General features: G+C 72.1%; 125 protein-coding genes and 3 pseudogenes. 68 read left to right on the top strand and 60 right to left on the bottom strand.

What is annotated here, in order from left to right; translation table 11 throughout:
- The 3 genes from AC067N_RS28975 to AC067N_RS28965 all read left to right on the top strand — a co-directional run.
- Positions 1-10950, top strand: a 10950-nt coding sequence (locus tag AC067N_RS28975) for a type I polyketide synthase (RefSeq protein ID WP_478681824.1), incomplete at its 5' end; no start/stop codon positions are given.
- A 55-nt stretch (positions 10951-11005) separates the two neighbouring features.
- Positions 11006-21373, top strand: a complete 10368-nt coding sequence (locus AC067N_RS28970) for an SDR family NAD(P)-dependent oxidoreductase (protein WP_478681823.1) — start codon at positions 11006-11008, stop codon at positions 21371-21373.
- 97 nt (positions 21374-21470) lie between these two features.
- Positions 21471-22517, top strand: coding sequence for a ketoacyl-ACP synthase III family protein (locus AC067N_RS28965; RefSeq protein ID WP_478681822.1), 1047 nt, complete (start codon positions 21471-21473; stop codon positions 22515-22517).
- Between the two features lie 97 nt (positions 22518-22614).
- Here AC067N_RS28965 and AC067N_RS28960 read toward each other — a convergent pair whose 3' ends face one another.
- The 6 genes from AC067N_RS28960 to AC067N_RS28935 form a co-directional block, all read right to left on the bottom strand.
- Entirely contained in the window at positions 22615-23382 is a 768-nt protein-coding gene (locus tag AC067N_RS28960) for an ABC transporter permease (protein ID WP_478681821.1), read from the bottom strand.
- Positions 23383-23385: 3 nt separating this feature from the next.
- A complete protein-coding gene (locus AC067N_RS28955; protein WP_478681820.1) occupies positions 23386-24357 on the bottom strand; it encodes an ABC transporter ATP-binding protein in 972 nt (323 codons plus the stop codon).
- A gap of 80 nt (positions 24358-24437) precedes the next feature.
- Complete coding sequence (locus AC067N_RS28950; RefSeq protein WP_478681819.1) at positions 24438-25220, bottom strand: NAD-dependent epimerase/dehydratase family protein; 783 nt, start codon at positions 25218-25220, stop codon at positions 24438-24440.
- Entirely contained in the window at positions 25204-26685 is a 1482-nt protein-coding gene (locus AC067N_RS28945) for an NDP-hexose 2,3-dehydratase family protein (RefSeq protein WP_478681818.1), read from the bottom strand. The genes AC067N_RS28950 and AC067N_RS28945 overlap by 17 nt, the downstream gene beginning before the upstream one ends.
- Positions 26686-26759: 74 nt before the next feature.
- Positions 26760-27542, bottom strand: a complete 783-nt coding sequence (locus AC067N_RS28940; RefSeq protein WP_478681817.1) for a 4'-phosphopantetheinyl transferase family protein — start codon at positions 27540-27542, stop codon at positions 26760-26762.
- Positions 27543-27571: 29 nt separating this feature from the next.
- Positions 27572-28423 (bottom strand): metallophosphoesterase family protein, encoded by an 852-nt coding sequence (locus tag AC067N_RS28935; protein WP_478681816.1) that lies wholly within the window; start codon positions 28421-28423, stop codon positions 27572-27574.
- A gap of 293 nt (positions 28424-28716) precedes the next feature.
- Here AC067N_RS28935 and AC067N_RS28930 point away from each other — a divergent pair, with 293 nt between their 5' ends.
- Entirely contained in the window at positions 28717-29484 is a 768-nt protein-coding gene (locus tag AC067N_RS28930) for a thioesterase II family protein (protein ID WP_478681815.1), read from the top strand.
- Between the two features lie 53 nt (positions 29485-29537).
- Here AC067N_RS28930 and AC067N_RS28925 read toward each other — a convergent pair whose 3' ends face one another.
- From AC067N_RS28925 to AC067N_RS28900, 6 genes are all read right to left on the bottom strand, one after another.
- Positions 29538-32420, bottom strand: coding sequence for an ATP-binding protein (locus AC067N_RS28925; protein WP_478681814.1), 2883 nt, complete (start codon positions 32418-32420; stop codon positions 29538-29540).
- 70 nt (positions 32421-32490) lie between these two features.
- Entirely contained in the window at positions 32491-35034 is a 2544-nt protein-coding gene (locus AC067N_RS28920) for an AAA family ATPase (protein WP_478681813.1), read from the bottom strand.
- Positions 35031-37802: a helix-turn-helix transcriptional regulator gene (locus AC067N_RS28915; protein ID WP_478681812.1), complete on the bottom strand. Its 2772-nt coding sequence runs from the start codon at positions 37800-37802 to the stop codon at positions 35031-35033. The genes AC067N_RS28920 and AC067N_RS28915 overlap by 4 nt, the downstream gene beginning before the upstream one ends.
- Before the next feature lie 552 nt (positions 37803-38354).
- A complete protein-coding gene (locus AC067N_RS28910) occupies positions 38355-39170 on the bottom strand; it encodes a sensor histidine kinase (RefSeq protein ID WP_478681811.1) in 816 nt (271 codons plus the stop codon).
- 766 nt (positions 39171-39936) lie between these two features.
- Positions 39937-41415 (bottom strand): sensor histidine kinase, encoded by a 1479-nt coding sequence (locus AC067N_RS28905; protein WP_478681810.1) that lies wholly within the window; start codon positions 41413-41415, stop codon positions 39937-39939.
- A 2-nt stretch (positions 41416-41417) separates the two neighbouring features.
- On the bottom strand, positions 41418-42143 hold the full coding sequence (locus AC067N_RS28900) for a response regulator transcription factor (RefSeq protein WP_478681809.1): 726 nt from the start codon (positions 42141-42143) through the stop codon (positions 41418-41420).
- 291 nt (positions 42144-42434) lie between these two features.
- Here AC067N_RS28900 and AC067N_RS28895 point away from each other — a divergent pair, with 291 nt between their 5' ends.
- From AC067N_RS28895 to AC067N_RS28885, 3 genes are all read left to right on the top strand, one after another.
- Entirely contained in the window at positions 42435-43637 is a 1203-nt protein-coding gene (locus AC067N_RS28895; RefSeq protein WP_478681808.1) for a PucR family transcriptional regulator, read from the top strand.
- Between the two features lie 689 nt (positions 43638-44326).
- Positions 44327-47164 carry a carbohydrate-binding protein gene (locus tag AC067N_RS28890; RefSeq protein WP_478681807.1) on the top strand — a complete coding sequence of 946 codons (2838 nt, stop codon included), beginning with the start codon at positions 44327-44329 and terminating at the stop codon, positions 47162-47164.
- Between the two features lie 29 nt (positions 47165-47193).
- Complete coding sequence (locus AC067N_RS28885; RefSeq protein ID WP_478681835.1) at positions 47194-48906, top strand: lectin; 1713 nt, start codon at positions 47194-47196, stop codon at positions 48904-48906.
- 67 nt (positions 48907-48973) lie between these two features.
- On the opposite strand, the gene AC067N_RS28880 is transcribed toward AC067N_RS28885, so the two are convergent.
- The 3 genes from AC067N_RS28880 to AC067N_RS28870 form a co-directional block, all read right to left on the bottom strand.
- Positions 48974-50263 (bottom strand): ricin-type beta-trefoil lectin domain protein, encoded by a 1290-nt coding sequence (locus AC067N_RS28880; RefSeq protein ID WP_478681806.1) that lies wholly within the window; start codon positions 50261-50263, stop codon positions 48974-48976.
- A gap of 73 nt (positions 50264-50336) precedes the next feature.
- Positions 50337-51839 carry an arabinofuranosidase catalytic domain-containing protein gene (locus AC067N_RS28875; protein ID WP_478681805.1) on the bottom strand — a complete coding sequence of 501 codons (1503 nt, stop codon included), beginning with the start codon at positions 51837-51839 and terminating at the stop codon, positions 50337-50339.
- Between the two features lie 69 nt (positions 51840-51908).
- Positions 51909-55460 (bottom strand): ThuA domain-containing protein, encoded by a 3552-nt coding sequence (locus tag AC067N_RS28870; RefSeq protein WP_478681804.1) that lies wholly within the window; start codon positions 55458-55460, stop codon positions 51909-51911.
- A gap of 707 nt (positions 55461-56167) precedes the next feature.
- Between AC067N_RS28870 and AC067N_RS28865 the strand changes: the two are divergent.
- The 7 genes and pseudogenes from AC067N_RS28865 to AC067N_RS28835 all read left to right on the top strand — a co-directional run.
- Positions 56168-56545, top strand: a pseudogene (locus AC067N_RS28865) (ATP-binding cassette domain-containing protein); the annotation flags it as partial.
- Between the two features lie 42 nt (positions 56546-56587).
- A complete protein-coding gene (locus tag AC067N_RS28860) occupies positions 56588-57628 on the top strand; it encodes a sugar ABC transporter ATP-binding protein (protein ID WP_478681834.1) in 1041 nt (346 codons plus the stop codon).
- A complete protein-coding gene (locus AC067N_RS28855) occupies positions 57625-58596 on the top strand; it encodes an ABC transporter permease (protein WP_478681803.1) in 972 nt (323 codons plus the stop codon). The genes AC067N_RS28860 and AC067N_RS28855 overlap by 4 nt, the downstream gene beginning before the upstream one ends.
- A gap of 1 nt (position 58597) precedes the next feature.
- Complete coding sequence (locus AC067N_RS28850) at positions 58598-59569, top strand: ABC transporter permease (protein ID WP_478681802.1); 972 nt, start codon at positions 58598-58600, stop codon at positions 59567-59569.
- Between the two features lie 22 nt (positions 59570-59591).
- The gene (locus AC067N_RS28845; RefSeq protein ID WP_478681801.1) at positions 59592-60764 is read left to right on the top strand and encodes a substrate-binding domain-containing protein; all 1173 of its coding nucleotides are present in this window, start codon (positions 59592-59594) and stop codon (positions 60762-60764) included.
- Between the two features lie 4 nt (positions 60765-60768).
- On the top strand, positions 60769-61647 hold the full coding sequence (locus tag AC067N_RS28840) for a sugar phosphate isomerase/epimerase family protein (protein WP_478681800.1): 879 nt from the start codon (positions 60769-60771) through the stop codon (positions 61645-61647).
- Positions 61648-61986: 339 nt separating this feature from the next.
- Entirely contained in the window at positions 61987-64290 is a 2304-nt protein-coding gene (locus AC067N_RS28835) for a ricin-type beta-trefoil lectin domain protein (protein ID WP_478681833.1), read from the top strand.
- A 57-nt stretch (positions 64291-64347) separates the two neighbouring features.
- On the opposite strand, the gene AC067N_RS28830 is transcribed toward AC067N_RS28835, so the two are convergent.
- Complete coding sequence (locus AC067N_RS28830) at positions 64348-65118, bottom strand: FadR/GntR family transcriptional regulator (RefSeq protein ID WP_478681799.1); 771 nt, start codon at positions 65116-65118, stop codon at positions 64348-64350.
- 159 nt (positions 65119-65277) lie between these two features.
- On the opposite strand from AC067N_RS28830, the gene AC067N_RS28825 reads away from it, so the two are divergent.
- The 9 genes from AC067N_RS28825 (at position 65278) to AC067N_RS28785 (ending at position 75970) form a co-directional block, all read left to right on the top strand.
- Positions 65278-66549, top strand: a complete 1272-nt coding sequence (locus tag AC067N_RS28825) for an ABC transporter substrate-binding protein (RefSeq protein ID WP_478681798.1) — start codon at positions 65278-65280, stop codon at positions 66547-66549.
- Between the two features lie 184 nt (positions 66550-66733).
- Entirely contained in the window at positions 66734-67534 is an 801-nt protein-coding gene (locus AC067N_RS28820) for a carbohydrate ABC transporter permease (protein WP_478681832.1), read from the top strand.
- Positions 67534-68361, top strand: a complete 828-nt coding sequence (locus AC067N_RS28815) for a carbohydrate ABC transporter permease (protein ID WP_478681797.1) — start codon at positions 67534-67536, stop codon at positions 68359-68361. The genes AC067N_RS28820 and AC067N_RS28815 overlap by 1 nt, the downstream gene beginning before the upstream one ends.
- Before the next feature lie 3 nt (positions 68362-68364).
- A complete protein-coding gene (locus AC067N_RS28810; protein WP_478681796.1) occupies positions 68365-69567 on the top strand; it encodes a mandelate racemase/muconate lactonizing enzyme family protein in 1203 nt (400 codons plus the stop codon).
- Positions 69564-69881, top strand: coding sequence for an SDR family oxidoreductase (locus AC067N_RS28805; protein WP_478681795.1), 318 nt, complete (start codon positions 69564-69566; stop codon positions 69879-69881). Before AC067N_RS28810 ends, AC067N_RS28805 begins: the two co-directional genes overlap by 4 nt.
- A 62-nt stretch (positions 69882-69943) precedes the next feature.
- Complete coding sequence (locus AC067N_RS28800; protein ID WP_478681794.1) at positions 69944-70897, top strand: RNA polymerase sigma factor; 954 nt, start codon at positions 69944-69946, stop codon at positions 70895-70897.
- Between the two features lie 338 nt (positions 70898-71235).
- The gene (locus tag AC067N_RS28795; RefSeq protein ID WP_478681837.1) at positions 71236-71493 is read left to right on the top strand and encodes a hypothetical protein; all 258 of its coding nucleotides are present in this window, start codon (positions 71236-71238) and stop codon (positions 71491-71493) included.
- A gap of 380 nt (positions 71494-71873) precedes the next feature.
- Positions 71874-74327 (top strand): glycoside hydrolase family 95 protein, encoded by a 2454-nt coding sequence (locus AC067N_RS28790; RefSeq protein ID WP_478681793.1) that lies wholly within the window; start codon positions 71874-71876, stop codon positions 74325-74327.
- Positions 74328-74650: 323 nt separating this feature from the next.
- Complete coding sequence (locus tag AC067N_RS28785; protein WP_478681792.1) at positions 74651-75970, top strand: ricin-type beta-trefoil lectin domain protein; 1320 nt, start codon at positions 74651-74653, stop codon at positions 75968-75970.
- Positions 75971-76370: 400 nt separating this feature from the next.
- Here the strand turns inward: AC067N_RS28785 and adh are convergent, their stop codons facing one another.
- The 5 genes from adh to xylB all read right to left on the bottom strand — a co-directional run bounded on the left by adh (position 76371) and on the right by xylB (position 83153).
- Positions 76371-77894, bottom strand: a complete 1524-nt coding sequence (gene adh / locus AC067N_RS28780) for an aldehyde dehydrogenase (protein WP_478681791.1) — start codon at positions 77892-77894, stop codon at positions 76371-76373.
- 278 nt (positions 77895-78172) lie between these two features.
- Positions 78173-79450 carry a GAF domain-containing protein gene (locus tag AC067N_RS28775; RefSeq protein ID WP_478681790.1) on the bottom strand — a complete coding sequence of 426 codons (1278 nt, stop codon included), beginning with the start codon at positions 79448-79450 and terminating at the stop codon, positions 78173-78175.
- 101 nt (positions 79451-79551) lie between these two features.
- A complete protein-coding gene (locus AC067N_RS28770; protein WP_478681789.1) occupies positions 79552-80151 on the bottom strand; it encodes an N-acetylmuramoyl-L-alanine amidase in 600 nt (199 codons plus the stop codon).
- Between the two features lie 256 nt (positions 80152-80407).
- Complete coding sequence (locus tag AC067N_RS28765) at positions 80408-81616, bottom strand: ROK family protein (protein ID WP_478681788.1); 1209 nt, start codon at positions 81614-81616, stop codon at positions 80408-80410.
- Between the two features lie 91 nt (positions 81617-81707).
- A complete protein-coding gene (gene xylB, locus AC067N_RS28760; RefSeq protein WP_478681787.1) occupies positions 81708-83153 on the bottom strand; it encodes a xylulokinase in 1446 nt (481 codons plus the stop codon).
- 145 nt (positions 83154-83298) lie between these two features.
- On the opposite strand from xylB, the gene xylA reads away from it, so the two are divergent.
- Positions 83299-84465, top strand: a complete 1167-nt coding sequence (xylA, locus tag AC067N_RS28755; protein ID WP_478681786.1) for a xylose isomerase — start codon at positions 83299-83301, stop codon at positions 84463-84465.
- Between the two features lie 361 nt (positions 84466-84826).
- Here xylA and AC067N_RS28750 read toward each other — a convergent pair whose 3' ends face one another.
- Complete coding sequence (locus AC067N_RS28750; protein WP_478681785.1) at positions 84827-86116, bottom strand: SWIM zinc finger family protein; 1290 nt, start codon at positions 86114-86116, stop codon at positions 84827-84829.
- Positions 86113-88989: a DEAD/DEAH box helicase gene (locus AC067N_RS28745; protein ID WP_478681831.1), complete on the bottom strand. Its 2877-nt coding sequence runs from the start codon at positions 88987-88989 to the stop codon at positions 86113-86115. Before AC067N_RS28745 ends, AC067N_RS28750 begins: the two co-directional genes overlap by 4 nt.
- 262 nt (positions 88990-89251) lie before the next feature.
- On the opposite strand from AC067N_RS28745, the gene AC067N_RS28740 reads away from it, so the two are divergent.
- A complete protein-coding gene (locus AC067N_RS28740) occupies positions 89252-89440 on the top strand; it encodes a hypothetical protein (protein ID WP_478681784.1) in 189 nt (62 codons plus the stop codon).
- Between the two features lie 64 nt (positions 89441-89504).
- Here AC067N_RS28740 and AC067N_RS28735 read toward each other — a convergent pair whose 3' ends face one another.
- The 3 genes from AC067N_RS28735 to AC067N_RS28725 form a co-directional block, all read right to left on the bottom strand.
- A complete protein-coding gene (locus AC067N_RS28735; RefSeq protein WP_478681783.1) occupies positions 89505-90347 on the bottom strand; it encodes a hypothetical protein in 843 nt (280 codons plus the stop codon).
- A 138-nt stretch (positions 90348-90485) separates the two neighbouring features.
- A complete protein-coding gene (locus AC067N_RS28730; RefSeq protein WP_478681782.1) occupies positions 90486-90782 on the bottom strand; it encodes a hypothetical protein in 297 nt (98 codons plus the stop codon).
- A 229-nt stretch (positions 90783-91011) separates the two neighbouring features.
- On the bottom strand, positions 91012-91611 hold the full coding sequence (locus tag AC067N_RS28725) for a class I SAM-dependent methyltransferase (protein WP_478681781.1): 600 nt from the start codon (positions 91609-91611) through the stop codon (positions 91012-91014).
- 385 nt (positions 91612-91996) lie between these two features.
- Here AC067N_RS28725 and AC067N_RS28720 point away from each other — a divergent pair, with 385 nt between their 5' ends.
- Entirely contained in the window at positions 91997-92602 is a 606-nt protein-coding gene (locus AC067N_RS28720; RefSeq protein WP_478681780.1) for a GTP-binding protein, read from the top strand.
- A 47-nt stretch (positions 92603-92649) separates the two neighbouring features.
- Here AC067N_RS28720 and AC067N_RS28715 read toward each other — a convergent pair whose 3' ends face one another.
- Entirely contained in the window at positions 92650-93078 is a 429-nt protein-coding gene (locus AC067N_RS28715) for a PPOX class F420-dependent oxidoreductase (RefSeq protein WP_478681779.1), read from the bottom strand.
- 96 nt (positions 93079-93174) lie between these two features.
- Between AC067N_RS28715 and AC067N_RS28710 the strand changes: the two genes are divergently transcribed.
- Positions 93175-93588, top strand: coding sequence for a roadblock/LC7 domain-containing protein (locus AC067N_RS28710; protein WP_478681778.1), 414 nt, complete (start codon positions 93175-93177; stop codon positions 93586-93588).
- A 123-nt stretch (positions 93589-93711) separates the two neighbouring features.
- Positions 93712-94665: a DUF6397 family protein gene (locus AC067N_RS28705; RefSeq protein ID WP_478681777.1), complete on the top strand. Its 954-nt coding sequence runs from the start codon at positions 93712-93714 to the stop codon at positions 94663-94665.
- A gap of 52 nt (positions 94666-94717) precedes the next feature.
- Here AC067N_RS28705 and AC067N_RS28700 read toward each other — a convergent pair whose 3' ends face one another.
- Together AC067N_RS28700 and AC067N_RS28695 are read right to left on the bottom strand one after the other, a co-directional pair.
- A complete protein-coding gene (locus AC067N_RS28700; protein ID WP_478681776.1) occupies positions 94718-95593 on the bottom strand; it encodes an acyl-CoA thioesterase in 876 nt (291 codons plus the stop codon).
- 19 nt (positions 95594-95612) lie between these two features.
- Positions 95613-98126, bottom strand: a complete 2514-nt coding sequence (locus AC067N_RS28695; protein WP_478681775.1) for a DEAD/DEAH box helicase — start codon at positions 98124-98126, stop codon at positions 95613-95615.
- A gap of 166 nt (positions 98127-98292) precedes the next feature.
- On the opposite strand from AC067N_RS28695, the gene AC067N_RS28690 reads away from it, so the two are divergent.
- On the top strand, positions 98293-99087 hold the full coding sequence (locus AC067N_RS28690; RefSeq protein ID WP_478681774.1) for a metal-dependent hydrolase: 795 nt from the start codon (positions 98293-98295) through the stop codon (positions 99085-99087).
- Positions 99088-99113: 26 nt separating this feature from the next.
- Here AC067N_RS28690 and AC067N_RS28685 read toward each other — a convergent pair whose 3' ends face one another.
- The 3 genes from AC067N_RS28685 to AC067N_RS28675 form a co-directional block, all read right to left on the bottom strand.
- Positions 99114-99584: a DUF5709 domain-containing protein gene (locus AC067N_RS28685; protein ID WP_478681773.1), complete on the bottom strand. Its 471-nt coding sequence runs from the start codon at positions 99582-99584 to the stop codon at positions 99114-99116.
- A 501-nt stretch (positions 99585-100085) separates the two neighbouring features.
- Positions 100086-101867 (bottom strand): ABC transporter ATP-binding protein, encoded by a 1782-nt coding sequence (locus tag AC067N_RS28680; protein ID WP_478681772.1) that lies wholly within the window; start codon positions 101865-101867, stop codon positions 100086-100088.
- A complete protein-coding gene (locus AC067N_RS28675; RefSeq protein WP_478681771.1) occupies positions 101864-103714 on the bottom strand; it encodes an ABC transporter transmembrane domain-containing protein in 1851 nt (616 codons plus the stop codon). Before AC067N_RS28675 ends, AC067N_RS28680 begins: the two co-directional genes overlap by 4 nt.
- A 294-nt stretch (positions 103715-104008) precedes the next feature.
- Between AC067N_RS28675 and AC067N_RS28670 the strand changes: the two genes are divergently transcribed.
- Entirely contained in the window at positions 104009-104719 is a 711-nt protein-coding gene (locus tag AC067N_RS28670; RefSeq protein ID WP_478681770.1) for a L,D-transpeptidase family protein, read from the top strand.
- Between the two features lie 210 nt (positions 104720-104929).
- Positions 104930-106393: a cation:dicarboxylate symporter family transporter gene (locus AC067N_RS28665; protein ID WP_478681769.1), complete on the top strand. Its 1464-nt coding sequence runs from the start codon at positions 104930-104932 to the stop codon at positions 106391-106393.
- A 156-nt stretch (positions 106394-106549) separates the two neighbouring features.
- Here the strand turns inward: AC067N_RS28665 and AC067N_RS28660 are convergent, their stop codons facing one another.
- Complete coding sequence (locus AC067N_RS28660) at positions 106550-107005, bottom strand: MarR family winged helix-turn-helix transcriptional regulator (protein ID WP_478681768.1); 456 nt, start codon at positions 107003-107005, stop codon at positions 106550-106552.
- A gap of 186 nt (positions 107006-107191) precedes the next feature.
- Between AC067N_RS28660 and AC067N_RS28655 the strand changes: the two genes are divergently transcribed.
- Together AC067N_RS28655 and mltG are read left to right on the top strand one after the other, a co-directional pair.
- Positions 107192-109126, top strand: a complete 1935-nt coding sequence (locus AC067N_RS28655; protein WP_478681767.1) for an ABC transporter ATP-binding protein — start codon at positions 107192-107194, stop codon at positions 109124-109126.
- 43 nt (positions 109127-109169) lie between these two features.
- The gene (gene mltG, locus AC067N_RS28650) at positions 109170-110075 is read left to right on the top strand and encodes an endolytic transglycosylase MltG (protein ID WP_478681766.1); all 906 of its coding nucleotides are present in this window, start codon (positions 109170-109172) and stop codon (positions 110073-110075) included.
- A gap of 86 nt (positions 110076-110161) precedes the next feature.
- Here the strand turns inward: mltG and AC067N_RS28645 are convergent, their stop codons facing one another.
- Positions 110162-111295 (bottom strand): NAD(P)-binding domain-containing protein, encoded by a 1134-nt coding sequence (locus tag AC067N_RS28645; protein WP_478681765.1) that lies wholly within the window; start codon positions 111293-111295, stop codon positions 110162-110164.
- 127 nt (positions 111296-111422) lie between these two features.
- Here AC067N_RS28645 and AC067N_RS28640 point away from each other — a divergent pair, with 127 nt between their 5' ends.
- A complete protein-coding gene (locus AC067N_RS28640) occupies positions 111423-111845 on the top strand; it encodes a secondary thiamine-phosphate synthase enzyme YjbQ (protein WP_478681764.1) in 423 nt (140 codons plus the stop codon).
- Positions 111846-111918: 73 nt separating this feature from the next.
- Here AC067N_RS28640 and AC067N_RS28635 read toward each other — a convergent pair.
- Positions 111919-112830, bottom strand: a pseudogene (locus AC067N_RS28635) (alpha/beta hydrolase); the annotation flags it as partial.
- Between the two features lie 219 nt (positions 112831-113049).
- Here AC067N_RS28635 and AC067N_RS28630 point away from each other — a divergent pair.
- From AC067N_RS28630 to AC067N_RS28595, 8 genes are all read left to right on the top strand, one after another.
- Positions 113050-115434: a SpoIIE family protein phosphatase gene (locus tag AC067N_RS28630; protein WP_478681763.1), complete on the top strand. Its 2385-nt coding sequence runs from the start codon at positions 113050-113052 to the stop codon at positions 115432-115434.
- 235 nt (positions 115435-115669) lie between these two features.
- Positions 115670-116806 carry a YihY/virulence factor BrkB family protein gene (locus AC067N_RS28625; protein WP_478681762.1) on the top strand — a complete coding sequence of 379 codons (1137 nt, stop codon included), beginning with the start codon at positions 115670-115672 and terminating at the stop codon, positions 116804-116806.
- Positions 116807-116888: 82 nt separating this feature from the next.
- On the top strand, positions 116889-117389 hold the full coding sequence (locus AC067N_RS28620) for a phosphatase PAP2 family protein (RefSeq protein WP_478681761.1): 501 nt from the start codon (positions 116889-116891) through the stop codon (positions 117387-117389).
- 47 nt (positions 117390-117436) lie between these two features.
- Positions 117437-118420, top strand: a complete 984-nt coding sequence (locus AC067N_RS28615) for a cyclase family protein (protein WP_478681760.1) — start codon at positions 117437-117439, stop codon at positions 118418-118420.
- Positions 118421-118546: 126 nt separating this feature from the next.
- Positions 118547-121414, top strand: a complete 2868-nt coding sequence (locus AC067N_RS28610; protein ID WP_478681759.1) for a SpoIIE family protein phosphatase — start codon at positions 118547-118549, stop codon at positions 121412-121414.
- 192 nt (positions 121415-121606) lie between these two features.
- The gene (locus AC067N_RS28605) at positions 121607-123157 is read left to right on the top strand and encodes a sugar ABC transporter ATP-binding protein (protein ID WP_478681758.1); all 1551 of its coding nucleotides are present in this window, start codon (positions 121607-121609) and stop codon (positions 123155-123157) included.
- The gene (locus AC067N_RS28600; protein WP_478681757.1) at positions 123154-124251 is read left to right on the top strand and encodes an ABC transporter permease; all 1098 of its coding nucleotides are present in this window, start codon (positions 123154-123156) and stop codon (positions 124249-124251) included. The genes AC067N_RS28605 and AC067N_RS28600 overlap by 4 nt, the downstream gene beginning before the upstream one ends.
- A 52-nt stretch (positions 124252-124303) precedes the next feature.
- Positions 124304-125467, top strand: coding sequence for a substrate-binding domain-containing protein (locus tag AC067N_RS28595; protein WP_478681756.1), 1164 nt, complete (start codon positions 124304-124306; stop codon positions 125465-125467).
- Positions 125468-125599: 132 nt separating this feature from the next.
- Here AC067N_RS28595 and bla read toward each other — a convergent pair whose 3' ends face one another.
- Positions 125600-126541 (bottom strand): class A beta-lactamase, encoded by a 942-nt coding sequence (bla, locus tag AC067N_RS28590; RefSeq protein WP_478681830.1) that lies wholly within the window; start codon positions 126539-126541, stop codon positions 125600-125602.
- Positions 126542-126705: 164 nt separating this feature from the next.
- Between bla and AC067N_RS28585 the strand changes: the two genes are divergently transcribed.
- The 3 genes from AC067N_RS28585 to AC067N_RS28575 all read left to right on the top strand — a co-directional run bounded on the left by AC067N_RS28585 (position 126706) and on the right by AC067N_RS28575 (position 130142).
- Positions 126706-127611, top strand: coding sequence for a LysR family transcriptional regulator (locus AC067N_RS28585; RefSeq protein ID WP_478681755.1), 906 nt, complete (start codon positions 126706-126708; stop codon positions 127609-127611).
- Positions 127608-128558, top strand: coding sequence for a serine hydrolase (locus AC067N_RS28580; protein ID WP_478681754.1), 951 nt, complete (start codon positions 127608-127610; stop codon positions 128556-128558). Before AC067N_RS28585 ends, AC067N_RS28580 begins: the two co-directional genes overlap by 4 nt.
- A 201-nt stretch (positions 128559-128759) precedes the next feature.
- Positions 128760-130142 (top strand): LCP family protein, encoded by a 1383-nt coding sequence (locus AC067N_RS28575; RefSeq protein ID WP_478681753.1) that lies wholly within the window; start codon positions 128760-128762, stop codon positions 130140-130142.
- Positions 130143-130158: 16 nt separating this feature from the next.
- Here AC067N_RS28575 and AC067N_RS28570 read toward each other — a convergent pair whose 3' ends face one another.
- Complete coding sequence (locus tag AC067N_RS28570; protein WP_478681752.1) at positions 130159-130989, bottom strand: DUF4394 domain-containing protein; 831 nt, start codon at positions 130987-130989, stop codon at positions 130159-130161.
- A gap of 344 nt (positions 130990-131333) precedes the next feature.
- On the opposite strand from AC067N_RS28570, the gene AC067N_RS28565 reads away from it, so the two are divergent.
- The 4 genes from AC067N_RS28565 (at position 131334) to AC067N_RS28550 (ending at position 133853) form a co-directional block, all read left to right on the top strand.
- A complete protein-coding gene (locus AC067N_RS28565) occupies positions 131334-132548 on the top strand; it encodes a PucR family transcriptional regulator (protein WP_478681751.1) in 1215 nt (404 codons plus the stop codon).
- A 50-nt stretch (positions 132549-132598) separates the two neighbouring features.
- Entirely contained in the window at positions 132599-133237 is a 639-nt protein-coding gene (locus tag AC067N_RS28560; protein ID WP_478681750.1) for a phosphoribosylanthranilate isomerase, read from the top strand.
- Positions 133238-133308: 71 nt separating this feature from the next.
- Positions 133309-133725 (top strand): hypothetical protein, encoded by a 417-nt coding sequence (locus tag AC067N_RS28555; protein ID WP_478681836.1) that lies wholly within the window; start codon positions 133309-133311, stop codon positions 133723-133725.
- Positions 133623-133853, top strand: coding sequence for an Orn/Lys/Arg family decarboxylase (locus AC067N_RS28550; protein WP_478681829.1), 231 nt, complete (start codon positions 133623-133625; stop codon positions 133851-133853). Before AC067N_RS28555 ends, AC067N_RS28550 begins: the two co-directional genes overlap by 103 nt.
- Here AC067N_RS28550 and AC067N_RS28545 read toward each other — a convergent pair.
- Positions 133851-134078, bottom strand: a pseudogene (locus AC067N_RS28545) (GTP-binding protein); the annotation flags it as partial. The gene AC067N_RS28550 and the pseudogene AC067N_RS28545 sit on opposite strands and share 3 nt — an antisense overlap.
- A 300-nt stretch (positions 134079-134378) precedes the next feature.
- On the opposite strand from AC067N_RS28545, the gene AC067N_RS28540 reads away from it, so the two are divergent.
- Positions 134379-135812 carry a cytochrome P450 gene (locus tag AC067N_RS28540; RefSeq protein ID WP_478681749.1) on the top strand — a complete coding sequence of 478 codons (1434 nt, stop codon included), beginning with the start codon at positions 134379-134381 and terminating at the stop codon, positions 135810-135812.
- A 7-nt stretch (positions 135813-135819) separates the two neighbouring features.
- On the opposite strand, the gene AC067N_RS28535 is transcribed toward AC067N_RS28540, so the two are convergent.
- Complete coding sequence (locus AC067N_RS28535) at positions 135820-136725, bottom strand: amidohydrolase family protein (protein WP_478681748.1); 906 nt, start codon at positions 136723-136725, stop codon at positions 135820-135822.
- Positions 136726-136924: 199 nt separating this feature from the next.
- On the opposite strand from AC067N_RS28535, the gene AC067N_RS28530 reads away from it, so the two are divergent.
- From AC067N_RS28530 to AC067N_RS28515, 4 genes are read left to right on the top strand one after another with little or no spacing between them, the layout of a single operon-like run.
- A complete protein-coding gene (locus tag AC067N_RS28530; RefSeq protein ID WP_478681747.1) occupies positions 136925-138070 on the top strand; it encodes an ABC transporter ATP-binding protein in 1146 nt (381 codons plus the stop codon).
- The gene (locus AC067N_RS28525) at positions 138067-138732 is read left to right on the top strand and encodes an ABC transporter permease (protein WP_478681746.1); all 666 of its coding nucleotides are present in this window, start codon (positions 138067-138069) and stop codon (positions 138730-138732) included. The genes AC067N_RS28530 and AC067N_RS28525 overlap by 4 nt, the downstream gene beginning before the upstream one ends.
- Positions 138729-139418, top strand: a complete 690-nt coding sequence (locus tag AC067N_RS28520; RefSeq protein ID WP_478681745.1) for an ABC transporter permease — start codon at positions 138729-138731, stop codon at positions 139416-139418. Before AC067N_RS28525 ends, AC067N_RS28520 begins: the two co-directional genes overlap by 4 nt.
- A gap of 56 nt (positions 139419-139474) precedes the next feature.
- A complete protein-coding gene (locus AC067N_RS28515; protein WP_478681828.1) occupies positions 139475-140395 on the top strand; it encodes an ABC transporter substrate-binding protein in 921 nt (306 codons plus the stop codon).
- Between the two features lie 44 nt (positions 140396-140439).
- On the opposite strand, the gene AC067N_RS28510 is transcribed toward AC067N_RS28515, so the two are convergent.
- Positions 140440-142191, bottom strand: coding sequence for a protein kinase domain-containing protein (locus AC067N_RS28510; RefSeq protein WP_478681827.1), 1752 nt, complete (start codon positions 142189-142191; stop codon positions 140440-140442).
- A gap of 346 nt (positions 142192-142537) precedes the next feature.
- On the opposite strand from AC067N_RS28510, the gene AC067N_RS28505 reads away from it, so the two are divergent.
- Together AC067N_RS28505 and AC067N_RS28500 are read left to right on the top strand one after the other, a co-directional pair.
- Positions 142538-144301, top strand: coding sequence for a serine/threonine-protein kinase (locus AC067N_RS28505; protein ID WP_478681744.1), 1764 nt, complete (start codon positions 142538-142540; stop codon positions 144299-144301).
- 211 nt (positions 144302-144512) lie between these two features.
- Positions 144513-147887 carry a pyruvate carboxylase gene (locus AC067N_RS28500; protein ID WP_478681743.1) on the top strand — a complete coding sequence of 1125 codons (3375 nt, stop codon included), beginning with the start codon at positions 144513-144515 and terminating at the stop codon, positions 147885-147887.
- A 314-nt stretch (positions 147888-148201) separates the two neighbouring features.
- Here the strand turns inward: AC067N_RS28500 and AC067N_RS28495 are convergent, their stop codons facing one another.
- From AC067N_RS28495 to AC067N_RS28435, 13 genes are all read right to left on the bottom strand, one after another.
- Entirely contained in the window at positions 148202-149812 is a 1611-nt protein-coding gene (locus AC067N_RS28495) for an ABC transporter ATP-binding protein (RefSeq protein WP_478681742.1), read from the bottom strand.
- Positions 149809-150693 (bottom strand): ABC transporter permease, encoded by an 885-nt coding sequence (locus tag AC067N_RS28490; RefSeq protein ID WP_478681741.1) that lies wholly within the window; start codon positions 150691-150693, stop codon positions 149809-149811. Before AC067N_RS28490 ends, AC067N_RS28495 begins: the two co-directional genes overlap by 4 nt.
- Positions 150690-151649: an ABC transporter permease gene (locus tag AC067N_RS28485; protein ID WP_478681740.1), complete on the bottom strand. Its 960-nt coding sequence runs from the start codon at positions 151647-151649 to the stop codon at positions 150690-150692. The genes AC067N_RS28490 and AC067N_RS28485 overlap by 4 nt, the downstream gene beginning before the upstream one ends.
- On the bottom strand, positions 151646-153235 hold the full coding sequence (locus AC067N_RS28480) for an ABC transporter substrate-binding protein (protein WP_478681739.1): 1590 nt from the start codon (positions 153233-153235) through the stop codon (positions 151646-151648). The genes AC067N_RS28485 and AC067N_RS28480 overlap by 4 nt, the downstream gene beginning before the upstream one ends.
- 188 nt (positions 153236-153423) lie before the next feature.
- Positions 153424-154251, bottom strand: a complete 828-nt coding sequence (locus AC067N_RS28475; RefSeq protein ID WP_478681738.1) for a class I SAM-dependent DNA methyltransferase — start codon at positions 154249-154251, stop codon at positions 153424-153426.
- Complete coding sequence (locus AC067N_RS28470; protein ID WP_478681737.1) at positions 154248-155510, bottom strand: MFS transporter; 1263 nt, start codon at positions 155508-155510, stop codon at positions 154248-154250. Before AC067N_RS28470 ends, AC067N_RS28475 begins: the two co-directional genes overlap by 4 nt.
- Positions 155494-156558 carry a dipeptide epimerase gene (locus AC067N_RS28465; RefSeq protein ID WP_478681736.1) on the bottom strand — a complete coding sequence of 355 codons (1065 nt, stop codon included), beginning with the start codon at positions 156556-156558 and terminating at the stop codon, positions 155494-155496. The genes AC067N_RS28470 and AC067N_RS28465 overlap by 17 nt, the downstream gene beginning before the upstream one ends.
- Positions 156555-157721, bottom strand: coding sequence for a PLP-dependent cysteine synthase family protein (locus AC067N_RS28460; protein WP_478681735.1), 1167 nt, complete (start codon positions 157719-157721; stop codon positions 156555-156557). Before AC067N_RS28460 ends, AC067N_RS28465 begins: the two co-directional genes overlap by 4 nt.
- Entirely contained in the window at positions 157718-158566 is an 849-nt protein-coding gene (locus tag AC067N_RS28455) for a Rossmann-like domain-containing protein (protein ID WP_478681734.1), read from the bottom strand. Before AC067N_RS28455 ends, AC067N_RS28460 begins: the two co-directional genes overlap by 4 nt.
- Positions 158563-159819, bottom strand: a complete 1257-nt coding sequence (locus tag AC067N_RS28450; protein WP_478681733.1) for an ATP-grasp domain-containing protein — start codon at positions 159817-159819, stop codon at positions 158563-158565. Before AC067N_RS28450 ends, AC067N_RS28455 begins: the two co-directional genes overlap by 4 nt.
- A gap of 163 nt (positions 159820-159982) precedes the next feature.
- Positions 159983-161239: a vWA domain-containing protein gene (locus AC067N_RS28445; RefSeq protein WP_478681732.1), complete on the bottom strand. Its 1257-nt coding sequence runs from the start codon at positions 161237-161239 to the stop codon at positions 159983-159985.
- Positions 161236-162498 (bottom strand): AAA family ATPase, encoded by a 1263-nt coding sequence (locus AC067N_RS28440; protein ID WP_478681731.1) that lies wholly within the window; start codon positions 162496-162498, stop codon positions 161236-161238. The genes AC067N_RS28445 and AC067N_RS28440 overlap by 4 nt, the downstream gene beginning before the upstream one ends.
- A gap of 111 nt (positions 162499-162609) precedes the next feature.
- Complete coding sequence (locus tag AC067N_RS28435) at positions 162610-164025, bottom strand: hypothetical protein (protein ID WP_478681730.1); 1416 nt, start codon at positions 164023-164025, stop codon at positions 162610-162612.
- Positions 164026-164351: 326 nt separating this feature from the next.
- Here AC067N_RS28435 and AC067N_RS28430 point away from each other — a divergent pair, with 326 nt between their 5' ends.
- A complete protein-coding gene (locus AC067N_RS28430) occupies positions 164352-165839 on the top strand; it encodes an MFS transporter (protein WP_478681826.1) in 1488 nt (495 codons plus the stop codon).
- Between the two features lie 85 nt (positions 165840-165924).
- Here AC067N_RS28430 and AC067N_RS28425 read toward each other — a convergent pair whose 3' ends face one another.
- Positions 165925-167559 carry a cellulase family glycosylhydrolase gene (locus AC067N_RS28425; RefSeq protein ID WP_478681729.1) on the bottom strand — a complete coding sequence of 545 codons (1635 nt, stop codon included), beginning with the start codon at positions 167557-167559 and terminating at the stop codon, positions 165925-165927.
- Positions 167560-167688: 129 nt separating this feature from the next.
- The gene (locus AC067N_RS28420; RefSeq protein ID WP_478681728.1) at positions 167689-168798 is read right to left on the bottom strand and encodes a GDSL-type esterase/lipase family protein; all 1110 of its coding nucleotides are present in this window, start codon (positions 168796-168798) and stop codon (positions 167689-167691) included.
- A gap of 73 nt (positions 168799-168871) precedes the next feature.
- Here AC067N_RS28420 and AC067N_RS28415 point away from each other — a divergent pair, with 73 nt between their 5' ends.
- Positions 168872-169267 carry a hypothetical protein gene (locus tag AC067N_RS28415; RefSeq protein WP_478681727.1) on the top strand — a complete coding sequence of 132 codons (396 nt, stop codon included), beginning with the start codon at positions 168872-168874 and terminating at the stop codon, positions 169265-169267.
- A 58-nt stretch (positions 169268-169325) separates the two neighbouring features.
- Here AC067N_RS28415 and AC067N_RS28410 read toward each other — a convergent pair whose 3' ends face one another.
- On the bottom strand, positions 169326-169904 hold the full coding sequence (locus AC067N_RS28410; protein ID WP_478681726.1) for a TetR/AcrR family transcriptional regulator: 579 nt from the start codon (positions 169902-169904) through the stop codon (positions 169326-169328).
- 209 nt (positions 169905-170113) lie between these two features.
- Here AC067N_RS28410 and AC067N_RS28405 point away from each other — a divergent pair, with 209 nt between their 5' ends.
- From AC067N_RS28405 to AC067N_RS28375, 7 genes are all read left to right on the top strand, one after another.
- Entirely contained in the window at positions 170114-170677 is a 564-nt protein-coding gene (locus AC067N_RS28405; RefSeq protein ID WP_478681725.1) for a 2Fe-2S iron-sulfur cluster-binding protein, read from the top strand.
- Positions 170674-171666 carry an FAD binding domain-containing protein gene (locus tag AC067N_RS28400; RefSeq protein ID WP_478681724.1) on the top strand — a complete coding sequence of 331 codons (993 nt, stop codon included), beginning with the start codon at positions 170674-170676 and terminating at the stop codon, positions 171664-171666. The genes AC067N_RS28405 and AC067N_RS28400 overlap by 4 nt, the downstream gene beginning before the upstream one ends.
- Positions 171663-173786: a xanthine dehydrogenase family protein molybdopterin-binding subunit gene (locus AC067N_RS28395; RefSeq protein WP_478681723.1), complete on the top strand. Its 2124-nt coding sequence runs from the start codon at positions 171663-171665 to the stop codon at positions 173784-173786. Before AC067N_RS28400 ends, AC067N_RS28395 begins: the two co-directional genes overlap by 4 nt.
- Positions 173779-174912 (top strand): XdhC family protein, encoded by a 1134-nt coding sequence (locus AC067N_RS28390; RefSeq protein ID WP_478681722.1) that lies wholly within the window; start codon positions 173779-173781, stop codon positions 174910-174912. Before AC067N_RS28395 ends, AC067N_RS28390 begins: the two co-directional genes overlap by 8 nt.
- Positions 174913-175030: 118 nt before the next feature.
- Positions 175031-175351, top strand: a complete 321-nt coding sequence (locus AC067N_RS28385; RefSeq protein WP_478681721.1) for a hypothetical protein — start codon at positions 175031-175033, stop codon at positions 175349-175351.
- A gap of 125 nt (positions 175352-175476) precedes the next feature.
- On the top strand, positions 175477-176415 hold the full coding sequence (locus AC067N_RS28380; protein ID WP_478681720.1) for a peptidoglycan-binding domain-containing protein: 939 nt from the start codon (positions 175477-175479) through the stop codon (positions 176413-176415).
- A 282-nt stretch (positions 176416-176697) separates the two neighbouring features.
- The gene (locus tag AC067N_RS28375; protein ID WP_478681719.1) at positions 176698-177561 is read left to right on the top strand and encodes a fructosamine kinase family protein; all 864 of its coding nucleotides are present in this window, start codon (positions 176698-176700) and stop codon (positions 177559-177561) included.
- A 155-nt stretch (positions 177562-177716) separates the two neighbouring features.
- Here AC067N_RS28375 and AC067N_RS28370 read toward each other — a convergent pair whose 3' ends face one another.
- From AC067N_RS28370 to AC067N_RS28360, 3 genes are all read right to left on the bottom strand, one after another.
- Positions 177717-179894 (bottom strand): TerD family protein, encoded by a 2178-nt coding sequence (locus AC067N_RS28370; protein WP_478681718.1) that lies wholly within the window; start codon positions 179892-179894, stop codon positions 177717-177719.
- An 85-nt stretch (positions 179895-179979) separates the two neighbouring features.
- The gene (locus AC067N_RS28365) at positions 179980-180312 is read right to left on the bottom strand and encodes a glyoxalase superfamily protein (RefSeq protein WP_478681717.1); all 333 of its coding nucleotides are present in this window, start codon (positions 180310-180312) and stop codon (positions 179980-179982) included.
- A 51-nt stretch (positions 180313-180363) separates the two neighbouring features.
- Positions 180364-180981: a TetR/AcrR family transcriptional regulator gene (locus AC067N_RS28360; RefSeq protein ID WP_478681825.1), complete on the bottom strand. Its 618-nt coding sequence runs from the start codon at positions 180979-180981 to the stop codon at positions 180364-180366.
- 143 nt (positions 180982-181124) lie between these two features.
- Here AC067N_RS28360 and AC067N_RS28355 point away from each other — a divergent pair, with 143 nt between their 5' ends.
- Positions 181125-182606 (top strand): APC family permease, encoded by a 1482-nt coding sequence (locus AC067N_RS28355; protein ID WP_478681716.1) that lies wholly within the window; start codon positions 181125-181127, stop codon positions 182604-182606.
- Positions 182607-182652: 46 nt separating this feature from the next.
- The gene (locus AC067N_RS28350; RefSeq protein WP_478681715.1) at positions 182653-184230 is read left to right on the top strand and encodes an amidohydrolase; all 1578 of its coding nucleotides are present in this window, start codon (positions 182653-182655) and stop codon (positions 184228-184230) included.
- A 287-nt stretch (positions 184231-184517) separates the two neighbouring features.
- Here the strand turns inward: AC067N_RS28350 and paaK are convergent, their stop codons facing one another.
- A complete protein-coding gene (gene paaK / locus AC067N_RS28345) occupies positions 184518-185831 on the bottom strand; it encodes a phenylacetate--CoA ligase PaaK (RefSeq protein ID WP_478681714.1) in 1314 nt (437 codons plus the stop codon).
- Between the two features lie 201 nt (positions 185832-186032).
- Here paaK and AC067N_RS28340 point away from each other — a divergent pair.
- A partial coding sequence (locus tag AC067N_RS28340; RefSeq protein ID WP_478681713.1) for a Phenylacetic acid catabolic protein occupies positions 186033-186523 on the top strand: 491 nt, incomplete at its 3' end.

The raw sequence follows: 186523 nt of genomic DNA, 5'->3' as shown, positions 1-186523 counted from the left end.
CTGGACGCCTTCGCCGCCCGCCGCCGCTCTTCCGGTCTGCCGGCGACCGCTCTCGCCTGGGGTCCCTGGGCCCCCGGCGCGGGCATGACCGCCGATTTGACCGAGGCGGACCTGCGGCGCATGGCCCGCGAGGGCATGCAGCCGCTCGCCCCGGAACAGGGGCTCGGGCTCTTCGATGCCGTGCTGGAGATCGGACCGGCACTCGAACGGGCGGCTGTGCTGCCGATCAACCTCGACCTCGCAGCGCTCCGTAGGCGTGGACAGGTTCCCGACCACCTGCGCGCTCTCGTTCGCACGCCCGCACGCCGGGCTGCGGACGCCGGGGCGACGGCCGGAGGGGCGGCCGACATCGCCCGGCGAGTCCGAGGGCTCCCCGCGGCCGAGCGCGAGAAATTCCTGCTGGACCTCGTCCGTGGACAGGCCGCATCAGTCCTGGGCCACGCGTCCGCCGCGGATCTGGAGGCTGACCAGCCGTTCAAGTCCCTCGGATTCGACTCCCTGACCTCGGTGGAACTGCGCAACCGCGTGAGCACCGCCACCGGCATGAAGCTCCCAGCCACGCTGGTCTTCGACTACCCGACCCCTGCCGCCCTGGCCCGGCACCTCCTGTCTGAACTGTCGGAAGGGGAGGCGGGCGTCGATCTGGCCTCCAGGCTCCCCATGCCGACGAGCGTGAGCGACGATCCGGTCGTGATCGTCGGGATGGCGTGCCGGTTCCCGGGTGGGGTGGGCTCGCCGGAGGATCTGTGGCGGCTCGTCAGTGAGGGTGGCGACGCGATCGGCGGGTTCCCCACGGATCGTGGGTGGGACCTCGACGGGCTCTATGATCCTGAGCCGGGCACGGCGGGCCATACGTATGTGCGAGAGGGTGGTTTCCTCTACGACGCCGCGCTGTTCGACTCCACACTCTTCGGGATCTCGCCGCGTGAGGCGCTGGCGATGGATCCGCAGCAGCGGTTGCTGCTGGAGACGTCGTGGGAGGTTCTGGAGCGGGCGGGGATCGACCCGGCGACGCTGCGGGGCAGCCGTACCGGTGTCTTCGCTGGCGCGATCACACAGGACTACGACTCCTGCCTGCGCGCGGGGGAGCACGACTCCGACGGCTACCTGCTGACCGGGAACACCGGCAGTGTGGCGTCGGGTCGTATCGCGTACACGTTTGGTTTCGAGGGGCCTGCGGTGACGGTGGACACGGCGTGTTCGTCGTCGCTGGTGGCGTTGCATCTGGCGGTGCAGGCGCTGCGGTCGGGTGAGTGTGATCTGGCGTTGGCCGGTGGTGTGACGGTGATGGCCGGGCCGGAGATGTTCGTGGAGTTCTCGCGGCAGCGTGGGCTTGCGGTGGATGGTCGGTGCAAGGCGTTCTCGGATGGCGCGGATGGTACGGCGTGGTCGGAGGGTGTGGGTCTGCTGCTGGTGGAGCGGTTGTCGGACGCGCGTCGTAACGGTCATCGGGTGTTGGCGGTGGTGCGGGGGAGTGCGGTCAACCAGGACGGTGCGTCCAACGGCCTGACGGCGCCGAACGGTCCGTCGCAGCAGCGGGTGATCCGGCAGGCGCTGGCCGGTGCGGGGCTGAAGCCGGCCGACGTGGACGCGGTGGAGGCGCACGGTACGGGGACGCCGCTGGGCGATCCGATCGAGGCGCAGGCGCTGCTGGCCACCTACGGTCAGGATCGTGAACGGCCGCTGTTGTTGGGGTCGTTGAAGTCGAACATCGGTCATACGCAGGCTGCGGCCGGTGTGGGTGGTGTGATCAAGATGGTGCTGGCGATGCGGCACGGTGTGCTGCCTCGCACTCTGCATGTGGACGAGCCGTCCTCGCACGTCGACTGGACGGCGGGGGAGATCACCCTGCTGACCGAGAGTGTCGAGTGGCCCCGGTCGGACGACCGGCCCCGGCGGGCGGGTGTGTCGTCGTTCGGTATCAGTGGTACCAACGCCCACGTCATCCTTGAACAGGCCCCTGACGCGGTGGTGGCCGTGGAGAGCACCGACGTCGCCGAGGGGTCGGTGTTGCCGTGGGTGTTGTCCGCGGCCGGGGGTGGTCTGTCGGCCCAGGCCGAGAACCTGGCGGCCTTCGTGGAAGCACGGCCGGATCTTGCTCTCTCCGCCGCCGCCCGGGCGCTGGCGACCACCCGGACGGTGCTGGAGCACCGCGCGGTGGTCCTGGCCGCCGACCGCGACGAGCTGCTGCGGGGATTGCACGCGCTGGCGGAGGGAGCGGACGCTCCGGGGCTGATCAGAGGCGCGCAGACGCGTGCGCGGAAGACCGCTCTGCTCTTCCCCGGGCAGGGCTCGCAACGCCTGGGTATGGGCCGGGAGCTCTACGAGACGTATCCGGTGTTCGCCGAGGCCTTCGACGCCGTGGACGCGGAACTGCCCTTCGATCTACGGGAGGTGGTGTTCGGTGAGGATGCCGACCGTCTGAACCGGACCGAGTTCACCCAGCCCGCGCTGTTCGCGCTGGAAGTGGCGTTGTTCCGGTTGCTGGAGTCGTGGGGTGTGCGCCCGGACGTGCTGGCCGGTCACTCCATCGGTGAGCTGGCCGCCGCGTATGTGGCGGGGGTGTGGTCGCTGGCGGACGCGTGCCGTCTGGTGGTGGCGCGGGGCCGGTTGATGCAGGCCCTGCCGTCCGGCGGTGCGATGGTCGCGCTCCAGGCCACCGAGGACGAGGTGCTGCCCCTGCTGGGTGACGAGGTGGGCATCGCGGCGGTCAACGGACCCAGGGCCACCGTGATCTCGGGCGTGGCCCAGGCGGTCGAGGAGATCGCGGGCCGCTTCCGTGGCCAGGGCCGCAAGGTGACGGCGTTGCGGGTGAGTCATGCGTTCCACTCGCCGTTGATGGAGCCGATGCTGGCGGACTTCCGCAAGGTGGCGGAGGGTCTGACGTTCGGGCGTCCGAAGCTGCCTGTCGTCTCGACGGTGACCGGTGAGGCGGCCACGGCCGACGAGCTGATGTCGGCGGACTACTGGGTCGGCCAGGTGCGCCGGGCGGTCCGCTACTGCGATGCCGTCCGAGTGCTCGCCGGGCAGGGCGTGGGCCGCTTCGTGGAACTCGGTCCGGACGGCACCCTCACCGCCCTCGCCCAGACCTGCCTCGACGACACCGACGACACCGACGACACCGGCGACACCGGCGACACCCGCGGCACCGACGCCGCGGTGCTCGTACCGCTGCTGCGCAAGGACTGGCCCGAGGCCACGACCGCGCTCTCCGCCCTCGCCGCCCTGTTCACCGCGGGCGGTGATGTGGACTGGCGCGCCGTGCTTCCGGACGGCGGTGGCCGTGTCGTCGAGCTGCCGACGTACGCCTTCCAGCGGAAGCGGTTCTGGCCCCAGGCGTCGCACAGTCCCGGTGACCTGGCCGCCGCCGGGCTCGACGCGACCGAGCACCCGCTGCTCGGTGCCGCCGTGGAACTCGCCGACGGGGGAGCGGTGTTGACCGGGCGCCTCGCGCTGAGCTCCCACCCCTGGCTGCGTGACCACGAGGTCCAGGGCGCGGTGGTCTTCCCGGGTACCGGCTGGGCGGAGCTGGCGCTGCGCGCCGGCGACCAGGTGGGTTGCAGCAAGGTGGAGGAGCTGACGATAGCGGTGCCGCTGCTGGTGCCTGCCCAGGGCATGCTCCGCCTGCGAGTCACCGTCGCGGCGGCCGATGACACGGGGCGCCGCACCGTGGAGGTGCACTCCCGGGCGGAGGACGCCGCGGACGACTCACCATGGGTGCTGCACGCCGACGGTGTGCTGGCCCCTGAGACGGGGGCGGAGGCCTCCGCCGCCGCGATGGCCGAGCTGGCCGTGTGGCCCCCCAAGGGCGCCGAAGCCCGCCCCGTGACCGATGTGTACGAGCGGTTCGCGGCCGCCGGGCTGGCGTACGGGCCGGTGTTCCAGGGGCTGCGCACGGTGTGGCGGCGCGGGGACGAGGTGTTCGCCGAAGTCGGTCTGCCGGAGGAGCACGAGGGGCTCGCGGGACGTTTCGGCGTGCATCCCGCCCTGCTCGACTCGGCCCTGCACGCCGTCCTCTTCGGCCCCCTGGGGGACGCGGGCGCCGGACGGCTGCCCTTCTCCTGGCGCGGGCTGTCGCTGTTCGCGTCCGGGGCGCGCGCCCTGCGGGTGAGGGTGGTTCCGGCGGGATCCGATTCGGTGTCCCTGTACGTGGCCGACCCGTCGGGCGGAGCGGTCGCCGCCGTCGAGTCGCTTGCTCTGCGCGAGGTGCCCACCGAAGGGGTGGGCGGCGCCGGCGCGGCCGTCCCCGCCGGGACGTACACGATCGACTGGATTCCGCTGCCGTCCCCGTCCCCATCCACCTCCCCCTCCGCGTCCGCGGTCCCGGCCCTGGTGGACGGGGCGTCGCCCGCGGAAGGCCGCACGGACCGAACGACCCGCACGGTCCTGCTGACGGATCACGCGGCCCCGGACGACCACCCGAGCGCCGGGCACCCCGACGTTCTCGCAAGGACCTGGTCGGAGCTGACCCGAGCCGTGCACGACGGCGATCCCGTCCCCGAGACCGTGCTGCTGCCCTGGAGCGGTCCGCTGGACGCCTCGCTGGAGGGTTCCTCGGCCGCGGCGCACGCCGTCACCACCGCCGCACTCGCCTTCGTACAGGACTGGCTGGCGGCCGACGAACTGGCTGCGGCCCGGCTGGTCGTCGTCACCGGCGGTGCGGTGGCAGTGGGGCCGGACGAGGAGTCCGATCCCGTGCTCGCCGCCCTGTGGGGTCTGGTGCGCTCGGCCCGGACCGAGAACCCCGGCCGGCTCGCCCTGGCCGACCTGGACGGAACGCCGGAATCCTGGGACACGCTGGTCGCGCTGGCCGCAGAGCCCGGCCTTCTCCCCGCCGAGGCCGAACTGGTGGTCCGCGCAGACCAGGTACTCGTTCCGCGGCTGGCCCCCGCACCCCTGCCCCGCTTCACCGCAGCCGCAACCGCGACCGCAGCCGCAACGGCGACCGCAGCCGCAACCGCCACCGACGCGGAGGCCGGCCCGGGTGGGAGCGGCACCGTTCGCCTCGCGGACGGCACCGTACTCGTCACCGGCGGCACCGGCGGGCTGGGAGCCCTGGTCGCCCGTCATCTCGTCACCGGGCACGGTGTGCGCCACCTGCTGCTGGCGGGCCGGCGCGGGCCCGAGGCGCCGGGTGCGGCGGAACTCACCGCCGAACTGACCGACCTGGGCGCGGACGTCACGGTCACGGCCTGCGACGTGGCCGACCGGCAAGCCCTCGAGAGCCTGCTGGCGTCGATCCCGGCCGACCGCCCGCTGACCGGGGTGATCCACACCGCCGGTGTCGTCGACGACGGCGTCCTGCCGTCACTGACCGAGGAACGCCTGCAGACGGTGCTGCGCCCGAAGGTGGACGCGACCGAACACCTCGACGCGCTCACCCGCGACCTGGACCTGGCCGCGTTCGTTCTGTTCTCCTCGGTCTCCGCCACATTCGGCGGTGCCGGACAGGCCAACTACGCCGCGGCGAACGCCTACCTGGACGCCATCGCCCGATGCCGCAGAAACCTCGGCCTGCCCGCCGTCTCACTCGCCTGGGGCCCCTGGGCGCCCGACGCGGGCATGACCGCGGGCCTGACCGAGGCGGACCTGAAGCGCATGGCGCGCGGCGGCGTGCGCCCGCTCGCCGTCGACCAGGGCCTGGCGGTCCTCGACGCCGTACTCCGGGACACCCGGCTCTCCTTCCTCCTCCCGGTCAACCTCGACCTGCGGGCTCTGCGCGAACTGCCTGAAGTGCCGGCGCTGTTGCGGGGGCTGGTGCGTGGTCCGGCACGACGCTCCGCGCACACCGGCGGTCACGGGGCGAGCGGCGACGAGCTGCGGACCCGGCTGCTGGCTCTGCCCTCCGCCGAACGCGAGCCGGTGCTGCTGGAACTGGTCTCCGGTCTTGTGGCCCAGGTACTGGGTCACAGCTCCGCCGCCGACGTGGAACCGGCCCAGGCGTTCAAGACCCTGGGCTTCGACTCCCTCACCTCGGTGGAACTGCGCAACCGCGTCAACGCGGCGACCGGGTTGCGGCTGCCCGCCACACTGGTCTTCGACCACCCGTCCCCCCTCGCGCTCGCACGGCACCTGCTGACGGAGCTCGCCGGCGACGCCGCCGAGGCATACGGCGCGGCTCTGCCCGCATGGCGGGGCACGGACGACGACCCGGTGGTCATCGTGGGCATGGCGTGCCGGTTCCCCGGCGGCGTCGAGTCGCCCGAGGACCTCTGGCGACTGGTGAGCGAAGGCGGCGACGGGATCGGTGACTTCCCGACCGACCGCGGCTGGGACATCGAGGCGCTGTACGACCCCGAGCCCGGCCGACTCGGCAGGACCTACGTCCGCCGGGGCGGTTTCCTCTACGACGCGGCGTCCTTCGACGCGGAACTGTTCGGGATCTCGCCGCGTGAGGCGCTGGCGATGGACCCGCAGCAGCGGCTGCTGCTGGAAGTGTCCTGGGAGGTCCTGGAACGGGCGGGCATCGACCCGACCGCGCTGCGCGGCAGCCGCACCGGTGTGTTCGCCGGTGTGATGGGACAGGACTACAACTCCTGTCTGCGCGAGGGGGAGCACGACTCCGACGGCTACCTGCTGACCGGAAACACCAGCAGCGTCCACTCCGGCCGTATCGCCTACACCTTCGGCCTGGAGGGCCCGGCGATGACGGTCGACACCGCGTGCTCCTCCTCCCTGGTCACCCTCCACCTCGCCGCGCAGTCGCTTCGGGCGGGCGAGTGCGACCTCGCCCTCACCGGGGGTGTCATGGTGATGTCCACGCCGGACACCTTCGTCGACTTCAGCCGGCAGCGTGGCCTGGCCCTCGACGGCCGCTGCAAGTCCTTCGGGGCGGGCGCGGACGGTACGGCCTGGTCGGAGGGGATCGGCATGCTGGTGCTGGAGCGGCTGTCGGACGCGCGCCGCAACGGTCACCGGGTGCTGGCGGTGGTGGCGGGTTCGGCCGTCAACCAGGACGGTGCCAGCAACGGTCTGACCGCGCCGAACGGTCCGTCGCAGGAGCGCGTCATCCGGCAGGCGCTGGCGAGTGCGGGGCTGAAGCCGGCCGACGTGGACGCGGTGGAGGCGCACGGTACGGGGACGCCGCTGGGCGATCCGATCGAGGCGCAGGCCCTGCTGGCCACCTACGGCCAGGATCGCGAACAACCGCTGCTGCTGGGGTCGTTGAAGTCGAACATCGGCCACACACAGGCCGCGGCCGGTGTGGGTGGTGTGATCAAGATGGTGCTGGCGATGCGGCACGGAGTGCTGCCCCGCACCCTGCACGCGGAGGAGCCGTCGCCCTTCGTGGACTGGTCGCTCGGCGACATCACTCTGCTCACGGAGAACACCGAGTGGCCGGAGCCGCAGGACCGTCCACGGCGCGCGGGCGTGTCGTCGTTCGGCATCAGCGGCACCAACGCCCACGTCATCATCGAGCAGTCCCCCGACACGGTCACCGCGCCGGCCACGGACACTCCCGAACCCGCGGTCGCTGCCGAAGAACTGCCCCTGACCCCTGTCGCGCTGTCCGCCGCCTCCGAGGGTGCCCTGCGCGGGCAGGCCGAACGGCTGTGGGCCTGTGTGGACTCCGACCCCGGAATGCGTCTGGGCGACCTCGGTCTCTCGGCCTCCCTGAGGCCCTGGTTGGAGCATCGGGCCGTGATCCTGGCCGAAGGCCGTGCCGAACTGCTGCGCGGACTGCGCGCACTGGCGGCCGGAGAGCACGACCCCGCCGTCCTGACCGGCGCGCCCGCTCGTTCGGGCCGACGGCTGGCCTTCCTGTTCGCGGGCCAGGGCTCGCAACGACTGGGTATGGGGCGGGAGTTGTACGCAACGTATCCGGTGTTCGCCGAGGCCTTCGACGCGGTGGACGCGGAACTGCCCTTCGATCTGCGGGAGATCGTGTTCGGTGAGGACGCCGACCGTCTGAACCGTACGGAGTTCGCGCAGCCGGCGTTGTTCGCGCTGGAGGTGGCGTTGTTCCGGTTGCTGGAGTCGTGGGGTGTGCGCCCGGACGTCCTCGCCGGGCATTCGATCGGTGAGATCGCTGCCGCGTATGTGGCGGGGGTGTGGTCGCTGGCGGACGCGTGCCGTCTGGTGGTGGCGCGGGGCCGGTTGATGCAGGCGCTGCCGGAGGGCGGTGCGATGGTCGCGCTCCAGGCCACCGAGGACGAGGTGCTGCCCCTGCTGGGCGACGAGGTGGGCATCGCGGCGGTCAACGGACCCCGGGCCACCGTGATCTCGGGTGCGGCCCAGGCGGTCGAGGAGATCGCGGACCGCTTCCGTGGCGAGGGCCGCAAGGTGACGGCGTTGCGGGTGAGTCATGCGTTCCACTCGCCGTTGATGGAGCCGATGCTCGATGAGTTCCGGGCTGTTGCCGAGGCTCTCGTCTACCGTGAGCCGTGCCTGGCCATGGTCTCGACGGTGACCGGTGAGGTGGCGACGTCCGAGGAGTTGATGTCGGCGGACTACTGGGTGGAGCACGTGCGTCGGCCGGTGCGGTTCGCGGGTGCGGTGCGGCGGTTGGACGAGCAGGGTGTGTCCCGGTTCGTGGAGCTGGGGGCCGACGGCACGCTGACCGCGCTGGCGCAGAGCGGTCTGGACGACGGTCCGGCGGGCCGTCTGCTGACTCCCACCCTGCGCAAGGACCGCGCGGAGGCCCGTTCCGTACTCTCGGCGGTCGCGGAACTGCGTCTGCACGGCGGGCAGGTGGACTGGAGTGCCGTCTTCGCCCCCTCCGCGGCTACCCCGGTGGACCTGCCGACCTACGCCTTCGAACGCGAACGCTTCTGGCCCGAGGGTGCCAGGCTGGGCGCCCAGGCCGCGACGGGCTCCGACCGGGCGGACGCAGGGTTCTGGACCGCTGTCGAACGGGGCGACGCCCGCGCGCTGGCCGACTCGCTCGGTGTGGCCGAGGACGCGCTGGACGGGCTGCTGCCGGCACTGTCGTCGTGGTGGCGCGGACAACAGGAGCAGTCCAGGGTCGACGACTGGCTGTACGGCGTGCACTGGAAGCCTCTCGGTGCGGTGACCGGCGATGCTCTGCCGGGCCGCTGGCTGGCCGTGCTGCCCGCCGGAATGCGGGAGGACGCCTGGAGCGGCGCCGTGCTGGAAGGTCTCGCGTCCTACGGGGCCGAGCCGGTGCCGGTCGTGTACGAGCCCGGCGCCGAACGGGCCGCACTGGCCACGCTGCTGGCCACGGCCGCGGGGGGCGAGCCGGTCGCGGGTGTCCTGTCCTTCCTGGCGCTGCCCGAGCACCTGGACGAGCACGCCGGGGACCACGGCGCCGACGCCGGTGACGGTGTCCCGGCCGGCCCCGCCGACACCGCCGTCCTCGTCCAGGCCGCGGGCGACGCCGGGCTCGCCGCCCCGCTGTGGGCACTGACCAGGGGGGCGGTCGCGGTGAACCGGTCCGACCAGGCGCCCGACCCGGCACAGGGCGCGGTATGGGGACTGGGCCGGGTGGCTGCGCTGGAGCACCCCGAGGGCTGGGGCGGTCTGGTCGACCTGCCCCCGGTCGTGGACCGGCGCGCGGCGGGCCGCCTCGTCGGCGTGCTCACGGGCCGCTCGGGAGAGGACCAGGTCGCGATCCGGGCGACCGGTGTCTTCGGCCGGCGGCTCGGCCGGACGGCCCCCGGCGAACTCGGCGCGGGCTGGCGCCCCTCGGGCACCGTGCTGATCACGGGCGGCACGGGCGCCCTGGGCGCTCGGGTGGCCCGCTGGGCCGCCGCGCAGGGAGCCGAGCACCTCGTGCTGATCAGCAGGCGCGGGCTCGACGCACCCGGCGCACCGGACCTGCGCGACGACCTCATCGCCTCCGGCGTACGGGTGACCGTGGCCGCCTGCGACGCGGCGGACCGGGACGCGCTCGCCGCGCTGCTCGCCGAGCACCCCGTGGACGCGGTGGTGCACACGGCGGGTGTCCTCGACGACGGGCTCATGGAGACGCTCACCCAGGAGCGCATCGCGGCCGTCCTGCGCGCCAAGGCCGTCGCCGCGCGCAACCTCGACGTCCTGACCCGGGACCGGGAGCTGTCGGCGTTCGTGCTGTTCTCCTCGTTCGCCGGTTCCGTCGGCTCTCCGGGGCAGGGCAACTACGCCGCAGCCAACGCGTACCTGGACACCCTGGCCGAGCAGCGCAGGGCGGCCGGACTTCCCGCAACGTCCGTGGCGTGGGGGCCGTGGGCGCAGGACGGCATGGCTGCCGACGGCGGTGTCGAGGAGTATCTGCGCCGCCGGGGTCTGACCGGACTGGAGCCCGAGCCGGCCCTCGTGGCGATGGAGCGACTGGTGGGCGCCGGCGATGCGGCCGGCGTCGTGGCACGGGTCGACTGGACGCGCTTCGCCCCCGCGTTCGCCGCCGGACGGGGCACCGCCCTGCTGGGTGACGTCCCGGAGGCGGACGCCGCGCTGCGGGACCTCGCGTCCGGCGCGGACGCGGACGCCCTGCGGCAGCGGCTGGCCGGACTGGGCGCCGGAGAACGCTCCTCGGCGCTGGTCGAGCTGGTGCGGGAGCAGGCGGCCCTGGTCCTGGGACACGCCCGGTCCGACGCGGTGGACCCGGCCCGCGCGTTCCGGGAGACCGGATTCGACTCGCTGACCGCCGTGGAACTGCGCAACCGGCTCGGCGCGGCCACCGGGCTCCGGCTGCCCGCGACCCTGGTGTTCGACTACCCGGCACCTGTGGACATCGCCCGGTACCTGGACGCCGAACTCGCCGGTGCCGACGGCGACGGTACCGGCACCTCCGGGGTCGTCGCCGAGATCGACCGGCTGGCGACGGCCCTCGCGGCCGAGACCGGGACCGGCGGGCAGACCCACCTGGAGATCACGGCGAAGCTGCGGGGCCTGCTGGAGATGTGGACCGGCACCGACACCGCCGACAGGACGGACGAGGCGATCGCGGAACTGGACGAGGCGACGGACGACGAGATGTTCGACCTGATCGACAAGGAATTCGGGATCTGACCACCCGGCTCGGGCGACGGGACGTTCACGCTTTTTCGCGAGGAAGTGGAGCACGATGGCGAGCAATGAAGAGAAGCTGCGGGACTACCTGAAAAGGGTGACGGCGGACCTCCGCCAGACCCGCAAGCGTCTTCATGACGTCGAGACGAGCCGTCAGGAGCCCGTCGCGATCGTCGGCCTCGGCTGCCGCTTCCCGGGGGGAGCGGACACGCCCGAGGAGTTCTGGCGGCTGCTCACGGACGGCCGCGACACCGTCGCCGACTTCCCCGCCGACCGCGGCTGGGATCTCGACGGCGTCCTCGACCCGGCAGGCGGCGTCGGCACCACGTACGCCCGGCAGGGGGCCTTCCTCTACGACGCGCCGCTGTTCGACTCCACCTTCTTCGACATATCACCCCGTGAGGCCACGACTATGGACCCCCAGCAGCGGCTGCTGCTGGAGACCTCCTGGGAGGCACTGGAACGGGCGGGCATCGACCCCGCCACGCTGCGCGGCAGCCGCACCGGCGTGTTCACGGGCACCAACGGTCAGGACTACCTCGCGCTCATGCTCAACCGGCCGGAGGAGTCCGACGGCCACCTGACCACCGGCATCACGGCGTCGGTGTTGTCGGGCCGGGTGTCGTACGTGCTGGGTTTGGAGGGGCCTGCGGTGACGGTGGACACGGCGTGTTCGTCGTCGCTGGTGGCGTTGCATCTGGCGGTGCAGGCGTTGCGGTCGGGTGAGTGTGATCTGGCGTTGGCCGGTGGTGTGACGGTGATGTCGACGCCGGGTGCGTTCGTGGAGTTCTCGCGGCAGCGGGGGCTTGCGGTGGACGGTCGGTGCAAGGCGTTCGCGGAGGGTGCGGACGGTACGGGGTGGGGTGAGGGTGTCGGTGTCGTGGTGGTGGAGCGGTTGTCGGACGCGCGGCGCCGTGGTCATCGGGTGCTGGCGGTGGTGCGGGGGAGTGCGGTCAACCAGGACGGTGCGTCGAACGGTCTGACGGCGCCGAACGGTCCGTCGCAGCAGCGGGTGATCAGGGCGGCGTTGGCGGCCGGTGGTCTCAGCCCGTCGGATGTGGACGCGGTGGAGGCGCACGGCACGGGGACGGCGCTGGGTGACCCGATCGAGGCGCAGGCGCTGCTGGCCACCTACGGCCAGGACCGTGAACGGCCGTTGTGGTTGGGGTCGGTGAAGTCGAACATCGGTCATACGCAGGCCGCGGCGGGTGTCGCGGGTGTGATCAAGATGGTGTTGGCGATGCGGCACGGTGTGCTGCCACGCACCCTGCACGCCGCCGAGCCCACCTCGCGCGTGGACTGGACGGCCGGTGCCGTCGGACTGCTGCAGGAGAACACCGACTGGCCGGGGACCGCCGACCGACCCCGCCGGGCGGGTGTGTCCGCCTTCGGTGTCTCCGGCACCAATGCCCACGTCGTCCTGGAGGAGGCCCCCGACGAGACCGCCGCGGACCCGGACACCCCCCTTCCCGCGCCGCCCGCCCTGCGCCTGCCGTCCTCGGCGGTGCCCTGGGTGGTCACCGGCCGTACGCCCGCCGCCCTGCGTGACCAGGCCCGGCGGCTCGCCGACTTCGTGCGGTCCCGTCCGGCGACCGACCCGGCCCACACCGCCGCCGCACTGCTGACGACCCGGTCCGTGTTCGAGGAACGAGCCGTCGTGCTCGGCACCGACCGCGACGAACTGCTGCGCGGTCTGGACGCCCTGACCGCCGGCCACGCCAGGCCCGGCCTCGTCACCGGTTCCGCCACGGGAAGCGGCCGGACCGCCTTCCTCTTCGCCGGGCAGGGCTCCCAGCGGCTCGGCATGGGACGGGAACTGTACGACACGTACGAGGCGTTCGCGGACGCCTTCGACGAGGTGTGCGCGCAGGCCGACACCACCCTCGAACGCCCCTTGCAGGAGGTCGTGTTCGGCACGGACGCCGACGTCCTGAACCGCACCGAGTACGCGCAGCCCGCTCTGTTCGCCCTGGAAGTCGCCCTGTTCCGGCTCGCCGAGTCCTTCGGGGTGCGCCCCGACGTACTCCTCGGCCACTCCATCGGTGAACTGGCCGCCGCACACGTGGCGGGAGTGTGGTCCCTCGCCGACGCCTGCCGTCTCGTGGTGGCCCGCGGCCGGCTGATGCAGGCCCTCCCCGCAGGTGGCGCGATGCTCTCCCTCCAGCTCTCCGAGGCCGAGGTGCTGCCCCTGCTGGAGGGACGCACCGACCGGGTGGGCATCGCCGCCGTCAACGCGCCCCGCGCCACCGTGATCGCCGGCGTGGCCTCGGACGTGGCGGAGATCGCGGAACAGGCCAGGGCGAACGGCCACCGCGCCACCGCGCTCCGCGTGAGCCACGCCTTCCACTCGCCCCTGATGGACCCGATGCTGCGGGACTTCCGGCGGGTCGCCGAGTCGCTGGACTTCCACCCGCCGCGCCTGACCGTCGTCTCCGACCTCACCGGCCGCCCGGCCGAACCCGACGACCTGACCTCCCCCGACCACTGGGTACGGCACGTCCGGCACGCGGTCCGCTTCGCCGACGGCGTCCGCGCCCTGCCCGGCCTCGGCGTCACCCGCTGCCTGGAACTCGGCCCCGACGGCACCCTGTCCGCCCTCACGGCGCAGAACCTGCCGGACCAGGACGGGACGCTCGCCGTACCGGCGCAGCACAAGGACCAACCGGGACCCCGCGCCTTCGAGACCGCCCTCGCCACCCTGTACAGCCGTGGCGCCGCCGTCGACTGGACCCGCCTCCTCACGGAAGCGGGCACGGACACCACCGCCCCACCCGCGGAACCACTGCCGACATACGCCTTCCAGCGGCGCCGCGCCTGGCTGCCCGCCGCACCCTCCGGCGCCGCCGGCATCCGGGCGGCGGGCCTCGGTGCCGCGCGGCACCCCCTGCTCGGCGCCACCGTCGAACTCGCCGACGCCGGTGGCGTCCTCCTCACCGGCCGGCTCTCCGTGCGCTCCCACACCTGGCTCGCCGACCGTGAGGCCGCGGGCAGCACGCTGCTGCCCGAGTCGGTCCTCGTCGAACTGGCCGTCCGGGCAGGCGACGAGGCCGGCTGCACCACTCTGGAGACACTGACCCTCCGAGATCCGCTGCCCCTGCCCGCACAGGGCGGGGTACGGATGCAGATCCTGGTCGCAGCCGCCGACGACACCGGCCGGCGCACGGTGACGGTCCACTCCCGCCCGGACGGCGACGAGGGCGACCAGCCCTGGCGCTGCCACGCCGAGGGCACCCTGAGCAGCGCCGCCCAGCCCGCCGGGCACACGCCGGCGACCGACGTCTGGCCGCCCGAGCGGGCCGAACCCGTCGACGTGGACGACCTGTACGACCAGCTGCCGCTGCGCGGTCACGTCTGCGGCCCGGCCTTCCGCGCCGTGCGCGCCCTGTGGCGCCGCGGCGACGAGCTCTTCGCCGAACTCGCCGTCCCGGACGAGCAGCCTGCGGGAGACGCCGCCGCGTTCGGCATCCACCCCGTGCTGCTCGACGCCGCGGTGCAGACGGCCCTGTGGGCCGCACCCGAGTCGGAGGAAGGCCGTGTCGCGCTGCCCCTGGGCTGGCACGGCGTGACCGTGCACGCCACCGGGGCGGGCGCCGCCCGGCTGCGGGTCTCGGGCGCGGGCACCGACCGTGTCTCACTCACCCTGACGGACACCCACGCACGGCCGCTGGCCACCGTCGACTCCCTCTCCCTGGCCCACACGGCCGTCTCCGGACTCGTCGCCGATCCGCCGGCCGACGGACTCCACGCGGTGGAGTGGACGCCCGTCGCGGAACAGACCGCCGATCCGGGACCCGCCGACGGCGCGGACGGCGACTGGGCGCTGCTCGCCCCGGACGGCGCGGCCCTCGCCGCCCACCTCGCCGAGCGGGGTGTCACCGTCCGCGTCCACCACGACCTGGCCGCGCTGCGCGCCACCCTGGACGAGGGCGCCACACCGCCCGCGACCGTGCTCCTGCCGGTCGCCTCCGCCGACCACCCCGACGACGGCACCGGACGCGCCGCCGCGGCCGAGGACGCCACCGCGGCGCTCCTGGCCACCCTCCAGGAATGGCTGGCCGACGAGCGTCTCGACGCGTCCCGGCTGGCCGTGCTCACCCATCACGCCGTGGCGGCCGCCCCGGACGACCCCGTGTCCGACCTCGCCCACGCCCCCGTCTGGGGACTGGTGCGCACGGCCCAGTCGGAGCACCCCGGCCGCTTCCTGCTCGTCGACCGTGACACGCCCGACTTCCTGCCCCCGTCCGCCCTGCATGCCGAGGAGCCCCAACTCGCCGTCCGCCGGAAAGCGTTGCTGGCCCCCCGGGTCGTACGCGCGCCACGTCCCGCCGAAGGGGCGCGGCCCGCCTTCGGCCCCGACGGCACGGTGCTGATCACCGGTGGCACCGGCGGACTGGGCGCCCTGACCGCCCGGCATCTGGTGGCCGAGCACGGTGTACGGCGGTTGCTCCTGGTCAGCCGGTCCGGGCCGCAGGCGCCGGGCGCGGCCGGACTGCGCGACGAACTGACCGCGCTCGGCGCGGAGGCGACGATCGCGGCCTGCGACGTCTCCGACCGCGCCGCGCTGGCCGAACTCCTGGCGTCGGTGCCGGCCGAACACCCGCTGACCGCCGTGGTGCACACCGCCGGCGTCCTCGACGACGGCCTGCTCACCTCGCTCACCCCGCGGCGCCTGGCCACCGTCTTCCAGGCCAAGGCCACCGCCGCCGCGCATCTGCACGAGCTGACCGCGCATCGGAAACTGTCCGCCTTCGTGGTGTTCTCGTCGGCGGCGGGCCTGCTCGGCAATCCCGGCCAGGCGACCTACGCGGCCGCCAACACCTACCTCGACGCCCTCGCCCAGCACCGCCGCGCCGCCGGACTGCCGGCCACCTCACTGGCGTGGGGGCCCTGGGAGCGCTTCGGCGGCATGACGGCGACCCTGGACGCCACCCATACGGCCAGAACGGCAGCCCAGGGCGTCATACCCCTGTCCGCCGAGCGGGGACTGTCCCTGTTCGACGCCGGCAGTGCCGCCGACCGGGCGCTGCTGCTGGCGATGCGTCTCGACACGCACGCCCTGCGGTCCCGCGCCGAAGCCGGTGAACTGCCTCCGCTGCTCCGCGGACTGCTGAGGGTCACCGTCCGGCGCGGCGCGGCCGGCGCGGCGGGTGAGGGCGGCGGCTTCGCCCGGCGGCTCGCCTCGCTGCCGAGGGCCCGCCGGCACCACGCGGTCGCCGAACTCGTCACCGGCCAGGTCGCCGTGCTTCTCGGCTACGACAGCGCCGACCAGGTCGGCTCCGGCAAACCGTTCAAGGAGCTGGGGTTCGACTCCCTCGCGGCCGTGAACCTGCGCAACCGTCTCGCCCAGGCGACCGGACTGCGCCTGCCCGCCACCCTCGTCTACGACCACCCCACCCCCGGTGCCCTGAGCCGGTACCTGGCCGCGGAACTGGGCCTTGACGGAGTCCAGGCCGACAGCGACGACACGGCCGGCCTCCCCGACGCCGCCACACCCGGCGACGACCCCGTGGTGATCGTCGGCATGGGCTGCCGCTACCCCGGCGGGGCCGGCTCCCCCGAAGCGCTGTGGCGCCTCGTGGCCGCCGGAGCCGAGGGACTGGGCCCGTTTCCCACCGACCGCGGCTGGGACCTCGACGCCCTGTACGACCCGGACTCCGACCGTCCCGGCACCACCTACGTCCGTGAAGCCGGCTTCCTCTACGACTGCGGCGGGTTCGACGCCGAACTCTTCGGCATCTCGCCCCGCGAGGCGCTCACCATGGACCCCCAGCAGCGGCTGCTCCTGGAGACGTCCTGGGAGGTGTTCGAACGGGCCGGGATCGCCCCCACCTCCCTCAAGGGCAGCCGCACCGGAGTGTTCGCGGGCGTGACCTACCACGACTACGCCTCCGGCATGCAGATGGGCACGGCCGGCAACGTGGCCGCGGGCAGGGTGTCGTACGCCTTCGGTCTCGAGGGCCCCTCGGTGGCCGTGGACACGGCCTGCTCCTCCTCCCTGGTCGCCCTGCACCTCGCGGCGCAGGCCCTGCGTGCCGGGGAGTGCGACCTGGCGCTGGCCGGGGGAGTGGCGGTCATGTCGCAGCCTGATCCGTATGTGGCCTTCAGCCGGGAGCGGACCCTGGCCGCCGACGGCCGGTGCAAGCCGTTCTCGGCCGACGCCGACGGCACCAACTGGGCCGAGGGAGTGGGCCTCCTCCTCCTTGAGCGGCTCTCCGACGCCCGGCGGCGCGGCCACCCCGTCCTCGCGACGATCGCCGGCAGCGGCGTCAACCAGGACGGTGCCTCCAACGGACTGACCGCCCCGAGCGGGCCCGCCCAGCAGCGGCTGATCCGCCAGGTGCTGCGCTCCGCCGGACTCACCGCCGCCGACGTGGACGCGGTCGAGGCCCATGGCACGGGCACCCCCCTCGGCGACCCGATCGAGGCCCAGGCGCTCCTCGCCACGTACGGGCAGGGCCGTGAGCGGCCACTGTGGCTGGGCTCGATGAAGGCCAACATCGGTCACACCCAGGCGGCGTCCGGCGTCGGCGGCGTCATCAAAATGATCATGGCGATGCGGTACGGTGTCCTGCCCCGCACCCCGCACACCGACCCGCCCTCCCCGCACGTCGACTGGTCCGCGGGCGCCGTCCAGCTGCTGCGCGAGGACGTGGCCTGGCCGCCCGGAGACCGCCCGCGCCGGGCGGGCGTGTCCTCCTTCGGCATCAGCGGCACCAACGCCCATGTGATCATCGAAGAGCCGCCCCGGCCCGGGGAAGACGTCACCGGCGGTACCGACACCCCTGTCGATGCCCAGACCGCCGACGACACCCGGACCGGGGCTCCCACGGCGCCCGCCCGCCTCCCGCTGCCGCTGTCCGCGCGCGGCGGCGAGGCGCTGCGCGGCCAGGCGGCGCGTCTGCACGCCTTCCTGACGGACGAGCCGGCGCCGGACCTGCGGGACGTGGCCCTGTCGCTCGCGACCACCCGGTCCGCCCTGGACCACCGCGCGGTACTCACCGTCGCCGACCGGGACACGGCCCTGCGCGCCCTGAAGGCCCTGGCGGACGGAACCGAGCCCGACACCCCCGTCATCCGCGGCACCGCCCCGGCCGGCTCCGCACCGCCCGCCCCGGTCCTCGCCTTCCCGGCAGCCGACGCCCGCTGGACGCGGAGCGCCGCACCGCTGGCCGCCTCCGCCCCCGTGTTCGCCGAGACGCTGGAGGTCTGCGGGCGGGCCCTCTCCGGGCTCGTCGACTGGACCCCCGCCGACGTCCTGGCCGGACGCACCGCCCCCGACTGGCCGCGACGGCCGGAGATCGCCGGACCGCTCGGCTGGGCGGTGGCCGTCGCGCTGACCGCGCTGCTGCGCTCGTACGGCGTCGAGCCCGCGGCGGTGACCGGCCAGGGACCCGGCGAGATCGCCGCGGCCTGCGCCGCGGGGCTGCTCACGACCGAGGCCGGCGCCCGGCTCGCCGTGCACCACAGCCGGACGGCGGACGAGGACGAGAGCGTGCCGCTCGTCGGCTTCGGGCCCCTCGCCACACCGTTCTGCTCGGCCGCGACCGGTGGCTGGCTGGAGCCGGAGGGCAGCGGCGCCGCACAGTGGGCCGCGGGCCTGGCACGAAACCCGGGCCGGCCCGAGCAGGCGCTGCGGACGCTGCTGGACGGCGGCCACCGCACGCTGGTCGTCCTCGGCCCGCCGGACGGGGACGCGGCCGCGTCCTACGGCGCCACCGAGCCCGACACGGGCGTGGACGTGCTGCCGCTCACCGGCCCGGACGGACCCGACCTCGTGACCCTCCTCGCACAGCTGCACGTCCGGGGCGTCGAGGTGCACTGGGACACCCTGCTGGCGCCCACCGGGGCACGCCGGATCCCGCTGCCCACCTACGCCTTCCACCGCCGCCACTACTGGATGGCCACCACCCCGCGCCCCGGGGCCGACACGCCCGCGGCGGGCCCGGGGGACCGGCATCCGCTGCTCGACTCCGTCGTCGAACTGCCCGAGCCGGGCGGGCTGGTGCTGACCGGCACGCTGTCCTGCGCCGCCCGGCGGTGGCCGGTCCCGGACGCCGTCGCGGGCACCGTGGCCGAGCCCGGCTCGGTGCTCCTCGAACTCGCCGTCCAGGCGGGCGAGCGGGTCGGCTGCGACCGCGTCGCCGAACTGATCACGGAGGCCCCGCTGGTCCTGCCCCGGCGGGACGACGTCCGGCTGCGCGTCACGGTCGGCGCGGCGGATCCGTCGGGCGAACGCCCCCTGCGGATCCACTCCCGGCGCGCGGACGCCCTGCCCGGCACGCCCTGGACACGCCACGCCCGGGCGGTACTGTGCCCCGGTGACGGCCCGGCCTCCTTCGACCTGGAACTCTGGCCGCCCGCCGACGCCGAGCCCGCCGACCTCACCGGCCTGCCCGTGACGGCCACCGAGGGCCTGCGGGGCCTGTGGCGGCACGACGACGACCTGTACGCCGAGGTCGCACTCACCGCGGAACAGCACCCGCAGGGCGCCTCCTTCTGCCTGCATCCGGCGCTGCTGGACACCGCCCTGCGCACCCTCGGGGCCACCGGCGGCGACACGCAGGCCGTGCCCGTCTCCTGGCACCGGATGGCGCTGTACGCCGTGGGTGCCACGTCGTTGCGGGTCAGGCTGACCCGTACCGGAACCGACACCGTCGCCGCGGAGGCCGCCGACGAGACGGGGACGCCCGTCGCCTCGATCGGCGAGATACGCCTCGCCGGCGCCGACCCCGCAGTCCTCACCAGGGCCCGCACCGCGCAGCACGGCCCGCTGCTCCGGCTCGCATGGACCGAGACCACGTGCGAGGCCCCCGCCGCCAAGCCGCGCTGGGCCGTCGTCGGCCCCGATCCGCTCGGCGCCCGCGCCGCCCTGATGCAGGCGGGCGTCTACACCGAGGCGTACGACGACCTGGGCGCCCTCGACGAGGCGCTGGACTCCGGAGCGCCCGCGCCCGAGGCGGTCCTGGCCGGCTGCGTGCCCGGCCCCGAGGACACCACCGGCGCCGCCGCGCTGCGGCGGACGACCGCGCTGGCGGGGACGTGGCTCTCCGACGACCGCCTCGCCGACGCACGGCTCGTCATACTGACCCGCGGCTCGCTCGCGGGCGACGGCACCCGGGCGCCGGACCCGGCGGTCGCCGCGCTGTGGGGTCTGATCCGCTCCGCCCAACTGGCCGAGCCGGGACGGCTGGTGCTCGCCGATCTCGACGGCAAGCGCGCCTCCTGGCGCGCCCTGCCCGCGGCACTGGCCCTCCCCGAGCCGCAACTGTCCCTGGCCCGGGGAACGGTGCGCGTACCACGCCTGGCCGCCGTGCCCGCCACCACCGACGGAGGGGGCCTGCCGACCGACCCGGAAGGGACCGTCCTCGTCACCGGCGCCGACCGGCCCGCCGGGGCCGAGATCGCCCGGCACCTGGCAGAGCGGCCGGACGTTCGCCGTCTGCTGCTCGTCGCCCGGGCACCCGGTGAGGAGCAGCACCTGCTCAGGAGCGAACTGGCCGACCGGGGTGCCGAGGTGACCGTCGCCGTCTGTGACACGGCCGACCGGGAGGCACTGGCGGCCCTCCTCTCGTCCGTGCCGGCGGCACACCCGCTGACGGCCGTCGTGCACGCGGCGCAGGCGCCCCGGCCCCGGGAGCCGGGCGACGCGACGGCACCGGGGGGAGATCCGCTGGCGGGAGAGCTGCTCGCGGCCCTCCACCTCGACGAGCTGACGGCGCCCGGCCGGGCCGGCTCCGCCCCGGTCCCCCTGGTGCTCCTCTCGTCCGCCGCCGGCACCCTGGGAGCCGCCGGACACGCCGACGAGGCCGCCCTGGGCGCCTTCCTCGACGCCCTGGCGGAACGCCGCCGCGGTGCGGGGCTGCCGGGCCTGTCGGTGGCGTGGGGCCCCTGGGACGGGCAGGACCGCGCCGCGCCCGACGCGCCCGCCGGAGTCGAACGGCTGACCCGGACCGCGTGCCGCGACCTCTTCGACGCCGCCTGCTCACAGGGCGCCCCCACCGCCGTCCTGCTGCGCCCGGACACCGGGACGCTCCTCGGCCGCGCGGGCGACGCGAGCCTGCCGGCGCCGCTGCGGGGCCTGGCCGGTCCGCCCGCCCGGCGCCGGGCGGGCGGGACGGGATCCGCGGGTGCGCTCAGCATGCTCCGGCGCCGCCTCGCGGGACTGGCCGACGCCGAGCGCGACGCCGTGCTCATCGACCTCGTGCGCACCGACGTGGCGGCGGTGCTCGACTATCCCTCGTCCGAGGCCGTCGACGACACCCGTGCCTTCCGGGACATCGGCCTCAACTCGCTCACCGCCTTCGCCCTGCGCAACAGGCTGCGCGAGACCACGGGGCTGCGGTTGCCCGCCGCCCTGCTGTTCGAGGCGGATACGCCCGTCCTGCTCGTCAAGCGCCTCAAGGAGGAGCTGCTGCGCCCGTGACACGGCCGCCCGCGCTCGACGGCCGCCCTGCATACGACACGACATCGCCCACGACACTCCCGTCACGACACTCAAGACTCAAGGAGAACAGCCACAGATGAAGACGAACGGCGTCTACGTCGACACGGTCGGGGTCTACATCCCGGAGCGCCGGGTGACTGTCGAGGAGGCCGTCGAACAAGGGCTCTACGACGAGTTCTCCATCCAGTACGCGACCGGGCTCACCGCCGCCTACATCGCGGGAGACATGCCCGCCCTCGACATGGCCGTGGGCGCGGCCCGGCACGCGTACGAGCGCTCCGACCACGAGATCGACGACCTCGACTTCCATGTCCACTGCACCGCCGTGCAGCACGGCCCCGAGGGGTTCTACCCGCCCGGGTACGTGCTGCGGGAGCTGGGAGCGAGCGGGGTGGCGAGCACGGACGTGCGCCAGCACTCCAACGGCCTGCTCGCCGGGATCGACGTCGCCGTGGGTCGGCTGACGGGGGCAGCGGGCGCCGAGAGCGTGCTGGTGACGGCTGCGGAGAACTTCACCAGCCCGCTCATCGACCGGTGGCGCGGCTTCGGCACCGGATTCACCGCCAGCGACGGGGGCGCCGCCGTGCTGCTCAGCAGCGAGGGCGGGTTCGCGGCGCTGCGGGCGGTGAACTCCGGCACCATGCCCGAGCTGGAGCAGTGGCATCGCGGTGAGGAGTCGCTGCTGCCGTTCCGCGGGGAGGAACGCAAGGCCTCCGGCACCATGGAACTGCTGATGTACTTCAACCAGCACGTGATGCCGCTCGACAAGTGCATGGAGATGATTCGCGACTTCGAGCTGGACCTGGTGCACCGCTCGCTGGTGGACGCGGGGCTGAACGCGTCGGACCTGCGCTGGGTGGTCGCCGCGAACAGCGACTCCCTCATGGTCGAGCAGACGAAGATGCAGCCCCTGGGTCTGCCCATGTCGCGCTCCACCGCCCACTTCGGCAAGGAGTACGGTCACATGGGCGCCTGCGACATGGCGGTCTCCCTGAACCATCTGCTCGTCAACGGGCTGGTGGCCCCGGGTGACAACATCCTGATGACGACGTCGGCGGCCGGCTGGGTGTCCACCTCCGCGGTGCTCACCATCCTGGAGATCCCGGACTGGGTCCGGTCCTGAGGTTCCTGGGCGCCCGCAGCCGCGCGGGTGGCGCGGAGACCACCGGACCCGGCACCACGTGGTCGTGGTGCCGGGTCCGGTGTCGTCGGCTCCGGGGTCAGGCGTCCCGGCGGCGCAGCACGAGATACCCGCCGAGCAGCGCCGCGGCCACCCACGCCAGCATGATGACGAGCCCGCCCCCCGCCCCGTAGGGCAGGTCAGACTTCGGCACCACCCGCACCATCGCCGCACCCGCCTGGTCGGGCAGGTACTCGGCGACCTTCTTCGCGCCCGGCACCGAGGCCAGGATCTGCGTGATGAGGAAGAAGAACGGCATCAGGATGCCCATGGACACCATCGAACTGCGCAGCATGGTCGCCACGCCCATGGAGAACACGGCCATCAGCGTCATGTAGAGCGCCGCGCCGAACGTCGCCCGCAGTACGTTGTCCGCGCCGAGAGTGGTGCTGTGCGATCCGAGCGCGGCCTGTCCGGCGAAGAAGGTCACGAAGGTGGTGGCCAGGCTGACGACCAGGGCCGCACCGGTCGCGACGGCGACCTTGCTGAGGTAGAAGACGCCGCGCCGGGGAACCGCCGCGAGCGAGCTGCGGATCGAGCCGGTGCTGTACTCGGAGCCGATCACCATGACCCCGAACGCGATCATCGCCAGCTGGCCGAGGAGGCCGCCCGTGAAACTGGTGCCGGCGGGGTCGAAGGCGAGCTTCTCCTGCTCCGAGAGGCTGTCGTAGTCGGCGTTGGACAGGGCGCTCACCAGCGTGCCGAAGGCCACGGTGACGCCGAAGGCGGCGAACAGGGTCCACCCCGTGGAGCGGACCGTGGTGAGTTTGGCCCACTCGGAGCGCAGGGTCGCGGTGGGTGCGGACATGGGTCAGGACTCCGTTTCGGTCGGCTGCGGCGCGTTCGTACCGGCGCTCGACAGAGCGTCGGCGGAGGCGGGGGCGCCCGTGCGGTACTCGGCCGTCTCACCCGTCAGGGCGATGAACGCCTCTTCCAGGGAGGCGTGCTGAGGGCTCAGCTCGTGCAGCGGGACGCGGTGCTCAAGGGCCAGTTCCCCGAGCCGCTCCGCCGGGGCGTCGGTCACCTCGAACGCACCCGAGGCGTTCTCGGTGACGGCGATGCCGGCCGCCGCGAGCACGTCCCGCAGCTTCTCCGGTTCCGGGGTGCGGATCCGCACGTACGAACGGGAGTTGGCGTCGATGAAGTCCTGCATGCCGGTGTCGGCGAGCAGCCTGCCGCGGCCGATGACGACGAGATGGTCGGCCGTCAGCGCCATCTCGCTCATCAGATGGCTGGAGACGAACACCGTGCGGCCCTCCGCCGCCAACCGCTTCATCAGCGTACGGATCCAGTGGATGCCTTCCGGGTCGAGACCGTTGACCGGCTCGTCCAGCATCACGATCTCCGGATCCCCGAGCAGCGCCGCCGCGATGCCGAGCCGTTGACCCATGCCGAGGGAGAAGCCCTTGGGCCGCTTCTTGGCGACCTCGCTCAGACCGACCTCCTGGAGCACCTCGTCGACCCGCGTCAGCGGTATGCGGTTGCTGAGGGCGAGGCATCTGAGGTTGTCGTATGCGGTGCGGCCGCCGTGCATCGCCTTGGCGTCGAGCAGCGCGCCGATGCGGCGCAGTGGTTCACCGAGCCGGGAGTAGGGTTCGCCGTCGATGAGAACGCGGCCCGCCGTGGGACGGTCCAGAGCGAGCATCATCCGCATCGTGGTGGACTTGCCCGCTCCGTTGGGGCCGAGGAATCCGGTGACACAGCCTGGCCGGACGGTGAAGGTGAGGTCGTCGACCACCACCTTCTCACCATACTGTTTGGTCACTCCCGCAAGCTCGATCATGCGTCCACGCTAGGCGGAACAGGCCATTCCGCCTGTGCTCGCGGGGACATGTCCAGGGGTTCCCCCAGTTTTGCGCACGGTCACCGGGAGGGCCGTGCTGTCAGGCCCCCCGACTGGGCGGTGTAGTACGGCAGATAGGCGTCCAGCAACGCCCCCAGATAGTCCGGATCCGGGATCGCGGCGCGGAAGTCGGGCACCAGCCGCCGCAGTCGTCCGACGGACGCCCGGGTGACGGCCGTCGGGCCGGGCCGGTACACGCGCCGGGCCGTGACGCCCAGACGGTCCTCGATCGCGGCCACGATCGCCTCCACGGGTTGCGGGACTCCCGAGGCCACGTTCACCACCTCGCCGTGCACGCCGTCCTCGAGCAGTCTGTCGACGGCGTGCATCAGATCCCGAACGTCCAGCAGGTCGCGATGGGCTCCCTGATGGACCGTCACCTCCCCCTGGGTGATGTGCCGCACGAGCGTGGGCAGCAACTGGTGCGGCCGCTGGTGAGGGCCCACCGCGTGACTCACCCGCAGGATCACGTGCTCGACGCCGGAGGAGCGCACCACGCTCTCCAGCGCCAACTTGTGCCTCCCGTAGGTCGTCGGCGGCCGGAGCGGCCCCGACTCGCTCACCTCTTCGTGCGTGAAGCCGTACATGGAGAACGAGGCGGTGGACAGGAAGAGCAGCCGCCGGCCCTCCAGCCGGCAGGAGTCCAGGACCTCGTAGAGGAGCAGGGCCTCACGGTCGTACTCGGACGGGGCCGTGGTGGCCGTGCTGGAGACCCCGGAGGCGATCACGGTCACGTCGGGGAAGCGGTCCCCGAAGGCCTCCGTCAGATTGCGGGCCAGAAAGCCGTCACCGATGATCCGCACGGCTGCCTCCCGGGCTCGGAGGGACGGACCCGGTTGCGTGGGCTCCCGCACGGTGCGGGCCGGACCGCGACCCCATGACGCTGCGCAGCGCCGCGACCAGTGTCCGTGCCTGCACGTTGACATAGTGGCTGTACTTCAGCAGCTCCCCGAGCTGACGCAAAGTCACCCACCGGTAGCCGTCCGGAACATCCGCGAGGGCGCCGTCGTCCGCCTCGATGACCAGATACCGGTTCTGCGCGTTCAGAAACCGGCCGCCCTCCTCCGACAGCACCGTGTCGAACAGCACCCGCTCCGGGCGCACCCCGGTCACCAGGTCGAGGAAGCGGGGGCGGTCCGACTCGGGCAGATGGGCGTAGTTCTCCGGCGTGCACTGCACGGTGGGGCCGAGTTCGACGACATCCAGATAGCCCGGCTCGAGCCGCGCCTGCATCAGACAGTGCGGCACGCCGTCGATCCAGCGCACCAGCATGGCCGACACCCCGATGCCGTGCGGTTCGAGCAGCGGCTGCGACCAGGACGTCACCTCCCGCCGGTTGGACAGGACGTCCACCGGCACGATGCTGAAGAACAGGCCCCGCCTGTGGGAGATGCGGTCCTCGGCGCGGAACCAGTCCCGCCCCTCCACCTCGCGCAGGGGCAACAGGGCGGCACTCACGTCCCGTTCGCTCTGCTGGGTGGTGATCCAGCTGCGGATCGCCACGTCCGAGTGAAGGCCCTGGGCCGGGGCGCTCCCGTGCCAGTCCGGCAGGCAGGAGAGCACCGTGCGTGCGTCCATGTTGACCAGATTGTCGTAGTGCAGCAACGCGTTGACCTGACGCAGCGTCAACCAACAGAAGTCCTCGCCCGCCTCCACCTCGGGGCCGACCTCGACGATCATGTTGCGGTTGCGTTTGCAGAAGAACCACGAGCCCTGTTCGGACTGGAGCACATCGGCCAGCACCCGGTGGCCCCGGGCCTCCGGGTCCCGGAAGCAGTCGAGATAGGGCACCGGCGAACCACCGTGCACACGGGTGTAGTTGCTCTTGGTCGCCTGCACGGTCGGGGACAGCTGAACGCCGTTGACGTTGCCCGGCTCGGACTTCGCCTGCATCAGGCAGTGGAGCACCCCGTTGGTCTCGCGGACCGCGATACCGAGAATGCCTATCTCGGGCTGCCTGATGATCGGCTGAGTCCACTCCGGCACGGGACCGAAGTCGGTGTGCACGCGCATGCCGCGCACGGCGAAGAACCGCCCGCTGTGATGCACCAGATCACCGGTTCCCGGGGCGAAGCCCCAGCCCGACATGTCGCCGAACGTGGTGCGGCGCACCACCTGGCCGTGCCTGCTGCGGCGTTGGTCGAACCAGTCGAAGAACTCGACGTCGGACATCACCTCACCGCCCGTGGCCGTCGCGGAGACGGCCAGCCGTGCGGCCAGGAGCGCCTCGCTGTCGGACTCGGGGCCGGTCGTGTTGAGCTGGGGCATCGCTGCCTCTCCATCCGATCGTCATGGTTCGACGCGCCCACGGCAGCCGCGCGGCCCGGGGGCTGCCGCGGTGGTCAGAAAGCGCCGGGGGGAACCCTCCCCCCGGGTACTGACGGCCCTGTGCCCGGCGCGCCGGACACGGCCCGGGCCGCGGCCTGGCCGGCCGGCTCGAAGGGCCCCGGTCCACCGCCCGCGCCGCGCACGGCGGTTGCCAGTGCGGTCAGCACCAGCCCCTCCGCCACCAGCCACCGGCCGGTGAGCTCGGCACCACCGACCGGACCGGCGAACCCCGAGGGCAGCGGCACCAGCAGCCGGGCCTCGAACGTGCCCCCCGCCGCACCGGCGAGGTCCGGATCCCGGGTGAAGCGCAGCCGGGCGTCCTCGAACCCCAGAGGCCGGCGGGCGAGCGGGAACCACACCTTGTAGACCGACTCCTTCGCGCTGAACAGCAGCCGGTCCCAGGGCACGTGCGGTGAGGTTCGCCCCAGCCGGGCGAGATCCGCACGCTCCTCGGGCAGCGACACCGCCTCCAGAACGCCGTCCGGCAGCGCGGCCGCCGTCTCGGCGTCGATGCCGAGCGCCGACAGGTCGGTGCCGCGGGCGACCGCCGCGACCCGGTAGCCGTCACAGTGGGACAACGCACCGACCACACCGGAGGGCCAGCGGGGTTCTCCCTGCGGGCCGGGCAGCAGCGGCACGGCGGGCTGCCCCAGCGCGGCCAGCGACAGACGGGCGCACCGCCGGCCGGTGGCGAACTCGCGCCGGCGCTTGTCGACCGCCCGCGCCACCACCGCCTCCTCCTCCGGGAAAAGCGGCGGGGCGGTCAACTCGCCACGCACCTCAGTCACTTCGACCACGCGCGGCAACAGGCGGCGCATCAGCGGCGTCACCGGGCACCTCGCCGGGGCAGGATCTCGCGCAGCAGCGGATCGGGCATGCCGTGGGCCTGCCACTCGCGGGGGTAGCCCAGCGACACCTCGCGGTGCGGTACCCCGTCGTGCCAGGTGGTACGCGGGATGTGCAGATGTCCGTAGACGACGGTGGCCGCCCGGTAGCGCCGGTGCCAGTCGTGGGTGGCGGTGGTGCCGCACCACAGGGCGAACTCCGGGTACCGCAGGATCCGGGTGGGGTCGCGCACCAGCGGGAAGTGGTTCACCAGCACCGTCGGCAGGCCGGGCGGACAGGCGTCCAGTCGCTCCCGCGTGTACGCCAGCCGTGCCCGGCACCAGGCCGCCCGGTCGGGGTAGGGGTCGCTGTGCAGGAGGAACTCGTCGGTGGCCACCACACCGGCCTTCTCCGCCCGGGCCAGCGCATCGGCGGTGCCGGTGGCACCCGGAGGCAGGAACGAGTAGTCGTACAGCAGGAACAGCGGCGCGATCACCACCGGCCCGTCCGGCCCCGGCCACTGCACGTAGGGGTCCTCCGGGGTCAGCACCCCCAGGGACCGGCACAGTTCGACCAGGCTGCGATAGCGGGCCTCACCGCGCAGGGTCACCGGGTCGTCGGGGTGTGTCCACAGCTCGTGGTTGCCCGGCACCCACACCACGGTGGCGAACCGCTCGGCGAGCAGCCGCAGCACCCACTCCACGTCCGCCGTCAGCTCACCGATGTCACCGGCGACGATCAGCCAGTCGGAGGGCTCGGACGGGCGCAGCTCGCGAACCACGGCGCGGTTCTGCTCATAGGCGACATGCAGGTCACTGACCGCGAAGAGCCTGCCGCCCGTGACCCGGCTCACCGCTTCCGGGCTCCGCCCGGGGCGGTCCGTGGAACCGTGCTGCTGGGCATGGGAACTCCTCGCTAGGGGGCCGGAGCCTCGGATACGCGTCCGGTGCTCAGCTTTATGCCACCGTGCTGTACCGCCACACAACGCGCAGCCGCCCCACAGGCCCAAGAACAGGGGAAACGCCCAGACTTCGAGCCGCTACGGCCGTCACGGCCCCCACGGTGACGGATAGTGGCGGCACACCGGTGGAAGTCCGCCGGTGATCCCGCACACCGATACCCGCTGATACAGGACGGACGAACAGCGTGACTGTTGCCCCCGAAGACGGACTGTGGTGCCGACGGTTCGCCCCGGCCCCCGACGCCGCCCACCGCCTGGTCTGCTTCCCCCACGCCGGCGGCTCGGCCAGCTACTACCGCCCCGTGGCCACCGCGCTCAGCCCGAGCGTCGATGTCGTAGCCGTCCAGTACCCCGGACGCCAGGACCGGCGCCACGAGCCGCTGATCGAAGACATCGGTACGCTCGCGGACCAGGTGCACGAGGTGCTGCGCGGCTGGGACGACCGCCCGCTGACCTTCTTCGGACACAGCATGGGCGCGCTCGTCGCCTTCGAGGTCGCCCGGCGCTTCGAGGACGAGGGCAGCGGCCCTGTACGACTGTTCGCCTCGGGCCGGCGTGCTCCCTCCCGCCACCGCGACGAGAACGTCCACCGCCGCGACGACGCCGGGATCATCAGTGAGATCAAGTCGATGAGCGGCACCGACGACCGGCTGCTCGGCGACGAGGAACTGATCCGCATGATCCTGCCGGCGCTGCGCGGCGACTACCGGGCCGTGGAGACCTACCGGTGTGCTCCGGGCGCCACGGTGGACTGCCCGGTCACCGCGCTCGTCGGCGACAGCGACCCCAAGACCTCGATCGACGAGGCCCGGGACTGGGAGAAACACACCACCGCCGACTTCGACCTGTATGTCTTCTCCGGCGGTCACTTCTACCTCGACAGCCGTGCCGCAGAAGTGCTCAAGGTGCTCGACGAGCATTTCACCCCCTCGGCCGCGCCGCGCGCCGTCTGACCGGCGCCGCGGCCCGTTCACGCTTGCCCGGCGACCTCCGGCCGGCCCCGCCGTCAGGCCGCTCCCTGAGGGCGGATCGCCTCCACAGGCCGAGTCGACGCGTCCCCCGGCTCGTACAGACCCGCGTCCTCGAGCGCGCTCGCCAGCCCGGAACGGCCGGAGGTCGACATCTTGCGGTAGCAGTTGGTCAGATGCTTCTCCACGGCCCGCCGGGAGACCCCGAGCGCATCCGCGATGGCCTGGTTCGTCAGCCCCTCCACGGCCATCTGCGCCACCATCCGCTCGGTCGACGTCAGCCGCCCCCGGGTCGGAACGCCCACCGCCTCCGGGCCCAGCATCTCCTGGGCGCGGGCCCCGATCCGCGCGGCTCCGCACTCCACGGCCAGCTCGTACGACGTGCGCAGCGCCGCCTGCGCCTCCGCGGCATGACGTGGTGCCACCGCCTCCGCGAGCCGCAGCAGGACCGACGCCCGCGTGAGCAGATCACCGGACTCCTCCAGCACCCCGGCGGCCTCACGCAGCCACCTCGCCGCCGAGGGCCCGCCCGTCACGGCGGCGTGGAGCGCCAGGGCGCGCCCCAAACTCGCCGGGGCACCCCATGCCCTGGCCTGCTCCAGGTGCCGCTCGGACAACTGCTCGGCCCGCTCGGACTCGCCCATGCGGTGCAGCGCGCGTGCCGCCCAGTACGCGGACGGCGCCAGCACCGGATTGCGCCAGCCGACCCGGTCCAGGGCGTATTCGGCGTCGAGGAAGTGCTCCACGGCCATGCCCGGCTCATGCCGCCGCTCCGCCTGCATGCCCCGCATCATGGTGAGCAGTCCGGCGAGCACACAGTTCTCGTGCACCCCGCGGATCCGCTCCGGCAGCGCCTCGACCAGCTCCGGCTCGCGGGTCCGCAGCGCCACCATGACCGAGGCGATGATCGAGAGCGTGCTCGCCTCCTCGGGGCCGGACACAGCGAGGGCCCGCACCGCCCGTTCCCGCGCGGCCGCCAGCCTGCCCTGGGCGAGCAGGACCAGAGCCTGTTCGCTGAGCACCACCGACTGCTCCAGCCGGCCGCCCCGGCGTTCCGCGTCGGCCAGGGCGGTGTCCAGCCAGGACATCAGTCCCGTGACCGAGTCCGCGGTCACCGCGACCGGCACCATCAGCGGAAGCATGGTGTGCACGTGGGCCGCGCTCGCCGGCTCGTGTTCCCTGACCCGGCCCGCGAGGGCGCTCACCTGAGCGGCGGGCAGCGTGGTGGAGACCGCCGCGGTGTACGTCAGTGCCATCAGCAGCTCCCGCTCCCCCGGGTGCGTCATCGACGCTCGCGTGCCCAGCTCGGCCAGCCGGTGCGCGGCCGACGCGATCACCGACGGGTCGAGGTCGCAGAGGTGATGGAGACGGGCCTCCATGCGCAGCTCCAGCAGACCGTGGTCGTCCGCCCGTACCTGCGTGGCGGTCAGTTCCCGTGCCGCCTGCCGCATCGCGTCCCCGAGCGACAGCAGTGTGGCACCCGTCGCCACCGGGGTGAGGGTCAGCAGCGCCTCCGCGCGGGCTCGGGCGTCGGGCAGCAGAGGGAGCGCCTGGGTGATGTGCCGCACGGCCACCGACGGCGCGAAACTGCGCTCCGCGGTCGCCAGTTCCACCAGCAGCACGGCTCGCTCCTCGCCGTGCGGTGGAAGGTCGAGCAGCGCCCGGCGCAGATAGCGTGCCGCCGTTTCCGGGGCGCCGCGCCGCACCGCGGCATCGGCGGCGTGGCGCAGCGCCACCACCGACTCGTCGTCCAACGGCACGGTGCTGGCGAGGAGATGGCCGGCCACCCGCTCGGGCGTGCTGCCCCGGTAGCGCAGCAGTGCGGCGGCACCCAGGTGCAGACGGTTGCGTTCGCCCGGCGGCATGCCGTCCTCGATCACCTGGTGCACCGCCCGATGCGCCAGTCTGAGCGTGGAGCCCTCACGGACGACCAGCGTCAGCCGGCGCAGCCGCGCGAGACCGGCCTCCAGGTCCACCCGGTCCAGCCCGGCCAACTCGCCCACCACCTGCGGGTCCGTACCGTCGCCGAGAACCTGCAACGCACGCGCCACGGCCAGGACGGAGGCCGGCTGTTCCTGAAGACTCAGCGTCAGCCGCCGACGCAACGCCGGTGGCACCAGCGTGGCCACCTCGGCGGCCCCGGCCGCCACCGGGGCGATGCCGCGGGACTGGCATTCCTGGAGCAGCGACACGAGGTGCAGGGGATTCCCGCGCGTGACGTCGTGACAGACGGCCGTGAACTTCGGGTCGCCCGGTACACCCAGGCGCTGCAGGATCATCGCGTCGACCGACGCCGCGCCGAGCGGGGCCGGGAACAGCGTGTGCTCGGCGGCGGCGATCGGAGGGAGCCCGGGCGGCTCCGCGGCGGGCTCCCCCTCACAGACCGTCGCGGCGACCAGGATTCCCCGGTGGGGCACCTGCCGCACCAACTGGTCCAGCCAGTCCAGGGTGCCTTCGTCCGCCCAGTGCAGATCATCGATGAGGAGGACCGGAGTGCGGTCCTGGCTCATGTTCTCCACCAGGGACAACAGGGCCCGCACCGTCGTCGTGGTGTGCTGCCGGGGCGACTCCGGGTCGCCATGGAGGAAGGCCAGCGCGGGCCGCGCCGGCCCCGAGCCCCATCGACCCACCAGCGCACCGGACTTGACGACGGGTTCCAGTAGCTGCCGGGTGACACCGAGAGCGAAGGAGCGTTCCGCGGGGGCGGCGTAGGCACGCATCACCAGGGGCCGGGGAAGCGCCGCCGACCCCGTTGTCGGGCCGTCGGTCAGGCGCACGGCGAGTTCGGCGATCTCCGACAGGACCGCGGACTTGCCGATGCCGGGCGGCCCGCTGATCACGACCATGGATCCGTTGCCGTGTGCGGCGCGCCGGAGGGCGTCCGCCGCCGCCTTCAGTTCGTTCTGCCGCTCGAGCAGCATGCCAGCGGCCTCCTTGCACGGTGTGATGAAGCTTGAGGGGGGTTGGATGCGAGGCGTGGGGTGCGCGCGATCATGGGCCCATCGGAGTCCCGCCGTCCTGGTTGCCCGATCCGGGTGAGGCGGTCTCCGCCCGTGCCCCGCGACGCGCCCCGGCAGCCTCCCGGGCGACCACGGTCCGCACGTATCGCCGGGACGCGGCTGTGGGGCCCAGCCGGCGCACAGCGTGCTCGCTCAGCCGTGCCGCCTCCGGCGCCGGGGAGCCGAAGGCACGGCGCACATCGGCCCAGGCCACGGCGGAGTCGGTGCCCCACCGCCTGGCCAGCCGTGACTCCTCCGCGAACAGCTCCGCCGCCCGGTCGTTCGCACCACAGCCCAGGTGGGCCAGGGCCGCCAGCGAGCGCCAGGCCACCAGCCCCGGGTTGGCCCACCCACGGGCCGACATACGCCGCCCGCACTCCTCGGCCTCGCCCAGCGCCTGCCGGGGACGCCCTTGGCAGAGGTACAACTGAGCGCGGGCGTACAGCAGATGGATCCAGGCGTCACTCTCCTCGGCCCCGGGCTCCACCTCCTGGCGGGCCAGCCGGTCGGCCTCCGCGTACCGCTCCCGCGCCACCAGGAGGCGGATCTCCAATGACCGCAGAAGGGAGAACCGCGTGGGATCCCACACCTCGGCCGACGCCAGGGAACGGCAGGACGCGAGGTCGTGCAGGGCGGTGTCCGGGTCACCGGCCTGAAGGCTGAGCTGGGCGCGCAGCAGGCGCCCCCACACCACCAGCGCGGGGCTGCGGCGGCGTCCCGCCTCGGCGAGCGCGACGTCGAGGGCGTCGCGCGCGGTGTCATGGGCGTCCGCGACGGACAACGCGCAGCAGACGGCGAACCGGGGGAGCAGTGCGTCGTCGAGCGGCGCCCGCAGGGCCTCCAGACACATCGCCCGCACCGCGGCCGCGTCGTGACCCCGCACCGTCAGCCGCCACACCCGCGCGGCGAGGTCGGCCGAACCGACAGCGGAACCGGGCTCACCGTCGACGGCCGACTGGGCACCGGATGCCGCGCCAGACCCGGCGTGCAGGGCGTTCCCCGGCCGGTTCCGGCCCTCCGTCCCCGGGGTCTCCGCCGGCGACGTGCAGCACGTCCTGAACGACACCGGCAGCATGGCATGGGAGGCGAGCCGGCCGGCCAGGAGATCCTCGGCGGCCGCGCGCACGCGCGGCCGCGCCTGCGTGCCGCACAACAGTTCCGCGAGCCTGCGGTCCGCGGCCTCGGGCGCGGTCATGGTGTACGACTCGGCGGCTTCCAGGAGCACTTCCGCGCGCTCCGCGGGGTCCAGCGGCTCGCGCAACGCCCGCTCCAGCAGCGCGGCCGCCTCGGCGTGCCGGCCGCGCGAGAGCAGGAGGCGGGCGGCACGCCGCAGCACCGGCGGCACCCAGGGCTCGCCCAGTGGCACGGTGTTCAGCAGCAGCGCGGCCAGCGCTTCGTCGTCGGCGTCACAGCGGTGCGCCCAGCGGGCCGCCTCCGCGTGCAGCCGCTTGCGTTCGTCGGCCGCCAGGCCGGTCAGCAGACCTGCCGTGGAGCCCGTCATCCTCAGCCGCGGCGGATCACCGGCGTCGATGAGGCCCTGTACCCGCAGTGTCCTCAGGGTGCCCACCACTTCGGCTTCGTCCAGTCCCACCAGAGCGGCGACCCGTTCCACCGGTAACAGCCCCTGGCCGACCGCCAGACCGCGGAGCAGCGCGAGCGGGCGCTCGGGCAGCTTGGCGGCCGACTCGGTCGCCCGGTCCCGGTGCGCGGCGTCGGTCTCCTGGGAGAGCGCCGCCCACAGGCCGACGGAGGACACCAGGGCGGGATCGCGTCGCAAGGCGTCCATGGAACGCATGATCACCCAGGGACTGCCGCCGGTGAGGCGGCTGACACCGTCCCACCAGACGTCCTCCGACGTCGGGGGGACGGGCAGCTCCGACGCGGTGTACAGGGCGTGGACCGCGGGCGCGCCGAGCGGTCCGAGTTCCAGCAGCAGCCCGCGGCCGTCGGGCGACGCGGCCGCCTGGTCCAGGAGTTCGGCGCAGGCGTCGGGGAACTCGCCGTGGGCACTGGTGACGGTCAGCAGCACCCCGAGCGGCGCCGAGCCCAGTCTCCGCAGCAGACCCGCGACTACCTGCACCGATTCCGGGTCCGCCCACTGGACGTCGTCCAGGGCGATCAGTGTGGGCCGGTGCGCGGCCGCCATCAGGGAGCGGCACCACGCCGGTAAGGAGTCCTGCGCGGACGGCTCCCCGGCGAGGGCCGAACCGCCCGCCGGACAGCGGCTCGGCCGCAGTTGTCCCACGAAGGAGTACGGGGCGGGCGAGGACGGGGCGGTGCCCAGCGCGCTCAGCACGTGCACACCCGCGGCCCTTGCGAAGGCCATGCCGCGTCGCAGCAGGCGGCTGCGTCCGGAGCCCGGGACGCCGTGGATCACGGTCACGGCGGGATGCCCGAGGGCGAGTCGGTTCATCATGCGGAGCAGCACCGCCTGCTCGGTTTCACGGCCGTACAGCGGCGTGAATCCGTCCAGGGTGGCCAGCTTGAGCCGGAAAGGACTGGAGGACGCCGTCAGGCGCTCCGGTGTGGTGTTCATCGCTCCTCGTCACCGGCCCGGGGCTCGGGGGTTCCGGAGGCGGCCCGCAGGACGCCCACGAGATCCTCCCGGCCGCTCACGCCGAGCTTCTGATAGGCGTGGGTCAGGTGCAGTTCCACCGTGCGCCGGGTGATGTAGAGCGTCTCGGCTATCTCCCGGTTGGAGTGGCCGGCCATCGCCAGGGCGGCGACTCTGCGCTCCCGTGCCGTCAAGGCGTCCTTCGGGCGGCCGCTGAGCTGACGGGGCCGCCCGCCCGCCTCCGCGAGCCGGACCCGGATGCCGGTCGCGGCGTTGCCCGCCCCGCACCCGAGCATCAGGTCCAGCGCGGTCCGCAGCCGGGGCCGGGCGGCCAAGGGGTCGCCGGCGTCGAGCAGGGCGGCCCCCAGCGCGTACTCGGCGCGTGCCCGCAGCAATCGCGCGGGGGATTCGGCCAGTCGCGCGCAGGCGTCGTCGAGGAGCCGGTGTCCCGCGCGGCCCGGGGTGGCCAGCCCGCGGGCCAGTAGCGCCAGTCCGGCGCCGCGCGGGGTGTCGGAACGGGTGACACGTGTTGCCGCGTGGGCGGCGACCTGCCGTGCCTCGGCCGGACGGCCCAGCTCCGCCAGCAGGTCGGCGGTCTCCAGCCACCACGGCAGCACCAGCGGGGACTCGGGGCTCTCCGGGCCCAGCGCCCTGCCGCTGGCGCGCAGTGCTATCAGTGCCCCGCGCAGGTCGCCGTGCGCGCGTCGCACGGCCGCCGTCGCCCACCGGTGAAGGGGCTGGACGTAGGACAGCCGTCGCACATCGGATCCGCCGACCTGGGCGAGGACCGTCGCGGCGGTGGCGATGCTGCCGCGCTGGGCGAGGATGTAGGCGAAGACGACGGCGGACATGACCGCCGGGCTGTCGCCGCGTCGGCGTTCGAGTTCCAGGGCCTGTCGGCTGTCCCGTTCGGCCGCGGGCAGGTCGCCCGTCGCGGCCAGCACCAGAGCCCGGACCGTGAGGGCCTGGATCCGGCTCGGGCCGAGTTCCCCGCGCAGCGGGTTGCCGAGAAGGCGGTCGAGCGTGCCGAGGGCCGTGGTGCTGTCGTCGGCGAGGCCCGCGACCACGGCGGAGGCGATGAACGACAGGTCGTCCAGCGAGGTGCCCGAGGCGCCGACGACGAGACCGGGGTGCTCGGACACGGGACGGCCGCTGAGCGCCGACAGCGCGGCGTGGGCCAGCCGCAGCCGACGGTTGCCGGGATTGTTGTCGCCGGGCTCACTCGATGTCCGGGGGCGCTCCTTCACCCAGTGCATGGTCCGCGGGTCCAGTGCTCCGCTGAGCAGGAGGGCGGATTCCAAAGCGGCGCGCGACTCCAGCGGAACGGTGACCTGTGCGGGACCGGGCCGGCGGTCCAGCACGCCGGCGAGCAGTACGGCCGCCTCGTCCCCGCGGCCGAGCAGGACGAGCGTGTCGGCGTACCGCAGGGCCAGTTCGGCGAGTTCGTGTCCGTCGGTGCTGCTCGCCAGGAGCACGCTGAGGTGGTGGACGGCCAGCTCCGGCTCGACGGTGCTGAGGGTGTCGGCCAGCAGGGCCCTGATCCGGCGCAGCGTGCGGGTGTTCTCGTTCTCACCGCCGCCGATGTCCAGCGCGTGGGAGAGGTACCGTACGGCGGCGCTCGGGGAGTCGGCGGCCAGGGCGGCGCTGTAGAGAGTCTCCAGCATCCACGGTGCGGCCCCGTACCGGATCCGCAGGAGGACGCGTGCCACTTGGGTCGGCGGGCGGCCGGCGTCCTCCAGCAGCCGGGCCGCGCGGGCGTACAGCGGAATGAGTTCATCGCTCGACAGGCCGGCCGGTACTTCGTCGGCGGGGCCGCCGGACCCGGCTCGCGCGCCGTCGAGCGGCAGGATCCGGCGTTCGGCGAGATGGTCCAGCGCCCGTCGGACGGCCGGCAGCGGAAGACGGATCAGCTCGCTGACCAACTCCGGTTCGGCACAACCGAGTACGGCCACCGCGGACAGGACTGCGGAGGCGGAGGAGGGCAGCGGTCCGGCGCTCCGCGGCGTCGTGCGGTCCGCCCCCGGCTCCTCGCCCTTCGCCCAGGCCGCGCCGAGGTACCGTGCGATGAACGCGTGGACCGCGGAGGGTATGCCTCCGGACTGCTCCCGGCACGCGCGCGACAGTGCGGCGCAGGGTTCGTGTCCCAGCCTCTGTGCGAGCAGTTCGGTGATCTCGGCGCCGGTGAGGGGCCTCAACTCCCAAGCGGTCCAGGTGTGGTGGGTGAGCAGGGAGGCGAGGGCGGGCGGCTCGGGAACGGGGGACACCGTGATCACCGGCATCAGGGGCAGTCCGACGGATCTGCGCAGGACGTAGTCGAGCGCGCGCAGCGACTGCGGGCGGGGCAGGTGAGCGTCGTCCATGGCCAGCACCACGGGTCCGCGCCGGCAGAGCTCCACCACCGTCTCGTGAAGCTGATGGCACGACAGAGGGCGGTCGCCGAGCGGCGACCGGGCGAGTGCCGTCTCGTTCTGCACGGCACCGGCCCCGTCGCACCAGGTGCCGTCCGGAGGGCCGGCCCGCAGCACGGAAGCCGACGCCCCCGCGAGGCCGCAGAAGGCTGCCAGTAACGCGCTGCGGCCTATTCCGGTCGGTCCGGTCAGCACCACGCCGGGGGGAGGGCCGGAGTCTGGCCGGGGGATGTGGTGGATCAGCGCCGAGAGCAAGGTGGACCTGCCCAGCAGGAGGGGTTCGGCCGGGATGTCACCCTTGCGCGGCGATCGAGGGGCCGGTATGGCCGAGGTGAGGTTCACGGGGGCCACCGAATGTTCTGTGCGGGACGGCGGGGAGGGGAGCGGAGCCGCGCGGTGGGCGTAACCGCATAAGGGGAGGCTGGAGGTCACGGTGGCCCAGGGGTGGCGGGCGCAACGCGCTCACCGCTTTGTAGGCGGCTTTCAGTGTCCTGTTCCCGGTTCACAATTGTGCGCACAACGCTCTGGATTGTAGCCGATACTCCCTGTCGGTATGTATGTCATGGGAAGGATGCAGTGGCCGGAATGCTCAGTCCGGTGCGAGGGCGGTGCCTGAGAAAGACCGGAATTACCTGCTGGGGCGTGCATTGCGTCCGGTTCATCCAATTCGCGTCGATGTGGATCGGGTGTGAAAGGAACAAGACTGGTGAATCGCCTAGCATATTCAAGTCAATCTCGCGGCATATATCCGCAGGACCGGGTGTAAGGAATTTCCCGTGCGCGGGCCGGTCCCGCCCACGGCTCTTTGCCCGTCCGTGCGACGCCTACCCGCGCGCCTGACCCGGTCGGCGCCGCCCGGGAATTCGGTCGGCGGAGTCAGGTGACCCGGCCGGCTCAGGCGGGCAGCCGAATGCGGAACCACGCGCCCCGATGGCCGGGCTCCAGCGACACCGTCCCGCCGTGCGCGTTGACGATGGCGGCCACGACGCTCAGCCCCAGACCGTTCCCGCCGCCCGTGTCCGGTGCGTGCGCCGCCGCCCGCCCGCCGTGGACGAACCGCTCGAAGGCCGAGCGGCGCAATGCGACGGGGATGCCCGGTCCGTCGTCGATCACCTCGATCACCCGGAAACCGTCCTCGGTGCCCAGCCCCAGAGCGGTGCGCGTGCCGTGGGGCGTGTGATGCCGCACGTTCGCCAGCAGGTTGGCGATCGCCTGGTAGAGACGGTCCCGGTCACCGGTGACCGCGTGGGTGCCGGGGAGGATCGTGAGCCGGATGGGGTGGTGGGGGGAACAGGCCTGGGCGTCGGCCACCGCTTCCCGGCACAGCTGCGCGAGGTTGACCGGCTCACTGGCCAGTGGCTGGCCGAGGTCCAGCCTGGCGAGGAGCATCAACTCGTCCAGGAGTGCGGACATCCGGCGTGTCTCGTCCGTCATACGGTCCATGACCAGGTCGAACTTCTCCAGATCGGCCAGTCCGCCGAGCCGGGCCAACTGGACGTAGCCGGAGATGGCGGTGAGCGGGGTGCGTAACTCGTGGCACGCGGTCGCGACGAACGCCATCACACGCTGCTCGGACTTGCGCCGGGCGCTGCGGTCCCGGTGTATCCGGGCGCTGAGCCCGATCGCCCCCAGCAGCGGCAGCAGGAGCAGCGCCAGCTTCAACGCCGCCGAGGAACCGGGGGCGCGCAGGGACGCGGGCGATGCCGTCATCGCCCCTCGGTATGCGACGCCGATGACCACTGCGGACCGGTCGTCCCGGCCGACGGCGGCGACAGGGTGGAGCGCCGTCGTGTACGTCTTGGCCGGCCTGACCGGAGGCGGCTGCCCTCCGCCCGGCGTCGGCCCGGTGGACAGGACGAAGAGGAGGACCGTGAGGGACAAGGCCCCGACCGCCGCACATCCGTGCAGGACCCGAGCAGAGTTCACTGGGCGAGGCGCCGACACCGCGGTCTCCTCGTAGGTCTCCCGGAGATACACCTCACCGCCCGATCAGGGTGTGCTGCGCCAACGTGACGTGAAAAAGGCTTGCTTGGCGGCACGATACCCAAGGGCCCTCTCCGGTCGGCAAGTCTTCGCTACCCAGAGCCTCACTACGTGTTGTTGATGTCGCCAGGAAGGTCGAACCAGGTGGGGACGGGTGGCACGGGACGGGTGCCGGTGGGCCGCCGGAGTGGAGCGCGGACGGCTCCTTGGCCGCGACGGGCGGTTCCACGGGTGCTCCGGCGCGGCCGCGCGGACGACACCCCCGCCTGACGGCGCTGTGGGGGCGGAGAGAAAAGCACTGATCAACGGCTGTCGTACGCGCGGGAAGCGCCTTGGCCTCGGCACACGTGCCGTCGGTCTGCGCGAACACGGCCGGAGTGTGTGGAACGGGTGCGGGCGTGATCAACTCACGCGCGTGAGTGTAGGTGAATCCCCAGTTTTCCCCGAGGTGCTTGACACCGCCCGGGTTCGTGTGCCGAGCCACCCCCGCGGCTCACTGCGGCGCCTTTGCAGACGTGGCGTCGAGGTCCGGGGCGGCGGGCAGGCTGACGCGGAACCACGCTCCCCGCTCGGAGGGTTCGAGACCGATGGAACCGCCGTGAGCGGCGACCACCGCCGCCGCCACGCTCAACCCCAGCCCGCGTCCCGGAGGGCGAGGCGGGTCCGCATCCGTGGGCTCGGATCTCGACGCGCGGAAGAACGGCTCGAAGATCCGGTCCCGGACGGTTTCCGCGACCCCCGGCCCGTCGTCGATGACGTCGATGACATGGCGGTCACCGTGCCACCTCAGCCGGACCTGGGCCGCGGCCTCCTCGGGAGTGTGGGCCAGCACGTTGGAGAGCAGGCTGTCGATCGCCTGCTCCAGCCTTCGCCGGTCGCCCTCCACCCAGTGCGGAAAGGACCCCACCACGCACCGCAGCGTGCGCCGGGCGCCGGGCACCCGGGCCCGGTTCACCGCCTGCACGCAGAGCTGGGCCAGGTCCACCGGACACTGTTCGAGCATGTTGCCGTGCCCCAGCCGGGCCAGCAGCAGCATGTCCTCGACCAGGCTGTTCAGACGCCGGGTCTCCTTCTGGACGTGCCCCATGGCCTCGTCCAGCCGCCGAGGGTCGTCCAGCCCCCGGAGCAGGGCCAGTTGCGCGTAGCCGGTGATGGTGGTGAGGGGGGTGCGCAGCTCATGACTGGCGGCGTCGACGAGTTCGCACAGTCTGCTCTCCTCCTGCCGGCGGCGCAGTGAGGCCTCCTCGATGCGCCGCAACAGGTAGTTGTACGTGTCGGCGGTGCTCCGCAGCTCGCGCAGCGGCTGCGTCGCCACCGGGACGCGCTCCGAGGGCTCCTCGCTGCCTTCCGCGATGCGCCGGGCGTCGGCCGACATCTCGCGCATGCCGGTGAGGGCCCGGCGACTGCTCCACACGGCCCCCAGGGCCAGCGCCAGGATCAGCGGAATGCCGGTGACGGTCTCGATGCCGACCAGTGTCCGCACGGTCGCCTCCTCCGAGGCCGTCGACCGTGCGGTCACCAGATATCCGCCGTCCGGCAGGCGGTCCACGACGGCCCGAGCGGCTCGGCCCGGTACCGGCAGGGGAGGCTCGACCCCGTCCCGGTCGCGCAACAGCGCCGCCGACGTCGGAAGACTTCGGAGAAGGGAGGGGGGCCCGGTCGACAGGCGGACGACACCCCGGGAGTCGGTCACCATGGACGCGGACTCGCCCCGTTCCGGGTACCAGCTCCGCCCGGCACGCAGCGCCTCCATCCGGAAGCGGTGGCTCTGGACGATCTGCTGGTCGGTGCGTTTCCGGAGGTGGTCCGACACGGCCCACACGTAGTAGACGTCGGAACCGAGCACGCCGAGGGCGGCGATGACGAGGAAACCCCAGGCGAGCCTGCGGACGAGGGGCTTGACGGGGGCCGGAAGGAACGGGGCCCCCCGGTCGCCTCGTCCGCTCCCGGTGGGGCACTCGGCGGTGGACATCGTCAGTCCTCCGTGAGATTTCCGGGAGGTGCCGAGCGCACCAGATAGCCTGCCCCGCGCACGGTGTGGATCAGCGTTTGGTCGGTGTCGCCCAGTTTGCGCCGCAGATAGTAGATATAGGTCTCGACGATTCCGGACTCGCCCCGGAAGTCGTAGCTCCACACGTTGTCGAGCATCTGCGCCTTGGAGATCACCTGGTCGGCGTTCTCCAGGAGGTAGCGCAGTAACGCGAATTCCGTCGACGACAGCTGCACGGGCTGGCCGTGCCGCCAGACCTCACGAGTGTCCTGGTCCAGTTCCACCCAACCGGCGCGCAGCCTGCGGTCGTTGGCCGGCGTCAGCTCACGGCCGCGGCGCATGACGGCCCGGATCCGGGCCACCACCTCGTGGAGGTCGAACGGCTTGGTGACGTAGTCGTCGGCGAGTTCGAGTCCACGGACCTTGTCCGCGACGGCGTCCCGGGCGGTCACGAAGAGGACGGGGGCGTTGACACCGGCGCCACGAAGGCCCCGGCAGACCTCGAATCCGTCCATGTCGGGCAGGACGACGTCGAGCAGAACGACGTCGGGGGCACGGCTGGTCGCCAGGGCGAGCGCTTCGCTTCCCCGGGCGGCGGTGACCACCTCGAACCCGAGGAACTGCAACGCCATGGTGAGCATGGAGGCGATGCTGGACTCGTCCTCCACGACGAGCACGGTCGTTTTCGAGGACCTGTCGCTCTGGATCATCGTATGCGTACCATGAAGTCGGTAAACCCATTGCTGTCGAGATCTGCCGGCGGAATCGAGGAACGGGATAAGTGCTGTCGCCGTCATGATGGCACAGGGATGATCCAGTGGATCGTATTCCGATCGCGCTCTGAGCGGACTTTGATGTACCTCTGATGTTCGTACACTTTCCTGCCTGACATGACCACACACGCGGGGGCGACACCTGACCTTCACCCACTCTTCGAGTCGGAGGGGAACGAGGATGCCGACGAAGTGCTCCGTAGAGTCCGGTGGGAAATCTTCTCGGCCTTGACCGAGGTCGTGTCCGGCCAGGGCGAGTGGAGCTGGCAGAGCGCGGCGCGCATCCGCGCGGAGGGCCGGGCGTGGGCGCGCGGCGGCCGGTCCCTCGACGAACTGCTCGCGATGGTGAGCGGTATGACCCGCCGGCTCATCAACCGGTGCACGGTCGGAGCCCATGACCAGGACGCTCTGATGCACGAGGTGATGGTGCTGCGGCTGGGCGACGCCGGCCGGTTGGTGGGCCGCGAGTTGAACTGCGGCTTCTTCGAGGTGGGGATCGGGGGCGAGGACCCGGAGCCTCCCCGCCGGTCGCTCGCGCAACGCACCCGGGAGACTCCCGAGGAGGCCCGCGCGGTGCTGGCCGTACGAGCTCTGTCGTGCACGATCGCCGACATCGAACGGGTCTTCCGCGGTCTCGCCGTGACGGTGGTGCCGACGTCCGACGAAGGAGCACACGTCCTGCTGCGGGCCGCAGACCAGGAGGAGGCCGTCTCCCTCGCCCGCGAAGCCCACAAGGACCTTCCCGGCGACGTCTGGATCGCCGTCCACTGGCAGGGGCCCGGTCTCGGCGCACCGGGCGGGCGGGTGGCCCCCGAGGAGGGCGGGGTGTCGGTCGCCGACGGTATCTGCGCCACGCTTCTGGCCCTTGAGTGCCCGCCCGGGGTGTACGGACTCGACGACGTCCTGGTCGAGTACAGCGCGACGGAGACCCCGGCCGTTTCCGAGCGGCTTCTCGAAATGGTCGAGCCGTTGGACGAGCAGCCCGTTCTCTGGGAGACCCTGACCGCCTTCATCGCCGCCGACGGCGTCCGTCACCGTGCGTGTGAGCGGCTGGGCATCCACCGCAACACGCTGGACCGCCGCCTGCAGCGGATCGGCCTGCTCACCGGCCAGCGCCTCGACGGACTGCGCGGCCTGTGCACACTCCGCGCGGCTCTCGCCGTCGTCGCGGTCACCCGGCTCCAACGCACCGCCGCCCGGACCTGGTCCGAACCGACGGCGACGACGGGCACCTGGACCGCGCAGGACACCCCTGACCTGGGCGACCACCAAGCCGTCCCGGACGGCCCGCCCGCTCTTGGCGCCGGGGCGACCCGCCCGCGCGTCCCGGCCCTTGACCGCCCGTCCCCCCAACCGCCGCTGTACAAGGCGCCGTCGGCCCGGGCCGGCCACGGCTCCACTTCCGTCACCACGGCCTGCGCTCCCCTTTGACCGGGCGGGCTCGGCCGTCGCCGACGCGGCAGACTGCCGCGTCGACGGAATCACTGGTGAAGCGGCATGGGCGTAGGTGCGCGTGTCCTGGTGGCGGCATCGCGGATCGGACGTGCGCCGCGAAGGGCGCCTGGCGGGTATGCGTCCAGGCCAGGCGCCCTTGATCCGCGTCCTGGAAGAAGCCCGGCATCTTCGGCGAGTACGACACCGGCAGGTTCTTCGTCTGTTGGTGGTACAGCGGCAACGGCCCGCGCTGCCATGCGTGCTGAAGCCGCAACGCTGATACCACAGGGTGATGCCCGGCCGGGTTGTCGGGGCGGGCGGCGGCGATCACGCACCCGTCTGCGTCCCGCCCATCCGGGATGGGGACGGCTCCAAGTCCTGACAGCGCTCGGGCCCTTCGTGACCCTTCTCCACCACAGACCGAAAGCCCGGCTGGTCCTGAGGGAAGTGTGGACGCAGTGGGCTGAAGTCTCTAGCCTTGTCGGCGGACCATCACGGTCGTCGATGTGACCCGGCAGCGCGGTAGCCATCGACTTCTCCTGTTTCCGAGCTGTTGCCCCCGCTCGGCGTAGTGGCCTGCTGAAGCGCACCTGGCGGGCCGAAGCGGCGACATCCCGCTACGGCATGGGCGCGGCAGCGCGCGTCCCAGGCTTGGCAACCACCTGTCCAGGAGGGACTGCATTGTCATGTTCATGTTAATCGGGAGGGTCGCAGCCGCGCGTTGGCCGGCCATCGGATCGGCTCTGCTCCTGGTCGCGGCCGCTCTCGTCGCGACCTTGTCCGGTGCGACCCCGGCCTCGGCGCACCCGATCAACGCCGCCGACTTCCAGCAGGTCCAACTGGCCCGCGGGGTCGCGGAGGTCGGTGAGCCGATGTCGCTGGCCGTCCTCGCCGACCGGTCCGTGCTGCATACCGCCCGCAACGGGACCGTGCGCCGCACGGATGCGGGCGGCACCACCACGGTGATCGGCACCATCCCCGTGTACTCGCACGACGAGGACGGCCTGCAGGGCATCGGCATCGACCCGGGTTTCGCCACCAACCGGCACATCTACCTCTACTACGCCCCGCCGCTCTCCACACCAGGAGGCGACGCACCGACCACCGGCGGTAACTGGTCGGCGTGGCAGGGCGTGAACCGGCTTTCCCGGTTCACGCTCAACGCCGACTTCACGCTCAACCAGTCCAGCAAAGTGGACATCCTCGATGTGGCGGCCGACCGAGGCATCTGCTGCCACGCCGGCGGAGACATCGACTTCGACGCGGCGGGCAACCTGTACCTGTCCACGGGCGACGACACCAACCCGTTCGAGTCCGCCGGCTATGCCCCGCTCGACGAGCGGACCAACCGCAACCCCGCGTTCGACGCGCAGCGCACCGCCGCCAACACCAACGACCTGCGCGGCAAGATCTTACGGATCAAGGTGAACGAGAACGGGACGTACTCGATCCCCGCAGGCAACATGTTCCCGCCCGGCACGGCCAGGACCCGGCCGGAGATCTACGCGATGGGCCTGCGCAACCCGTTCCGGATGAGCGTGGACAAGGCCACCGGCATCGTCTACGTCGGCGACTACGGCCCCGACGCCGGCGCCACCTCGGCGCGCGGGCCGCAGGGCCAGGTCGAGTTCAACCGCGTCACCGGCCCCGGCTTCTACGGCTGGCCGTACTGCACCGGCACGAATGCCGGCTCCGAGACGTACGCCGAGTGGGACTTCGCCACCAACGCGGCAGGCGCGAAGTACAACTGCTCCGGCGGGCCGACGAACAACTCCCCCCGCAACACCGGCTTGAGCACGCTGCCCCCCGCCAAGGCCGCCTGGATCCGTTACGGCGGCGACGCCGGCAGCCCGCCGGCGTTCGGCGGCGGCTCGGAGTCGCCGATGGCGGGCCCGGTGTACCGGTACGACCCCGACGTCAACTCGCCCACGAAGTTCCCGCAGTCCTTCGACGGGCAGTTCTTCGCCACGGAGTTCGGCCGCGGCTGGATCAAGCCGATCCACCTCAACGCCGACGGCTCCCCGGGCACCATCGACAGCTTCCCCTGGACCGGCAAGCAGGTGATCGACTCGGCCTTCGGCCCGGACGGCTCCTACTACGTGCTGGACTACGGCACCGGTTATTACCAGGGCGACCAGAACTCCGCCCTGTACCGCTTCGACTACGTCGGCGTCGGCAACCGCGCGCCCACGGCGGTGGCCGGCGCCGACCGGACCTCCGGCACGGCACCGCTGACCGTGACCTTCTCCTCGGCCGGCTCGTCCGATCCCGAGGGCGGGGCGCTGACCTATGCGTGGAGCTTCGGTGACGGCACCACCTCCACCGCCGCCAACCCGACGAAGACGTACGACACGAACGGCGACTACACCGCCAGGCTGACCGTGCGCGACCCGCAGGGTGCCACCGGCACCGCCGACGTGCGGATCACGGTCGGCAACACGGCGCCGACCGTGACCATCGACAGACCCGCCGCGGGGGAGATCTTCGCCTTCGGCGACACCGTGCCGTTCAGTATCACCGTGACGGACCCGGAGGACGGCACCGTCGACTGCGCCAAGGTCAAGATGACGTACATCGTCGGTCACGACGGCCACGGCCACCCGATCACCTCGAAGACCGGTTGCTCCGGCACGCTCACCATCCCGGTCGACGGCGAGCACGACGACGCGGCGAACATCTTCGGGGTCTTCGACGCCGAGTACACCGACAACGACGGGCTCACCACGCACACGCAGCACATCCTGCAGCCGAAGCACCGGCAGGCCGAGCACTACAAGACGTCGTCCGGCGTCACCACCTTGGACAAGTCGACCGCCGAGGGCGGCAAGTCCGTCGGCGACATCGAGAACGGCGACTGGATCGCGTTCGAGCCGTACAGGCTGAACAACGCCACGTCGTTCAGTGCCCGGGTGTCGTCAGCCGGCGCGGGCGGCACGTTGCAGGTCCGGGCCGGCTCGCCGACCGGCACCGTCCTCGGCTCCGCAACCGTCCCGGTCACCGGCTCGTGGACGAACTTCACCACCGTGCGCGGCTCGATCTCCGGTGCACCGGCCGGCACCACCACGCTCTACCTGACCTTCACCGGCGGCTCAGGATTCCTCTTCGACGTCGACGCGTTCACCTTCGACACCGGCGAAGGCCCGTCCGCGGGTCCGATCGTGGGGGTCGCGGGCAAGTGTCTGGATGTCCGTGACGGCGGTTCGGCGGACGGGACGGCGGTGCAGATCTCGTCCTGTACGGGGTCGGCGAGGCAGCAGTGGACGGTGACGCCGGGCTCGACGGTCAAGGCGTTGGGCAAGTGCCTGGACGTCAGCGGCAACAGCACGGCGGACGGGGCGAGGGTCCAGTTGTGGTCCTGCAACGGCGGGGCCAACCAGAACTGGCAGACGTCCCAGGACGGGTCGCTGCGGAATCCGCAGTCGGGCAAGTGCCTGGACGTGTCGGGCGGGGGCTCCGCGGACGGCACCCCTGTCCATCTGTGGACCTGCCACGGCGGCGCCAACCAGAAATGGAGCCTGCCCTGATGCCGGTCACCAAGAAGGGAGCGACGCACATGCGCAGACAACTCCGAACCCTGCTCGGTGGGGCGGCCACGGCACTCGCCACCCTGGTCCTCCTCGGACAGCCCCGCCCCGTCCATGCCGCGGACACGGCCTACGACGTCCTCGTGTTCTCCAGGACGGCGGGTTTCCGGCACGACTCGATCCCGGCGGGGATCCAGGCCATCCGCGACCTCGGCGCGGCGAACAGTTTCACGGTCACGGCCACGGAGGACGGCAACCAGTTCACCACCGGCAATCTGAGCCGCTACGAGGCGGTGGTCTTCCTCAACACCACCGGCGACGTCCTCAACGACGCCCAGCAGTCGGCGTTCCAGTCGTACATCGGCTCGGGCGGCGGCTTCGTCGGCGTCCACTCGGCCGCGGACACGGAGTACAACTGGCCGTTCTACGGCGATCTGGTCGGCGCCTACTTCGCCTCGCACCCCGCTGTCCAGCAGGCCAACGTCAAGGTGGAGGGGCGGGCGCACGCGGCGACCGCCCACCTGCCGCAGACCTGGACCCGCACCGACGAGTGGTACAACTTCCGGACCAACCCCCGCACCACCGCGCACGTGCTCACCACGCTGGACGAGTCGTCGTACTCGGGCGGCTCGATGGGTGCCGATCACCCGCACAGCTGGTGCAAGACCGTCTCGGGCGGCCGGGCCTTCTACACCGGCGGCGGGCACAGTCAGGCGTCGTACGCGGAGCCGGCGTTCCGGGCGCACCTGCTCGGCGGCATCCGGTACGCGGCGGGCCGGACCAAGGCCGACTGCCGGCCCGAGACCGGCTATACGACCCTCTACAACGGCTCGACCACCGGCTGGTCGCAGGCCGGTCCGGGCGGCTTCACCAACGCGGACGCCACCCTCGCCTCGTACGGCGGCATGGGCATGCTCTGGTACAGCGCCAAGCAGTTCACCAACTACTCGCTGAAGCTGGACTGGAAGATGCCCGGCGACGACAACTCCGGTGTGGTCGTGGGCTTCCCACCGACGAACGACCCGCAGTCGGCACTGGACACCGGCTACGAGGTCCAGATCGACGCCACCGACGCGCCCGACCGCACGACCGGCTCGATCTACGCCGTCAAGGCCCCGGACACGGCCGCCCGTGACGCGGCGCTCAACCCACCGGGCGAGTGGAACACCTTCGAAGTGCTGGTGGAGGGCGAGCGGCTCCAGGTGTGGCTCAACGGCGTGAAGATCAATGACTTCACCAACACCAACCCCGCCCGCTCGCTCGCCGGCCACGTCGGCATCCAGAACCACGGCACGGGGGACGACGTGTCGTTCCGCAACGTCCGGATCAAGGAGCTGGGCGGCAACCCGGCCCCCACCCCCGGCGCGGGTCCGATCGTGGGGGTCGCGGGCAAGTGCCTGGATGTCCGTGACGGCGGTTCCGCGGACGGGACGGCGGTGCAGATCTCGTCCTGTACGGGGTCGGCGAGGCAGCAGTGGACGGTGACGCCGGGGTCGACGGTCAAGGCGCTGGGCAAGTGCCTGGATGTCAGCGGTGGCGGTACGGCGGACGGGGCGAGAGTCGTGCTGTGGTCCTGCAACGGTGGTGCCAACCAGAACTGGCAGGCGGCCACGGACGGGTCGCTGCGGAACCCGCAGTCGGGCAAGTGCCTGGACGTGTCGGGCGGGGGCTCCGCGGACGGCACCCTGGTGCACCTGTGGTCCTGCCACGGCGGGGCCAACCAGAAATGGACCCTGCCCTGAGCTGACGCGACACGCCGGAAGGGCCACCCGACACCGCGCGGTGTCGGGTGGCCCTTCCCTCGTGTGTCTACGTACGCGCCCAACGCTGGTTGGCGCCGTCGTGACAGCTCCACAGGACGACCGCGGAGCCGTTGGCGGTGCCCGCGCCGTTGACATCCAGGCACAAGCCGTTCTGAGCATTGCGGATCGTGCCGTTGCCGTTGAGGGCCCACTGCTGGTTGGCGCCACCGTTGCAGTCCTGGATCTGGACCCGCGTGCCGGCGGCGGCGTCGGCAGGAACGTTCAGGCACTTGCCCAGCACCTGCAGCGCCTGACCGTTCTGGGTGAACTGCTGGTTGGCGTTGCCGTGGCAGTCCCAGACGATCATCGGTGTGCCGTTGGCCGCGTTGGCGCCGTTGACGTCCAGGCACCGGCCCGCACCCTCGTTGCGCAGCCGGAACGTGGTCGGGTCCGGCGGGTTGGGCGTCGAGCCGTCGAACTGGGTGAAGAAGTTCCACACCACCGCCCGGGTCCACGACCTCTCCCCGGGCTCGTAGTCGCCGGCCGATCCATCGACGGGACCGGGCGTATGACCCGCGTCGAACGCGGCCCATGCCACGGGATAGCCGGCGCGGCACCCCGAGTAGGTCGTGACGACATGCGTGAGGCTGCCCCGTGCCGGCTCCGGCGGGTTCTGGGCGGTGCAGCCGTTGTTCCGCACGAACCTGTCACGCAGCGAACGCCCCGTGGCGATCGGGAGCACCGGGTCCCGCAAGCCGTGCAGTCCGATGTACGCGACCGGCTGGGTACCGCCGTTGCACCCGCTCAACTGTCCGCCCGCGTAGACGGCGACCGCGCGGAACACGGTCGGCCGGGCGCACGCGAGTGCGAAACTCATGCCGCCGCCGTAGCTGAAGCCTCCGGCGAAGCGCTGGTTCGTGTCGACACACAGGCCCGCGTCGATCTGCCTGACCATGTCGTCCACGAAGGTCAGATCCTCGCCGTTGGAATTGGCCCAGCCATTTCCGAGGCCCTGCGGCGCGACGAAGATCGCGCTGTCGTTCGAGATCGCCCGCAGGCCGTAGTACGACCAGGAGTATCCGCTGGTTCCGCCCGAGTCGACGTCATTGGCGGTGCCGCCGTTCCAGTGGAAACCGAAGACCAGTCGGTACGGTCGGTTGTTGTCGTAGTTGGCGGGCACTCTCAGGATGTAGTTCCGTGTCCTGCCGCTGCTCTGGATCGAGCGTGGACCACTCGACAGCGTGGGGGGCTTGCCGCATCCGGCGCTCGGGGCGACGGAGGGGGCCTCGGCCGCGGCGGCGGACGTCAGTCCGATGCCGCTGATGCCGGCGGCGGCGAGCAAGAGGGTGATGGCCATCGCGATCGGTGTGCGCCATCGGTGACGGTTGTTGCCTTGTCGCATCACGTTTCTCCCTTCATGGATGGGCGACTCAGCGGTAGCCGGCGGCGACGATGTTGGCCTGTACCGCGTTGTCGGTTGCGTCGGACGGGTAGCCGGACACCATCGCGCCCTCGTAGAAGGTGCCGGCGCTGAGGTTCGCGCCGCCGCCGGGCTTGCAGCAGTCACCACCGCTGCCGAGGATGATGGCGCCCTGCTTCTTCATGGGGCTGTAGCCGGGCGGCAGCGCGCCGTCCCACAGCGTGGTCAGGCTTCCGGTCTGGGCGTCGGCACCCCTGAGCGCGAAACGGCTCGTCCCGTTGTTCTTCAACATCGCCGTCACGAACTTGCTGGTGAAGGCCCGCTGGTTCGTGTTCCAGCTCTGACTTCCACCGGAGTAGAGGCCCCATTCGAGGTCGGCCTGGACCCAGGGACCTCTGCCGGCGCACCCGCCGAACCAGCACTGGGTGCTGAAATTGATCGCGTCCATCGCCCCGGCCGCGTCGGCCGCTCGGGTCGTCTCACTGTTGCCGTAGTCGAAGCAGCAGCCGCCGTTGACATGGGTGCCGCTGGTCACCATGTACATGCCTTCGGGGGCGCTGCCGGTCGGCACGCCGGTCAGGTGGCCGTCCCGCCAGTAGCTGTTGCCGGGGTTGATGTAGAGCGAGTAGGCCTTGCTGCCGCCGACCGTCAGCGACTCCGACGTCGCGGTCGCCGGACGGCTCTGGGGGGAGCCGGGAACCACACTCGAACCCTGGTACCACAGGTCGTTCCCGCGGCCGGACTGGTCGTAGACGACGGTGATGACACAGGCGGTCCCCGCGCAGAACGAGTCCTGCGTCGCCGCGTCGGCGGCGCCCCCCGTGCTCCGGACGCCGATGTTCCGGGTGGCGCCGTCGGACGAGCGCCGGACCTGGTAGAGGTTGCCGTTGTAGGTGCCGTAGAGCGCTCGTACGGTGCTGTGGGCGGCGACGCAGGGGGTGCCGCCCGAGGCGTAGATGTCGCACGTGCCCGCGCCGCCCGGCAGCGGCGGGTCCGGCGGGTCCGGCGGCGGGGTCGGTGAGCTCCACTGCTGGTTGGCGCCGCTGTGGCAGGACCAGAGGATGGTCCTGGTGCCGTTGGCGGTGCCGCCGGCGTTGGCGTCGAGGCACAGTCCGGACTGGACGCCGGTGATGGTGCCGTTGGGGTTGACGTTCCACTGTTGGTTGTTCTGGCCGTTGCAGTCCCAGATGACGACCGCGGTGCCGTTGGTGGTGCCGCGTCCGCTGGCGTCGAGGCACTTGTCGCCGTTGACGGTCAGTTGTTTGCCGGCGGTGTAGGTCCAGGTCTGGCCGGCCGCGCCGGTGCAGTCCTGGAGCTGGGTCCGGGTGCCGTTGGTGGTGCCGGCGCCGGGGACGGTCAGACAGCGGCCGGACTGCGCGCCCACGATGGGGGCGCTCTGCCCGGGCTCGATCGGTGCCGCCACCGCGGTGGCGCCGACGGCGACAAGCACCAGGGCGGCGCCCAGCGCGGACAGACGTCCGTACCGGCGGGGCCGAGGTATGCGTAACACCATGGCGGTTCCTCACCTGGTCGTAGGAAGGGATGCCCGGCGCGCGACCGCGCCGGGCATCCACCGGACGGGCTATACGGCGGTGAACCGCCACTGCTGGTTGGTGCCGCTGTGGCAGCTCCACTGCAGGAGTCGTGCGCCGTCGGCCGTCGAGCCGCCGTTGACGTCGACGCACAGTCCACTGGGGACGCTCTTCATCGTGTACACGCCCGCCGTGGCCGACGGGGTGACGAGGAACTTCTGCGGGTTGCCGTTGTCGCAGGTGGCCTGCTGAAGGAACGCGCCCTGGGCGGTCGACCCGCCCGTGACGGCGAGGCACTTGTCGCTGTGCGCCGCCTTCAGGTGGACGGCGCCGCCACCGGCGTCGACGGCCTGCCACTTCTGGTTGCCGGCGCCGGTGCCCGGCCACTGGACGACCTGGGCGCCGTCAGCGGTCGACGCGCCGTTGACGTCCATGAACTTACCGCTGTGCTGCGCCGCGACCGTCCAGGTCCGACCGGCGACGCCGCCGCCGCCGCTGCCCGGTTCGCCGACCCCGTTGCCGCCGAAGGTGAGCGAGTCGAGGTCGAACCAGTTGTTCGAGGTGCCCTTGAACACCAGGTAGAGCGGGTGTGAGCCGGAGAGATCGGCTGTGTTCACCGCCGACGTGGACTGGTAGGTGTTCCAGCCGCCGGTGCCGGGCACAGGTGTCGTGGCCAGGAGCGTGCCGGTCGGGGAGTCGGCGCGCAGTTCGATCGATCCGCCGCCGCTCGGCGACGACAGGCGGTAGCGCACGCTCGTGACGCCCGACAGGCTCATGGGTTTGAACGCGATCCAGTCGCCGTCGGAGATGTTGCCGACCCGCTTGCCGCTCTCCGCGCCGGCCTGCTCGACGATCTGCACACCCGACTGGTCCGTGTAGAACTCGGCCTGCTTGTGCTTGGGCTGGAGGATCACCTGGGCGTAGCCGGTGAGCGGGCTCGCACCGCCGGGGCCGCCGTCGTCGGTGTAGCGGGCGTTGAGGACGTAGTACAGGTTGGCGCCGTCGGGGTGCCCGCCCAGCAGCGACGTGTCGATGGTGCCCGAGCACCCCGGATGGTCCGTGGTCTCGTGCTGGTGGTCGTCGTGGCCGAGGGCGGGGTTGACGAACACCTTGGCGCAGTCGACGGGCGCGCCCCCGGGGTCCGAGACGGACACCTTGTACGGGACGCGGTCGCCGAAGTCCAGCATGCCGCCGTTGGACGGAAGGGTGAGGGTGACGGTCGGTGCGGTGTTGCCCACGGTGATCGGCACGTTGGCGAACGCCGTCTTGCCGGTGTTGTCGGTGACCTTGAGCTGGGCGGTGTAGTTGCCGTTGGCGGTGTAGGTGTGTGACGGGTTGGCCGCCGTGGACGTGGTGCCGTCGCCGAACGTCCAGTGGTGGTTGAGCGTGCTGCCGGGATCCGGGTCCGTGGACCCCGCGCTGCTGAACTGCACGTTCAGTGGCGCGTCCCCGTTGGTGGGTGTTCCGGTGGCCTTGGCGATCGGCGACCGCCCGCCGTGGTTGTAGTCGATGCGGTAGAGACCCGAGTCGTTGTTGCCACCGGAGAAGTTGTTGCCCCATTCGAGCAGGTACAGCGAGCCGTCGGGCCCGAACTCCATGTCCATCGGCTTGAGGAACTTGGCGCCGGGCAGGAAGGGGTTGGTCCGGGTGACCGCGGTCGCGGAGTCGAAGTGGACCTCCTTGACGGCGTGGCGCGACCACTCGTAGAAGAAGTGGACCCCGTCGTAGTAGGGCGGGAACTTCGTCTCGGACGGGTTCGCGGCGTCGTAGCGGTAGACCGGTCCGCCCATCGGCCCCGAGCCGCCGGAGCCGAGCTCGGGGAAGTTCGGTGAGACGCCGTAGCCGTACCACATGTTCGGCGCGACGATCGGCTTCAGGCTGGTCAGGCCGGTGTTGTTCGGCGAGTTGTTGACCGGCGCGTTGCAGTTGAACTTGGCGCCGACGACGCCGGTGCTCGGGTTGTAGGGCGCGTAGGCCTGGTTGTCGCCGTGGCAGAACGGCCAGCCGTAGTTGCCCGGGGCCTTGATGACATTGAGCTCGACGAGCCCTTCGGGGCCGCGGTTGGTGGTGGGCGGGTTCCGGTCCGGGCCGTAGTCGGCGAGGTAGACCCACCCGTTCTCCGGGTCGATCGAGAAGCGGAACGGGTTGCGGAAGCCCATCGCGTAGATCTCCGGCCGGGTCTGCGCCGTGCCCTGCGGGTAGAGGTTGCCGGCCGGGACGGTGTAGCCGCCGTCGGCCGACGGCCGGATGCGCAGGAGCTTGCCCCGCAGGTCGTTGGTGTTGCCGGCGGTGCGGGCGGCGTCGAGGTCGGCCTTGCCCTGCCGCCAGTCCAGCGGGGCGTAGCCCTGCCAGTTGGGGTCGAGGTTCGGTGGGACGTCGTCCCCGGTGCCGATGTAGAGGTTCTTGTCGGGGCCGAACTCGATGTAGCCGCCCGTGTGCCCGGGCTCGGCGAACGTGCGGTCACGGGTCGCGGGGATGTCGATGATCGTCACCTGGCTCGACATGTTCAGGGTGTCGCCGGTGAGCGTGAACCGGGAGACCCGGTTGATGTCGTTCGGGACTCCGGCCGGGGAGTGATACAGGTACACGTAGCCGTTGTCGGCGAAGTCGGGGTCGAGCGCCAGTCCGGTGAGGCCGTCCTCGCCGCCGGTGTAGACGCTGAGCGTGGCGGCTGTCACGGTCCTGTTGGTGGTCGGTTTGAAGATCTTCAGCTGCCCGCCCCGCTGGACGTAGAGCACCCGCCCGTCCGGGGCGACCGCGAGGGCCATCGGGTCCGCGGTGTTGTCGTCGAGGGTGCGCTTCTCGAAGTTGCCCCACACGGTGCCGCCGCAGTCGCCGGGCTCCTTGCCGGCCGCCCACTTGACGCCCCCGAGGACGTGGCTGCGGAAATGGGTCTCGCTGTAGGCCGCGCTGGAGTGCCCCATGCCGGTGGCCCACACGCGGCCGCCCCCGGTGTTGCGGCACCAGGAGATGGGGTGGTCCGGCCCCATGGCGCGAGGGCCGGGGTTGTACGTGCGCTCGTCCGCGGTGACCAGGACATGGACGTCGCCGCGGGGGTTGCGGTCGAAGTTGTACCACTCCTCGCTGCGGTTCCAGCGGTCCGGAAGGCCGGCCGTCGACGGGTGCTTCCTGTCCGCGACGATCGCGGTGCCGGACAGCACGCCGGGGGAGTGCTCCGGCATGTGCGCCCCGCCGTTGACGGTCTGGTCCCACCACGGGTACTCGTTCTCGATGCCCATGTCCGTGGCGTTGTGGATCGCGACGATGCCCTTGCCGCCGGCGAGGTAGCCCTCCACCGCCTGACGTTGGGACGCCGTGGTCCACACCATTCCCGAGGTCTGGAACATGATGAGCACGTCGAAGGTGGCGAGATTCGCCGGGGTGAAAACGCTTGAGTCCTCGCTGTGGACCAACTCGAAGTTGTTGGCCGCCGCCTGCTCCCGGAACATCGCGAGGCCGGCCGGGATCGAATCGTGCCGGTAGCCGGCCGTCTTCGTGAAGACCAGGGCTCGGAAGGCCGGCGCCGCTGACGCCGGTTGGGCGATGACGAGCGACAGGAGCACGCTCGCGATCGCCCCGAAGATTAATGTGATGCGACGCATGCCGTCTCCTATTCGGCGGAGCAACGATGGCATGACCACGGGCACGCGTCGGCCGCACCTCCGATGCGCCGGAGTGCAGAAGCGCGTCGTAGGCACGCGTATGCCGTCAGCTCGTCATCCCGTCCGCCGTGACGGGCAGTCAAGTCCCTACGGAAGAGATAGGGCGTCACACCGGACGCGACCGTCTCCCGTGGTCTGCCGGCCAGCATGCAGCGGCGTATCGCAACAGTCAATATGGATCGGGTGCGGCCGATTCCATAACATGTTTTGCGCAGAAATCTTCGTGGTTCGGTGTGCGACTGTCGTCGGGCCGATTCCATAACACATTCTGCTAATCAATCTCCGTGGTGCGGTGCGCGACTGTGGACGGGCCGATTCGATAACAGATTTCGGTGTGCCGATCGCCGTCGACTTATCGCCGGTCGATGTATTGCCAGGCACTCATCGAGGCATTTACCCTCGGGGCCGCGATGTCGCCATCGCGTCCGGCGAAAGTTCGCGGCTTTTTCGACGACAGCTCGCGGGCGGGATCTGTCCATCCATGCCGGCCGTACCCGAACGAACGCTTCAGCTATCGGTGACGCAATCCTGCTGACGACGCGAATGTAGAGGGTCCCACGATGTCTGGCCTGCTGCCGTCGCCGCTGCTCGCTCTGCGAGGCATCGGCAAATCGTTCCTCGGCGTGCGGGTGCTCGATGACGTCGACCTCCAGGTCCGGCCGGGCGAGGTGCACGCGGTCGTCGGCGAGAACGGCGCCGGCAAGTCCACGCTCATGAGGGTGGTGTCCGGCGTCCACCAGCCCGACGAGGGAACGGTGGAGTTCGCCGGCGCGCCGCGGACGTTCCGCAGCCCGCGTGAGGCCCAACAGGCCGGTATCGGCATCATCCACCAGGAGTTGACGCTACTGCCCGAGCGCACCGTCGCGGAGAACGTCTGGCTGGGCCGCGAGCCCCTGCGCCGCGGGCTCGTCGACCGCGGAGCGATGCTCAACCGCACCGCGGGGCTCCTCGCCTCGATCGGGGAGGGCTCGTTACCGCCCGACACACGCGTGGGACGACTCGGCGTGGCGCAACAACAGGTGGTCGAGATCGTCAAGGCGCTCGCCCTCGACGCGCGGCTGCTCATCATGGACGAGCCCACCGCGGCTCTCGCCGACCACGAGGTCGACCAGCTCTACGGGCTCGTACGGCGGCTTCATGAGCACGGGATGGGCGTGCTGTACGTCTCGCACCGCCTCAAGGAGGTCTTCGACCTGTCCAGCCGGATCACCGTGCTCAAGGACGGCCGGGCGGTGGCCACGTTGGACACCGCGGACACCAGCGCCGATCAGCTGGTGCGCCACATGGTCGGCCGTGAGCTGTCGAGCTACTACCCCGACCCGGCGAGGCCGCAGGAGCTGGGCCCGGTGCGGCTGACCGTCCGCGGCGGAGGCAACCGCAAGCTGCGCGGCATCGACCTGCGGCTGCGCGCCGGCGAGGTGCTCGGCGTCGGCGGCCTGCAGGGCTCCGGCCGGTCGGCGCTGGCCCGCGCACTGTTCGGCGCCGCACCGTTCACCACCGGCCGGGTGACCGTCGACGGAGCTCCGGTCCGGATGCGCTCGCCCCGCGCCGCGATGCGGGCCGGTATCGCCTACGTGTCCGAGGACCGCAAGGGCGAGGGGATCGTCGCCGAGCAGTCGGTGCTCGACAACGCGCTGTTGGCCGTCCGCGCCGTCCGCGCCGTCCGCGCCGTCCGCGCCGTCCGCGCCGCCCGCCCGGCCCGGGGCGGACGCGGTGCTCGGACCGCACGGGTCCGGGAACTGCTCGCGGCCGTCGAGCTTCGCGCCGCGGGGGAGGACCAGGAGATCCGTTTCCTGTCCGGGGGCAACCAGCAGAAGGTCGTGCTGGCCAGGTGGCTCGCGCTCGCCCCGAGGATCCTGCTCTTCGACGAGCCGACCCGGGGCATCGACGTGGGCGCCAAGTCGGCGATCCACGACCTCGTCCGCCGGCTGGCCCGCGACGGCGCCGCCGTGCTGATGGTCTCGTCCGAGCTGCCCGAACTGCTCGGCATGAGCGACCGGATCGTCGTCATGCGCGACGGCCGGATCGCCGGTGAGCTACCCGCCGGCGCGACGGAGGAGGAAGTCATCGCCCTCGCGGTCGGCACCGTGGGGGAGGCGGCCGGATGAGCGCCACGCCGTCCCTGCCGGCCCGGCGGACCCCGCCCGGCGTGTTCGTCGCCCTGGTCCTCACCCTGGCGATCGGCTGGCTCATCGTCACGGTCGACGGCGGCCGGCTGTTCAGCCTGCCGACGACGGTGAGCCTGCTGCACGTCGCCGCCGGTCTGGGCCTCGTCGCGGTCGGCCAGACCCTGGTCATCGTCGGGGGCTCGCTGGACCTGTCCGTGGCGTACACGGTCAGCCTGAGCACCCTGGTCGCCGCCGAGACCATGGCCGGTGACGACGCCGCGCTGCTGCCGGCGATCGGTCTGACGCTCGCCGTCAGCGCCACGATCGGCCTCGTCAACGGCGTGCTCGTCACCATGGCACGGATCAACCCCTTCATCGCGACCGTCGGCGTCGGACTGCTGCTCAAGGGATACCTCGACAACGGATACGACGGCCCGGCCGGCAAGACCGCACCCACCCTGGTGCAGGGCCTGGGGTACCAGCGCATCGGCCCGGTGCCACTGTCGTTCCTGCTGCTGCTCGCCGTAGCCGTCGCGGCCTGGTTCGTGCTGACGCGCACCCGCTTCGGCCACCACCTGATCGCCGTGGGCGGTGACCCGGAGGTCGCCCGGCTCTCCGGCGTGCGCACCAGCCGGGTCCTCGTCACCGCCCATGTGCTGTGCGCCCTCTGCGCCGGCCTCGCCGGGGTCTACCTCGCCAGTCGGCTCGGCTCCGGCGCGCCGAGGGTGGGCACCGAGGGACTGTACGACCTGGAGTCGATCGCCGCGGTGGTGCTCGGCGGCACCGCCCTGGCCGGCGGACGCGGCGGCGTCGTCGGCACGGTCGGCGGCGTGCTGCTGCTCGCGAGCATCGACGCCATCTTCAACCAGCTGGAAGTCGACGTGTTCTTCAAGCAGGTGATCCGTGGCGTGATCATCATCGCGGCGGTCGCCGTCCATGCCCGCCGGGCGATGCGAAGGGCGTCATAGCATGCGGATCGCGCGCCCACAGCGGCTCCTCACGTTCCGCTCCGGCGGTCTCGCACCGATCATCGTGATCCTGGCGGTGCTGCTGGTTCTGCTGACCGCCCGTCAGCCGGACTTCCTCTCGCCGCCGTCGCTGATGTCGTTCCTCGGCCGCTCGGCGCCGGTCGTCCTGCTCGCCGCCGGCCAGTACTTCGTGATCGTCTCCGGCGAGCTGGACCTGTCCGTCGGCTCTCTGGTCACCGCGCAGGTGGTCGTGGCCGCCCGGCTGATCGACGGCGACGCGTCGGCCGGCTGGCCCGTCGTGGTGCTCCTGCTCGCGTTCGGCGTCGCCGTCGGCCTCGTCAACGGGCTGGTCACCACGCGGCTGCGGGTGCCGTCGTTCATCACGACCCTCGGGATGTTCCTGATCCTCGTCGGCGCCGTGTACCTGTGGTCCGACGGTGCCCCGAAGGGCGGCCTCTCCGAGGGGTTCCGCCGGCTCGGCCGGTCGGCGTTCGAGGACGTGCCCGGCCTGGGCCGGATCCCGTACGCCCTGGTCGTCCTGCTGGCGGCGGCCGCTCTGGCGCTGGTGCTGACACGTTCGGACTTCGGCCGCACCCTGGTCGCCGTCGGCGGCAACCCGCGGACCGCCGAGCTGAGCGGCGTGCGCGTGTGGCGCGCCAAGACCATGGCGTTCGTCCTCAGCGGGCTCGCCGCCACGCTCGCGGCGGTCCTCATCGGCGGGTACAGCGGAGTGTCGTTCCAGGCCGGTGCCGGCCTGGAGTTCGGCGCGATCACCGCGGCGGTCCTCGGCGGTGTCGCTCTGGGCGGGGGCCGCGGTTCGGTCGTCGGCGCGATGCTGGGCGCGCTGACCCTCGAGACGCTCTTCACGCTCATGAACTTCTACGGCGTCTCCGGCGCCCTCAGACCGACCGTCCAGGGCGCGATCATTCTGATCGCCGTGGCGGCGGCGTCCTTCCGTTTCCCGTCCCGATAAAGGGGATCCAGTGAGGCATTCCATGACGGCGCTGGCCGTGAGCACCTTACTGGTGCTGGCCGGCTGCGCCACCGACGAACCCACCACCGGCGCATCGCGTTCGCCCTCCGCGGGCAGCGGATCGGGCACCGGCAAGCAGTCGAAGTTCTTCGTGCGGGCCGACTACGAGGAGCAGCTCGCCCTCCTGGACGCCGCGCCCACGGGGCCGGCCGGCAAGCCCTGGGAGCAGGCGCTCGACCCGGCGATGGTGAAGACCGCGAAGTACAAGAAGCCCGGACCGCACAGGATCTGCTTCTCCAACGCGGGGCTGAACAACCCCTGGCGCCAGGTCGGTTTCAAGACCATGCAGGCCGAGGTCGACACCCACCGCGGCCGGATCTCCGAGTTCGTCCACGTCGACGCCGAAGGCAAGGACCAGAAGCAGATCGCCGACATCAACGACCTCCTCGGCAAGGGCTGCCACGCGCTCATCGTCTCGCCGAACACCACCGCGACGCTCACCCCGGCCGTGAAGGCCGCCTGCGAAAAGGGCCTGCCGGTCATCGTCTTCGACCGCGGCGTCGACACGACCTGCCCGGTGACCTTCATCAACCCGATCGGCGGCTACGGATTCGGCCATGTCGCGGCGGAGTTCGTCACCCGGAAGATGAAGCGGGGCGGCAAGGTGCTCGCGCTGCGTATCCTGCCCGGCGTCGACGTGCTGGAGACCCGCTGGTCCGCGGCGAAGGTCGCCTTCGACAAGGCGGGCGTCGACGTCGTCGGCGTCGAGTTCACCGACGGCGACCCGGCCAGGACGAAGAAGATCGTCAACGACTACATCCAGCGGTACGGCACGATCGACGGCGTCTGGATGGACGCCGGGGCGGTCGCGGGCGCGGCGGTCGAGGCGTTCGAGGACGCCGGCAAGCCCGTGCCGCCGATCAACGGCGAGGACCAGCTGGACTTCCTGAAGCTGTGGAAGGACAAGAAGCTCACGGCGATCGCCCCGACCTACCCCACCTACCAGTGGCGCACCCCGATCATCGCCGCGCTGAAGATCCTCGACGGCGAGCAGGTGCCGAACCCGTGGAAGCTGCCACAGCCCACCATCACCCAGGACAACCTGGACGAGTACGTCGACCCCACCATGCCGCCGCTGCACTACGCGATGTGCGGCTGCACCGACCTGCCCGGTTACCCGAAGCGCTGGAAGTAGTCCGGTGTACAGCATCGGTGTCAACCCGTGGGTCTGGGCCTCGCCGGTCGACGACGAGGCCATGGCCGAACTGGTGCCGCGGATCGCCGCGTTCGGTTTCGACGCGGTCGAGCTGCCGATCGAGCGACCCGGCGACTGGGACCCGGCCCGCACCCGGGACCTGCTGGCGGCGTACGGCCTGCGCGCGGCCGGCGTCTGTGCGGTCACCTCGCCCGGACGTGACCTCGTGAACGCCCCACCGGAGGTCGTCGCCTCCACCGTGGCGTACCTGAGAACGTGTGTTGACCATGCGGTGGCCGTCGGCGCTCCCTGCGTCGGCGGCCCGGTCTACGCCGCGGTGGGGCGGACCTGGCGGATGTCATCGCCTGAGCGCGCGGCCTGCTACGCGGACGTCCGGCGCGCTCTGCGGCCCGTGGCCGACCACGCGGGGGAGCGTGGCGTGAGCATCGGCGTGGAGGCCCTCAACCGCTATGAGACGAGCGTCGTCAACACGGTCGAGCAGGCGGTGGAGCTGATCGACGGCCTGCCCGCGAACGTCGGTCTCATGATCGACACCTATCACATGAACATCGAGGAGGCCGACCCCTGCGAGGCGCTCGTCACGGCCGGTCCGCACATCAAGCACGTCCAGGTCAGCGGAACCGACCGCGGCACCCCGGGCGCCGATCACTTCGACTGGCCACGCTTCCTCGCCGGCCTGGCCACGACCGGCTACGGCGGCGCGCTGTGCATCGAGTCGTTCACCGCGCAGAACGAGGCCATCGCCACCGCGGCCTCGATCTGGCGGCCGCTCGCCCCGTCGCAGGACTCCCTCGCCCGTAACGGGCTGTCCTACCTCCGCACTGTCCTCCGCGGGCTGGAAAACGCCTCTTTGACCGGGTGAAAGGGGTCGCTTTGGTTTCCGACCGACGTCATACGTCATATGCATCGGCCCACGGGGGACCGCCGTCCTGCCGTCCGACCGGTCCGACCGGTCCGCGCACCGGCCGCCGTACAGCTCGCCGGCAGTACGGCGGCCGGCACCGAGCGAAGCGCGACGCCCACGCCCGACCATCGTGTCCCCTCCGCGAGCCCTCATCCCCGCACGCCGAGCAGCCCGGTCGCGCCGTCGTCCCCTTGCGCCCGGGAACCGCCACAAGGAGAAAACGTGTTCACCACTCTGACGATACGAAGGCGGCTTCTGGCCGGAGCCGCCACAGCCGGTTTGACCGCGACCGCCGTGATGGCGTTCCCCTCGCCCGCATCCGCAGCTCCCCGCACTGTGTACGTCTCGCCGTCCGGCACCGGCACTGACTGTTCCAGCGCGCGGCCGTGCTCACTGACAGCCGCGCAGGCGGCGGTGCGCTCGCTCAACGACGCCATGTCGGACGACATCGTGGTGCAGTTGGCCGACGGTGTGTACCGACTTTCCCAGCCCTTCCGGCTGACGGCGGAGGACTCCGGCTCGGGCGGTCACACGGTCGTGTGGCAGGCCGCCCCGGCGGCGCGTCCGGTGATCACCGGTGCCCGGGCGGTCACCGGCTGGTCGGTGGCCGACGCGGCCAAGAACATCTGGAAGGCCGACGTGCCCGCCGGTCTCGATGCCCGGCAGCTCTATGTCGACGGCGCCGTCGCCACCCGGGCACGCACCCAGGTGAACAGAACCGATTTCACGGCCTCCAGCGCAGGATTGAGGTTCTCGGGCGGTGCGCTGAGCTATCTGAACAACCTGGCCGACCAGAGCCGGATCGAGGTGGAGGGCGTCAACTCCTTCACCGACCGGTACTCGCCGGTGCAGAGCATCAGCGCGAACTTCATCACGATGCAGCAGCCGGCGTGGAACAACAACAACTTCGGCTACGACACCCTCATGCGGCCACACCGGGCCGGTCCGTTCTACCTGTCCAACGCGTACGAGTTCCTGGACTCGCCCGGCGAGTGGTACCTCAACCCCAGGGCCGGAGCCTTGTACTACATCCCCCGGGCCGGGCAGAACATGAGCACCGTCGGCGTGGAACTGCCGACGTTGCAGTCGCTGGTGAACGTCGGGGGCACGTACAGCGAGCCTGTGCACCACATCACGTTCAGCGGGATCACCTTCACCGGTACGAGCTGGCTGGGCCCCAGCAGCAACCAGGGTTACGTGGACCAGCAGACCGGCGCCTACCTCGCCGGCAACTGGAGCTGGCCGGGCTTCGACTCCTGCCACAACGGCTGCACGCAGTTCGAGGCCGCCCGGCCGCACTGGTCGCAGATGCCGGCCGCCGTGCAGGTCTCCGCCGCCGACACCATCACCTTCAGCGACTCCCGGTTCGTCAACCTGGGCCAGACGGCCATCGGCATCGGCAACGACGCGGGCGCCCACGCCAGCGGCGTCGGTCTGGGCGCCGCCAACATCACGGTGACCCGGTCGGAGATCGCCCGGAGTTCAGCCGGCGGCATCCTCGTGGGCGGTGTGCGCGCCGACGCCCACCACCCCGGCGACCAGCGCATGGTCAACAGGGACATCACGATCAGCAACAACCGCATCCACGACCTCGGGGCGGACTACCGGGGTGTCGTCTCCGTCCTGACCACGTACGTCACCAACAGCACCGTCGCCCGGAACGAGGTCTACAACATGCCGTACTCCGGCATGTCGATCGGGTTCGGCTGGGGTGCCAACGACGCGGGCGGCAGCAACCACTATGCCAACCGCGGCCTGTACAACTACCAGCCGCGCTACACGACGCCGACCACCGCGTCCAACAACCGGCTCATCGGCAACTACATCCACGACGTCATGCAGCAGATGAACGACGGTGGCTGTATCTACACGCTCGGATGGAACCCGAGCGCGCTGATCAACCGGAACTACTGCCTGCGGACCAACGGACACTTCGGGGTGTACTTCGACGAGGGCTCGAAGTACTACAAGGCCACCAACAATGTCTTCTCGAACACCGGTACGTGGGCGACGGCCAACTACTGGGGTGGCGAGAACATGGGGAACTGGACCGTCACCGACAACTGGTCGACCAACGGCAGCACGAACGTGACCAACGGGGACCGCGGCAACGTGGTCTCCGGCAATGTCACGGTCACCAACGGCAACTGGCCTTCCGGTGCCCAGGACGTGATGGCGTCCGCCGGACCGCAGGACACCACCCCACCGCCGACGACGGCTCAGCAGATCGTGGGTGCGCAGTCCGGCCGCTGTCTGACCGTCCCCGGCGCCGGCACCACCAACGGCACCCGGACCCAGCTCCAGGACTGCACCGGCGCGGCCGGCCAGACCTGGACCTACACCGCCGGCAAACAACTGACCGTCAACGGCGACAAGTGCCTCGACGCCAGCGGACGCGGCACCACCAACGGCACCGCGGTCGTCATCTGGGACTGCAACGGCCAGGACAACCAGCAGTGGAACGTCAACCCCAACGGCACCATCACCGGCGTCCAGTCCGGACTGTGCCTCGACGCCAACGCAGCAGGTACCGCCAACGGCACCAGGATCACGCTCTGGTCCTGCCACGGCGGCACCAACCAGCAGTGGGCGCAGCGATAGCGGAACGCGTCGGCCTCGCTTGCGGCAGGAACCGTCGGTCGCGAGCGGGGCCCACCTCTAACGCAGTAGCCGGGTCGGCTCGCCCGGTCCGCTGCGGCGCACCACCCACGCCTCGGTGATGTGGGTGAACATCGCCTCGCCCGCACCCTTGGGGTCGTGCGCGGCGATCCGCTCGTAGATGCGCCGATGGCCGTGGTTGGACGCGACGCAGAAGGCGCGGCCGGTTCGGCCCACGTAACGGGCGGAGTCGATGACCTGACGCTCCAGCGAACGGACCACGGCACGGCCGATGCGGTTCCCCGACGCCTGCATGACGGTGTCGTGGAACGCCCGGTCCTCTTCCTGGTATGAAGCGGGGTCGTCGACGAGCTCGTCCATCCGCTCCACCAGACTGCGTAGCCGGTCGATCACCTCGGCGTTCACCAGACGGGCGGCGACGTTGGCCATATCGGCCTCCAGCACGCGCCGGGTCTCGACGAGGTGATCGAGGATCGCCAGGCTCTCGTCCTCGGCGATCGCCGCGCCGAGGACCAGCTCGTCAAGCATGTTCCACATCGCCGGCGGGGTGACCATCGTGCCGGCGCCCTGGCGGACCTGCACCAGCCCCTTCTCCTGAAGAATCTTCACCGCCTCACGGACCACGGTGCGGCTGACCGAGAAGGTCTCGCAGAGGACGGGCTCGGGGGGTAGCGGCGTACCGGACGGATGGACGCCACGGACGATCCGCTCCACCAGCTCAGCCGTGACGGCGGCGGCAAGGTTCGCAGGGCGCCGACTCCAGGCGGGGGCCTCGGAGGCCTCTGTGGATGACTGCGGTACTGCCGTCATGACACCCCCCGGGACCCGTGCCGTACCACGGACGCTCGCCCACTATACGGCATCCCTGTTGACGTCATACGTCATACGAGTTACATACGTCATACGAGTTGCGTTCCTCCTCAACCTCAATTGCCGGACAGCCGGCCACCTCAGGAGAGTGGAGCAGCAATGAAGCAGCGAACACCGTGGTCGGCGTTCCTGGTTGCCGGGCTCGTTGTCCTAGCCGGCTGCGGAAGCGCCTCCGACCCGGATTCGGCGTCCGGTGGCTCGAAGGGCAAGCTCGTCGTCTGGGACTGGAAGTCCGGCGACGCCACAGCGTCCTCATACGTCAGGAAGGCCAAGGCCGACTTCGCCAAGCGGCATCCAGGCGTGACGGTCGAGTTCGTCGCGCAGCCGTTCGAGCAGTACTACACCCTGCTCGGGGCCGCCGTCCAAGCCGGCAAGGGGCCGGACGTCATGCTCTTCAACGGCGGCGGGCAGATCCGTGACCGCGCGGACTCCCTTCTGCCGTTGGACGAGTACGTCCGTGACGACAAGAAGCGGCTGGCCGGGTGGGAGGCCTTCACCGTGGACGGCAAGACCTACGCCTCCCCGGTGACCTTGCAAGGCCACCCGATCTACTACAACAAGTCGCTGTACCGGAAGGCAGGGCTGGACCCGGAGCAGCCGGCCACCAGTTGGGACGAGTTCGTCGCCGACTGCCGGACCATCACCAAGGCCACCGGTGCCAGATGCTTCGCGCAGGGCAACAAGGAAGGAATCGGTATCCAGTTCTTCCTGTCCGGGCTCGGCTCGGGCGTCCTGTCGCCCACGGAGTACGACGACTGGATCGCGGGTGAACGAGACTGGTCCTCACCGGCGGTCAAACGGGTCTTCTCGCTCTGGAAAGAGGCCGACGACAAAGGTCTGAACAGCGACGGGGCGAACTCGACGGCGATGTTCAACGACGCGTTCGCGGTGTTCCAGTCCACCAGGGCCGCCCACGTCATCGGTTTGATGTCGGACACCGGGCACTGGAAGGACTTCGCCGAGTTCCTCGACGCCGGCAATGTCGGCGTCATGAAGTCGCCGGTCGTCACGGCCGGCGCCGCGCCGAGCCTTCCCTACGACGGCGGCATCGGCTACGCCGTCGCGAAGTGGACCAAGGACCCCAAGGTCGCCGCCGACCTGGTGCGATCCCTGACCTCGACCGACGCACTGAAGTCGTTCTACGCCGACGCGGGCGCCATCGCGGCCGACCGCACCGTGGACGTCTCGAGCGGTGGTCCAGCCGTCGCCACCATCGTGTCCGAGATCGACCGTGGCAAGCCCGCCCTGCACGTGGCCCTGCCGTCCAGGACCGTGGACCTGATGGGGCGGTTGTCTCAGCAACTGCTGAGCGGATCGGTCACGGTCGACGCGGCGGTCAAGCAGTTGGCGGCGTCCGACCAGGCGGGCTGAGGCCATGTCACCCGTTGGTTCGTCGGGACGCGCCGCTGAAGCAGGGCGGACCGACGGGGCGCGAGCAGGTGAGGCGGTACGTGGCCGCGGCCCTGCGTCGGAATCCCCGCGAGTCCGCAGCGGTCGGCGCGCCGAACGCCTCGCCCCCTACGTCCTGGTCGCTCCCGCTGTCCTGATCATCGTGGTGCTCCGGCTCTGGCCACTGGGACTGGGCGTCAGCTTCTCCTTCACCGGTGACGGCGAACGCAACGGCGCCACGGTGGGGCTCGACAACTACGCGGAGCTCATCCACGACCCGCTGTTCCGCACCGCGCTGCGGAACGTCGGATGGCTGGTGCTGCTGCTGCCGGTCGCGGTCGCGATCCCGGGACTGCTCGCCACCTTCATCCACCTGCGGGTGCCAGGACATGCGTTCTTCCGGAGCGTCTACTTCTTCCCGGCTGTGCTCTCACCGGTGATCGTCGGCGCGATCTTCAACCTGCTCCTGGCCTTCGACGGTCCGCTGAACACCGTGCTCGGCGGCTCAGGAGTCGGCCCGGTCGACTGGCTCGGCGATCCCGACGTAGCCATCTTCACCGTCGTCGGAGTGCACATCTGGGCGACGGCGGGGATGGCGCTGGTGGTGTTCCTGGCCGGGTTCGCGACCCTGGACTCCGCACTTCTGGACGCCGCCCGGGTCGACGGCGCCTCGCTCGCCCGGATGATCTGGCACGTCATCATCCCGGGTCTGGCCCGCACCATCCAGTTCGTCGTCGTCACCACCATGATCGGGATGCTGACCTCGATGTTCGGGCTGCTCTACGTCATGACCAGTGGTGGCCCGGAGGGGTCGACCTACCTGCCGGAGTACTACATCTGGGTCCAGCAGGGACAGATGAGCCGCCCGGCGCTCGCGTCGGCCGCGTCCACAGTCCTCTTCCTCGTCATGCTGGTCGTGGGTTTCCTGCAGGTCGGCCTGCTGCGCCGGGCGGGGAGGGAGGACTGATGTCCCGCCTGGGACCGAGCAGATGGCTGGTCGCCGTGCCGATGGGACTCCTCGCCCTGGCGACGGTCTACCCGCTGCTGTTCACGGTCAACGTCGCGACGAAGACCCGCCGGGAGTACATCCTCGACCGGTTCTCCCCGGCGAGCGCTCTCCGGTGGGACAACCTCAGCACCGCGTGGAACAGCGTCGGCATGGGGCGGTACTTCCTCAACTCCCTGATCGTGGTGGCCTGCGCCGTGGCGCTGTTGCTGCTCATCGGGTCCATGGCCGGGTTCGCGCTGGCCCAGGTGCGGTTCCGTGGCTCGTCCGCGCTGGCCCTGGTCTGCCTCACGGCACTGTTCATCCCGTTCCAGGTGATCATGGTGCCGCTGGCCAGGATCATGGCCGACGGCCGTCTCATCGACACCTATCCGGGGCTGGTCCTCGCCTACGTCGCGCAGTTCCTGCCGTTCACCGTCTTCCTGCTGACGAGCTACTACCGGGCGGTGCCCACCGAGCTCGTCGACGCCGCACGGATCGACGGAAACACCCTGTACGGCGTCTACCGGCGGATCATGCTGCCGATGGGTGCTCCGGCACTGCTGTCGGTGGGCATCCTCGACGCGCTGTTCTGCTGGAACGACGTGCTCATCTCGCTGCTGATGATGCCGTCGGCCGACCATCGCACCCTGATGGTGGGCATCACCTCACTGCGCGGCCAGTACTCCGCCGACATCCCCACCTTCGCAGCCGGTGTCCTGATCGCCGGGCTGCCCGTGTTGGTGACCTACCTGTTCCTGCAGCGCCAGATCGCCGAGGGCGTGACGGCCGGCGCGACGAAGGGCTGACGCATGCGCATCACCGGGTACAGAACCCTGACGACGGCACAGCGATGGGGTCGACCCGTCGGTGACGCCAACGGCGTCTACGCCGACGGCGTCGTGCCCGTGCCGGTCGTCATCGTCGAGACCGATGAGGGGATCACCGGAGTCGGCCTGGGACCGCACGTGGAAGCCGAGGTGATTTTCGCCGCCCTCGACGGCCAGGACCCCCGCGCGGTGACCGCCCTCTACGACCGCATGCTGCGGCACACCTTCAAAGCCGGGCATGCCGGCGTGGTGTTCGGCACGATCGGCGCGTTCGACACGGCGTTGTGGGACATCAAGGCACAGGCGGCGGGGGAGCCGTTGTGGCGGTTGCTCGGCGGCAACGACCGTGTGGTCGACGCCTACGCCTCCGGCCTGGACATCGGCCTCACCGACGACGAACTCGTCGCCACCTACCAGGTCTATGCCGAACGAGGGCTGAGGGCGGCGAAGCTCAAGGGCGGCCTGGACATCGAGCGTGACCGGCAACGGCTGTTGCTCGTACGCGAGGTACTGACCGAGGCCGCGCAGGGGAGGCGGCCAGGGCTCATGCTGGATGCGAACGAGTCCTGGAGCCGCAAGCAGGCGGTACGCCACGTCGGTGAACTGGAACGCGCACTCGACCTGACCTGGATCGAGGAGCCGGTCCGGCGCTGGGACGCCGACGGCCTGGCCGCTGTCAGCCGTGGCGTACGGACGGCGGTCGCCAGTGGGGAGAACCTCACCGGCCTCGAGCAGTTCCGCCCGCTGATCGCGGCGGGAGGCGTCGACATCGTCCAGACGGCCGCGGTCTGGGGAGTCACCCACTTCCTGCGTGTCGCGGCGCTGGCGCACGCCTACGACCTGCCGGTCAGCCCGATCGGCGGCACGCCTGTCGCGCTGCTGCACGCCGCGGCGTCGGTGCCCAACCACCTCGTCAGCGAACTACAGGGCCTGCGACCGCCGGTCGGCGTCGAGATGGACCTGCGCGTCGAGGACGGCGCCTTCGTGCTCGGCGACACGCCGGGCCTGGGCATCCGCATCGACGAAACGGTGATGACCGCGGCCCGTCAGAGAACGGCACACGCACCCGACGGACCGCACATACGGCCGGAGCACGCCGGCCGGCGGCTGCTCGCGGTCACCCCTGGACCACGCCGATCCACCGCGGAAGGGACGTTCGACACCATGGGGGTGGAGGATCGATGAAGACGGTTGTCCACCGCGGGGCCCGCACCCTCGAGATCGAGAGCCGGGTCGCCGAGGCGCCGGCCCTGGCGAGGGCGTGGGGCGGGCGCGGCGTCGACGTCAACGCCATCGCACCGGGCTGCACCGCCACCGACAACGCCGAGGCGTTGTGCGCGGACCCCCGGCGCAACCAGGCGATCCTCGGCCGGATCCCGGCCGGTCGCCGGAGACGCGCCGACGATCTCGCCGGGGCCACGGTGTGCCTCGCCTCCCCGGCATCGGACCATGTCGACAGCGTCGTTCTTCCCGTTGACAGCGGATGGCTGGGGCGATGATGGGCCGATTACCAGCCGGCTGCGCCCGAGTCGATCGTGTGCGTGAACCCGGGGGTGGCGACGTGCGCGGCACCTGGGGCGGCCTCGCCCGAGGCAACGTGTACGGGCTCGTGATGCGAGCCGGCCGAGCCGACGAGACGAGCCTGGTCGTCGCCGCACAGGCCGGCGATCCACGAGCGCTCGACGACCTGGCCGCGACGTACCTGCCGCTGGTGTACACGATCGTGCGCAGGGCACTGGGTGAGCTTGCGGACGTCGACGACGTGGTGCAGGACACGATGCTGCGGGCACTTCCCGAACTGCGCACGTTGCGTGCCCCGGAGTGCTTCCGGCCCTGGCTGGCCACGATCGCGACACGGCAGATCAGCACCCATCTGCACCGGCGGCAGGCGGACGCCGAACGGACAGCCCCCCTCGACGAGATGACCGACCCGCCGGACGCCGACGCCGAGAACCTGGCCCTGATCCACGTCGAGCTGTCCGGTCATCGCCGGAAAACCGTACGCGCCAGTCGATGGCTCGACCCGGACGCCAGGGCGCTGCTGTCGCTGTGGTGTCTGGAGACCACGGGCCGGCTGACGAGGGCGGAGCTCGCGGCGGCGCTCGGAACGAGCGTGGCTCACGCGGGTGTGCGCATCCAGCGGATGCGCAATCAACTGGAGCTGAGCCGGTCACTCGTCGCCGCGCTGGAAGCCGGCCCCCGGTGCCCACTGCTGACCGCCGCGCTGGGGGGCTGGGACGGCGTACCGAGCACGCTGTGGCGTAAGCGCATCACCCGGCACACCCGATCCTGTGCGGACTGCGGCCGGGCGGCCGGCGAACTGGTACCCCTCGAGCGGCTGATCGTCGCCTTGGCGCTGCTGCCCGTCCCGCTGGCGCGGTCGGCCACGGTGCTCGACCAACCTGCGCTCGCCGGGGCGACAGGGAATGCCGTCGTGAGGGGAGCCGAGTCGGCCGAGGTCGGCTCCGGGCCGGTTGCCGGCGTCAAGGCCGGGTTACTCGGCCGGTTCGCCTGAGCGCCGCTGGAGTCGGCACCCGAGTCTTCGCGCACGGCGACGGCGCCGCGCTTTTCGGCGCTACGGCGACTGCGACTGTCTGAGCCGGCCGCCAATAACGAGAACTGCCGCGATTTACACGCGTCCGTCACTCCGATTCACCGTCTGAAATGGTTATGCGGGGTGGCCGTCAATAGTCCCGCTTCGCCGCTTGGTTGCACGATGGCTCAGGCCCAAATATATCGACGGTTCCCTCTTGAATGGACCATGACAATCTGTCAATGTTCTAGTCGTCGACGCATAACGTTCCCCATTTATGACCTGCGAAAGCGTAAGTCGAAAAGCGAAGGGCGGCGGTGATGAGCGAATTCGTGCACTCGGCCGATCCGCCGCGGCGGCCCCGGGCCCGAGCGATCCCGTACCTGCTGTGGACCCTGCCGGCCGGATCGGTCGGGCCGGTCGGGCCGGCACGGTGCCACCGACAACGCGACGTTCTCGGGCCCGGCGTGGACCCCGGGGACTTCCTGTACCAGGGCATGGATCCCAACGCCGGCGGCGACCACATCTCCCCGCCGTGGCGGACGGGGCTACTCACCCAGACCAACTCCCCCTGCTGACCGGAGATCCGCGCGAAGCCGGGGAGCGAGGCTTTCCAGGCGCCACGGCAGCGGCATGACGCTGACATGCTCGCTGCGCGAGCGATCTGGGAGGGGGCCGGCGCGGAGAGGGCAAGCTCCGCGCCGGCTCGGCCGACTGCCGCCAGGCGGCCCGTATCAACGGATCCGCACAGCGCAGACGTGACCACACCGCCAACCGGGAAGGCGCGACCATGCCCGACACCCATCGCCGGCGCCACCTCACCGGGCGGTCGCCTGCATCCTGACCGGTGGCCGCCTCGACTCGTCGGAGAAGACAGCGTGCGGCCGTCGCCCTTCTCACCGGTGGTTTGTCATCACCCAAGTCAGTGACCCGCTCCAGTCCGTGAAGGGAGAACGAGATGTCCGATGTGACACGCAGACGGTTTCTCGCCGCCGGGGCGGCGGCTGGAGCAGGGATCGTGCCCGGTGGGCGGACGGCCTTTGCCGGGGGCGGCTCGGCCGCGCTGCCGGAGGTTCTGGCCGCCGGCGACCTCGCCCTGTGGTACGACAAGCCGGCCGGCGCCGACTGGCTGCGAGCACTGCCGATCGGCAACGGACGCCTCGGCGCGATGGTGTTCGGCAACGTCGACACCGAACGGCTGCAGCTCAACGAGGACACCGTCTGGGCCGGCGGTCCGTACGACTCCGCCAACACCCGCGGCGCGGCCAACATCGCGGAGATCCGGCGGCGGGTCTTCGCGGATCAGTGGGGGCCGGCGCAGGACCTGATCAATCAGACGATGCTGGGCAGCCCGGCCGGACAGCTGGCCTACCAGCCGGTCGGAAACCTTCGGCTCTCCTTCGGCAGCGCCACCGGCGCGTCGCAGTACAAGCGGACGCTCGACCTCACCACCGCCACGGCCATCACGACCTATGTGCTGAACGGCGTGCGGTACCAGCGTGAGGTGTTCGCCAGCGCACCTCACCAGGTGATCGTGGTCCGGCTGACGGCCGACCGGGCCAACTCCATTGCCTTCAACGCCACATTCGACAGCCCACAACGGACCACGGTGTCCAGCCCGGACGGGGCCACGATCGCCCTCGACGGCATCTCCGCCACCATGGAGGGCATCGCCGGGCGGGTCCGGTTCCTCGCCCTGGCCAACGCCGCCGTGACGGGCGGCACGGTCAGCAGCTCGGGCGGCACGCTGCGGGTCTCCGGCGCCACCAGCGTGACGGTGCTGGTGTCGATCGGCTCCAGCTACGTCGACTTCCGGAGGGTCGACGGCGACTACCAGGGAATCGCGCGGCGCCACCTCAACGCTGCCCGCAGCGTCGGCATCGACGAACTACGCAGCCGGCATCTCGCCGACTATCAGGCGCTGTTCAACCGGGTGTCGATCGATCTGGGACGTACGGCGGCGGCCGACCAGCCGACCGACGTACGAATCGCACAGCACGCTCAAGTCAACGATCCGCAGTTTTCTGCTCTGTTGTTTCAGTTCGGTCGGTATCTGCTCATCTCATCCTCGCGGCCTGGCACCCAGCCGGCGAACCTGCAGGGCATCTGGAACGACCAGATGGCTCCGTCCTGGGACTCGAAGTTCACCATCAACGCCAACCTGCCGATGAACTACTGGCCCGCCGACACGACGAACCTGTCCGAATGCTTCCTCCCGGTCTTTGACATGATCAACGACCTGACCGTGACCGGCGCCCGGGTGGCCCAGGTGCAGTACGGCGCCGGCGGCTGGGTGACGCATCACAACACCGACGCGTGGCGGGGCGCCTCGGTCGTCGACGGAGCGCAGTGGGGGATGTGGCAGACCGGTGGCGCGTGGCTGGCCACCCTGATCTGGGACCACTACCTGTTCACCGGTGACATCGACTTCCTCCGCTCGAACTATCCCGCCCTGAAGGGCGCCGCCCAGTTCTTCCTCGACACCCTGGTCGCCCACCCGACGCTCGGATACCTGGTCACCAACCCGTCGAACTCTCCGGAGCTCGCTCACCATGCGAACGCCACCGTCTGCGCGGGGCCCACCATGGACAACCAGATTCTGCGCGACCTTTTCAACAGCGTCGCCCGCGCGGGCGAAATCCTCGGCGTGGACGCCGCCTTCCGCGCTCGGGCAGTGGCGGCCCGGGACCGGCTGGCACCGACGCGGGTCGGCTCCAGGGGCAATGTCCAGGAGTGGCTGGCCGACTGGGTGGAGACCGAGCGGACTCACCGGCACGTCTCCCACCTGTACGGTCTGCATCCGAGCAACCAGATCACCAGGCGCGGGACACCCCAGTTGCACGAGGCCGCGCGGCGGACGCTGGAGCTGCGCGGTGACGACGGGACGGGATGGTCACTCGCCTGGAAGATCAACTTCTGGGCGCGGATGGAGGACGGCGCCCGGGCCCACAAGCTGATCCGGGACCTGGTGCGGACGGACCGGCTCGCACCCAACATGTTCGACCTGCACCCACCATTCCAGATCGACGGCAACTTCGGCGCCACCGCGGGCATCGCGGAGATGCTGTTGCAGAGCCACAACGGCGAACTGCACGTGTTGCCGGCGCTGCCGGCCGCCTGGCCCGCCGGGCGGGTGAGCGGACTGCGCGGCCGGGGCGGATACACCGTCGACGCCGAGTGGAGCGGCGGCCGGATCGAGTTCGTCGTCACACCCGACCGAACCGGTGCCGTCCGGTTGCGCGGTCGGATCTTCACCGGCGACTTCACGCTGAAGGACGATTCGAGCGGCGAGCCGGTCCAGCCGAAGCGGCTCGAGGCCGATCTCATCGAGTTCGCCGGCCAGGCCGGCACCACCTACCGCGCGTCCGCACTCAGGTCGGGATCGCGGGTGGAGACCGGTATCGGCTGGTGACCCAGCACACCGGCAAGGCCGCCGACATCGACGGTGCCTCCACAGCTGCCGGTGCGCGGCTGATCCAGTGGCAGATCACCGCCGTCCCAACCGGCAGTTCGAGTTCCTGCCCTCCGACAGCGGGCACTACGAGATCCGGTGCGGCACAGCTCCCCGTGGGCAGCCACTGGTAGCACCAACCAGCGATTCCAACTCCACCGCGTCTAGCGCCGCGGCAGGCGACGTTTGCGCGACGAGGCGAACGGCGCCTGCCGCGGCACTAGCCAGGCGAGGCGGCCGGACCAATCAGGGAGAGCCATGTCACCGAGCAGTGAGGGAGTCGCATGATGTCGATCCATAGATTGTCTTCCGGGCGAGCCTTGGTAGTTGCATTGCTCGTTCTGGTCATGACCGGCGTGGCAGGAGTCAGCGCCGCGGCCGGCACGTCGCCCACCGCCGGGACCGCACTTGCGGGGACCGCCGGATGCGGACGTGCCCCCACACTGACGAACGGTACGCACACGATTCAAAGCGGCGGTAAGAGTCGCTCCTTCATCCTGAGCATTCCTGAGAACTACGACAACACCCGCCAACATCGATTGGTCTTCGGATTCCACTGGTTGGGTGGCACCGCCGGGCAAGTCGCCGGAGGCGGAAGCGACGGCGATGTCTATGCCCACTACGGGCTCCGGCGACTGGCGAACAACAGCGCGATCTTCGTTGCTCCGCAGGGCGTCAACAACGGCTGGGGCAACTCCGGCGGCGAGGACGTGACCTTCGTCGACGACATGATCAGGCGTATCGACAACGACCTCTGTGTCGACACCACGCAGCGCTTCGCCCTCGGGTTCAGCTACGGCGGAGCCATGAGCTACGCACTCGCATGTGCCCGGCCGAACGTTTTCCGTGCGGTCGCCGCGATTGCCGCGCCCGGGGGGATCAGCGGGTGCAGCGGGGGCACCCAGCCCTTCGCGTACATGGGAATCCACGGCATCAACGACAACATCGGCGCCGGTCGCGGGATGCGGGACAGGTTCGTCAGGAACAACGGCTGTACCCCCCAGAACCCGCCGGAACCCGCGCCGGGCAGCCGCACCCACATCACCACCGCCTACTCGGGCTGCCGAGAGGGGTATCCGGTCGTCTGGGCCGCGTTCGACGGAGGGCACCAGCAAGGCCCCGTGGACGGGTGCGCCGGCTGTGAGAGCGGCGCCAGGAGTTGGGTCAAGGAAGAGATCTGGAGCTTCTTCACGGGTGCTGACCCGAACCCGAATCCCCCGAACCCGACCACATTCCGGTTGCGGAGCCAGTCCGCCGGCCGATGCCTGGACGTCGGCAGTGCCGACTCGTCCAACGGCGCCCAGATGATCATCTGGGACTGCCACACCGGCACCAACCAGCAGTTCACTCGGACCGGACAGACCCTGCGGGTGATGGGCAGATGCCTGGACGTGCCGAGCAACGCCGCCTCCGGCGCCCGAGCACGGATCTGGGACTGCACCAGCGGCGCGAACCAGCAATGGAATGTGAACACCGACGGAACCGTCAGCAACGTCCAGACCGGACTCTGCCTGGACGTCAACGGCGGCAGCACCGCCAACGGCGCTGCGGTGATCGTGTGGAGCTGCCACACCGGCGTCAACCAACGCTGGGCCCGAGCGTAAGCAGAGGAGTGAAGGCGGCCGCAGTGGTCGCGGGCGCCTTCATCTCCAGTTGGCCCAGCCTTCCGGGGCGTCGCGCTGCCCTCGGCCACGTTCGCCCGACCCGCCGTCGCCGCGGCACCTGTCCAGGCCGCTCCCCGAACGCAAGGTGGTGGTCGTCATGAGGTCTCTCTGACGGCCGAGTGTTCCGGAACGAAGGTGGCAACTGCGTGGACGCTGCGGCGTACGGTACGACGTGGGCGAACGTGGGTCTTGGTCCGTGACTGGTCCGGAAGCGCTGGTCAGGAGCGGCACAGCCGTGGGAGGAATTGGGAGTCAGTATGCAAACCGAGCTCAGCCGTGAATCGGCCGGGACAGGCGCCTGACCGGTAATAGACCAGTTCAGGCGCCTTTTTTCGTGCGTCTAGAAGAAGCCCAGCTTCTTCGGCGAGTAGCTCACGAGCAGGTTCTTCGTCTGCTGGTAGTGGTCCAGCATCATCTTGTGGGTCTCGCGGCCGATGCCCGAGCCCTTGTAGCCGCCGAACGCGGCGTGCGCGGGGTACGCGTGGTAGCAGTTCGTCCAGACGCGGCCCGCCTGGATGGAACGGCCCGCCCGGTAGGCGGTGTTGGCGTCACGCGTCCACACGCCGGCCCCCAGGCCGTACAACGTGTCATTGGCGATCTTGATCGCGTCGTCGAAGTCGTCGAACGACGTGACGGACACGACCGGTCCGAAGATCTCCTCCTGGAAGATCCGCATACGGTTGTCGCCCTCGAAGATCGTCGGCTGGACGTAGTAGCCGCCCTGCAACTCGCCACCGTGCTCGATGCGTTCCCCGCCCGTGAGGACCTTGGCCCCTTCCTGCCTGCCGATGTCCAGGTAGGAGAGGATCTTCTCCAACTGGTCGTTGGACGCCTGCGCGCCGATCATGGTGTCGGTGTCCAGCGGATGCCCCGTCTTGATCTGCTCCGTGCGGGCGACGGCCGCCTCGATGAACTCGGCGTAGTGCCCGCGCTGCACCAGCGCCCGGGACGGACACGTGCACACCTCGCCCTGGTTGAGCGCGAACATCGTGAAGCCCTCGAGGGCCTTGTCGCGGAAGTCGTCGTTCGCCGACCACACGTCGTCGAAGAAGATGTTCGGCGACTTGCCACCGAGTTCGAGCGTCACCGGCGTGATGTTCTCCGAGGCGTACTGCATGATCAGGCGCCCGGTCGTCGTCTCACCCGTGAAGGCCACCTTCGCCACTCGCGGACTCGACGCCAGCGGTTTGCCCGCCTCCACCCCGAACCCGTTGACGATGTTCACGACCCCCGGGGGCAGCAGATCCGCGACCAGGCTCATCCAGACATGGATCGACGCCGGAGTCTGCTCGGCCGGCTTGAGCACGACCGCGTTCCCCGCCGCGAGCGCCGGCGCCAGCTTCCACGTCGCCATGAGGATCGGGAAGTTCCACGGGATGATCTGCGCGACCACACCGAGCGGCTCGTGGAAGTGGTACGCCACCGTGTCCTCGTCGAGCTCCGCCAGAGAACCCTCCTGCGCGCGCACCGCTGCCGCGAAGTATCGGAAGTGGTCGATGGCGAGCGGGATGTCGGCGGCCAGTGTCTCGCGCACCGGCTTGCCGTTCTCCCAGCTCTCGGCGACCGCCAGCTTCTCCAGGTTCGCCTCCATCCGGTCGGCGATCTTCCGCAGGATGTCCGAACGCTCGGTCACCGACGTACGGCCCCATCCGGGCGCGGCCGCGTGCGCAGCGTCCAGGGCCTGCTCCACGTCCTCGCTCGTACCGCGCGCGATCTCCGTGAACGGCAGTCCGTTCACCGGGCTCGGGTTCTCGAAGTACTGCCCCCGCGCCGGCGGCACATACTCACCGCCGATGAAGTGGTCGTACCGTGCCTCGTAGGAGACGACCGCGCCATCCGTACCAGGTGCTGCGAAACGGGTCATGGAATACCTGCCTCCCCAGAAGCGCCGCCCGCCGTTGGGCGGCTTTCTCGTGGAGGCTAGGAATCGGACGGTTGCAACGACGTTGCGCTGCGACAGCCGCCCGGGAAACGACCCCGAACGGTGGTGGCGACCGAGCGGGGGTGGCGACCGAGCGGTGGTGGCGGCTCCGAGCCGCGGTGACGACTCCGGCCCCCCGGTGTGGGTCCGCCACCAGGAGGGTCTCCCTGCGCCGGGGCGTTTCGCCGTCGGGAGCCGCACCTCTCAGTGATCCCCTTTCCTCAGATACGTCTCCGCTGCGCCCATCCCGCCGGTGCCCTCAGCTCCGCCTCCAGTTCCCGCAACCGGGCGCGCACCGCAGGCGACGGGCGGACAGCCGCCAGTGCACGCCATACGTCGAGGTCCTCCTCGCCCCAGGGCGCGTGCGCCCAGTCCGCCAGCAGATCGGGGTCACGGCGGGAGATGAGAGCGGTACGCAGCCCCTCGGCGAGCCTGTGGCGCAGCCGGACGACCGCCGGAGCCTGCGAACCGGGCAGCAGCGGCCCCCCGTACGCCGTCGCCGCCGACGTCACCGCACCCGTCTCCAGCCGGCGTTCCACGATCGCCACATCCGATTCCACCGGAACCGTGAGCCGGTAGGGACGTGAACCCAGCAGCCCGGGGCCGAGCAGCCGGCGCAGCCTCGCGAGCTCGGCCCGCAAGGTCACCGGGGTCACCGACTCGTCCTCGTACAGCGCGCACAGCAACTCGTCGCCGGAGAGCCCTTCCGGATGCCGGGCGAGCAGCACCAGGATCTCGCTGTGCCGTCGGCTGAGCCTCACCTTCCGTCCAGCCACCACGAGTCGCGCCTCGTCCCGGCCGAGGGCGGTCAGTTCCAGCGCGTCGGCCGTGCCGCCGGGTGGTGCGAGCAGGGCCAACTGCGACTCGGCGGCCCGAGCCACCGCCTGCACGAAACCGAGACTGTGCGGATGCGCCAGCCTGTCGCCACCGGTGATATCGATCGCGCCCAGCACCCGCCCCGTGCGCGGATCGTGCACCGGCGCCGCCGCGCACGTCCACGGCTGCACCCGCCGTATGAAGTGCTCGGCCGCGAACACCTGCACCGGCCGGTCGACCGCGACGGCCGTCCCCGGCGCGTTCGTACCGACCTCGGACTCCGACCAGCGCGCTCCCGGCACGAAGTTCATCCCGTCGGCCCGGCGTCTGGTTGCCGGATGTCCCTCCACCCACAGCAGCCTGCCCTGCGCGTCACACACGGCCAGCAGATGCTCGCCGTCCGCCGCGAAGGTGCCGAGCAGCTCGCGGACCAGCGGCATCACCCTGGCCAGCGGATGCTCCGCGCGGTAGGACCCGAGGTCGCCGTCCGTCAGCTCCACACGCGCGGTGCCCTCCGGTCCGACGCCGGCTTTCGCCGAACGCCGCCAGGAATCGGCGACCACGGAACGGACCGGCCGCGTCACCGCGCCGCCCTGAGTGAACGCCTCATGCGCACGGCGCAGCACCCGCACTCGCTCGACAGGGTCGGTTCCCTGCTCCAGGGCCACCCATGGATCGGTCAACTCGGCCTCCCCGGAAGTCGTGCATGGCAGAACCCATCGTCAACCCCGTACACGCGTCCGACAAGCCATCGGACGTACCCCGAGGCTCCGCTTCCTCGGCCTCAGACGGCGTTGACCATGCGTATGTACCGGGCCCAGTCCCAGTGCGGCCCCGGATCGGTGTGGTCGGTGCCCGGCACCTCGTGGTGGCCGATGATGTGGTCCCGGTCCTTGGGGATGCCGTATCTCCCGCAGACCTCCGAGGTGAGGGCCGCCGACTGCTCGTACATCGCAGCGGTGAAGTACTCGGGGCGCTCGACCCAGCCCTCGTGCTCGATGCCGATGCTGCGTGCGTTGTAGTCCCAGTTGCCCGCGTGCCAGGCGATGTCCCGCTCACGCACGCACTGGGTGATCCGCCCGTCGGCCGATCGCAGCACGTAGTGGGCCGACACCTGCTTCGCCGGGTTCCAGAAGACGGGCATCGTGTTCTTGTACGTCGTCTGCGTCACGTGAATGATCACCAGATCGACCGGGTGGCTCGTCGGGCGGTCCGCCGCCGTGTAGTTGGCCTCGGTTGCCGGCTCCCACAGCGCGTACGCGTGGTCCACGGGTGGTGAAGGGGCGCCGCTGCGAGGACTCGGGAGTATCGCGTAGGGGAGCGCGGCGAAGGCGGTGCCCTTCAACAGCCGTCGCCTGCTCGGCAACGCTTCGGCTCGCTCCATTGGTCCCGCCTTTCCGCAGTGGGGCTGCGTCCGATCCATGGGCAGGGGCGCCCAAGCGTGAGACGCATCCGGAGAACGAACGGCTGCGCCTCGCGCGATTCACGTTACGGCGGTCGGCCGATACGCCGTCGGAGCGTGGGGAAAACGGTGGAAAAGCAGGCGATTGTGGATATCTACGCCACTCGCGGGTGGGACATCGCCGCGGGAAACCGGGAATGGGGAGCGCTTCTCGCCCGGCTTGTGCCGGGATCTCCGGTTACGCCCGAACCCCGGCCGTCGCCGGGTCGTCGAGCACCGCCCGCACCACCGAATGGGCCGCCCCCAGCAGCGGCCCCTCCGAGCCCAGGCGCGACACGGTCACGGCGCACGCGGGCCCGGCCGTCCGCCGGGCCAGCTCACGTTCCAGTGACGGAACGAGCCAGGGCGCGAGGGCGGCCAGGGCGCCACCCAGGACCACGGTCTCGGGGTCCAGCAGATTGACCGCGCCGGTCAGCGCGATACCCAGCGCGGTACCGGCGTCGCGCAGCGCCCGGCGTACGGCCTGGTCACCGGCGGCGGCCCGCGCGGCGAGCAGTTCCACCCGGTCCTCACCCGGCTCCAGCCCGGCCGCCCGCAGCACGGCCTCCTCGCCGGCGTACTGCTCGAGGCAGCCACGCCCCCCGCACGCGCACTCCGGGCCCTCCGGCCGCACGGGCACATGACCCAGCTCGCCCGCGAAGCCGCGGGTGCCCCGGAGCAGCCGGCCGTCCACGACCACCGCGCCACCGATGCCGATCTCCGCGGAGACATGCAGGAAGTCGCGCGGGGTCGCGGGACCCAGCCAGAGTTCGGCGAGGCCGCCGAAGTTGGCCTCGTTGTCGACGGTCAGCGGCAGACCGTCGGGGAGCAGAGCGCCGAGGTCCGTGTCGTGCCAGTCGAGGTTCGGGGCTCGGACCACGGTACGGGCGTCGCGGGCGACGAGTCCGGGCACGGCGACCGCGAGCCCCGCCGCCCACAGGCCCTCCTTCTCGGCCTCGGCGACGACCTGTCGCACGAGTCCGGCCAGTTCGTCGATGACCGGCTCGGGCGAACGGCCGCGGTTGGTGCCGTGCCGCACGGCACGCGCCCGTACCTCGCCCCGCAGGTTCACCGCGCACACCGCGAGGTGGTCGACACCGATCTCCGCGCCGATTCCGGCGGGACCGCGCCCGCTGAGAGCGAGCGCCGAGCCGGGCCGCCCGACCCGGCCGGGGCGCTCGGGGCCCAGCTCTTCGAGGAGCCCCGCCCGGATCAGCTCGTCCACCAGCGTGGACACCGCCGCCCTGGTGAGGCCGATGTGCGACGCCACAGCCGCACGGGAGAGCGGCCCCTCGGTGTTGACGGTGTGCATGACCCGGGAGAGGTTCCGGCGGCGCATGCCCTGCTGGGTGTCGGGCAGGCGGCGGCCGGGACTGCTCGGGTGCGCCTCGTGCAGCGGTGCGGTCATACCTCCCCCGGTTCCCCTCGGAGTGTCGTGGCGGATGCTCTTCAGATCATGCCGGAAGCCGATTCCCCCACGTCAGGCACCCCTTCCTTCGTCAGCTGCCGCCCGGCTCGCGCTCCAGCAGCGGCGCCGCGTCGGAGAGTACCCCGGAGATCCTGGCCAGTGTCTCCTCGTCCCGCTCCACCGCCTCCAACACCGGCCCGCGGGCGGTGTCCCAGCGGCGGGCGACCGCGGCCGGGTCCTCGCCGGTGAGCAGTCCGGCGGCCTGTGCGGCGGCGCCCAGGGCGACCAGCTCCTTGGCCTCCGGGACCTGCACCGCGCGCCCCGACAGCCGGCGCACGGTCTGCTGCCACGCCGTGCCCCGCGCGCCCCCGCCGATCAGCAGCAGCGGAGCCGAGGGGTCCGCGTCCGCATCGAGCACCAGGTCGAGGGCGCCGAGCAGCGAGTGGACGGCTCCGTCGTAGGCGGCCTGGAGGAGCTGCCCGCCGGTCGTGTCGTGCCGCAGCCCGTGCAGGAGGCCGGAGGCGTGGGGGAGGGCGGGGGTGCGTTCGCCGTCCAGATAGGGCAGGAGGGTGACGCTCGCGCCGGGTTCCACGGCTTCACGGTCCAGGCCCAGCAGCGCGGCGACACGGTCGACGGCCTGGGTGCAGTTCAGGGTGCACGCCAGCGGCAGCCAGTCCCCGTGCGCGTCGGCGAAGCCCGCCACCGTGCCGGTCGGATCGGCGGGACGGTGCTTCGAGACGGCGTACACCGTGCCGGACGTGCCGAGGCTGAGCACCGGTGCGCCGGGCCGCAGACCGAGGCCCAGCGCGGCGGCCGCGTTGTCACCGGTACCAGGGGCGACGAGGGTGCCCCTGGCGAAAGGCAGGTCGTGGGCGTCCCGCACGGTCCCGGCCACCTCGCCGGGCCGCACCACACGGGGCAGCAGCGCCGGGTCCAGACCCACATGGGCGAGGACCTCCTCGTCGTACGCCTCGGTCCCCGAGGCCCACCAGCCCGTGCCGGAGGCGTCACCGCGGTCGGTCGTGCCCTGGCCCGTGAGGCGCTCGGTCAGATAGTCGTGCGGCAGTCGCACGGCGGCGGTCGCGCGGACCGCCTCGGGCTCGTTCTCGGCGAGCCAGGCCCACTTCGTGACGGTGAAGGAGGTGCCCGGGACGCTTCCGGTACGGTCGGCCCAGGCCTTGGGTCCGCCCAGCTCCGCCACCAGCCGGCGCACCTGCGGCGCGGAGCGCACGTCGTTCCACAGCAGCGCGGGGCGTACCGGCTCGCCCCGGGTGTCGAGGGTGACCAGGCCGTGCTGCTGGCCGCCGATCGAGACCGCGGCGGCCTCACGCGCGGGCTCACCGCACTGGCGCAGCGCCTCGCACAGCGCGTCCCACCACTGCCGCGGATCGCTCTCCCGGCCCGCGCCGGACGACACGGTGTGCGGGGCCTGCCCGCTCGACACCACCCGCCCGGTCGACGCGTCGACGACCAGGGCCTTGGTGGACTGTGTGGACGAGTCCACACCGACGACGAGCGGACCCTCGGCTGCTGACATCGGGCTCTCCCTCTCACGCGGCTCGTGACTGCCGCTGACGCGGCTGACGCCTCCGGCGGTCGACGTCTTGTCTTCCCCGGGACGCGTCCGCATACTAATTTGTAAATCGCCATGACGAAATAGTCGGAGCGCAAGGAGCCGCGGCATGAACTACCAGCCCACCCCCGAGGACAGGTTCACCTTCGGCCTGTGGACCGTCGGCTGGCAGGGAAGGGACCCGTTCGGCGACGCCACCCGGCGCGCCCTCGACCCGGTCGAGACGGTGCAGCGTCTGGCGGAACTGGGCGCCTACGGCGTGACCTTCCACGACGACGACCTGATCCCCTTCGGGTCCTCGGACAGCGAGCGCGAGGAGCACATCAAGCGCTTCCGCGCCGCCCTGGACACCACCGGCATGACCGTGCCGATGGCCACCACCAACCTGTTCACGCACCCCGTCTTCAAGGACGGCGCCTTCACCGCCAACGACCGGGACGTACGCCGCTACGCGCTGCGCAAGACGATCCGCAACATCGACCTGGCGGTCGAGCTCGGCGCCAAGATCTACGTCGCCTGGGGCGGCCGTGAGGGTGCCGAGTCCGGTGCCGCCAAGGACGTCCGTGTGGCACTCGACCGCATGAAGGAGGCCTTCGACCTCCTGGGCGAATACGTCACCTCCCAGGGCTACGACCTGAAGTTCGCCATCGAGCCCAAGCCGAACGAGCCGCGCGGCGACATCCTGCTCCCCACGGTCGGCCACGCCCTGGCCTTCATCGAGCGCCTGGAGCGCCCGGAGCTGTACGGCGTGAACCCCGAGGTCGGCCACGAGCAGATGGCCGGGCTGAACTTCCCGCACGGCATCGCGCAGGCCCTGTGGGCGGGCAAGCTCTTCCACATCGACCTCAACGGCCAGTCCGGCATCAAGTACGACCAGGACCTGCGCTTCGGGGCCGGTGACCTGCGCTCGGCCTTCTGGCTGGTCGACCTCCTGGAGAGCGCCGGTTACGCGGGCCCGAAGCACTTCGACTTCAAGCCGCCGCGCACCGAGGACTTCGACGGGGTGTGGGCGTCGGCCGCGGGCTGCATGCGCAACTACCTCATCCTGAAGGAGCGCGCCACCGCCTTCCGCGCCGACCCGCAGGTTCAGGAGGCCCTGCGCGCGGCCCGCCTGGATCAGCTGGCGCAGCCGACCGCCGCCGACGGTCTGCAGGCCCTGCTCGCGGACCGCAAGGCGTTCGAGGACTTCGACGCCGAGGCCGCCGCCGCCCGGGGTATGGCCTTCGAGCAGCTCGACCAGCTCGCGATGGACCACCTGCTGGGCGCCCGCGGCTGATCACACGCGGGTGTCGGAGGCCCCTGCCGCTCGAAGCGGCGGCGGGCCTCCTGCCGCTCCCGGAGCCGGTTCCTCCGCCCAGCCCGGCACCGCTCCGGCTGGATCGGCCTCTCCTCCGGCCGGTCCGCGCAGCGCCCCTCGCCATCGGCGCCCGGTGCCCCACCTCGGCCGCCGACAGCCAGGCCAGGCCGCCGGGGAACTTAGGCCCGGCGGGCTGGGGAAGCCTGTGGGCCGGGCAGCGACGAATCCCGCTCGGCGACCGGGACGGGAGTTCGCTGGGCAGCCGGGCGGGATGCTCAGCAGGGCACGCGCGCGTGGGACCGGCATGAGCCGGAGGTCCACGCACGCGCGCCCGGCGGGTTCACACCTCGGCGTCGACCGAAGCCAGTGCCGTCGCCGGATCATGGGCGGCCGGGCCCGCCGGTGCCCAACGGCCCCGCTCCTTGCGGTACGGCCACCATCGTCCGTCGCGTCCCAGGCGAAGCTGGGCCGAGCCGCCGACCACGGTCCACCGGTTGTGGGCAGGGCGCAGCCGCGGCCGTTCGTCCTCGTCCCAGGCGGCCGTCAGGGCGGCACGCGCGCGTGCGAGCGCCTCCGCCCGCACCGGCCACTCCTCGTCGAGGACGGCCAGCCCGGCCGCGCCGCCGTACCGCCAGGCGCGGACCGCGAGCGCCATCCCCTCCCGGTCACGCCCGGAGCCCTCCGCGAGCCGTGCCGCCACGCTCGGCTCCGGGTCACCGGAGGCAAGGCGCACCGCGTCCTGGTGCGGTGACGGCTCTTCCTCCACGGCCTGCTGATCATGTCCCGCGCTCAGGGCCTCGGCCAGCAGGCGGTGGGCCTCCCGGGCGGTCCGCGCCGCCAGGAACTCGAGCGCGGCCGGGTCGACACCGGGGCCGGGCGGGACCTCGGTGTCCAGGGACGGCGGCATACCGGGCTCAGCGGGCAACCCGGGCGGCGTGGGAAGCGGAGGCAGGATGTCCCCGGCCGCGTACGCCTCGACGGCGTCCAGCCCGTCCTGGGGGCTCTCCGGTGCCCTCTGCCCCGCCGCCGCGGGGGTGACACTGCGGACCTGAAGCTCGTCCAGCAGAGCGCGCTCGGCCCGCCCCCGTATCAGCAACAGGACGAACGGATCCCCGTCGAGCAGTCGCGCCACCTGGTAGCAGAGCGCAGCGGTGTGCCGGCAGTGGTCCCAGGCACCGCAGTCGCACTCCGCCTCCAGATCGCCGAGCCCGGGCAGCAGGTCGACCCCTGCCGTCCCGGCATCCTCGACGAGATGCGGCGGCATCTCACGGTCGAGCAGGGCGGCGATGTGCCCGGACCGCTCGACGGCCGTCCCGAGGAAACGGTCCCAGTGCTCCTCGGACAGCTCCTGGAGCAGGACGTCGGCGCGATGGGCCGTGCCGTCGCTGTCCTGGACCACGGCGGTGACCCGACCGGGGCGCACGGACACGGCGCCCACCGCTCCCGCGCGCGCGAGTCTGCGCCCCGCCTTCAGCTGCGCGGAGTCCAGCGCCGTGTCCTCCAGCGCCTTCAACCAGGCCATGCCCCACCACGTCTGCGCGAATCCCCGCCCGTGCACCGGCGCGAGTGCGGCGAACGTGCGCTCTGCGCACTGTCCGGTGTGTCCGGTGTGTTCGGTGTTTCCGGTCATCGTGCGCCCCCTCGCAGCTCCACCAGGTCGGCCAGTTCCGCGTCGGACAGCTCGGTGAGAGCCGTGTCGCCGGAACCCAGCACCGCCTCCGCCAACGCACGCTTGCGGACCAGCATGTCCGCGATGCGGTCCTCGATCGTTCCCTCCGTGATCAGCCGGTGCACCTGCACCGGCCGCGTCTGGCCGATGCGGTACGCCCGGTCGGTGGCCTGGGCCTCGACGGCCGGGTTCCACCAGCGGTCGTAGTGCACGACGTGCTCCGCCCGCGTCAGGTTCAGACCCGTGCCGGCCGCCTTCAAGGACAGCAGGAAGACGGGTACTCCACCTTCCTGGAAGCTCTCGACCATCGCCTCGCGCTCCGGGATCGGTGTGCCGCCGTGCAGGAACCGCGTGGGCACCCCACGCGCCGCGAGATGGCGCTCCAGGAGCCTCGCCATCCCCACGTACTGGGTGAACACCAGAACGCTCGCTCCCTCGGAGAGGATGGTGTCCAGCAACTCGTCCAGCAGCTCCAGCTTCCCCGATCTGCCGACGATCCGTGGACGCTCCTCCTTCAGGAACTGCGCGGGGTGATTGCAGATCTGCTTGAGCCCGGTGAGCAGCTTCACGATCAGGCCGCGCCGTTCCATGCCGTCGGCCGCGGAGATCTCCGTCATGGTCTCGCGGACCAGCGCCTCGTACAGGCCCACCTGCTCCCTGGTGAGCGACACGGCGCGGTCCGTCTCCGTCTTCGGCGGCAGCTCCGGTGCGATGCCCGGGTCCGACTTGCGGCGCCGCAGCAGGAACGGCCGTACGAGACGGGCCAGCCGCTCCGCGGCGGCGGGATCGCGGCCGCCCTCGACCGCCTGCGCGTACCGGGTACGGAAGGTGCCGAGCCTGCCGAGCAGCCCCGGGGTCGTCCAGTCGAGGATCGCCCACAGCTCGGACAGGTTGTTCTCCACCGGCGTGCCCGTGAGCGCCACGCGTGCGCGTGCGCCGATGGTGCGCAGTTCCTTCGCCGTGGCCGAGTACGGGTTCTTCACGTGCTGTGCCTCGTCCGCCACGACCATGCCCCAGGGCACGTCGCCGAGCCGCGGCGCGTCGAGCCGCATCGTGCCGTATGTGGTGAGGACGAACTCCCCGTCCGCCAGCCCGTCCACGGTGCGCCCGGCTCCGTGGAAGCGGCGCACCGCGACGCCGGGCGCGAACCTCTCGATCTCACGTTGCCAGTTGCCCATCAGCGAGGCCGGGCAGACGACGAGCGTGGGGCCCGCGGAGGAGGCGTCGGACTGCCGGTGCAGATGCAGGGCGATCAGTGTGATCGTCTTGCCCAGGCCCATGTCGTCCGCCAGGCAGCCGCCCAGTCCGAGAGACGTCATCCGGGCCAGCCAGTTGAGTCCCCGCAGCTGGTAGTCGCGCAACGTCGCGGCGAGCCCGGACGGCTGCCCCACCGGCTCCTGCCCCTCCGGGTCCGACAGCCGCTCCCGCAGCGTCGCCAGCCACCCCGTGGGCCGTACGTCGACCATCCGGCCGTCGACCTCGGTGGCGCCCGTCAGGGCGGCGCCGAGCGCGTCGACGGGGGACACCTTGTGGTCCTGCTGCGCACGGGCGCGGCGGATCTCCTCGGGGTCCACGAGGACCCACCGGTCGCGCAGCCGCACCATCGGGCGGTTCGCCTCCGCCAGCACGTCCAGCTCCCCGCGGGTCAGCCGCTGGTCGCCCAGAGTGAACCACCAGTCGAAGGCGAGCAGTGCGTCGGCGGACAGGAACGACGGAGTGTCGGACGATCCCGCGCTGGGCCCGGTCGTGGCGGGCCCGGTCCCCGCGTGGTCCTGCACGGCGCCCGGCGGACCGATGACCGCGCGGGCGGTCAGCGTCCGCGCCAGCTCCTTGGGCCAGTGCACGTCGACGCCGGCGGTGGCCAGCATCCGGGCCCCCTCGCCCAGGAGCTCGGTGACCTCCTCGTCGGCGAGTTCCACCGAGTCCGGCACGGCCGCCGAGAGCATCGGCGTGAGCGGAGCCCAGGCACGTGCCGCGCGGCGCAGCGCGAGCAGGGCGTCCATCCGAGCGCGAGGGCCGAAGGCATCGGCGCCGGTCCACACGGCGGAGGCGTCCGCCACCAGCGCCGGGTCGCTGACGCTGTGGACCTGGAGGACGGCCCGGAACGACAGCTGCGCCCCGTCACCGTCGGCCGTGGCGAGACCCGGGACCTCCATGCGAAGCGACAGGCGGACGCCGGCGTCGTGTCCGGCGGCGACATCGGCGGCCCAGGCACGCTGCTCGGGTACCGACCGCGGTTCCCGCGCCGCGAAGGCCGGGCCACCCGCGGCGAGGGCCGCGGCGGGGGAACGGGGGAGTGCGTCGGCGACCGCGTCGAGGAACGCGCGCAGCAGCCGCTCGGGGTCCGGCAGGCGCAGCGGCGGGGTGTGGTCGAGTGGCAGGGCATGTGCCTCCGGCGGCATCGCGGCGGCCAGCTCACGGATCCGTTCCAGGTCCTCCGCCCGCAGCGGGCCGACCCGCCATGCGTCATGGCCGCCGGCGGTCACACCCGGCAACAGGAGTCCCCGTGCGACGAGGTGGAGGGCCAGGACGGCGGCGGTACCCCAGAAGACGGTCGATCTGTCGGCACCCGCCGTGGCGCGCGCACGCGTCAGCACCGGCAGAGCGGCGCTCACCGGGAGCGACACGACGGGCACCGTCACCAGCTCGACACCGGCCTCGCCGGGCAGGACGACCGCCGACTCCCCGGCGGACCCCGCCGCGACACGAGGCGGCGCCGTGCCGTCGGGCCGCCGGAAGACGAAACGGCCGGTGCGGGCCGGGTCGTGGGCCACGAATGAGGCCTGGCAGCGGGCCAGCTCGGAGACTTCGTACGAGGTCACCGCGAAATGCATGGGCACAGGGATGCTGGACTCCTCAAATTTGACTACTGCAGCTCAGAGTCGCCGAGGTTACATCACTTCAAACGCCCCCAAGGCGCTTTCGAGGGTGACGTGGGTCACGATACGGGTGGCGGTGTCGGTGAAACAGGGCCGTCTCAGGGTTGCGCCGAGGGTGGAGTCAGGGTTGCGTCAGGGTCGTGGTCCGGAACCCCGGGGAGCGGGCGGCCGTTTTCAGGACAGAGAGCGGCAGTGGGCCGCGAAGGAGGCGACGGAGATGTCGAAGAGCACCAAGATCGTCGCAGGGGGTGCGGCAATCGGGATCGTCCTGCTGTTCCTGTTGCCGTTCCCTTTCTGGGCCAATCTCCTGATAGTCCTGGGGATCCCCACGGCCGCGTACCTCACGCTCGACCCCTCACAGCGGCGCAGGCTGCGCAGGGCCGGCCGCAAGGAACTCGGGCGCTGAGGGGTGTCGCCGGCCCGCGTATCGGCCGGCGACACTCGGCAGAGCAGGGGCCAGGGCCCGGGGCTCAGTTGGGGCGTACCGCGATCTTGTCGAGGGACTCCAGAAGGCCGGGCAGCTCCGGGCCCCGACCCACCGGGAGCACTTCGCCCGGCTCGTCGTCGAGAAGGACGAAGGCGATGTCGTCGGTCCTGGCCACCATGGACCAGCCGGGACCGTCGGCGCGGAGGGTCCGCGCGTCGCCCGGCGCGAACGACGAGCGCACACGGCCGAGGGGCGGGGGCGACTCCACATAGGCGCGCGCCTCCGCAAGGACACGGCGGATGCCCGTGCGGACACCGCCCTGGTCGCCGGGCTGAGCGGTGTCTCCGGTCCCCGCCGCGCTCCCACCGTTCTGTCCGGCGAGCGCGGAGTCGTCGATCTGATCGCGCCAGGTGCTCCACTGCAGCGCGATCTCGTCGGCACCGAGGCGCCGCTGGGCGGGCCCCCAGACGGTGGTGTCCGGCGGGCTCAGCGGCGGCCGGTCCGACACCTCCGGGTCCGGGTCGTGCGGAGCGGGCACACCGGGAGCGGCCACGGCCACCGCGAGGGGCCAGCCGGGCAGTGCGGCCACCACGGAGTCCTCGTCGGGCGACAGGTCGTACTCCATTCCGCAGTCCCACGAGGCGATGGCCACGGCCACCAGTGACACGTCGTCCACCACGACCGTCCACCGGGCGCCGTCGCCGTCCTGCCCCAGGACGAGCCCGTAGCCGTCGGCGAGCGGGGCGAGACCGAGTGCCGCGCAGGCCTCGGGGTAGTCGTCCCCCAACACGCTCGGGAAGTTCGCGGGCGTGAGCAGTACCGCCGTCAGCACATACAGTGCGTCGTCGTCCCCGGCGGCGACGGCGTTGTCGTCCGTCCCGGCCATGCCGGCCTCCCATCGCTCTCGCTCGTCCGTCGGCGCACCCTAATGCGCCCGGCGGGCGCTTGTCACGAGAGACGAAACCCACCCAGAGCTGCGGTGTCCGGCCGGACAGGGGCGAATCGACCGGTGATCCCCACTCCGTCAGGCGGCGGGCAGCCCCAGAAGCGAGCGGGCCACCGTCTGCGGCGACTCGTCCCGCTCGCGTGCCAGCGCTATGACCGCACGGCAGGCCAGCTCGCTCACCCCGAACGACAGCGCCTCGGGTGACACCCAGGTGACCGCCTCGTCTATCCGGTCCTGGTCGTCGTCGGCGCACGCCGAGATGTAGGCGGCGGCCGCCTCGAACAGGTTGTGCGTGCGTTTCTCCTCCCGCGTCGTCGCTTCGGTGCGCGTCGAGCTGAGGAATCTCTCGAAGGACTTGCGGAGCCTGTCGAACATAAGGGCTTCCTTCCCCCGTCCCGGTATGCACGGACCGTTCACATGTTCCTACTCAACGTAGAGACGGAGTCGCGTCGGCAGAAGAGGGTCTACCCCGGGCCGGGGCTTGTGCCGAGGGCTCCGCCCCTCGGACAGTGCAGGTCACGGGGTGTCCTACCTTTCAAGGGTGGTTGCTCCGGTCATTCGTAAGATCGGAGGGTCCAGGGGTTCTGGGTATGGCTGATTACAGTCAGTCGGCGCGCACGGCGAGTGCGAGGAATCGGCTGTCCTCGTCGACGTACGACGTCATGTGCCAGCCCGAACCGGCCAGCAGTGGGCCGAGGTTCGCCTCCGCCCGGAGATCGTCCGGGGTGATCTGCCGTCCCTGGCGCGCTGCGAGCGCCGCCCTGCCGATCGGATGGAAGAGCGCCAGTGTGCCGCCCGGTCGGACCACCCGCGCGAGTTCCCGGAGATTCCCGGCGGGGTCCGGAAGGTGAGCGATGAGCCCTGCCGCGAACACCGCGTCCAGGGACTGGGTACGCAACGGCAGCGCCGCCACGTCCGCGAGCAGCAACTGCCCGTCGCTCTGCCGTCCGGCCCGTACGGCGGCATCGAGCATCGCGGGCGTCAGATCGGCGCCCAGGACGACCCCGGAGGGGCCTACGGCCACCCGCAACGGCGTCAGTGCCCGGCCAGTGCCGCAGCCCGCGTCGAGCACACGATCACCCCGCCGCAGGCCGAGCTCGGCGACGGCGGCGGCGTAGGCGGGCCCGTCGTCGGGGAACCGGGTGTCCCAGTCGGCGGCCCGTGCTGTGAAGAAGTCCTGGACGTGCGTGGGGTCGTAGCTCATGTTCCGCATGATCCCCCACCGCGGGGGAGCGGGCACGGCGGGCATGTTCGAGCGCGAGGCGATCATTCCGGCGCCTATCTACGCCACATTCCAGCACTTCCACGCGGAGATCCATCAGAACGGCCCTGGCGTCCCGAAGCCACGGGACACCTGGACCACGCCGCCTTCGGCTGGCCGGCCCCTGAGCTGCCGTATGGATGGACCGCGGTGCGGGACCGTCCCGTACGCACATGTGCATCCAACCGGGCACCGAACGCGCACGAGTCGGTCGTTGCCATGAAAATCCGGTCCAACTGCCCGCCGTCGAGCGGTAGTTGTCATGATGCTGACTCCGCACGACGGCACCGATGCCGATCTTGCCCAGCACTCCCGAGAGAAGTGATCGATGGCCTCCGAGTACTGCGACACGACGGACGACGACACGGGCGCCCTGACACTGAAGGTCCTTGTCGCCGGCGGCTTCGGCGTGGGCAAGACCACCCTGGTGGGTGCGGTCAGTGAGATCACGCCGTTGCGCACCGAGGAACGCCTGAGCGAGGCCGGCCGGCCGGTGGACGACACCGGCGGAGTCGAGCAGAAGGCCACCACGACCGTGGCCATGGACTTCGGCCGCATCACCATCCGGTCCGGACTCTCGCTCTATCTGTTCGGCACCCCGGGGCAGGACAGGTTCTGGTTCCTGTGGGACGAGTTGGCCCAGGGCGCGTTGGGGGCCGTCGTCCTGGCGGACACCAGACGACTCCAGGACTGCTTCCCGGCGGTGGACTTCTTCGAGCACCGGCACATCCCTTTCGTGGTAGCCGTCAACTGCTTCCCCGGGGCCGGTTCCTACGGCACCGACGATGTGTCACGCGCCCTCGATCTCGACCAGGGAACGCCCGTGGTCCTCTGCGACGCGCGGGACCGCGACTCCGGCAAGCACGTACTGATAAGCCTGGTCGAGTACGCCGGGCGGATGCACACCGCCCGGCTGCTCGCCTCGGTGAGCTGACACGCCCCGGTGGGTTCGAATACCGACAGGAGCAACGGGGGTCGGCGTCAGTCGGAAACGCCGGAATACGCGAGGACCTTGTCCAGGCGCACCCGCACGAGAAGCTCGCCCGGCACACCGTTGCGAGCGCCGAACTCCTCGGCCCGCTCCTCGCCCATGTAGCGAGCGCCAATACGCGCGGCCCAGTGGCGCACCTCGTCGAGGTCCTCGGAGAGTTCCGCCCGGCCTTCCAGCACCACGAAGTCGTACGGCGGCAGATCGGAGTCCACACAGAGCGCCACGCGGCCGTCCCTGGCCAGATTCCGTCCCTTGACACTTTCTTTGCCGGTGTTGAAGAGCACCTCGTCGCCGTGCAGCAAGAACCAGATGGGCGTGACGTGAGGACGTCCGTCGGCACGGGAGGTCGCCAGTTTTCCGGTGCGCGTTCCGTGGGAGACGAAGGCCCGCCATTCCTTGTCGGTCATCTTCTTTGCCATGTCCCCATCCTGCTTGCCCCGGCGGCAGCGGTGGGGAAGGCTGAACCGTCGAATCCTCCTCGACAGGGGGAACGACGCAAACGGGGAGTAGGAAAAATGCCGCAGAACGCGGGACTCGGTTGGTTGTTGGACGATTTGACCGAGCGCGTGGAACCCGTACGACACGCACTGGTGCTGTCCAGCGACGGACTGGTCACGGCGGCCAGTACAGGGCTCAGACGTGAGGACGCCGAGCACCTCGCCGCGGTCTCCTCCGGTCTGCACAGCCTCGCCAGGGGCTCGGGACGCCACTTCGGCGCCGGCGACGTACGGCAGACGATGATCGAGTTCGACGACGCCATACTCTTCGTCACAGCGGCGGGCGCGGGCAGTTGCCTGTGCGTGCTCAGCGCCGCGGAAGCGGACGTCGGTCAGATCGGCTATGAGATGACCCTGATGGTGAACCGTGTCGGCGAACACCTCGGCGTGGACGCCCGGAAGCCCGAACAATCCGCCACCAGAGACACCTGACCTGCGATTTCAGTACCCGGTTCCAAGTTATCCACAGGCCCGCCACGACTTTCCGTGAACGGGCTACGGTTTTCCCGAGGCGACGCGAACCAGCGCCGCAGCACCGCACGGGGGAGAACCACCATGACCCGAAACACCATCACACGACCTGCCGCACCCACCGCGGCGACCGTCGCCCCGGTATCTCCGGGGGCAGCCGGCCGGCCTCTGGCCCAGAGCCGCGCCGCCCGCGAACTGGGCCTGAAGCGGCACGAACTCGACCTCGCCGTACACCTCGGATGCGTACGAACCGTCGTCGACGGGGGAGGTGGAGGACGCCGAGTCACCCGCGGCGAGATCGACCGGCTCCGTGCCGAGAAGGGCTTCCCGCAGACACTGCGCGCGAGGATCGAAGCCGTGGGCTCCACGGAAGCCGCCGCGATCCTGGACGTGGCGCCGACACGCTTCGTGCGCCTCGCACGACTGGGGTTCGTCACACCCGTCGCGTTCCGTCTGAACCGCTACCGCGCCGTCGTCTGGCTCTACCTGGCGGAAGAACTGCGGCGGTTCGCGACCGAGGAGGACAACGCCCAGTGGCTGACGGGCCGCCTCCCGCAAGAGCTGAGGGCCCGACTGGACGCGGGGCTCGATCTGCGGCCCAGGAACTGGCGAGGGCGTCATCTCGGATCTCTCCTGCGGCTGGCGGACGACCCCTGGGCCCGCGCCGCCGCGCCGGCCTCCCTCCTCGGCCCCGTTCAGGTCGCGGAGACCGTCCGGGACCCCTACGAGCGCGCCCACCTCAACCGGCACCGGCCCGCACGGGCCGATCAGGACCTGTCCGACTCACCCGCCGCCCGGCTCACCACCACGATCATGACGGCGGACGACCCCGACGAGATCGAGTGGCTGCGGGCGGACCTCCGGCAGGCCCTCGTCGAGGCCCGCGCGCACCGCCTGGCGCCGAGGCCCCGCCGGAAGGAACCGGCCCCGCACCCGGCGAGGAACGTCAGGCGTGCCCCGAAACGCCCCGGGACACCGGGCCCGGTGTCAGAGAGGCGACACGGCCTGCGCGGCTGGCTGAAACGGAGACACCCCTGACCGGTCGGACGGGCGCGGTGAGGCCGGCGCCCGACGCCGATGGGCGGAGGCTTCAGGAACCGAGCTTGCGGAACAGCCCCTCCTGGACGACCGACACGAGCAGACGCCCCTCCAGGTCGTAGATACGACCACGGGCCAGACCACGGCCGCCCACCGCGATGGGCGACTCCTGGTCGTACAGGAACCACTCGTCCGCCCGGAACGGCCGATGGAACCACATGGCGTGGTCCAGCGAGGCCATGTCGAAGCCGCGCGGCCCCCACAGCGGCTCGACGGGGATGCGGACGGCGTCCAGGAGGGTCATGTCGCTGGCGTACGTCAGCGCGCAGGTGTGGACGAGCGGATCGTCACCCAGGGGACCCACCGCCCGCATCCACACGGCGCTGCGCGGCTCCGCGTTCTCGACCTCCTCGGGGGTCCAGCGCAACCGGTCGACATACCGGATGTCGAAGGGCTGACGCCGCGCCATGCGCTCCAACTGCTCCGGCAGCGCGCCCAGATGATCCGTGATCTCCTGCGCCAGCGTCGGCAGCGACTCGGGGTCCGGCACCTCGCGGGCCGGCGGCAGCTGATGCTCGAAGCTCCCCTCTTCAGGCTTGTGGAAGGAGGCGGTCAGATTGAAGATCGTGCGGCCCTGCTGCACGGCGGTGACCCGACGCGTGGTGAACGACCGCCCGTCGCGGACCCGCTCGACCTGGTACACGATCGGCACCCCCGGTCGCCCCGGGCGCAGGAAGTACGCGTGCAGGGAATGCACGGGCCGGTCTCCCTCGGTGGTACGGCCGGCGGCGACCAGCGCCTGGCCGGCCACCTGGCCGCCGAAGACCCGCTGCAGGGACTCCTGCGGGCTGCGGCCTCGGAAGATGTTCACCTCGATCTGCTCCAGGTCGAGGAGGTCGACGAGCCGCTCGGCGGGGTTGGTCGTCATCTGCAGGCCTCTCCCATGCTCACAGCTGGCCGACGTCGGTGACCCTGACGACGGCACGTCCCTCGGCGTCGGAGGCCGCGAGGTCGATCTCCGCGCTGATGCCCCAGTCATGGTCGCCGTTCGGGTCGGCGAAGGTCTGGCGGACGCGCCACAGCCCGTTCTGCGGCTCCTCCTCGATCATCAGCAGGCGAGGACCGCGGGCGTCGGGGCCGGTGCCGAGCTCGTCGTACTCGTCCCAGTACCTGTCCATCGCCTCACCCCAGCGCTCGGCGTCCCAGCCGGACTCGGCGTCCAGCTCGCCCAGCTCGCCGACCTGGTCGAGGGCGGCCAGCTCGACGCGACGGAACATCGCGTTGCGGACGAGGACACGGAAGGCACGCGCGTTGGAGGTGACCGGCTTGACCTGGTCGGCCTTCTCCTGGGCCTCCTCGGCGGTCATCTCCTCGGGGTTGGCGAGCTGCTCCCACTCGTCGAGGAGGCTGGAGTCGACCTGGCGGACCATCTCGCCGAGCCAGGCGATCAGATCCTCCAAGTCGTCCGACTTCAGGTCGTCGGGGACGGTGTGGTCGAGGGTCTTGTAGGCGCCGGCCAGATAGCGAAGCACGATGCCCTCGGTGCGGGCCAGCTCGTAGTAGGACACCAACTCCGTGAAGGACATCGCCCGTTCGTACATGTCCCGGATCACCGACTTCGGGGACAGCGGATGGTCGCCGACCCACGGGTGGCTCTTGCGGTACGTGTTGTACGCGTGAAAGAGCAGCTCCTCCAGCGGCTTGGGGTAGGTGACGTCCTGGAGCCGCTCCATGCGCTCCTCGTACTCGACACCGTCCGCCTTCATCGCCGCCACGGCCTCACCGCGCGCCTTGTTCTGCTGGGCGACGAGGATCTGCCGCGGGTCGTCGAGCGTCGACTCCACGACGGAGACCATGTCCAGGGCGTACGACGGCGACTCCGGGTCGAGCAGTTCGAACGCGGCCAGCGCGAAGGTGGACAGCGGCTGGTTGAGCGCGAAGTCCTGTTGGAGGTCGACCGTCAGACGGACGATGCGGCCCTCGGCGTCCGGCTCGTCGAGCTTCTCCACGATCCCGCCGTCGAGGAGCGAGCGGTAGATGGCGATGGCCCGCCGGATGTGCCGCAGCTGCTGCTTGCGCGGCTCGTGGTTGTCCTCCAGCAGTCGCCGCATCGCCACGAAGGCGTTGCCGGGACGGGCGATCACCGACAGCAGCATCGTGTGCGTCACCCGGAAACGGGACGTGAGCGGCTCCGGCTCGGAGGCGATGAGCTTCTCGAAGGTGTTCTCCGTCCAGCCGACGAACCCCTCGGGAGCCTTCTTGCGGACCACCTTGCGGCGCTTCTTCGGATCATCGCCCGCCTTGGCGAGCGCCTTCTCGTTCTCGATGACGTGCTCGGGCGCCTGCGCCACCACGTAACCAGCCGTGTCGAAGCCCGCCCGCCCGGCGCGCCCCGCGATCTGGTGGAACTCACGGGCGCGCAGCGTCCGTACCCGGCTGCCGTCGTACTTCGTCAGCGCGGTGAACAGCACCGTCCGGATGGGGACGTTGACGCCTACGCCGAGCGTGTCCGTGCCGCAGATGACCTTCAGCAGGCCGGCCTGGGCCAGCTTCTCCACCAGACGCCGGTACTTGGGCAGCATTCCGGCGTGGTGCACACCGATACCGTGCCGGACGTAGCGGGACAGGTTGCGGCCGAACTTGGTGGTGAACCGGAAGTTGCCGATCAGCTCGGCGATCTGGTCCTTCTCCTCCCGCGTGCACATGTTGATGCTCATCAGCGCCTGCGCCCGCTCCACGGCCTGCGCCTGGGTGAAGTGCACGATGTAGACGGGCGCCTGCTTGGTGGCGAGCAGCTCCGTGAGTGTCTCCGTCAGCGGCGTCAGGACGTAGTCGTACGACAGTGGCACGGGGCGCGTGGCCGAGCGGACCACGGAGGTGGGCCGGCCGGTGCGCCGGGTGAGGTCCTTCTCGAACATCGAGACGTCGCCGAGGGTCGCCGACATCAGGATGAACTGGGCCTGCGGCAGCTCCAGGATGGGGATCTGCCAGGCCCAGCCGCGGTCGGCCTCCGCGTAGAAGTGGAACTCGTCCATCACGACTTGACCGACATCGGCGTCCTTGCCGTCCCGCAGCGCGATGGACGCGAGCACCTCGGCGGTGCAGCAGATGACGGGGGCGTCGGCGTTCACGGACGCGTCGCCGGTGAGCATGCCCACGTTCTCGGTGCCGAAGATCTTGCACAGTTCGAAGAACTTCTCCGAGACCAGCGCCTTGATCGGAGCGGTGTAGAAGGTGACCTCGTCGCGGGCAAGGGCGGCGAAGTGCGCGCCCGCCGCGATCATGCTCTTGCCGGAGCCGGTGGGCGTCGACACGATCACGTTCGCGCCGGAGACCACCTCGATGAGCGCCTCCTCCTGGTGGGGGTAGAGGGTGAGACCGCGTTCCACGGCCCACGACTCGAAGGCTTCGTACAGGGCGTCGGGGTCGGCGGTCCGCGGCAACTGATCGATGAGGGTCACGCCCCCATCTTGCCTGCCCGCGCCCCCAAGGCGGGAATCGGATACCAGGCCGAAGATCGCGAACGCTACGCTGTGGCGCCGACGCAGCGTCGACGCACGTGGACAAGTGGAGAGCGGCCCGGGGCAACCGGACAGCGGCACAGAAGGAATGGGGCGGGGCACGGCCATGATGGGACCAGCACACTCACTGTCCGGGGCCGCGGCGTGGCTCGGAGTAGGGGCGGCGGCGGCCGGGACCGGGCACACCATGCCCTGGCCGGTTCTGCTGGCCGGTGCGCTGATCTGCGCGGGCGCCGCGCTCGCTCCGGACCTGGACCACAAGGCGGCCACGATCTCCCGTTCCTTCGGGCCGCTTTCCCGCTGGGTGTGCGAGATCGTCGACAAGCTCTCGTACGCCGTCTACAAGGCGACGAAGAAGCAGGGAGACCCGCGCCGCTCCGGCGGCCACCGCACGCTCACCCATACCTGGCTGTGGGCCGTGATGCTCGGCGCGGGGGCCTCCGCCGTGGCGATCACGGGGGGCCGCTGGGCGGTGCTGGCGATCCTGTTCGTGCACATGGTGCTTGCGATCGAAGGGCTGTTGTGGCGGGCGGCCCGGGGGTCGAGCAGCGACGTGCTGGTGTGGCTGCTGGCGGCGACCAGCGCCTGGATCATCGCCGGTGTCCTGGACAAACCGGGCAACGGGGCGGACTGGCTGTTCACCGAGCCGGGGCAGGAGTACCTGTGGCTCGGCCTGCCGATCCTGCTGGGTGCACTGGTGCACGACATCGGCGACGCGCTGACCGTCTCGGGCTGCCCGGTCCTGTGGCCGATACCGGTGGGCCGCAAGCGCTGGTACCCGGTCGGTCCGCCCAAGGCGATGAGGTTCCGGGCCGGCAGCTGGGTCGAGCTGCGGGTGCTCATGCCGGTGTTCATGGTGCTCGGGGGCGTCGGGGCGGCCGCGGCCCTGAACGTCATCTGACACCGCGGGTGGCTGGGCGGCCGGGATCAGCCCGTCACCGAGTCCTCGTCCACGATGTGCATCGCCGCCTCCTCGGCGGAGGCCGCCGCGCCGTCGATGCCCACGTCGGTGGCGATCAGCCCGCTCTCCTCGTCCTCGTGCGCGCCCTCGTCGGGGGCGACGAGGCGGCCGGAGCGAGGACCTCCCACCTCGTTGTCCAGCAGCTCACCATCGGTGTCCTGGGTGTCGCCGATGCCGTCCCCGTCGAGGGAAGCGACGTCCGGCAACTCCTCGGCCAGGCGTTGGTCCAGGGTCTCGCCGCGCAGGCGCTCCGCGGCGGTCACACCGGTGTGCTCCACCGCCCATGGCCGCTCCGGTGGCGACCAGCCTCGGTCGAGCGGGTCGTCTACACCGTCGGCGACCAGGGTGTCCTCGGCGTCCAGCAGCCCGGCATCGTCCTGGATCTCCGATCCGTCTGGCTGGTAGACGTCGTCTCCCCATCCGCCGGCTCTGTCCACGGGTACCTCCAGTGGTGGGACGGGCCCGGTGCCACCGTGCGGCGACGGTGGGCGCGCGAACCGCCGGGCAGCGGTCCGACCCCTGCGAACCGGGCGGCTCACGGGCGTCCCCCGAATCAGTGCCCACCACCAGGGTTCCACTCGCCGTCGGCACCACGCAACGTCAGGGCGCCGGACCCGGAAGCGCACGGGCTCTCGACCCCTGCCGCGACGCCCGCGCCGTGGCAGGCGGCGGCCGCGCCCCGGCACCGGTGCCGACGCCGCCACTCGCACCCGCACCTGCGTCGCCCACGTCGTCGGCCCAGGCCGTCTCGATCGGTTCACCGGCACCCCCGACGGCCGCCTCCCCACCTGAACCCTGACCTGTGCCGCCCGCCTCCCCACCCCCATGGCCGCCCCCGGCGGCGCGGATCGGGGACGCCACGGCAAGGGCGGCCGTGGCCGACGACCGGGCGGCGGGCCGACGGGCCCCGAGGTTCCCGAGGCGGTACGGGAGCCGGCTCAGCCGTGCCACGACCGCCACAGCGCGGCGTACGCGCCGTCCGCCGCGACGAGCTGGTCATGGCTGCCCAGCTCGCTGATGCGGCCGTTCTCGACGACGGCGATGACGTCGGCGTCGTGGGCGGTGTGCAGACGGTGGGCGATGGCGACGACGGTGCGGCCGTCGAGGACACGGGCGAGGGAGCGTTCCAGATGACGGGCCGCGCGCGGGTCGAGAAGCGAGGTCGCCTCGTCCAGGACCAGGGTGTGGGGGTCGGCGAGGACCAGCCGGGCCAGCGCGATCTGCTGGGCCTGCGCCGGGGTGAGCGTGAGGCCACCCGAGCCGACCTCGGTGTCCAGGCCGTCCTCGAGCGCCCGTGCCCAGGAGTCGGCGTCGACCGCGCCGAGCGCCGCCCACAGCTCGGCGTCCTCGGCGTGGGTGCGGGCGAGCCGCAGATTGTCGCGCAGGGAGCCCACGAACACGTGGTGCTCCTGGTTGACGAGGGCCACATGGGAGCGGATGTCCTCGGCGGGCATCCGGGACAGTTCGGCACCGCCGAGGGTGATCCGGCCGTCGCGGGGAGCGTAGATGCCGGCGAGGAGCCGGCCCAGGGTCGACTTGCCCGCGCCGGACGGACCGACCAGGGCCAGCCGGGTGCCGGGTGCGACCTCCAGGGACACCCTGCGCAGCACGTCGACGCCCTCGCGGTACCCGAAGCGCACCTGCTCGGCGTGCACATGGCGCCCGTCGGGGGCCACGTCCGGGTCGCCCGCGCCCGGTTCGATGTCCCGCACGCCGACCAGCCGGGCCAGCGACACCTCGGCGACCTGCAGTTCGTCGTACCAGCGCAGGATGAGGTTCACCGGTTCGACGAGCATCTGGGCGATGAGGGCGCCCGTGGTCAGCTGTCCCAGCCCGATCCAGCCCTCCAGGACGAACACCCCACCGATGATCAGCACCGCTCCCAGGACCATGGTGTGGGTGAAGTTGATGACCGGGAAGAGCACCGAGCGCAGCCAGAGGGTGTAGCGCTCCCAGGCCGTCCATTCGCGGATGCGCCGGTTGGACAGCTCGATACGGCGCGCGCCGAGGCGGTGGGCCTCGACGGTGCGTCCGGCGTCGACGGTCTCCGCGAGGACGGCGGCGACGGCCGCGTACCCGGCGGACTCCGAGCGGTACGCGGAGGGCGCCCGTTTGAAGTACCAGCGGCAGCCCGCCACCAGCAGGGGCAGGGCCAGCAGGACGGCGAGCGCCAGCGGGGGCGCCGTCACGGCCAGTCCGCCGAGCAGCAGCGCCACCCACACGACGCCGATCGCGAGCTGCGGTACGGCCTCGCGCATCGCGTTGGCGAGGCGGTCGATGTCGGTGGTGATCCGGGACAGCAGGTCGCCCGTTCCGGCCCGCTCCAGGACACCCGGCGGCAGACCGACCGACCGTACGAGGAAGTCCTCGCGCAGATCGGCCAGCATCCGCTCGCCCAGCACGGCCCCGCGCAACCGCACCTCCCGCACGAACACCGCCTGGACGGCGAGGGCGACGACGAACACTCCGGCGGTGAGCTCGAGATGGAGTTCGCGGGCCCCGTCGGAGACCCGCTCGACGAGCCCGCCCAGCAGGTAGGGGCCCGCCATCGAGGCCACCACGGCGACGGTGTTGACGGCGATGAGCAGGGCGAAGGCCCGGCGGTGGCGGCGGAACAGTTCGGCCACGTAGGCGCGTACGGTCGCTGGGGCGCCGACGGGCAGGGTGTTCGCCGTCGTCGGGGCGGCCGGGTCGTACGCCGGTGGCGCCACGCCGATCATGCGGTCTCCTCGATCTCTTCCAGCGCGTCCAGCACATCGCTGAGCGCGGTCCTGCGGTCCTTCGGCGGCGCGTTCGGCCCGGCGCGGTCCTTCCACACCCCGTCCGCGGCGGCTTCCTCATCCGTCTCACGGGTGACGACGGCCCGGTACCGGGCCTCCTTGTGCACGAGTTCGCGGTGCACGCCCACCGCCGCGACCTCGCCCTCGTGCACCAGCACGACGCGTTCGGCGAGGTCGAGCAGGAGCGGCGAGGAGGTGAGGACGACCGTCGTGCGGCCCGCACGGAGGGCCCGGATGCCGTCCGCGATCCTCGCCTCGGTGTGGGAGTCGACGGCGGAGGTCGGTTCGTCGAGGACCAGGACCTCCGGGTCCGTGATCAGTGAGCGGGCCAGTGCCAGGCGTTGGCGCTGGCCCCCGGACAGGGACCGGCCACGCTCGGTGATGCGCGCGTCCAGCGGGTCCTCGGCGTCCAGGGACCCCTGCGCCAGCGCCTCCAGCACGTCACCGCACTGGGCGGCGGCCAGCGCCTCCTCGGCGGTGACCTCGCCGGAGGCGGGCACGTCGAGCAGGTCGCGGAGGGTACCGGAGAGCAGCACCGGGTCCTTGTCCTGGACGAGGACGGCCGTGCGGGCGGCGTCGAGCGGCAGCTCGTCGAGGGGGACACCGGCCAGGAGCACCGACGTGCCCTCCTCGGGCGCGTGGCCGCCCAGCCGCTCCGCGAGCCGACCGGCCGCGTCCGGGTCGCCGCACACCACCGCGGTGAGACGTCCGGCGGGAGCGAGCAGGCCGGTCTCCGGGTCGTACAGGTCTCCGGAGGGCAGCACGGCCTCGCGTGATCCCTCCGTGGCGGTGGCCCGTTCCAGGGACAGCACCCGGGCGGCCCGTTTGGCGGACGGACGGGAGAAGGAGTACGCCATCGCGATCTCTTCGAAGTGCCTGAGCGGGTACCCGAGGAGCATCACCGCGCTGTACACGGTGACTAGTTCGCCGACGGTGATCCGGCCGTCGCGGGCGAGACCCACGCCGTACCAGACGACCGCGATCATCAGCAGTCCCGGCAGCAGTACCTGGATGCCGGAGATCAGGGCCCACATCCGGGCGCTGCGGACGGCGGCGTGGCGGACCTCCTGGGAGGCGCGGCGGTAGCGGTCGAGGAAGAGGTCCTCGCCGCCGATGCCCCGCAGTACACGAAGGCCGGCGACGGTGTCCGAGGCCAGCTCGGTGGCGCGTCCGGCCTTCTCGCGCTGCTCGTCGGCGCGCCGGGTCGCGTGCGGCAGCAGCGGGAGCACGGCGAGGGCGAGGACGGGTACCCCGATGGCGACGACGATGCCGAGCGCGGGCTGGTAGACCACCAGGGCGACGCAGACCAGGACGACCGTGAGCGCCGCGGCGAGGAAGCGGGAGACGGCCTCGACGAACCAGCCGATCTTCTCGACGTCGCCGGTGGACACCGCGACGACCTCGCCGGCCGCCACCCGGCGGGTCAGGGCGGAGCCGAGCTGGGCCGTCCTTCGGGCCAGGAGCTGTTGGACGCGTGCGGCGGCGGTGATCCAGTTGGTGACCGCGGATCGGTGCAGGAAGGTGTCGCCGAGCGCGATGGTGACACCGCACAGCGCCAGCAGCGCGCCGGAGAGGGCGAGCCGGGTGCCGGAGCGGGCGACCACGGCCTCGATGGCGACGCCGACGCAGAACGGCAGTCCGGCCACGGACGTGAAGTGCAGCAGTCCCCACGCCAGCGCCTTGAACTGCCCGCCGAGTTGGTTGCGGCCCAGCCACCACAGGAATCGGGGACCCGAGCGTGCGTCCGGCACACCGGGGTCTTGGTACGGAAGGTCTTGAATCTGCATGACGTCCCTGTGGGTCGTGTCAGAGGAGGGGGGATAAAGGTGCAAAAGGGGCAGCAAGGCCCGGCGACCGGCCGTGAAAGGTTCGCGTCACGGCGTGGTCGGAGGCAAACGGTTTTCCGCGGCCGGGCAAAGTTTCGGCCTGGACCGCCCGTGTGACGCCTGGTGAGCGGGGGCGGTGGACGCGGAGAACGGGTGCGCGGTGCGACGATGGAGCGCATGCGAACAGGCGGTACGAGGCGTGGAACGGTCGGCGGTGCGAGCGAGGTCAGGGGCGTGGGGCGAGCCGGGTCTGCGATGGCGATCTGCGGAGCGCTGGTGGTTTCGCTGGCGGCGTGCGGTGGTTCGGGCGACACGGGCCGTGCCGGCCCGGGTGGCGCGGACCCGGGCGACAGGGCTGCGCATTCCGGGGCGCGGAAGGCCGATCCGACCCGTATCCCGGATGTCGGCGACCGGCTCCAGAAGCAGATACCCGCGGAGTCCCGCCAGGTGGTGGCCGTGTACGGAGAGGGCGTGGACGACGCCGACTCGAAGATCGTCCTGTACACGAAGAGCGGTCCCGCCTGGAAGGAGACCAGGACCTGGCTCGGTCACAACGGCAAGAAGGGCTGGACGACGGACCATCATGAGGGTGACAAGCGCAGCCCCGTAGGCGTGTTCACGCTCAGCGACGCGGGCGGTGTCCTCGCCGACCCGGGGTCGAAGCTGCCCTACAGTCAGTCGCCGTCGTTCCAGGCTCCGCGCTACTGGGCGAAGTCGCACTGGCACGACTTCGACTACGTCATCGCCATCGACTACAACCGTGTGAAGGGCACCTCGCCGATCGACCCGACGCGCCCGGAGGGCCAGTCCAAGGGTGGCGGCATCTGGCTGCATATGGACCACGGCAGCGGAACGTCGGCCTGCGTCAGCCTGTCCAAGTCGGCCATGGAGTATCTGCTGCGCACCCTCGACCCGGCCGAGCACCCGGTGATCGTGATGGGTGACAGGGCGGCCCTGAAGACCTGAGACCCACGAGACCGTTCGCTGGCCCGGTGCAGGGCGTACTGACCGAGGACCGGATGGCCTGTTGACGTCAAATGCGCGTGATGTGACGTCTGTTCGACGTGTTACGTCGCGGAAACGGGCCGGTCTTCTCCGTGATCGACGACTCCCCGATAGTGATCTGCGTCGGAAGTTCTTTTCCGCATATCAGAAAGTTCCCTCGGAGGAGTGCCCGTGCCGCAGTCCGTACCGTCCCTGCCGCGACGCGTCGCACGCATGCTGCGTACCTCACTGTTCGCACAAGTCGGTGTCGCGCTTGTGCTCGGAATCGTCGTCGGGAGGTTGTGGCCGGACACGGCCACGGCCTTCCAGCCGCTCGGCGACGGTTTCATCCGGCTCATCAAGACCGTCATCTCGCCGCTGGTGTTCTGCGTGGTCGTCGTCGGCATCGCCAAGGCGGGCAATCTGAAGGCCTTCGGGCGGATCGGGTTCAAGGCGCTGATCTGGTTCGAGGTCGCGTCCACGGCCGCGCTGCTCATCGGTCTGATCGCCGCCAACCTCTTCGGCCCCGGCACGGGCATGAACGTCGACCCCTCGAAGCTCGACACCTCGGCGGTGGACGCCAGGACGGCGGGCGGTGAGCTGCCCACGACCGGCGAGTTCATCCTGAACGCGCTGCCGCAGAGCGCGATCGGCGCGTTCGCCGAGAACGCGCTGCTCCAGGTGCTCGTGCTCGCCTGTCTCACCGGTGCCGCGCTGCTGCATCTCGGCCACACCAAGGTGCCGAAGATCCTGCCGGCCATCGAGCAGGCCCAGGAGGTCATCTTCGCGATCGTCGGCTTCGTCATGAAGCTGGCCCCGCTCGCCGTGTTCGGCGCCATGGTCCACCTCGTAGGTGAGTACGGCCTCGGCGTGATGAAGACCTACGCCAAGCTGATCGTCCTCTGCTACGCCGTCGCCGCCGTCTTCCTCGTGCTGCTGGGTGTCGCGCTGAAGCTGATGACCGGGCTGAGCCTGTGGAAGTTCGTCCGCTACACCCGTGCCGAGATGCTGCTGGCGCTCGGTACCGCCTCCAGTGAGAGCGTCCTGCCGCGCATGATGCAGAAGCTGCGGCAGGCGGGCGCCCGGGACGACGCGGTGGGGCTGGTGCTGCCCACCGGGTACTCGTTCAACCTCGACGGCGCGTCCATCTACCTCTCCATCGGCACGCTGTTCATCGCGCAGGCCGTGGGTGTCGACCTCAGCCTCGGCCAGCAGGTCACCGTCGTGTTGGTCCTCATGCTGACCAGCAAGGGCATGGCAGGCATCCCCGGTTCGGCCTTCCTCGCCCTGTCGGCCACCGCGGCCTCGCTCGGGGCGATCCCCGCCGGCGCCGTCGCCCTGCTCCTCGGTGTCGACCGGATCATGGACTCGATGCGCGTCGCCACCAACCTGCTCGGCAACTGCGTCGCCGTCTTCGCCGTCTCCAAGTGGGAGGGCGCGCTGGACACCGTACGGGCGAAGAAGATGCTGGACGGTGAGATCGAGTTCGTGGAGGAAGAGGACGTGGACATGGACGTGGACGGTGCCCCAGTCGCCGCCGGCCACGCCGCCCAGGCCACCGCCCACGCCGCCCCGGCCGCTTCCGTGGGTACCGTGAAGGCCGCCCCTGGGCAGTCGGCCGTCGAGGTCAAGGAGCCCGCCTCCGGGGCGGGTTGATCGCCTCTGCCCACAACGGGGGCCCGGCGCCGCACTGCTGCGCCGGGCCCCTGCCGTGCGCGCCGCGGCGCCCGGAGCGCCACCGCCGAGCGCTGTGTCAGCGCCGCCGTGCCCCAGGACGCCGAGCGCTGTGTCAGCGCCGCCGTGCCCCAGGACTCAGCACACCCGCTCCGTCGCCGGTGTCCCGTCCACCAGTGTGTCGAGGAGGCCGCCCAGTACCTCCCGCTGGTCGTCCGACAGGGGCGAGAGGATCTCCTCGGCGGCGGACCGGCGTGCGTGGTGCAGCTCCTCGAGAACCTTGCGGCCCTCGTCCGTGACCTCGATGCGGATGACCCGCCGGTTGGTGGGGTCGGGCACCCGGCGCACCCGGCCGCTCGCCTCCAGCCCGTCGACCAGGGTCGTCACGGCGCGCGGCACCACTTCCAGGCGCTCGGCGAGATCGGCCATCCGCGGGGGCGCGTCGTAGTGCGCGAGGGTCCGCAACAGCCGGGACTGGGCAGGGGTGATGTCCAGTCCGCTCCGCAGAAGATGGTGCTTCTGGATGCGGTGCACACGGCGGGTCAGCCGCAGCAACTGCTCGGCGAGCAAGCCGTCGGCGTCGGGGGCGGTCATGGAGGAACAATATCAGGATCATGTTCATTGTGAGCATAGGTAACAATGAGCTAGGCTCCGAAATCGCCTCCGCGTCGTTGTCGGAGCCGCAGTGCACGAAAAACGCTGAATCCATGGCCGCACGCACCGCTGAACCTATTACCGGACAACCCGCCACACGGTCCGTGACTCACCCCGTAGGAGCCCATGCATCCCGACGGCCGACCCGCCTGGACCCCCGCCCGTACCGCGCCCGACGGCACCGAGGCGGCCGCCGAAGCCCCTGAGCCGCGGCAGGTCCGCCGCATCCTGAGGCTCTTCCGCCCCTACCGCGGCCGGCTCGCCGTGGTCGGCCTGCTGGTCGGTGCCGCGTCGCTCGCCTCGGTGGCGACGCCCTTCCTGCTCAGGGAGATCCTCGACACCGCGATCCCCGAGGGCCGCCTCGGTCTGCTGAGCCTGCTCGCGCTCGGAATGATCCTCAGCGCGGTGCTCACCAGCATCTTCGGCGTCCTGCAGACACTGATCTCCACGACCGTCGGCCAGCGTGTGATGCACGACCTGCGCACCGCCGTCTACGGACGGCTGCAGCGCATGTCGCTCGCCTTCTTCACCCGCACCCGCACCGGCGAGGTGCAGTCCCGGATCGCCAACGACATCGGCGGAATGCAGGCGACCGTCACCTCCACGGCCACCTCCCTGGTCTCCAACCTCACCAGCGTGGTCGCCACGGTCGTCGCCATGGTCGCCCTGGACTGGCGGCTCACCGTGGTCACCCTGCTCCTGCTGCCACTGTTCGTGTGGATAAGCCGCCGGGTCGGCGACGAACGCAAGAAGATCACCACCCAGCGGCAGAAACAGATGGCCGCGATGGCAGCGACCGTCACCGAGTCGCTCTCCGTCAGCGGCATTCTGCTCGGCCGCACCATGGGCCGTTCCGACTCGCTCACCAAGTCGTTCGCCCAGGAGTCCGAGGAACTGGTCGACCTGGAGGTCAGGTCGAACATGGCCGGGCGCTGGCGCATGGCCGTCATCACGATCGTCATGTCCGCCATGCCCGCCGTCATCTACTGGACGGCCGGCCTCGCGTTCCAGCTCGGCGGCCCGTCCGTCTCGGTCGGCACGCTGGTCGCCTTCGTGTCGCTCCAGCAGAATCTCTTCCGGCCGACCGTGAGCCTGCTCTCCACCGGTGTCCAGATACAGGCCTCGCTCGCGCTCTTCCAGCGCATCTTCGAGTACCTCGACCTGCCCATCGACATCACCGAACCCGAGCACCCGGTCCGCCTCGACCAGGTGAAGGGCGAGGTCCGCTTCGACGGCGTCGAGTTCCGCTACGACGACGGCAAGGGCGCGTCCGCCGCGATCCTCGCCGGCATCGACCTCACCGTCCCGGCGGGCGGCAGCCTCGCCGTCGTCGGCCCCACCGGCGCGGGCAAGTCGACGCTCGGCTGTCTGGTGCCGAGACTGTACGACGTCACGGGGGGCGCCGTCCTGATCGACGGGGTGGACGTGCGTGACCTCGGCTTCGACACCCTGGCCCGGGCGGTCGGCGTCGTCTCCCAGGAGACCTACCTCTTCCACGCCTCCGTCGCCGACAATCTGCGCTTCGCCAAACCGGACGCCACCGACGAGGAGCTCCACGCGGCGGCGCGGGCGGCGCAGATCCACGACCACATCACCTCCCTGCCCGACGGCTACGACACGGTCGTCGGCGAGCGCGGCCACCGCTTCTCCGGCGGGGAGAAGCAGCGCCTCGCCATCGCCCGGACGATCCTGCGCGACCCGCCCGTCCTCATCCTCGACGAGGCGACCAGCGCCCTGGACACCCGTACCGAGCACGCCGTGCAGGAGGCCATCGACGCGCTCTCCGCCAACCGCACCACCATCACGATCGCCCACCGGCTCTCCACCGTCCGCGGCGCCGACCAGATCGTGGTCCTCGACGGCGGGCAGGCGGTCGAACGCGGCACCCACGAGGAGCTGCTGGAGCAGAACGGGCGCTACGCGGCCCTCGTGCGCCGTGACGCCCGGCTCGAACCCGGCGGCGAACCGCACGCGCGGCCTGCCCCGGCCGCCGAAGCTCAGCCGGTCGAGACCGCCCGCCAGGAGGCGTCGCCGCTGCGCCCGATGGAGTCGACAAGATGAAGATATGCCGGGTTTGAGGTGATATGCGGGTTACCGTGCCCGCATGCAGATGAACACTCCGCCACGGAGCACGATTCGACTGACACGCCGGGGCCGGGCCGCCCTCATCGCGACCGGAGCGGTCGTGGCGGCCGCCGCCGTGGCGGTGCCGCTGCTGAGCCTGGACAGCGGTGAAGGCGGGGCCGAGCGGCCCGCGTCCCTGGTGATCCCGGAGGGCTGGCGAGCCGGACAGGTCTACCAAGCCGTCGACAAAGCGCTCGGCCTGCCCGCCGGATCCACGAAGAAGTCCCTGCCCAAGGCCCGGCTCTCGCTTCCCGAGGACGCCCAGGGCAACCCGGAGGGCTACCTCTTCCCCGCGACGTACCCCCTGGCGAAGAAGACGACGCCGGAGTCGCTCCTCACGTTCATGGTCGAGACCGCGCACAAGAAGTTCAACAGCGGCCAGGTCACTGCCGGGGCTCAGCGCAACGCGATGAACGTCTATCAGGCGGTCACGATCGCCAGCATCGTGCAGGCCGAGGCGGCGACCAAGGAGGACATGGGCAAGGTGGCCCGGGTGGTGTTCAACCGCCTGGAACGCGGGATGCCGCTGCAGATGGACTCCACGCTCAACTACGCGCTCAAGCGCTCCACGTTGGACACGAGTGTCGCCGACACGAAGATCGACAGCCCCTACAACTCGTACCGTCGCATGGGACTGCCGCCCACGCCGATCACCAACCCGGGCGAGGAGGCGATGCGGGCCGCGACCAGTCCGCCGCCCGGTGACTGGCTGTACTTCGTGACGGTCAAGCCGGGCGACACCCGCTTCACGGCCAACTACGAGGAACACCTGCGCAATGTCGCGGAGTTCAACCAGCGCCGCCAGAAGCAGCCGTCGGCGTCCCCGGGAGCGACCAGCGCACGCCCCTCGCCGGCTGCGGGCAGAGACGCGACGGCTCACCCCTGACCCGCGCGAAGGCCGCCGCGGCGCACGGTGCGGTGGGACCTCCGGCCCCGGCCTCCCGGCCGTACGCGTACGAGGACCTGCTGGGTTCAGACGGCGGCGGTCCGGGCGGTGACCGGCGCGGTTCGGGCGGTGACCGATGCGGCTGGGGCGGTGACCGGCGCGTCCGCCAGGAGCCGTCGGATGTCCCTGACCGCGGCGCGGCCCGCCCGGTTGGCGCCGATCGTGCTGGCCGAGGGGCCGTACCCGACCAGATGGACGCGGGGGTCGACGGCCGCGCGGGTGCCGTCGACGCGGATGCCGCCGCCCGGTTCACGCAGCCGCAGCGGGGCGAGGTGGTCGATGGCGGCGCGGAATCCGGTCGCCCACAGGATGACGTCCGCGTCCACGCGGCGCCCGTCGTCCCACTCCACGCCGTCCGGTGTGATCCGGTCGAACACCGGCAGCCGGTGCAGGACGCCGTCCGCGATGCCCCGCCGGATCGCGTCGCTGAGCGGCAGCCCCGTCACCGACACGACGCTCTTGGGCGGCAGGCCCTGCCGGACCCGCTCCTCCACGAGGGCGACGGCCGCGCGCCCGGCGTCCTCGTCGAACGGGCCCTCGCGGAAGACGGGTGGACGCCGGGTCACCCATGTGGTCGCCGCGGCGTAGGGCGCGAGCTCCAGCAGATGCTGTGTCCCGGACGCGCCCCCGCCCACCACGATCACCCGCTGCCCCGCGAACTCCTCGGGGCCGGGGTACTGCGCGGTGTGCAACTGACGGCCCCGGAACGTCTCCTGGCCGGGGTAGCGCGGCCAGAACGGCCGGTCCCAGGTGCCGGTGGCGTTGATCAGCGCCCGCGTCGACCATGTGCCGTCGGAGGTCTCGACGAGCAGTCGGCCGGCCTCGCCCTCGCGCACCGCGCGCACGTCCACGGGGCGCCGTACCCGCAGGTCGAAGGTGCGCTCGTAGGCGTCGAAGTACTCCCTGACGACCTCTGAGGAGGGCCGGGCCGGATCGGCGCCCGTCAGCTCCATGCCCGGCAGGGCGTGCATCCCGTGGACCTTGCCGTAGGTGAGCGACGGCCAGCGGAACTGCCAGGCGCCACCGGGCCCGGGGGAGTGGTCCAGCACCACGAAGTCGCGATCCGGTTCGAAACCGGTGCGCCGCAGGTGGTAGGCCCCGGCCAGTCCGCCCTGACCGGCGCCGATGACGACGACCTCGACCTCGCGCGTATTGTTCACGCTTCTACTAACCAGGGGCGGGTCCTGGATCTTCCCCGCACCTCACGGCGCCGGAACCGGGAGCTGAGTGTCGCTCGGCGGGTGGTCGCTGCCGTGTCGCCGCCTCGGGGTGCGCGAGGATGGAGTCATGTCCGATGCCTTCACCACCCGAGTCCTGAACGTCGTCTCCGGCTCCCGTGAGCGGGTCGTCGACCTCACCCGCGACTGCGAGGCGTTCCTGCGCGAGGCGGCCGCCGGCCGGGACGGCCTGCTCAATGTCTTCGTCCCGCACGCCACCGCCGGCATCGCCGTCATCGAGACGGGCGCGGGCAGCGACGACGATCTCCTCGCCGCCCTCCACACCCTGCTGCCCGCCGACGACCGCTGGCAGCACCGCCACGGCAGCCCCGGCCACGGCCGCGACCACGTCCTCCCGGCGTTCGTCCCGCCCCACGCCACGCTTCCCGTCGTCGGCGGCAGCCTCCAACTGGGTACCTGGCAGTCGGTCTGCCTCGTCGACACCAACAAGGACAACCCCGACCGCCGGGTCCGGTTGAGCTTCCTCGGCTGAGGGGCGCCCGCCGGGGGTTACGGGACGCCCCTCAGCACCTCCTGTTGTGGCGGTGGCCGCCGGTCCGCGTCGCTCAGCCGGTGGACCGTTCGCAGGTGACGTCGGTGAGCGGCAGACGACCGGTGGCCAGATAGGCGTTGACCGTCGCGTCGACGCAGCGGCTGCCGAAGACGCCGTACACGGCGTGCTGGTCCGCGTCGCGGAGGGTGACGAGGCGGGAGGAGGGCCACATGCGGCGCACCGTCCGCGCGTTCCGGTAGATGGTGCGCGGGTCACCGGTCGCGTTGACCAGCAGGGCCGGCAGGTCGTCGCGGATCGCGGTCGGGCGCTCGCGCGGCGGGTCCCAGAAGGCGCACGGCCCGATGGTGTGGGTGACGGGGCCGAACAACGGGTCCTGCGCGCGGGCGCGTTCGACGTCACGCCAGTACACCTCGGGGGAGCGCGGTGCGGACACGTCCCCGCACAGGATCGCCGCCTGGACGCTGCCGTACGCGGAGGCCGATGCGTCCAGCAGGAAGCCGAGCGTCGCGGCGAACCCCGGTGAGGGGGTGACCGGGTGGCCGTCGGCGGCGCGCCGCATGTCCCGTACGGCCAGGGCGAGATCGGCGTAGGCGTCGTCGTTGTCCTGGGAGAGGCCGCTGAAGACGACCACGGGCAGCACATGCTCGTCCACCCGGTGGTCGCCGATCACCAGCGGGGCCCGTCCGGCCGCCGCCCGGACGCCGTCCAGGACCGCCAGCACCTCGTCCCGGGTGCGGCCCAGACCGTACGCCGAGTCGCGGGCGGCCGCCCAGGTGGCCCAGCCCTTCAGGGCGCGCCTGTTGGCCGACTCCGTGCCGCGCAGCAGCCGTGGGCTGTAGCGGTCGGGGGCGGCGAGGCCGTCCAGGACGACGCGGTCGGTGCGGCCGGGGAACATCGTGGCGTACACCTGGCCGAGGTAGGTGCCGTACGAGTAGCCGAGGTAGGAGATCCGGCGTTCGCCGAGCCGGACGCTGCCGCCGGGGGCCGCGCCCCGGTCCCGGCAGGGCGCTCTCGTTCCGCGGCACCACGACAGGGTCCGGTCCGGCACTTCCCGGGTGTGGTGCCCGACCAGCCTCCCGCGCGCCGTGGGGAGTGCCCGGCGCACAATGAACCCGGGAAGCAGTGCGAGCAGTCGATCTCACGGAGCAGCCCACGGCGGCTCCGGTCGTGGAGAGAAGGAACGATGGGCGAGCACGGTGTCGCCTCGGCCGCGGTGGACGCCAGAGGGGTGATCGTCGCATGGAGCGGCGGCGCCCGTGACCTGCTCGGCTACGGGCCGGAGCAGATGCTCGGCCGACCGGCCGTCGAACTGCTCACCGACCCCCTGCCCGCGTCGGCCAGGCGCCGCCTCGCCCGGCGCAGCGAGTGGCGCGGCCCCGTCTACACCCGGCACCGCGACGGCCACCGCCTGGAGCTGGAACTGGTGGCCCACCCCTTGACGGACGCGGCGGGGGAGGTCCAGTGGTTCGTGACGGCCACCGTCCTGGAGACCGCGGCCCGGCTGAGGGGCCTGGCCCTGGACCAGCTCCCCGTGCCGATCGCGCTCTTCGACCAGGACGGGCTCGCCGTGGCCACCAACTCCGCAATGGAGGGGGTGATGGGCAGGCCGGAGAAGGACCTGCTCGGCCGCCGGGTGGGGGAGTCCATGGACGGCACGCGCAAGCTCCCCGGCTTCGAGGGGCTCGACGCCGCGGTGCGCCGCGTCCTGCGCACGGGTCGGCCGGTGCCGTACGAGGCATGGCTGCACGCACCCGGCGAGACCCGCGAGCACGCCTGGCTGGTGTCGCTCAGCCCGCTCAAGGACGACCGGGGCGCGGTGCGCGGCATGTGCCTGGTGGCGCTGGACAGCACCGAGCAGTTCCTGGCCCGCCGACGGCTGACCATGGTCAACGAGTCCGGCGGCCGCATCGGCTCCACCCTGGACGTGACGCGCACCGCCGAGGAACTCGCGGAGGTGTGCACCGACTACTTCGCCGACTTCGTCATGGTGGACCTGCTGGACTCGGTGCTGGCCGGCGAGGAGGACCCCTTCCTGCCCGGCGCCGGCCCGCTGCTCTTCCGCCGCACCGCCCAGCGGTCCGTGCTGGAGGGCTGCCCCGAAGCCGTGATCCCGGTCGGCAGCCGCCACACCTACGACGAGAGCTCACCGCCGGGCCGCGCCCTGACCACCGGCCGAGCCCTGCTGTACGACGTCGACGACATCACCCGGCGGCTGTGGGTCGCGGACACGCCCGCGCGGGACCGCAGCATCGGCGCCCACGGCATCCACTCGCTGATGGCGGTGCCGCTGCGGGCCCGCGGTGTCACGCTCGGCCTGTCGCTCCTCGCCCGCCACCGCACCCCGGAGCCCTTCACCGAGGACGACCTGATGCTCGCCGAGGAACTGGCGGCCCGCGCCGCCGTGTGCGTCGACAACGCCCGGCGCTACACCCGCGAGCACGCCATCGCACTCGGACTCCAGCGCAGCCTGCTGCGCCACCACGCGCCCCGGCAGGCCGCCGTGGAGATCGCCTCCCGCTACCAGCCGGCGAGTTCCCGTGCCGGGATCGGCGGCGACTGGTTCGACGTCATCCCCCTGTCCGGCGCGCGTGTGGCGCTCGTCGTCGGCGATGTCGTGGGCCACGGAGTGCAGGCATCCGCGACCATGGGCCGACTCCGGACCGCCGTGCGCACCCTGGCCGACGTGGACCTCCCCCCGGACGAACTGCTCACCCAGCTCGACGACATCGTCCTGCGCCTGGACACCGAGACCACGGCGGACGGCGACGACGGCGACAGGCCCGGCGAGATCGGCGCAACCTGCCTGTACGCCGTCTACGACCCCGTCTCGCGCCGCTGCTCCATGGCCCGGGCCGGGCATCCGCCGCCCGCCCTGGTCGCCCCGGACGGCGAGGTGGAGTTCCTCGACCTGCCGACCGGGCCGCCGCTGGGTGTGGGCGGGCTGCCGTTCGAGACGGCGGAGTTCGACCTCGCCGAGGGCAGCGTGCTCGCCCTGTACACCGACGGCCTCGTCCACGCCGGCCACGACATGGACGACGGGCTCACCCTGCTCCGGGAGGCCCTGCGCGGCAAGAACCGGCCCTTGGAGGAGACCTGCGACGGTGTCCTGCGCGGCCTGCTGACGGAGCGTCCCGCCGACGACGTCGCACTGCTCCTGGCCCGCACCCAGGGACTCGCCGCCGACCAGGTCGCCACCTGGGACATCCCCGCCGACCCCACGTTCGTCGCCCAGGCCCGCAAGCTGGCCTGCGACCAGCTCGCGGCCTGGCAGCTGGGCGACCTCTCCTTCGTCACCGAGCTGATCGTCAGCGAACTGGTCACCAACGCCATCCGCTACGGCGACGCCCCCGTGCAGCTGCGGCTGATCCGCGACGCCACCCTCATCTGCGAGGTGTCCGACTGCAGCAGCACCGCCCCGCACATGCGCCGGGCGCGCGCCTTCGACGAGGGCGGCCGCGGCCTCCTCCTGGTCGCCCAGCTCACCCGGCGCTGGGGCAGCCGCCACACCCGCACGGGCAAGACCATCTGGGCCGAACAGGCACTGCCGGACGAGGCGCGGGCCCCATGATCACGCTGCCGGTCACCTGCGGCCACCCGTCGTCCGCCGCCCGCCCGGCTCCCGCTCCTCGACCGACTGCCGCGCAACGCCGGCGGCAAGCCGCCCGCGTCTCCTCACACGGGCGGCGGCGGCCGTGGGCTCGACAGGACGATCGTCGTGCCGACGATCCCCGGCCGACGGCCGGGGATCGACATTTCTGCTCAAACAAGCGCATAGGCGCCCGGTGCACGGATACGCGTGGCGCATGGTGCGGACACTGAAACGGCTCAGAAGGCATGGCGACCACCACGCGCACGACCGTGAGGGCGACGCCGTGGAGGAACGGGTGGACCGGGGGGCACCGGAGGAGCAGCCCCCGGGTTCGCCGGAGCGGGCTCGGCGGGCGCCCGAGGAGCAGCACACCGTCGGTCCGGACGAGGAGGTGGAGCGGCGGGCGCCGGACCAGCCGACGCAGGTGCTCAAACGCTCCTGGTCGGCGGTGCTCAAGGGAACCCTGAAGGAGTTCAAGGACGACGAGCTGACCGACCGGGCCGCGGCCCTGACGTACTACGGGATCCTCTCGCTCTTCCCGGCGCTGCTGGTGCTCGTCTCCCTGCTGGGGATCACCGGCCGGTCGGCGACCCAGCAGGTGCTGGACAACATCCAGAGCCTCGCGCCGGGCTCCGCGCGGGAGATCCTCCAGGACGCGGTGCGGCAACTCCAGGGCAACGCGGGGATCGGCTCGGTCATGGCGATCGTCGGTCTGGTGCTGGCGGTGTGGTCGACCTCCGGCTACGTCGCCGCGTTCATCCGCACCGCCAACGCCGTCTACGACATCCCCGAGGGCCGCCCCGTCTGGAAGGTGCTGCCGATCCGGGTCGCCGTGACGGTCGTCCTGCTGGTCCTCGTGGTGATCAGCGCGCTGATCGTCGTGTTCACCGGGGCCCTGGCCCGCGAGGCGGGCTCGGCGCTGGGCATGGGCGACACGGCCCTGACCGTGTGGTCGATCGCGAAGTGGCCGGTGCTCGTGGCCCTGGTCACCGTCATGATCGCGCTGTTGTACTGGGCGACCCCCAACGCCAAGGTGCGGGGCTTCCGGTGGGTGACGCCCGGCAGTGTTCTCGCGCTGCTGATCTGGATGGTCGCCTCGGCCGGGTTCGCGGTGTACGTGGCGAACTTCGGCTCGTACAACAAGACGTACGGCACCCTCGCCGGTGTGATCGTCTTCCTGGTCTGGCTGTGGATCACGAATCTGGCGATTCTGCTCGGCCTGGAGTTCGACGCGGAGCTGGCCCGTCAGCGGGCCGTCGCGGGAGGCCACCCGGTGGAGGAGGAGCCCTATGTGCAGCCGCGTGACACCCGGAAATGGACCGACGAGGACCGGCGGCGGCTTCGCACCTGAGCACTCATGAGCGTCGTGCGCGGCGGACGGGCGGCCGACCCGCGACCGCGGCCACCCGGCTGCCTCGGGACGGCGCGGCCGGGTGGCCGCGGTCGCCGGTGTGACGGGCCTGACGACGGCACTGCTCCTGTCCGGCCCGGTCGACGAACAGCTGTACCGGCGCCGCCGACCGCCCCCGGAGTGGGCGGTCGGCGGACGGTGGGGGCAGCCGCGCCGACGTCCCCGGGGTCGCCTGCGGCGTCGACGCCCGTTCCGGGACCGCCCGGGGAGTTCCTCCTTACCCTCCGGGCACACGGCCGCTGCCGTCGCCTTCGCGGGTGCCGCCTGGTCGGGGTGGCCGCCCGTCGGCGCGACGGACGGGGCGCCGACGGGGCCGGCGGCCGTCGAACGCGTGCACAGCCGGGCGCGCTGTCCCTCCGACGTGGCCGCCGGCGCCGCGACCGGCCTGGCCTCGGCGGCCCTCGTCCGAACGGTCCCCGACCGCTGTCGCGGCGAATGCTCTGACCGGTGCAGCGTGGTTCTGTGGATCCCGCCGGTGCCGTGGGGCCGCGGCGTGTGGGCCGCCCGCGGGCGGCAGGTGTGACCAGCGGTGCCGGGGAGGGCCGGTGACCGTGAGTGTGGGGAGTGCCGATGAGTCCGACGTCCGAGACCCCGCCTCCCGAGCGGGCGGCCAACCGCGACGGCGACTGCGCCGGGAACGGCCCGGCCGTCTCCCGGCAGGAGTTCGACCGGCTCTTCGAGGCCGTCCGGACCTGGGGCCGCTGGGATCCACCCGACAGGGGCGCGTGGAACCGGGTGACCCGGCAGCATGTGCTGCGCGCCGCCGGGCTCGTGCGCTCGGGGCGCGTCGTCCCGATGGCGCTGCCCTGGAACACCCGGCCGGGCCCGGACAACCCGAAGCCCGCCCTGCACCACATGACCGACCTCGGTGACGTGGAGAGCCCGGAACCCACGACCCACAAGGACTTCCTCGCCGCGGACTACCACGGCAAGGGCGTCACCCATCTGGACGCGCTGTCCCACATCGCCTACGGCGGGCGGCTCTACGGCGGCGGGACGGCCCGCGAGTGCGTCGACGCGGCAGGCGCCCGCTTCGGCGCCGTGGCCGCGCTCGGCCCCCTCGCCACCAGGGGTGTGCTGCTCGACCTGCCCGCCGTCCTCGGCGTCCGCTGGCTGGAGCCGGGGCGAGCCGTGCACGCGAAGGACGTTCTCGCCGCGGAGAAGGCACTCGGGGTGACGATCGGCGAGGGCGACGCCGTGCTGCTGCGCTCCGGTCAGGTCCGCCGCCGCAGGGAACTCGGCGCCTGGGACCCCGACGCGGCGAGCGCCGGGTTCCACGTGGACGCCGTACCGCTGCTGGCCGAACGGGGCATCTCCCTGCTCGGCGGGGACGGCGACAGCGACGTACGGCCCTCGCCGGTGCCCGGGGTGCACTCGCCGGTCCACGCCCTGGCCGTGACCGCGATGGGGGTGCCCCTGCTGGACAACCTCGATCTCGAGGCGCTCGCCGTGGCCACCGCGGAGGCGGGCCGGTATGCGTTCCTGCTCGTCGTGGCCCCGCTGAACGTCCCCGGCGGGACCGGCTCGCCCGTCAACCCGGTCGCGGTCCTGTGACCGACCGCTCTCTTCGTCACCCTGGGCGCACACCAGCCGACCGTGACTCGTGTTGCCGATGCCCGTATCCTCGTCAATGCCAGATACTTCCGATAAGCGGATTATTTAGGCGCGTGTGAGGCGAGAGTGGTCCGTTCCGACGGTGAGCCGATACTCACGGGGCGTGCGGCACAGGGCACGGGACCCGCCCGTTTCCGTGAGCGGTTTCTCCAGGGTGAACCTGTGGAGACCGGTGTGCGGACGTCCATCCTGCACTCCTGGCGTCGCTCCCGGTCCCTGGGGCTGTCGCCGGACCAGTCCGAGCTGCCCTTCAGCGACGACTTCGACCCCGACTGCCGTATCGTCCGCGCGGCCACGCCGGTGCTGGACCGGCTGCAGACCAGGTTCGCCGGCAGCACCATGAACATCTCCCTCGCCGACGGGAACGGGACGGTGCTGATGCGGCGATTCGGCCGGGCGTCGATGGCCCGGAGCCTCCCGCCGATCCAGACCGTACCGGGCTTCGTCTTCGCCGAGCGGTTCGCCGGCACCAACGGCATCGGCCTCGCCCTGGCGGAGCGGCGGCTCATCGGCGTCTACGGCGCCGAGCACTTCGCCGAACGCTCCCAGGGCAACGCCTGCCGGGCCCTCCCCGTCCGCGATCCGCTGAGCGGCCGTATCGAGGGCGTCCTGTGCTTCGGCTATCCCCGCAACGCCGAGGACCCGGCGCTGACCCCGCTGATCCGTAAGGCGGCCGCGGCCATCGAGCGGCGGCTGCTGGCGCAGAGCTCCGCCCGCGAGCGCTCGCTGCTCCAGGCGTACACGGCGGCCGAGGCCAAGGCCGGCGGCGGCCTGCACCACAGTGTCCACATGGACGCCCTGGCCCTCGAACTCGGCCCCGGCGACCGGGCGATCCTCATGGAGACGGCCGCCCGGCTGATCTCCCGCGCGCAGCGGGCGGCCGTCGACGTGGCCCTGCCCGACGGCCGGCGGATCACCCTCGTGAGCCGACCCGTGACGAGCGCCTCCGGAGTGGAGGGCGTGGCCATCGAGGCCGTCCTCCCCGGCCCCTCCCGGCCGCTCCCGGACATCACGCGCCAGATCGGGGAGCTCCGAGAACCCGCCCCCGTGCCCACCGGCCTCCTGCCGCTGGACGGCGTCCCCCTGGTCGGGGTCCCCGCCGGGTCCGCCGGCACCGGAGCCCTCGCCCCGCACGGTCGTGTCCCCGGCCCCGCGGCGACCCCCGCAGGCGTGCGCCTCGACGTCGACGGAGCCCCGGACGGCCGTCCGGGTGGCCCCCCGCCCCCCGCCCGAAGGCTGCTGATGCTGGGGGAGCCGCACGTCGGGACCTACGCACTGGAGGCACGACGCCGCCTGGAGTTGCTGTCGGAGACCGGCGCCCGCATCGGCACCACCCTCGACGTGCGCCGCACCGCCCAGGAACTCGCCGAGACGATCGTCCCGCGTCTGGCCGACCACGTCACCGTCGACCTGGCGGAAGCCGTCCTGCGCGGTGAGGAGGCCACCGACCCCCGTACCGACCTGCGCCGCACGGTGGTTCACGGCATCAGCGAGGACCCGCCCCTCAGCCCCGTGGGCAAACAGGCCGAGTACGGACCGGCCGCGCCCCAGCTGCGCTGCCTGTCCGCCGGGGAAGCGGTCCTGGAGCCCGATCTGGCGAGCGCCGCCGACTGGCTCGCCCAGGACCCCGAGCACGGCGATCGGCTGCTGCGCCACGTCCGCTCCCTCATCGCGGTGCCCCTGGTCGCACGCGGTGTCGCCCTGGGCGTGGCCACCTTCTACCGGGCCCACGAATCCGCGCCCTTCGACGACGACGACCGCCGGCTGGCCCAGGAACTCGCCCACCGCGCCGCCCTGTCCATCGACAACGCCCGGCGCTACACCCGTGAACGCACCATGGTGCTGGCCCTCCAGCGCAGCCTCCTCCCGCACGGGGTGCCCGACCAGGGCGCCGTCGAGGTGGCCCACCGCTATCTGCCCGCCGAGTCCGACGTCGGCGGCGACTGGTACGACGTCATCCCGCTCTCCGGCGCCCGCATCGGCCTCCTCGTCGGCGACGTCGTCGGCCACGGCATGTTCTCCGCCGCCACCATGGGCCGGCTGCGCACGGCCGCCCGCAGCTTCGCCGAACTGGACTTCCCGCCTGACGAGGTCCTCACCCACCTCGACAACCTCGTGGGCCGGCTGGACCGCGACGACCCCGCATCCGACGGCGCCGGCATCATCGGCGCGACCTGCCTCTACGCCGTCTACGACCCGACCACGCAGCTGTGCACCATGGCCCGTGCCGGCCACCCGCCGCCCGCGCTGGTCCGCCCCGACGGCACCGTCTCTTTCCCCGATCTGCCCGCCGGGCCCCCGCTCGGCCTGGGCGGCCTGCCCTTCGAGGCCGTCGAACTCCACCTCCCCGTGGGCAGCGAACTGGTCCTCTACACCGACGGGCTCATCGAGGACCGCAGCCGCGACGTCGACGTGGTCCTCGACCAGCTGAGCACCGCCCTCTCCCAGGCCGGGCGCACACCGGAGGAGACCTGCCGGGCGGTCCTCGACACCGTGGCGCCGGCCCACCCGGCGGACGACATCGCCGTGGTCGTGGCCCGCACCCGCGCCTTCGACCCCGACCGCATCGCCACCTGGGAGCTGCCCGCCGACCCGGCCCGCGTCAGCGAGGTCCGCGCCTCGGCCATGGGCAGGCTCGCCGAGTGGGGTCTCCACGAGGCCGCCTTCGCCGCCGAGCTGATGCTCAGCGAGCTGGTCACCAATGCCGTCGTCCACGGCAGCGGACCCATCCGGGTCCGGCTGCTGCGCGACCGCTGTCTGATCTGCGAGGTCTCCGACACCAGCAACACCGCCCCGCACCTGCGCCGGGCGGCCAGCACCGACGAGGGCGGCCGCGGTCTGTTCCTCGTCGCCCAGCTGGCCCAGAGCTGGGGGACGCGTTACACGCCCGAGGGCAAGGTCATCTGGGCCACCTGCGGGCTCGACGGCGTCTGAGGTTTCGGGCGCCGGTGTCCCGGACGCCGGAGACCGGCGACCGAGGCATCCGGGCTCCCTTCCGCGGAGGGCCCGCCGTTCCATCCGGGAGCGACACCGGGCGGTGAAATGCCTGAATTATTGTGATACATGCGGCTACTATCGCTGACGCGAGTCGTGAGGAACTCGTCAGGCCGACCCCCGGAGCTGTCCGTGCACGACGTTCACGACACCTCTGCGCAGGAGGTCCCCGCCGACGGGAGGGAACCGCTGGTCCGCATCCGCGGGCTCGCCAAACGGTTCGGCGGGACCGTCGCGCTGGCCGGGGTCGACCTCGACGTCCACCCCGGCAGCGTCCTCGCCCTCCTCGGACCCAACGGAGCCGGCAAGTCCACCCTCATCAAGGTCCTCGCCGGCGTCCACCACGCCGACGCCGGACGGATCACGGTCGACGGACACCCGCTCGGCAGTCATGCCGCCGCCCACCGCATGTCCTTCATCCACCAGGACCTCGGCCTGGTCGAGTGGATGACGGTCGCCGAGAACATCGCCCTGAGCACCGGGTATGCCCGCCGGGCCGGGCTTATCTCCTGGCGCCGGACCCGGGAGCGCTGCACCGAGGCCCTGCGGAGCGTCGCCGGACATCTCGACCCCGACACCACCGTCTCCCGGCTCGCCCCGGCGGAGCGCTCCCTGGTCGCCGTCGCCCGCGCCCTCGCGGCACGGGCGAGGCTCATCGTCCTGGACGAGCCGACCGCCCGCCTCCCCGCCGCCGACTGCGCCCGGCTCTTCCACGTCCTGCACACCCTGCGCGACCGGGGGCACGGCATCCTCTACGTCAGCCACCGACTGGACGAGGTGTACGAGGTCGCCGACTCCTTCGCCGTCCTGCGCGACGGCCGCCTCGTCCGCCACGGCCCCCTGGCGGGCCACAGCCCCGTCCGCCTCGTCCGTGACATCACCGGCGAGGAACCGGCCGACCACCCTCCGGACCCGGTCCGCACCGACGGCCCGCCCGTCCTGCTGCTCGACGGCGTCCGGACCGCCGGAGCCGACCCCGTCGACCTGGACCTGAGGGCCGGGGAGGCCGTGGGCCTGGTCGGGCTCTCGGGCGCCGGACACATGGACCTCGGCCGGGCCCTCGCCGGTGCACGGCCCCTCCTCGGCGGCCGGGCGCTGCTCGCGGGCCGCCCCTACCGTCCCCGGACGGTAGCCGACGCGGTGGCCCGCGGGGTCGCCTTCGTGCCCGGCGACCGGCAGCGCGAGGGCTGCCTCACCGAGCTGACCGTCCGGGAGAACCTCCTGGCCAACCCGGGCGCGGCGGGCCGGTCGGCGACCCCGCGCTGGATCCGGCCCAGCCGAGAACGCGCGGACGCCCTCACCCTGATCGACCGGTTCTCCGTCCACCCCCGGGACAGCGAGGCCGTCATCGCCACCCTCTCCGGCGGCAACCAGCAGAAGGTCATGCTCGGCCGCTGGCTGCGCACCACACCCCGTCTGCTGATCCTGGAGGAGCCCACGGCGAGCGTCGACGTCGGGGCCAAGGCCGCCATCCACCGGATGCTCGACGAGGCCCTCGCCCGGGGCCTCGCCGTCCTGTTGCTCTCCACCGACTTCGAGGAGGTCGCGGGGGTCTGCCGGCGCGCCCTGGTCTTCGTCCGCGGGACGGTGACGACCGAGCTGAGCGGCCCCGCCCTGACCGTTTCGGCACTCACCCGGGCGGCCTCTGCCCTGCCCCCCGCCCGAACCGCCACGAACCCATGACGGCCCAGCCCTCCCGGCATCCGCCCGGGCCGCGCCGCCGGAACCCGCTGAGCCGGGCCGGGCAGCCCGCCCGCCCGCCCCGCCGCGGTGGACACCTCGTCGGCGCCTACGGACTGCTGGTCCTCACCGGCCTGCTCTACCTGGTCTTCTCCCTCACCCTGCCCCGCACCTTCCCCACCCTGGACACCCTCGACTCGATCCTGTCCACACAGTCCATCCCGGCAGTCCTCGCCCTGGCCGCGATGGTCCCGATCGTCACCGGCGCGTTCGACCTCTCCCTCGGATACGGCCTCGGACTGGCGCACGTCATGGTGCTGCACCTCATCGTCGACGCGGGCTGGCCCTGGCCGCTCGCCTGCCTCGCGGTGATCGCCGGGGGAGTGGCCGTGGGCGTCCTCAACGGCGCCATCGTCGAGTTCGGCCGGATCGACTCCTTCATCGCCACGCTGGGCACCGGCAGCATGATGTACGCCGTGACCGGCTGGATCACCGACGGCGGGCGGATCGTCCCCGGCCCGGAAGGCCTGCCGGCCGGCTTCACCGACCTCTACGACTCCACCTTCCTGGGCCTGCCGGTCCCCGCCTTCTACGTCCTCGCGCTCACGGTCGCGCTCTGGGTGGTGCTGGAACGGCTGCCGCTCGGCCGGTACCTGTACGTCGTGGGTTCCAACCCGTGCGCCGCCGACCTCCTCGGCATCCCGGTCCGCAAGTACACCGTGTGCGCCTTCGCCACCTCGGGCCTGATCGTCGGCTGCGCGGGCGTCCTGCTCGCGGCCCAGCAGCAGATCGGCAACCCGAGCGTCGGCCTCGACTATCTGCTGCCCGCCTTCGTCGGAGCCCTCCTCGGTGCCACCGCGATCAGACCCGGCCGCCCCAACCCCCTGGGCACCCTCGTCGCGGTCGCCGTCCTCGCCGTCGGCCTCACCGGGATCGCCCAGATGGGCGCCGAGTTCTGGACGGTCCCGCTGTTCCACGGCGGCACGCTGCTGCTCGCCGTCGGCCTGGCGGGCTACGCCGCCCGCCGCCGACTGCGCACCGGCGCCGTCACCACCGCCGACGCCGCGGCCGTGCCCTCTCGGGAGGGCAGCCCATGACCCGGACCGCGTGTACCGCCACCGAGCTCGCACCCCTCCGCGAGGAGCCCCCGTGCACCACCACCGCACCACCACCCCCGGCACCCGCGCGGCCCGGTCCGCCGCCACTCTCCTGCTGGCCGCGACCTCCGTCCTGGCCGGCTGTGAACGCGGCTCGTCGAGCGGCTCGGGGGACTCCCCCTCCGCCGCGAACGGCTGTCCCGCGGTCCACGCCAGAGCCCAGGACGCCGTCAGCCGGGCGGAGCGGACCGACGTGCCGTGGAACGGGCCGACGAGCGGCCCCACCGCCGTGACGGACCGGACCATCGTCTTCGTCGCCCAGACCATGACCAACCCCGGAGTCGCCGGCGCCGCCGCCGGTGTACGGGAGGCGGCGCGGGTCATCGGCTGGAACGTCCGGGTGATCGACGGCGGCGGCACCCCGGCGGGCATCCAGGCGGCGATGAGCGAGGCCCTGGCCCTCAGGCCCTCCGGCATCGTCATCGGCGGCTTCGACCCCAACTCGACCTCGCAGCAGGTCACCCGGGCGAACGCGGCGGACATCCCGCTCGTCGGCTGGCACGCGGTCGCCTCCCCGGGCCCCAGCAGGCAGCCCCCGCTCTTCACCAACGTCACCACCCGGGTCGAGGCCGTGGCCAGGATCAGCGCCCAGTGGGTCATCGCCGACTCCGACGGGAACGCCGGGGCCGTGATCTTCACCGACGCCTCGATCCCCTTCGCCAGGAACAAGTCCGAACTGATCAGAGAGGAGTTGTCCACCTGCTCGGGGGTACGGCTGCTGGCCTACGAGAACATCCCGATCCCGGACGCGAGCAGCCGCACGCCCCGTGAGGTCTCCTCGCTGCTCTCCCGCTTCCAGGGCCGGTGGACCCACTCGGTGGCCATCAACGACCTGTACTTCGCCGACGCCGCCCCGGCCTTCCGCGCGGCCGGGCGGAAGGGCTCGGGGCGGCCGTTCAACATCGGTGCGGGAGACGGCGACCCCTCCGCGTTCCAGCGTGTCAACAGCCGTCAGTACCAGGCGGCAACCGTGCCCGAGCCGCTGTCCCTCCAGGGCTGGCAGATCGTCGACGAGTTCAACCGCGCCTTCTCCGGCAGCCCCGCCAGCGGATACGTGGCCCCCGTGCACATCACCACCGCCGGCAACAGCGAGGGCGCCACGACCTGGAACCCGACCGGCTACCAGGAGGCGTACCGGAAGATCTGGGGCAGGTGACGATCGGTACACCGTCAAGAGCTGCCACAGCGACCGCACTTGACGCACCGGAACCTTCACGACGGCGTCCTTCCGGGCACCACGCGGCATGCGCTGCCGCGTGGCGCCCGGGCGCCCATGGTGAAAGGACCCCTAACGGCCCAGGCCGTCGACCGCGGCGGTGGCGGCACGGGCGACGAGGGCGTCGCGGCGTTCCGCGTTCTGCTTGCCGCGGCTGGTCATGACCGCCATGACGACCGGGTTGCCGCCGTCCTCGGGCCAGAGCACGGCGATGTCGTTCCGGCCGCCGTAGCCGGCGGTGCCGCTCTTGTCGGCCACGGTCCAGCCGTCCGGGACGCCGGCCCTGACGAGTGTGCCGCCGGTCCGGTTCGTCTCCATCCAGGTACGCAGGAGCGCGCGTTCGTCCCGCTTCAGGGCGTCGCCGAGGAGGAACGCCCGCAGGCTCCCGGCCATCGCCCGCGGGGTGCTCGTGTCACGGATGTCGCCGGGCCTGCCCTCGCTCAGGTCCGGCTCGGGCCGGTCCATCTCGGTGACGTCGTCGCCGAGTTCCTCCAGAATCCTCTCCAGCCCGTCGGGACCGCCGAGTTCGTCGAGGAGCAGGTTGGCGGCCGTGTTGTCGCTGTACCAGAGGGTGGCGGCGCACAGTCCGCTCAGGCTCATCCCGGTCTCGACGAAGTTCTCCGTGACGGGCGAGTTCTCGATGATGTCCTCGCGGCCGTAGGTGACGACCTTGTCCATGCCGGCCTCGCCGTACTTCCGGAGCACGGCGCCCGCCGCCAGCGCCTTGAATGTGGAGGCGTACGCGAACCGCCGGTCGGCGCCGTAGGCCACGGTCCGGCCGGTGCCGGTGTCCACGGCGTAGACCCCCAGCCGCGCGTCGAACTCGCGCTCCAGCTCCCGGAACACGGGAGCGGTGGCCCTGGTGGCCGCCGCCGGTGTCGCGGACCGCCCGGAACCCGCGGCCGGACCCGACGCGGCCCCCTTCTCCTGACCGCAGGCCGGCAGCGCCGCGAGGGCGAGTAAGCAGGCCGCCGCACCGGCGGTACGGCGGTGTTTGCGGAGCGGGAAACGCATGAAGCGAGCCATGGAACGAACCTCCGAGTCGTCGAAGAAGGCGCAGAGGGAATGCCGGACTCCCTGGGGAGACCCCCTCGGTGGAGATCACTGTGCGGCGCGCTCCGCAGCGCGGTCCAAGACGGAGGGGCTCGCATCCATGCCGATTTGGCATAGTGGGGGCCGTGGATCTTGTAGCGGCGTGCCGGGCGTTCGTCCATGTGAGCGAGCACGGCAGTTTCACGGTGGGCGCGGCGGCGGCCCGTACCGCGCAGTCCGTGGTGAGCCGCCGGGTCGCCGCGCTGGAGGAGCGGCTGGGCGACCGGCTGCTGGAGCGTTCCTCGCGGGCGGTGGCGCTGACCCCGTTCGGCCGGGACATGCTTCCGCTGGCGCGCCGGCTCGTCGAACTCGCCGACCGGCTCGACCACGAGGCGGAGGCCGCGCGGCGCAGACCTCTGCGGCTGGCCGTCCCCGCCGACTGCTCCGCCGGGGACCTCGCCCGTCTCATCGCCGAGGCGCACGGCCATGGAGTCCTGCTCGACCCACGTCCCGCCGGGCCGGCGCGACGGGCCGACCTCGTCACGTCCCGCCAGGTCCGGGCCGCGCTGCTGGCGGTGGCCCCGGCGGGGGCGGACTGGACCGTTCGGCTCGGGCTCGCGGTCGGCGACGAACCGAGCGGCGGGCCCCTCTACCTGGACACCCTGCGCCCGGGCCGAGCGGACCGCGACCGGCGGGCCCGACGGGTCTGGCTCCCGCCCGAGGACGACGTCCCCCATGTCAGGGACCGCCTGGCCCGGCTCGGCGACGCGGTCGGGCTGCTTCCGGCGCAGCTGGCCGTCGCCCCGTCCCTCGCCGCCGCCGCGGCGGACGTACTGAGCCGGGGCGACGCCCTGCTCTGCTCGGCCGCGCAGGCCCGCGAACTCGGCCTGCACTGGCGCCCCGTCGGTGAACTCGGCGCGGGCTTCGCCCGGGGCTTCTCCCTGGTCCTCGCCGACGCCGCGGACGCCGAAGCCGGCCGCCTGCGTCGGGCGTGCGCCCGGGGCATCGCCCGGTGCCTCGGCGCCACCGAGCACGCCGAGGCGGTCGCGTGACCACGAGAACCGAACGACTCCTGGGAGAACTCCGCCGGACGCTCGGCGACGGCGGTCTGTACGGGTCGTTCCTGGTGCGGGACCTGGAGACGGGCGAGGAGATCGGGATCGACCCGGACGTCCCGTTCCCCGTCGCCTCCCTGGTGAAGGTCCCCCTCGCGCTGGCCACCCTGGAACGCATACGGCGCGGGGAACTGGACGGCGCCGACGTCATCGAGGTGCCGCCCGGCCGGATCACCACCCCGGGGCCCACCGGCCTGTGCCGGTTCCGCCACCCCGCCCGTATCGCCGTCGACGACCTGCTCTACCTCAGCACCGGCATGAGCGACAGCAACGCCGCCGACGCCCTCTTCGAACTCACCCCGCCGTCCCGGGTCGAGGCGTTCCTCAGGCAGTGGGGGCTGCGCGGCCTCTCCGTACGCCACACCATGCGGGAACTGATGGAGACCCCCGTGGAGCGGTTCGACACGGCCGACGAGCATCTCGCGTACGCCCTCGCGATCGACGCCGGTACGCCCGGGCGCGGCCACCGGGTGCCACAGCTCGACGTCTCGCACGCCAACTCCGGCACCGCGCGGGCGTGTGTCGACCTCCTCCAGGCGGTGTGGCGGTCGCGGCCGGATCCGACCGACGGCGAGGCCCCCGTGATCCACCCCGAGGTCGCGGCACGGGTACGCGGTCTCATGGCCGACAACGTGGTACGCCACCGGCTCGCCCCGGACTTCGCCACCGACGCCTCCACCTGGTCGTCCAAGACCGGCACCCTGCTCAACCTGCGGCACGAGGCGGGTGTCGTCGAACACGCCGACGGCCGGAGCTACGCGGTGGCCGCCCTCACCGAGTCCCGGGTGGCCGCCCGCATCCAGCCCGGCGCCGACGCGCTCATGGGCCAGGTAGCCCGCCGTCTGCGCGACGAACTCCGCGCCCGCTGGGCCCCGCGGGGCTGACCGGTCACCGGGGCCGGCGGGGGCGCGGGATCGAGTGGACGACCGGCGCCGGGGGCGTGGACACCCGGGCCGGGTGAGCCGAGTTGGGCGCCGGTCCGTATCAGTGCGGGGATAGAGTCCTGGAGTTCGGTGATCACAAGTGCCGGGCGTGGAGAGTCAGTCGACCGGCCGGATGCGGCCGAGGCGGGGGGAACGCCGGTGGTGGGTACGGGAAGGCGGCGCGCCGGGACCGGTGGCGGGGGCACGCGGCTCACGCGGCGGGGCAAGATCGTGGGCTGGGTCGCGGGCGTGTCCGCGGTGGCGGTGCTCGGCGTAGCGGGGGTCGGCGCCTGGGTGTACAAGGACCTCGACGACAACATCACCTCCGCCGACGTCGACAACAAACTCGGCGGGAACCGTCCGGTGAACCTCAGCCCCGGATCCAAGAACATCATGGTCGTCGGCTCGGACAGCCGTGACGGCAAGAACGCCAAGTACGGCCGGGACCTGACCACCATGCAGTCGGACACGCTGATGGTGCTGCACATCCCCGCGAACCGGGAGTGGGCGACCGTGGTGTCGTTCCCCCGTGACTCGTGGGTCGAGATAGCGGCGTGCGAGAAGGGCGACGGCGGCACCTCGGGCGCCCACCGGGCTAAGATCAACGAGGCGTTCGCGATCGGCGGTTCCGCCGGCGAGGTGGCCGGGGCCGCCGCCTGCTCCATCAGGACGGTCGAGGCCAACACGGGGCTGCGCATCGACCACTTCATGTCCGTCGACTTCTCGGGCTTCAAGGGCATGGTCGACGCCCTGGAGGGCATAGAGGTCTGCCCCGAGCAGGCGATCCACGACGAGAACGCCCTCCTCGACATGGAGCCCGGCTGCCAGACGGTCAAGGGCGAGACCGCCCTCGGATACGTACGCACCCGCTACGCGGTCGGCGACGGCTCCGACATCGGACGCATCGGCCGCCAGCAGGAGTTCATGGAAGCCCTCGCCGCCAAGGCGAAGTCCAAGCTGACCAGCCCCGGCGCGCTGTACGACTTCATGCAGTCCGCCACCAAGTCCCTGACCACGGACGAGGATCTGGCCGGCATCGACCCGCTCTACGACCTCGCCTCCGAACTCAAGGGCATCCCCAGCGACCGGCTGACCTTCCTGACCGTCCCCAACTACCCGCGCGAGGCGGACGTCCCCAGCGACCGGGCCAACGTCGTCTGGCAGTACCCGCACGCGGCCGACCTGTTCACCTCCCTCGCCAAGGACCGGGAGGTCGACAAGAAGGAGCTCCAGACCCGGGCCAAGGAGGACCTGGTCTACGCCTCGAACGTGCGGGTGCAGGTCCTCAACGGCACCGGGGTCACGGGGCGCGCCGCAGCCGTCGCCGAGAAGCTGCGCGCGGCCGGCATCACCGTCGTCGGCACGGGCAACGCCCCGGAGACCACGGCGAAGACGACGGTCGGCTATCCGCCGGCGCTGGCGAAGCAGGCGAAGGTCCTCACCTCACGCCTGCCCGACGCCCGGGCCGCCGAGGACGCGGGCGCCGCGCAGGGTGTGGTCACCCTCGTCGTCGGAACGGACCTCGACCCCGCCACCCTGCGGTGACCCGGACGGGGAGGGGTCAGCTGCCGGTGAGGCTGATCGCCAGATCCGTGATGTTCAGCGGGAACTGACGGATCGGGGTCGCCTGGCCGGTGAGGAGTTCGACGGTGTAGAGCGTCGGGTTGCTCGCACCCGACGGGGTGAGGGAGGCGAAGGCGGCGTTGCCGACCGTCCGCCCGCCGCTCAGCGTGCTGTAGATGTCCATGCCGGCCTTCAGCTGGGCGTCGATGCCGAGGCTGCCGGCCGGTGCGAGCGTGCCGTTGTTGGCGGGTGACTGGATCACGACCTGGTCGGTGTTCGTGTTGACGTCGAACAGGGTGGTCGCGGTGGCCGCGGTGAGGTCGTTGTTGGTGTACGCGGCGGCGGTGACGCCCTTGGTCGTGCCCTCGATGGGCGGGGTGGTGAGGTTCAGGTCCTGGATGGTCGAGTGGTCGTTCAGGTTGTGCCGCAGGTTCTGGCCGTTGTCGCTGATCACCCGCAGCCGGTCGGCCGCCGGGTTGAAGTCGACGCCGAACGTGGTGCCGTTCAGCGCGTACTGGAGCTGGGACACCTTGGTGACCACGACGTCCTGGGTGGTCGTCGGGATCTTGATGGTGTAGATGCCGCCCTTGTTGCCGACGCCGTACAGCAGTCCGTCCTGCACCCGGAAGTCGATGCCGACCAGGGCCGTGTCACCGCTGAGCCCGGTGATGACCCTGACCCAGTTGAGGACGTCCGGCCGGTCGGTCCAGAACGTGGCCATCAACGTGCCGTCGCCGGTGATCCCGAACGCGCGCAGACTGGGGACGGCGGCGGGGGCGGCCGAGGCGGAGCCCGGTGCGCTCAGCAGAAGCGCCGTCGACGTGGCCATGACCGCCGCTGCCGCCGCGATTCTCTTTCGGATACCTGCTCTCACGGTGTTTCCCTCCCGTTTGGTCATGCGCCGTCGCCCGGCGCGCGGCTGAGGATTTCCGAACCGAATCCCGTATTGATTTCCCCCGGTGATTGCCTGACTCGGGCCCGGAATCGGTCCCCATTAAGCCGACTTCACAGTGCCTCCACAAGTGGAGTCGATGGGTGAGAACGCCCTGATCCGGGAATTTTGCGCACTGTGACAAAAACGCCCCAGGTATCCCGGCAGTGGATTTGCGCAGAGTGATGAAGGGTCCGGATCCGGTCTGTCGGCCTGTTCCGGCACAATGGGATGCTCCTGTCATGGGGAGCCTTTTCGCCGAGCTGGCCCGGCGGGCGTCGGCCAACGCCCGCCGGGAGGTCGAGACGTACGCACGCGAGATCCCGGAGTTCGCGATCCTGGACACGAACCGGCGGGCCAGGGCCGAGACGCTGGACTACGCGGTGTGGCTCCGTCGACGAACCGTCGAACTCTCCCCGGACAACGACGAGTTGAGCGACACCGACCTCGACTCCATCACGTTCATGGGCGAGGTGCGGGCCGATGCGGGAATGTCACCGTCTTCACGACAGCAAGTACTGCGACTGCACACCGCGCTCATGCTGCGTGAGATCAACGAGGCGACCGAGGCGCAGCGTGGCGGCTGCGTGGAAGAACTCATGCGGATGATGAGCTGGTTCGCCCCGCAGGGAGAGCGGGGCATAAGCGCCTACCGGCAGGGATTCGTCACGGTAATGCGACGCCGTTTGCCGTACGTCGAGCAAATCGACCTGTTGGCCCGGTCGCTGATCACCGGGGACCCCATGGCGGCGGAACTCGCCTCGATCACGGGAACCGAACTGCCCGAATACTGCGCGGTGACGGTCGTACGGGTCCCGGACCGCCCCGCCGACGACAGCGCCCTGGATGCCGAGATCGAGGTGCTGGTGAAGAGCCACCGGGTGTTCGTCACCCGACCCGAGGAGAACGGGGAAAAGGGCAGTGAGCTGATCGTCCTGGTGCCGCTGTCCCGGGACCTCGCGCAGACCGCGCCCGCGCATTCCGTGCCCGACCTCGTCGCCGCCCCCGTACGGGACTTCGCCCGGGCCCTCGGCAGGCCCTGTGCCGTCGGCGTCGCCGCCGGGCCCCTCTCCGAACTGGCCGACGCCCTCGACCGGGCCCGGCGAGTCAGCCGGGCGGCCCCGCTGCGCCCGGTGTCCGAGCGGCTGCGGCCGTGCACTGTGGCCGATGTGTTCACCGAAGTCGCCGTCGCGGACGTGCCGTTCGTCGACGAGTGGCTCCGCTCGGTGGTCGGGCGCCTGGAGTCCGGCCCCGACCTCCTCGTCACCCTCGACGCCTACTACCGCCACGACATGCATCGCGGCGCCACGGCCGCGGCCCTCAACGTGCACACCCGCACCCTGGACTACCGCCTGCGCCGGGTACGGGACCTCACCGGCATCGACCCCGGCTCCACGCGCGGCGTGCGCGTCCTCAGCTCGGTCGTCATCCGGCGGCTGTCCGGAGCGTGGGACTGAGGCGTGCACAGTTCCCGGACAGGGCGGTCGCGGGCCCGTCGGCGCCGCCGATGAGGCAGTCTGGGGCGGTGAGCAACTCCAGTGACTTCCTCTTCATCAAGATCTGCGGTCTGAGGACCGAGCAGGACGTCGACACGGCCGTCGAGGCGGGCGCCGACGCCATCGGATTCGTCCTCACGGCCAGCCCGCGCCGCGTCGACGCGGCCACCGCCGCGCGGCTGTGCCGCAGGATCCCGGAGCACGTCCTCACCGTCGGTGTCTTCCGCGGGGAGAGCCTGGACGACGTACGGTCCCTGGCCGCCGAGTCGGGCATCCGGGCCGTCCAGCTGCACGGGTCGGAGGACCGCGGTTACTACGACGCCCTGGCGGCGGACGGCCGGACACTGATCCGCGCCGCCGCGTTCGGCGACGCGGTACCGCGCTGCGGGGAGATGGGCGAGGACATGCTGCTGCTCGACGCGCCCGTGCCGGGCTCCGGCATGGCCTGGGACTGGTCCCGGATGCCGGTGGGCGATCCCGGTGAGAAGTGGCTCCTCGCCGGTGGTCTTACCCCCGACAACGTGCGGAACGCCGTGGACACCGCCCGGCCGTGGGGCGTCGACGTCTCCAGCGGTGTGGAACAGAGCCGAGGCGTCAAGGACCCCGCCTTGATCACCGCCTTCGTCGAGGCCGCCCGCGGCGGGAAGTGATCCTGGAGGCGGCGGTGCGCCGGGCGGAACGGATCCGGGCAACGACCGCTGATCTGCCGGGCCTGCGTCCGATGGGCCAGGAGGTGGTCGAGGGGGGTCCCACCGCGGAGTTCGACCCGCTGAAGCCGGTCGTCGACGTACGGGAGCTGGGCATCAGCTGTATACAGGCCGCCGAGTGGCTGCGGACCCACCGCCATGTGGACGTCGGCGGATCGGACACCTGCCGGATCAGCGCCTCGATCACCCACGCCGACGACGACGAGACCGAGAAGGTGCTGCTCGACTCCCTGCGGGCCCTCGTCGAGGCCGCCGACTCCATCGAACGGCAGCCGCCGGTCCATCTGCCCGAGCCGTCGGAGCTGGAGCCGGAGCAGGCGATGCTGCCGTGCGACGCGTTCTTCGCCGAGGTAGACCATGTGCCCGCCGAGCGCGCTGCGGGCCGTATCGCGGCGAGACGATCAGCCCGTACCCGCCGGGCGTCCCCGTGATCGCCCCCGGAGAAGTGGTCACCGACGAGATCCTCGACTATCTGCGCGGCGGCGTCGAGCACGGCGTCCTCATCCCCGACGCGGCGGACCAGTCGGTCAGGACCCTGCGGGTGGTGGCGCGGCGCTGAGCGTTGCTGCCGGTGCTCGATCTCGTCGTGGTCGGAGACGGTGCCGCCGTCCTCCACGCGGCCCGCCCGGTTGACGGCTCCCGCGGTCAGCGCGAGAGCCTCCACCAGAGTCGTCTTGCCCGAACCGGAGTGGCCGACCAGCACCACATTCCGTACGGACGCGGGGTGGTCGGCCGCCGTAGCCCTGCCGGCGGCCCCGGGGTGTGCGTTCGCCCTGTCGCCCATGATCCTGCCTCCCGTGCACGGTGAGGTCACTGTGGGCGCGGACACGCGAGGGCCGCGTGCGGTGGCGGCTCCGGCGACGCCCGCGGTCCTTCGAGCTTTCCACTCCCGCCACGTGCGTCCCGGACACCCACCGACACCCGGGCGCCGTGACCTTTGGCGGAGGGTGACCCCCTTTGTCATGGCCGCGCCTGTGAATCCGGCTACCCGTCGTTCTCCGGCGAGTTGGCCTGGGGTATGGTCCCCACCGGTTCCGGCTACCGAATGAAGGTGTGCCGGTACGGGGAGTGTCGGAGGGGCGGCATGGCGGTGGAATCCCAGACGGGCGAGGGCGGGTCCGTGGACGCGGACGACAGACGGTTGGAGGCGTTGGATCCCCAACCGCTGCTGACCCGGGACTACGAGATGCGCCCCTCGCTCGTGTACGAGCGGCTGCGGCAGCGGCACGGCGCGGTCGCGCCGGTCGATCTGCTGGGCGTCCCCGCCTGGCTGGTCCTCGGCTACAAGGAGTCGCTGGAGGTGCTCCAGGACGACGACGGCTGGCCCAAGGGACTGGAGAACTGGCGGGCCCGCTCCGAGGGCCGGGTGCCCGCCGACTGGCCGCTCGGCCCCTCCCTGGAGGTCAACCACGTACTGATCCAGGGCGGCCCCGGCTACAAGCCGCTGCGGACGGCGTGGGACACCGCGCTCCGGCCGTTCCAGGACCCGCGCCACCCCCAGGCCAAGCGGCTCAAGGCGGCCGTCACCGCCTGCGCCGACGATCTGATCACCCTGGTGGGCCAGGCCGGCGGCACGGGGCTGGCGGATCTGTCCGCCCAGTTCTCCCGGCCGCTGCCGCTGATGGCGGCCAGCCACCTCCTCGGCTTCCCCGGCTCCCAGGGCGACGACGCGCTGATGGACATGTGGCGGGTCCTGGACGCCGGGCCGGACGCCGAGCCCGCGCTGGAACGACTGCTGGCGGCCCTCGCCGACCTCGCGGCGCAGAAGCTGAGGACCCCGGGCGACGACTTCCCGTCCTACCTCCTCGCCGCGCACCCCGGTCTGTCGCTCGACGAGCTGGCCCGCGAGCTGTTCATGCTGCTGGGCATGACCTCCGACCACGTCGGCATCCTCATCTCCAACACGGTCGTCGAGGTCCTCTCCGGCGAGGGCAGCATCCGCGCCAGTCTGTCCGCCGGCATGGTCAGGGAGACCATGAACCGGGTGGTCATGCGCAAGCCGCCCCTGGTGAACTTCGTCCCGCGCTTCGCCGCCGAGGACACCCGCCTGGGCAACTACACCATCCGCGCCGGCGACCCGGTCTGGGTCTCCTCCGCCGCCGCGCACGCCGATCCGGTCTTCGCCGGCCACGCGGCGACCAACACCACGGTCAGCACGCGCGCGCACCTCTCCTGGGGCGCCGGCCGCCGCCAGTGCCCCGCCCGCGAGCTGGCCTCCACGGTCGCGGCGGTCGGCGTGGGCCGCCTGTTCGAGCGGTTCACCAACCTGGAACTCGCCCTGCCCGTCGACCAACTCCCCTGGCGGTCATCGCCGTTCATGCGCGGTCTGCGCTCGCTGCCGGTCCGCTACGAACTGGCCGCGACCTCCGAGCCGTCGCCGACGGACCTCTCGGAGGCCGGACCCGCGGGGGAGGCGGTGACGGAGTCGGAGTCGGCATCGGTGGCGCGGGATCGTTCCGCCCGGCAGCGCTCCTCGCTGTGGCGCTATCTGACGGGGCTGATCCGCACCGGCCGCTGACCCCGCTTCAGTCCTCGCCCGCGAGCAGCCGCCGGGGATTGGCGATGCGGAAGGCATGGGCCGCGGCTCCGCCCAGGCCGAAGCCGGGATGGAGCGGCGGCTCCGCGTAGGGCCGGTCGGAGCCCTGGACCACCGCGTCCACACCGAGGGCCCGCACGACCGAGCCCACAGCGGTGGGACCGTACGACGACGTCTCCACGAAGACCCGCGGGTCCGCCCCGGCGACGCCCGCGTCACCGCGGGCGGCGAGGCGCTCCCCGTGCAGCGGCGCCAGCCCGGCCAGCAGGGCGAAGCACACCCGCAGCCGGGGATGACGGGCCCGGCCGAAGGCGCGGAAGGCGAACCAGGCGGCGTGCATCTGCTGAACGTACGGCACCATCGCGGGCCACCAGCCGGGTCCCCCGGCCCCGCCGTCGCCCGCCGGGCCGGGATGCACGAACAACGGCAGGCCGCGCTCCTCCAGCAGGTCGAGCAGCGGCGCGCAGCGCGCGAAGCCGACCGCGTCGGCGAGCGCGTCGGCGGGCAGCTGGAGGCCGACGAAGCCCCGGTCGAGGTCCTCGGCCGCCGCGGCCGCGTCGATGTCCCGCACACAGGCGGCGGCCCACGCCCCGAACGGCTCGGGGAGGGCGGCCGCGCCCTCGTGGTAGGCGTCGAGCAGGGGCCGCGCCTGGTCCCGGGGCAGCCACTCGATGCCGAGCGGGGAGGACAGCGAGACCAGCGCCCGGCCGAGGCTGTCGGCGGCGGCCAGCTCCGCACGGCGGGCGATGTCATGGGCGTCCGGCGCGACCTCGAAGGGCGGCTCGCCCTCCAGGAACAGCGTCCAGCCGTCCATGAACGGCGGCTCGCGGCGGGACCGCAGGGCCGCCACCAGCGAGGGGGTCCACAGATGCTGGTGCACGTCGACGTTGGTCATGATGACTCCAGGAAAGCACGACCGCCGGGCGGACGCCCGCGGTGCGCGAAAGGGGAACACAAGCCGCTGGATCCGTACGACCCGGACGTCCCCGGCCCGACATCGTGTGAACGTAACGTGCCGTTCATGAAAGTCCATTGACTGTCATTCAGTCACGGGCAACTGTGCATGAGCATATGCAGTCGGGTGAGGGGCACTCTTGATCAGATTCGACGCGGTGAGCAAGACGTATCCGAACGGCACGACAGCCGTGGACGATGTGACGGTGGAACTGGCCGAGGGCGCCATCACGATCCTGGTCGGTCCCTCCGGCTGCGGCAAGACCACCACCCTGCGGATGATCAACCGCATGGTGGAGCCCACGGCCGGCACGGTCAGCCTGCGCGGCCGGGACATCCGCGAGGTCGACGCGCCCGAGCTGCGCCGGGGCATCGGCTACGTGATCCAGCACGCGGGGCTGTTCCCGCACCGTACGGTCCTCGACAACATCGCGACCGTGCCGCTGCTCCTCGGCTGGGGCAGGAAGAAGGCGCGGGCACGGGCCGCCGAGCTGCTCGAACTGGTGGGGCTGCCCGCCGAGATGGCGGGGCGCTATCCGAACCAGCTCTCCGGCGGGCAGCAGCAGCGGGTCGGGGTGGCCAGGGCACTGGGCGCCGACCCGCCGGTGCTGCTGATGGACGAGCCGTTCAGCGCGGTCGACCCCATCGTGCGGGCCGAGCTGCAGGCGGAGTTCCTCCGGCTGCAGAAGGAGCTGCACAAGACGATCGTGTTCGTCACCCATGACATCGACGAGGCGATCAGACTGGGTGACCGCATAGCCGTGTTCCGCACCGGCGGCAGGCTCGCCCAGTTCGACACGCCCGAGCGGCTGCTCGCCGAACCCGTGGACGACTTCGTCGCCGGATTCGTCGGCCAGGACCGGGGCATCCGCAGGCTGTCCTTCGTCCCGGCCGCCGGGCTGCCGCTGCGTGACGGCCCGGTGCTGCCGTCCACCTCGTCGGTGGCGGCGGCCCGCGCCCTGGACGAGCCCTGGGTGCTCGTCGTCGACGAAGCCCACCGCCCCCTCGGCTGGACCCCGGTCGCCGGACTGCCGGAGAGCGGCACCCTCGCGGACGCGGCCCTGGTCCCCCTCGGGCACACCTTCAGCCTCGTCGGGGACTCGGCACGGGCCGCCCTCGACTCGGCGCTGCTGTCGCCCGCCCGGCTCGCGGTGGGCGTGGACGCCGATGGCGCGGTCGTCGGCGTGGCCGACGCGCACGAGCTGTCCGCCGGAGCGGCCTCCCCGGACCGGGTGGACACGGCCGGGAGCCCGGCGGCCGCCGACGGCGCGGGCGGTGCCCGATGAGCGACGGGGAACCGCTGGTGCGGTGGCAGTGGGTCGCCGACCACACCGCCGAACTGGCCGACTACACCGCCCTCCATCTGCGGCTCGGCCTGCTGCCGGTGCTGTTCGGGCTGATCGTCTCGGTCCCGCTGGGCGTCCTCTGCCATCACCGGCGGCGGCTCTACCCGCCGGTGCTGACCGCGGCGAACGTCCTGTACTCGATTCCCTCGCTGGCCCTGTTCATGGTCTTCGTCCGGTACACGGGGCTGACCGAGCAGACCGTGATGATCCCGCTGACGCTGTACACCCTGTCGGTGCTCGTGCCCAACGTGGTGGACGGTCTCGCCTCGGTCCCCGAACCGGTCCGGCTCGCCGCGACCGCCATGGGCTTCGGTACCGTGCGCCGGGTCGTCCAGGTCGAACTGCCCATCGCCGTACCCGTCGTCATCGCGGGCGTACGCGTCGCCGCGGTCTCCTCCATCAGCCTCGTCGCCGTGGGGCAGCTCATCGGGCAGGGCGGTCTCGGCCACTACATCACGCGCGGGCTCCAGCTCGACTTCCCGACGCCGATCATCACCGCCATCGTGCTGATCATGCTGCTCGCGCTCGCCACCGACGCCCTGCTGGTCCTCACGCAGCGGCTGCTCACCCCGTGGTCCCGGAACAAGGTGACGACGGCATGAACGACTTCCTCAACCAGATCCGGCTCGTGGCCGACTGGCTGACCTCGTCCGCGCAGTGGCACGGCGACGAGGGCATCCCCGCGCGACTCCTCGAGCACCTCACCTACAGCGGTCTGTCGCTGCTCTTCGCCGCCCTGATCGGGCTGTCGGCCGGGCTGCTCGTCGGGCACACCGGCCGTGGGGCGTTCGCCGTGGCGAGCGTCGCGAACCTCGCGCGCGCGATCCCCACCTTCGGCCTGGTCGTCCTCGTCGTCACGCTCGCCGGGCTCAGCACGGCGCCGGTGCTGGTCGCCCTGGTCGCGCTCGCGGTGCCGCCGATCCTCATCAACACCTTCGAGGGTGTCCGGGGCGTGGATCCGGCCGCCAGGGACGCCGCGCGCGGGGTCGGTATGACCGAGTGGGAGGTCCTGGTGCGGGTGGAGGTGCCGATGGCGCTGCCGCTGATCCTGCTCGGCCTCCGGGTGGCCGCGATCCAGGTCGTGGCCACCGCGACCGTCGCCGCCTATCCGGGGCTCGGCGGTCTCGGCCGGTTCATCGTCGACGGGCTCGCCCGTAACGACTACGGGCTGGTCATCGGCGGCTCCACGGTCGTCGTCGCCCTGGCCCTCGTCGTGCAGGCCGCCTTCACCGCGCTGGCTCGGGTCGTCGTCTCTCCGGGGCTGCGCGTCTCGGCGCCGAAATCCTGAACTCCGCTGTTTTTCCGCGCCCTTCGGGCCATGAGAAAGGAACATCCATGCGAGGCATGTACCGAGGCGTCGCCTTCGGCCTGATCACCGCCCTGTCCCTCACCGCCTGCGGCGGCGGAGGCGCCGGCGACGACAATCCGCTCACGGGGGACGGCGGTGGCGGCGGCTCCTCCCTGGTCGTCGGATCGGCCAACTTCCCCGGGAACCAGCTGCTCGCCGAGATCTACTCGCAGGCTCTGGAGGACAAGGGCCTGGAGGTGACCCGCAAGTTCGACATCGGAGCCCGCGAGGTCTACTACGACCAGGTGGTCAAGGGCGGTATCGACGTCTTCCCGGAGTACAACGGCGCGCTGCTGTCGGTGGCGGTCGACAAGAACAGCACGGCGACCGGGACCGAGGAGATCAACGCCGAACTGAAGGCGAAACTCCCGAAGTCGGTGGAGATACTCGACTCCGCCGCGGCCGAGGACAAGGACTCGGTCACGGTGACCGCCGAGACGGCGAGGAAGTACGACCTGAAGACCCTCGCCGACCTCAAGCCCGTCGCGGGCGACCTCACCCTCGGGGCCGGTTCGGAGTTCAAGACCCGCACCCAGGGCGGGGTCGGTCTGAAGAAGGTCTACGGCGTGGAGTTCGGCAAGTTCCAGCCGCTCGACGCGGGCGCCCAGACCACCCTCGTGAAGCTGCTCAAGGACGACAAGGTGCAGGCGGCCAACCTGTACACCACCGACCCCGCCATCGTCGAGGACGAGCTGGTCGTCCTGGAGGACCCGAAGAACCTCTTCTCCTCGCAGAACGTGACGCCCCTCGTCCACAGGAAGGCAGTGGACGGCAAGGCCCGGGAGGTGCTCAACGCGGTCTCCGCGAAGCTCACCACCGAGGACCTGCTAAAGATGATGAAGAAGCTGGTCAACGACAAGGAGGACGCGAGCGTGGTCGCCGAGGAGTGGCTGACGAAGGCCGGCGTCACCGGCTGACCTCCCGGCACCCCCGCACCCTCCGCGCGGGGGTGCGGGACCCGTCATTCCGGGCTGCGCAGCGCGGCCCAGGTGTCGTGGGCGACGACCCCGTCCGCGTTCAGCCCCGCGTCGCTCTGGAAGGCCTCGACGGCGGCCTCCGTCCCGCTGTCGAACTCGCCGTCCACGCCCACGCCGTACCCGCGCTCGCTCAGCATGCACTGCACCTGGAGCACGCGTTTGCCGCTGTTGCCGAGGCGGGTCCGGCCGTTGCCCGAGTAGTAGGTGCAGTCCGTGAGCCAGGCCGGGGTCCCGGAGCCGTCCTGCGGGTCGCTCGGGGTCGGTTCGGGGTCGTCCGGGGCGTCGGATCCGTCGCCGGCCGGGGCGTCCGGATCGGGGTCGGCGGGCCGGTCGTCACCGTCGGGCGTGGAGGCGTCGGGACGCGCCGACGAACGGCCGATGGCGGCGCTGTCGCCCTTGCCCCCGCCGGACGCCTCCGAGAGCGAGGAGCCGCCGCCGTCCGGGGCGGGTGCGCCCTTCGACTTGCCGGCCGTCGAGGGGGAGACCGCTTCGCCGGGTGCGCGCTTCCCGGTCGACCATGTGCCCGCCTCCGGTGAGGCGGTTCCGGAGGAGTCCGGTCGGGTGAGGACGAAGACGCCCGCCGCGACCGCGCAGAGCGCGACCCCGGCGCCACCGACCGTCAGCGCCCGCTTGCGGCGCGTCCGGGTGCGCGCCGCCGGATCTAACGCCGCCCGGCCGCCTGCGGGGGCGGCGGGAGCCTTCTCCGAGGGATCGGCGGAGTCGGGCGCGGCGGGCCGGGACGCCTCGGCGGGGGGCGCCTGCTCCGCCGGGCCCTCGGCGGCCGGGAAGACGGGGGCCTGCACGAGAGGCAGCCGGCCCAGCGCCTCGTACGCCTGTTGCCGGACGAGCACCATGCCGCCCAGCGGCTCGGGCCAGTCGAGGGTGCCGGACGGCCCGGTGCGGGGCTCCGCCGTCCGGACCAGGTCCTGCGGCGCGGGCCGGCGCCCCGGCTCCTTGGCGAGGCAGGACCACAGCAGCGTGGCGAGCGCCTCGTCGGACTCGGCGAGCCCCCGGATCACCTTCGCGTTGGGCTCCTCGAAGGCGACCCGGTGCATCACGTCGACCCCGGTGCCGTCGCCGAACGGGGCGGTGCCCGTCGCCGCGTAGACGAGGGTGCAGGCCAGGGAGAACACGTCCGAGGGCGTGCCGCACTCACCGGTGCGCAGGTACTCCGGTGACATGTAGGCAGGAGTGCCCACCCGGTTGCCGGTCCCGGTGATCGCGCTCGCGTCGGCGGCCTTCGCGATGCCGAAGTCGATGACGTACGCGCGCCGGGCGGACACCAGGACGTTGGACGGCTTCAGGTCCCGGTGCACGATCCCCGCGTCCGAGAGGTCGGCGAGCGCCTGTCCCAGCTCCGCCACGAGCCGCCAGACCGCGCCGGCCCGCAGCGGGCCCTCCTCGTTCACGGCGTCCGCCAGATCGACGCCCGGCACGTACTCGGTGGCCATCCACAGCAGTTCGTCCTCGAACCCCGTGCCGCGCAGCTTCGGCAGGTGCGCGGTGCGCACCCGGTCGTGGACGGCCGCCTCACGCTCGAACCGGCGCCGGAACCTGATGTCCTCCGCGTACTCCGGTCTGATCACCTTCACGGCGACGAGCTCGGGCCCGCCGTCCGCCGGGCGCCCCAGATACACGCGCCCCATGCCGCCGCTGCCGAGCACCCCCAGCGACACATACGGACCGATACGGCCCGGGTCGCCGGGGCGCAGGGGCAGGGCACCCGTCCTGCGCAGCACCGGAGCCTCGTCTGCCGTCGGGCGCGGTGGCACCGGCCGCTGGTCTGACACAACACTCCCGAAGTCACGTTCCGCGTACGTCAGTTCGCTTTCGGAAGTCGAGGCTAGCTCAGCCGGGCTTCAGGTATGCGGTTTCTGTCACTTCCGTAGCACCGCCGTGCCTGAAACGACAGGTCCGATCCGAAGTACGGTGCCCGTCAGGCCGGAGGCGGGCGGGGCTCCTCGCCGCACCACCGGGCGGCGGACGGTACCGCCCGTACCGGTGTCACCGCGCTCGGCTAGAGTCCGGCTCATCCTCGGGCGGACGTGCCGCGCGGGGCCGCGCGCTGGGGGTATCGGCACCATGGAGCCCGAGAGAACGGAACTGCCCGGTTACGAGGTCCAGGAGGTCCTGGGCCAGGGCGGGTTCGCCACCGTGTACCGGGCCCGGCAGCTCGCCGTGTGCCGGGAGGTCGCGCTGAAGGTGGACAGCCGGGTGCTGTCCTCGGCGCGCGACCGGCAGCGTTTCCTCCGGGAGGTCACGGCGGCCGGGCAGCTGTCCGGTCACCCGCACGTGGTGCCGGTGTACGACGCGGGGGTCCTCGCCGACAACCGCCCTTACATGGTGCTGGAGTTGTGCCCGGGCGGCTCCCTGGGGGACCGGTTGCACCGGCAGGGGCCGCTGCCCCTCAAGGAGGCGCGCGACATCGGCGTGGGCCTCGCGGACGCGGTCGCCGCCGCCCATGCCGCGGGCGTCCTGCACCGCGACATCAAACCCGGCAACGTCATGGTCAACCGCTACGGCGGCGTGGCCCTCACCGACTTCGGTCTCGCGGCCATGCCCCGGCCGGACCGCGAACTGTCCGTGACCCGCGAGGCGTTGACCCCCGCGTACGCGCCCCCCGAGGCCTTCCACCTGGCGGAGCCCAGCCCGGCCGGCGACGTCTACTCCCTGGCCGCCACCGTCTACGCGCTGCTGCGGGGCCGCCCGCCCCACTACCCGGACGACGGGACCCAGCTCAGCCTCGCCGAGCTGATCGTGCGCCACACCTGGCCGTACCCGGACGTGCCCGGCGTGCCGGCCGGCCTCAACGCGGCCCTCCGGCACGCCCTCGCTCCCGAACCGCGGCAACGGCTCTCCGACGCGGGCGCGTTCCGTGACGCCCTCGCCGCGGTCGATCTCGACACCGTCGACCTGGGCGGCGCCGGTGGGACCGGTGGTACCGGTGGCTTCGGACCGGCGCCCACCACGGCCACCGTCCCGGCGTACCGGGACGCGGTGCCGTCGACGCCGGCGGCCACGACCGGGGGATTCGGGCCCGCGGGATTCGGGGCAGGTGACCACGGCCGCACCACGTCTGCGAGGGGACCCGGAGGGATCGGTGACACGACTGCGGGTGCCCCGCACGGGGGCGTGGGCGACACGACTGCCGGTGCCGCGCCCGGGGGCGTGGGCGACACGACTGCGGGCGCCGGGACGGGCGGACGCCGTGGCGGCCGGGGCGGGCGCGGGGGAGGGCGACGGCGGCCCCTGCTGATCGCCGTGTTCGCGGCCGTCGCCGTCTCCGTGAGCGTGTCGGTCACCGTGGTGGTGACCCAGCGGAACGGAGAGGGCGACGGCGGGGACCGTGGCTCGGGCTCGACCGCGTCCCCCTCGGCCTCCGCCGCCGACGAGGGCAAGGCCGTGTCCGGCTTCGGCGGGGTGGCGACCACGACCGAGAACTGCCCCGCGACGGAGGTCGACGGAGTGGGCGGCCGGTGCGTCGTCACCCCCGAGTGCTGGAGCGGCATCACCGATGTCTCGGGCCTCATCACCGTCAGCCGCGCCGACTGCCGGACCCGGCACGTCTGGGAGACCTTCGCGATCGCCCCGCTCCCGAAGGACGGCCAGACGAACAACGCGCGCGACCTCGTCAGACACCCCGACGTCAAGGCACTCTGCTCCCGGAAGGTCATGGCCGCGTCCATGGTCCCGAAGGGCCGGGACGTCGCGGACGAGTGGAACGTCGACATCCTGCCGCCGACGGCCCTGGAATGGGACAAGGGGCTGCGCGTCTTCCGCTGCGTGGCCGCGGCGGTCTCGGAGGACGGCCAGAAGACGGGGAGCCAGTTCGCCGTACGGGGGTGACCGTACCCGCGCTCGGCATACAGAACCGGCCATCCGCCCGGCCTCAGGTGGCACTGTGGGACAGGGATCGGGCGAGTCCGTCGCCGACGACTCGCTCCCTTTCTTCGTATCAGTCCGAAAAATACTGGCACTCAGTGACACGACTCTCATGGCACGTGGGCTACATTGCCGCGACCATGGTGTTCCTCATCGCAGGCCGAAGGGATCAGGGATGCTCCGCAAGGTACTGGTCGCCAACCGTGGCGAGATCGCGATCCGCGCATTCCGCGCCGGGTACGAAGTGGGCGCGCGGACGGTCGCCGTCTTCCCCCACGAGGACCGGAACTCGCTGCACCGGCTCAAGGCCGACGAGGCGTATGAGATCGGCGAGCCGGGCCACCCCGTGCGGGCGTACCTCTCCGTCGACGAGATCATGCGCGCGGCCCGCCAGGCAGGCGCCGACGCCGTCTACCCGGGCTACGGCTTCCTGTCCGAGAACCCGGAACTGGCACGGGCGTGCGAGGAGTCGGGCATCACGTTCGTCGGACCGAGCGCCCACATCCTGGAGCTGACGGGCAACAAGGCGCGCGCGGTGGCCGCCGCCCGCGCGGCCGGCGTACCCGTCCTGGGCTCCTCCGAGCCCTCCACCGACGTGGACGAACTGGTGCGCGCGGCCGACGAGATCGGCTTCCCGGTGTTCGTGAAGGCGGTCGCCGGCGGCGGCGGGCGCGGTATGCGCCGTGTCGAGGACCCGGCGGCACTGCGCGAGGCGATCGAGGCGGCGTCCCGCGAGGCGGCGTCCGCGTTCGGCGACCCCACCGTCTTCCTGGAGAAGGCCGTCGTCGAGCCCCGCCACATCGAGGTGCAGATCCTCGCCGACGGCCACGGCGACGTCATCCACCTGTTCGAGCGTGACTGTTCGGTGCAGCGCCGCCACCAGAAGGTCATCGAGCTGGCGCCCGCCCCGAACCTCGACCCGGAGCTGCGGGAGCGGATCTGCGCCGACGCCGTGCGGTTCGCCCGGGAGATCGGCTACCGCAACGCGGGCACCGTCGAGTTCCTGCTCGACCGCGACGGCAACCACGTCTTCATCGAGATGAACCCCCGCATCCAGGTCGAGCACACGGTGACCGAGGAGGTCACCGACGTCGACCTCGTGCAGTCGCAGCTGCGCATCGCCGCCGGCGCGACCCTCGCCGACCTCGGCCTCTCCCAGGAGACGGTCACCCTGCGCGGCGCCGCCCTCCAGTGCCGTATCACCACCGAGGACCCGGCGAACGGCTTCCGCCCCGACACCGGCCGGATCAGCGCCTACCGCTCGCCCGGCGGCTCCGGCATCCGCCTCGACGGCGGCACCACCCACGCCGGTACCGAGATCAGCGCGCACTTCGACTCGATGCTGGTCAAGCTCACCTGCCGGGGCCGCGACTTCACCACCGCCGTCAACCGGGCGCGGCGTGCCGTCGCCGAGTTCCGCATCCGCGGCGTCGCCACGAACATCCCCTTCCTCCAGGCCGTCCTCGACGACCCGGACTTCCAGGAGGGCCGGGTCACCACGTCGTTCATCGAGCAGCGCCCGCACCTGCTCACCTCCCGCCACTCCGCCGACCGGGGCACCAAGCTCCTCACCTATCTGGCCGACGTGACGGTCAACAAGCCGCACGGCGAGCGGCCCGCCCTCATCGACCCGACCGGCAAGATCCCCTCCGTGCCCGCCGCGGAACCCCCCGCCGGGTCGAAGCAGAAGCTCGTCGAGCTGGGTCCGGAGGGCTTCGCCCGCTGGCTGCGCCAGTCGCCGACCATCGGCGTCACCGACACCACGTTCCGCGACGCCCACCAGTCGCTGCTCGCCACCCGCGTCCGCACCAAGGACATGCTCGCCGTCGCCCCCGCGGTGGCGCGGACCCTGCCGCAGCTGCTCTCCCTGGAGTGCTGGGGCGGCGCCACCTACGACGTCGCCCTCAGGTTCCTCGCCGAGGACCCCTGGGAGCGGCTGGCCGCCTTCCGCGAGGCCGTGCCGAACATCTGTCTGCAGATGCTGCTGCGCGGCCGCAACACCGTCGGCTACACCCCGTACCCCACCGAGGTGACCGACGCCTTCGTGGAAGAGGCCGCGCGCACCGGCATCGACGTCTTCCGCATCTTCGACGCGCTCAACGACGTCAGCCAGATGCGGCCCGCCATCGACGCGGTACGGGCCACCGGCACGGCGGTCGCCGAGGTCGCCCTCTGCTACACCTCCGACCTGTCCGACCCGGCGGAGAAGCTCTACACCCTCGACTACTACCTCCGCCTCGCCGAGCAGATCGTCGAGGCCGGCGCCCATGTCCTCGCCGTCAAGGACATGGCGGGCCTGCTGCGCGCCCCGGCCGCCACCAAGCTGGTGTCCGCGCTGCGCCGCGAGTTCGACCTGCCCGTCCACATCCACACCCACGACACGGCCGGCGGTCAGCTCGCCACCTACCTCGCCGCGATCCAGGCCGGCGCCGACGCCGTCGACGGGGCGGTCGCGTCCATGGCCGGGACGACCTCGCAGCCCTCCCTGTCGGCGATCGTCGCCGCCACCGACCACTCCGACCGGCCCACCGGCCTGGACCTGCGGGCCGTCGGCGACCTGGAGCCCTACTGGGAGAGCGTCCGCAAGGTCTACGCCCCGTTCGAGGCGGGCCTCGCCTCGCCGACCGGACGCGTCTACGACCACGAGATCCCCGGCGGCCAGCTCTCCAACCTGCGCACCCAGGCCGTGGCCCTCGGCCTCGGCGACCGCTTCGAGGACATCGAGGCGATGTACACGGCCGCCGACCGCATCCTCGGCCACCTGGTGAAGGTCACACCCTCGTCCAAGGTGGTCGGCGACCTCGCCCTGCACCTGGTCGGCGCCGGGGTGGCACCGGCCGACTTCGAGGCCACTCCCGACCGGTTCGACATCCCCGACTCCGTCATCGGCTTCCTGCGCGGTGAACTCGGCACCCCGCCCGGCGGCTGGCCCGAGCCGTTCCGCACCAAGGCCCTCCAGGGCCGCGGCGAGGCCAAGCCCGTACAGGAGCTGACCGCCGAGGACCGCGAGGGCCTGGAGAAGGACCGGCGCGCCACCCTCAACCGGCTGCTGTTCCCCGGCCCGACCCGCGAGTTCGAGACGCACCGGCAGACCTACGGCGACACCAGCGTCCTCGACAGCAAGGACTTCTTCTACGGGCTCGGCCCCGGCAAGGAGTACGCCGTCGACCTGGAGCCCGGGGTGCGGCTCCTGATCGGTCTGGAGGCCGTGGGCGAGGCCGACGAGCGCGGTATGCGCACCGTGATGGCCACCCTCAACGGCCAGCTGCGGCCCATCCAGGTACGCGATGTCGCGGCCTCCTCCGACATCCCCGCCACCGAGAAGGCCGACCGCTCCGACCCCGGTCATGTCGCCGCACCGTTCGCCGGGGTGGTGACCCTCGCGGTCGCCGAGGGGGACGAGGTGGAGTCCGGCGCCACCGTCGCCACCATCGAAGCCATGAAGATGGAGGCCGCGATCACCGCCCCGAAGGCCGGACGGGTGTCCCGCCTGGCCATCAACCGCATCCAGCAGGTGGAGGGTGGAGACCTTCTCGTCGAGATCCGCTGATCCGGAACGGTGACGCCCGCGCCGGCCGTGGGCGCCGCCCCCGGCGGCCCGGTCCCCCTCGTCCCCCTGCGGACGTGGGCGCCGGGCCGCCGGGGGAACGGGCGACGCCCCCGGCCGGTGATGCAGCCGGACGCCGAACGACGGAGACGGGAGCACCTGGTTCTCGCCGGCCGAAACCGAGGGCACCCCCGGACGACCGGCTGGAGCGGCCTCGTGGCGTCCACGGCTCCGGGGCGGCTGGGCACGCCGGCCTGCGTGGCAACGGCGTGGGGACGGGTGTGGGCCGCTGGACGGGCACCCGGCCGGCGCCGCCGTCAGGGACCCGTGCCCGCGGCCGCACGGGCGGCGGTGGCCATGAGGGAGACGGTGAACGGGTGCCGGGGGGCCGTCAGGATCCGGTGGGTGGGGCCCTGCTCGACGAGTTCCCCGTCGTCCAGGACGGCGATGCGCCGGGCGACGGAAGCCGTGTCCAGGTCATGGGTGATCAGGACCAGGGAGAGGTCGTCGGCACCGTCGAGCAGTCCGGTGAGGACGTCGAGGATGCCCCGCCGGGTGACGGTGTCGAGTCCGGAGGTGATCTCGTCGCAGATGAGGACGCGAGGGCGGGCGAGCAGGGCGCGGGCCAGGGCGGCGCGCTGCAGTTCACCCCCGGACAGCCGGGACGGGCGGCGCAGCACCAGCTCCGCCGGGAGGCCGAGACGCGCCAGGGTGCCGAGCGCCTCCGCCTCCGCCGTGTCACCGTCGACGCCGCGCAGCCGGACCGCCGTTCGGGCGACCTGGTGTACGACCGGACGGTGCTCGTCGAAGGCGGCGCGGGCGTCCTGGAACACGTACTGCACGGCAGCCAGTTGCCCCCGTTCCCGGTCCCGGAGGCTGCGCGGCAGAGGGGCGCCGTCGAGGAGGACCTCGCCCTCGTGGTCGCGGTGCAGCCCCGCCAGACAGCGCGCGAGGGTGGTCTTGCCGCTGCCCGAGCGGCCCACCACGGCCAGGCACTCCCCGGCGCGCAGGTCGAGTTCGGGCGCCCGTACGGCCACGGCCGCCCCACGTCGTGCGCCGTCCCGGTGGCGGGCGGTGAGGTTCCGCACGCGCAGCACGGGCGCCGCCGCTCCCTCCCGGCCGTCCGGCTCGCCCTCGGTCTCCGCTTCCGCCTCCGGGGACGTGGGCCGCGACCGCAGGAGTGCCCGGGTCCACTCGTGCCGGGGCGCGAGCCACAGCCGCCGCGCCGGACCCGTCTCCACGACCCGGCCGTCCCGCATGACGTGGATCTCGTCGGCGAGCGCGCGGACGACGTCGAGGTCATGACTGAGCAGGACGAGCGCGATGCCGCGGGCCGCGACCGCCGTCAGTTGGTCGACGATGCGGCTCCTGGTCAGGGCGTCCTGGCCGGTCGTGGGCTCGTCGGCCACGATGACCCGGGCGCCGAGCAGCAGGGCCTGCGCGAGGACGACCCGCTGCTGCTGACCGCCGGAGAGCTGATGCGGATACCGGCGCAACAGCGCCTCCGCGTCCGGTAGCTGGGCGTCGGCGAGAGCGTGCAGGACCCGCTCGCGGGCTGCCGCCCGGCGTTCGGCCCGGGGCAGGTTGCGCACCTGGGTCCGGGCGGTGTCGGTGAGGAGCGCAGAGACCCGGCGAGCCGGGTTGAGGACGGCCGCCGGGTGCTGCGGCACGTACCCCACCGGCCCGTCGGCCGCCACGCGGACCCGACCGGTGACCCGCGCGCCCGCCGGGAACTCTCCCAGCAGGGCCAGGCCGGTGGTGGTCTTGCCGCTGCCCGAGGCACCCACGAGCGCGGTGACCCGGCCGGGCAGCGCCCGCAGACCCACCCCGTCCACGATCGCCCGTCCGCCGACCTCGACCCGCAGGTCCTCGATCTCGGCGACGGGTTCCCCGGCGGTCCGGCCGACCCCGTCGTGGTGGTGCTTCACGGCTGTCGTTCCTTCCGTACCCGGCGCTCACCGGACGTCTCCGGTGCGGGCTTCTCCAGAGCGGCGTCGAAGAGGAGGTTGGTGCCCGTGGTCAGCGCGACGATCAGCAGCGCGGGCACGACCACGGCCCAGGGCTGCACGAACAGACCGGTACGGTTCCGGTCGACCATCACCGCCCAGTCCGCGGCGTCGGGCTCCACCCCCACCCCGAGGAACGCGGCCGTGGCCACCAGGTACAGCACCCCGGTGAGCCGGGTCCCGGCGTCGGCGCCCAGGGTGCGCAGGATGGCGCGGCCGACACAGCCGAAGGCGGTGCGCCACCAGCTCTCGCCCTGGAGCCGCAGCGCCTCGACCACCGGCCGGGCGGCGGCCTCGGTGGCCGCGGCGCGTACCAGCCGGGCCGCGTCCGGCACGTTGACCAGCGCCACCAGCAGGGCGAGCCCCACCGCGCCCGGCGTGAACACCGAGGCGACCAGCAGGATCAGCAGCAGCGACGGTACGGCGATCAGCACGTCCAGGGGCCGCATCAGCAGTTCCTCCAGCCACCGCCGATGGGTGAGCGCGGCGGCGAGACCGACCGGCAGCGCGACGAGGTAGGCCAGCGCGCCGGCGCCGAGCGCGGTCAGTACGACGGGCCGGCCGCCGTGCAGCACCTGCCCCCACACGTCCCGGCCCACGAAGTCCGTCCCGAGCCGGTGCCCGCCGCCGAGGGTGAACGACACCGCGCGCGGACCGGGTTCACCCGCGAACACGGGACCCAGCAGGGCGAGGAGGAGGGGTACGGCGATGATCGCGACGCCGAGCGCGAAGCGCCCTCTGCGCCGCCCGACCCCGGAACGGGCCGTACGGCGCCCAGCGGCGGTGGTGGAGGCGGTGGTCACGCGGCCACTCCCGCCCGCGGGGCCAGCCGTCGCGCGACCACGTCGGCGCCCAGGTTGAGGACGACCGTCAGCACACCGAACACCACGGCGAGGCCCTGCACCACGGGCACATCGCGTTCGGCCACCGCGTTGAGGAGGACGGTGCCCAGACCGGGGATCACGAAGAGGGCCTCCACGACGATGACACCGCACAGCAACCAGTCGACTGTGCGGGCGAGTTGCTGGGCGGCGGGGGCGAGGGCGTTCGGCAGGGCGTGGGCGTAGCGGACCCGCGCGCCCGGAACGCCGTACCGTCGGGCATGGGCCACATACGGGGAGGCGAGGGCGTCGACCATGCCGGCGCGCACCAGCCGGACCAGGGAGCACACCGGCCGGGACAGCAGCACCAGCACGGGCAGCACGAGCGCGGCCGGGTGGGCGAGCAGATCGGTGCCGTAACCGACGGCGGTCGGCGGCAGCCAGCCCAGCCGCAGCGCGAACACCGTCACCAGCAGCACCCCGAGGGCGAACTCGGGCACCGCGTACACGGCGAGCGTCAGGCCGCTGACGAGACGGTCGACGAGCCCGCCCTCGTGCCGCGCGGCGAGCACACCGAGGCCGAAGCCGATCGGCACGAGCAGGGCCACGGTGAGCGAGGCAAGCAGCAGGGTCGGGCCGAAGCCGTCGGCGATGTACCGGCTCACCGGGCGGCCGGAGGCCAGGGAGGTGCCGAAGTCGCCGTGGAGCAGTCCGGCCGCCCAGTCCGCCAGCCGTTCCAGCACCGGCCGGTCGAGGTGCATGGCCTCCCGGATGGCGGCGATGCGCTCCGGGTCGGGCTGGTCCCCGGCCAGGGCGACCGCCGCGTCGCCCGGCAGCGCCTCGGTGAGCGCGAAGACCAGCAGCACCACGGCCACGGTCTGCGCGACGCCGAGGAGCAGCCGCCGGGCGACGAAGGAGCGCAGGCCGCTTCCGGTCACGCGAGCCACACCTTGTCGAAGCGCGCCCAGTCGAGCGTGTTGGCGGGGGCCTTGGTCTCCACTCCCTTCACGTTCCGGGCGGTGCCGAGGATCCAGTCGGCGAACCCCCAGATGAGGAAGCCGCCCTCCGTGTACAGCCGGCGCTGCATCCGCTCGTACACGGCGGCCCGCTCGGTCCGGTCACGGGTGGACTGCGCCTGCCGGTACAGGGCGTCGAAGTCCTTGTGCCGCCACTTGGTGGCGTTGGTGGTGGATCCGGTCAGCAGCCGCTGCGAGATGTGCGCCTCGATGGGCATCGCGCCGGAGCGGTAGCAGGCGAGGGTGCCGGAGTCGAGGATGTCGCTCCAGTACGAGTCCTTGCTGCCCATCTTCACCTCGACGGTGACACCGGCCTTCGCGGCCTGGTCGCGGAAGATGCCGGCCGCCTCGGTGAACCCGGCGGCGACGGCCGAGGTGTCCAGCCGGACCTTCAGCTTCTCGGCGCCCGCCTGCTTCAGCAGGGACCTGGCGCGGTCCAGGTCCTGCTCGCGCTGCGGGAGGCCGGCCGCGTAGTACTCGTAGCCCTTGCCGAACAGGTCGTTGCCGACGACGCCCGCCCCCGACAGGGCGCCGTCGACGAGTTCCTTCCGGTCGGCGATCAGGAAGAACGCCTCGCGGACCCGCTTGTCGTCGAAGGGCGGCCGGTCGGTCTTCATGCAGAACCCCTGCATGGCGCTGCCCTGGAGCCGGACGATCTCGATCCGGCCCTTGCCCTCGTGGGCGCGCGCGGTGGTGGGGTTCAGCTCGTGGGCGTACTCGACCTGGCCGCCGAGGAGCGCGTTGACCCGGGCGGACTCCTCGTTGGCGACGACGAACTCCAGTTCGTCGAGGTGCGGTGCGCCCTCCCAGTAGTCCTCGTAGCGGCGGAAGAGGGCCGAGCGGCCGGGGGTGAAGGACACGAAGCGGAAGGGGCCCGAGCCGATGGGCTTCCTGTCGAAGTCGCCGGCCTTCCCGCCCGCGTTCTCGGGCACGATGTACGCGCCGAACGCCGCCAGCACATTGGGGAACTCGGCGGTCGGCCGCTTGAGCACGAACTCGATGTCCCGCTCCCCGGTGGCCCGGCTCGCGTCGAGGTCGATGGGCTCCAGGGACGCCTTGGCGCGGTAGGCCTTCTCCGGGTCGGCGATGCGGCGGTAGCTGTAGAGCACGTCCTTCGCCGTCACCGGCCTTCCGTCGTGGAAGGTGGCCTCGCGCAGGGTGACCTTCCAGCGGTCCAGACTCTTGTCGGCCTCCCACTTGGCGGCCAGCCGGGGCTCCGCGGACAGGTCGGCGCCGTAGTCGGCGAGCTTGTCGAACAGCGCCTTGGCCCGGGCGACGTCGGCGAACAGGTTGGCCAGGTGCGGGTCCAGCGTCTCACTGGCCCCGCCGCCCGCGAACGCGGCACGCAGCCGCCCGCCGCGCCGGGGCTTGTCGCCGCCGCTGCCGCCGGCCTCGGAGCCGGTGCCGCCCCCGCCGCATGCCGTCAGGGCGAGCGCGCCGAGCGTGGCGGCGCCGGTGGCGGCGAGGAAACCGCGGCGGCGCAGGCCGGGGAAACGTTTGTCGTGCATGAGGAGTCCTTGTGGGTGTGGTGGTGGATGAGCGGGCGGTGGGGGGAGAGGCGCGCGACGAGGGTCGGCGGGGGGAGGGACGTCGCGCCCGGGTCAGGATCAGCGGGCGGTGAGTGGCGCGGGCGGGTTCCAGCGGGGGCGGTGAGTGGTGCGGACGGGTTCGGGGCGGCGAGCGGTGCGGGCGAGGATCAGCTCGGAGAGGTGAGCCGGGCGACGACGTGCAGACGGTCGGCGTCCGTCGTACGGCCGGGCGACTGCCCTTCCCGCCATGGAGGTTCGGTGCGGGGCCCCGGCCCGTCGTGCAGTTCGAGGACCTCGAAGCCGTGCGAGGCCAGGACATGGCGCAGCTCCAGCGGGAACAACAGCCGCCAGGCGGAGCGCTGTTCGAGGGGCGGTGTGCCGTCGCCGGCGGTCCACACACGGGTACGGCGCAGGAGTTGGGCGGTGCGGTCCACGGTCAGGGTGGTGGTGGAGCGGTAGACGGTGCCCCGCCAGGTGAATCCGTTGACGGCCGGGATCTCGAGCAGATCGGTGCGGCCCAGGAAGTAGGCGCCGTTGCGCATCTCCGCGACCAGCAGCCCGCCGGGGGCGAGCGCCTGGCGGCAGGAGGCCATGAAGCCGTCGAGCTGGTCGCAGGTGTGGCAGTACAGCAGGGAGCTGTCCAGGCACACCACGGCGTCGAAGGACGCCCGGCCCAGGTCGAAGCGGCGCAGGTCGGCCCGTATGTACGCGGGCCCGGGGTGGTGGACACGGGCGTGGGCCAGCATCGCCTCGGAGAGGTCGGCGCCCGTCACCGTACGGCCGGCGCCGTGCAGATGGGCGGCGTCGCGGCCGGTGCCGCAGCCCATGTCCAGCACCCGTGGCCCCGCCCCGTGGCGGCGCAGGCAGTCCTCGGCCCAGCGCCCGGCGAGCCGCTCGGGGTCGGGGAAACGGGCCTCGTACAGCTCGGGGTTGTCGGTGAGGAGATTCCGGGCGTCCGCCCGCTCGGCGGCGTGCCGCTCCCGCGAGGCGGTCATGCGCTGCTCCGTTCGCCGGCCGGGGAGGGGGAGACGGGCATCTGCGGAGAGGGCAGCGCACCCAGCCGGTTCAGCCAGAGGACGCCGCTCGCCGAGACCAGCCCGAACACGGCGCAGCACACCCAGGGCAGCCAGCCGCGGCCGGCGCCCTCCCCTGCGTCCATGGCCCATCCGACGAGGGCGTTGCCGGCGGCCGCGGCCACACCGGAGACGACGTAGAAGATCCCGAAGTAGGTGCCGGTCAGCTCCGGGCGCCCGAAGCGGGGGATCAGCTCCATCACGAACGGGGAGGCCACCATGATCCCGAGGTACAGCAGCAGCGCGCCGAGCAGCACCGGCACGGCGTCGAACCACCCCCCGGGCCCCGCCCCCGCCCCCAGCGCGGGCGGCAGGAACGCCAGCCCCATCACGGCGAGCCCGGCGGCGATCCAACGCCCCCGGCTGCCGCGCGACTTGAGGGCCTGCGTGATCCGCAGCTGAAGCGCGAGGCCGGCGAGGGTGCCGACGAGGAAGACGAGACCGGCCGCGCCGTCCCAGCCGGTGGCCTCCCGTGCCCCGGCGGGCAGCAGCAGATACAGCTGGTTCTCCAGGGTGAACATGCCGACCATGGCGAGCGCGAAGGCCAGGAAGGCCCGGTTGCCGAGGACCTCACGCCAGTCGCCGAGGACACCGCCGCCGCTCGACACCACCGTGCGCGCGGGCAGCACGAGGGCCTGCGCCACGGTGAGCACCGCGAAGATCCCGGCGGCGGTCAGCGCGGAGGTACGGAAGTCCACCAGCAGCAGCGCGCTGCCCAGCAGGGGCCCGACCAGCGCGCCCGTCGTCGCGAACACGTTGAACAGCGCGAAGGCCTCCGCCTTGCGCTCCCCGGCCTCCTGCGCGAGATAGGCCCGCACCGCCGGGTTGAACAGCGCCCCGGCGAGCCCGCTCAGCACCGACGCGGCCAGCAGCACCGGCAGCCCGTCGCCGAGCGCGAACAGCCCGAAACCGACGGTCCGCAGCGCGCACCCGGCGATGATCACGCCCCGTGCCCCGAGCCGGTCGGAGGCGGAGCCGCCGATGATGAACAGGCCCTGTTGGCTGAGGTTCCGCACACCGAGGACCACACCGACGAGGGCCGCCGACATGCCCAGGTTCTCGGTGAGATGGGTGGCCAGATAGGGGATCAGGAGATAGAAACCGACGTTGACGCCGAGCTGGTTGACCAGCAGAAGGCGCACGGCGAACGGGAAGCGACGTATCTCATGCCACGTCCGCACCGGGCACCTCCTGCCTCGGCCGGACTCCGAGCCCCGGCAGTTCACTCGCCCGTACGAACCCGTCGTCGCCGCCGACGCCGGTCCACGGGTCGTGGGCGAGGAGGAGGTGCCCGTCGAGGTCGGCCCAGCGGGCCCGGTCGGCGAGCTGGACCGCCGGGGCGAGACCGAGGCTGCTGGCGGTGAGACAGCCGAGCATCAGATCGGTGCCGCTGCCCTCGACCGCCATGGCGATCCCCAGGGCCGCGTGGACGCCGCCGCACTTGGCCAGCTTGACGTTCACCCCGTGGACGCGCCCGGCGAGCCGCCTTACGTCCTCGGCGCTCACGGCGTCCTCGTCGGCGATCACCGGCAGCGGCGAGCGCTCCGCGAGTGCGGCCAGCGCTTCCGGGTCGCCCGGGACGAGGGGCTGTTCGACGGCCTCCACGCCCAGTTCCGCGAAGCGCGGCAGCAGGGCGTCCGCCCGGGCCGCCGTCCAGGCACCGTTGGGGTCGAGGAGCAGCCGCACGCCGGGCGCGGCGTCACGGACGGCGCGTACGCGCGCGAGGTCGTCCTCCGGATCGGGGGCGCCGGCCTTGATCTTGAGGACCTGGAAGCCGGTCGCGGCGAGTCGGCGGGCCTCGGCGGCGGCACGCCCCGGCGCACTGATCCCGATGGTCCGGGCGGTGGCCGCGACCGGGGACGACGGTGCGCCCAGCAGCCGGTGGACGGGACTGCCCGCCCGCTTCCCGACGAGGTCGAGCAGCGCGGCGTCCACGGCGGCGGTGACGGCCGGCGGGGTGTCCGCACCCGTCAGTTCGCCGTCCACCAGGGCCCGGAGCGCGCTCTCCGGGTCGGGGAAGCGCGCCAGGTCTGCCGCGGCGGCTGTGAACAGCCGTCCGAGGGCGGCGGCGTCGAGGCCGTAGTACACGCTGGTGACGGCCTCGCCGTGGCCGCGCAGCCCGTCGTGGTCGACGGTCAGCCACACCGCCTCGCGGGCGGCCATGGTGGAGCGGGAGATGCGCAGCGGCTCGGCGAGGTCGAGACGCACGGTGCGCTGGGTGACCTTCACAGGCTCTCTTCCGGTACGGGTGGGGCGGAGGGGACCCGGCGCCGGCCGGCGGTCGGGGCGGCGGCGGAGGCGGGGTCCGCGGCGGGCGGGACGGCGGGCACCGCGAGCGGGTCGCTGACCCTGCGGCACCGGACCCAGCCGACGGCCTCGGCCGCGCCCGGGTGCGGGATCTCGACGGGCCGTACGGCCGCCGTGGCGGGGTCGATGCCGTGCGCGGCGGCGAAGTCGTCGTCGTAGACGCTGCCGAGGTAGCGGTGCGGTCCGTCCGGGAAGACGGTGGCGACGACGGCGCCCGGATGGACGCGGGCCGCCCAGGCGGCGACGAGCGCGACCGCCCCGGTGCTCCAGCCGCCGCTGACGAAGCTGCCGCGGGCGAGCCGCCGGCAGCTGTCAGCGGCCTCCGCCGGACCGACCCAGTGCACCTCGTCGAACGCCTCGTAGGCGACGTTGCGCGGATGGATGCTGCTGCCCAGCCCGCGCATCAGCCGCGGCCGGGCCGGCTGCCCGAAGATCGTGGAGCCGGTGGAGTCGACACCGATCAGCCGCAGTGCGGGCCAGTGCCGCCGCAGCGGGCCGATGATGCCCGCACTGTGCCCACCGGTGCCGACACTGCACACCAGGACGTCCAAATGGTCCAGCTGCACGGCGAGTTCGGCGGCGAGGGAAGCGTAACCGGCGGTGTTGTCGGGGTTGTTGTACTGGTCGGGCCAGTACGCGCCGGGCAACACGGTGAGCAGTTCCCGCAGCCGGGCGAGGCGTGCGGCCTGCCAGCCACCGCGCGGTGCGGGGCGGTCGACCAGCTCCAGTCGTACGCCGTGCGAGCGCAGCAACTGCCTCATGGAAGGCTCCAGTTCGCTGTCGCCGACCAGTACGACCGGATGGCCGAGGGCCTGCCCGGCGAAGGCCAGGCCGATGCCCAGCGTGCCGGACGTGGACTCCACCACCGGGGCGCCCGGCCGTAGTTCACCGCGCTCGCGGGCGCCCAGCAGCATGGACAGGGCGGCCCGCGCCTTCATGCCGCCCGCCGAGAGTCCTTCGAGCTTCGCCCAGAACCCGGGGTGCGGGCCGGGAAGGTCGGCGGTGATCCGCGCCAGCGGCGTACGTCCGACGAGGGACAGCAGTTCCGGCCGGGCGACGGAACGCAGGACGGTGGACGAGGTCACCGGCCACCTCCCGGGCCCGGACGGTCCAGGCGGTAGCGGTGCAGGACACCCGGGCCCGCGTCCAGCCAGAAGAACGGGTACGGCTCGGCGCAGACCGCGCTCACCCCGTGTCCGAGGAAGCGGGGCAGCACCGCGCTGCCGGTCTGCGCGAACATCACCAGCTGCTTGCCGTGCCGCAGCGCGTGGCGCCGCAGCGGCTCGAAGGTGTCGTTGCCGAGCGTCATACCGGAGACGAGCAGCGCGTCACAGCGGTCGGCCGCGCCGAGCGCGTCGGTGACGACCTCCTCGCCCCACTCCGTGACGCCGCCCTTGAGATCGCACGGCACATAGCGGAGATCACGCGAACGCAGAGCTTCCAGAAGGGAGTTGACGACTCCGACGACCAGTACCACCGAGCCCGGCGGCAGGTCGAGCAGCTCGACGACCGCGTTCGCCCGCGCCCGGGACTTCTCCAGCGACGTGCCGGCCGGCAGGGGGAAGGGACGCGCCCCGTGCTCGGGGGTGTGCGGGGCGACGTGCATCAGATAGGCGTCGAGCGCGGCCACCCGCACCGGCGGCAGCGGATGGTGCAGCAGCCGGGCCACCTCGGCGCCCACGCAGTCGTCGATCGCCGTGTCGGGCAGGGTGCCCGGCTCGACCGCGCAGGAGCCGACGGCACCGGCCAGGCGCAGGCTGAGCACCTCGTTGCGGTAGCCGGTGCCGCGCCCGTCGTGCCGTACCGCCTGCCGGGTCGCGAAGGCCACCGCGATCCGCAGGGTCCCCGGTTCGGGGCCGAGTTCTCCCGCCCGGACCCGTTCCAGCAGCTCCTCGTACGTGGCCGCGCGGGCCTTCGTCGCGGCGGTCACCGGATCACCAGGCCGGCGTTCAGCTCGCCGAGCAGTGCCTCGACCTGATCGCGCGCGCCCTGCCCGCGGGGGTCGCCCACCATGACGTGGCCCAGGTACTCGTTGTTGCTGCCCGCCGACCTGACCTGCCGGCCCGGCTCGGCGAGCTGCGCCTCCAGTACACCGTCGGCGCCCTTGAGCGGGGCGTCGTCCAGGGCGTCGAGCGTGCCCGACCTGTCGGGCACGAGGAAGCCGACGGCCGCGCTGCGCAGCCCGGTGTCGCGGCGCAGCAGGTCGGGTGCGCGGCCGAGGGCGACCTCGACGGCGGCCGCGGCGAGGTCGATGCCGGTGACATGCCGGACCAGCTCGGTGATGCGGTTCCCGGCGGGCCGGGGGTTGACCTCGACGACGCGGGGTCCCTCCGGGGTCAGCTTGATCTCGGTGTGCGCCACGACGCCGTCGGTCAGCCCGAGCGCCTTGAGCGCGCTCAGCGCCGTCTGCTCGGCGGCGTCCATGTCGGCAGACGGCAGGGCGGCGGGGAACATGTGCCCGGTCTCGATGAACGCCGGTGCCCCGCCGATGCTCTTGTCGGTCACCCCCACGGCGTGCACCGACCCCGCGTACGACACGGTCTCGACGCTCACCTCCGGACCGGTCAGCAGCTCTTCGAGGAGTACGGCGGGCACCCGCCGCTGCCCGCGTGCATTCAACGGGAAGCCGGCCAACGCCTCCACCGCGGAGGCCAGTTCGGTTTCGTCATCGACTCGGCGCACGAACATCCCCGCACACAGGTCGACCGGCTTCACGACCAGCGGATAGCCGATCTCCCGCGCAGCCCGAGCGAGGTCGGCCCACTCCTCGTGCACGGCGAAGCGGGGCCCTGGCACTCCCGCGTCGGTGAGGACGCGACGCGTGGCGTCCTTGCGGCACGCGTCCTCGACGGCCTCAGGGCCGGGACCGGGCAGCCCGAGCCGCCCGGCGATCCGGGCGACGGTCGGGAGGTAGTAGTCGCAGGAGGAGATGACCCCGTCGAAGCCGAACACCGTGTGCAGCCGCTCGACCTCCGGCAGCAGGGTGTCGACGTCGTTGGTGTCGGCCGTGATCACGTTGCGTGCCCCGAGCAGGGGGTGCGCGGTGCCCTCGGGGGCCGGGCGCAGATAGTGGTGCAGGTCGCGGGTGAGGAAGGTGAACTCGTGTCCGCTCTCCCTAACCGCCCGTGGCAGCAGTCTGCTCATCGATCCGACCCAGCTCTCGACCACCAACAGATGAGCCACGGCTCCCCTTTTCGTGCGGTGTGGTTCAGGCTTCAGGGCAGCCCGACGGCACCTCGACAAGGAGGTGCCCGGGTTGACATGCCCACCTTATCGATAATCATTTTCATTGTCATTCCTCTGGTGCCGGCTGTCCTGACCTCGCCGCAGGCCTTCCGGGCGCCCCTCAGCCGATCTCGACCACCCGCGCCCAGTCCGGCGGGGAGTCCGGCACGTAGTCGGGGTCGTCCTCGTCCCAGGACCTGCCCCTGTGGTGTTGGGGGAACAACCCCACCACCGTCCGGCACGAGGGCCGGCCCGACGGCCACGGCGTCTGCCCGTCGGTGAGGACCACCACGACATCCGGCCGGGGCCGGGTCCGCAGCGCCCGGGCGAAGCCGCTCCGCAGATCCGTACCCCCGCCGCCCACCAGGGGGATGCCCTCCGCCCGGCACAGCGGGTGGGCGATCCGCGCCGCCGCGTCACAGGGCACCACGGTGACCAGGTCACGCCTCCCGCCCACCGCACGGGAGATCGCGGCCACCTCCAGCAGCGCGCTGCCCAGTTCGGCGTCACTGACCGACCCGGAGGTGTCGATGATCACCGAGACCCGGGGCGGGGTCCGCCGCAGACTCGGCAGCACCGCCCCCGGCACCCCGGCCGACCGCCGGGACGGCCTGCCGTAGGTGTAGTCGTCGCCCCCGCCCGCACCGGAGGCCGCCGCCCGGACGGCGGCGCCCAGCAACTCCCGCCACGGCTGCGGTGGATGGAACGCCTCCTCCGCCCACCGCCGCCACCCCTCCGGGGCATCTCCCGGGCGTCCCCTGATGCCCTGGGCCACCCGGAACCGGACCGCGTCCTTCTCCTGCTCGCTCAGGCCGTGCGCGCCGTCCGGCCCGAGGTCCCACTCCCGCTCCAGCCCGTCTGCGCCGCTGCCGCAGTCCAGCCACGCCAGGTCGTTCAGCAGCGGCCCGAGGCGGAAGAGCCGCAGGTACTCCTCCATGAGCAGCCCCTCACTCAGCCGCAGTGTCGCCGGCTCGACGGCGCCCTCCGGCTTGACCAGCCCGTCGCCGAAGGCGTCGTCGTTGATCTCGCAGTCCGCGGCGATGTTCATCCGCAGCCGCTCCCCGGGGCCGGTCAGCCCCAGCTCCCTGGCGATCCGGTCGCCGCGCCCGTGGTGGTCGCGCAGCAGGTGCGACACCTCGTGCACCCAGACTCCCGCCAGTTCCTCCACCGGCGTACGGTCCACGAACCCCGGGGAGACATAGCACCGCCAGTGCGGGTCGACGGCCATGGTGGGCACCTGCCGGGACACGACGGGATGCAGCGCGAACAGCGCCGTCGCCAGATAGGGCCGGGCCCGGGCCGCCTGGAGCCGGGCGGTGAAGAGCTTGTCGCGGTCCAGTGCCGCTTCGAGGCGCGCCCTCGTCGCGTCGCCGCTCACCGGCGGGCCTTCGTCGCCGCCCCGGCACGGCTCGCCGCCGCGTCCGCCCGCCGGGACAGGGTGACCACTCCGGCGAGCCGCTCGATCGCCGCCGGGACGTCCCAGTCCGCCCGGCGCAGCGAGGCCAGCGTCGTCGCGGGGACGACCACCAGATCCGGCGCGCCCGTCTCCAGCGCCCGCACCAGCAGCGCCCACGCGGCGTCCCAGCGGGGCTTCTCCGGGCGTGCCCGCACCGCCGCCACGACCCCGTCGAGCACCGCCTGCCGCAGATCCCCCCGCTCCGGCAGGACGGCGCCCGCCGGGTCCGCCAGCAACTCCTCGGGATCCGGGAGATCCATCCGGTCCAGGCTCGCCAGCAGCTCCAGCCCCGGTCCGTCGCCCACCGTGCCCCTGACCAGCAGGGACAGCACATCACGGGAGACCCCGGAGGCGGTGGCGAAGGCGATCAGCCGCAGGGTCATCTCCCAGCTCCGCGGCGACGGCCAGGCACCGCCCCGCCGGCTCTCGCTGTTCGGCAGCTGGTGCACGAGCCTGGGGCGGGCGGCGAGCAGCCCGCACACCGCCCGGCGGGCATGGTCCACGGCCTCCGGCAACCGCGCCGGATCGAGCCGGGGCAGGGTCGCGCGGGGCCAGGTCCCGCCCAGACCGCGGACGACGACCTCATGGTCATGGGTCCACTGGAGGTGCACGAACCGGTTGGCGAGCGGCGGGCTCAGCTCCCAGCCGTCCGCCGCCGAGGACCGCGGATTGGCGGCGGCCACGATCCGTACCTCCGGCGGCAGTCGGAGCGCGCCGATCCGCCGCTCCAGCACCAGCCGCAGCAGCGCGGCCTGCACGGCGGGCGGCGCGGTCGACAACTCGTCCAGGAACAGCAGACCCCGGCCGGAGCGCACCAGGCGCACCGCCCAGTCCGGTGGAGCCATCGGCACACCCTGCTCGGCGGGGTCGTCGCCCACGATGGGCAGGCCGGAGAAGTCGGACGGTTCATGCACGCTCGCGATCACCGTCGTCAACGGAAGATCCAGCGCCGAGGCGAGCTGGGTCAGCGCCGCGGTCTTGCCGATCCCCGGCTCACCCCACAGCAGCACGGGCAGATCGGCGGCGACGGCCAGCGTCAGCGCCTCCAGCCGGGTGTCGGGCCGGGGTTCGGTGGCCGTGTCGCGCAGCAGGGTCAGCAGAGCTCCGGCGACGTCGAGCTGGGAGGTGAAGGACACCTCCACGGAGGGAGAATCAGGGGCAAAGGTGGTGCAAGTCGTCATGATGGATCACCTGTGGGTGTGTGGTGGGACTGGCGAGGTCAGGAGAAGGAGGCCCCTGGGGGAGACCGTGAGAGGGGTCTCCCGGAACTCAGGGGAAGGGGACTCGTGAGGTCAGTAGAAGAGCGCGTCGCGGGAGCGGCGGGTCCGGGTGGGGCGACGGCGGCCGTCCAGCCGGATGCGTTCCGGGCTGGGCCCGATCAGCCCCGACCGGTACAGCCCGTACGTGATCCGGCGCCGCGCGGCCGCCTCCAGCTCGTCCCGCAGCGGGCCGTCGCGCAGCACCGCCTCGGGGCCCAGCAGACCCTCGACGACTGCCAGCGCACCGGCGGTGTCACCGTGGTCCAGCCGTTCGCGGACCCCGGACAGACAGTCCGGCCGACGGTGCGCCCGGTCGATCGCCTGGAGACAGGGCAGGGGGGTACCGGTGAGCGCGACCAGCAGCTCCTCCCGCCGGATCTCGTCCGGATCGTGGTCCAGCGGCGCCAGCACCCCGTCGACCAGCCCGATCCGGTGCCGGTTCCCCCGGCACTCCACGACGCGCGGCTGTCCGGCGGGGTCCGCCGCCCGCGGCGGCCCCGCGGCCACATGGCCGGGTACCAGCGCCGAGGCGACCAGCGGATGCAGCCGGTCCGCGTCGATCGCCCCGGAGCGCAGCAACTCCAGGTCGGGCAGCACCCACGTGGCCGCGTCGGGCAGCACCGGGAGTGCGGGGGCCGCCCCGTCCCCTTCGGACGCCGCCTCGACCCGCAGGGCGGGTGACTCGCCGCCGACCCGGTCACCGTCGAGGTGCAGGAGCAGCCGGCGCCGCGCCCCGAGCCGCACGAGGACGGTCCCGCCCGACCGACCCTCGGCGCGCAGCACGATCCCCGCCTCGTCCGCCCACCGGTCCACGGCACAGCCGTACTCAGGCGGTACGACTCCCGGCGCCTCCCCGCCCGGTACGACCGGGCCGTCGGCGCACGGCCGGCCGGCCCCGGAACGGAGGCGCAGCTCGAAAGCCCTGCGGGCGTCCCACAGATGCCGGTGCAGATCGAGTCGGTAGCGGCGGCTGGGCCGGGGATGCGGGTGGCGGCGATCGTCCGGCGCGGAGCGGGACCCGGCGGAGCCGTCCCACAGCGCCAGCCCGATCCGCTGCCCGGCGTCCGCCCAGGCGGGCGGGGTCCGGACCACCAGGTGCACCGGGTACGGGCCCGTGCGCCCCTCGGCCCCGTACCGGGCCAGTGTGATGGTCAGCCCCGGCCGCAGCAGCCCGTCGGGGGCGATCCTCGGCAGGTGCCAGCGCAGCAGGTCCGGGGCCAGATGCCGGAGATCGGCCCGCAGCCGGGCGGCGACGTCCTGGCCGTGGTGCCGGGCCACGGTACGCGGATGGAGGTCGATGTCGATGCCCGCGGCGGCGCAGGCCCCGGCCCAGTCGCCCACCTCTCGGCGGGCCGTGGCGGTCTCGATCATCGAAGGCGGCACGGCGAACTCGCGCACGCGCGACCAGTAGGAGAGCCGGGAATCCCCGTTCGCGATATGAGTGGGCATCAGCACTCACCTTGCGCGGACGGGACCCCCATTCTGTCAACGGAGTAAGTCGTCATCGCGGCGATCGTAGCGCTCACCACCCCGATCCCTGAACAGGTTTTCGAGGCCGATATGTCGCCCTCCCCGGGGCATTGAAGGCCGCCGAGGAGGCCAGCACCCGTTCGAGTGGTGAGGGTGGTGGCGCGGGCGTACGGTCGAACAACGGACGCACGAGTGGACCAGACCGTCCACCGATCAGTGCCGAGCGATACGCCATGAGCAGCGACCCTCAGCCGAGCTCCCCAGTAGAGACCACCACCCGGGAATCAGGTGGTGGCGGGAGCGCGATGGCGTTGCTGGTGATCGCGTCGTGTCAGTTGATGGTCGTCCTCGACATCACGATCGTGAACATCGCGCTGCCGGACATCCAGCGCTCCCTCGACTTCTCCACCACCAGCCTGGCGTGGGTGGTGAACGCCTACACGCTCACCTTCGGGGGGCTGCTGCTGCTCGGTGGCAGGGCCGGTGACATCCTCGGCCGACGCCGGGTCTTCGTCTTCGGTGTCCTGCTCTTCGTGCTGGCCTCCCTTCTGGGGGGCCTCGCCCAGAACGCCGGTCAACTCCTCGCCGCCCGCGCGCTCCAGGGCGTCGGCGGCGCCATCGCGTCCCCGACGTCCCTCGCCCTGATCAGCACGACCTTCCGTGAAGGGCCCGAACGCAACCGGGCGTTCGGGGTGTTCGCCGCGGTGTCGGCGGGCGGCGGCGCGATCGGGCTGCTCGCGGGCGGCATCCTCGTGGAATGGCTGAACTGGCGGTGGGTGCTGTTCGTCAACGTGCCGATCGGCCTGCTCATCGTGCTGGCCACCCCCCGTTGGATCCGGGAGTCCGAACGGCACCCCGGCCACTTCGACATCACCGGCGCACTGACCTCCACCGCGGGGATGGTGCTCCTGGTGTACGGGTTCATCCGCGCGGCCCAGGAGGGCTGGCGGGACGCGCTGACGCTGGCGTCGTTCGCCGGGGCCGTCGTCCTCCTCCTGCTCTTCGTCCTGGTGGAGAAGCGTTCCAGACAGCCGATCACACCGCTGCACATGTTCGCCGACCGCAATCGGGCGGGCACGTACGGCATCATGCTGTGCCTCGCCGCCGCCATCTTCGGCATGTTCTTCTTCCTGACGCTCTTCGTGCAGAACGTGCTGGACTTCAGCCCGTTGGCCACCGGGTTCGCGTTCCTGCCGGTCAGCGCGGTGATCGCGATCGGCGCCGGGCTGGCCTCGCGGTTCCTGCCCGTGTACGGCCCCAAGCCGTTCATGGTGGCGGGTGCCATCCTCGCCGCGGCCGGCCTGAGCTGGCTGACCCTGACCGACGTGCACTCCACGTACGCCGGCAGCGTCCTCGGCCCCATGCTGGTCTTCAGCCTGGGCATGGGCATGGAGTTCGTCTCCCTGACCCTGATGGCCCTGTCGAACGTCGCCACCCACGAGACGGGCGCGGCCTCCGGTCTCCTCAACGCCACCCAGCAGGTCGGCGGTTCACTGGGCCTGTCCATCCTCGTCACCATGTACGGCACCGCCAGCACCAACGAGGCGGAGGAGCAGATCCCCCGCTTCCTCTCCCAGGCGACCCCGCTCGAACGCATCCAGTTCGAACGCACCGGCCGGCTGCCGCCGCCCTACAGCGACGAAGTCCTCACCGCCGGCGTCTCGGCCGCCTTCGTCATGGCCGCGATCTTCACCGTCGTCGCCGCCCTCATCGCCGTCCTCGCCATCCAGGTGCGCCCGTCGGACCTGGAGCGCCTGCAGGGGGACGGTACCGGCCCCGGGGGCGGGGCCTGAACCAGCCGAAGAGGCGCACCGGCGGGCACGGGCAGGCAGGCGCCCGGGGGGACGGCTTCGCCCGTCTCCCCGGGCGGCCTCGGCATCAACCCGTCGTGCAGGCCGATCCGTTGAGCGTGAACGCCGCCGGGGCCGGGTTCGCGCTGCCCTTACTCGCTGTGAACCCGAGAGTGGCGGACCCTGACGCGGGGATGTCCGCGGTGTACGGGGCCGAGGTGACCGTGACGTCGGCGCCGCTCTGGGTCACGGTGCCGCCCCACAGGTTGCTGACGCGCTGGCTGTCGGGGAACGTCCAGCGCAGGGTCCAGCCGTTGATCGCCGAGCCTCCGGTGTTGCGGACGACGATCTCGCCCTGGAAGCCGCCGGGCCACACGTTCGTCACCCGGTAGCCGACGGAGCAGGACGCCGTGGTGCCACCGGACGGCGTCGTGACGCCCACCGTGCCGGAGCGGGGCGAACGGTTGCCGGCCGCGTCCCGGGCGTAGACGGCGAACACGTACGACGTCGACGGCGCCAGCCCGGTGAGGGTGGCGGAGGTGCCGGTGGTGGTCGTCACCGGTGACTCCGTCGTGCCGTTGACGCGGACCACGTCGTAGCCGGTGACACCGTTCGCGTCGGTCGCGGCCGTCCAGGCCAGCCTCGCGGACGAGGAGGTCACCGCCGAGGCGGTCGGGGTGCCCGGCGCGGTCGGGGGAGTGGTGTCGCCGCCGGAGGAGGCGTAGATCGCGGCCTCCTTCGAGGTGGCGGCGATGCCGTTCGGGCCGTCGAAGAGCCGCCGGCCCCAGCTGGTCAGCCTGCTCGGGTCGAAGTTCGTGACCATGTCCAGGTACTCGACGCCGCCCCCGTTGCCGCTCCACGACCAGCCCAGGTACCCGAGGCCGAGCTGCTGGGCGGTGGCCAGGATGGCGTCCTCGTCGGGGTTTCCGTCCGAGTGGTCGTGCCCGAACTCACCCACCACGATGGGCAGTTTCGCGGCGACGAAGCGGCCCAGATAGTCCGTGACCTCGGCGGCCGTGTCGAAGACGCCGTACATGTGGATCGAGAAGACCGTGTTGGCGTCGGGGTCGGCGGCGAAGACCGACGCCGCGTTGTCGCGCATGGTGAACGCCCAGTCCTGGCCCCAGTTGGGGGCGTCCACCATGATCGTGTGGTCGAAACCGGCGGTGCGCAGCTTCTGGATCGCCGCCTTCGTGTCGGCGGTCCAGCCCGCGTAGTTGTTGTTGCCGTACGGCTCGTTGCCGATGTTGACGATGACGTAGTCCTCCTGACCGGTCAGCGCGCTCTGCACACTGATCCAGTAGTCGGCGGCCCGCGACAGCGTGACGGCCCCGCTCTGCTCCCCGTAGCCGGTGGTGTCGTGCACCTCCAGGACGCAGATCAGCCGGTTCTGCTTGCACTGCGCGACCACGTTCGCCACGTCCGCGGTGTCGTTGCGCGTCCACCGGTCCCCGCTGGAGAGCACCACGCGCACCGTGTTGGCGCCCTTGGCCTTGATGTGGGAAAGGGCGCTGGTCTGGCCGGCGTACCAGGTGTGGGCGTGGTTCACGCCCCGCATCACGAAGTCGTCGCCGGAGCGCTCCACCAGCCGGCCGTTCTGGACGCGGAATCCGGTGGGCGCGGCCTGTGCGGGCGAGCCGGTCGTCAACAGGGGCAGCAGCAGCCCGAGGAGGGCTGCGGCGACCGTGGCCACACGGCGGACGGTCGGCGTACGGGATCTCATCGCGGCTCCAGGTGGGGTGGGTTGGGGGAGAGCGGTACGTGGTCGGGGACCTGCCTGGGGGCGTCGGACGGACGGCCGCCACCCGGCGGCGGAGGCCCGCCGTCCGGGTGCCGGCCGGGACGGGGCCCGTCACGAAACGGCGGCGGCCCTCGCCGTGCAGGTGACGGTCACCGACGGTGTCCCGGTCGTCGCCGGGGTGTCGGCGATGAAGCCGAAGGTGGCGCGGTCACCGGGGGCGAGCGCTCCGTTCCAGTCGGCGTGGGCGACGGTGGCCGTCCCGTCGGCCGCCGTGCTCAACGTGCCGTTCCAGACCTGGGTGAGCCGGGCCCCGCCGGCCGGTACGACGGTCGCGGTCCAGCCGGAGACGGCGGAGGCGGAGGTGTTGGTCACCGTCACCTCGCCCTGGTAGCCGCCCTGCCAGACGCCGACGGCACGGAAGACCGCGGTGCACGGCCCGTCACCGGGGTCACCGGGGTCGCCCGGGTCCTCGGAGCCAGGCTCCAGCAGCGCGCTGAGCGCCGGGTACCAGCGCGCGGCGATCTTGTCGTCGCCGGCCGCGTTGGGGTGCACCCCGTCATAGGTGTCCGCGGCCGTGTCGAAACCCGTCCACTGGTCGACGACGGTCACCGGGGAGCGGCTGGTGCTCGTCGCCCGCGCCCAGGCCGGAATCCGCGCGTTGAAGTCGACGACGCGCTGCGCGCAGCCCGTGCAGCTGCTCGGGTTCATGGGGATGATCTGCGCGACGAGGATCCTCATGTCGGGGTTGGAGGCACGCATCTGCCCGACGAGCTTGGTGTACGCCGCGAGGATGCGGTCGGGGGAGACGCTGCTCCACACATCGTTCGTGCCGAAGTGCATGACAACGATGTCCGGGAGGGTCGCGGCGAGCCGCCCCGGCAGCAGGTTCTGGTCGGCCACGTTGGTGACGAGTTCGCCGCCGTGGCCCTCGTTGTCGCCGTCGTGTGCCTGCCCGCAGCCCTGGGGGCCCAGGGTGCCGACGAAGTCGATGTCCGTGTGGCCGGCGTTCTGCAGCCGGTTCCACAGCACCGCTCTCCAGCAGCCCGGCGAGCCGGTGATGGAGTCGCCGAGCGGCATGACGCGCACCGGATCGGCGACCGTGTCCTCGGTCGTGGCGGCCGAGGCCGGAGGTGCGAGGGCGACCGTGAAGGAGAGGAGCAGGGCGGCCGGCAGGCCGAGAAGCGGGAGGATCCGTAAGGGGGAGTGGCGGGTGCTGCGCATGATGTTCCCTTCCCTGGTGAGATGGGAGCGCTCCCAGGGGAACATGCCATCGTTGTCATTTACGCGTCAAGAGGTGTGCGCGGACCGCTCGGGCCCGGTCGCCGAGGGGAGGACGGTCGCGCTGCCGCTGACCGGTCTGCGTTTCGCGCCGCCGGTCGACAAGTGGTCGCGGGCCGCGGACGGCCGTACGGTCGCCGTGCCGTTCACGATTCAGCGCACGGGTGACCAGTCGCGGGGCAGGGTGCGTGCGCTGACCGTCGAGGCGTCCTTCGACGGCGGTTCGACGTGGCGCAGGGTGCCGGTGGTGAAGAACCGTGCGCTGATCCCGCATCCGGTGCTCGCCACGCTGCCCGCCGAGCACATCGACCGCAACGGGCACGGCTCGGTCAGCCTCAGGGTCAAGGGCGCCGACCGGGCGTCGACCTTCGAGATCACCGTGAAGAAGGCGTACAAGCTCAGGAAGTCCTGACCCGGTCGACCGCTGGAGGGCCGTCGCGCACACGGGCGGCCGGCTCTCCCGCGGTTTCTCACTTCTTCGGCGCCCCCGTGCGCAGGGCGTCCATGACGAGGTCCATGAGGCGCGTGGCGCGGGCCTGCCAGTCCTCGCTCGGGCCGATCTGCCAGAGCCCCGCGATGGCGAGGAAGAAGTCGTCCGCGCTCACGCCGGGGCGGATGGTGCCGGCCTCCTCGGCCGCGCGCAGCAGCGTGTCGGCGGCCGAGAGCACCGGGGCGGGGCCCGGTCTGCCGGGGCTACCCGGAGCGTTGGCGGCCTGCCGGATCGCGTCCGCGAGACCGGCCTTGGTGAGGGCGAACCGGGCCAGACGGTCCATCCACTCCCGCAGCGCCCGGTCCGGCGCGCGGGTCGCGAGCAGCCCGGCCGCGCTGTCGGCGACCTGCTGCATCTCATGCCGGTAGAGCTCCAGGACCAGGGCCTCGCGGTTCGGGAAGTGGCGGTAGAACGTGCCCTGCCCGACCCCCGCCTTCTTGGCGATGGTGCTCAGAGGCGCGTCCGCCGCCCGGGTGAGCTCCTCCAGCGCCACGGCCAGGATGCGCTCGCGGTTGCGCCGCGCGTCGGAACGCAGAGGCGCGTCCTTCTCCCCTGTCACGCGTCCTCCTCGCCGGCTCCTGGCCGGAATCCGTCCTTGCCGATCCGGACAGTTGTCCGTTACGTTGCCCGAGTAGGCGGACACGTGTCCGCTTGGCTCATCCTAGCGCCGCCAAGAGCCGTGCCCCCAAGCGACCGTCATGTCCTTGCACACCTCTGCCCGCCGGTGCCTCCCTCGGACCGCTCCGGATACGCGAAAGAAGGCTGTCCATGTCCTCAGCCCCCTCCTCGACGTACAGCGCCATCACCCTGACCGTCAACGGCGAGAAGCACACGCTCACCGCCGACCACCGCACCACCCTGCTCGACGCCCTGCGCGAGCGCCTCGACCTGACCGGGACCAAGAAGGGCTGCGACCAGGGCCAGTGCGGTGCCTGCACCGTCCTCGTCGACGGGCGCCGCAGCGTCTCCTGCCTCCAACTGGCGGTGGCGGCCGAGGGGCGTGAGATCACCACCATCGAAGGAGTGGCCGAGGGCGACCGGCTGCACCCGGTGCAGGAGGCGTTCCTCGAACTGGACGGCTACCAGTGCGGTTACTGCACCCCCGGCCAGATCTGCTCCGCGATCGCGGTGATCGAGGAGCACGCGGCGGGCTGGCCCAGTGCCGCCACCGACGACGTGCGCCCCGAGGCAGGGCCACCACCCCTCACACCGGACGAGATCCGGGAGCGCATGAGCGGCAACCTCTGCCGCTGCGGCGCGTACGTGTCCATCGTGGCGGCCGTCGCCCGCGCCGCCGCCGACCGCACGGCCGCCAAGGAGGCCGCCGCATGAGGGAGTTCGACTACCGTCGCGCCCACGACGTCACCGGCGCCCTCGCCCTGCTCGACGCCGACCCGGAGGCGCGCTTCCTCGGCGGCGGCACCAACCTCGTCGACCTGATGAAGACCGGCGTGGAGCGGCCCGCCCGGCTCGTCGACGTCCGCGAACTCCCGCTGGACCGGATCGAGTCCACCGCCGACGGCGGTCTGCGGATAGGCGCGACCGTCACCAACAGCGACCTCGCCGCCCATCCCGAGGTCCGTCGCCGCTACCCCGCGCTGACGCAGGCGGTCCTCGCCGGCGCATCCGGGCAACTGCGCAACATGGCCACCGTCGGCGGCAACCTGCTCCAGCGCACCCGCTGCGGCTACTTCGCCGACATCACCAAGCCCTGCAACAAGCGTGTCCCCGGCAGTGGTTGCCCCGCCATCGAGGGTGAGCACCACAACCACGCCATCCTGGGCGCGACCGAGCACTGCGTGGCCACCCACCCCTCGGACATGGCCGTGGCGCTCACGGCCTTCGACGCCGTCGTGTCCTACGAGACCCCGGACGGGCCGGGCGAGCTGCCGCTCGCCGACTTCTACCTGCCGGTCGGCGACACGCCGCACCGGGAGACGGCGCTGCCGCCGGGCGCGCTGGTCACCGGCGTCACCCTGCCGCCCTCGCCCGTCGCCGCCTGCTCCCGCTACCGCAAGGTGCGCGAACGCGCCTCGTACGCCTTCGCCATCGGCTCGATCGCCGCCGCCCTCGACGTCCGGGACGGCGTCGTGCGCGACGTGCGCCTCGCGTTCGGGGCCGTCGCCTCCCGGCCCTGGCGGGCCCGGACCGCCGAACGCGTCCTGACCGGCGCGAGGGCGGACGCCGAGACCTTCGCCGCCGCGGCGGACGCCGAGCTGGCCGACGCCCGGCCGCTGCCGCACAACGTCTACAAGGTGACCCTGATGCGCAACCTCGTCGTGGCCGAACTGACCCGACTCACCGAGGAGTCCGCCCGATGACCACCTCCTCCACCGCCCACCGGGCCGCCATCGGCACCGCGCACACCCGCGTCGAGGGCCGGGACAAGGTCACCGGAGCCGCCCGCTACGCGGCGGAGATCCCCTTCACGGGGCTCGCCCACGGCTGGCTCGCGCTCTCCACCGTCGCCCGCGGCCGCGTCCGTGCCGTCGACACCGCCGCCGTGCTGGCGATGCCCGGCGTCCTCGCCGTCCTGCACCACGGCAACGCCCCGCGCGTCGAGACCGACTACACCGGTCTCATGGGCAGCAAGCCGGACCCCACCGCCGCCGTCTTCCAGCACGACCGGGTGCCCTACCTGGGCTGGCCGGTGGCGCTGGTCGTCGCCGAGACCTCCGAGCAGGCCAGGGAGGCAGCCGAGGCACTCGTCGTGCACTACGACAGGGAGCCCCACGACATCGGGTTCACCGCAGACCACCCGGAGGCCTACCCCGCCGACGGCTTCGGCCCCGCGGTCACGGAGAAGGGTGACCTGGAGGCCGAACTCGCCGCCTCCGCCGTCGTCGTGGACGCCGAGTACACCACCCCCGAGGAGCACCACAACCCGATGGAGCCGCACGCGGCGACGGCCCGCTGGGAGGACGGCCGCCTGGAGCTCGTCGACTCCAACCAGGGCACCATGTGGGTCGCCGGAGAGCTCGCGAACCTCTTCTCGCTCGACCCGTCCGCCGTGCGGGTGCGCTCGGAACACGTCGGCGGCGGCTTCGGCAGCAAGGGCGTCCGCGCCCACCAGGTGGCCGCCGTCATGGCCGCGACGGTCCTCCAGCGCCCCGTCCGCGTCGTCATGACGCGCCGGCAGATGTTCTCCCTCGCCGGCTACCGCAGCCCCACCACGCAGCGGGTCAGGCTCGGTGCCGACGCGGACGGACGGCTGCGCGCCCTGGAGCACCGCTCCCTGAGCCAGACCTCGACCGTGCACGAGTTCGTCGAGTCGTGCACCGCTCCGTCCCGTGTGATGTACGACGCCGACGCCCACCACACCGTCAACCGCGTCGTACGCCTCGACGTGGGTGCCCCGACCTGGATGCGCGCGCCGGGCGAGGCACCGGGCTCGTTCGCGCTGGAGTCGGCGCTCGACGAACTCGCCGAGAAGCTGGGCGTGGACCCCGTCGAACTGCGTGTCCGCAACGAACCCGAGCGGGGCCCCGTGTCGGGCCTGCCCTTCGCCAGCCGCAATCTGATCGCCTGCTTCCGCGAGGGCGCCCGCCGGTTCGGCTGGGCCGACCGCGACCCGCGCCCAGGCGTCCGCCGCGACGGACGCTGGCTGCTCGGCACCGGCACGGCGGCGGCCTCCTTCGGCGCGGGCGCCGGGCCCTCCACGGCGGCAGTGACGGCCGAGGCGGACGGAACCTTCACCGTGCGGATCAACGCGGCGGACATCGGCACCGGCGCCCGTACCGCGCTCACCCTGGTCGCCGCCGACGCGCTGGAGGTCGCACCGGACCGTGTCCGGGTGCGCCTCGGCGACAGCGACTTCGGCCCGGCCATGATCGCCGGCGGCTCCATGGGCACCCGCTCCTGGTCCTGGGCGATCAACCTCGCCGCCGCCGAACTGCGGGAGCGGCTGACGCCGGGCGGCACCGTCCCGCCCGAGGGCATCACCGTCCGTTCGGACACCACCGCCGCCCTCGGCGCCCTCGCGCCGAAGGAACGGCACTCCTACGGCGCCCAGTTCGCCGAGGTCGCCGTGGACCCCGCCACCGGCGAGGTCCGCGTCCGCCGTATGCTCGGCGTCTTCGCGGCCGGGCGGATCGTCAACCCCCTCACCGCACGTGGCCAGTTCACCGGCGGCATGATCTGGGGCATCTCCATGGCCCTGCACGAGGAGGCCGTACGGGACCGGGCCACGGGCGGCCACTACGGCGCCGATCTGGCCGCCTACCACGTGGCCGCGCACGCCGACGTGCCCGCCGTCGAGGCGCACTGGGTGGACGACCCAGACCCGGACGACCCCGTCGGGATCAAGGGCATCGGGGAGATCGGCATCGTCGGCGCCGCCGCCGCCGTCGCCAACGCGGTCTGGCACGCGACCGGCGTACGCCACCGCCACCTGCCCATCCGTCCCGACCGGGTCCTCCTGGCGGGGGTCCCGCATGCTTGACCTCGCCGGCGAACTGCACCGCTGGGCCGTGGAGGGCAGGGACTTCGCCGTCGCCACCGTCGTCTCCGTGGACGGCAGCGCGCCGCGCGGTCCGGGTGCCGCGCTCGCCGTCGACAGCGAGGGCACGGCCATCGGCTCGGTCTCCGGCGGGTGCGTGGAGGGCGCGGTGTACGAGCTGTGCCGGCAGGCCCTCGCGGACGGCGAGACGTTCCTCCGGCGCTTCGGGTACAGCGACGAGGACGCCTTCGCCGTCGGTCTGACCTGCGGCGGGGTGATCGATGTCCTGGTCACCCCGGTGACCGCGGGGGCTCCGGTGTTCCGGTCGGCGCTGTCGGCCGTCGTCGGGGGCGGACCCGCCGCCTTCGTCCGGGTCGCCCGGGGCCCGGCCGAACTCCTCGGCAGGGCCCTGCTCGTACGGTCCGACGGCGCCCACGAGGGCGGGCTGGGCGGCCATCCCGAGCTGGACCGGACGGCCGTGGCCGAGGCCCGGGCCATGCTGGACGCCGGCCGCACCGGCACCGTCGACCTGTCACCGGACGGATCGCACTGCCCCGGCGGGCTCACGCTGCTGGTGGAGTCGTCCGTCCCGCCGCCCCGGATGATCGTGTTCGGCGCGATCGACTTCGCCGCCGCGCTGGTCCGCGCGGGCAAGTTCCTCGGCTACCGCGTGACGGTGTGCGACGCCCGCCCCGTCTTCGCCACCAGGGCCCGCTTCCCGGAGGCCGACGACATCGTGGTGGACTGGCCGCACCGCTACCTCGGGCGTACGGAGACCGACGCGCGGACCGTCCTGTGCGTGCTGACGCACGACGCCAAGTTCGACGTGCCCCTGCTGAGGACGGCTCTGCGGATGCCGGTCGCGTACGTCGGGGCGATGGGCTCCCGCCGTACGCACGCCGACCGCGAGCGCCGGTTGCGTGAGGTGGGACTGACCAGGAGGGAGCTGGCCCGCCTCAGGTCTCCGATCGGACTTGATCTCGGAGCCCGTACGCCCGAGGAGACCGCCCTGTCCATCGCGGCGGAGATCGTGGCCACCCGGCGTGGCGGCACGGGCGTACCGCTGACCGGGTCGGGCACACCGATCCACCGGGACACGGGGCAGCGGGGAGCCGTGGCGGCGGCCTGAGCGGGGCGGCCCGGCGCTTCCACCGGGCGTGTGCCCATGCGGCACTGAGTATCCGGAGCGCGATACATGAGTACGCGGTCAGGTGCCGGGCCGGCCCCGCCGCTGGTGCACTGGCCTCATGAACACGCACACCTCGCGACAGCGCCCCCTCCGGAAGGTCACCGCCACGGCCACCGCCACCGGTTCGGCCCTCGCCGTGGCGCTGATCCCGCTGGTGGTCGGGGCGTTGGTGGCGCGGCAGATCGGCGGCGACCCGATGGCCTCCGTCAACGCCCTGATCGCGGGCGGTGGCGAGCGGGCGAAGTTCGCGCCGGGCCAGTTGCCCGTCCTGCGGGCCGTCCGCGCGGTACCCCGCAGGACGGTCGGCCGACTGGCCCGGCGGCAGCTTCTGACCCGCGGTGTGCGCGGCGATCGCACAGTACGTCACATGAACGGCTGACGACTGCAGTTGGCCGTTTTCCGACCCCTCGAAAGGGCTCTCGTTCGAGTTTCAAGCAAGTCTTGGGGATTTCGTGTAGAAGACTTGTCGGAACTCTGGAAAACCCGTTCGAAGAGAGATCGCGCGTGAGTGAACCGACAGGCCCTGTCTGCCCCCAGTGCGGTACGCCTCGCGCGGCGGACGGCACCCCGGCCTGTTCCTGCGCCGAGCATGCGTCCGAGGCCCACCGCGACTCCCGAACGGCACAGGCGGCGGCCGCGGAGGACTTCGACCCCGTACGGATACGGCCGTTCGTGAAGGTCGGCGACGACACCGCCGTATCCCATGACGGCCCCGTCACCGGGGCGGACCCGGCCGACGTAGCCGCCTGCGCATCGGACGACCCCGCACGGGAGTCGCCGCCCTGCGCCGAGGACCCGCGGCAGCCGGGTGCCCCGGACGAGCGGCCTCCCGCCGCCTCCGGTCACCCCGAGGGCGGGCGACGACGCCGGAAAGCGCTCGCGGCGGGGAGCGCGGCCGCCGCGATTGCGGCCCTGGTGGCGGCGGGACTCGTCAGCGGACTCCTCTCGTACGACGCTCCCTCACGGGACGGCTCCCTGCCGGACGACGTCCGGGCCCGGCTGCCCGAAGCGGCGTCCCAGGAGGACACGGCCTCGACGTCGGCCCCGTCCGGCACCGCCTCACCGACCCTGCCGTCGGGCACCCCGACCGCCTCTCCGGACGCGACCGCCACCGAGAGCCCCGCCGCCCCGACCGGCTCCGCAGACCCGACGCGGACCCCGTCCAACAGCGGCGCCACCCGCACGACGGCCCCGCCGCCGGCCGGGAGCGCCGAGCAGAACCCCGTCCTCGGCTTCGGCGACCGAGGGCCCGAGGTCACCGAACTCCAGCTCCGCCTGCGCCAGGTCGGCCTCTACAACGGAGAGATCGACGGCGACTACGACCGCGAGGTGGAGAACGCCGTCCGCGGCTATCAGCTCACCCGCGTCGTCCTCGACGACGAGTCCGGCGTCTACGGCGGGCCGACGCGCGCCTCACTCGAATCCGAGACCGCGGAGCCGTGACCCCACCGCCCGTCCCCCTGCCGAACCCGCCCCGGCCGAACCGCCTCCGCCGCTCCCCACGGCACCGGCAAAGGAGGTCGGCCCACACCGCGAGCCCGCGGTCGGCCTCCGCCATCCCGGGGATGGGCTGACGGGGGAGGGAACTCCGCGAGCACCCTGATCGCGGCGGTCTCCTCGCCCGGCGGGAGGACCCCGTGGACGGGCGATTTCACCGGGAGCACACCCGGCCCGTACGGTGCCTGGAAACGCGGTGGGCGACAGGGCATCTGGAGGTGCTTCTCCGTGAGCGATCACGACACGCCCGGCGACCTGGCCCTACGGCTCACCGGAAGCCCGGCCGCCGGTGAACGCCGGCTCTCCGAAGCCCTCACCGAGGTCACCCTCGACGACGGCCGGGTGGTGATCGTCAAACGGGGCGACGGACCCGGCGCGGCCCGGGCGGAGGCGGCCGGTCTGCGCTGGCTGGCGAAGGCGGGGCCGGTCCCCGTCCCGGCGGTCTACGGCCAGGAGGGGGACCGCCTGGTGATCGACCGGGTCCGTCAGGGTCCGCCCGTCGCCACGGCCGCGGTCGGCCTCGGGGAGGCCCTCGCCGCCCTGCACTCCGCCGGAGCGCCCGCCTTCGGTGCCGCGCCGCCCGGCGGCCCGGCGGACGCGTACATCGGGCGCGCCCCCATGCGGAACGTTCCCGGCGACGACTGGCCCGGCTGGTACGCCGAGCACCGCGTACTGCCGTATCTGCGGCTCGCGGTCGACGACGGCACGATCCGCCGGGCCGAGGCCGCCGTCATCGAGGAGGTCTGCGAGCGGCTGCCCGGCCTGGCGGGCCCTGCCGAGCCCCCCGCCCGGCTGCACGGGGACCTGTGGAACGGCAACGTCCTGTGGGGTGCCGACGGCCGGGCCTGGCTCATCGACCCCGCCGCGCACGGCGGCCACCGCGAGACCGACCTCGCGATGCTCGCCCTCTTCGGCTGCCCCCACCTCGACCGCGTGCTCGACGGCTATCAGCGGGCGATGCCCCTCGCCGCCGGCTGGCGGGACCGTGTCGGCCTCCACCAGCTCTTCCCCCTGCTGGTCCACACGGTGCTCTTCGGCCGCGGCTACGCGGAGCAGGCCCTGCGGACGGCCCGGGACGCGCTCGCGCACTGAACGACGGTGAGAAGGAAGCCCCACGGCGGAACCGGGGGGTGCCGCAGGGCACCCCCCGGTTCGAGGCCGAGGGCGAGGAAAGCGAAAGGACTTGTTTCAGGAAAGGAATGGAGAAGGAAGCCCCTTCATGGCCTCGCCGTCGGCAACGCTAGCACTCAGTCCGGGATCAAGTCGCGCAGATTTTCGAGCGTGATCACCCGGGAATCCGGGTGCAGTCCCTCGGGGCGTTCGAGACCGACGTAGGTGACCGGCTCGTCCGGGACGGACTTCCCGTCCCAGGACTCCACGTTCGCCGCACCGTCCGCGTCCGTCATCAGGCCGACGAGGTAGCGCACGGTGAGCTGCTCCCGCTCCATGACGGCCCGCACCACCTTCGACACCGACGCCTGGTTCTCCTCGACCCGGTTGGCCGACGAGATGCCCTTGAGGTACAGGTGCAGCCACTTCGCCCGCCACCGGCCGTCCCGCTCGCGCCGGAACGCCAGCGGCAGCGCCACCCGGCCCGGTCCCCGCAGCTCCGACTTCATCCGGACCGTACGCGGCTCGAACGGGCGGCCCTTCTGCTCGCCGTCCCGCAGCATGAAGCCGAAGAACGACTCCTCGACCTCCTCGAACCCCTCCCCGGCGTAGATGTTGACCTGCGGAACGATGAATGCGGCCCGTACGCGCTCCAGCCGCAGATCGATGAACTCCGAGGCCCCGTCCGGTGCCTGCGTGATGTCCCCGGAGTGCCGGCCCCCGACCGTCTTGAGCGAGGTGTACGAGAGCCAGGCGTCGGTGCTGTAGTCGGGGTCCAGGAGCAACGCCGACAGGTCGTAGTCGGTCCGCTTCCCGCGTTCCCTCCAGTACACGAAGAACCGCAGCAGCTCGCCTTCGACCGCCGAAACGGAACCCCGCGGCAGCACACCGAGCCCTGCGGCGGTCGCGCGGCCGCTGAGCGGGAGCGCCACGTCCAGGACGTCCGGGTCGACCAGCAGCCGGCCGGGTGCGGGGAGCCGGCGCCGCAGCTCCCTGTCGAGCGCGGCGATCAGGCGCTCGCGGTCCCGCGCCGGTACGGACGCCCGCCCGTCGGCGGCGACCCAGGCCCGGCCCCGGCGGTTGACGAACACGCGGCGCTCGCCGGACTCCCGCTCCCGGTTGAGCAGATGCTCCCGCACCGCCAGCACGACCCGGCCCGACACCTGTGGAGCCACCTCCACGGCGGCGGCCACCACCGCGTCCCGCTCGCCTTGGTCGGCCGCGGTGCGCAGCAGATGGTCGAGCGCCCGGAACAGCTTGCCCGGGGCGGACTTCAGCAGTCCGACGGCGCCGAGGACGTCGCTCCCACCGAGCAGGTCCTGCGCGCGGCTGTCGAAGGACCGCGCCTCCTTCTCGCCCCGTGCCACGGCGAACACGTCGGCGGCGTGCGGCCACCGCGGGTACTCGTGCGGGTGGAGGCGCTCAGCGAGCCGCTTGAACGGCTCACGGTGGGCGTGCACATCGCAGAGCTTCGCGGGGTTCGCCGCGACCACGGCGTCCAGACCGGCGAGCAGCGCCCGCCGCACCGGACGCGGCACCGACCTGAACCGGGTCGGCTCCCGTAGCGTCACATCACCGCCGGACAGCGCGCAGGCCAGCCGCAGCACATCGGTGACGGTGTCGAGCAGCAGATCGGCACCGGCACCGAGACGGGCCTCGTTGACGACCGCCCGGTTCTCCCGGACCGGGATCGCCTCGGGCTGCGGCCCGGCCGCGCAGCGCCGCGCGAGGAGCTTCAGGTCGTCCAGGTGTTCCTCGCCCAGCGGCGTCGTGCTGCCCGCGAGCGCCAGATACAGGGCGGTGGCCTCGTCGTCCAGGTCCCCGCCGAGGTGGAGGACCGTAAGCCGGTCGCCCGCCGAGGCGATCAGCTCGTCCTGCACCGCGAGCATCTCCTCGTAGGTGTGCCGGTAGCGGCCGTACGTCGGCAGGCTGAGCAGGTCGAGCACGCCACGTGCCAGCTGGGAGAGCACGTTGTCGCGCGCCTTGCGGTCACGGAGCGCCTCGGCGACGCACCGAGTCCAGAACTCCTCGGTGTCCGGCACGTTCGCGGGGAAGTCGATGAAGTACGCGTTGTGCGCGACATGGTCGCCCACCATCTCGCGCACCGTGCGCAGCGTGCGCGTGGCGGTGTGCACCACCGCGGCCCGCGACAGCCCCGACAGATGCCCCAGCAGTTCCGCCGACAGCTTGAAACCCACCGACAGCAACGCGGCGTCGAACTGCCGCGCCGCGGCGGCGCCGTCCCCCGCGGACCCCTCGGGGGCGGGCAGGCGATGGGTGTGCCGGAGAACCACTGACGCGAGACGGTTGGCCATTCCCGGATGATCGCAGAGACGTGCGAACCGTCGCACGGGAGTTTCTCCGCCGCGGGGGCCGCCAGGGCCGCCCGCCTCCCGGTGGTCAGCCCGTCGGGGTGCCGATCCGCAGCCGGTTGCCGTCCGGGTCGCGCAGTTCGATCTCGCGTGCCCACGGGGCCTCCTCCACCCGCGCGCCGAACGCGGAGGCGAGCGCCTCGACGTCGCGGACGCGGAGGTACACCAGCGTGTCGGGGCGGGCGTCGCCCTCGTGCTCCGACAGGAACAGCCGTATCGCGCCCCGGGCGACCTCGACGAAGGCGGGTAGTCCCGGTGCGAATCGGTGCTCCCACTGCCGGGCGAAGCCCAGGCGCTCGTACCACGCGACCGCCGCCGCGGCGTCCGCGACACGGAGAATGGGGATGGCGTCCTCGTCCATGGAGCCCATCGTGGCAGTCCCCACCGACAACGCGGCCGACGCCCGCCGGCATCAGATTCGCGCGTGCTTCTCCCGTCTGCGGCGCGCGTGGTCGAGGAAGCCCTCCAGGGCCAGCTCGAACGCGGCGTCCGCGCGGTGGTCGCCGACCGCGTCGAGGGCCTCCGCGAGGCGCGGCGTGACCGTCTCGTCGGCGATCTCCCACATGGCGGCCGGCGCGGCGAGGTCGAGGGCAGAGCCGAGGACGACGTTCTCCAGGGCCACCAGCACCGGCATCACGTCCGGGAGGGGGAAACCCGCGTCCAGCAGCAGGGTGACGGCACGCTCGTACTGATCGAGGACGCGCGGGGCCCGGACCGGGGACGTCATCAGCAGCGGGATGACCCGGGGGTGGGCGGCGAAGGCGGCGCGGTACGAGCGGGCCCAGGCCGCGAGGGCCTCGTCCCAGGGGCGCACCTCCAGTGCGGAGACGTCGATGCCCTCGGTGACCCGCTCCCGCAGAAGTTCCACGATGCCGTCCCGGCCGTCCACATGGTGGTACACCGATCCGGTCTGCACCCCGAGCCGCCTGGCGATCTGCGGGACGCTGAAATCCCCCTGCGCGTCCACGAGTTCGAGTGCGGTCGTGGTGATGCGCTCCCGGTCCAGCAGGGGCGTGCGCGGCCGTCCCATGGCGTCCATCCTCTTGAGGGTCTTCCCAGCGGTCGTGGTGAAGGCTACATTGCCAAAACCGAAAGCCTTTAGGTTTACCGGCCCGGGCCACCCCGCCCATCCGGTGGCCTCGTCCCCGTAAGCAGCCAGAAGGGCTTTCCCTCATGACTGTCACCCCCTCCGCACCCAGCGTGGACCAGGTCGGGAGCGACGCGCCCGCCACGTTCTCCCTCCGCTCGGGCTCGCTCGGCACCACCGACATCGCCTTCTTCGTCGTCTCCGCCGCCGCCCCGCTCACCGTGATGGCCGGCGTGGCCCCGCTCGCGATCCTGATGGGCGGTATCGGCGCCCCCGTCGGCTATCTGGTCGCCGGACTCACGCTCGCCGTCTTCGCCATCGGCTTCACCACCATGAGCCGCCACGTCCGCAGCGCCGGCGCCTTCTACGCGTTCATCACCCGCGGTCTCGGCCGCCGGGCCGGCATCGGCGGCGCGCTCCTCGCGCTCATCGGCTACAACGCCATGGAGATCGGCGTCTACGGCCTCCTCGGCACCGCCACCCGCGACACCGCCCGCTCCCTGTTCGGCGCCGACGTCCCCTGGCTGCCCGTCTCCCTGGTCGGCCTGCTGCTCATCGGCTACGGCGGCTACCGGTCCATCGACTTCGGCGCCAAGGTCCTCGGTGTCCTCCTCGTCGCCGAGACCGGCATCCTCGTCCTGCTCGCCGGCGGAGTCCTGGCCAAGGGCGGCGCCGGCGGCCTGTCCCTCGCCTCCTTCGCGCCCGGCAACGTCATGGTCCCCGGCATGATCGCCGTCCTGGCGTTCGCGTTCGCCGCGTTCACCGGCTTCGAGTCCACCGTGATCTACCGCCGCGAGGCCCGCGACCCGGCCCGCACCGTGCCGCGCGCGACCTATCTCGCCGTCGCCTTCCTCGGCCTGTTCTACGCGTTCGTCGTGTGGACCGTGATCCAGGCGTTCGGCGACGCGAAGGTCATCGCCACCGCCGGCTCGAACCCCGCGGACCTGTTCTTCTCCGCCATCACCGTCTACGTCGGCTCCTGGGCGGCCGACCTGATGCGCATCCTCATCGTCACCAGCGTCCTCGCCTCGCTGCTGGCCTTCCACAACGCCATCAACCGCTACGGACTCGCCCTCGCCGAGGAGGGGATCCTCCCCAAGGCGCTGGCCCGCGTCCACCCCCGCCACCGTTCCCCGTACGTCGCCGGCATCGCCCAGACCGTCCTCGGCGCGGCCGTCGTCCTCGCCTTCGCCGCGGCCGGCGCCGATCCGTACATGCAGCTGCTGCTGTGGGTGAACACACCCGGCATGCTCGCCCTGATGGTGCTGCAACTGCTCGCCGCGATCGCCGTGCCGCTCTACTTCCGGCGCTTCACCCACGGCGAGGGCGTCCTGCGCACGGTCGTCGCGCCCGTCACCGCGGCGGTGCTGCTGACCGGCGCCATCGCCCTGGTCGTCACCCACCTCGACCAGTTCACCGGCGCATCCCCAAGCGTCAACACCGTCCTGGCGGCGATCGTCCCCGCCGTCCTCGTCATCGGCATCGCCCTCGGGTGGTGGCTGCGCCGGTCCAGGCCCGAGGTGTACGCGGGCTTCGCCGCCGAGCCACCGGCCGAAGCCGCCGAGTGACCCCCGCCCCCCGCCCCATCCCCACCCTCCGAGGAGACACCGCCCCATGGCCACCGCCGACCTCGTCGTCACCGGCGCCCGCATCCGCACCCTCGACCCGCACCGGCCTTACGCCTCCGCGGTCGCCGTCCGCGACGGGCTGATCGCCGCCGTGGGCGAGGAGGCGGACGCGCGGGACTGGTGCGGGCCGGGCACCGAGGTGGTGGACCTGGACGGCGGCGTGCTGGTGCCGGGCCTGGTGGACAGCCACAGCCACCCCGTATGGGGCCTGGACATGGCCACCGGGCTCGACCTGTCCGCCGTACGCGACCTCGACGGACTGCGCGCCGCGCTCGCCTCCGCGCCGCGGACCGACGGCTGGGTCATCGGCTACGGCCTCGACCACAACGCCTTCCAGGGGCGCCCCGTCGACCGCGCCCTCATCGAGGACGTGCTGTACGGCGCACCCGCGTTCCTCCGCCTCTACGACGGCCACTCCGCCCTCGTGACCGGCACCGCGCTGAAATCCGCCGACATCAGCGGGCCCCGCGCCTTCGCCCAGCGCTCCCACATCGGCGTCGACGCCGAAGGTCGGCTGACCGGACACCTCGTCGAACACGCCGCGATGGACCTCGTCACGGCGGTCATGCCCCGCCCGTCGTACGACGAACGCCGCGCCCGGCTGGTCGAGCTGCTGAACGCCATGGCGGCCACCGGACTCACCGGCGCCCACGTCATGGACCTGGGCGACCCCGATCTGATGGACGCCGTGGCGCGGGAGAACGTCCTGCCGCTGCGGCTGCGTTTCCTGCCCTGGTGCATGCCCGGCGCAGGCGTGGACGACCTCGCGGAACTGATCGCCCTCCAGGGCCGGGGCGGCAGGCACTGGCAGGTCGGCGGAGTGAAGTTCTTCATGGACGGCACCGTCGAGGGCGGCACCGCCTGGCTCGACCACCCCGACTGCCACGGCCAGGGCACCGACGCGTTCTGGCCGGACCCGGCCGCGTACAGCGACGCCGTACGCGTGCTGCACCGTGCCGGGGTGCGGACGGCGACCCACGCGATCGGGGACGCCGCCGTACGCCATGTGCTCTCCACCGTCGAGTCGCTGGGGCCCGGCGCACGGCACACGCACCGGGTCGAGCACATCGAGTCGGTGCCCGACGACGTCGTGGCACGCTTCGCCGAGGCCGGGGTCATCGCCTCCATGCAGCCCCCGCACACCGGCTACACCCGCGCCGATCTGTCCGACGAGTGGTCGTCGCGGCTCGGCGGGGAACGCGCCTCACGGGCCTGGCGGCTGCGGGACCTGCGGGACGCGGGCGCGGTCGTCGCGCTCGGCTCGGACTGGCCGATCGCCCACCATGACGCACGCGGGGTCCTGGCCACGGCCCGGGCACCGCGCGGCGCCGCGTCCTCCAGGGCCGGGCTGAGCGGGCTCCAGGCGCTGGAGGGGTGCACCAGCCACGCGGCGCTCGCGGTGGGGGAGGAGGCGGTCGCCGGACGGATCGCCGAGGGGTACCGCGCGGATCTGACCGCGCTGGGACTCGACCCCGTCGACGCTCCCGCCGACGAGGTCGCCGACGCGCCGGTCCTCCTCACGGTGACGGGCGGTCACGTGGTGCACCGGGGGAGCGGGCGGTAGCGCTGCGGCGGGGACGGCGGGGACGGCGGGGACGGCGGGGGCGGCGGGGACGGCGGGGACGGCAAGGGCGGAGGAGGTGGGCCGGCCCGGAGGGGGCCGGAGGGTGGCGGACCCGGGACGGCTGAGGCGGGCCGCAGGGCCTCTGCGGCCGGTCATCGGCTCGCCGCGTCCCCGGCCCCAGCTGCCCTCGACTCCTCTCCCCGGCCCTCGGTGGTCGTCCGGCTCTCGGCGGCAACGGCCCTCGGTGGTCGTTCGGCCCCGGTGGCCACTCGCCCCCGGCGGACCGGTCACCGCTCGCGCAGGTCCCGAACACGCTTCAGCTTGCCCACCGAACGCTCCAGGGTCTCCGGGTCGACGACCGTCACCTCGACCGAGACACCGACCGAGTCCTTGACGCTCTCCGCGATCGCCCTGCCCGCCGTCTCCCGTCGCTCGGACGAGGCGCCGGGGCGGGCCTCCACCAGGACCGTCATGTGGTCCATACGGCCCCGCCGGGTCAGCCGGATCTGGAAGTGCGGGGCCACGCCGGGCGTGCGCAGCACGATCTCCTCGATCTGGCCGGGGAAGACGTTCACACCGCGCAGGATGATCATGTCGTCGCAGCGGCCGGTGACCTTCTCCATCCGGCGGAAGGCGGGGCGGGCGGTGCCGGGCAGCAGCCGGGTCAGATCACGGGTCCGGTAGCGGATCACCGGCAGCGCCTCCTTGGTGAGGGAGGTGAAGACGATCTCGCCCGGCTCACCGTCGGCGAGGACCTCGTCCGTGAGCGGGTCGACCACCTCCGGCAGGAAGTGGTCCTCCCACACATGCAGCCCGTCCTTGGTCTCCACGCACTCCTGGGCGACGCCCGGGCCGATCACCTCGGACAGCCCGTATATGTCGACGGCGTGCAGGCCCGCCCGCTCCTCGATCTCCCCGCGCATCTCCTCCGTCCAGGGCTCCGCCCCGAAGATCCCCACCTCCAGGGAGCTGGACCGGGGATCGACGCCCTGCTTCTCGAACTCGTCGAGGAGGGCCAGCATGTAGGACGGGGTGACCATGATGATCTCGGGGCGGAAGTCCAGGATGAGCTGCACCTGGCGGGCGGTCATGCCGCCGGAGGCCGGGATCACCGTGCAACCGGCGCGCTCCGCCCCGTAGTGCGCGCCGAGGCCGCCGGTGAACAGCCCGTAGCCGTAGGCGATGTGCACCTTGTGACCGGGCCGTCCGCCCGCCGCCCGGATGGAGCGGGCCACCACGTCCGCCCACATGGACAGGTCCCGCTCCGTGTAACCGACCACCGTGGGGCGCCCGGTGGTGCCGCTGGAGGCGTGGACGCGCCGTACCTCGGACATCGGCACGGCGAACATGCCGAACGGATACGTGTCCCGCAGATCGGCCTTGGTGGTGAAGGGGAACCGGGCCAGATCCCGGAGCGAACGGCAGTCGTCGGGGCCGACGCCCGCCGCGTCGAACTTCTTCCGGTACAGCTCCACGTGGTCGTAGGCGTGCCGAAGCGTCGCCCGCAGCCGGTCGAGCTGGAGCTCGGCCAGCTCCTCCCGGGTCAGGCGCTCGCCGTCGTCCAGCAGGGTCTGGGGGAGCGGTTCGCCCGGGCTGCTCATCGCGACTCCTTCGTCCGCCCCGCCGGAACCGGGGCCGACCGAACATTCGGTCACCGTGTGTCACGGCCACGTTAGCCGTCGGCGCCGTTGCGCTGTCAAGGAGTCGTCGAAGCGCCGGGGTAGGAGGCCGGGTCTTGCCCGGCCGCGCGAATCACGTCACACTGGGTACCGAACGAATGGTCGGTTGGGAAGCTGGTATCGATGACGACAGATTCCGCCGGGGCGCCGCCCGAGGACGAGGACGCGCTCCAGGAGCACTTCGAGGCGACGATCGCGCGCGACCAGCGGATCGAGCCGCGTGACTGGATGCCGGAGGGCTATCGCAGGACGCTGATCCGGCAGATCGCGCAGCACGCGCACTCGGAGATCATCGGCATGCAGCCGGAGGGCGAGTGGATCACGCGTGCGCCGTCGCTGCGCCGCAAGGCGATCCTCTTCGCGAAGGTGCAGGACGAGGCGGGCCACGGGCTGTACCTGTACTCGGCGGCCGAGACCCTCGGCGCCGACCGCGCGGACCTGACGAACCGGCTCGTCGAAGGCCGCCAGAAGTATTCGTCGATCTTCAACTATCCGACCCGGAGCTTCGCCGACGTCGGCGTGATCGGCTGGTTCGTGGACGGGGCCGCCATCTGCAATCAGGTGCCGCTGTGCCGCAGTTCCTACGGTCCGTACGCGCGCGCGATGGTGCGGAT

It is taken from the genome of Streptomyces sp. NPDC042364, from assembly GCF_056437585.1.
Note: the sequence above shows the minus strand (reverse complement) of the source record. Positions and strands in the feature narration are given on the sequence as shown.

Coding starts and splice junctions, on each gene's coding strand:
- AC067N_RS28420 (WP_478681728.1), bottom strand. CDS start 168,798: ATGCGCAGCACCCGCCACTCCCCCTTACGGATCCTCCCGCTTCTCGGC.
- xylA (WP_478681786.1), top strand. CDS start 83,299: ATGAACTACCAGCCCACCCCCGAGGACAGGTTCACCTTCGGCCTGTGG.
- AC067N_RS28440 (WP_478681731.1), bottom strand. CDS start 162,498: ATGACGACTTGCACCACCTTTGCCCCTGATTCTCCCTCCGTGGAGGTG.
- AC067N_RS28505 (WP_478681744.1), top strand. CDS start 142,538: ATGGAGCCCGAGAGAACGGAACTGCCCGGTTACGAGGTCCAGGAGGTC.
- AC067N_RS28355 (WP_478681716.1), top strand. CDS start 181,125: ATGACTGTCACCCCCTCCGCACCCAGCGTGGACCAGGTCGGGAGCGAC.
- AC067N_RS28385 (WP_478681721.1), top strand. CDS start 175,031: ATGAACACGCACACCTCGCGACAGCGCCCCCTCCGGAAGGTCACCGCC.
- bla (WP_478681830.1), bottom strand. CDS start 126,541: ATGCGTTTCCCGCTCCGCAAACACCGCCGTACCGCCGGTGCGGCGGCC.
- AC067N_RS28825 (WP_478681798.1), top strand. CDS start 65,278: ATGAAGCAGCGAACACCGTGGTCGGCGTTCCTGGTTGCCGGGCTCGTT.
- AC067N_RS28525 (WP_478681746.1), top strand. CDS start 138,067: ATGAGCGACGGGGAACCGCTGGTGCGGTGGCAGTGGGTCGCCGACCAC.
- AC067N_RS28400 (WP_478681724.1), top strand. CDS start 170,674: ATGAGGGAGTTCGACTACCGTCGCGCCCACGACGTCACCGGCGCCCTC.
- AC067N_RS28960 (WP_478681821.1), bottom strand. CDS start 23,382: ATGTCCGCACCCACCGCGACCCTGCGCTCCGAGTGGGCCAAACTCACC.
- AC067N_RS28810 (WP_478681796.1), top strand. CDS start 68,365: ATGCGCATCACCGGGTACAGAACCCTGACGACGGCACAGCGATGGGGT.
- AC067N_RS28700 (WP_478681776.1), bottom strand. CDS start 95,593: ATGACGACCAACCCCGCCGAGCGGCTCGTCGACCTCCTCGACCTGGAG.
- AC067N_RS28910 (WP_478681811.1), bottom strand. CDS start 39,170: ATGACGGCATCGCCCGCGTCCCTGCGCGCCCCCGGTTCCTCGGCGGCG.
- AC067N_RS28675 (WP_478681771.1), bottom strand. CDS start 103,714: ATGCAGATTCAAGACCTTCCGTACCAAGACCCCGGTGTGCCGGACGCA.
- AC067N_RS28540 (WP_478681749.1), top strand. CDS start 134,379: ATGGCGGTGGAATCCCAGACGGGCGAGGGCGGGTCCGTGGACGCGGAC.
- AC067N_RS28480 (WP_478681739.1), bottom strand. CDS start 153,235: ATGCACGACAAACGTTTCCCCGGCCTGCGCCGCCGCGGTTTCCTCGCC.
- AC067N_RS28565 (WP_478681751.1), top strand. CDS start 131,334: ATGGGGAGCCTTTTCGCCGAGCTGGCCCGGCGGGCGTCGGCCAACGCC.
- AC067N_RS28860 (WP_478681834.1), top strand. CDS start 56,588: ATGGACGAGCCCACCGCGGCTCTCGCCGACCACGAGGTCGACCAGCTC.
- AC067N_RS28720 (WP_478681780.1), top strand. CDS start 91,997: ATGGCCTCCGAGTACTGCGACACGACGGACGACGACACGGGCGCCCTG.
- AC067N_RS28715 (WP_478681779.1), bottom strand. CDS start 93,078: ATGGCAAAGAAGATGACCGACAAGGAATGGCGGGCCTTCGTCTCCCAC.
- paaK (WP_478681714.1), bottom strand. CDS start 185,831: ATGAGCAGCCCGGGCGAACCGCTCCCCCAGACCCTGCTGGACGACGGC.
- AC067N_RS28790 (WP_478681793.1), top strand. CDS start 71,874: ATGTCCGATGTGACACGCAGACGGTTTCTCGCCGCCGGGGCGGCGGCT.
- AC067N_RS28350 (WP_478681715.1), top strand. CDS start 182,653: ATGGCCACCGCCGACCTCGTCGTCACCGGCGCCCGCATCCGCACCCTC.
- AC067N_RS28890 (WP_478681807.1), top strand. CDS start 44,327: ATGTTCATGTTAATCGGGAGGGTCGCAGCCGCGCGTTGGCCGGCCATC.
- AC067N_RS28965 (WP_478681822.1), top strand. CDS start 21,471: ATGAAGACGAACGGCGTCTACGTCGACACGGTCGGGGTCTACATCCCG.
- AC067N_RS28660 (WP_478681768.1), bottom strand. CDS start 107,005: ATGACCGCCCCCGACGCCGACGGCTTGCTCGCCGAGCAGTTGCTGCGG.
- AC067N_RS28805 (WP_478681795.1), top strand. CDS start 69,564: ATGAAGACGGTTGTCCACCGCGGGGCCCGCACCCTCGAGATCGAGAGC.
- AC067N_RS28670 (WP_478681770.1), top strand. CDS start 104,009: ATGGCGATCTGCGGAGCGCTGGTGGTTTCGCTGGCGGCGTGCGGTGGT.
- AC067N_RS28430 (WP_478681826.1), top strand. CDS start 164,352: ATGGCGTTGCTGGTGATCGCGTCGTGTCAGTTGATGGTCGTCCTCGAC.
- AC067N_RS28705 (WP_478681777.1), top strand. CDS start 93,712: ATGACCCGAAACACCATCACACGACCTGCCGCACCCACCGCGGCGACC.
- AC067N_RS28680 (WP_478681772.1), bottom strand. CDS start 101,867: ATGATCGGCGTGGCGCCACCGGCGTACGACCCGGCCGCCCCGACGACG.
- AC067N_RS28360 (WP_478681825.1), bottom strand. CDS start 180,981: ATGGGACGGCCGCGCACGCCCCTGCTGGACCGGGAGCGCATCACCACG.
- AC067N_RS28955 (WP_478681820.1), bottom strand. CDS start 24,357: ATGATCGAGCTTGCGGGAGTGACCAAACAGTATGGTGAGAAGGTGGTG.
- AC067N_RS28835 (WP_478681833.1), top strand. CDS start 61,987: ATGGCGTTCCCCTCGCCCGCATCCGCAGCTCCCCGCACTGTGTACGTC.
- mltG (WP_478681766.1), top strand. CDS start 109,170: ATGCAGATGAACACTCCGCCACGGAGCACGATTCGACTGACACGCCGG.
- AC067N_RS28640 (WP_478681764.1), top strand. CDS start 111,423: ATGTCCGATGCCTTCACCACCCGAGTCCTGAACGTCGTCTCCGGCTCC.
- AC067N_RS28905 (WP_478681810.1), bottom strand. CDS start 41,415: ATGTCCACCGCCGAGTGCCCCACCGGGAGCGGACGAGGCGACCGGGGG.
- AC067N_RS28920 (WP_478681813.1), bottom strand. CDS start 35,034: ATGAACACCACACCGGAGCGCCTGACGGCGTCCTCCAGTCCTTTCCGG.
- AC067N_RS28520 (WP_478681745.1), top strand. CDS start 138,729: ATGAACGACTTCCTCAACCAGATCCGGCTCGTGGCCGACTGGCTGACC.
- adh (WP_478681791.1), bottom strand. CDS start 77,894: ATGACCCGTTTCGCAGCACCTGGTACGGATGGCGCGGTCGTCTCCTAC.
- AC067N_RS28735 (WP_478681783.1), bottom strand. CDS start 90,347: ATGGCCGGGACGGACGACAACGCCGTCGCCGCCGGGGACGACGACGCA.
- AC067N_RS28885 (WP_478681835.1), top strand. CDS start 47,194: ATGCGCAGACAACTCCGAACCCTGCTCGGTGGGGCGGCCACGGCACTC.
- AC067N_RS28900 (WP_478681809.1), bottom strand. CDS start 42,143: ATGATCCAGAGCGACAGGTCCTCGAAAACGACCGTGCTCGTCGTGGAG.
- AC067N_RS28475 (WP_478681738.1), bottom strand. CDS start 154,251: ATGACCGCCTCGCGGGAGCGGCACGCCGCCGAGCGGGCGGACGCCCGG.
- AC067N_RS28855 (WP_478681803.1), top strand. CDS start 57,625: ATGAGCGCCACGCCGTCCCTGCCGGCCCGGCGGACCCCGCCCGGCGTG.
- AC067N_RS28785 (WP_478681792.1), top strand. CDS start 74,651: ATGATGTCGATCCATAGATTGTCTTCCGGGCGAGCCTTGGTAGTTGCA.
- AC067N_RS28750 (WP_478681785.1), bottom strand. CDS start 86,116: ATGACCGGAAACACCGAACACACCGGACACACCGGACAGTGCGCAGAG.
- AC067N_RS28630 (WP_478681763.1), top strand. CDS start 113,050: ATGGGCGAGCACGGTGTCGCCTCGGCCGCGGTGGACGCCAGAGGGGTG.
- AC067N_RS28925 (WP_478681814.1), bottom strand. CDS start 32,420: ATGCTGCTCGAGCGGCAGAACGAACTGAAGGCGGCGGCGGACGCCCTC.
- AC067N_RS28655 (WP_478681767.1), top strand. CDS start 107,192: ATGCATCCCGACGGCCGACCCGCCTGGACCCCCGCCCGTACCGCGCCC.
- AC067N_RS28850 (WP_478681802.1), top strand. CDS start 58,598: ATGCGGATCGCGCGCCCACAGCGGCTCCTCACGTTCCGCTCCGGCGGT.
- AC067N_RS28770 (WP_478681789.1), bottom strand. CDS start 80,151: ATGGAGCGAGCCGAAGCGTTGCCGAGCAGGCGACGGCTGTTGAAGGGC.
- AC067N_RS28500 (WP_478681743.1), top strand. CDS start 144,513: ATGCTCCGCAAGGTACTGGTCGCCAACCGTGGCGAGATCGCGATCCGC.
- AC067N_RS28730 (WP_478681782.1), bottom strand. CDS start 90,782: ATGTTCGACAGGCTCCGCAAGTCCTTCGAGAGATTCCTCAGCTCGACG.
- AC067N_RS28435 (WP_478681730.1), bottom strand. CDS start 164,025: ATGCCCACTCATATCGCGAACGGGGATTCCCGGCTCTCCTACTGGTCG.
- AC067N_RS28815 (WP_478681797.1), top strand. CDS start 67,534: ATGTCCCGCCTGGGACCGAGCAGATGGCTGGTCGCCGTGCCGATGGGA.
- AC067N_RS28390 (WP_478681722.1), top strand. CDS start 173,779: ATGCTTGACCTCGCCGGCGAACTGCACCGCTGGGCCGTGGAGGGCAGG.
- AC067N_RS28690 (WP_478681774.1), top strand. CDS start 98,293: ATGATGGGACCAGCACACTCACTGTCCGGGGCCGCGGCGTGGCTCGGA.
- AC067N_RS28425 (WP_478681729.1), bottom strand. CDS start 167,559: ATGAGATCCCGTACGCCGACCGTCCGCCGTGTGGCCACGGTCGCCGCA.
- AC067N_RS28395 (WP_478681723.1), top strand. CDS start 171,663: ATGACCACCTCCTCCACCGCCCACCGGGCCGCCATCGGCACCGCGCAC.
- AC067N_RS28615 (WP_478681760.1), top strand. CDS start 117,437: ATGAGTCCGACGTCCGAGACCCCGCCTCCCGAGCGGGCGGCCAACCGC.
- AC067N_RS28845 (WP_478681801.1), top strand. CDS start 59,592: ATGACGGCGCTGGCCGTGAGCACCTTACTGGTGCTGGCCGGCTGCGCC.
- AC067N_RS28625 (WP_478681762.1), top strand. CDS start 115,670: ATGGTGCGGACACTGAAACGGCTCAGAAGGCATGGCGACCACCACGCG.
- AC067N_RS28945 (WP_478681818.1), bottom strand. CDS start 26,685: ATGCCCCAGCTCAACACGACCGGCCCCGAGTCCGACAGCGAGGCGCTC.
- AC067N_RS28365 (WP_478681717.1), bottom strand. CDS start 180,312: ATGGACGAGGACGCCATCCCCATTCTCCGTGTCGCGGACGCCGCGGCG.
- AC067N_RS28880 (WP_478681806.1), bottom strand. CDS start 50,263: ATGGCCATCACCCTCTTGCTCGCCGCCGCCGGCATCAGCGGCATCGGA.
- AC067N_RS28555 (WP_478681836.1), top strand. CDS start 133,309: ATGGGCCAGGAGGTGGTCGAGGGGGGTCCCACCGCGGAGTTCGACCCG.
- AC067N_RS28740 (WP_478681784.1), top strand. CDS start 89,252: ATGTCGAAGAGCACCAAGATCGTCGCAGGGGGTGCGGCAATCGGGATC.
- AC067N_RS28830 (WP_478681799.1), bottom strand. CDS start 65,118: ATGACGGCAGTACCGCAGTCATCCACAGAGGCCTCCGAGGCCCCCGCC.
- AC067N_RS28370 (WP_478681718.1), bottom strand. CDS start 179,894: ATGGCCAACCGTCTCGCGTCAGTGGTTCTCCGGCACACCCATCGCCTG.
- AC067N_RS28535 (WP_478681748.1), bottom strand. CDS start 136,725: ATGACCAACGTCGACGTGCACCAGCATCTGTGGACCCCCTCGCTGGTG.
- AC067N_RS28405 (WP_478681725.1), top strand. CDS start 170,114: ATGTCCTCAGCCCCCTCCTCGACGTACAGCGCCATCACCCTGACCGTC.
- AC067N_RS28725 (WP_478681781.1), bottom strand. CDS start 91,611: ATGAGCTACGACCCCACGCACGTCCAGGACTTCTTCACAGCACGGGCC.
- AC067N_RS28870 (WP_478681804.1), bottom strand. CDS start 55,460: ATGCGTCGCATCACATTAATCTTCGGGGCGATCGCGAGCGTGCTCCTG.
- AC067N_RS28745 (WP_478681831.1), bottom strand. CDS start 88,989: ATGCATTTCGCGGTGACCTCGTACGAAGTCTCCGAGCTGGCCCGCTGC.
- xylB (WP_478681787.1), bottom strand. CDS start 83,153: ATGTCAGCAGCCGAGGGTCCGCTCGTCGTCGGTGTGGACTCGTCCACA.
- AC067N_RS28600 (WP_478681757.1), top strand. CDS start 123,154: ATGACGGCCCAGCCCTCCCGGCATCCGCCCGGGCCGCGCCGCCGGAAC.
- AC067N_RS28765 (WP_478681788.1), bottom strand. CDS start 81,616: ATGACCGCACCGCTGCACGAGGCGCACCCGAGCAGTCCCGGCCGCCGC.
- AC067N_RS28570 (WP_478681752.1), bottom strand. CDS start 130,989: ATGGCCACGTCGACGGCGCTTCTGCTGAGCGCACCGGGCTCCGCCTCG.
- AC067N_RS28970 (WP_478681823.1), top strand. CDS start 11,006: ATGGCGAGCAATGAAGAGAAGCTGCGGGACTACCTGAAAAGGGTGACG.
- AC067N_RS28710 (WP_478681778.1), top strand. CDS start 93,175: ATGCCGCAGAACGCGGGACTCGGTTGGTTGTTGGACGATTTGACCGAG.
- AC067N_RS28795 (WP_478681837.1), top strand. CDS start 71,236: ATGAGCGAATTCGTGCACTCGGCCGATCCGCCGCGGCGGCCCCGGGCC.
- AC067N_RS28560 (WP_478681750.1), top strand. CDS start 132,599: ATGAGGCAGTCTGGGGCGGTGAGCAACTCCAGTGACTTCCTCTTCATC.
- AC067N_RS28875 (WP_478681805.1), bottom strand. CDS start 51,839: ATGGTGTTACGCATACCTCGGCCCCGCCGGTACGGACGTCTGTCCGCG.
- AC067N_RS28515 (WP_478681828.1), top strand. CDS start 139,475: ATGTACCGAGGCGTCGCCTTCGGCCTGATCACCGCCCTGTCCCTCACC.